Source organism: Bradyrhizobium sp. USDA 4510, assembly GCF_054059095.1.
Genome location: NZ_JBSSBT010000001.1, coordinates 6,177,955 through 6,406,306 on the forward strand (window position 1 = coordinate 6,177,955; position 228,352 = coordinate 6,406,306).

Consider the following 228,352-nt stretch of genomic DNA (forward strand, 5'->3'; position numbering starts at 1 on the left):
TTCCTGCTGCTCAAGAACGGCGACGTGGTCTGCTACGACATCAATCTGAAGGAGCCGTCGCTGCTCGACTACCTGCCGCGAATCACCGAAACCGCGGACGTGATCGACACCTACGGCAAGATGCAGCTGATGGACCGCGTCATCGTCAATGACGGCATCGGCAAGGTGATCGACCTCGGCTACCACGCCTTCGACGAATTCTTCAAAATGTGCGACGAGATCGGGCTGATGAAGGAGGCGCTGCGCCGTCGCGTCGCGCCGGTCATCCTGTATGTCGCCGATACCGACCGCGCCTCGGTGCGTGGCTACCAGACGCTGCTCGGCACGATCCCGCCGAACGCGCTGATCGTCATCGACAACGAATTCGTGGTGCGCGGCGAGCTGCCGCCGGTCATGACCGCCAGCCGGGTGTTGCGCTTCCGCGCGCTGCCTGTGTTCCTGAAGACCTATATCGACCGGCTGAACTTTTCCTTCACCGGCTATCTGCGCCAGGAAAAGGATTCATCGACCGAGCTGCATCAATGGATCCGGCGGAATTACACGACGTTCCGCGATCTCGAATTGAGCATGCTGCTGCAGCGGGGATGACTCTGCTCCCTCGCCCCGCTCTTGCGGGGAGAGGGTCGGGGTGAGGGGCTGGTTCCGCAAATTCGACCGAGATTGGAGTGCGCGGAGAGTCCCCTCACCCGGATCGCATCTTCGATGCGATCCGGCCTCTCCCCGCACGCGGGGCGAGGCTAAGAGATCAATGCCCCTCGAACGCCATCAGCGTGCGCACCGGAACGTCCATCGCGCGCAGCTTGGCCGCGCCGCCGAGGTCGGGCAGGTCGACGATGAAGCAGGCGGCGACCACATTGGCGCCGATCTGGCGCAGCAGCTTCACCGCGCCCTCCGCGGTGCCGCCGGTCGCGATCAGATCGTCGACCAGGATCACGCGCTCGCCGGGCTGCACGGCGTCGGCATGCATCTCCATCTCGTCGATGCCGTATTCAAGCGAATAGGCAATCCGCACCGTGGTGTGCGGCAGCTTGCCCTTCTTGCGGATCGGCACGAAGCCGGCGGAGAGCTGATGCGCCACCGCGCCGCCGAGGATGAAGCCGCGGGCCTCGATGCCCGCGACCTTGTCGACCTTCGCCCCCGCCCAGGGATGCACCAGCTCGTCGACGGCGCGGCGGAAGGCCCTCGCATCCGCCAGCAGCGTCGTGATGTCGCGAAACAGGATGCCCTTCTTCGGGTAGTCCGGGATGGTGCGAACGGTCGCCTTGATGTCGTAGTCGAAGGTCATTGGTCTCGCTCTGAGGGTCATTCCGGGGCGATGCGAAGCATCGAACCTGGAATCTCGAGATTCCGGGTCTGGTGCTAACGCACCATCCCGGAATGACGATGGTTAAACTTAGCCTTCACTTGCTACTCACATTAAGCCGGAATGCATTCTCGACAATGCGCAGGCCGACCTCGTTGCCGAGCGACATCAGCGATTCCGGATGGAATTGCACGCCGCCGACCGGCAGGGTCTTGTGCTCGATCACCATCGCGACGCCGTCTTCGGTGGTCGCGGTCACCGCCAGCACCTCGGGCACGCTGTCGCGCTCGACATAGAGCGAGTGGTAGCGGCCGATCACGATCTCATTGGGCAGGTTCCGCATCAGCCGGCCACCGCGCACCTGGACGCGCGAGGGACGGCCGTGCGCAGGCTGGCCGAGCTGGCCGAGCTGGCCGCCGAAATACTCGCCGATCGCCTGCACGCCGAGGCAGACGCCGAAGATCGGCAGCTTGTTCTCGAGCGCGGTGTCGATGGTCTTCGCGATGCCGAAATCCTCCGGGCGACCCGGCCCGGGCGACAGCACCAGGAGGTCCCAGCCCTCTTTCTTGAGCATGTCCTGGGCATGCACGTGCCTGACCACGGTGACGGTGGCGCCGACCTGGCGGAAGTAATCCGCCAGCATGTGCACGAAGCTGTCGTCGTGATCGATCAAGAGCACGTTCTTGCCGGAGCCGGTGGCATCGGGCGCGAAATCGGACAGCGGCTTCGGCGGATCGCCGCGCAGCGCCTGGAACAGCGCCGCGGCCTTGACCTGGCACTCGCGATCCTCGGCGGCCGGATCGGAGTCAAACAGGCAGGTCGCGCCGACTCGCACCTCGGCGAGGCCGTCCTTCATCCGGATGGTGCGGATCGTGAGTCCGGTGTTGATGCTGCCGTCGAAATTCACGCAGCCGATCGCGCCGGCATACCAGCGCCGCGGCGACCGCTCGTGATCCTCGACGAACTGCATCGCCCACAGTTTCGGCGCGCCGGTCACGGTGACCGCCCAGGCATGGGTCAGGAAGGCGTCGAGCGAATCGAAGCCCGGCCGCAGCATGCCCTCGACGTGATCGACGGTGTGGAACAGCTTTGAGTAGGTCTCGATCTGACGCCGCGCCAGCACCTTGATGGTGCCGGGCACGCAGACGCGCGCCTTGTCGTTGCGATCGACGTCGGTGCACATGTTGAGCTCGAACTCGTCCTTCTCCGAGTTCAGGAGCTTGCGGATCTGCTCGGCATCGCCGATCGAGTCCGAGCCGCGCGCGATGGTGCCCGAGATCGGGCAGGTCTCGACCCGGCGGCCGTCGGAGCGCACGAACATCTCCGGCGACGCGGAGACCAGGAATTCACCGTCGCCGAGATTCATCAGCGCACCATAGGGTGACGGATTGATGCGGCAGAGCCGCTGGAACACTTCAGCCGGCGAGCGCTCGCAGGGCTCGGCGAACAGCTGCCCGGGCACCGCCTCGAACAGGTCGCCGCGGGCAAACGCCGCGCGCGCGACCTCGACAGTCGCCTGATATTCGCCGGGCGCGTGATCGGCAAAGCCTTGCCGGCCGTTCCTGGCGTAGAGGCTCGGAGCGGTCTCCTGCGGCAGGCCGGCGGTGGATTTGCCCTTCCACGCGAACTCGTAACTGAGCGCCACGCCGCGGCCGGTGGCGCGGTCATAGGCCAAGAGACGGTCCGGCACGTAGAGCACGATGTCGCGCTGGTCGGCCTCGCGGGCGCGCTTCTGCACGAGGTCCTCGATCTGGAACACGAGGTCGTAGGCGAAGGCGCCGAACAGGCCGAGCAGCGGATCGGCATTGGAGGTGAACGCCGCCACCATGTCGCGCACCAGCGACATCACGCTGGCGCGACGCGTGCGCTGGTCTTCCTCGACCGGCGCGGCGCCGCGGATGATATGGCCGGCGAGCCGCGTTGGGGTCCGCTCCGAGATCACGACGCAGGGCTCGCGCAGCACGTCGCCGAGGAAGGCGATCAGGACCTCGCCGCGCGGGTTCAGCGCCTGCAACGAGAAGTTGGTGCCCGACGTCTCCAGCACCAGCGGCGGATCGGCAAAGCCGAGGTCAAAGCTCTCGTAGCGGCCCGGTACCGTCGTGCCCGAGGACAGCACCACGCCGCGGCGGCGGTCCAGCAGCGCGATCAAATCGTCGAGACGGTTGGCGCCGCCGGTGAATTGCTCGACCACACGCGCGACCGCAAGGCCGCCATTGGTCAGGTATTCGCTTCGAGCCGGCAGGGAGAAGACTGTCCTGTTCATGTGATCCTCTTACGAGACTTGCCGAGAGAGCGCCACACAGGACAAACGAAGGGCAAATAAACTAACCATCGGTCGCACTGCGATGGCGACCTTCGACGTTTGTGAAAAAAGAAAACGCACCGGCCACCTATGAGAAGGTGGGCCACCAACGACGAGATGGACTGGCAACGGTGCTCATGCCCGTTACTCACCACCCGGCGCGGGCCGTGTCAAGAGATGGCCCGGCACCCCTGCCCCAATCCTGGACGCCCTTTTGAGCGGCATTTTCGGGTTTGAAGGGGCAGGAATCCGCGTAGGATTTGGTGAAATGGCAGCTGATCGGCCGCCCAAAAAACAGACAGATGGCGGAGGCGCAGATGGCGATTTTGGGTCTCGGATATGCCGGCTTCGGCTCCGACGCGCTCGACGACTGGCGGCGGTTCGGCACTGGCCTCGTCGGGCTGCAGGCGGTCGAACGCGGCAATTCGCTGCTCGCGTTCCGGATGGACGACCGCAAGCAACGCATCGTGATCGACCGCGCGCAGGGCGAAGGCACCCGGTTCTTCGGCTGGGAGGTAGCTGACAGTGCGGCCCTCGATGCGCTGGCGGCACGGCTGGAGCGCGCCGGCGTCGCCGTGACATCAGAGCCGCTGGCGCTCGCAGATAGCAGGCGGGTGCGCGGCCTGATCTCGTTTCGGGATCCCGCCGGCAACCGCCTCGAGGCGTTTCATGGCGCCGAGATCGACGACACGCCGTTCAGGCCGGGCCGCTCGATCTCCGGCTTCCGCACCGGGCCGCTCGGCCTCGGCCACGCCGTGCTGACGGTCGAGCACATCGCGCCGGTGATGAGCTTCTATGTCGACGTGCTTGGCTTCGGCCTCAGCGACTACATCGAAAAACCGTTCCGCGCCTATTTCTTCCACGTCAATGCCCGCCACCACTCGCTGGCGCTGATCGAGACCGGCACGAACGGCATGCATCATCTGATGGTCGAGCTGTTCTCGCTCGACGATGTCGGCCAAGCCTATGACGTCGCGCAGCAGGAAGACCGCGTCAACGTCACGCTCGGCCGCCACACCAACGACCTGATGACGTCGTTCTACGCCAAATCGCCGTCCGCCTTCATGGTCGAGTGCGGCTGGGGCGGCCGCGAGATCGATCCGGTGAACTGGACACCGTTCGAGATGCATGACGGCCCGAGCCTGTGGGGCCACGAGCGGGTCTGGCTGTCTCCGGAGGACCGCGCCGTCGCGCGCGAGATGCGGATGCGCGCCGCCGCCGAGGGCAAGCGCGCACCGGTGCAGGTGATGGAAGGTAATTTCAAGCTGATGTCGGGCACCTGCCCGTGGTGGGACGGGGTGAAGGCGGAGAGTTAGATCTCGCCGTCGTCCCTGCCTAGTGCGCAATTGCGCACGGGAGCAGGGACCCATAACCACAGGGCCTAGTTATTTGGCGAGATGACTGCCAGCGTGCCCATTGCAAAAGCCACGGCGTATGGGTCCCGGCCTTCGCCGGGACGACGCCGGTGGTTTTGGCAATCGCCTTACCCCAGGTGCTTCTTGAAGAAGTCCGTGGCGCGGCCCCAGGCGAGTTCGGCGGCCTCGCGGTCGTGCACCGACTGGCGCTGCTCGTTGACGAAGGCGTGCTCGGCGTCGTAGCGGAACAGCTCGAGCGACTTGCCGGCGGCCTTCATCGCCTTCTCGAAATTGCTGACGAGCTCCGGCGTGCACCAATCGTCCTTGTTGGCGAAATGCGCCTGCAGCGGAATCCTGACGTCGGCGGGCTTGGCCGCCTGCTCCGGCGGAATGCCGTAGAACACGACGCCCGCAGTTAGTTCCGGCACTTGCACCGAGCCGATGATGGTCACCGCGCCGCCGAGACAGAAGCCGGTCAGGCCGACCTTGGCGCCGTTCTTGGCGAGATACTGCGCGGCGCCGCGCACCGTCTGCGTGGTGGCGTCCATGAAGTCGAGCGAGTTCATCTCTTTGCCCGCGGCATCGGTGTCGTGATACGGCACCACCTTGCCCTTGTAGAGATCGGGCGCCAGCGCATCGAAGCCAGCCACCGCGAAGCGGTCGCACAGGCCCTTGATCTGGTCCGACAGGCCCCACCATTCCTGGATCACGACGACGCCGGGTGCGTTGCCGCGCGCCGCATTGGCGAGATAGCCCGACGCATCCTTGCCGTCCGGACGCTTGAAGCTGATGCTGGTACCCATGAGTTCCTCCGCAATGTTTGCCGGCTGATTGGCCGGCATCTTGTCCGCACTCGGCGGCCGACGCAATTGACGACACTGTCATTCCGGGTTCGATGCTACCGCGTCACCCCGGAATGACGGAGAGATTGCAAACAAAAAAGCCCCCGAAGGGGGCTTTCTCAAACTCGCTATACCGTACCCGAGATCAGTGGGCGTTGGCCCAGACCTTGCGCTTGGTGAAGTACATCAGGAAGGCGAAGACGACCAGGAAGAAGAACACCTGCATGCCGATCCGCTTGCGCTCCTCCATGTGCGGCTCGGCCGCCCACATCAGGAACGTGGTGACGTCATGCGCGTACTGCTTGACCGTCGCGGGCGAGCCGTCGTCGAAGGTCACCTGGCCGTCGGACAGCGGCTTCGGCATCTTGATGGCGTGGCCGGGGAAGTACTTGTTGTAGTACGAGCCCTCCGGGATCGTGACGCCCGCCGGAGCCTTGTCCTCGAAGCCCTGCAGGATGGCGTCGACGTAGTCGGGTCCCTGCTCCTGGTACTGGGTGAAGAAGTCGATCGCGAACTGCGGGAAGCCGCGCTTGTAGGACCGCGCCTTGGTGATCAGCGAGAGGTCGGGCGGCGCCGCGCCGCCATTGGCCGCGCGCGCGGCCTGCTCGTTCGGGAACGGCGACGGGAAGTAATCCGCCGGGCGGCCCGGACGCTCGAACATCTCGCCCTGGTCGTTCGGACCGTCCTTGATCTTGTACTCGGACGCGAAGGCCGCCGCCTGCGCCGGCGAATAGCCGGGACCGCCGGGATCGGCGAGGTTGCGGAACGCGACATAGGACAGGCCGTGACAGGCGGCACAGACTTCCTTGTAGACCTTCAAGCCGCGCTGCAGCGAGCCACGGTCATAGGTGCCGAAAGGACCGGAGAACGACCACTTCTGGGCCGGCGGCGCGTTGCCACCCTCCTCGGCCTTGGCGTTCTGGGTGCCGCCGACGAGCAGGCTGCCGGCCACGACCATCGCGAGCATCACAGAGGCCGCGGTCGCGGCCCTGCCCTTGCTCTTCGCCAGCACGTCGTCGGCGATCGAGTTCGGCACCGGACGCGGCGTCTCGATGCGGGCGAGCAGCGGCAGCACAATCAGGAAGTAGGCGAAGTAGCAGACCGTCAGGATGCGGCCGGCGATCACATAGATGCCTTCCGGCGGCTGCGAGCCGAGGTAACCGAGCAGGATGCAGACCACCACGAAGATCCAGAAGAACTGCTTGGCCAGCGGGCGATACTTCGACGAACGGGTCCGTGCGCTGTCGAGCCAGGGCAGGAAGCACAGGATGATGATCGCCGAGAACATCGCCACGACGCCGGCGAGCTTGTTCGGGATCGAACGCAGGATCGCGTAGAACGGCAGGTAGTACCATTCAGGCACGATGTGCGCCGGCGTCACGCCCGGGTTCGCCGGGATGTAGTTGTCGGCGTCGCCGAGATAGTTCGGCATGTAGAAGATGAACCAGGCGAAGAAGATCAGGAAGCAGGACACGCCGAACATGTCCTTGATCGTCGCATACGGCGTGAACGCAACGGTGTCCTTCTCGGTCTTGGCCTCGACGCCGGCCGGGTTGTTCTGACCCGCGACGTGCAGCGCCCAGACGTGCAGCACGACCACGCCGGCGATCACGAACGGGAGCAGATAGTGCAGCGAGAAGAAGCGGTTCAGCGTCGGGTTGCCGACCGAATAGCCGCCCCACAGCAGGGTCACGATGCTCTCGCCGAAATAGGGCACGGCCGAGAACAGATTGGTGATGACGGTGGCGCCCCAGAAGCTCATCTGGCCCCACGGCAGCACGTAGCCCATGAAGCCCGTCGCCATCATCAGGAGGTAGATGATGACGCCGAGGATCCACAGCACCTCGCGCGGCTCCTTGTACGACCCGTAATAGAGGCCGCGGAACATATGGATGTAGACGGCGAAGAAGAACATCGACGCGCCGCAGGCATGCATGTTGCGCAGCAGCCAGCCGTAATTGACGTCGCGGACGATCAGTTCGACCGACTTGAAGGCGAGGTCGGCGTGCGGCGTGTAGTGCATCGCCAGGATCACGCCGGTCAGGATCTGCAGCGCCAGCATCATCGAAAGGATGGCGCCGAAGGTCCACCAGTAGTTCAGGTTGCGCGGCGTCGGATAGGCCACGAACGAGGAGTGGATCAGGCCGAAGATCGGAAGGCGCCGTTCGATCCACTTCAAGGCGGGGTTGCTCGGTTGGAAATCAGATGGTCCGCTCATTGATGCGATCCTGAAGAAGAAAAACGACGCGATGGGTCCAAGTGGAAGCTGAAATCCCGGAGGGGCCGGGACTTAGCCGATCTGGATTTTGGTGTCGGAAAGGAAGGCGTAAGGCGGCACCGCCAGGTTGGCGGGCGCCGGCCCCTGGCGGATACGACCGGAGGAGTCGTACTGCGAGCCGTGGCAGGGGCAGAAGAAGCCGTCGTAATTGCCTTCATGGGCGATCGGGATGCAGCCGAGATGGGTGCAGATGCCGATCACAACCAGCCACTGGTCGTGGCCGGCCTTGACGCGGGCCGAGTCGGGCTGCGGATCGGGCAGGCTCGAGAGCGCCACGCTCTGGGCCTCCTGGATCTGCTTCTTGGTGCGATGGCTGATGTAGATCGGCTTGCCGCGCCAGAAGACCTTGATGTCCTGGCCCTCGGCGATCGGCGTCAGATCGACCTCGATCGGCGCGCCGGCCGCGATCGTCGCGGCATCCGGGTTCATCTGCGCAACCAGCGGCCAGACGGTGGCGGCTGCGCCGACCGCGGCGGCAGCTCCGGTTGCAACAAAGAGAAAATCACGGCGTGTCGGATGGTCCGCCGAAGACGCTGTCGTCACGATTCCTAGCCCTTTCTTTTCTGCAGCCGGTGGAACCGCCCTGGAGACGCAGGACGCGCCCCAAGAAAGGCTGCCGGCGCCCGCGGCCCCCGCGGCGGCAGAAAACCGCTATTCCCCACCCCAAATGGCGGAACAGCAGTCCAGAATCGTTCTATTGGCACCCTTGCCGGACGAGCGCAAGCCCGCTATCGGCTCGCACACGTGCAATGCACGAAATCCGCGCCGAGCGATGTTTTATTGAGACAATTTCATCCGGATTTCACAGGCCGCCCGCACCATGCAGATCGCGCTGTTCCAGCCCGACATCCCCCAGAATACAGGGACGATTCTGCGCCTCTGCGCTTGCCTGGACGTGGCAGCCCATATCATCGAACCGGCGGGATTCGACACCTCGGACCGGAATTTCCGCCGGGCGGGTATGGACTATCTCGACCATGTGCGGTTGAAGCGTCACGACTCATGGTCGAAATTCGAGGAATGGCGGGCCGAGACCGGATGCCGGCTGGTGCTGTTCACGACTAAGGCGGCGAAATCCTATCTTGATTTCGCGTATACGGCCTCCGATGTCCTGCTGTTCGGGCGCGAGACGGCAGGGGTGACCGACGTGGTGGTGGCCGCTGCGGATGCGCGGCTGGTGATTCCGATCCGGCCGACCATGCGTTCGCTCAATGTGGCCGTCACAGCGGCCATGGCCGTCGGCGAGGCGCTGCGGCAAACCGGTACAGGAATTGCCGGTTCGGCAACTTAAGGGATTTTTGGTGAGCTACGCGGTCAAGGAGATCTTTCTCACCCTGCAGGGCGAAGGCGCCCATGCGGGCCGCGCCTCCGTGTTCTGCCGCTTCGCCGGCTGCAACCTCTGGAGCGGCCGCGAGCAGGACCGCGCCGGCGCGGTCTGCAAGTTCTGCGACACCGATTTCGTCGGCACCGACGGCACGCTGGGCGGCCGCTATGCGACCGCCGAAGAGCTGGCCGGCACCATTGCCGCGCAGTGGACGGGGGGCGAGGCCGACCGCTACGTGGTCCTGACCGGCGGTGAGCCGCTGCTGCAGGTCGACGCGGCCTTGATCGATGCCCTGCACGGCCACGGCTTTGCGATCGCGATCGAGACCAACGGCACCATCGTCCCGCCCGACGGGCTCGACTGGATCTGCGTCAGTCCCAAGGCCGCGGCCGAGCTCGTGATCCGCAAGGGGCACGAGCTCAAACTGGTCTATCCGCAAATGGAGAACGCACCGGAGGATTTCGCCGGCCTCGCCTTCGAGCGCTTCTCGCTGCAGCCGATGGACGGCCCCGACGTGATCGAGAATACCGAGCGGGCGATCGCCTATTGCCTGAAGCACCCGCAATGGCGCCTTAGCGTGCAGACGCACAAGTCGCTCGGCATTAGATGAACTAACAGAATCGGGTTGTTGAACGAGATGTGGGAATTGACGAAAGCGTTTCGGTTCGAGGCTGCGCATGCGCTGTCCGGAACGACCTTTGGCGCCGCCAGCGAGGAGATTCACGGCCACTCCTTTCGAGCCGAAGTTACCGTCCGCGGCACGCCCGACCCCGCGACCGGTATGGTGGTCGATCTCGGCCTCCTCGAACGCGCCATGGCCGAGGTGCAGAAGACGCTCGACCATAAGTTCCTCAACAAGATTGAGGCGATCGGCGTGCCGACGCTGGAGAATCTGTCGCGCTTCATCTGGGAGCGCTTGCAACACGCAGGCAAGCTGACCCGCGTCAGCGTCCATCGCGACAGCTGCAACGAAAGCTGCACCTATTTCGGCCCGCAAGGTTAGTCATGCTGCCAACAGATCCCGCCATCATCGAGGACCGCAAGGCGCGTGCGCGCGGCTGGTTCGAGGCGCTACGCAACGACATCTGCGCCGCCTTCGAGAAGCTCGAGGACGACGCCCCGTCCACGCTTTATCCCGGCGCCGCCGGCCGGTTCGCGCGGACCCCCTGGGACCGCACCGACCACACCGGCAAGCCGGGCGGCGGCGGCGTGATGTCGATCATGAAGGGCCGGCTGTTCGAGAAAGTCGGCGTGCACTGCTCGACCGTGCACGGCGAGTTCGCCCCCGAATTCCGCGCGCAGATTCCAGGTGCCGCCGACGATCCACGCTTTTGGGCGTCGGGCATTTCGCTGATCGCGCATTTGCGCAATCCGAACGTGCCCGCCGTGCACATGAACACCCGCTTCGTCGTCACCACGAAGGCGTGGTTCGGCGGCGGCGCCGACCTGACGCCGGTGCTGAACCGCCGGCGCACCCAGGAGGACCCCGACACGGTCGCCTTCCACGCCGCGATGAAGGAGGCGTGCAGCGGACCGAACGGCGTCGCCGACTACGACAAGTACAAGAAATGGTGCGACGACTATTTCTACCTGCCGCACCGCAAGGAGGCCCGCGGCATCGGCGGCATCTTCTACGACTGGCACGACAGCGGCGACTGGGAGGCCGATCTCGCCTTCACCCAGGACGTCGGGCGCAGCTTCCTGAAGATCTATCCCGACCTGGTGCGGCGCAATTTCGCGGCCGCCTGGAGCGCGGAGGATCGCGACGAGCAGCTGGTCCGCCGCGGCCGCTATGTCGAGTTCAACCTGCTCTATGACCGCGGCACCATCTTCGGCCTGAAGACCGGCGGCAATGTGGATTCGATCCTGTCGTCGCTGCCGCCGGAGGTGAAATGGCCATGATGAACCTGCCGCGCGCGATGTTGATCGACATGGATGACACCATCCTGTCGGCCTATGGACGCCCCGAGATCGCCTGGACCACGATCACCACGGAGTTCGCCGCGGAACTGGCGCCCCTCCCCCCGGATCAGGTCGCGACCGCGCTCTTGGCCTATGCACGGCAATTCTGGTCGACCGCCGAGCCGATCTGGCGGATCAAGCTCGGCGAGGCTCGGCGGCTCACCGTGAAGGGCGGCTTCGCGGCGCTCGCGGCAGCCGGTCACCGCGCGCTGCCGGACGATCTTGCGGACCGCATCGCCGATCGCTTCACCGCCTATCGCGAGGAAGAGATGTTCGTCTTCCCCGGCGCGCATGAAGCGATCGATGCGTTGAAGGCGCTCGGCATCAAGCTCGCGCTGGTCACCAACGGCGCCGCCGACATGCAGCGCGCCAAGGTCGAACGCTTCGCGCTCGGCCATCGCTTCGATCACATCCAGATCGAGGGCGAGCACGGCTTCGGCAAGCCGGAGGAGCGCGCCTACCTGCACGCGATGGAAGCGCTCGGCGTCACCGCATCCGACACCTGGATGATCGGCGACAATCTCGAGTGGGAAGTCGTGGCGCCACAGCGGCTTGGCATCTATGCGATCTGGATGGACGTGCACGGTGTCGGGCTGCCGCCGGGATCGACCATCAAGCCCGACCGCATCATCCGCTCGCTGAGCGAACTGGTTCCTGCCGCGCGCAAATAGCGCATCGCGGCCGTTTTCCACGTCAATTCCATTGAAGCTGGCGCCGGCCGTGATTTGGCTGTCATCACCGGTCGCTAGCCTGCCGCCCGCGTCATCCAGCGCGGAGGGAAAATCATGGAACTGAAACCAGGCGATGTTGTCATGCTGAAGTCCGGCGGCCATCCGGTCACGGTCGTCGAAATCGACGAGGACAAGGTCGAGTGCCTGTGGATGGGTACGGACGGCGACCTGTTTCGCGAAACCTTGCCGCTTGTCGCACTCGAATCGACCGAGCTCGATCCGGAGGACGATGAAGAGGAAGACGACGAAGACGAGGACGACGCGGAAGAAGAGGACGACGAGGACGAAGACGACGACGGCGACCGCAAGAAGAAGCGCAAGGCGGCGTGAGATCCATTGGCGCGATGCTGACTGGCAGATGCCGGCAGCATCGCCTCCATGCGACGTTCGACCGATCGTCGTTCAGCCAATCGTCACCGTGCCGCCGCTGACCACGGCGGCATCGAGACGTCGGCAAGAAAACTCAGAGAAAACTCAGAGGAAATTCAAAGCCGATGGTCGCGGGTGAAACGGGCCGCGGTCTGGTCGGCGATATCAGACAGTATCTTCGGCTCCAGCGGAAAGTCCGCGGCCAACCAGGCATCCTCCGCCAGGGTCAGGACATGTCCGAGTGCCGGTCCCTCGGCAATGCCGCGCGCGATGAAATCCGACGCCCGCAACGGAAAGTGCGGCGCGCGCCAGCGCTCCGGCAGCGTGGCGAGCGCGCGCCATTGATCGACATCCTGGCCCGCGCCGGTGCGCGCCCAGGCCAATAGCACCCGGTCGCGATACGGCTCCTCGTCGAGCCGGTACAGCCTGCGCCTGGCATGCGCCTCGTCCATGCCGGGCAAGCGCCACCAGCGATGGCCCATCGAATCGAGCGCCTTGGCCTCGGCGTTGGAGAGCCGCAGCCGGCTGGCGATACGCCGCGCGTCCTCGGTCACGGCGACCGTCAGCGCGGCGAGCCTTCGCATCGCGCTCGGCGCGAGCTTCATCAGCCGCTCGATCTCGATCATCGCCGCGAACGGTCCAGTATAGGCGATGCCGCCGAACAGCGGCTGCAGCAAACCACCGTCACCCATCGCGACCATTGCACTTGCGGCGCCGTTCGCGACCACGAGCTTGAGCATCTCCATGCGGATCCGCTCGGCCGACAGGCCGCTCAAACCGGCGCGCCCGCCGATGCAGGCGAGATAGCCGGCGCGATCGACCTCGCCCGCGCCGTAGGCGGCGTGGAAACGGAAGAAGCGCAGGATGCGCAGATAGTCCTCGGCAATCCGCTGCGCGGGATCGCCGATGAAGCGCACGCGCCTCGCCTCGATGTCGGCGAGGCCGCCGACGTGATCGTGCACGACGCCCGAAGCGTCGACCGACAGGCCGTTGATGGTGAAGTCGCGCCGCTCGGCGTCACGCACCCAGTCGCGACCGAACGCCACCCTGGCCTTGCGGCCATAGGTCTCGGTATCCTCGCGCAGCGTCGTCACCTCGAAGGGCTGGCTGTCGACGACCAAGGTCACCGTGCCGTGCTCGATGCCGGTCGGCACGCTCTTGATGCCCGCCCGCTTGGCGCGGCGGATCACCTCCTCCGGTAGCGCCGTGGTGGCGATGTCGATGTCGGCGAGTGGAATCTGCATCAAGGCGTTGCGCACGGCCCCGCCGATCACCCGCGCTTCCTCGCCGTCGGCATTGAGCAGGTCGAGCACGCGCGCCGCGGGCCCGGAAGCGAGCCATGGCGCGTCGGACAACAGGCGCATCTCGCTCATTTCTCAACTCCCGGCACCAGCTTGCCGTTCTCGATATGGGCTGGAACGTAGATCGAATTCGGCGGCGCGCCAGTCAATTCGGCCAGCAGCACGAAGCTCACGATGACCATCACCAGCGCCACCAGCGTCAGCTTTGCGATCATGTCGAGCGGCCATGACGCCGGCAGCGTCACGCCGGACCGCGTCGCGATGAGGAAGATGGCATAGACCGCGAAGGGGACCAGAAAGATTCCGATCTCGGTCAATACCGTGCGGATCATGACAGATAGATCCGCTCATACAGCACGCGCAGGATGCCCGCGGTCGCGCCCCAGATGTAGCGCTCGGCGAACGGCATCGCGTAATAGGACCGGTCCATGCCGCGGAATTCCTTGGTGTGGATCTGATGATTCTCGGGATTCATCAGGAAGGCGAGCGGCACCTCGAACGCATCGACCACCTCCGCCTCGTTGATCGCAAGCGTGAATCCCGGCTTCACCTTGGCGACCGTCGGCAGGATGCGGAAGCCGAACGCGGTGCCATAAAGGTCGAGATAGCCGACCGGGTCGATGAATTCCCGCTTCAGTCCGACTTCCTCGCAGGCCTCGCGCAGCGCGGCATCGAGCGGCGAGGCGTCGGTGGCGTCGATCTTGCCGCCGGGAAACGAGATCTGGCCGGCATGGCTCGACAGATTGGGCGAGCGCTGCGTCAACAGCACGGTCGGCTCGGGGTGATCGACCACCGGGATCAGCACCGCGGCCGGCCGCACCGGCTGCTCCTGCGCCACGATCTCGAGCATGCGGTCGTTGCCGGAATCTCCGGTGCGCGGAATGATATGCGGATCGACCAGGCCCGGCGGCACATCGAAAGTGAGCCGCGTGCGGGCCCGCGCGAAGAATTCCGTCGAGCTGATCGTCGCCGGCTCCACCTTCAGCAACGGCTCGTTCAAAGTGCGTCCCTCACCTGACTGGCATCGGCCATCGCGAAGAACTCGCCGCCGGACTCGATGCCGAACATCTCCTGACCATCGACCATCCGCTGCTCGCCCATGTCAACCAGATCGTAATAGAGCGCGCGGGTGACCTTGGCCCACAAATCGGCGCGGACGTGCAGATAGGGCGTCAATCCGCCGTCCTCGGCCGCCTCGAATCTGAGGCCGTGGCCTTTCTCGCAATCGACCCAATCGTCGACATTGGTGCGGAACCTGAGCAGGCGGCCGCGCGCGTCTTCCCCGGCCTGCATTTCCACGGCAAGGAACGGCGCGTCATCGACGCGGATGCCGACCTTCTCCACCGGTGTCACGAGAAAGTGCTTGCCGTCCTCGCGCTTCAGGATCGTGGAGAACAACCGCACCAGCGCGGGGCGGCCGATCGGCGTTCCCATGTAGAACCAGGTGCCGTCAGGCGCGATTCGCATGTCGAGATCGCCGCAGAATGGCGGATTCCACAGGTGAACCGGCGGCAGACCCTTGCGTCCGGCCGAACCCGATGTCGCAGCTTGATTGGCGGCCGTGGTGAGCCCTTCGAGACCCTTGCTCCCGAGGCCCGTGGTTTCCCTGCCGGAATCGCTCTGCCCTTGCTTCGCCATTGTTTGCCTTAAAGTTTCCTACCTTCAATCTGGCACGTTTGGTGCACATATCCTGAGATGTGGTCGGGATGTCATTCTCGCCACATCGTGATGCCGTTCATACCCTGAAACACCGATAAGGTGGGGATAGTTTAATTCAACGAATACATGGCCTTCGCTCAGGTTTAGCATGAGGGCCGAGATGACGACAGATGATGACGACGCGCCGATGTGCGCGCATCGTCAAGAAGGAGCGGATCGAATGGCTGGTGCAGACAGCGTCGAGAAACTGGAGGATGTGATCGTCCGTTCGGCCGAGCAGGTCGCGGGCCAGATCAAGGCCGCCAAGGAAGCGGTCTCCACCGTGATCTTCGGCCAGGAGCAGGTGATCGAAAACACCCTGGTGACGATTCTGTCGGGCGGCCACGCGCTGTTGATCGGCGTGCCCGGCCTCGCCAAGACCAAGCTGGTCGAGACCCTCGGCGTCACGCTCGGCCTCGATGCCAAGCGCATTCAGTTCACCCCCGACCTGATGCCGTCGGACATTCTCGGCGCCGAAGTGCTCGACGAGAGCTCGGCCGGCAAGCGTTCGTTCCGCTTCATCGCAGGTCCCGTGTTCGCGCAACTGCTGATGGCCGACGAGATCAACCGCGCCAGCCCGCGCACCCAGTCGGCGCTGCTGCAAGCCATGCAGGAGCAGCACATCACCATTGCCGGCGCGCGGCATGATTTGCCAAAACCGTTCCACGTGCTCGCGACACAGAACCCGCTGGAGCAGGAAGGCACCTATCCGCTGCCCGAGGCGCAGCTCGACCGCTTCCTGATGGAAATCGACGTCGACTATCCCGATCGCGACGCCGAGCGGCGCATCCTGTTCGAAACCACCGGCGCCGAAGAGGCCGCGGCCAAGCCGTCGATGGACGCCGAGACGTTGCTCACCGCGCAACGCCTGGTGCGGCGGCTGCCGGTCGGTGATTCCGTGGTCGAGGCGATCCTGACGCTGGTCCGCGCCGCGCGTCCCGGCACCGAGGGCGGCGAGGCCGGCAAGCTGATCGCATGGGGCCCGGGTCCGCGCGCCAGCCAGGCCTTGATGCTCGCGGTGCGCGCCCGTGCATTGCTCGACGGGAGACTCGCGCCGTCGATCGACGACGTGCTCGATCTCGCCGAGCCCGTGCTCAAGCACCGCATGGCGCTGACGTTCTCGGCGCGCGCCGAGGGTCGCACCATTCCCGACGTGATCAAGCAACTGAAGACCCGGATCGGTTGATGGCCGCAGACAACAGGCACCACAACGAGGAGATCCTTGCGGTTCGACGTGCCGATGGCGAAAGCCGAACGCTCGCCGCATCGCTGCCGCGTCTGGTGCTTGAGGCCCGCCGTGTCGCTGCCAACGTCATCCATGGCCTGCACGGCCGCCGCCGCGCCGGCTCGGGCGAGAATTTCTGGCAATACCGCCGCTTCGTCTCCGGCGAGCCGTCGCAGCGCGTCGACTGGCGCCGCTCGGCACGCGACGACCATCTCTATGTCCGCGAGCAGGAGTGGGAAGCCGCGCACACGGTGTGGATCTGGCCCGACCGCTCGCCGTCGATGGCCTTTGCCTCGCGCGAGGCGCGCGACAGCAAGCTGGAGCGCGGACTGATCGTAGCCTTCGCGCTCGCCGAGTTGCTCGTTGCGGGCGGAGAACGCGTCGGCATTCCCGGCCTGCTGAATCCGACGGCAAGCCTCAACGTGATCGACAAGATGGCGGAAGCGATGTTGCACGACGAGAAGACGCGCGCGAGCCTGCCGCCGTCCTTCGTGCCGTCGTCGCTGGCCGAAGTCGTCGTGTTGTCGGATTTCTGGTCGCCAATCACAGAGATCACGACGATGCTGGCCGGGCTTTCCTCCTCCGGCGCGCACGGCACCATGATCCAGGTCGTCGATCCCGCCGAAGAGACCTTCCCCTATTCCGGGCGCGTCGAATTCGTCGAACCGGAGATCGGCAGCGTCATCACCGCGGGCCGCGCCGAGAGCTGGGCGAGCGATTATGTCGCCCGGGTCGCGCTGCATCGCGACCAGATCCGCGGCGAGACCAATCGGCTCGACTGGCTGTTCTCGACCCATACCACCAGCCGCTCCGCTGCCGAGCTGCTGTTGTTCCTGCATGCCGGCATGATGGTGAGCAAGGGCGGCGGCCGCTCAATAGTCAAGGCGGGACGCAGCGCATGATCGCAGGCCTCCCCCTCTCCTTTGCCGAACCGCTGCTGCTGCTGGGGCTGGTCAGCCTGCCGGTGCTGTGGTGGCTGTTGCGCGTGATGCCGCCGCGGCCGCGCCGGATCGAATTCCCGCCGACGCGGCTATTGTTCGACATCGCGCCGAGGGAGGAGACACCGTCGCGCACGCCATGGTGGCTGACGCTGCTGCGGCTCGCCGCCGCCGCGCTCGTCATCTTCGCAGCCGCCGGCCCGATCTGGAATCCACAGACCGGCGTTGCCGCCGGCAAATTGCCGCTGGTGATCCTGCTCGACGACGGCTGGAGCGCGGCCTCGAGCTGGGATGCGCGGATCAGGGCCGCGGACGAACTGATCGCCAACGCCGACAGCGACCGCCGCGGCGTCGCGCTGGTGCCGCTGTCCGAGCCCGCGCGCGACATCACACTGATGCCGGCCGGCGCCGCGCGCGTCGCGCTGCGCCAGCTCGCGCCGAAGCCCTACTCGGTCGATCGGGTTGAAACTCTCGGCGCGCTTGGACGTTTCCTCAAGTCGACCGGCGACTGCGACATCGCCTGGCTGTCCGACGGCGTCGACACCGGACGCGGCAGCGAATTCACCGAGGGGCTCGGCAAGGTGATCGAGAGCCGCAATCTGACGATCTATGCGGGCGGTGCGCAGTCGGCGCAGGCGCTGGTCGCGGCCGAGAACGCCGCCGCCAAGATGACGGTGAAGGTGCTGCGCACCGAGAGCGGCATCGCGGCGGGAACGGTACGCGCGGTCGACGCCAAGGGATCGCCGATCGGCGAGGCGCGCTACACATTCGGACCGCAGGATCGCGAGACCGAAGCCGCCTTCGATCTTCCGGTCGAATTGCGCAACGACATCGCACGGCTCGAAATCTCCGGCGAGCATTCGGCCGGCGCCGTGCAGCTGCTCGACCGGCGCTGGCGCCGCCGCGCCATCGGCGTGGTCTCGGGTGCGAGCAACGACACCGCGCAGCCGCTGTTGGCGTCGACCTTCTATCTCTCCCGGGCGTTGTCGCCATTCGCCGATGTCAGGCTCGGCGATCGCGGCGCGCCGCAGCAGGTGATCGGGCAATTCCTCGACCAGCGGCTGCCGATGATCGTGATGGCCGACGTCGGCACGCTATCGCCAGAGATTCGCGACCGGCTCAATGCCTGGATCGAGCAAGGCGGCGTGCTGGTGCGCTTCGCAGGTCCGCGCCTCGCCCAGGCCGATGACGACCTCGTTCCCGTCAAGCTCCGCCGCGGCGGACGCACGCTCGGCGGCAGCCTGACCTGGGAGAAGCCGCAGCACATGGCCTCGTTCGCCGCCGATGGCCCGTTCTCGGGCCTCACCGTGCCGAAGGACATCACCGTCAACCGCCAGGTGCTGGCCGAGCCCGACGCCGTGCTCTCGACCAAGAGCTGGGCCTCGCTGGAGGACGGCACGCCGCTGGTCACCGGCGAGCGTCGCGGCAAGGGCGTTGTCAGCCTGTTCCATGTCGGCGCTGACATGCGCTGGTCGGATCTGCCGATGTCCGGCACCTTCGTCGAGATGCTGCGCCGGCTGATCGACATGTCCGGCTATACCTCGAAGCCCGGCCCGGGCGTCGCCAGCGATCCCAATGCCGAGACGGTTGCGCCGCTGCGCACGCTCGACGGCTTCGGCGTCTTCGGCCCGCCGCCCTCGAGCGCCAAGCCGATGTCGGCGGACTATCGCGATCGCGGCACGGCCGACCATCCGCCCGGCTTCTACGGCACTGCCGAGAGCCCGATCGCGGTCAACACGCTCGCCTCCGCCGATCGCATCGCGCCGCTCGACACCTCGGCCCTGCGCGCGACGCGTGCGAGCTACACCAACGCCGAGCCGCGCGATTTGCGCGGCATCATGCTGTCGACGGCGCTGGCGCTGTTCCTGCTCGATGCGATCGTGGTGGCCATGCTCGGCGGCGGCCTTGCCGCGCTGATCCGGCGGCGCGCGGCACCGGCCGTGCTCGCGTTGGCCTTCATCCTTGCGACCACGATGGTGCCCTCGCCGAGCCGCGCGCAGAACGCCAGCAGCGACGACTTCGCCATCAAGGCGGTGTCGCAGACGCGGCTGGCCTACGTCGTGACCGGCAATGCCGACGTCGATTCCATCGTCAAGGCGGGGATGTCCGGACTGACGCTGTTCCTCGGACAGCGCACCGCGCTGGAAGCCGGCGATCCCGTCGGCATCGATCCCGCGCGCGACGAGCTGACGTTCTTCCCCCTGATCTACTGGCCGATCGTGCCGGGCGCGCCGAAGCCGCCGCAGGACGCCATCAACAAGATCGACGCCTACATGAAGCAGGGCGGCACGGTCATCTTCGATACCCGTGACGCCGTCGAAGCGCCGCCGGGGGACAGCGGCTCATCGCAAACGCCCGGCATGCAGACGCTGCGCGAATTGCTGTCGACCCTCGACGTGCCCGAGCTCGAGCCGGTGCCGCGCGAGCACGTGTTGACCAAGACGTTCTATCTGCTGCGCGATTTCCCCGGCCGCTTCAACTCCGGTCAGACCTGGGTCGAGGCGCTGCCGCGCGAGGACGACGACGAGGCTGCGCAGCGCCCGGCGCGCGGCGGCGACGGCGTCTCGCCGATCATCATCACGTCGAACGACCTCGCCGGCGCCTGGGCGATCCGCCCCGACGGCCAGCCGATGCTGCCGCTGACGCCGGGCGAGCCGCGCCAGCGCGAATTTGCCTTCCGCGCCGGCGTCAACATCGTGATGTACACGCTGACCGGCAACTACAAGGCCGACCAGGTGCACGCGCCTGCCTTGATCGAGCGGCTGGGACAATAGAGATGCAAGTGCTTCAGCTGCCAACACCGTCATTCCGGGATGGTCCGAAGGACCAGACCCGGAATCTCGAGATTCCGGGTTCGATGCTTTCGCATCGCCCCGGAATGACGGAGTGACGTCATGAACTACGGCATCGCGTTCACACCGCTGGTTCCTTCGCTCGTGCTGTGGCTCGCGCTCGGCGCGATCGTCGTCATTGCCGTGCTGCTCCTGGTGTCGCGCGCGCGTGGCGCCGCGGTGCGGGTCGCGGCGCTGGCGCTGATCCTGCTGGCACTGGCCAATCCCTCCTTCACCCGCGAGGACCGCGAGCCGCTGTCCTCGGTCGCTGCCGTCGTGGTCGACAAGAGCCCGAGCCAGAATTTCGGCACGCGCAACCAGGAGACCGACAAGGCGCGGCAGGCGCTGGTCGACAGCCTGAAGCAGATCAAGGGCCTCGAGGTCCGCATCGTCGAGGCCGGTCAGGCCGATGGCGAGACCGATGGCACAAAACTGTTCGGCGCGCTGACGTCGGCGCTGTCGGACGTTCCGGTCGAGCGCGTCGCGGGCGCCTTCATGATCACCGATGGCCGCGTGCATGACATTCCCGCCAACGCCCAGGCGCTCGGCTTCCAGGCGCCGGTGCACGCGCTGATCACCGGCCGCAAGGACGAGCGCGACCGCCGCATCGCGATCACCGCCGCGCCGCGCTTCGGCATCGTCGGCCAGACCCAGACCATCACCTTCCGGCTCGACGACCAGGGCGTCACCGGCGAGCGCGCCAAGGTCACGATCCGCCGCGACGGCGAAGTGATCAACGAGCGCACGCTGACCAGCGGCCAGACCTCGAGCGTCGACATCGACATCAAGCACGCCGGGCCCAACATCGTCGAGATCGAGGCCTCGCCGCTCGAGAACGAGCTGACGCCGGTCAACAACCGCGCCGTAGTCGCGATCGACGGCGTGCGCGACAAGCTGCGCGTGCTGCTGGTTTCCGGCGAGCCGCATTCCGGTGAACGCACCTGGCGCAACCTCCTGAAGTCCGACCCCAGCGTCGATCTCGTGCACTTCACCATTCTGCGTCCGCCGGAGAAGCAGGACGGCACGCCGATCAACGAGCTGTCGCTGATCGCGTTTCCGACCCGCGAGCTGTTCCAGCAGAAGATCAACGAATTCCAGCTGATCATCTTCGACCGCTACGCCCGCCAGGGCGTGCTGCCGATCGCCTATTTCGACAACATCGCGCGCTATGTCCGCGCCGGCGGCGCGGTGCTGGTGTCCGCCGGCCCCGACTACGCCTCGACCACCAGCATCTGGCGCACGCCGCTGGACTCCGTGCTGCCGGCCGAACCGGTCGGCGTGACCGAGAAGCCGTTCTACGCGCATCTGAGCGATGCCGGTAAGCGCCATCCGGTGACGCGCGGGCTGGAAGGCTCGAATGCCGAGCCGCCGCATTGGAGCCGGTTCTTCCGCACCGTCGATACCCGCAACGCGATCAATCCGCCGGTCATGACCGGAGCCGACGGCAAGCCGCTGCTGCTGCTGTCGCGCTTCGGCGAAGGCCGCGTCGCGCTGCTGCTCTCGGACCACATCTGGCTGTGGGCGCGCGGCTACGAGGGCGGCGGCCCGCATCTCGATTTGTTGCGGCGGGTGTCGCACTGGCTGATGAAGCAGCCCGACCTCGACGAAGAGGCGCTGCGCATGCAGGTGCAGGGTAAGGATCTCATGGTGGTGCGCCAGACCATGGCCGACACCGTATCGCCGGTCACCGTGACGTCGCCGAGCGGCACCACGCATGAACTGACGCTCACCGCCGGCGATCCCGGCGAGTGGCGCGCGACGCTGCCCGCCAACGAGCTCGGCCTGTGGCAGGCCACCGACGGCACGCTGAAGGCGCTGATCAATGTCGGGCCGACCAACCCGAAGGAATTCTCGGAGGTCACCTCGACCACCGACATGCTGAAGCCGCTGGCGCAGGCAACCGGCGGCGACGCCCGGCGCATCGTCGACGGTTCGAGCGTCGACATGCCGCGCGTCGTGCCGGTACGCTCCTCCTCGATCTTCCGCGGCGACGGCTGGCTCGGCGTTAAGATGCGCGACGCCAGCGTCGTGAAGGGTGTCGGCGTGCTGCCGATGTTCGCCGGCCTGGTTGGCCTGCTGCTGTTGCTCGGCGCATTCGCGGCAACATGGCTGCGCGAGGGACGCTGAGTCCGGCCGGGCTCACGTCTGCGTTGCATCAAGCACACACAGGCAATGCATCGACACGGATTGTCTGAACGCCGGTTGACATCGCGGATGCCATCCGATGTTATAATGTAACATCGGGGCGCTGGGGTGTTGACGCGCTCCCGATTGGGCGGGCGTTATCGGCATGCAGTGGTTCCGGCGACACATCAAGACTGGCTCGCGGCTGGCGCTGTTCGCGCTCGCCGTCCAGTTCATGCTGTCGTTCGGGCATTTCCATCCGATCGCGGCCGCGCAAGCGGCGCCCGCAGTTCAGACCGGGCTATCGCTGATCGATCTCGCCTATATCGGGACCTCGGCGACGCCGGACCTCGCGGTCCAGGTGACCGGGACCGAGCCGCCCGCCAAGCACGACAACGACCGGCATCCGGCCGACAATTGCGCAATCTGCGCCGTCATCTCGCTCGCGAGCAGCATGCTGTTCACGGCGCCGCCGGTGCTGTTGCTGCCGGAAGCCGTCGAGCTTCTGTTCCGAACCACCAATGCCGAATTCCTCCATCTGAAGTCGGCGCCTGCGGCCTTTCATTCCCGCGCCCCTCCCCTGTCCTGACATCAACTGGTTGCTGCACGCCCTGAGCGGACGGCCGCGTCACATGCGGCCTGCTCCAGCGGGGCAAATCGGGATCGATCCGTCATTTCGACGGGCCCTGGATCGGGACTTGGATCGGGACAATGACACTTCAGAAGAAACGAGCATTCCACATCGGGAGCGCGAGCTGGCTATTGCTGGGCGCAATGAGTAGCGGCGCGCTGGCCCAGGAGACGCCGACGCAACTGCCTGACATCACCGTGACGGCGCCGAGCCCGATCCAGCGGCACCGGACTGCGCCGACGCGCACGCCGACCCGTGCTGCTCGGGCTGCGCCGAGCCGCAGCCGCGAACGCGTCGCCGCGGTACAACCGGCGCCCGCAGCGGCGGCGCCAGCACCGCAGCAGGGCGTGCTGCCCGTCGTCACCGATCAGTTCGCCACCGTCACCGTGATCCCGAACGAGGAACTGCGGCGCTCCGGCGCCGCCACGCTCGGCGATCTGCTGTTCTCGAAGCCCGGCATCACCGGCTCGAGCTTCGCCCCCGGCGCATCCAGCCGGCCGATTATCCGCGGCCTCGACGTCAACCGCGTCGGCATTGTCGAGAATGGTCTCGGCGGTGGCGGCGCCTCGGATCTTGGCGAAGACCATTTCGTGCCGATCGATCCGCTCTCGACCAATCAGATCGAGGTGGTGCGCGGCCCGGCCGCGCTGCGTTACGGCTCGACCTCGATCGGCGGCGTAGTGAGCGCCACCAACAACCGCATCCCCGATGCGATGCCGACCTGCACGGCGGCGCCGTTCCAATCCTACGGGCTGCCGGTGAAGGCGCCGCTGGCCGATGCCGGCGGCCCGGGTTGCCTCAATGTCGAGACCCGCACGTCGGCGAGCTCGGTCAATCGCGGCGTCGACGGCGGCATGCTGCTGGACGCCGGCGGCAACAATGTCGCCGTGCATGCCGACGTCTATGGCCGCACCACCAGCGACTACAGCATTCCGAGCTACCCTTATCTGTTCGTCCCGGGCCAGCCGTTCAATGGACGCCAGCCGAACTCCGCGACGCAGTCGGACGGCGCGTCAGTCGGCGCCTCCTATTTCTTCCAGGGCGGCTTTATCGGCGCGGCGATCACCCAGAACGACTCGCTCTACCACATCCCCGGTATCGACGGCGCCGATCACCAGACCCGGATCGACGCGCACCAGACCAAGATCGCGGTCAAGGGCGAGTACCGGCCCGATGCCGCGGCGATCGACGCCGTGCGGTTCTGGGTCGGCGCGACCGACTATCGCCACAACGAGATTGGCCTTGCCGATCCGGCCGATCCATTGAGCGACGGCGTGAGACAGACCTTCACCAGCAAGGAGCAGGAGGCGCGCGTCGAGGTGCAGATGATGCCGTTCAACGCGCGCTTCGCCACCGTGACCACGGCATTCGGCCTGCAGGGTGGGCACCAGGAGCTGACCGCCCCGAGTCCGGACGATCCGACCAGCCCGCTCAACGGATTATGGGACCCCAACAAGAACAACAGGGTCGCCGGTTACGTGTTCAACGAGCTGAAGTTCACCGACACCACCAAAGCACAGATTGCCGGGCGGATCGAACACGTCGATCTTTCCGGCACAACGCCGGCCTTCATTCCCCCCGTGTTCGACGTGGCCACCGACCCCGCAAGCATCGGTCCAGCGACACCGCAAAATCCCAGTTTCACACCCAAGAGCGGCAGCATCGGCTTGATCCAGAATCTGCCGTGGGATCTGGTAGCAAGCGCGACCGCCCAATACGTCGAACGCGCGCCGAAACCGGCCGAGCTCTTCTCGCGCGGCCCACACGATGCGACCGCCACGTTCGACATCGGCAATCCCAATCTCGGCATCGAAACCGCAAAATCGATCGAGATCGGACTACGGCGGGCGACCGGACCGCTGCGGTTCGAACTCACCGGCTACTACACCAGGTTCGACGGCTTCATATTCCGCCGGCTGACGGGCAACACGTGTGACGAGAGCGCGTGCCAGCTCGGCCCCGGCCTCGAACTGAACCAGGCGCGCTACTCGCAGCGCGACGCGATCTTCCGCGGCGCCGAGTTCCAGAGCCAGCTCGACATCGGCCCGCTCAACGGCGGCATCTGGGGCATCGAGAACCAGTTCGACGTGGTGCGCGCGACCTTCACCGACGGCACCAACGTGCCGCGGATTCCACCGGTGCGGCTTGGCGGCGGCTTCTATTGGCGCGACAGCAACTGGCTGACCCGCATCAATCTGGTGCACGCCTTCGCGCAGAACGACATCGCTGTCATCGGCGAGACCCCGACCGCGGGCTACAATCTCCTCAACGCGGAGATCACCTACAACACCAAGCTCACTTCGTCATGGATCGGCGCACGCGAGATGACGCTTGGTCTGGTCGGCAACAACCTGCTCAACCAGAACATCCGCAACTCCGTTTCTTATACCAAGGACGAGGTGCTGATGCCGGGCCTCGGCATACGGGCGTTCGCCAATCTGAAGTTCTGAGCCAAGGTCATCCCTCTGCTGCCAGCGGCAGAGGGATTTATCGCGTAGCCCGGATGGAGCGCAGCGCAATCCGGGAGACTGCTCCCGCGGTGAGACTGATCCCGGATTTCGCTTCGCTTCATCCGGGCTACGAGCGTCTCTGAGGGGAGCCGCGTAACCTGCTCGGTCTGGACGATCAGTGGCCGACGACGACTTCGCTGATCTGGATCACCGGCTGCAGATCGGTGTAGTTCGGGATATCGCCCATGATCTCCTGGGCGTGCTTGCCCATGCCGGCCGCGAAGGCCTCAACCGAGTCGCAGAAGATGTGGCACATTCCGACATAGGTTGCGGGTTGCCCCGGTGCGCCGCCGGCGAGACCCTTGTCGACGGTGTAGTATTTGCACGCGTCGCCAAGGCGCGCCTTCACCAGCGGCATGTGCTTGTCGCGATAATAGTCGTGATCAAAGCGTGCGCCTGGATTGTTCGGATACATCACACTGACTTTGATCATGGCGCGCACTCTCCCTGTTGATATGACATGCGCCGGTCTTGTCCCGGCGCTTGCCTCAACTGTGCTTCAGTTTCCGATGGTGCGCAACCGTTCCGGCACCGCTCGCGCGGATGTCAGATCGCCTTGCTCCAGTCCGGCAGGATTGGCCCGGACACGCCCTCGGCCGCGCCGTCGACCAGTTCCATGACAAGCAGGCGACTGTAATCGACCGGGCCGGGCATGGTCATCCGCCCCTTCGGGACCGGCTTGAAGCCGACCCGCGCGTAGTACGGCTCGTCGCCGACCAGCACGATCAGCCGATGGCCCTTGGCGCGGGCGTCGTTGATCGCACGCTCGAGCAGCGCACGGCCGACGCCGCGGCTGCGGAACGGCGGCTCGACCGTCAACGGCCCAAGCATCAGGGCCGGCGTATCGCCGATCGTGACCGGCAGCTGGCGCACCGAGCCGACCAGCAGCGTGCCGATCCGCGCCGTGAAGGAGACATCGAGCAAATGATCGACATGCTCGCGCAGCCGGTAGGCACTGAGCACGAAGCGGCCAGGCCCGAAGGTGCGCTCGTGCAGACGCTCGATCGCCTGGGCGTCTTTCGGGGTCTCGGGCAGGATGGTCAGGGACAATTCGGTCATTGTGGGGCGCGGGATAGCATCTGGCGCGGGCGCGGTCCATCACCGCCATGTCGCCGTCGGCGGCTTGCCCTCGAGCACCTCCGCGATCCGCAGCCGCGTGCCCGGGGTGGTCTCGTCAGGCAGATCAGCCGGATCGAAGAAGCCGCAGGCCACGATCTCGCGATTCGGCTCCGGCAGGCGGTCCTGCCGGTAGTTCCTGACGACGTAGACCGCGACATGATCGCGCGGCGAGACGTGGCTGTTGTGGAAGATGCCGTGCAGCACCGGCTCGCCCTTGAGCTCGATCCGCCCCTCCTCCTCCAATTCGCGCCGCAGCGACTCGATAAAACTTTCGCCGACCTCGACCCCGCCGCCAGGCAGATACCAGCCATGGACGTAGCTGTGCTTGACCAGGAACACCCTGTTGTCGGCATCGAGCACGACGGCACGGACCCCGAGCGTCATGCTGCGGACGAGCCGCCAGTAGAAATGAAACACCCATCTGATCTGCGGCTCGTAGCGCTTGCGTAAATCGAGCAGGACCGTCACTGAACCCTCGACATCATGGTGTTTGATCCGTGCTTTGATCCTTGCGCGCCTGCGCAGCTCTTGCCAATACAGGGCAGGACGTTCGGGATAGCACGACATGACCGGCTGCCGGCCACTTTTCGCGGACAATCCGAAGGGAATCGCATGATGGCGGCGTTCCGCCTCGCGCATCTGTCGGACCCGCATCTGCCGCCGCTGCCGGCGGCGCGGCTGCGCGATCTCGCCGGCAAGCGCGCCTTCGGCTATCTGAACTGGACGCGCAACCGTCACAAATATCACCGCCGCGACGTGCTCGACGCGCTGGTGTCGGACATGCAGGCGCAGCAGCCGGACCACATTGCCGTGACCGGCGACCTGGTCAATCTGGCACTGGATGCCGAGTTCAATCCGGCCCGGCAATGGCTGGAGGGGGTAGGTTCGCCTGCCGACGTCACCGTGGTCCCCGGCAACCACGACGCCTATGTGCGCGCGACCCGGCATCGCTTCGTCAGTCACTTCGGCGACTATCTGCGCGGCGACGCCGACGGTGCGGCAACGCATTTTCCGTTCGTGCGTCGCCGCGGGCCGCTGGCGCTGATCGGCGTCTCCTCGGCGGTGCCGACCCCGCCGCTGATGGCGACCGGCTGGCTCGGCCATCCTCAGCTCGATGCGCTCGATGCGATTCTCGCGCAGCTGTCGCGGGAGGACGCCTTCCGCGTCCTCCTGGTGCATCACCCGCTGCACTCCGACGGCCGCGCCAAGCGGCTGACCGATTCGCATCAGCTGCTGGCGCTGCTCAGGCGCCACGGCGTCGAGCTGGTGCTGCATGGCCACGACCACATCCATTCGACGATGTGGTTCGACGGCCCGGAGCGGAAGATCCCGGCGATCGGCGTGCCGTCGGCATCGGCGCTGGCGCGCAAGCACTATCCGGCGGCGGCCTACAATTTGTTCACGATCGAGCGTGACGGCAATGCGTGGCGCTGCGAGCAGACCGTGCGCGGGCTCGGCGAGCACGCCGGCATTCGCGAATTGAAGCAAGCACGACTTTCCTAATCGCCGCCCCCGCCGCCGCCACACCCACCGCCGCAGCCGCCTCCGCTGTCGCCGCCACCACCACCGCCGTCACCGCCATCGCCGCCGCCACTCCCGTCGCTGCCGGCATCGCCGAAGCCGGCTGACGATCCGTCGATCGAGGAGTCGGAGAAATCGCCGCCGCAATAGGGACTGCTGCCACCGATGCCGCTGCGGCGCAGCGCCTCGCAGTCGGTGTGATAGATGAAGCCGTTCGCGATGTTCAGCTTGGCGTCGAGCGCGAACAGCAGCGGCAGCCGGGTCGGCCTGACCGGATCGATGTTCTCGTATTTGCAGCAGTACCACCAGACCCGGCGCAGCCCCTCATTGCTCCTGCGCCGCTCCTTCACCAGGACGACCGCGGGGGTGTGATGCAGGAAGCCGCCGAAGGCGCGGCGGCAGAACGCGTCGTATTCGCGGGTGTAGAGGATGAATTCGTGCCAGAGGTCGTCGGCCGCTTGCGAGGGCATCGAGACGTAACGCTTGCCGCTCATCAGATAGGCGAGGAAGAACTGCCGCAGGCCGCGCGAGACCAGCGCGCTGTCCTTGCGGGTGAAGCCGGGGTGACGCTTCTCGAGCCGCGCCAACAGGCCCGCCGGCCAGTGAAAGGTGCGGATGTATTCGGCACGCCGCAACGTTTGCCACTTGCCGAACAGCACGGCGCTGCCGACCACCGCGGCCGCCGCCAGGACGCCGAAAAATGCCGAGGCGGGTGTTATGACCACGATGCCCCGCCCCTTGAGCGGCTAGAAGTTTTGCAAGCTCGCATACAGCGCGAGACCGAACAGCGCGAGCGCGCCCATGACGAAGCCGAACACGAACATGCCGATCCCGCCGCGGCGCCTCGGCGTCACCACCGGGACGGGCGGCGGCGCCGGCGGCTCGGCAACCGGAAGCGGCGTTGCCACCATCGCATGCTCGCGCTCGATCAGGCGGCGCGCGACATAGTCGGTGACGGCATCGACGATCGCGGCCACGTCATGCGATTCGGCGAGCACGATGCGGCCGAACCTCGTGTCCTGCACGAAGCGGTAGATCCGCTTGTCGCGCCCCATCAGCACATGCGCGACGACGTCGATCCACAGCCGCGGCGTCTCGCCCTGGCTGATGGCGCGGTCGAACAGATCGACCTTGTCCGGCACCTGCGCGAACAGCGGATCGAGCGCATCGTTGAGGATCTCGAGCCGCGCCACCTCGGCGTCGCGCAACTCGACGACGACACCGGTGCGATCGGCCGCCTCGATCCGCGCCCGTCGCAACGCCTCTCGCAGCGTCGGCCGCATCTCGCGCGCCTCGCTGCCGGTGTTCTGCGGATCGGACATGCCTTGCGGTCTCGTGGTGACGGGTTTCCTGCGCATTAACCTATCAGCAACCAAGATGTCCGCAAAGGGCGTTGGTTCCCAAGCACTTAGGCCGCCACTTATCCCCAGATCAAAGATACCTGACGCTGTCCCAAAAGCGGTCGACCCCACCCGGATGAACCGGATGGGGCCGCCGTCCTTGGACGTTTTCTTAGCTCTGAAAATTCTGGCGCTCAGGCCGAAACCCGCGACGGCTCCTCGACGATGGAGAAGCGCACGCCGGCCTTGTGGCGGCTCTCTTCCGAAACTTCCTTCCAGCACTCTTCGGCTTCCTTGCGGGTCTTGAACGGACCGCGGACCTGGGCCGAGCCTTCGACGAGCTTGTGGAAGTTCATCGACCCGAACTCTCCGCCGATCACCCAGAAATTGCTGCCCTTGCTCATCGTCAGTCTCCTTCAAAAAATCGGGCTGCCTTTGCCCAGCCGCCTGCACCTTGATCTCCGCAATCTGCTCATATCGACATTCTTGACAGAGTATTGCGAATTGCGTGTCAGGAGATAAACGCGAAAACGCGAAGTTCGTACAGATGCCTTGTTTTTTATTGGTGATGTCATGTAACATCTGAACTTGTAATAAATGTCGACTTGTAAATTTTGTCACAAAATAGGTCAGGAAGCCTGCCATGCCCGCCGGTTTTTCTTCTCCCTCTCCCCGTTCTTACGGGGAGAGGATTGGGGGGAGGGGCTGTCTCCGCAGCGAGACTCGCGGAGGGTCCCCCTCACCCGGATCGCATCTAGCGATGCGATCCGGCCTCTCCCCGCGCGCGGGGCGAGGCGGTCAGAATTTGCTGCGGCAAGCGAGACCAACCCGTGCCCGGTGAATCCGGAAAGAAGCTGTTCGTCGGTCCGCGCTTCCGGCGGATCCGCCAGCAATTGGGGCTGTCGCAGACCCAGATCGCCGAGGGGCTCGGCATCTCGCCCTCCTACATCAACCTGATCGAGCGCAACCAGCGCCCGGTGACGGCGCAGATCCTGCTGCGGCTGGCCGAGACCTACGACCTCGACTTGCGCGACCTCGCCACCGCCGACGAGGACCGCTTCTTCGCGGAACTCAACGAGATCTTCTCCGATCCCCTGTTCCGCCAGATCGACCTGCCGAAGCAGGAGCTGCGCGACCTCGCCGAGCTCTGCCCCGGCGTGACGCACGCGCTGCAGCGGCTCTACGCCGCCTACACCGAGGCGCGCCGCGGCGAGACTCTGGTGGCGGCGCAGATGGCCGACCGCGAAGGCTCGCAATTCGACGCCAATCCGATCGAGCGGGTGCGTGACCTGATCGAGGCCAACCGCAACTATTTTCCGGAGCTCGAGACCGCCGCGGAGAATTTGCGCGACGAGCTCAACGTGCCGACCGAAGGCCTGTTCACGGCGCTGACCACGCGCCTCCGCGAAAAACATTCGATTCTGACCCGCGTGATGCCGGTCGACGTGATGCGCGAGACGCTGCGCCGTTTCGATCGGCACCGCCGGCAGCTCTTGATCTCCGAACTCGTCGACAGCTCCGGCCGCAGCTTCCAGCTTGCACTGCAGATCGGCTTTGTCGAGTGCGGCGCTTCGATCGACGCCATCGTCAGCCGCGCCGGCCCGCTCGACGACACCGCGCGCCGGCTCTACCGCATCACGCTCGCCAATTACTTCGCAGCCGCCGCGATGATGCCTTATCAGGCGTTTCATTCCGCAGCCGAAGCCTTGAGCTACGACGTCCATGTGCTGGCGCAGCGCTTCAACGCCGGCTTCGAGCAGGTCTGCCACCGCCTCACCACGCTGCAACGGCCGAACGCGCGCGGCGTGCCGTTCTTCCTGCTCCGCGTCGACAATGCCGGCAACGTGTCGAAGCGGTTCTCCTCGGGCACCTTTCCGTTCTCCAAGTTCGGCGGCACCTGCCCGCTCTGGAACGTGCACTCGACCTTCGACATGCCGGACCGCCTGCTCAGCCAGGTGATCGAATTGCCGGACGGCACGCGCTACTTCTCGATCGCGCAGATGGTGCGCCGGCCGGTGGCGCCCTACCCGCAGCCGCAGCCGCGCTTTGCGATCGGGCTCGGCTGCGAGATCCGGCATGCGGCCAAGCTCGTCTATGCCACCGGCATGGATCTGGAAAAGGTCGAGGGTACCCCGATCGGCGTCAACTGCCGGCTTTGCGAGCGCGAGAATTGCAGCCAGCGCGCCGAGCCGCCGATCACGCGCACCCTGATCCTGGACGAGACCACGCGGCGCGTGTCCTCGTTCGCGTTCTCGAATGCGCGGGAGTTGTGAGCCAAGGATCAATCCACCGATCAATCCACCGCGGCAAAGGCCTTGCACCAGCCGTCCTTGCTGATCGCACCTTCGACCACCTTGCAGCCATCGGGTGCGACGAACAGCGAGCACATCTCCTGCACGAGGCGCTGGTCCGGCGCGGCGCCTGGCCGCCGAAAACGGAGGAGGATTCGACCGAGGACGACGTGCGCTAAAGCATGATCCGGAAAAGTGCGAAGCGGCTTTCCCTCGCGACAACGCGTTTGCGCGAATCACACACCAAACTAAAGCGCGATGACGATTCGACCCAGCGCGTGTACTCGACGCGACTAATCCGTTGACGTCGACCGCAGGTTCACCCAATGAAAACGGCGGGAGGAACTTTCGGTTCCGCTGCGAGTCATATTTGTGACGCGATGTGGCCTGGACCGCCAAGGAAGAGACCGAGGGAGAGATCATGTCAAAGTCCCGCCTTGGAATGGCTGCGGCCGGCGTTGCAATTGGCGTTCTGGGAGCGCTGCCGAGCGCGGCCGAGGCGGGTTTCCGCCTGCGCGTTGGCGGCCCCGTGAGTGTCGCGCGCTTCGCGGTGGCCGGCGTGCTGTCGGTCGCAGGTCGCCGCCACGCACGCATGGCGGCGCGCCACAGCCGCGTCCGCATGGCTGCTCTAAGACCGCAAGATCTTCGCCCCGCCGCCGAGTCGATCGGCCCGAGTGAGCGCGCGCAGCTCACTGCCGTCGCCGCGCTGGCCGGCTGGCAGGGCGGCCGAGCTGCGCAAGGCTGGTGGCAGCACTCCGACGGTTCATACGGCTGGGTCGGTCCGCTCTTCTGGCCGTTTGCCTACAGCGATCTCTATGACTACGCGCTTCTCAATGATGGCAGCGGCTTCTGGGCCTATGGCTACGGCGATCTCTACGCCGCGATCTTCTCGCCTTACGCTGCGAGCGATCTCTCAGCGTTTGCGGCCGAGCGCCCCGCCGGGAGGCGGCATCGCAAAGCGCCCTCGGTGCAGGAATTCTGTAGCGGCGACACCGCCGAGACGACCGGCCTTCCCCTCGAGCGGATCGGCCTGGCGGTCGCGGCGAACGAGGCGCAGCGCGCAGCCTTCGACGAGCTCGCGAGCGCCTGGATTTCCGCCGGCAACACCATCCGCGCTTCCTGCACAGCACAGACCGCAACCACCGCGCTGGAGCGATTCGCGGCCATGCAGAGCCGCGTCAACGCGATGCTGAGCGCAGTTGCGACCGTTATGCCGCCATTTCAAAAATTCTACGATCTCCTAAGCGATGAACAGAAGGCCCAGCTCAACACGCCCGAACGCGACCGCCGCGCTAACGCTGCGGCCGCGAAGCTGAAGGAGATGCAGGACGCCGCCTGCCAGGCGAGCCGTGAACCGCAAGACGAGCAACAGGCCGAAAAGCAATACCGCCAGCTCGTCGCCCAGCAATGGCCCCTCGACGACATCGTCGCCAGCCTGAAACTGAACGATACGCAACGCGCCGCGCTCGAAGTGGTGCAGGATACCACGATGGGCACCATGGAAGCCTTAAACCCATGCCCGCCAAAGGACGCGCTCACCCCACCGGCCCGCCTTAAGGCCGCGAAGGCGCGGTTGGAAGCGATGAGAGAGGCGATCATCAGCGTGAACGACGCGGTCGACGATTTCCGTTGGAACCTGAGTGACGAGCAGAAGACGCAGTTCGAGGGGCTCGGTCTGAAGAAGCGGGGGGTGTGATTTTTCCATCCCCAAGCGGCGCTGGTCGGCCAAGGCGATACTTCGCATCCCCTGTCGCATTTGCTAGTCGTCCGCTAAGAAGAGCTGGACATGCGAGCATGCGTTATAGGGGCGGGCTCTAAGTAGTTCGGTCGCGCGACCGAGACGCCGTTCAACATGAACTTTGAGGCCCGCCCCTAGTCAACTGAACTTCTTTGGATGTTGCTTATTGGCCCAAGGCCGACATACGGCGATGTCGGCCTCAACGTCAGCTTCCGAGATCAAAGCGGACGCGAAGAATTCATGAGTACACGCCCTGATCTCATCGCGCCTTAGCGCGTACTGCGCTCGTCTTGCTGAAGCGGAGGCCGAGCGAGGCGGCGGACGTCATGCGACGGCACAACCGGCCGGGGCTGTGGCCGGCATGCACGTAGCCAGGACATCCGCCTGAGCTAGTGCCCATTCCGTTGACGCCCCGGATCAGCGGCGCGCAACGGCCCTCGCCTCCGCGCGGGACGCCAGCAAGCGCCGCCGCGCGAGAGTGACACCGGCCATCAGATCAATCTGCGCCGTTTTGGATCGCTCGGCCTGCTAGCCACCGGGCGGCGTGTAGGCGGCCTTGAGGTTGGTCGCGTGCTGACGCACCACCTTGATCTCGTCCTGGGTAAAGAGCCGGACCAGCCGCACGTTCTGCATGGCGCCGGCCGCAACCACCACGCCGCTGACCGCAGGCGCGAAGCTCGGATCCGGCACGTCGAAGATCACCATCACGCCGGGGCCATCGGTCGCCGTGCTGTACATCGAAATCAGTTTCCCGCCGGCGGCCTCAATCAACTTCTTCGCGGCCTCGTATCGATTCGTCGTCGGGTTTTCCATGATGTTGTTCAGGGAACGCGGGGTGTATTCACCAGAGAAGCAGAAATGCATGGCAATCGCTCCGTTTGGTTGGAATGAAAAAAACATTCACCCAGGCGCGCGGCCCGGGCAGAGCATTTCGTACTGAAAAATGAGAAGAAATGGCCTGCCGATGGCCAGTCGCGCTGCCGCTCATTCTCCGGATTTCGGCGCAACCGGTGGCAGCTCGCCGCGCAATCTACATCAGACCCGCGGCAAATAAAATCGCGTTTCTGCTCTGCGACGAAATCTCTCCTTGGTCGATGCGGCACTGAAGGGCAGCGCGCCTGACCCGACCGACGAACGCGATCCATCCGAGCCCGCCGAGTGACGCGTCGGCGCCCGCTAGGCGGTGGCGGGACAACGCCTTGCAAACAAGGGCGATCTGCCTCAGTGTTCGGCGCCCGCCATCAAGAACAAGCGAAAGAAAACTCATGAAGCATCGCGCGCTCGGCCGCTCCGGCCTCACTGTCCCTCCCCTGTGCTTCGGCTGCAATGTATTCGGCTGGACCGTGGACGAGACGTCGTCGTTTCGCCTGCTCGACACCGTGCTCGATCAGGGGCTGACATTCCTGGATACGGCGGATGTCTATTCACGCTGGGTGCCGGGCCACAGCGGCGGCGAATCCGAGACCATCATCGGCAAATGGATGAAGGCGCGCGGCAACCGCAACCGCGTCATCCTCGCCACCAAGGTCGGCATGGACATGGGAGGCGGCAATGTCGGGCTGAAGCCGGACTACATCGCGCGCGCCGTCGAGGATTCGCTGCGGCGGCTACAGACCGATTTCATCGATCTCTACCAGTCCCACAAGGACGATGAGACGACACCGCAGGAAGAGACGCTCGCGGCCTACAACAAGCTGATCAAGGCCGGCAAGGTCAGGGCCATCGGCGCCTCGAACTTCTCGGCGGAGCGGCTCCAGAGTGCGCTCGACATTGCCAAGGCGAACGGGTTGCCGCGCTATGAGAGCATGCAGCCCGAATACAGCCTCGCCGAGCGCTCGAGCTACGAAGGCGCGCTGCAACGCGTCTGCGAGGCGAACGACGTCGGCGTGATCACGTTCTTCTCGCTCGCCGCAGGATTTTTGACCGGCAAATATCGCTCGGAGAGCGACTTCGCCAAGAGCCCCCGCGGTGCACGCAGCATCCCAAAATACATGAACCCGCGCGGCATGCGCATCCTGGCCGGTCTTGACGAGGTCGCCGCGGAAACCCGCGCCGAGCCGGCCGCGGTCGCGCTCGCCTGGCTGATGGCAAAACCCTCCGTCACCGCGCCGATTGCCAGCGCTACCAGGCCCGAGCAGGTCGCAACGCTGGTCGCGGCGACCGAACTTGAGCTGAGCAAGGATCAGGTCGAACGGCTGGACGCCGCGAGCGCGTAGCAGCTGCCTTCACTTCACCTCGCCCCGCGTGCGGCAGGGGTGTCCGGGGAATGATTCACTGTGTCGCGGTGCATGCTCGGCAGGACCGAGGCAAATCGGTCTTTTCTGGTTGTCGAGACACAGAGGGCCGAGCATGCGATATCGCGGTAGCATTTTTGGAAGGCTGCTTGAACCGATCAATCGACGGCAGTTTCAGACGGTTGTGGATCGTCTGGACGGGGATGCCTACGACAAGTCGTTCAGGAGCTGGGATCATCTGGTGGCGCTGATCTATGCCCAGCTTAGCGGCAACAGCAGTCTGCGCGGGGTGGTGACTGGCTTCAACGCCAATTCGCAGCATCACTATCACTTGGGAACCGGCAAGCTGTCGCGCTCGACGTTGTCCGATGCCAATGCCCGCCGTCCGATCGGCATTTTCGCGCAAACCTTTGCGGCGCTGTCGGCGATGGCGCGTCGCCAGCTGCGGAGTGAAGGCATGGAGATGGTGCGTCTGATCGACGCCAGTCCGATCCCGCTCGGCAAGGTCTGCAGTTGGGCGACGTGGAACGGCCGCATCCGCGGCATGAAGCTGCATGTCGTCTACGACCCAAGGAGCGATGTCCCGACCTGCGTCGAGATGACGGCCGCGAACGTCAATGACATCGAGATCGGCCGACAGACCCCAATCCAGCCCGCCACCACCTATGTGTTTGACAAGGGCTATTGCCGTTTCGACTGGTGGCAGAAGATCAATGATAGCAAGGCTTTCTTCGTTACCCGGGCGAAGACGAGCATCCGTCTTCGCTCGCTCAGGCATCGCGCCATCCGCAAGCGTAACGGGGATGACTTCGAAATCCTTGCCGATGACGAGGTGAAGCTCATCAGCAAGGGCGATTCGCGCCTTCCAATCCCGCTCCGCCGCATCAAGATCAGACGCGAGAAAGGCGGCAAGATCACACTCCTAACCAACGACCTTGCCCGTAGCGCCGTCGAGATCGCCGCCCTCTACAAGAGCCGATGGCAAATCGAGCTGCTGTTCCGCTGGATCAAGCAGCATCTCGATATTCGCAAGTTCCTCGGCGCCAACGACAACGCGATCCGCCTTCAGGTGCTCGCTGCGATGATTGCCTACCTGCTGCTGCGCATCGCCGCTCACACCAACTGCATCAAAATGCTCCCGCTCAGGTTCGCCGAACTCGTCGGCCAGCTCCTGCTCACGCGTCGATCCCTCGCTGCCATCGACAAACCTCCGCCCATCAACCCCAGCCGTCGGAAATCAACCATCTCACCTGACCAGATGGAGCTCCGCTATGCCTGAATTTCCCCGGACACCCCTGCGCGTGCGGGGAGAGGTCGGAACGCATCGCTAGATGCGTTCCGGGTGAGGGGGAGCTTCCGCGAGTGCAGCTATCGCCGTATTTGCGGAGACAGCCCCTCACCCCAACCCTCTCCCCTAAGAACGGGGCGAGGGAGCACACCGCCTTCGCGGCTACGGCTTGGTCTTACCCTACCCCCACGGGCCACGCTGGCCGGATCCGCCCCACGGGCTGCGCGGCGGATAGCTTCCACCGGCCGGGCGCGGCGCGGTCTGGGTGCCGAGCTCGGCGGCGAGCTGCTGCAGCGCGGCGATGCGGTTCGCGGTCGAGGGATGGGTCGCGAACAGATTGTCGACGCCGTGGCCCGACAGCGGGTTGATGATGAACATGTGCGCGGTGGCCGGATTGCGCTCGGCCTCCATGTTCGGCACCTGATGCGCGGCGTTCTCGATCTTCGCGAGCGCGGAGGCAAGCCACATCGGCTGGCCGACGATGCGTGCGCCATAATTGTCGGCGGCGTATTCGCGGGTGCGGCTGATCGCCATCTGCACCAGCATGGCGCCGAGCGGCGCCAGGATCATCATCGCGATCGATCCGACGATGCCGGGGCCGTTGTTGTTGCGGTTGCCGCCGAAGAACATGCCGAACTGCGCCAGCATCGAGATCGCGCCGGCGATCGTCGCTGTGATCGTCATGGTCAGCGTGTCGTGATGCTTGATATGCGCAAGCTCATGCGCGATCACGCCGGCGAGCTCCTCGCGGCTGAGCTGCTGCATCAGGCCCGTGGTGACGGCGACCGCCGCGTTCTCCGGATTGCGGCCGGTCGCGAACGCATTGGGCTGCGCCTCGTCCATCAGAAACACGCGCGGCATCGGGAGAGCGGCGCGCTGTGCCAGCTCGGCGACGAGATTGTAGAGTTCGGGCGCCGAGCCCGCATCGACCTGATGGGCGCCGTACATCGACAGCACCATGCGATCGGAATTCCAGTAGGTGAACAGATTTGTCGCAGCCGCGACCATCAGCGCGATCACGGCGCCGGTGCCGCCGCCGATCAGATAGCCGACCCCCATGAACAGGGCGGTGAGGCCGGCAAGCAGGAGCGCGGTGCGGAAATAGTTCATCGTTGTTCCCTCACGGCGAGCGGAATGCTGCCACAACTGACGCCGCTGAGGTAGGGATTTTGCCGCTGAAGCCGCAAGGGGAACCAGTGCGTCGCAGCGACGCGGCGCGGGTTAATAATCGGTTATGTGCCGCGGCGATCGGTAGCCCGCATGAGCGAAGCGATATGCGGGGTAAGACCGGTCCCGCATGTCGCTTCGCTCATGCGGGCTACGATCTCTCGCTACGCCGCCGGCTCCTGTGCAATCACCGCCCCCTCCTCGCGCAGCGCGACGCGCAACATGCGGGCGAGCTCGGCGCGGCTGTAGGGTTTTGCCAGGAACAGGATGCCCTGCTCGAGCTTGCCGTCCTGATCGATGGCGTCATCGGTATAGCCCGAGTGAAGAGGACGCGCAGGCCCGGGCGGCGCTTCCGCGCCTCGGTGGCGAGGTCGCGTCCGTTCATCGCGCCCGGCATGATGACGTCGGTGAACAACAGATCGATCGGCGCGCCGCTGTCGAGCACGGCAAGGGCTTCGCTCCCATTATTGGCCGACAGCGTGGTCGGCTGCAGCGGCTGCTTGCGCGCGAAGGCGAGCAGATGCCGCGTCAGCGATGCGCCGCGCTCGGCGGCGTCGCGGATCAGCGCGGTGATCTCCGTGAGCTGGCGGTTGTGAGTGACCGCCTCGGCCAGGATCTCGATCGTGCCGGTGATGACGGTGAGGATGTTGTTGAAGTCGTGCGCGATGCCGCCGGTGAGCTGGCCGACCGCTTCCATCTTCTGCGCCTGACGGATCTTGCTCTCATTGGCCTCGGCCTCGCAAAAGCGCTCGAGCAGGAATTCCGATCACTGGCGCTGCCGTCCCTCCTCGGCGAGCGCGACATGGGCCTCGCGCAACTGCTCTTCGGTCGGGATCGCGAGGATCCGCGGGATCAGCGGCCAGAGCAGCACTGCGGTGAAGATCGAGGCGACAGCGGTCAGCGCCTTGAGCAGGCCCTCGAGACCGTAGATCGGCACCCACAGCGTGTAGATCGAGAACACATGGGTGAGGCCGCAGGCGAGGATGAACGTGGCGAACGGCCAGGCCATCCAGCCGAACTGGAAATCGCGCCGCTTGGAGACGAGGATCGCCAGCGCGAACGGGATCGAGAAATACGAAGCGGCAATGATCGCGTCTGAAATCACGTGGAGCCAGATCAGCTCCGGTTCCCACAACAGGCAGATGCCGTGCGGCGAAAACGTCGACGAATCCAAGAGACGCTCGAGAAAACTCCACATGGGTCCCTCCGGGCGTGATCGATCCGCCGACACCCCGCCCGCGAATCACCGGCCGATCATAGCGGCGGCCTCTCAACCTACCTCAGCCCAATTGGTCTAACGGCGCTACCCCCGTTGTTGCCCGGTGTCGCCCTGGTGTATGCAGATTGGGCTTCAATTCCCCTTTTTTCCAGCCGGTGACATCGATGCCAGCCTCTCCCCTCCGCGCCCGGATCATGATCGCAGCGATCGCGGGGGCGCTGGCGCTCTCTACCCTCGCCTCGGCGCAGCAGCCGCTGCCCAGCCCCTTGAATCCTGCGCCGGTCAGGCCGCGCCCTGCCGCCGTCGCCTCGCCGCGGGCTGCGTCCTGCCACAACGGGCAGAACTTCGATCGCTTCCTCGCCGAGCTGAAGCAGAAGGCGGTCGCCGCCGGCGTCTCGCAGCGCACGATCGCGGAGGCCGCGCCCTACCTGATCTACGACCAGGGTATCGTCAACCGCGACCGCGGCCAGCGCGTGTTCGGGCAGATCTTCACCCAGTTCGCCGGCCGCATGGCCGCGAACTATCGCATGCAGCAGGGCCAACAATACATCCGGACCTATGCCGCCGCGTTCGCGCGCGCCGAGAAGGAGTATGGCGTGCCGCCGGCGGTGATCGCCGCGTTCTGGGGACTGGAGAGCGATTTCGGCGTCCAGATGGGCAATTTGCCGACGCTGAAATCGCTGGTGTCGCTGGCCTATGATTGCCGCCGCTCCGAGATGTTCCAGGGCGAGACCATCGCCGCGCTGAAGATCATCGAGCGCGGCGACCTGACGCCCGACCAGATGATCGGCTCATGGGCCGGCGAGCTCGGTCAGACGCAATTCTTGCCGACGCATTATTTCAACTACGCGGTCGACTATGACGGCGACGGCCATCGCAATCTCCTGCAAAGCGGCCCCGACGTGATCGGCTCGACCGCGAACTACATCGCCACCGGATTGAAATGGCGGCGCGGCGAGCCGTGGCTGCAGGAGGTGCGCGTGCCGCAGGCGGCAAATTTCCCGTGGGACCAGGCCGACCTCACCATCAAGCTGCCGCGATCGAAATGGGTATCGCTTGGCGTCAGCTTGACCGACGGCAAGGCATTGCCGAATGACGAGATGCCGGCCTCGCTGCTGCTGCCGATGGGCCGGATGGGTCCGGCGTTCCTCGCCTATGCGAACTTCGCCGCCTACACCGAGTGGAACAACTCGCTGATCTATTCGACCACCGCCGGCTATCTCGCCGGCCGCATCGCGGGCGCACCGCCGATGCAGCGGCCGCACGGTCCGGTCGCGCAATTGCCGTTCAATGAGATCAAGGAGCTGCAGGGACTGCTCGCGCGCGCCGGCTACGACGTCGGCAAGATCGACGGCGTGCTCGGACAGGCAAGCCGCAGCGCGGTGAAGGCGATGCAGATGAAATACGGCCTGCCGGCGGATTCCTGGCCGACCGCGGAGCTCCTGGCGCGGATGCGCGGCGGGCCCCGCACCCAGCCGGCCGCCGATGCCGCGGCACCGGGGACGCGGTAGAGCAAACGCCCATTTTCCGTAGCCCGGATGCAGCGCAGCGAAATCCGGGACAAGCCCCGATGCGCCTCCCCGGATTGCGCTGCGCTCCATCCGGGCTACGCAGACTCTGGCGATCCGTCATCCTGAGCGAGCGGAGAGAGCCTCGAAGGATGAATCGGCCACACTGGGGCCGTGCATCCTTCGAGACGCGCTTCGCGCTCCTCAGGATGACGGGATCAAGAATGCCGCCCGCGGGAAATATTTGACCAAGTGTTACAGCTCCCCGCAGTTGTATTCTTCCCCTTGCCGCCCCACTTGCAGCATCGCCGTTCGGTAACATCCGGATTTCATCAGAACAGGGAGCATCACATGTCCTTTCATGACGCCGTCGTCCCCGCCTACCTGCAGATCCTCAACAGCCTCACCGGCGAGCTGACCAAGGCCGAGGCGCATTGCGAAGCGAAGAAGATCGCGCCCGAGGTGCTGCTGGGATCGCGGCTCTATCCCGACATGCTGCCGCTGACCAAGCAGGTGCAACTTGTCTGCGATCACGCCGCACGGGGCTGCGCGCGGCTGACCCATAGCGAAGTGCCGTCGACGCCAGATACCGAGAAGAGCATCGGTGAACTGAAGCAGCGGCTCGCCAGGACGATTGACTATGTGAAGTCGTTCAAGCCGGCGCAGTTCGACGGCGCCGACGTCAGGGACGTCACCTTCCCGATCGGCCCCGATCGCACGATGACCCTGAAGGGCCAGCAATTCCTCAGCGCGTTCTCGTTCCCGAACTTCTATTTCCACGCCGTGACCGCGCACGACATCCTGCGCCACAACGGCGTCGAGATCGGCAAGCGCGATTTCCTCGGCGTCAGCTGACGCGCTTCGGCGATCCATATTCCCCGCGACGGGATTTTCGCTTCACGCCCTCGCCCGTGCTACTGCTCCCTGACAACAACAAGACGTCAGGGAGCACGCCATGTCGACAACAACCCACGCACCGAAAGCCATCGATCCGTCCGCTTCGCTGCATGCCGAAGCGCTCGGACTGGCGAAGAACCACGGCCGCCTCGCCGGGCGGCGCGTCATCGTGGTCGGCGCGGGACAGCGCACAACCGTGGATGAAGCCCCGCCGATCGGCAACGGCCGCGCCATGAGCGTGCTGTTCGCGCGCGAGGGCGCGTCGGTCGCCTGCCTCGACGTCAACAAGGACGCCGCCGACGACACCGTCGCGCAGATCACAGCCGAAGGCGGCAAGGCCTTCACCGACGTGGTCGATGTCGCCGACGTCGCGGCGATCGCGCCCGCGGTCGAACGCTGCGCGCAGCGGCTCGGCGGGCTCGACGGGCTGGCGCTCAATGTCGGCATCTCCTCCGGCCTGTCGCTGCCCAAGATGACGGCCGAATCCTGGGACCGCGACTATGCCGTCAATGTGCGCAGCCACATGCTGTTCGCGCAGAAGGCGCTGGAGGTGATGGCGCCGGGCGGCGCGATCATCCTGATCTCCTCAATGGCGAGCCAGCGCGCCGGCGGCCGCAACCCGGCCTATGAATCCTCCAAGGCGGCGCAGATCGCGCTGGGGCGGGCGATCGCGCGGGCCGGCGAGGACAAGGGCATTCGCTGCAATGTGATCGCGCCCGGCTTCATGGACACGCCGATGGGGCGCGACGCCAGCCGCAGGCGATCGGACCGCGCCGTGACAGTGCCTTTCGGCCGCCAGGGCACCGGCTGGGAGGTCGCCTATACTGCGCTGTTCCTGATTTCGAATGAATCCTCCTACGTCAACGCGCACACCTTGTTCCTCGATGCCGGCCACATGGGCGGAATTGTGCGCGGCTAGTCTGCGGAGCGCGAATGCCTCGGGCATTGCGCTCGTCGCGGCAATGCACAATTGTCCTTCATCAGTCATTCTCTGGAACATTTACATGAGCCAATCGACCAAACTTCTCGAGCCCTACAAGCTCGGCGCGCTGACGCTGCCGAACCGCCTGGTGATGGCGCCACTGACGCGCAACCGCGCGGTGCCGCCCGGCATGGTGCCGAGCCCGCTCGCGGTGGACTATTACGGCCAGCGCGCCTCCGCCGGCCTTCTGATCACCGAGGCGAGCCAGGTCTCGCAGCAGGGCCAGGGCTATCAGGACACGCCCGGCATCTATTCGAAGGAACAGGTCGAGGGCTGGCGCAGGGTCACCGATCGGGTGCATGAGCGCGGTGGCCGCATCTTCATCCAGCTCTGGCATGTCGGCCGCATCTCGCATGTCGCACTGCAGCCGAACGGCGGCGCACCGGTGGCGCCGAGCGCGATCAAAGCCAAGACCAAGACCTTCGTGAACGGCACGTTTGCCGACGTGTCCGAGCCACGCGCGCTCGAATTGTCGGAAATTCCCGGGATCATCGAGGACTTCAAGCGCGGCACGGCGAATGCGCTGGCGGCCGGCTTCGACGGCGTCGAGATCCATGGCGCCAACGGCTATCTGCTCGACCAGTTCGCCCGCGACGGCACCAACAAGCGCACCGACGCTTATGGCGGCGGAATCGAGAACCGCGCCCAGCTGATGCTGGACGTGTCCAAGGCGGTCGCCACCGAGGCCGGCGCAGATCGCACCGGCATCCGGATCTCGCCGGTGACGCCGGCCAACGACATCACCGACTCCAATCCGCAAGCGCTGTTCGACTACATCGTCGAACAGCTCAGTGCGCTGAAGCTGACCTATCTCCACGTCGTCGAGGGCGCAACCGGCGGCCCACGCGATATCGCGCCGTTCGACTACGCCTCGCTGCGCAAGCGCTTCAAGCAGGCCTATGTCGCCAACAACGGCTACGATTTCGCGCTAGCGGAGAAAGTGCTGGAGGCCGGCGCGGCCGACCTGATCGCGTTCGGCAAGCCATTCATCTCCAACCCCGACCTGGTCGAGCGGCTCAAGACCGGCGCGCCGCTCAACGAGTGGGACAAGGCGACCTTCTACGGCGGCGGCGCCAAGGGCTACACGGATTATCCGACGCTGAAGGCGACCGAGGCGGCGGAGTAGGGAGCGCTCCTCTCTCCACATCGTCATTCCGGGGCGATGCGACGCATCGAACCCGGATTCTCGAGATTCCCCGGTGCGCAGTTGCGCACCTGAGGTCTGGTGCTTGCGCACCATCCCGGAATGACCTGGCAATCAGCAAAAAGGCCGGGATCGCTCCCGGCCTTTCGTCGTCTTCGGATGGCGTGGGCTGGTACGCCTTTGCTTGCGCCTTACTTCGCTTCGGCGCGCTTCGGCGGGTTGGCCGGCCACGACTTGATCAGCGTGTCGTAGTCGATCGTCTCGCCCTTCGGCTTCTCGTTCGCGAGCTTGCGCTGCGGAGCGATGGTGCCGTCCTTCTCGGCCTTCTTGTACCAGAACTCGGCGGATTCCTTCTTGTTCAGCTTCGGTCCGCAGGCGCCCTGCACACCGGACTTCTCAAGACGCTCCATCACCGAATCCTGGGCCGCAGCCAGCGCGTCCATCGCCTGCTGCGGCGTCTTGGTACCGGACGACGCATCGCCGATGTTCTGCCACCACAGCTGCGCGAGCTTCGGATAGTCGGGCACGTTGTTGCCGGTCGGGGTCCACTGCACGCGCGCGGGCGAGCGGTAGAACTCGATCAGGCCGCCGAGCTTCGGCGCACGCTCGGTGAACGACTTGTCCCAGATATCGGACTCACGGATGAAGGTGAGACCGACATGGCTCTTCTTCAGCGACACCGACTTGGAGATGATGAACTGCAGATAGAGCCAGGCTGCCTTGCGGCGATCCGGCGGGGTCGACTTCAGAAGCGTCACGGAGCCGGCGTCCTGATAGCCGAGCTTCATGCCTTCCTTCCAGTAAGCGCCGTGCGGCGACGGAGCCATACGCCACTTCGGCGTACCGTCCGCGTTCATCACGGCGATGCCCGGCTTCACCATGTCGGCGGTGAAGGCGGTGTACCAGAACATCTGCTGGGCGATGTTGCCCTGCGCCGGCACCGGACCTGCTTCCGAGAAGGTCATGCCCTGGGCCTGCGGCGGGGCATACTTCTTCAGCCAGTCGAGATATTTGGTGATCGAGTAGACCGCGGCCGGGCCGTTGGTGTCGCCACCACGCTCGACCGAGGAGCCGACCGGACGGCAGCCTTCCATGCGGATACCCCACTCGTCGACCGGCAGGCCGTTCGGGATACCCTTGTCGCCGTTGCCGGCCATCGACAGCCAGGCGTCGGTGAACCGCCAGCCGAGCGAGGGATCCTTCTTGCCATAGTCCATATGGCCGTAGACCTTGACGCCGTTGATCTCCTTGATGTCGTTGGTGAAGAACTCGGCGATGTCTTCATAGGCCGACCAGTTCACGGGCACGCCGAGCTCGTAGCCATACTTGGCCTTGAACTTGGCCTTGTACTCGGGGTTGGTGAACCAGTCGTAGCGGAACCAGTAGAGGTTCGCGAACTGCTGGTCGGGCAGCTGATACAGCTTGCCGTCCGGCGCCGTGGTGAACGACTTGCCGATGAAGTCGTCGACGTCGAGCATCGGGTCGGTGACCTCCTTGCCCTCACCCTTCATGTAGTCCGACAGGATGATGGTCTGGCCGTAGCGGAAGTGGGTGCCGATCAGGTCGGAATCGTTGATCCAGCCGTCATAGACGTTCTTGCCCGACTGCATCTGGGTTTGCAGCTTCTCGACGACGTCACCTTCCTGGATGATGTCGTGCTTGAGCTTGATGCCGGTCAGTTCGGAGAACGCCTTGGCCAGCGTCTGCGATTCATATTCGTGCGTCGTGATCGTTTCCGAGACGACGTTGATCTCCATGCCCTTGAAGGGTTCGGCGGCCTTGGCGAACCACTCGAGCTCCTTCTTCTGGTCTTCCTTCGACAGCGTCGAGGGCTGGAATTCCGCGATCCACTTCTGGATCACGGCATCGTCGGCGGCGCGGGCCGGCGTGGCGACCGCGAGCGAAGCCGCGATCAGCGCGGCGGCGCTGGTCATAGTCAAAAGACTATCCTTTGTCGTTCTCAAATGTCGCATTATGATTCCTCCGGTTGCAGCGACAAACAAAACCCCAGGCCCGGGTTGACCCCGGATCTGCTCTTCTTCGCTTTCGTCAGACGGTGCGAAAGATCGCCACGGCTGAAAGAAGCGAAATCAGCGTTGCGAGCCACAGGCTCGAAATTTCCACGCCCTCGCCGATCGGCAGGGTGAGGATCGGATCGGTGCCGACGAGGCCGATCCACAACAGGTGGATCACCGCCGCCAGCACCAGCGAAATGAACAAACGATCGCCGCGCGTGGTCGGGATGCGCAGCACGCCGACCCGCTCGGCCTCGGGATAAACCGCCGCGAGCCAGGTCATCACGCCGAGCGTCGAGGCCAGCAGCACGAAGAAGATCGCGGTCGGCAGCGTCCAGGCCATCCATGCGATGGATTCCATGATCGCCTCCTAGACCCGGCCGAGCGCGAAGCCGCGCGCGATGTAGTTGCGGACGAACCAGATCACCAGCGCGCCCGGAATGATGGTGAGCACGCCGGCGGCGGCGAGCAGGCCCCAGTCCATGCCGGCCGCCGAGACCGTGCGCGTCATGATCGCCGCGATCGGTTTGGCCTGCACCGAGGTCAGCGTCCGCGCGAGCAGCAGCTCGACCCAGGAGAACATGAAGCAGAAGAAGGCGGCGACGCCGATGCCGCTTGCGATGAGCGGCACCAGGATCTTGATGAAGAAGCGCGGGAACGAATAGCCGTCGAGGAACGCGGTCTCGTCGATCTCGCGCGGCACGCCGGAGACGAAGCCTTCGAGGATCCACACCGCCAGCGGCACGTTGAAGATGCAGTGCGCGAGCGCGACCGCCCACGGCGTATCGAACAGGCCGATCGCCGAATACAGGTTAAAGAACGGCAGCGCGTAGACCGCCGCCGGCGCCATGCGGTTTGACAGCAGCCAGAAGAACAGATGCTTGTCGCCGAGGAAGCGGTAGCGCGAGAACGCATAGGCCGCCGGCAACGCCACCGCGATCGAGATGATTGTGTTGAGCACCACGTATTCGAGCGAATTGATGTAGCCCGAATACCAGCTCTCGTCGGTGAAGATGCGCTTGTAGTGCTGCAGCGTCGGCGTGTGCGGCCACAGCGTCATCGTCGAGACGATCTCGGCGTTGGTCTTGAAGCTCATGTTGACGAGCCAGTAGATCGGCAACAGCAGGAAGATCAAAAACAGCGCCATGATCAGGCGGCGGCCGGGGATCGAATGCATCACGCCGCTCCTTCCTTGGCCGGACGCTCGGAGCCGGCATTGACCATCACGGTGTAGAATACCCAGCACACGATCAGGATGATCAGATTGTAGACCAGCGACAGCGCCGCGGCCTTGCCGAGGTCGAACTGGCCGAGCGCAATCTTGACGAGCTCGATCGAGACGAAGGTCGTCGAATTGCCGGGGCCGCCGCCGGTGACCACGAACGGCTCGGTGTAGATCATGAAACTGTCCATGAAGCGCAGCAGCACCGCGATCAGCAGCACGCGGTTCATCTTCGGCAGCTGGATCGCCTTGAACACCGCCCAGCGCGAGGCGCCGTCGATCTGCGCCGCCTGGTAATAGGCGTCGGGGATCGACTTCAGCCCGGCGTAGCAGAGCAGCGCGACGAGGCTGGTCCAGTGCCAGACGTCCATCACGATGACCGTGACCCAGGCGTCGACCTCATTGGACACGTAATTGTAGTTGAGGCCGAGGTGGTTCAGCACATAGCCGAGCAGGCCGATATCGGGCCGGCCGAAGATCTGCCAGATGGTGCCGACCACGTTCCACGGAATCAGCAGCGGCAAGGCGAGGATGACGAGGCAGGCCGCGACGCTCCAGCCTTCGCGCGGCATCGACAGCGCGACGATGATGCCGAGCGGCACCTCGATCGCGAGGATCACCGCAGAGAAGAACAGGTTGCGGCCGAGCGAGGCCAGGAAGCGCCCGCCGAGATCGGTCGATGGATCGAGCAGCTCCTTGAACCAGCCGACCCCGTTCCAGAAGAACTGGTTGTTGCCGAAGGTGTCCTGCATCGAATAGTTCACGACGGTCATCAGCGGCAGCACCGCCGAGAACGCCACCACCAGGAACACCGGCAGCACCAGGAACCAGGCTTTTTGGTTGATCGTCTTGTCCATCAGGCGACCCCCTCCACCAAATGGCTGTCGGCATAGACGTGGACGTGCGCGGGATTGAAGATCAGCCCGGCGGTGTTGCCGGAGACCGAGAAGCCCGGCGGCACACGCGCGGCGAATTTGGTATCGCCGACCCGCACGCGGGCGAACTGGATGCGGCCGAGATCGTCGATCCGCTCGATGCTGGCCGACAGCAGCCCTGACGCCGGCGCCGCGACATCGACGAATTCCGGCCGCACGCCGATCTCGATCTTCTTGCCCGCAGGCAGCACACCATAGTTTCGATGCAGGCCGATGACATGGCCGTCGACCCGCGCCTCGTGACCACTGACTTCGGCGGGCACGATGTTCATGCCGGGCGAGCCGATGAAGTAGCCGACGAACGTATGCGCCGGCTTGTCGAACAATTCGGCCGGCGTGCCGCTCTGCACCACGCGGCCGTCATGCATCACGACGACGGTGTCGGCGAAGGTCAGCGCCTCGGTCTGGTCGTGGGTGACGTAGATCATCGTGAGGTCGAGCTCGCGATGCAGCGCCTTCAGCTTGGAGCGCAGCTGCCACTTCAGCTCGGGATCGATCACCGTTAGCGGTTCGTCGAACAGGACGGCCGCGACGTCGGAGCGCACCAGACCGCGGCCGAGCGAGATCTTCTGCTTGGCGTCGGCGGTGAGCCGTGTCGCCTTGCGTTTGAGATAGGGCGTGAGGTCGAGCAGATCGGCGATCTGCCTGACGCGCGCGTCGACCTCGGCCTTCGCGACGCCGCGATTCTTCAGCGGGAAGGCCAGGTTCTGGCCGACCGTCATGGTGTCGTAGATCACCGGGAACTGGAACACCTGCGCGATGTTGCGCTTCTGCGTCGACAGCGGCGTGATGTCACGGCCGTCGAACAGGATCTTTCCGCGCGACGGCGTCACGATGCCGGAGATCAGGTTGAGCAGCGTGGTCTTGCCGCAGCCGGACGGCCCGAGCAGCGCATAGGCGCCGCCCTGCCGCCAGGTCATGGTAACCGGCTTCAGCGCAAAGGATTCCTGCGGCGCGTCGTTGCCGCCGTAGGAGTGCGCGAGATCGACGAGGTCAATGCGGGCCATGAAGCATCTCCCTCACGTGCCGTTGCCGGCTGACGCGTTTGCAGCGCGCGCACTGCGATGCACGTTGCCCGAAAACGAGGTCGCGGGCGATGCGACGAGGCGGTCGGCGGCGTCGAACACGAAGATGTTGTCGGGATCGAGCGCGGCATCGAGCACCTGCCCGGGTTCATATTCGTGCACGCCGTGGAGAACCGCGACCCAGTTCGAGCCGTGGACATGGACGTGCACAAAGCTCTCCGACCCGGTGATTTCGGTCACCGTCACCGCGGCGGAAAATTTGTGGCGGCCGGCCGCGACGTTCCCGACCTCGAGCTGGTGCGCGCGGAAGCCGGTCCGGTAGCGGCCATCGGGCAGATTGGCATAGAGGCCGGCCGCGGGCGCCTGCTCGCCGCCGGCATAGATCACTTGCGCGCCTTTCTTCTCGATGCCGATGATGTTGAGCGGCGGATCGGAAAACACCTGGGCAACGCGCAGCGTGTCGGGATGGCGGTAGACCTTCGGCGTCGCGCCGGTTTGCAGCGCCTGGCCTTGCCACATGCACACCGTGTCGCCGCCGAGCAGCAGCGCTTCCGACGGTTCGGTGGTGGCATAGACGAAGATCGCGCCGGAGGCCTCGAAGATGCGCGGCAGCTCGGCGCGCAGCTCCTCGCGCAGCTTGTAGTCGAGATTGGCGAGCGGCTCGTCGAGCAGCACGAGGTCGGCGCCCTTGACCAGCGCCCGCGCGATCGCGGTGCGCTGCTGCTGGCCGCCAGAGAGTTGCAGCGGCGTGCGCTTCAGGAACGGCTCGAGCCGCAACAGGCCGGCCGCTTCCGCCACCCGCCGCTCGATCTCGGCGCGCGGCTTGCCCTGCACGCGCAGCGGCGAGGCGATGTTCTCGTAGACCGTCAGCGAGGGATAGTTGATGAACTGCTGATAGACCATCGCGACCGAACGCTGCCGCACGTCGGCGCCGGTGACGTCCTTGCCGTCGACCAACACGCGGCCGGTGGTCGGCTTGTCGAGGCCGGCGAGCAGCCGCATGATCGAGGTCTTGCCCGACAGCGTCGGCCCGAGCAGCACGCTGAGCGTGCCACGCTCCAGCGTCAGCGACACGTCGCGGATGGTCGGAATGCCATCCACGGTTCGCGTGACATTCTGCAATGTGACGCTCATGCCCGTCCTCCCGCTTCGCGGAGGGGACGTTCACCGGACACGCGGTTGGCGAGCATCCACTCGTCGAGCGCGGCGATTTCACCCGCCGTCATCCGCAAGCCCAGCTTGGATCGTCGCCAGACGACATCGTCCGCAGTCCGAGCCCATTCGTTCGCCATCAGGTACCTGACTTCGCTTTCCGTCAAGGTGGCGCCGAAGGAGCGGCCGAGATCGGCCGTCGATGTTGCATTGCCCAAGACTTTGCTGGCGCGCGTGCCATAGGCATGCGCGAGACGATTGGCGTGCGATTGCGCGAGAAACGAATAGGTGCGGATCAATTCGGCGCTCAGCGCCGCGACCGCGGATACATCCATGTCGCCGCCGGGCAGCGGCGCCTTGCCGGTCCAGCCCTCCTGCGCCTTTGTGCCGCGGAGATAAGGCGACAGCCGCTCCAGCGCCTCTTCGGAGAGGCGGCGATAGGTCGTGATCTTCCCGCCATAGATCGACAGTAGCGGCGCACCGCCGGGCGTATCGAGCTCGAACACATAGTCGCGAGTCGCGGCCTTGGCTTCGCTGGCGCCGTCGTCATAGAGCGGACGCACGCCGGAGTAATTCCAGACCACGTCCTCGGGCTTCACCGGCTTGGCGAGATACGCGCTGGCGGACGCGCAGAGATATTCGATCTCCTCCTGCGTCGCCTTCACCTTGGCCGGATCGCCGTCATAGTCGCGATCGGTGGTACCGATCAGCGAGAAGTCGCCCTGATAGGGAATGACGAAGATGATGCGGCCGTCGGCGTTCTGGAAGATGTAGGCGCGGTCGTGGTCGTAGAGCTTCGGCACCACGATGTGCGAGCCCTGCACCAGGCGCACCTTGGCGCGCGCGTTGACGCCGGCGCCCGAGGCCAGGACCTGTTCGACCCAGGGACCGCCGGCATTGACCAGCACGCGTGACTGGATCGTGTCGCGGACACCCGTGACGCTGTCCTCGACCGTGACGTGCCAGACGCCGTCGACTTGCCTGATCTCGACCGCGCGGGTGCGGGTGCGGATCTCGGCGCCGCGATCGGCGGCATCGCGCGCGGTCAGCGCAACCAGCCGGGCATCGTCGACGAAGCAGTCGGAATATTCGAAGCCCTTGGTGTAGCGGCCCGGGATCAGCGGCTTGCCGACCGCGTCGCGCGTCAGATCGACCGAGCGCGTCGCCGGCAGCAAATGCCGGCCGCCGATATGGTCGTAGAGGAAGAGGCCGAGCCGCAGCAGCCAGGCCGGACGCAGGCCGGCGTGGTGCGGCAAAACGAAACGTAGCGGCCGAATGATGTGGGGCGCGATCTGCCAGAGGATTTCGCGTTCGATCAGCGCCTCGCGCACCAAACGAAACTCGTAATATTCGAGATAGCGCAGACCGCCATGCACGAGCTTGGTCGACCAGGACGACGTCCCGCTAGCCAAGTCATTCATTTCACAGAGGAAAACAGAGTTACCCCGGCCCGCCGCATCGCGTGCGATGCCGCAGCCATTAACGCCGCCTCCAATGATGGCGAGGTCGTAAATCTGGTCCAAAGAACGCTTCCCCCGGCAACCGCCTTCGCTTTGACGGTTTTACTTTCGTATTGGAGTAAATCACAACCAAAAACGAAAGCAAAGTGAAAATGGGGAACTCGGGCTGGGGATTCTTTGGGCGGAGTGCCCGTGGTCAGGGCTTTTGGAGGGATGGGACGAGCGACGCTTGGCGTGACGCCAGGCAAGGCGGTGGCGGACGGTCAGGGACGCTGTGGCGATCGTCCGACGCGCAATTCCGGCAGAGCCTTTTCGGGATCGTAGGTACGGTGAACTTCACCGCCTACCCGCTTGGCGCAAGCTCGGCTGTCGCGCACAAAGTAGACGGCGAGCAAGAGCACACCGGTCGACGCGACGAATGTGTGACCGCTGGCGAACAGGACGTAGAAGACCAACGATGCGACGAAAAGGATCGCATACCTTTGAGCGCGAAGCGGAGATAGATTCGCCCGATCGAGCGAGCCCTGTTCATCGGATCGCCCGATTGCCTGGCAGCGACGCCGACAGCACGAGAAAGAAAAGCGGAAAGAACACGAAGATCGCGACATAGGCCCAGAGGTGTCCGCCGCCGAGCGCGACTTGCAGGGCGCTATATCCCGATGATTTTCGGTGCGCCAGGAGTGCCCAGAATGCAAAGCAGAACAGCGGCATCGTGAGATACTTCCACTGCTCTCGCCAGTCGCGCAGGATGGTCGCGAGATCGCCAAGCAATGCGATCAGGAACAGGGAAAACGTGACGGCGTAGAGCGCGACCAGCGGCAGGAAGAGGTGCTCGAACCTCACCCCCGCGATTGCTTCAGCCGACATCGGGATGCCATCCGCAAACGGGCTCCCGAACGGCGGGATTGCGAACAGCCGCATGTCAAAGCCCATCGCCTGGCCAAGCCAGAACAGGACGATCGCCACCCGGCCGATTACCGACTGCGCGAGGAAGCCCCCGCTCGCGATGCGCTGACACGGCGATCCCGAAAGGAAGATCCGCGACAGTCCGTAAAGCAGTTTCCTGCCACGGCCGTTCTGCTGTTCCAGTTCCGAAAGCCAAGCCTGGCGGCTCTCGCTGCCGAGGCGAAAGATGTCGGCAGGGACGCTCTTCGATGGCGGCTGGGTCTCACCATCGAACGCACGCATGACCACAAGCGCAGAAACAGCGCCGGCCAGCGCCGTCGCGCACGCGGATGCGACGTTAAAGCCAAGGACAAACGAGACGACGCCGAACATCTCCGCCATGCCCAATGCCGTGACGATCTTGAATTGCGTGCTGACCAATGAACCGCTCCACCTCAGGCAGGCTACAACAGCGGCCGAAAGGCATCCGAAACAGGTTCGCTAAAACTTGAGAGATCAAGCGCCTTGCGCGCTGCGCAGCGCCGCGGGTGCCGCGTCGGCGGCGTTGTCGTCGAGATCGACTTGCGGCTTGTCCATCGCGACGACCACCTCGATACCGCGGCTGTGGCAGATATTGGCGAGGCCCGCAGGAAGCGGTGAATCGGTCACGAAGGTCTGGATCTGGCTCATATGGGCGATCCGCACCGGCGCGCTGCGGCGCAGCTTGGTCGAGTCCGAGACCAGCATCACGTTGCGCGCATTGGCGATGATCGCCTGCGCGACCTGCACCTCGCGATAGTCGAAGTCGAGCAGCGCGCCCTCCTCGTCGATGGCGGATGCGCCGATGATGGCGTAGTCGACCTTGAACTGGCCGATCAGCTGGGTCGCGGTGGAGCCGACCACGGCGCCGTCGGCGCGGCGCACCGTGCCGCCGGCCACCACCACCTCGATGCGCGGATGGCGGTAGAGCAGCATCGCGACGTTGAGGTTGTTGGTGATGACCAGCAGGTCCTCATGCGAGGTCAGCGCGCTCGCGACCTCTTCCGTGGTGGTGCCGATATTGATGAACAGCGAGCAGCCGTTCGGAATCCGTGCCGCCGCGGCCGCGCCGATCGCCTTCTTTTCCTCGGCGGCGACGAAGCGGCGCGCCTCGTAAGCGAGGTTCTCGACGCCCGAGGCGATGATCGCGCCGCCATGGATGCGGGTCAGCGAGCGCTGGTCGCAGAGATCGTTGAGGTCCTTGCGGATGGTCTGCGCCGACACCTCGAACCGCTTGGCGAGGTCTTCGACCATGACCCGGCCGAACGCGCGCGCGATGTTGAGGATTTCAGTCTGGCGATGGGAGAGTCCGGCCACGGCGGCCCCCTTGAAACGGCGAGTCGCCCATGGTGCGACCGTTCGGCACGGAGGTCAACGTGCAGTGCCGGGTCAGGGAAGGCCTGGGCGAAGGTGGACGCTTCGCCCGGGCCATGCGCAATGACGCGAAGGCGTTCTACGATGCCATCTGCATGGATTGACCGGCGAGCAGCCGGCGCGCCGCGCGCTCGGCCTCGCGCGCATTGCGGAAGATCTGGCCTTCAAGGCGGTCAAAAAGGTGCGATGCAGCAAAGAACTGATAACCACGCGTATCGCGCACCACGATACCCGCCGTCTGCGAACTCACTTCGATCACGTAACTGTCGGACATTGTCAGCCTCGGTTTGACTTCGGCCCGACAACGGAGTCGCTGGCTGTTTGTTCCTCGATTATTTTGCGCGGCGAAGCGCCAAAAACTCCGGGTTTTTGCAATCAAACCACGCTCCGGACCCAGTTTCGACGCGTTTCCTTTCCCACCGAATCAGCGGCACTGGCGCGCGGAGGATGTCAGGTTTCGATCGTCGCGCCGTCGCGCTGAATCGGTTGCGGATGGCCCTGCTCGTCGATCGAGACATAGGTGAAATTGCCGTCGGTGACGAGGATCGACTGCTGCTCGCGGCGGCGCAGCACCCAGGCCTCGAGATGCACCGTGATCGAGGTGCGGCCGATGCGCACCAGATTGGCGTGGACGGAGACGAGATCGCCGACATTGACCGCCTTGCGGAAGTTCATCGCGTCGATCGCGACCGTCACGGTGCGCGACTTCGCCACCTTGGAGGCGAACACGCCGCCACCGAGATCCATCTGGCTGAGCAGCCAGCCGCCGAAGATGTCGCCATTGGCATTGGTGTCGGCCGGCATCGCCAGCGTGCGGATGCAGAGATCGCCCTTCGGCTCGGCGTCGTTGCTCAGCGGCGCGTGAGCGTGGGCGTCGGTCACTTGCGAGCCGGTCACTTGCGAATCGCTCACTTGAATGCCTCCCAGCCGGGATCCGGCGCAAATCGTCCGCCGAACTTGCGCATCAAGGCCTGCATGGCCGACACCACATCGTCGACGCCGCGGCTGCGCGCATAGTTGAGCGGGCCGCCGCGGAACGGGGCATAGCCGGTGCCGAAGATCATCGCGCCGTCGACCATATCGGGATTGTCGACGATGCCCTCGCGCAAGGCGGCGATGCAGACATTCGAGATCGGCAGCACCAGGCGGTCGATCATCTCATCGGTGACCCGGGGACCGGTCTCCGGCAGCGGCGCCTTTTCCGCCTTGCCGTCCTTCCAGGTGTAGAAGCCCTTGCCGGTCTTGCGGCCGAGCTCGCCTTTGGCGACTTTTTCACGCAACCATGCAGGCGTCGGCGGCAGCGTGTCGCCGAACTTCGAGCGCAGCATGTCGCCGACATCGAGGCAGATATCGAGGCCGACCTGGTCGGCGAGTTCGATCGGCCCCATCGGCATGCCGAACTCGACGGCGGCCGCGTCGATCAGGCGCTGGTCGGTCTTCTCGTCCAGCATCATCATCGCTTCCAGCATGTAGGGCGTCAGCGCGCGGTTGACGAGGAAGCCCGGCGAGCTCTTCACCGGCAGCGGCAGGCGGTCGATGGCGCCGACGAACGCGAGCGCCTCCTTGAGCATCGCCGCATCGGTGCCGTCATGGCTGACGACCTCGACGAGTTGCAGCCGCGACACCGGATTGAAGAAGTGCAGGCCGAGCAGCCGCTCCGGCCGTGCCAGCGTGGTGCGCAGATCCTGCAGCGGGATGCTCGACGTATTGGTGGCGAGGATCGCGCCGGGCTTCATCTTCGGCTCGAGAGAGGCATAGACCTTCTGCTTCAGCTCGAGCTTTTCCGGCACCGCCTCGATGAACAGATCGGCATTGCGGACGCCGTCGCCGTCCATGTCGGGGATCAGCCGGTCGAGCGCGTCGCGCTGGTCGATCCGCTTGCGCATAATCTTGCCGAACAACTCTGACGCTCGTTTCATGGCGCCCGCGATCGGCTCGGCCTTCATGTCGACCAAGGTCACGAGCATGTCCTGGTTGGCGCACCAGGTCGCGATATCGCCGCCCATCGCGCCGGCGCCGATGACATGGACGTGCGCAACCTTGTTGCCGCTGCCGGCGAGCTTCTTCATCTGCTCTCGCAGGAAGAACACACGGATCAGGTTCTGCGCGGTCGGCGTCACCATCAGATTGGCGAACGAGGCCTTCTCCGCATTCAGCATCGCCGAGCGGTTGCCGGCGTGCTTCTCCCACAGATCGATCAGCGCATAGGGCGCCGGGTAATGCTTGCGCGGCGCGGCCTTCTCGGCCTCGCTGCGCATCCGGGAGGCGAGGAAGCCCCTGACCGGACCAAGATTGAGAATCGAGTTGAGCGCGCCCGGCCTGGCGCGCTTCAGCCGGCCGAACACCGCATCCTTCACCGCGTTGCGGACATGGCGCTCCTGGGTGACGGCGTCGACCAGGCCGAGCGCCTTGGCGCGGCGCGCGTCGATGGTCTTGCCGGTCAGCATCAAGGTCATCGCCTGCATCGGGTTGACCAGCTCGGTGAAGCGCACGGTGCCGCCAAGACCTGGATGCAGGCCGAGCATCACCTCTGGGAAACCGAACCTGGCATCGTCGATCGCGATCCGCATCTGGCAGGCCAGCGCGACCTCGAGGCCGCCGCCGAGGCAGAAGCCGTGGATGACGGCGACCGAGGGCACGCGCAGCGCCTCGAGCCGGTCGATCACCGCATGGGCGCGGCCGATCGCGGTCTCGACCGCGCTGGAATCGCTGGCGCCGCGAAACTCATTGACGTCAGCGCCGGCGATGAAGCCGCTTGGCTTGGCCGAGCGCACCACGAGACCCGTCGGCCGCTGGTTCTCCAGCGCCGCGACGATGGCATCGAGCTCCTCGAGTAGATCGGCGGACAGCGTGTTGGCGCTGGCGCCGGCGCGGTCGAACAGCAGCCAGGCGATACCGTCGTCATCGCGCGTCAGCTTGAAATTCTTGTAGGGGCTGTCGGCGGCAGGCTCCGGCCCGAGCTCGCGATCGGCGAGAAGGTCCATGATCCGTGAATCCATGATCACACCGTCTCTATCAACATCGCGCCGCCCTGCCCGCCACCGATGCATTCGGTGGCGACGCCGCGCCTGGTGCCGAGCCGCTTCATCGCATTGACCAGATGCAGCACGATGCGGTTGCCGCTGGTGCCGACCGGATGGCCGAGGCTGATCGCGCCGCCGTCGACGTTCAACTTCGCGCGGTCGATCTCGCCGGCCGCGCCATCGAGGCCAAGGATCTCGCGGCAGAATTTTTCGTCGTTCCATGCCGCGAGGCAGCCCAGCACCTGGGTGGCGAAGGCCTCGTTCAGCTCCCAGGTCTCGACATCCTGCAAGGTCAGGCTATTGCGCTTGAGCAGCGCGCTCGCCGAGAGCACCGGGCCGAGGCCCATGATCGAGGGATCGAGCGCCGACCATTGGCTGTCGAGGATGACGGCCTTCGGCGTCAGCCCGTGCTTGGCCACCGCCTTCTCGGACGCCAGGATCACCCAGGAGGCGCCGTCGGTGATCTGCGAGGAATTGCCGGCGGTGACCTGGCCCCACGGACGCTCGAACACCGGCTTCAGCTTCGCCAGGGTCTCGGGGGTCGAGTCCGGGCGGACACCGTCGTCATGGTCGAAGAACTTGCCGTCGCGGGAGAACGCGATCTCGACCTCGCCCTTGAGAAAGCCCTGCTTCTGCGCGTTGGCCAGCCGCTGATGGCTCTCGGCAGCATATGCATCGGACTGGGCGCGGGTGATGCCGAAGAGATGACCGACCTTCTCGGCGGTCTGCCCCATGTTGAGCTCGGTGATCGGGTCGGTCAGCCCGCGCTCGAGGCCGATGATCGGCTTGAAGTAGCTCGGCTTCACCTTCAGCGCCGCGGCGATCTTGGCGCCGAGCCCCTTCGCGCCGGCGAAGCCGGCAAACCAGCGCACGCCGGAATTGGGCCAGACCAGCGGCGCGTGGCTCAAGGCTTCGGCACCGCCGGCGAGGATCAGGTCGGAGATGCCCTCGCGGATGTAGCGATAGCCGGTGTCGATCGACTGCATGCCGGAGCCGCAATTGATCTGCACCGTGAAGGCGACCATCTGTTCGCCCATGCCGAGCCTGAGCGCCGCAACCCGTGCCGGGTTCATCTCGTCGGCGATCACGTTGACGCAGCCGAGGATGACCTGGTCGAAGGCGGTGGGCGCGAAAGGCTGCCGTGCCAGCAGCGGCCGACCGCATTGCACGGCAAGATCGACCGGGGTGAACGGGCCGGGACCGGAGCGCGCCTTCAGGAACGGCGTCCGGCTGCCGTCGACGATAAAGACTGGTCGCGCCATCAGCTCGCCGCCCTCTGCTCACCAAGCTCCTGGAAGAACTGATGCACGTCAGCGGATTTCTTGTAAATCGGGGACAGCGCCTCCGGCGCAAAATCATCGACCTCGATGACTTTGGCGACGGCCTCGTGGGCAGCGGCAAGCTTCTCGCCGTCGGCCTCGGTGATAACGCCCTTCTTGACCGCCTCCTTCCAGTCATGCAGACGCGCCGCGCGCAGCTGCTTAGCGGCATCCTCGGCCTCGGTGACGAGGCGGAAGGCTTTCTCCAGCCTTGCGATGCCGCCGTCATCCTCGACAAAGGCGAGGTCCGGCGTCAGGCGGTCGCGCGCCGCCGACGGCGATAGCACGAGCTGCGCGCATTGCTGCACGACGCGGTCCGTCGGGCCCGTGACGCGGGCGCCGAACGGCTGGATCAGGAATTTCAGCAGCCAAGCCATCGGGCGGTTCGGCAGATTGGCGAAGATTTCCGCAAAGCGGTTCTCGATGGTCTTGAAGCCGGATGCCATGCACCATTCGAGCGCGGGAAGATCCGCCTTCTGCCGGCCCTCGTCCTGCCAGCGTTTCAAAGCAGCGGAGAGCAAATACAGCTCGGACAGGATGTCGCCGAAGCGTGCCGAGAGCATCTCCTTGCGCTTCAGCGCGCCGCCGAGGGTGAGCAGCGCCATGTCGGCGCACAGCGCGAACGCCGACGAATAGCGCGACAGCTGGCGATAGAACTCGGTCGCATCGCCGGCATCCGGCGCCGGTGCGAACATCCCAAAACTCCAGCTGCGGCCCCAGGCGCGGAACATGGTTGCAAAGCTGTGGCCGACATGCTTCCAGAACGCGGTGTCGAACGCGGTCAGACCCTTGTCGCGGTCGGTCTCGCCGAGCGCGTTCATCTCCAGCAACAGATAGGGATGCGCGCGGATCGCGCCCTGCCCGAACACGATCAGATTGCGGGTCAGGATGTTGGCGCCCTCGACCGTGATGCCGACCGGCACCGAGCGGTAGAGCCCGCCGAGATAATTCTGCGGCCCGTCGATCACGGCTTTGCCGCCATGGATGTCCATGGCGTCATCGATCGCGATCCGCATCCGCTCGGTGGCGTGCAACTTCATGATCCCGGAGATGACGGCGGGATGATGCCCCTCGTTCAGTGCGGCGCAGGTCAGCCGCCGTGCGGCGTCGAGCAGATAGGCCGTGCCGGCGATACGCGCGAGCGGCTCCTCGATGCCTTCGAATTTCGAGATCGAGATGCCGAACTGCTCGCGGACGCGGGCATAGGCGCCGGTGGTACGCGCGGCATAGGCAGCGCCGGCCGCCGACAGCGACGGCAGCGAGATGCCGCGGCCGGCGGCAAGCGCCGTCATCAGCATCTTCCAGCCCTGACCGAGCCGTGCCTCGCCGCCGATGATGTAGTCGAGCGGGATGAAGACGTCCTTGCCCCAGTTCGGGCCGTTCTGGAACACCTGCATCGCCGGCAGATGGCGGTGGCCGATCGACACGCCCGGCAGATGGGTCGGGATCAGCGCGACGGTGATGCCGAGCTCTTCCTCGCTGCCGACGAGGTGATCGGGATCATAGGCCTTGAAGGCAAGGCCGAGCAGCGTCGCGACCGGGCCGAGCGTGATGTAGCGCTTGTGCCAGTTGAGCCTCAAGCCGAGCACCTCACGGCCTTCGAAATTGCCCTTGCAGATGATGCCGGTGTCGATCATCGAGGCGGCGTCGGAGCCTGCCTCCGGGCTGGTCAGGCCGAAGCAGGGAATGTCCTGTCCGGAGGCGAGGCGCGGCAGCCATTTGTCCTGCTGCTCCTTGGTGCCGAAGCGCATCAAGAGCTCTCCGGGCCCGAGCGAGTTCGGCACCATCACGGTGACGGCCGCGGTCAGCGAGCGCGACGAGATCTTGCGCACCACCTCGGAATGCGCGTAGGGCGAGAAGCCGAGGCCGCCGAATTCCTTCGGGATGATCATGCCGAAGAATTTTTTGGCCTTGATGAAAGCCCAGACCTCGGGCGGCAGATCGCGCCATTCCCAGTTGATCTTCCACTCGTCGAGCATCCTGCAGAGCTCGTCGACCGGACCGTGCAGGAAGGCTTGCTCTTCCTCGGTCAATCTGGCCGGCGCGAACGCCAGCAATTTCGACCAGTCGGGGTTGCCGGTGAATAGATCGGCGTCCCACCAGACGTCGCCGGCTTCCAGCGCCTCGCGCTCGGTGTCCGACATCGTCGGCAGCACGCCACGCGCCCAGGAGAAGATCGGTTTTGTCATATAGTCGCGGCGGAAGCTCATGGCGGATCCCTCATGAAACGGCGGCGCGGATGGGTGATCTTATCGGAAAGTGCCGTTCACCGGTGAACACTTCGCTTCGCAGATAAAGCGAAATTGACGCGGCCCAGGCGCCATTCTGTTAACGGCAGGCCACGGGTTCAGTTCCGAAAGCTGAGCTGCGACAATCAGGTAGCCGGGGATGGCGCAGACGCCATCCCCATGCAGGACGAGCTAGGCGGGCCCCGCTCCCTGGGTTGCGGTATAGACCGCGTAGAGCGACTGGCTTGCGGCCATGAACAGACGGTTGCGCTTGGGACCACCGAAGGTGATGTTGCCGCAGACCTCGGGCAGCCGGATGCGGCCGAGCAGCTTGCCTTCCGGCGACCACACCGTCACGCCGCTGTAACCGACCGCGCGACCGGCATTGCTCGAGCACCAGACATTGCCGTTGACGTCGCAGCGGATGCCGTCCGGTCCGCACTTCACGCCGTCGATCGTGAAATCGCTGAACCGCTTGCCGTTGGAAAGCTTGTTGTCGGCGCCGACATCGAACACGAAAACGTCGCCCTTGCCGCCGGGTCCGCTATCGCCCGGTCCCTTGCCGGTCGAGACCACGTAGAGCTTCTTGTAGTCGGGCGAGAAGCAGAGGCCGTTCGGGTCCGGCACCTGGTCCTCGCTGACCACGAGATCGACGCGGCCGGACGGGTCGATGCGGTAGCAATTGGTCGGCAGCTCGCGCTTGGCCGGGACGAAGCCCGCCGGCTGGCCGATCCGGGGATTGAGCTTGCCGGCCGGATTGCTCGGACCGCCCGCGGCATCAGGCTCGCCCTCATAGAGCTGGCCGCCATAGGGCGGATCGGTGAACCAGTAGCTGCCGTCGGGATGCGCGACGACGTCGTTCGGCGAGTTCAGCCGCTTGCCTTGATAGGAATCCGCGAGCACGGTCGCGGTGCCGTCATTCTCGTAGCGCGTCACGCGACGGGTGAGATGTTCGCAGGACAGCTGGCGGCCCTGGAAGTCGAACGAATTGCCGTTCGAGTAGTTCGACGGCGTGCGGAAGACGCTGACATGGCCGTCATCTTCCGACCAGCGCATCTGCCGGTTGTTCGGGATGTCGCTCCACAGCAGATAGCGGCCCTGCGAACTCCAGGCCGGGCCTTCCGCCCACAACAGGCCGGTATAGAGGCGCTTGATCGAGGTGTTGGGCTGGGCAAGGTCGTTGAAGGACGGATCGACCGCGATGATGTCGGGGTCCCAGAAATAGGTGGTCGGCGCACCGCGCGGACTGAAGTCGCGCGGCGGGCTGGTGATCGTCGTCGGCGGCCCGACCGGCGCGGGCGCGTTCTGGGCCAGCGCGCTGCCGATGCCCGCGACGGCGGCGGCGGAAACCGCCAGTCCCTGAACCAGCGTGCGCCGTGAAACATTCGGATCGCGTTGTTCTTCGTTCGGATCGCTCCGCTCGTGGCGTGTCATCGCATCCTCCCACTCTGTTGGCCGGCCGTTGATCCGGCCTGGCGAGTGGAGGTTAGACTGCTCTCGGAGAGGTTGCGAGTGACGGTTTTTCATCCCCGCGCGCGGAAATTTCACATTGTTGTGGTGCGGGCCGTCGTTGCGGAGCGACGTCTCTTACCGCGCCCCGCTTGCGGGGAGAGGTCGAAATTCAAGCGCAGCTTGAATTTCGGGTGAGGGGGTACAGGTCTCACGACCATCACAACTGGTGGAAGCAGCCCCTCACCCTACCCTCTAAGAGCGAGCTTCGCTCGTCTCGACCCCGTGAAGAACGGGGAGAGGGAGGATAGAGCAGCACTCAATCCGGCCGGATCATCTCGAACATGTTTTCCGGCTTGATCTCGAAGTAGTCGCCGCGGCGGCCGGCGCGGACGATCGGGTGCGCGAGGCCGGTCTGGTAGACGCCGTCCTTGATGAAGGCCTTGTCGATGTGGACGGCCACGACCTCGCCGAGCGTCAGCCAGGCCTCGGCCTTCTTGCCGTCAGCGCCCTGGAGCTGGACGATCTGGCTCACCTTGCATTCGAACGACACCGGGCTTTCGGCGACCCGCGGCACGTTGACAAGCTTGCCGGCGACCTGCGTGAGCCCCGCGAGCCTGAACTCGTCGACATCACGCGCGACATGCGCCGCGGTCGCGTTCATGTGCTTGGCGAGATCCATCGTCGCCAGATTCCAGACGAACTCGCCGGTGTCCTGGATGTTGGCGACGCTATCCTTCCAGTTGGTGGAGGAGAAGCCGATGATCGGCGGCACGTAGCAAAAGGCGTTGAAGAAGCTGTAGGGCGCGAGGTTGACGTTGCCGCCCTTGTCGCGCGAGGAGATCCAGCCGATCGGCCGCGGCGCCACGATGGCGTTGAACGGGTCGTGCTTCAGGCCGTGGCCGTTCTTCGGCTCGTAGAAATGCAGGTCTTTGGCGGTCACGATTGCGTCCTCGTCATTCCGGGATGGTCCGTAAGGACCAGACCCGGAATCTCGAGATTCCACAATGCGCGATTGCGCATTGGGGTTCGATGCTTACGCATCGCCCCGGAATGACAAAGGAGTCAACTGACGAAAATGTCAGTGCTGGCGCTCAAGGGCTGGCGCTCAATTGGCGCGGCCGCGCGGCGACAGGCCGGCGATCACGAAATCGATCATCTGGTCGATGGTCGGGCCCGGCTTGGTGGCACATTGGGCGATCATCTGCGGGTGGAAGAACCGCATCATCGCGGTGCAGGCGCACAGCGAGGCGAGCTGCAGGTCCTTGATCTCGAACTCCCCCGACGCGGCTCCTTGCGCGATCACCTCGCCGATAATGGAGGCGATACACTCCATATGCGCGACGCAGACGTCCCAGTCCTCCTGCATCGCGATCTCGACCATCTCGTGCATCTTGGAATCGCCGACATAGCGCTCGGTGTTCATGCGATTGATGGTCGTCATCATCTGGCGCAATCGTGGCGCCGCCGGCCCTTCCGAGCGCGCGATGCGCCGGGCCTCGATCTCGACCTCGCCCATCAGGCCGCGGGCCACGCCCTCGTGGATCGACTTCTTCGAATCGAAGAAGCGGTACACGTTGGCGGGGCTCATCCGCAGCTCTTTGGCGATGTCGGCGACCGTCGTCTTCTGATACCCGATCTGCCGGAACAAGCGCTCCGCCACCACGAGAATCCGCTCGCGGGTGTCGGTTTCGCTATGTTCCGAGATCAGCGTCATGTTGGGCCTGCTCAATCTTCAATTATTCGGCCGCTTCAGCAAGCGAAAATGCGCGTTGCGCATCGCCGGCATGCTGCGGCGCAGTATCGGTTTGCTCGGAGCCGCTTTCCTCGAGGGTCTTGCGGAACCAGAGGGCGTAAAGGCCCGGCAGATACAGCAAGGTCAGGAAAGTCGCAACAAACAAACCGCCCATGATGGTGATCGCCATCGGGCCCCAGAACGCCGAGCGCGACAGGGGGATCATGGCGAGGATGGCGGCCAGGGCCGTCAGCACCACCGGCCGGGCGCGCCGGACGGTGGCTTCGACGATCGCCTCGCGCCGGGTCAGGCCGGACGCCACGTCGCTCTCGATCTGGTCGACCAGGATCACGGCGTTGCGCATGATCATGCCGGCGAGCGCGATCAGGCCGAGCAGCGCCACGAAGCCGAACGGCTGGTTGGCGACGTTGAGCCCCAGCGAGGCGCCGACGATGCCGAGCGGCGCGGTCAGGAACACCAGGAACAGGCGCGAGAAGCTCTGCAGCTGGATCATCAGCAGCGTCAGCATCACCATCACCATCACGGGGAAGAGGATGAAGATCGACGCATTGCCCTTGGCGGATTCCTCGAACGCCCCGCCCGGCTCGATCCGGTAGGCCGGCTCGAGATGGGCCTGGACGTCCTTCAGCTTCGGCGAGATCTGGTTGGTGACGTCGGGCGCCTGCACGCCGTCGACGACGTCGGAGCGCACGGTGATCGCCATGTCGCGGTTGCGCCGCCACAGGATCGGCTCCTCATGCGCATATTCGATCTTGGCAATCTGCTGCAGCGGGACGGCGACGCCGTTGCGCGTGGTGATGGTGAGATCGCCGACGCGGCCGAGATCGAGCCGCTCGGACGGCACCGCGCGGGCGACCACGCCGACTTTCTCGATGCCGTCGCGGATCGTGGTGACCGGCGCGCCCGAGATCAACATAGCCAGCGCCTGCGAGACGTCCTGCGGGGTCAGGCCGAGCGCGCGCGCCCGATCCTGGTCAACGGCGAGCTTCAGGTAGGGCGATTGCTCGTTCCAGTCGAGCTGGACGTCCTTGACGTTCTTGTTCTGGCGCATGACGTCGCGCACCTGGTAGGCGATGTCGCGCACCTTGTTGGCATCGGGGCCGATCACGCGGAACTGGACCGGGAAGCCGACCGGCGGACCGAAATTGAAGCGGTCGACCCGGACCCGCGCCTCGTTCAAAGCGCCGTCGGCGGCAGCCTGCTCGATCTTGGCCTTGACGCGCTCGCGCGCCTCGACGTTCTTGGCGAGGATCACGATCTCGGCAAAGGCCTCGTTCGGCAGCTGCGGGTTGAGGCCGAGCCAGAAGCGCGGCGAGCCCTGGCCGACATAGGCGGTGTAGGTCTGGATGTCGTCATCGCCCTTCAGCAGCCCTTCGGCCTGCTTCACCGCCTTCTCGGTGACGTTGAAGGCGGTGCCCTCGGGCAGACGCAGCTGCAGGAACAGCTCGGGCCGCTCCGACAGCGGGAAGAACTGCTGCTGGACGTGGCCGAACGCAACGATGGAGGCAACGAAGACGCCGACGGTCGCCGCCACCACCTTGATGCGGTGATCGACGCACCACTGCACGACGCTGCGCAGGCCGCGATACATCCGCGTCTCGTAGATCGCGTGCGGATCGTGGTTCTGGTGCACCTTGATGTTGGGCAACAGCTTGACGCCGATATAGGGCGTGAAGATCACCGCGACGAACCAGGAGGCGACCAGCGAGATCGCCACGATCCAGAAGATGCCGCCGGCATATTCGCCGACCGCAGAATTGGCAAAGCCGATGGGGAGGAAGCCAGCGGCCGTGACCAGCGTTCCCGTGAGCATCGGAAACGCGGTGGATTCCCAGGCAAAGGACGCCGCCTTCATGCGGTCCCAGCCCTGCTCCATCTTCACGACCATCATCTCGACCGCGATAATGGCGTCGTCGACCAAAAGGCCGAGCGCAATGATCAGCGCGCCGAGCGTGATACGGTGCAGGTCGAGCGACATTGCGTTCATCACGATGAAGACGATGCCGAGCACCAGCGGCACCGACAGCGCGACCACGATGCCGGTGCGCCAGCCGAGCGCGACAAAGGAGACGAACAGCACGATCGCGAGCGCCTCGACGAAGGAGTGCACGAACTCGCCGACGGCGTGCTCGACCACCTTGGGCTGGTCGGCGATCTGCTGGACATCGACGCCCTGCGGCACCGCCTTCAGGAACTCGGCGGTCGCCTTCTGGACCTCCTTGCCGAGCTCGAGGATGTTGGCGCCCTTGGCGGTGACGACGCCGATGCCGAGCGCCGGCTTGCCTTCCTGACGCACCTTGAAGCTCGGCGGATCGACATAGCCGTGGCTTACGGTCGCGATATCGCCGAGCCGGAACACGCGGCCGTTGCTCTCGACCGGCGTCTCGGCAACCGCCTTGACGCCGTCAAGCGCGCCGGTGACGCGCAGCGGCACGCGCTGCGATGAGCTCTCGACGGTACCGGCCGGGGTGACGTTATTCTGCTTGGCGAGCGAATCGAACAGCGCCTGCGGCGTGATGCCGAGCGTCGCCAGCTTGGCATGCGAGAACTCGACGAAAATACGCTCGTCCTGGGTGCCGTACAGATCGATCTTGGTGACGCCGGGCACCTTCAGCAGGCGCTGGCGAAAGCCCTCCGCGACCTTCTTGAGCTGCGCATAATTGGCGCCGTCGCCGGTCATCATATAGAGGATCGAATCGACGTCGGAGAATTCGTCGTTGACGACGGGACCGAGGATGCCGGAGGGCAGCTCGCCCTGCACATCGACCAGCTTCTTGCGCAACAGATAGAAGAGATAGGGTACGTCCTTCGGCGAGGTCGAATCCTTGAAGGAGACCTGCATCGCCGTGAAGCCCGGCTTGGAATAGGTCTGCACCTTGTCGAAGAACGGCAGCTCCTGCAGTTTCTTCTCGATCGGATCGGCGACCTGCATCTGCATTTCCTGCGAGGTCGCGCCCGGCCACATCACCGAGACGTTCACCACCTTGACGGTGAAGAACGGATCCTCGGCGCGGCCGAGCTTCTCATAGGAGAAGAAGCCGGCGGCGGCGAGGATGATCATCAGGAACAGGACCAGCGTCGGATGGCTGACCGCCCAGGCCGAAAGGTTGAAGCGCTTCATCGAACTCTCCAAGTTCTAGACCAGTCCCAGAACCGTTTCCGCTGCTATGCGAGGGTTAGAACGACAGCGACGACACGACCCGCACCTTCTGGCTCGGATCGAGTTTCTGCACACCGAGGGCGACCACCTTGGCGCCATCGTCGACGCCGCCGGAGATCACGACGTTGTTGCTCTCATAGGCCTTCACCTTGACCGGCTTCAGCGCGATGTCGCCCTTGTCGTCGACGATGTAGAGCGAGGGATCGCCGCCCTGGCTGTACAGCGCCGACAGCGGCAACTTGGCGACGCGCTCGCTCGCCTTGTCGGCCAGCGTCAGCGTCGCGGTCATGCCGAGCGAGACCGCCTCGTCCGCGTCCGGCAGCGAGAATTTTGCGAGATAGGTGCGGGTGGCGGGATCGGCCTGCGGCGCGACCTCGCGCAGCCTGGCGGCATAGCTCTTCTTGGCGTCCGACCACAGCGTCACCGTGGCTACGCCCGACCTGGCACGAGCAAGAAGCGTCTCGGGGATCGCGACGACAGCTTCCTTCTCGCCAAGTCGGGCGACACGGATCGAAGCCTGGCCCGCGGCAACCACCTGGCCGGGCTCGATCATGGTCGCTGTAACGACACCCCGGGTGTCGGCCACCAGCGTTGCATAAGAGAGGGAATTCCTGGTCAGCTCGACCGAGCGCTCGGCACGGTTCAGCCGCGCGCGGGCCTCGTCGCCGGCGGCCTTGGCGGAATCGAGTGCCGCGTCGGTGGTCCAGCCCTTGGCCTTCAGATCCTTGGCGCGCTGCTCGGCGGCGGCGGCCTGCGCCAGCACGCCGGTGGCGGCGCGGAATTCCGCCTCCGCCTGCTCGGCCTGCAGCTTCAGGTCGACCTCGTCGAGGGTGGCCAAGGGCTGGTCGACGTCGACTGTCTGTCCGACCTCGACCAGCCGCTTGGCCACCTTGCCGGCGACCCGAAAGCCCATATCGGCTTCGATACGGGGCTTGATGGTGCCGACAAAGCTGCGCTCAGGGGTTTCAGCTTCATAATGGACGGTCGCCACCAGAACGGGGCGCCCCGGATCGGCGTTTTCAGCCGCCTTTTCATTGCAGCCGGTCAGCGCGAACACCGCGAAAGCCAATGATGCTCCCGTCAAGAGCCTGTAATAGCTCGAGAAAACGGAACGAACGAACATCTGAAATCTCCTTCAGGCGACGACTGATGAAGAGTATCGATTTATCACTGATAAATGTCAATATTCGTCAGTGATAACCTATTCGTGAGGTTGGCCGTGATCAGGCTCCTCCGCCCGATACCTCGACTTTCGCTTCCGTCCTTTACGGTCCCGGAAGCACCGGCGTGCGAGGTTGCGGCGATGTCATGGATCTTTGCCCTTGGTTACGCCGGCTTCTTGGTCTGGTCGGTAGGCAGAGCGCGCGAACGCGCGGCTGAACATGCTGCGACTGGAATGCTGCGTTCGCCCCTCTATTGGTCTGGCGTAGGGCTCATCGGCGTTTTGGTCGCGCTGACGTTCGCCGAGCGCTACGCCCTGGCACAGGGCGGCGTCCTGATGTGGGCTTGGCTTGCCGCGCTCGGCACCACGCTGGTCGCGATCTTCTTCGTGCGCCGCGCGCTGAAGTGGCGCTATCCGATCTAGCTAGCCCGGTCGCAGGATGGGTAGAGCGCAGCGAGACTCATCATCTCGCCGCGGTTGCCCAATGCTCTACCCATCGCAACCCGTCACGGCGCACGCGTCATCGCTACTTCGCGCCGGCGAACTCGGTCTTGGTCTCGTGGCTGCCGAGGAAAACCAGCAGGCCCGCGGCGAGCGGCAACAGCGACAACACCAACAGGCCGGTCGACGTGCTGCCGGTGGCTTCCTTGACCCAGCCGATCAGATAGGGCCCGCCGAAACCGGCGAGGTTGCCGATCGAGTTGATCAGCGCGATCGCGCCGGCGGCAGCGGTGCCGGAGAGCCAGGCGGTCGGCAGCGTCCAGAACACCGCGAAGGTGCAGAACACGCCGATCGCGGCGACCGTCAGCACCACCATCGTCATGACCGGATCGGTGATGTAGCTGGAGACCGCGAGCGCCAGCGCGGTCAGCAGCAGCGGCGCGCCGACATGGAACACGCGCTCGCGGGTGGCATCGGAACGGCGCGCCCACAGGATCATCGCGACGGTGCCGAATGCGTACGGGATCGCGGTGACGAAGCCGGTCTGCGCGTTGGTCAGACCGAACGCCTTGACGATCTGCGGCAGCCAGAACTGCATGCCGTAGAGCGAGGCGACGAAACCGAAATAGATCGCGCTGAGCGCCAGCACCTTGGGCGAGGACAGCGCCTCGCCCAAGGTGAAATGCTTCGCCGCCTGCTTGGCCGCGACCTCGGCGTCGAGCTTTGCCTTGAGCCACGCCTTCTGCTCGGCCGAGAGCCACTCGGCCTTCTCCGGCCGGTCGGTCAGATAGAACCAGGTGACGATGCCGAGCAGCACCGAGGGAATGCCCTCGATGACGAACAGCCACTGCCAGCCCTTCAAGCCCATCACGCCGTCGAGGCCGAGCAACAGGCCGGAGATCGGCGCGCCGATCACGGTCGAAATCGGCACCGCGAGCGCGAAGGCGGCGAGGAAGCGCGCACGATACTCGGCCGGATACCAGTAGGTCAGATAGAGGATGATGCCGGGGAAGAAGCCGGCCTCGGCGACGCCGAGGAAGAAGCGCAGCGCGTAGAAGCTGTGCTCGTCATAGACCGCCGCCATCAACGCCGAGAGGACGCCCCAGCTCACCATGATGCGGGCGATCCACTTGCTGGCGCCGAACCGCTCCAGCGCCAGATTGCTCGGCACCTCGAAGATGAAATAGCCGATGAAGAAGATGCCGGCGCCGAACGAGAACACCACCGGCGAGAACTTCAACTCGCTGTTCATGGTGAGCGCAGCGAAACCGAGATTGACGCGGTCGAGATAGGAGAAGAAGTAGGCCAGGATCAGGAACGGGATCAGCCGCCAGGAGATCGCGCGGATCGTCGACGTCTCGATCTCGCTGCGGGCGCCGCGATCGGGCGCGATGGTAGCTGTCTGGCTCATGAGCTTTCCCCGGGTGTTGCTTACCGTGAGGATTATTGGCTGGCCCCACATTGAGCAATGGCAAAAACTCATAGCTCACAGCGCAAACGGGAAACCTGTGCGTTTTGTGCACGGCGTCATTGCGAGCGAAGCGAAGCAATCCACTTATCCGCTTGTGGCGCGATTGCTTCGCTGCGCTCGCAATGACGGAGCCACCCTATTCAGCCAGCTGGAAGCGCTCGAAGCGGTCGAGCTCTTCCTCGATGCGCCGCTTCAGCTCCTTGCGTGCCGCCTGCTTCTTGCCGTTGCCGACCCAGCTCCATTTCTGCATCAGGAGCTTCTTGTTCTGCCGGTCGGTCTTGAGGTCGAGGGCGGCGACGACGTCGTCGCCGACCAGCACCGGCAGCGCGAAATAGCCGAACAGGCGCTTCTCCTTCGGCACATAGGCCTCGAAACGGTGGCCATAGCCGAAGAACAGCTCGGTGCGCTTGCGCTGGATGATCAGCGGATCGAACGGCGAGAGGATGTGGACCAGGGTGGGATCACCCTCGCCGGTCGCGTCCAGCACCTCGGGCCGCGCCCAATGCTCCTGCTTGCCGGCGCCATCGAGCGCGATCCGCACCAGCTCCTTGCGGCGCACCCTCGCCTCGATCAGGCTGCGCACCGCCTTCTTGCTCGGCGCGTCGAGATGGCAGATCGAATCCAGGCTGACGATGCCCTGTGAGCGCAGCGCGCGGTCGAGCAGATAGGCCGTCCGGGCCGAGGCCGGGGCCGGCTTCGGCGGCTTGTCCCAGCCGAAGTGCCGGGTCATCAACTCATAGGTCTTCAGCATGCCGGCGCGCTCGCTGATCGTGACCACGCCGCCGTAGAAGGCGAGCTGCAGCGCGCGCTTGGAGGGCTTGCGGCTCTGCCAGAGATGCTCCTTCTCGGTCAGCACGTCGTCATCGATGTCGCGGATCGTCAGCGGACCGGCACGAAGCAGCCGCAGCACCTTGCGCGTATCCGCCGGGGTCACCGACGAGAACCATTTGTGGCCCTCGCGCTTGTGCGCCTTCATCGCCGGCAGGAAGAAGCCGATGTCCTTGGACGGAATGTAGGACAGCGCGTGCGTCCAGTACTCGAACACGCTCTTGTCCCGGCTCTGCGCCTGCTTGAGGTCGGCGCGGCGGTAGTCCGGAATGCGGCTGAACAGGATGTGGTGATGGCAGCGCTCGATCACGTTGATGGTGTCGATCTGCACATAGCCGAGATGATCGACGGCGGCCGCCACCGCTGACGCCCCCTCGCCGAACGGCACCTGGGTATCGAGCCGCTGCGCGCGCAGCCAGATATGGCGGGCCACAGCATTGTTCAACGAAAGGGGTTCGGCGGCGCGGGACATTGCCCCAGCAATGTAGTGAGATTCGCGCAGCTGTGGAGAGCCGCGCGGCGGAAATCAGCTCCGCATCATTCGGAACGGCTACGTCGATCCGACGACCCGCCGCAACCACGGAACGTCCCCGATCGCCGCCGCGAGCGCGGCGCTTTCTCCATGGAAGATGCGGGACGAATGACCGCCGACCGGAAACCAGCCACGGCCATCTTCGACGTCCCGCCGATATTCCTCGAAGCCGATGCTGCCGTCCGGGCGAAGGAAGATATCGACGCAGCGCGAGGCAGCTTCGTCATTGATCGAGCGGAGGACACGATTGACGTTGGCCATGATGTCCTCGCTTCCCGTCTGCCTGCCTGGCGCAAGGCGGGGCGGCACACCCAACCGTGACCCAGATCACATTCCGGGCTTTGAACCGGTCCTATTCTTCCAGCATCAAAACGACAGCAAGCCGGATTGGCTAGCCCGACATTTGAGGACGAAAACCATGACCCGCTCTTTTTCCTTGTCTTTTCTGACGATCGGCGCCGCGCTGTCGATGACGGCGGGCGTCGCACTGGCCGGCAGCGAGGCCGTTCCTGCCGCACAGATTCTCAATGCGCTGAAGCCGAAGTCGGCCACCCGCGGCCTTTCCGCCGGCACGCAGGTCGACCTCGCGGCTTCCGCCAAGGAGGCAAGCTTCCTCAACACCGTCCGCAACCGGCAGACCCGTTCGTTGTCGCGCGTTGAACGCCAGGAGATCGCCGACATCGCGGCGAACAAGCCGAAGATCGATCTGGAGATCCACTTCGACTACAACTCGGCCGACATCAGCAAGGGCTCGACCCAGGCGGTGCAGGAGCTCGGCAAGGCACTGTCCGATGCCAGCATGAAGGGCTCGACCTTCGTCGTCGCCGGCCACACCGACGCGATCGGCGGCGAGGCCTATAACCAGGACCTGTCGGAGCGCCGCGCCGACACCATCAAGAAATTTCTGGTCGAACATTACGGCCTGAACGGCTCGGATCTCGTGACGGTCGGCTACGGAAAGACCCGGCCGAAGGACCCGAGCGCGCCGATGGACCCGACCAATCGACGCGTGCAGGTCGTCAACATGGATACCAAGACCGCCTCGCAGTAATCTCCCGCAGCCCCGATCCGCCTGCCATGCCCGGCAGGCGGATCACTACTTCAAAGACCGTCATATCCAGCCCTGAAACAGCATCAGGCGGTTGAACGTCGCCATCGACGTCTCGATGACAGCGGCCGTGACCGGCAGCATCGCAACAAACCCTACGCATCCAACCGCAACGAACGCCCACAGCAGCCAGCGCGGCGCACCCTTGCGCGTCAAGGCGTAGACCAGCACGAAACTCGCGGTGGTCGCCGCGGGGAGATAGTAATAGATGAAACCGAGCGTGCGCGGCAGCAGCGCCCAGGCGAGATACGGGCCGAGGTAGAACGCCAGCACGAGAAATGCATCACGGCCGCGCCCGACGATCCAGTCGCGCAGCGCAATGATCAGCGCGATCAATGCCGGCCACAGCACCACCGGGTTGCCGAGAAGCACGATCGCGGCGAACCTGTCATCGCCGACCTTCTCGAACAGGTACCAGACCGGGCGCACCAGGAACGGCCAGGACGGCCATGAGCTCATATAGGTGTGGCCCGCGATGGCGGCCGTGGTGTTGTCGGCAAAGATGCGACGCTGCGCCTCCATGATATCCGTGAACGAGAGGCCGTAGAGCGGCACGAAGGTCGCGAGATAGACGGCCGCCGGGATCAGCACGAAGCAGACCATGAAGTGCGGAACACGAAAATCCGGCCACAGCTCCGGCCGGTACCAATCCTCCGCATTGGCGTCGGCAAAGCGCGTGCGCCAGCCCTGCATCAAGCGGATCGCAGCGACGATCGCGATGCAGGTCGCGAGCACGAACAGCCCGCTCCATTTGCAGGCACTGGCAAGCCCCGCGAACAGCCCCGCCAGCGCAAGGGCGAATTGCGGCTGCTGTTGCCTGAAGCCGTGGACGAACGCCGCGATCGCGAACAGGCCGAAAGCGAGCGCGAAAATATCCAGCATCGCGATCCGCGACTGCACGAACAGCATCTGGTTGAAGAAGGCGAGCAGCGCGGCAGCGATCGCGCGTTGCTGCGACGCGAACAGCGCAAGCCCGCCGAGATAGACGCCGACCAGCGCCAGCGCACCGAACAGCGCCGCGGGATAGCGCCATCCCAGCGGCCCATCGCCGAATGCCTTGATCGAGAGGGCGATGATCTCCTTGGCAAGCGGCGGATGCATCGGATTGAGGATCGGGCCCTCGCGCACCGGCAGCAGCATCTGCCGCGCCGCCGGCACGTAATGCACCTCGTCGAAATAGAGCTTGTCCGGCGCCGTGATCCCGAGCAGCAGCACGACATGGGCGACGATGAAGACGATTGCTGCGACGATCGCCGTGCGCGCGGCGGGACGTCGCGGAACAGAAGGAGATTTGGATACGGTGTTCAAAGGGCAAGCATGGTGCGAGGGGAACACAGCTTGTGACAAATATACGATATCAGCTGCATCCGCGATCCGTCGCCACGGTCATGTGACGGAACCATCGATGCCCATACTGTCATGCGCCGCTTCATGCGGGCATCGAGTACGCCGCGGCCTGTCGGCCGAGCACCGAAATCTCTGGAATGCTGGATCGCCCGGTCCCGTCTACGCCAAGGCTTCGACGAGGCCACGAATCCCTGGCTCGCCGAAGCTTTAGCGAAGGCGGCGAGCCGGGCGGTGCCAGCGAAGCCCTGCCTTACGCCGCCGCGTCGCCCTCATAGGCCTGGCGCAGACCTTCGATATCGAGCTTGATCATCCCGAGCACGGCCTGCATCACGCGCGCAGCGCCGCCGGCGTCGGACCCGCCGAGATATTGGCGGACCGCCGCCGGCACGATCTGCCATGCGACGCCATAGCGATCGCGCAGCCAGCCACACTGCTCGGCGGTGCCGCCGGCCGCGAGCAACGCGTCCCACAGGCGATCGACCTCGGCCTGGTCGACACAGTCGATCGCGAACGAGACCGCGTGGGTATGCTCCATCCTCATCCCGCCGTTCAGCGCCATGAAGCGCTGACCGGCGAGCGTGAATTCGACCAGCAGCACCGTGCCGGCCTTTCCGCCGGGGCTGTCGATGACATTCTTCTGGACGGTCTCGATCCGCGAACCGGGCAGCAGCGAGACGTAGAAGTTCGCGGCCTCCTCGGCCTCGCCGTTGAACCACAGGCAGGGAGATACCTTCGACATGCTGAGCTCCTCGTGATGGCGGGATGCGATCAGGCGGTCGCCGCGGCGGACTGCGCCTTCATCGCCGCCTCGACGTCCATCCACATCACTTCCCAGATGTGACCATCGGGATCCTCGAAGCTGCGGCCGTACATGAAGCCGTAATCCTGCTGCGGCGACGGATCGGCGCTGCCGCCCGCGCCCGTTGCCTTGGCGACGTAGCCGTCGACCGCGTCGCGGCTGTCGGCGGACAGGCAGATCAGCACTTCGCTCGTGGTTTTGGTGTCGGCAATTTTCTTCGGGGTGAATTCGCGGAACTTGTCGTGCGTCAGCAGCATGACGTGAATCGTGTCGGAGATCACCATGCAGGAGGCGGTGTGGTCGGAAAATTGCGCGTTCTTGGTCGCGCCGATCGCCTCATAGAAGGCGGTCGCGTGGGCGAGATTGCTGACCGGCAGGTTGACGAAGATCATTGTCGGCTTGGCCATGAAAGGCGCTCCTTTTCGCGGGGTTGTGCCCCGAGGACGAACCGCCTCGCCGCGTCCCGACATCACCGCGCCGATTTTTCTTGCGGCGTCCTGCCGCAGGGTGACGTCAGGTCACAATCGGTGTCGGCATGGTCAGGAATGCCCGCGTCACATGCCAGAACAGCTCCCGATTGGTGGCAAGCGCCACCGAATGGGCGGTGCCGGGCAGGATGATGAACTGCCGATCGCCGTTCGGCAGCTTGTTGAAGAACTCCTCGAGGTCCGGAACCGCGGCGATGCCGTCATATTCGCCGCGAACCAGCAGCACCGGCGCCAGCACCCTCTCCGGATGCACCACCGGCAAATTGGCGGTCATGTCGAGATAGGTGCCGGTCGGGATCTGGTCGCCGAACTGCATCTCGACATCGGCCAGCAGCTCGACCACGGCGGGGTCCGACGTGCCGGGCCTGTCGCGGGTCGCGATCGAGCGGATCATGTCGCGGTCGCGCTTGCGCATGTTGTGGCTGCGGTAATAGGCGAGTTGCTCGGCGCGCTTTGCCAGCGTCGGCGAGCCCTCCCCCTTGTAGGTGAAGGCCGCGAACACCAGCCGGTCGATGCGCTCGGGTGCGGCCATCGCGAATGCGCCGGCCCGCAGCGCGCCCGAGGATTCGCCGACGAAGTGATATCGCTCCTGCCCGGTCTCGCGCGCGATCACCTCGACCGCGGCCTTCAGATCCTCGACGCCGCTCGCGATGTCCGCATTGCCCGACGTGCGGCCGGACTTGCCGTAGTTCTCGTGGTCCATGGTCCAGCAATCGAAGCCGTAGCGGGCAAATGTGTTCAGCAGCGAATACTCGCCCTTGCCCGGCACCGTGAGGTCGAACACCCGCGATGTCACCGACGAGCCGTGGACGAAGAACACCACGGGCCGCGCCGGCTCGCCCGGCTTCGGCGCGCCGATCCGCTTGCGGAACATCCACAAGGGGATGTCATCCTTCTTCGCCCAGTATTCGTTGCTCCATATTTCTCCTTCGGCAGGAACCGCGGTGGCGGCCCGTGCCGACGCTGCGCCGAACACGCCGGCGGCCGTTGCAATGCCGATGCCTTTGATCATGCTGCGCCGCGAATGGTCAGATGACATCATGGTTCGCTCCCTTCCGGATTTCTTCGTCCGATACGGCGCGATCGAGCATAGCAGCGGGCATGTCCGGTTGCGCGACGGGCGCATCTCGCCTCCGCCAATCCGATGCACGATTTTGTGAATGCGTTTTCCGGCAAACGGCGCGGACGACGGGCGGACTTGGTCCTAGTCTCCGCGGCGATCCGACCGGAAAAATCCGGCGAGAAGTGGGAGCGAAGAATGAGCAGCAATCTCACCGACGATGAACTTGCCGCCTTGATGCCCTCCGAACTGTGCCAGCACCAGACGCCGATCCCGACCCAGATCGTCTCCAGCGACGAATTCTATCCCGATCCGCAGAACGAACGTCAGCGCGAGGTCGAGGCGCGGCTGCTCGCGATGGCCGACGATCTCGGCGGCAAGCAGGGCCTCGACCGCCGCAGATTCTTCCAGACCGCGGCCGGCATGGCCGCCTGCTTCGTCGCGATGAACCAGGTCTATGGGGAGCTGTTCGCCGTGACGCCGGCGGAGGCCGCGACACCCGCAATGGCGCAGGAGCGCGCCAACTCCCTCAAAGACCAGTTCATCATGGACATGCACACGCATTTCCTGCGCGACGACACCCGCATCATGGGTTTTGTGGAAATGCGCAAGGCGGTCGGCAAGGCCGGCTGGAACAAGGAGCTCAACGATCACGAGCAGACCATCGAGGATCTCAAGTTCGACAACTACAAGAAGGAGATGTTTCTCGATTCCGACACCAAGATCGCGCTGATCTCCTCGGCGCCGTCGGATATCGAGCAGGACTGGTTCCTGACCAACGAGCAGATGGCCGACGCGCGCAAGAAAATGAACGACGAGGCCGGCTCGCGGCGCGTGTTCTGCCACGCCATCTTCACGCCCGGGCAGCCCGGCTGGCTCGACAAGCTCGACGCCGCATTGGCGCTGAAGCCGGAATCCTGCAAGGGCTACACGATCGGCGACAACACCCACAAGGAGATCAGCCGCTACCCCTGGCGGCTGGACGACGAGAAGGTCGCCTACAAGGGTTATGAGAAGATGGTGAAGGCGGGCATCAAGAACGTCTGCGTCCACAAGGGACTGTTTCCGCCCGGGATAGAGAAGCAGTATCCGAATCTGCGCGGCTTCGCCGACGTTGCCGATGTCGGAAAGGCCGCCAAGGACTGGCCGCAGCTCAACTTCATCATCTACCACTCGGCCTATCGCCATGTCGGCGGCGATCCGAAGGTCGCGCTCGCCGAGTTCGAGCGCACCGGCCGCATCGCCTGGACCTCGGATCTCGCCGACATCCCGGCGCAGTACGGCGTCAACAATGTCTATGGCGACGTCGGACAATTGTTCGCGACCACGCTGGTCGCCGAGCCCAATGTCTGCGCCGCGCTGATGGGTACCTTGATCAAGGGGCTCGGCGCCGACCACGTCTGCTGGGGTACCGATGCGCTGTGGACCGGCGCGCCGCAATGGCAAATCGAGGGCCTGCGGCGGCTGGAGATCCCCGAGATGATGCAGAAGAAGTTCGGCTATGCACCGCTCGGCCCCGCCGACGGGCCGGTGAAGACGGCGATCTTCGGCGACAACAACGCCCGGCTCTACAACATCCAGCCGAAGCGCGCGATGCTCGACCTCAAGGGCGATCGCTTTGCGATGATGAAGGCGCAGTATGAGAAGGCTGGCGTAGAGCCGTCGAACACGCGTTACGGCTATGTGGTGCCGAACGGTGTGATCGATCACCGGGTGTTTGCGTAGGGGTTAGGCCCCGTCATTGCGAGCGCAGCGAAGCAATCCATATCTCTGCTCGGGGACAGATGGATTGCTTCGTCACAGCGCAAAATTGCTTGCAATTTTGTCGCGAGCCCCTCGCAATGACGGAAAAGGTCATCGCCCCGTAAATCTCGGCTTGCGCTTCTCGCTGAACGCCCTGGCGCCTTCCTTGAGGTCGTCGCTGTCCTTGATGGCGTCGAGCTGCCGGCGCACCTCGGCGACCGTCTCCAGCGGCCCCTTCGGCATCGCGTCACGGGCGAGCTTCTTGAGCGCCTGCACCACCAGCGGCGCGTTGCCCGCGATCTTGGCCGCCAGCTCCAGCGCCGCCGCAAGGTGCTGCCCCGGTGGCGTGATGCGGTTAACGAAGCCGATCTGGTAGGCCCGCTCGGCCGACAGCTCCTCGCCGACAAGCAGGAACTCCATCGCGATCTTGTGCGGCATGCGGGCCAGCACCGAGGAGACACCGCCGCCGGTGGTGCCGATCTTGGCTTCCGGATAGACGAACCGCGTCGTCTCCGAGGCGACGCAGATGTCGGCCATCTGCACCAGAACGAAGCCGCCGCCCACCACCCAGCCCGACGTCGCCGCGATCACTGGCTTGTCGAGCTCGACACCGAGCCCGGGCACCGCCTGCCACATATTGGCGGGGAAATCCCGGACGTCGGCGCCGACACAGAAGTACTTCTCCTCGGCCGAAGCCAGCACCGCGACGCGGTCATCGCTGTCGCGAAAGCGCCGCCAGGCTTGCTGCAACTCGTCGCACAGCGCATTGTTGAGCGCGTTGTGCGAGGAGACGCGGTCCATCGTGATGGTCGCGACGTGGTCGGCGCTCTCGTAACGCACGAGCGTCATGCTGGCCTCCTCCCCCGGACTGTCATTCCGGGGCACGCGAAGCGTGAACCGGAATCTCGACGCAAATGTCGCGGCTATTTCTTCTCGTCGGGATGGCGGTGCACCGGGTCGACCCACAGCACGGTCTCCGGCTTCTCGATCGGCTCGATATCGAGGTTGATCGCAACCGCCTCGCCGTCGGAGCGCACCAGCACGCATTCCAGCACCTCGTCGCGGCTGGCATTGATCTCCTGATGCGGCACGTAGGGCGGCACGAAGATGAAATCGCCGGGGCCGGCCTCGGCGGTGAACTGCAGCTTCTCGCCCCAGCGCATCCGCGCCTTGCCCTTCACGACATAGATGATGCTTTCGAGATGGCCGTGATGATGCGCGCCGGTCTTGGCATCCGGCTTGATGCTGACGGTGCCTGCCCACAATTTCTGCGCCCCGACCCGGGCAAAATTGATCGCGGCCTTGCGGTCCATGCCGGCGGTCGACGGCACGTTCGGATCGAGCTGGTTGCCGGGAATCACGCGGACGCCGTCGTGCTTCCAGCGCTCGTCGTCGTGATGGTGATGGTCGTGGGAATGGGTGTGATCGTGGGAACCGCTCATCATTCTTGCTTTCGTTGGCCTGATTTCGTGCGTGGAACGCTAGCGAAAAGCAGCCGCGCAGGCGAGCGGAAAATCGGAACCTCGCCGAATCGGAACATCGCCATGTTCCGGCGCGTTACCTCAGCGTATTCCGAAGGAGTAATTTCATGGGTAGCGCGACCGATAGGATCAAGGGCACGGCCAACGAGGCGATCGGCAGGTTCAAGCGGCGTCTTGGCAAGGTCACCGGCTCTCCGGCGATGCAGGGCCGAGGCGCGATCCTGGAAGCCAAGGGCAAGGGACAGAAGGCACTCGGCGGCATCAAGAGGATTGTCGGCAGGGTGACCTCAGCGGCTCACTGGCCTCGCTGAACGAGAGATGACACGGCCGCCCCATCAAGCCGGCCGATCGAGCATGAACGACGCTGCTCAGCCGCGCGGGCGCGGATGCGCCAGCACATCCGGGTTCACGACATTGGTCGGCGTGCCGGCCGCGTAGGCCAATATCTGGTCGAAGATGTCGGTGAACTGGATTTCGTACTCGTCGCGCGAGACGTAGCCGAGATGCGGCGTGCAGACCACATTGTCCATGTTGAGCAGCGGGTCCGCCGTGTCGCGCAGCGGCTCCTTCTCGTAGACGTCGATCGCGGCCATGCCTGGCCGGCCGGCACGCAACGCATTGACCAGCGCGCCGGGCTCGATCAGCGGCGCGCGGCTGGTGTTGACGATCAGCGCGGTCTGCTTCATCCGCGCGAGGTCTTCCGCCTTGACGATGCCGCGCGTCGCGTCGACCAGCCGCATATGCAGCGACAGCACGTCGCAGCGGGCGAAGAAATCCGCCTTGCTGGCTGATGTCTCATAGCCGTCGGCACGCGCCTTCGCCATCGCCGGCTCGCGCGCCCAGACCAGCACGTTCATGCCGAACGCCTTGCCATAGCCCGCGACCACGGCGCCGATGCGGCCGTAGCCATAGATGCCGAGCGTCTTGCCGCGCAGCGTATGACCGACGCCGATCTGCCACTTGCCGGACTTGAGTGCCGCCATCTGTTGCGGGATCGCGCGCATCGCCGCGAGGATCATGCCCCAGGTGAACTCGGCAGTGGCGTAGGACGGCGTATCGGCATGCTGGCTCGACGACACGATGATGCCGAGCCGCGTGCAGGTGTCGATGTCGATATGCGGATAGACGCTGCGCTGGCTGATCAGCTTCAGCTTCGGCAGACGTTCGAGCAGCGGGGTGCGGATCTGGGTGCGCTCGCGGATCAGGACCAGCGCGTCGGTATCGCGCAGCCGTTCGGCGAGCGCATCGACGTCCTGGACATGATCGTTCCAGATCTTGACGTCATACCCGTCGAGCTTGCGGTAGCAATCGAGGGTGCGCAGCGTGTCGAAATAATCGTCGAGGATCGAAATCTTCATCGCTGCGCCCCTGTTGCTGTGGGCCGGTTACTTGACGCCCATCGGCTTATTTGACGCCAAGCAGTTCGACGTCGAACAACAGCGTGGCGTTCGGCGGGATCACGCCGCCGGCGCCGCGCGCGCCGTAGCCGAGGTTCGGCGGGATGATCAGGGTGCGCTTGCCGCCGACCTTCATGGTGGCGACGCCCTCGTCCCAGCCCTTGATCACGTGACCCTGGCCGATCGGAAACTCGAACGGCTCGTTGCGATCGACGGAGGAGTCGAATTTCTTGCCCTTCTGGCCGTTCTCGTAGAGCCAGCCGGTATAGTGCATGACGCAGGTCTGGCCGGTCTTCGGCGAGGCGCCGGTGCCGACCTTGCTGTCGATGATCTGGAGGCCTGAAGCTGTGGTCATGGGCTTTCCTGCAGTTTGGGCCGTTGCCGACCCGCTGACAACGGACGTGGAGACTGCCGCCGCGAGGCCGGCGAATGCAGTCTTGATGATCGTGCGTCGGGAAGATCGCATCTTGCACCTCTCGTGAAGGACGGCCGTCTCTAGCCCAGTGCGGGTCGAATCCCTAGCCATTTTTCAGTGACCGGCCATGCCGCCGTCGCGGTCCAGCGCAAAATCGCCGATCAATGGCGACGACGCGCCCGCGATGAGATCACCGATCAGTTGCGCCGCCAGATACGAGTAGGTGATGCCGGTGACGGGCTTCCGCGGGGCAGGACTAGCACCATCCCCGCGACAACACCTTGTTTCCGCCGGCCCCTGATCGGCCGCGACAATCAGTAGCCGAGCGCGCAGCCGTCCTTGCGCGGATCGGAGCCGCCGGTCAGCGTCCCCTTGTCCCAATCGATCCAGATGCCCTGCCCGCCGCCGAGCGGCGCGACCACGCTGGTGGTCTTGTGACCGATCTTCTTCAGGCCTTCGACGATCTCCGCCGGCACAGAGTCCTCGAGCTGGTAGACGCCTTCGTAGTGCAGGCCGCGCGGCATATCGATGGCTTCCTGAATGTCGCAGCCATAGTCGAGCATGTTGGTCAGCACACGGGTCTGGCCGACCGGCTGGTACTGCCCGCCCATCACGCCGTACGGCATCAGCGCACGGCCGTTCCTGGTGACCAGCGCCGGGATGATGGTGTGCAGCGGACGCTTGCCCGGTGCGATGCAATTCGGATGTCCGGGCTGGATGCGGAAGCCGCCGGCGCGGTTCTGCAGCAGGACGCCGGTCTTGTTGGAGACGATCGCCGAGCCGAACGAATGCGCGATCGAATTGATGAACGAGCAGACGTTGCGATCCTTGTCGACCACCGTGATGTAGACCGTCGACGGATTCATCGGCGGCGCGACGTTCGGCAGTTCGAGCAGCCGGTCCATCCGGATGTTCTTGATGTGCTCTTCGGCGAATTCCCTGGCGAGGATGCCGGCAACGTCGACATGCACGTGCTGGGGATCGCCGATATGCTGCTCGCGCATCATGTAGGCGATGCGTGCCGCCTCGGCCTCGAGATGGAAGCGCTCGATGCTGAGCGGCTTGAACTTGGTCAGGTCGAAGCGCGACAGGATGTTGAGCATGACCAGCATGGTGATGCCGGGGCCGTTCGGCGGGCACTGCCAGACGTCGTAGCCCTTGTACATCGTGCCGATCGGCGAGGTCGCCTCGGTCGAGTGCGCGGCGAAGTCCTCGAGCGTGTGCAGGCCGCCGATGCCGCGCAGCGTGTCGACCATGTCGGCGGCGATCTCGCCGCTATAGAAGGCGTCGCGGCCCTTTTGCGCGATCGCGCGCAGCGTCTTGCCGAGCTCGGGCTGGCGGATCACGTCGCCGGCAACCGCGGGCCTGCCGTGCGGCAACAGATAGCGCTCGGTGTTGGTGCCGTTCTTCAGCTTCTCGAAGCCGTTCTTCCAGTCGAAGGCGATGCGCGGCGCGACCACGTAGCCCTCTTCGGCGGCCTTGATCGCGGGCTGCAGCAGCCGGTCGAAGCCGAACTTGCCGTGGTCCTTCAGGATCACGTCCCAGGCATCGACCGCGCCGGGAATGCTGACCGCATGTGCCGAGGTCAGCGGCACCGAATGGATCTTGCGCTCGAGATACCAGTCGGCGGTCGCCGCCATCGGCGCCCGGCCGCTGCCGTTATAGGCGGTGATCTTGCCTTCTCCCCGCGGCTGGATCAGCGCGAAGCAGTCGCCGCCGATGCCGGTCGATTGCGGCTCGATGACGCCGAGCAGCGCGCAGGCTGCAACCGCCGCGTCGGCGGCCGTGCCGCCCTCGCGCATCACCTCGATGGCCGCGAGCGCCGCTTCCGGATGCGACGTCGCCACCATCGCGTTCTGGGCGTGGACCGTGGAACGGCCGGCGAAATGGAAATTCCTCATAACGGAGTGCTCGCTTGATCGTGATGGTCTGATGCGGCTGCGGCGGATGATGCCAAGGGAGTACAAAGTACATGGCACACTCATCCCCGGCTGAGCAATGCCTGGCATGCCAGGGGAATTATCCCGACAATGCATGGCTTTGTGGGTTTCGCCGGCCTGGCCGGCCTGATAAACCCCGGCGATGCCCTTCAAGGTCGCCGCCTTCTACCAGTTCGCCGCGCTGCCGGACTTCCGCGCGCTGCGCGAGCCGCTGCGCGCGTTCTGCGCCGCGCTCGATCTCAAGGGCAGCGTGCTGCTCGCCCATGAGGGCATCAACGGCACCATTGCCGGCACCGACCAAGGCATCGATGACTTCGTTGCGGAGCTCAGGCACGGAGCGCTGTTCGGCGGCCGCCTCGACAATCTCGAGCTGAAGTTCTCCGAAGCGGCGCAGATGCCATTCCAGCGGCTCAAGGTGCGGCTGAAAAAGGAGATCGTCACGCTCGGCGACACCACGGTCGATCCGACGCGGCAGGTCGGCACCTATGTCGATGCCGCCGACTGGAACGAGCTGATCGCCGCGCCTGACATCGTGGTACTCGATACCCGCAACGCGTTCGAGGTCGCGATGGGCACGTTCGAAGGCGCGGTGGATCCCAGGATCGCGAGCTTTGGACAATTCAAGGAATTTGCGGCGCGAAACCTCGATCCGGCCAAGCACCGCAGGATTGCGATGTTCTGCACCGGCGGCATCCGCTGCGAGAAGGCCAGCGCCTATCTGCTCGCGCAAGGTTTTGCCGAGGTCTATCACCTCAAGGGCGGCATTCTGAAATATCTCGAGGAAACCCCGCAGCTGGACAGCCGCTGGCGCGGCGACTGTTTTGTGTTCGACGAGCGTGTCGCGCTCGGCCACGGCCTGCGCGAGCGTGCGGGTGCGCGTTCGAGCGACGCGGAGCGCGAGAGTACCCCCTGCGAGGCTGCCGTCCATGAATGACACGGCCAAGCTGAGCGAGCGGATCGATGCGCTGGAGGTTCGCCTGACCTATCAGGACGAGGCCATCGAGACGCTGAACCAGACCATCACGGCACAATGGAAGCAGATCGACGCGCTGACGCGCCAGATCGCCGAGTTGCGCGACCGGCTTCAGGAGGCCGAACGCCAGGCGCCCGGCCCCGCCAACGAACGCCCACCGCACTATTGATCGGTGCCGCCGGACCGCGGCAGCACCAGCTACATGTTGCTCACCTGACGCATCGGCTTCGCGCCGCTGAAGAACAGGCTGGACAACCGCTGCACCATCGCCGTGGCGCGGCTGCCTTCGAGACCAGGGCGAACGCACAGCAGGCGCTTCTGCAACGGAAGCTCCGGAAGATAATAGTCCTTCGCCGAGATCAGCGAGGACGGGATCATCCGCTCGGGGCACGCCGTCAGGCCGTACCCGGCCCGGGCGGCTTCCAGTCGCAGCTGGTGGTTCGGGCTCCTGAACACGATCTTGTACGTGATGTTGTGCTTGGTGAGCGTCCGGATCATCCAGTCGTCACCTGGCCAGGCCAGGATCGGGATCGGGGCGCCCGGCCGCAGCACAAAATCGCGCGATCGCACCCACACCGACCGCTCCTCGGCTTCGGCGGCGATCGTCACCTCGTCTTCGTTCTCCTGCGAAGGGTTGCTGTAGACGAACGCGATGTCGATGTAGCCGTCGATCACCCCCCTGATGACGGCCGGTGACATGTCGGCGTGCAGCAGAACGTCGGCGAGTGCATCGGAGGGATGCAGCTTCAGGAATTCCTCCGCGAGCATCGTGCTGATTCCCAGCCGCAACGGCTGGGGTCCTTCATGATTGCCGCCGAGCCGAAGCAGTTGATCGTTGGCTTCGAGGATGCGCCTCGCCTGCTGCACGGCGACCTTGCCGAGCTCGGTGGTCGTGGTGCCGTTTGCGGTTCTGACGAAGAGTGCGCCACCAATCAGGCTTTGCAGGCGCTTGACCTGCGAACTGATCGCCGGCTGGCTGAGGCCGAGACGCTCCCCGGCTTTCGACAGGCTGCCTGTCTCCGCGATCGCAACGACGGTACGAACGATTTCAGTAGGAATATTCAAATGCTGACGCGGTCTATGCATCGCGAGCCCTCCAGTCTCAGCACGGGACGCAATTCCAATCTCCACAGTATGCCATCAGGCTATACTAACATTTGGTTGCACTTTCGTTTAGCCACAATTACCCGCCAAGGCACTGATATTGCAGGTCATATGTATTGTTACGTGCATTGCTCCGCATATCACGGTATCCAACAACTACATCTCCACACGCTGCAGCACCTCAACCGCACCACACCCCGGGTTTTTGCGGGTATCGCATCAAATATTCTGATCGCCCCATAATGCTTCACTGACCCGATAAGTCTGAATTGCGGCCGCTGATTCGTGAAAGCGTTTTCATAGTTTTCCTTAATCAAAGCCTCGCAACGTGACGTCGTCGTTGGCGTTTCGAGGTGGGTTGCAATGACCAGTTTTTTTCGCTGCCGAAGCGGTGCGTCCGCCGTCGAATTCGCGCTGATGCTGCCGCTGTTTCTTGCCTTCATTTTCGGCATCATCGTCTTCGGCTCGTATCTCGCCATGGTGCATGGCGTTCAGCAACTCGCCGCCGAAGCGGCGCGGTCATCCATCGCGGGAATGACCGACACCGAACGCAACAGCCTCGCGACGAGCTATGTCACCGCCAACGCGTCGACCTATCCATTGCTCGTTCCCGGCAATCTCACGGTCAATGCCGCGCCGTCTCCATCGAATGCCAACGTCTACGTCGTGACGGTCAACTACAACGCGGCCGGCAACTTCATCTACAAGCTGCCCTTCGTCCCCGCCCCGGCGAGCACCATCGTCCGCTCCGCGGCGATTCAGTACGGGGGATTTTAGGATGAGAGGCGTCCTCATGCTGATGCGGCGCTTCGGCGCCGACGAACGAGGAAACTTCGCGATGATCAGCGCCGGCCTGATGACGCTCCTGATCGGGTGCGCCGGGCTCGCCATCGATCTCGGCACGATCTTCGCCGACCGGCGCAAGACGCAGAGCACCGCCGATCTCGCCGCGATCGTCGCCGCCGCCAACCTGAACAATCCGGTCAACGCCGCCACCGCGACGGTTACGCAGAACAAGTACCCGGCCAGTGCGCTGGTCAAGGTCGAGACAGGAACCTACACCGCAAACAGCGCCATCGCGCCGCAGGCCCGTTTCGTGACCCCGGCGGTCGGCACTCCCAACGCCGCGCGGGTCACGCTGAACACCCAGACCCCGCTCTACTTCGCGCGGTACCTCACCGGCGCGAGCAGCTTCACCATCAAGACGACCGCTACCGCGACATCGACCGAAATGGCCTCGTTCGCGATCGGGTCGAGGCTGCTCTCGGTCAACGGCGGCGCGCTCAATGCGCTGCTCGGCTCGATGCTCGGCACCACGCTGTCGCTCTCGGTGATGGACTACAATGCGCTGATCAGCGCCAAGATCGACGCCCTGGACTTCCTGTCGGCACTGGCGACCCGGGTCAACCTGACCGGCGTCACCTATAGCGACCTGCTGAGCAGCAACATCAAGGTCGGCGACATCGTCGCGTCGGCGCTGACCACCCAGCAGATCACCAACGGCGCCAACGCGGCGACCACAGCGCTGTCGACGATCTCCCAGGCCGTCACCGGCTCCACCACCAAGATTTCGCCGGGCACGCTGGTCGACCTCGGTCCCTTCGCCAATCTCACGGCGGGGCAGAAACCCAAGGTCGGCGCCAGCGTTTCGGTGTTCGACCTGATTTCCACGGTGGCCCAGATCGCCAACGGCAACCATCAGATCGCGACCTCGATCAATCTCGGCCTGCCCGGCATCGCCAACGTCTCCGTGATCGCAACGATCGGCGAGCGACCGGTCGGCTCGAGCTGGATCGCGATCGGCACCCAGGGTGTGAGCGTCCACACCGCGCAGACCAGGATCCTGGCGACGATCAATGTGCTCGGCTCCGGCACCGTGTCTGCGATCAATCTCCCGGTCTATGTCGAGGTCGCCTCGAGTACCGCGACACTCAACGCGGTGTCCTGCGGCCACCCCAACATCAACACCTCGCAGGTCACGATCGGCGTGACGCCTGGGATCGTGGATGCATGGATCGGCAACGTCACGATCGCCGACATGACCAACTTCACGACCAAGCCCAATCCGCCGCCGGCGACACTGGTCAACCTTGGTCTCGCCACCGTCACCGGCCTCGCCCATGCCGGCATGGGCAACACCACGCCGACCAATGTCAATTTCAGCTACAGCGACATCCAGTCGGGCACCAAGAAGACGGTGACGACGACCAACTTCCTTTCATCGCTGACAGGAAGTCTGCTCGGCGACCTCTCGCTGACCATCAATCTCGGCCCGCTCGGGCTGCCGATCCCGGGATTGGGGGCGCTCGTCATGAGCATCCTGAACGGCGTGACGAGTTCAGTCGATCAGGTGCTGGCGTCGCTGCTCGCGACGCTCGGCATCGGGCTCGGCCAGGTCGACGTTTGGGTGCTGGGCATCCGCTGCGATGGCGCCGTGCTGGTGAACTAGAGCATGATCCGGAAGAGTACGAAGCGGTTTTCCCTCGCGACAAACGCAAAGCGTTTGCGCGGAGATCATGCTCGAACAAGAAGCGAAAGCGCGACCATCGCGCTTGAGGGGACCGATCGCGACGGGCATCACATCGGGGGTAGGAGACTGCCGTGAGCACAACGATAAGATACAAGACCGACAGCCAACGAACGATCCTGCTGAAGCGCGGGACGATCTTCTTCCGCAACAGCAGTGTCGGATGTCTTGTGCTCAACCTCTCGACCGGCGGCGCGGGGCTCGCCGTGGAAAGCGACGTCGCAATCCCGCTCGCGTTCGACCTCGAGATCGAGAGCGAACCGATCCGGCGGCACTGCATTGTGGCCTGGCGCCTGGAGCGCCGGCTCGGCGTGACCTTCGAATCTGACCGGATGCAGCGCCCCGCAAGCGGCCCCGTCTAGACTATCCCGGCGATCACGGTATGCGGACGGGCCCGGTGCTCCGGGCCATCGCTCCGCGGCGAATAGTTCGCCGCATGTGGAACTCTCTTGGCATCGTGGTTAGCAGGCGCTGGCATACACCAGCTAATTGTCCCGATTGCCGTCGTGCTTTGACGGCGCGGGCTGCGTGGCGCTGACCGGATCGGAGGCCGGGAAGGTATCCTCGAGCCCCTCCTTCAGCCGGGTGCGGGCCTTGCGGTCGGCAGCCTGCGCCTCGTGCGGCTTCTCGGCATGCTTGTCGTGCGGGGCAGGATCGAATTTGTCGGCCATGTCGTCCCTCCATTCGGGGGACAACGCGGCCGCGCAAAGGGGGGTTCCAGAACCGCCTTGGCCCATTGCGCTGCAGCGTGTATCAGGGGCGCAAATTTGACCGTGATCAGGAACTATCCGCGTGCCCCAGGATCCCACCAAGAAGCCGCTCATCGACGTGCTATCGGGCCACCGCCAGGCCGTGCCGCCGCTCTGGATGATGCGGCAGGCCGGCCGCTATCTGCCGGAATATCGCGAGCTGCGCGCCAAGGCCGGCGGCTTCCTCGATCTCTGCTTCACGCCCGAATTCGCCGCCGAGGTCACGCTGCAGCCGATCCGCCGGTTCAACTTCGACGCCGCGATCATCTTCTCCGACATCCTGGTAATCCCCTACGCGCTCGGCCGCTCGGTGCGCTTCGAGGCCGGCGAAGGACCGCGGCTCGATCCGCTGGCAACGCCCGGCGAAATCGCGACGTTGGCAACCGATGCCAACTTCGACACGCTCGAGCCGGTTTTTGAAGCACTGCGCCGCGTCCGTCGCGAACTCGCCCCCGAGATCGCACTGATCGGCTTCTGCGGCGCACCGTGGACGGTTGCGACCTACATGGTGGCCGGACAGGGCACGCCGGACCAGGCACCCGCGCGGATGCTTGCCTACCGCCATCCGGATGCGTTCGCCAAGATCATCGACGTGCTGGTCGAGAACTCGATCCACTATCTCGTCGGCCAGTTGAAGGCCGGTGCCGACTGCCTGCAGATCTTCGACACCTGGGCCGGCGTGCTGCCGCCGCGCGAGTTCGCCCGCTGGGCGATCGAGCCGACCCGGCGCATCGTGGCCGGGGTGCGCAAGCAGGTCCCCGATGCCAGGATCATCGGCTTCCCGCGCGGCGCGGCAGGCATGCTGCCGGCCTATATCGAGCAAACCGGCGTCGATGCGGTCTCGATCGATTGGGCCACCGAGCCGTCGATGATCCGCGAGCGCGTGCAAAGCCGCGTCGCGGTGCAGGGCAATCTCGATCCGCTGGCCCTGATCGCCGGCGGCGCCGCGCTCGACCGCGCGGTGGACGATGTGCTGGAGAACTTCGGCAAGGGGCGGATGATCTTCAATCTCGGGCACGGCATCCTCCCCGAGACGCCGATCGCCCATGTCGAGCAGATGGTCGCACGGGTGCGCGCGTATAAGGGCTGACGTCCAGTCGCCCACTCTATCACCGTCACCGCGCGAAGGCTTCGCCTTTGTCGCTGGAGGAGCGCGCTCTTGCGCGCGTCTCGAAGGGTCGACGGCCCGGAGCTTTCCGAGCCGTCAGACCGGGGCCGTGCATCCTTCGAGACGCGCTACGCGCTCCTCAGAGCCTGACTGAAAAATGGGTGAGTGATCTCAGTGGGGTGTGATTCCATCGGATTTGCAAAGATTCGAGGGAGAGCACGATGCCCTGGACCAAGATCACTCGGGAGCAATATCGGCGGGACGATCTGCGTTATGCAAGCGATATGACCGATGCGGAGTGGGCGGTGATCAGACGCCTGTTGCCGCGAGCGAACCGGCGCGGCCGGCCGCGTAAGACGGAGCTGCGTCGTGTGATCGAAGCGATCCTCTATATCGTTTCGACCGGCTGCCAGTGGCGGGCGTTGCCGCAGGAGTTCTCGCCCTATTCGACGGTGCAGGGCTATTTTTATAGATGGCGGGATACAGGCCGGTGGCAGAGGATTGTCAGCGTGCTTGTCCGACGGGCGCGAAAAAAGCTTGGACGGACACCGAAGCCGACGGCAGCCGTGATCGACAGTCAAAGTGCGCCAACCACGCAAGCTGGCGGACCGCGCGGCTACGATGCAGGCAAGCGCATCTACGGCCGCAAGCGGCACATTGTGACGGATACCAATGGCCTCCTCCTTGGGGTTCATGTTCATCCCGCCAACGTTCAGGACTGCCATGGCGCCGTACCGCTGCTGAAGAACGTGCGGATGAACTTCCCCCGGCTGCGCCACGTCTTTGCCGACCGGATCTACCGCGGAAATCAACTCCTCGACGCGCTCTCAGACTGCGGTCCATGGACTGTCGAGATCGTCGAGCGGCCTCAAGGCGTCAAAGGCTTCCAGCTTCTGCCGAGGCGGTGGGTGGTTGAACGCACATTCGCTTGGTTCGGCAGATGCCGCCGCCTCGCCAAGGACTTCGAGGCGACGGTGGCAACCGAAGCTGCCTGGCTGCTGATTGCACACATCAGGCTCCTGACCCGCAGACTCGCGGCTGCAGCTAAGGTTGAGTGATTTATGAGTCAGACTCTCAGGATGACGGATGGCGTCCTACCTCGCATCCTCCAGGATCATGTCCGACGCTTTCTCCGCGATCATGATCGTCGGCGCATTGGTGTTGCCCGACATCAGGTCCGGCATGACGGACGCATCGACCACGCGCAGACCTTCGATGCCGCGCACCTTGAGCCGCTGGTCGACCACCGCGAGCGGATCGTTGCCCATCCGGCAGGTCGAGGTCGGATGATAGACCGTGCTTCCGGTGCGCCGGCAGAAATCGAGCAGGTCGTCGTCGCTGACCACCTTGGCGCCGGGATCGACCTCGCCCACTGAATAGGATTTCAGCGCCGGTGCCGCCAGGATCTTGCGCAGGATACGGATGCCGTCGATGAAGGCGCGGCGATCGGTCTCGGTCGCCAGATAGTTGATGCGGATTTCCGGCGGCACGCCCGGGTCCGCGCTCCTGATCTTCAGCGAACCGCGGCTCTCCGGACGCAGCTGGCAGACCGAGGCCGTGAAGCCCGAGAACGGATGCAGCTGCTCGCCCATCTTGTCGGTCGAGAACGGCAGGAAGTGGATCTGGATGTCGGGCGAGGCAAGCCGCGGGCTGGTCTTGAAGAACGCGCCCGAGGTGCCGGCGGCGATCGTCAGCGGCCCCTTGCGCAGCGCGGCGTAGCGGAGGCCCGCCATGACGCGGCGCACGGGATGATTGATGACGTCGTTCAGCGTGACGGTCTGCGCGCAGCGCGTGACGATGCGGACCTGCATGTGGTCCTGCAGGTCGTTGCCGACGCCGGGCGCATCGAGCACGATGTCGATGCCGTGCTGCTTCAACAGATCGGCAGGGCCGACGCCGGAGAGCTGCAACAATTGCGGCGAGTTGTACGCACCGCTCGATACCAGCACCTCCCTGCGCGCCTTGGCCTTGCGCAATTGCCCGTTCTGCTTGTAGGCGACGCCGCTCGCGCGCTTGCCGTCGAACAGGATGCGCTGCGCCAGCGCCGAGGTCTCGACATGAAGATTGCCGCGCGTCAACGCCGGCCGCAGATAGGACCGCGCCGTCGAGGCGCGCCGGCCGCGCCGCGTCGTGGTCTGGAAGAAGCCCGCGCCCTCCTGGGTCGCGCCGTTGAAATCCGGATTGGTGGGAATCCCGACCTCGGCTGCGGCATGCACGAAGGCCTCCGACAGCGGATCATGATGCCGCCAATCCGACACCGGCAGCGGGCCGCCGGCGCCGTGATAGGTGTTGGAGCCACGCTGCTGATCTTCCGCCTTCCGGAAATAGGGCAGGACGTCGTCATAGCCCCAGCCGGCATTGCCGCGCTGGCGCCAGCGGTCATAGTCCTCATGCTGGCCGCGCACATAGAGCAGGCCGTTGATCGAGCTGGAGCCGCCAAGCACCTTGCCGCGCGGCTGGAACACCTGCCGCCCGTTCAGGCCCGGCTCGGGCTCGGTTTGGTACATCCAGTTGACGGATTTTTCCTTGAACAGCTTGCCGTAGCCGAGCGGCACATGGATCCAGATGTTGCTGTCCTTCGGGCCGGCCTCGAGCAGCAGCACCGAGTGCTTGCCGTCAGCGCTCAGGCGGTTGGCGAGCACGCAACCGGCCGAGCCGGCACCGACGATGACGTAATCATACTCCGCCGCATCGCTATTGTTGTTCACTGGTTTCCCCCGGAATTTCTTTCTTCCGGTGGTACAGACAAAGCGCAGCCTTGAAAAGACTAGTGCCCTGCGCTGAGGTTCTGGAGCAGTTGCCCGACAAGCATACTGAGCTCGCCGGCATTGCGCGCGGCGCCGAAGACGTAGCGGTCCGGCCGCACGATGACGGCCGCGGAGTCATGCTGCCGCATCCAGTCCGCGAACAAACTGTCGCGTTCGACCACGGTCAGGATATCGCCTCGATCGGCGCTTTCGCCTGATGTGGCGATGACGACGCGCTCGCCCGACAGACGCTGCCAGGCGGCAGCGGACGCATCCGACAGCCACACCATCCGCTCCGCCGCCGTCGTCACGATCGCGAATTCCGGCTGCAGCAGATCGTCGAGCCGGCACGTCCGCCCATCCGGCGCGCGCACATGCGGCTGCACGAACAGCCGCCCGGCAAGCGCGGCATCGCGCGCGATCAGGCCGGAGACGAGATCGGGGATGAATTTCTGCCTGATGGTTTCGGCCTTGCCGGCCTTCAGGTCGGCGCGCAGCCGCATGTCGCGTTCGACGGCGGCCACCGGATCGAGCTCGCCGATGATCTTGCCGAACTCCTTGGCGCTGGCGACGACGGCGCGGACATGCGGCTTGCGCTCGATCTCGTAACTGTCGAGCAGCGCACCGCCCGCGTCGCCGCGAAGAACCAGCCGCAACTTCCAGGCCAGGTTCACCGCATCGCGGATACCGGCGCACAGCCCTTGCCCGAGGAACGGCGGCGTCTGGTGCACGGCATCGCCCATCAGCAGCACGCGGCGGTCGCGCCAGCGCCGGCCGAGCAGCGCGTGAAAGCGATAGACCGCCGAGCGCCAGATCGTCAGGTCGGAGATATCGGTGAAACCCTTGAGCAGCGTCACGACGTTGTCGGGCGCGCCGGCCACCTCGGGGTCCTCGCCGGGCAGCAGCTTGATCTCCCAGCGTCGCAAATTGCGCGGACCCGGCACGAAAGTGCCGGGACGCGACGGCCAGCAATACTGAAAGCTCTTGGCCGGCCGCTTGGCGGGATCGCTGGTCAGCGTGTCCACCACCATCCACCATTCATCGAAGGCGAGGTCGTCGAGGCCGATGCCGAGCTGCTTGCGGACGAAGCTGTTGGCGCCGTCGCAGCCGACCAGATAGCGCGCGCGGATCAAGAACTCCTCGCCGGTCTCGCGGCGTGCCGTCAGCATCACCGCGCCATCGTCCTGCTGCAGCGCCACGCCCGTGGCCGCAAGGAAAATGTCGGCATGCGGATAGTCGGCGAGCTTGTCGCGCAGCGCCTGCTCGACGTCCGGCTGCACGAAGGTCACGTTCGGAATCCAGCCGAGCGGAAACGGCGGCGGCATCGGATCGAAGATCTTGATGATCTCGCCGTCGACGCCGAGATAGTGCGAGCCGTTATGCGGAGCGATCGCCTGTTCCATGAAATCGCCGAGCCCGATCGCCTGCAGCACGCGCAGCGCCTCGTGGTCGAGCGTGATCGCGCGCGGCTTGTCGTAGATGTCGGCAACGCGCTCGACGACCGCAACGCGCAAGCCGGATTTCGCGAGCAGGTTGGCGAAGATGGCACCGACCGGCCCGAGGCCGATGATGGCCACGTCATGGATGGGATAATCGGCTGACAATGACATGCTACTTCGCGAGGTAGCTCTCGAGCGTCAGCGGCTTCGGCTTCACCTCGGGTTCGCGGATCGCGACACCTTCGAACGGCGTCGCCTCCTCGAACCAGGCCTGCCGCGCCGGCAACCCCCACGGGAACGAGATCGTGTGGTCGGACGGATCCCAGCCGACCGGCTCGTTCTCGATGTCCATGATCTGATAGTGGGTGTTGAACAGCTCGACGCGATGCCCGTCGGGATCGCGCATGTAGACATACATCGCGTGTCCCGGCCCATGACGCCCGGGGCCGCGTTCAACCGCCGCGCCATAGCCGAGCTCGCCGGCGACATCGCAGGCGTTGAGCAGATGATGAACTTCGGGCGCGAGAAATGCGAAATGATGCAGCCGCGGTCCGGCGCCGTTGAAGAACACGATGTCGTGCGGATTGCCCTTGCGCTGCAGGAACACGCCGCGCAGGTCGAAGGTATCAGCCGGCGCGATATATTCGCTGAGACGAAACCCTGCCGCGGTGTAGAACTCGCACGCCTTGCGCAGCTCCGGCGTCAGCACCTGGTAGTGATCGAGCCGCAGCGCCGAGCCGCCGGCATGGCGGGTGAATTTGGTGATCATGCGCGGCTCGACCGGCATGGTCGCGCAGAACTCCAGCGGCGTGCCGGCCGGATCGGTCGCGTGCAGGGTGCGGCCCTGATGCGGCACTTCGGCCCAGGCGGCCCGGCATCCCTGCGCTTCGAAGAAGGCCTTGAGCCGGTCGAGGTCATCGTCCTGAAAGACCCGCAGGCCGAGCCGTGCGCAGGCGGCGCCCTCGCCTTTGCGCAACGCAAGGCTGTGATGACAGGCCTCCTCGACGCCGCGGAAATAGAGTGTGCCGCCCTCCTCCGCGGTCAGGATCAGCCCGATCACCTTTTCGTAGAACTGCCGGCTCGCCGCAAGATCACGAACGCTCAGGACGACATGGCTGGCCCGCGTGATATGGAACCCGGGATCGTGGTTCGTCGTCGGGAGGCTCATGCGCACCTTCTGGTTTTTGCCGTTCGCGGGAACCCGACTCATCGCGAAAAACCCGCGGGGGATCAAGCAGCGCGGCGCGCGGCAAGCTTTGCCGATCCGTGACCTCGCGTCACGCATTTGTATCGATTTGTTAGCAATGCCTGCCGGTGGAACCGAAGGAGCGGCCCGCCGCGGCACGGTCCGTTCCAATAGTTCATAGTTTGTCAAAGGTTTGCAGAGAATTCTTCGCCACGGCGCCATGGCCAAACCGGGCAGGCAACGTAGTGATGCGTACCCATCTGAGATCATATTTCGCGCCCCTGTTCGCCGGCGACCTCGCGGCCTTCGGTGCACCACCGACGGATGAAGCGCTTGCCGGCCACATTCGCGCCGAACAGGTCTCGCTGGTGCTCGGCTATTCCTTCGGCATCATGCTGGCCAACGCCTGCAACGCGCTGGTGCTCGCGATTGCGCTGTGGCGATCGCCGGACTGGGCCTTTGCGCTGGTGTGGGCGGTCGCGGTGGGCAGCGCGGCGCTGTTCTTCGGCCTGCAGGCGCGGGCATCGCGCCGCATCGCCAAGCCGCAATTCGTGTCGCGCCGAACCATGTACCGGCTGGTGCGCAATGCGCTGGCGCTCGGGACGGCCTGGGGCGTCGTCCCCGTCGCCTTCTTCGCGAACGCATCGAGCGGCGCCCAGCTCGTCATCACCTGCCTGTGCGCCGGAATGCTGGCCGGCGGCGCCTTCGCGTTCTCCACCATCCCGATCGCCGCGATTGCGTTCACCGCGCCGATCTTCGTCGGCACCGCGATCTGCCTCGGCCGGGACGGCGATTTCGTCTACCTCCTGATGGCCGTGCTGGTGCTGGTCTATGGTTCGGTGCTGCTGCGCGGCGTGTTCGTCAACGCGTTCGAGTTCAGGCGGCGGGTCATCGCCCAGCACGAGGCCGAACGGACGGTGAGGCAGGATCCGCTGACGCATCTGCCGAACCGCGTCGCCTTCAATGAAGCGCTCAACGGCGCACTGAACCGGCTGGCGCGGTCGGGCGAGGAATTCGCGGTGCTGCTGCTCGATCTGGATCGCTTCAAGGAGGTCAACGACAGGTTCGGCCATCCGGCAGGCGACGAGTTCCTGGTGCAGGTGGCCGCCCGGCTGCAGCGCTGCACGCGCGCGGCCGAACATGTCGCACGGATCGGCGGCGACGAGTTCGCGCTGATCATGTCCAATCTGACGCGGCCCGAGGACGCGTTTGCAATCGCCGAACGGTTCGTCGCGGCCTTTGCCGACCCGTTCCCGATCGATGGGCTGGAGGTCAACCGGACGATCAGCATCGGCATCGTGCTGGCGCCGCGGGACGGCAGCACGTCCCACGACCTGCTCAAGCACGTCGACATCGCGCTTTACCGGGCGAAGAAATCCGCGCCCGGCACCATCTGCTTCTTCGAGGCCAGCGACGACCGGTCGGCGCGCGACCGCCGCGCCCTGCAGCGGGATCTCGAGCACGCCATCGAGGCGGACGAGCTGTTTCTGGTCTACCAGCCGTTCCTCGACATCCGCAAAGACCGCGTCACCGGCTTCGAGGCCCTGCTGCGCTGGCAGCATCCGACCCGCGGCCTGATCCCGCCGACCGTCTTCATCCCGATCGCCGAGGAGAGCGGGCTGATCCACCAGCTGGGCGAGTGGGTGATCCGTCGCGCCTGCACGATGCTGTCGCGCTGGCCGGACGACATCCGGATCGCGGTCAATTTCTCCGCGGTCCAGTTCCAGAACGTCGGCATCCTGCAGACGATCGTCGACGCGCTGGCCGAGGCGAACGTCGCGCCGAACCGTCTCGAGATCGAGATCACCGAGTCGATGCTGATCTCGAAATACGGATCGGCGCCCGCGATCCTGCACGCGCTGCTCGAGCTCGGCCTGACGGTCGCGCTCGACGATTTCGGCACCGGCTTCTCGTCGCTGACCTATCTGCGCAAGCTGCCGTTCAGCCGTATCAAGATCGATCAATCCTTCATCCGGGACATGCTGACCCAGCCGGACTGCGCCGCGATCGTCAAATCGGTGATCGGCCTCGCGCAGGAGCTGCAGATCGGCGTCGTGGCCGAAGGCGTCGAAACCGCGGATCAGCTCGAATATCTGCGCCAGACCAGTTGCGATGAGGTCCAGGGCTATCTGATCGGGCGGCCGATGTCAGGCAGCGAGATCTCCGCACTGCTCGATCACGATCCGCAGCACTCGGTGCACGCGGCGTAACGCCGATCGACCGTCCGCGCCGATCGGCTCGTCAGGGCGTGTCCGACCGATGCAGGGTGTCGACCGTGATGGTGCCGCGGGCGCGCGACACGCAGGCGCAGATCTTGCGGCTCTCCCGCTTCTGATGGTCACTGAAGAAGACGTCGCGATGGTCAATCTCGCCGTCGACATCGACCACGTCGAGCGCGCAGACCCCGCATTCACCGCGCCGGCAGTCGCTCATCACCTCATGACCGGCTTCGTTGAGCACGTCCAGCATCGACCGGTCGCGCGGGATGACGAACTCGGTCCCCAGCTCAGTCCCTGGGCCCCTGAGCCGTACGCGGAACGGCTCGGTCGGCAGCAGCCCGCTCGATCCAAAGGTCTCGTAGCGCAAGTCGGAGAGCGGGCGGCCGGATGCCTCCCAGGCGCGCCGCGCCGCGTCCAGCACCCGCATCGGGCCGCAGAACAGCGTCATCGTGTCTTGCGGAAGCGCCGCAAAGACGCTGTCGAAGTCGAGCCGCCTGCCTTCGTCGCCGGCCTGAACGGTGAGGCGGTCGCCGAGCGCACGCTCAAGCATATCGAGATAGACCGCATCGCCGCGCGTGCGCACGGCATAGTGCAGCGTCACGCCGGCGTCGCGGCGGGCGAGCGCCTGTGCCGCACCGACGATCGGCGTGATGCCGATGCCGCCCGCGATCAGGCAGAACTGCCGCCGCGTCCAGTCGAGCTGCACCAGCGAGGTCGGCAGCGTGACGGTGAGCCGCACGCCCGGCGCGAGCGACCACATGTAGCGCGAGCCGCCGCGGGAATCCGCTGCGCGCCGAACTGCGATCCGGTAGCCCTGCGGATCGGCTTCGCCGACCAGCGAATAGGAGCGGGTCTGCGGCTGGCCTTCGATGGTGACGCCGACATCGATATGGCTGCCGACCGGATAGGGCGCACCCGTAAAGTTATCCGGCCGCAGCAGGAATTCACGGATGCCGGGCGTGAGGTCGCGCACGGCGAGCAGCGTGGCGGATGTCCAGGTCTCGATGAATCGCATGGCGTTCTCCGCTCAGCCGGCTGCCGAATTGATCAGCGCCAGCGCCGGCAGCAGATCGAGATGGCTGCGGTTGCGCAGCGCCAGCCGCAGATTGCGTGCCGCAAGCCTTGCGTGCTCGCGCATGATCGCCTCGGCACGCGCGCCCTCGCGGTTCTCGATGGCGTCGACCACAATGCGATGGTGATCCTGCGCGATCAGCAGGATGAGGCGCGCCTCAGGCAACGCCGATTGCGCCATCACGAAGCCGCTCGGCGAGGCGAATGGCAGCGCCGAGGCGCGGTCGATCTGCCGGATCAGCGGCGGGCTGCGCGACAGCTCGGTGAGCAACGCGTGGAAGCGCGCGTTGAGCGCGACATAGGACGAAAAGGCTTCGACCGAAATCGGATCCTGCCGCACCAGGCCGTCGATCTCGTTGAGGCATTCCTTCAACGGCTCGAGATCGCGCGACGAGACGCCCGCGCTCGGCGGCGAAGCGCGCGGCCAGTCCCTCCAGCGTGCCGCGCAGCTCGATCGAATCGAGAATGTCGCGCTCGGAAAATGCCTTGACCATGAAGCCGCCGGAAGGGATCGCCTCCAGCAGGCCTTCCTCTTCCAGCCGCACCAGCGCCATCCGCACCGGCGTGCGCGACACCCCGGTGAACTCGACCGCCTGCAGCTCCGAGATCCGCTCGCCGGGCCGCAGGCCGCCGGAGAGAACGAGGTCGCGCAGCGCAAGCTGCGCCCGCACGGTCTGCGACACTGAACGATCGGTCTCGCGTTCCGCCATGGGCTCGCCCCTCGTCTACTCGGCAGCCTGCAGCTGCTCCGGCGGATTTTCCTTCGCCACCATGCGGTCGATGACGCGCCGCGCCCACATTGCGCCGGCGTCGATGTTGAGATTGTAGAACACCCGGTCCGGATTCTCGTCCATCGCGCGCTGCTGCGCTTCCAGGATGATCTCATCCTCATGGAAGATGCCGGCGACGCCGTCGCGGATTTCGCTAGTCAGCCGCTGCTCGGTAATGCGGTGATTGCGGACGAACGCCCAGAAGTAATGGCAGGTCTTCTCGGTCTCGGGCGTGATCGTGTTCAGCACATAGCCGTTGACGCCCTGCGAACGATCGCCCTCCGGCGCGCCCGAACCGGCCGGCGCGACGCCGACGTCGATGTTGACGGTGCACGGCGCTTCGAAGCGGATGATCTGCCAGCGATCGACCGGGCCCGGCTTCTGCAGCTGCCTGGCCCAGAACGGCGGCGCCTCGATGCCCTTCATCCAGCGCGTTACGGTGACCGTCTTCTCGCCATGGGTGACGTCGAACGGCGCCTCGGCGACCGCATCATTGCCGATGCTCGAGCCGTGCACGAAGGTCTCGTGCGTCAGGTCCATCAGATTGTCGACGACGAGGCGATAGTCGCAATTGACGTGAATGGTCTTGCCGTCGCCGGCCCAGGCCGGATCGTGGTTCCAGTGCATGTCTGGCACCAGCGCCGGGTCGGCAAGCGCGGGATCCCCCATCCAGAGCCAGATGAAGCGGTGGCGCTCGACGACGGGATAGGCGCGGACGCAGGCCGACGGATTGATCGTCTCCTGCGAGGGCATGAAGGTGCAGCGGCCCTGCGCATTGTATTTCAAGCCGTGATAGCCGCAGACCACGGCATCGCCATCGAGCCGGCCCTTGGAGAGCGGCACGAGGCGGTGCCAGCAGGCATCCTCCAGCGCCACCATCTCGCCGTCGCCCTTCCGGTACATCACGACATGCTTTCCGCAGATCGTCCGCGGCAACAGCGCGTGCTTGATCTCGGCATCCCAGCCGGCCGCGTACCATGCGTTCATTGGAAAGGGTTTTGGCACTGGTCCGCCTCTCAGCGTTTATGAATACGCTATGTATACATTGTATTCGCAAAATAGGCAAATATGAGGTATCAGGGTATTTATGTCCGATTTTCAGTATACATGATTGCACCGTGTCGGGAAGACAATCAAGCCGGCGCCGCCTCCAGGGAGAGCTGGCGACAACGTGGTGCAATTTTCCGAGACGATGGAAGAAGCAACCAGGCCGCGCTGGAGGCGGTCAGCGGATCGAAGATTGGACTCTGCAAGAGCCTGCGCAATTTGCCGGAGGCGCCGGCGCGCGGCCTACGAGTTCGACGCCGCGCGGGTCGAGGCCGACTGAACATCCTTGATGTTGATGACGACGGCGATGCGCTTGATCGTGCCGCTGCGGTAGGCCTGCAGGAACTTGTCGTAGTGCTTGACCGAGATGCAGCCGTTGGAGTCGCCATTCGGTCCGAGCATGTAGCTGTGGACCAAGAGGCCAACGCGCCCGAACGTGTCGCTGCCATCGACCGGGGTCATGCGCAGCGCGGGCACGCCGTGGAACAGCTTCTCGCGCGGCTTCATCTCATAGATGCCGGGCGGCGTCGCGCCGGCGTTGCGGGCATTCACATGCGCCGGGTCGTCGAGCAGATTGCCGAGGCCTGAATGCGCCTCGAACTTGGTGCCGTCGGGCATGTACACGATGCGGCCGGTGATGTCGTAGACCGCCGTGGTGCTGTCATAGCCGAGCTTGCCGAGATCGGGGCTCGGACCGGACAACAATCCGTCATTCGGATCGAGCGAGGCCAGCTGCATCTTGCCCGGCATCATGTCGGCAATCTTCTGCAAGAACGTCCGGTTGTCGCCCTGCTGCACCGGCGCCTGTGGCGGTGGCGGCTGATCGTTACGCGCAAGCAGATTGGCCTCGGCCGGCCGCGACCGCGGCATCGGCACGGTGGACGTCGTCGCTGTGGTCGTGGCGGCGACGGACGCCGTCGCCGACTGGCTGGTCGGCAGTTCGGTCTGCGTGTCGCGCAGCTGGCCGGACAGCGCGTCCTCGATCTGGCCGAACTCGGAATTGAAATCGCCGCGGCTCGAACGGAACCCGCGGCGCAGTGGATAATAGAGTGAGGCCGAATTGATCGTGGAGCGAGAGCCGAAGCGATCGTCGAAGTTCAGCGAGGCGGTGGTGTTGGCGAGCGCCGGACCGTGAAGCCATGCGGTGGGGTCGATGCCGACCATCCAGGCGGCAAGGCCAGACGACAGGGCAAGCGCGCTCACGGCAAACGCCGTGCTGCCCACCAGAGACATGCCGCGGCTCGACTTGCGCCGGGCAGGTTTCGTCGTTCGTTGACCCATCAATCCCCAAGTTCGGTGCTCTGGGGCCTGTTACCCGGCCCACCGGGATTCACCGATCACTCATCATATCAGGGAATTAGAGTAAGGCATAATCGAGACAAAGCGCACAACGAGAGGTTTTTTAAACGTTTTTCGGATGGAAAGCGCCAGAGAATCAGCCTTGGGCGGGCTGAATTGACCGAAAATGTCCCGATTCGGGACGATTTCGGCGGCTCAGGCGATCTTTTCTTCCCAGAGAGTGAGCACCGGGACCGGCTTCCCGATGGCGTAACCCTGGGCGTAATCGACCCCGATCTGGCGCAGCTCGTCCAGGATCGCGAGGTTCTCGACAAATTCCGCGACCACCTGCTTCTGCATGATCTTCGCGGTCTTGGTGATCATCTCGACCATCGCCCGATCGACCTTGCTGTTCAGGATCTCCTTCACGAACGAACCGTCGATCTTGATGATGTCGACCGGCAGGTGCTTCAGATAGGCGATCGAGGACATGCCGGTGCCGAAATCGTCGAGCGAGAAGCTGCAGCCGATCTCGCGCAGCCGCGCGATGAACTTCTGCGCCTCGTCGAGGTTCGAGATTGCGCTGGTTTCGGTGATCTCGAAACACACCGATGCCGGCGAAACGTCAAGCTGCGCGAACAGCCCGGCGACGAAGTCGACGAAGTCGCTGTCGCCGATGGTGGCGCCGGACAGGTTGATGGCGTAGCTCGCAATCTTGCGCGGCTGGTGCTTGCGCTCGGCGATGATCTCGAAGGCGCGGCGAACCACCCAGCGGTCGATCAGCGGCATCAGCCCGTAGCGTTCGGCGGCGGGCAGGAAACTGCCGGGCGGCACCAGCGCGCCGCTCTCGTCGCGCAGGCGCAGCAAGAGCTCGCGCCGGTCGTTGCCCTTCAGCACGCCGTTCACCGGGCGGATCTCCTGCTCGTAGAGGCAGAAGCGCCCCTCATCCAGTCCCTTGCGAATGCGATTGACCCAGCTCATCTCGGCAACGCGCACGGCCATGCCGGTGTCGGACGGGCGGTGCTCCTGGACGCGATTGCGTCCCTTGTCCTTGGCAAGGAAACAGGCAACGTCGGCAAGCCGCAACGCGTCCTGCACGCCGGCGCTGTCGGCCAGCCCGACCAGGCCGATGCTCGCGCTGATCCGGAAGCTCGATCCCTCATAAATGAAGTTCGACTGCTCGATCACCGCCCTGACCCGCTCCGCAACGTCGGCAGCGACGTCGTGCGTCGCGGAGCCGTCGTCACGCAGGAGAATGCCGAACTCGTCGCCGCCAAGACGCGCGACGAGGCCGCTGCTGCCGACTTCGGTCGCCAGCAGCCTCGCCACCTGCTTCAGCAACCGGTCGCCCGCCATGTGGCCGCAGGTGTCGTTGACGATCTTGAACTGATCAAGATCGATCAGCATCAGGTCGGCGCCGACGGCCGGCGAGCCCGACATCGCTTTGTGCAGTTCGAACTCGAACTGCCGGCGGTTGGCAAGGCCGGTGAGCGCGTCATGCGAGGCAGCCCGCGCCAATTCCTCGACCAGCCGCCGCTCGGCGGTCATGTCGTGAATGATCATGACGCGGCCGGCCGGTTCTCCGGCATGCACGATCGGGGTCTCGACCACCGAGACCGGCACGCTGGAGTGGTCCGGCCGCACCAGGAGCTGCGGCCGGCTTTCGTCGTCGGCGTCGAACGATCCGCGCACCGGCTGTTCGGCAATGTTGAACAGCGACGACAGCGGCCGTCCCGTCACCTCCTGCCCTGCCGCGATGAGCCGCTGCGCGGCGGCGTTCATGTAGTCGACCCGATCGTCCTGCGTCGTCACGATGACGGCATCGCCGATCGACGCCAGCGTGAGCTGGGCGCGCTCCTTCTCGACCGCGAGCGCGGTCTCGGCAAGCCAGCGCCGCCACAGCATCCGCCGCGTATGGACCAGCACGATGCCGGCAAGGCAGGCCGCGATCACGAGGTTGACCAGCAGCAGCAGCGCGGAGACCTGACGCGACGCCTTGCCCAGATGATCGGAGAAATCGACGGCGAGCGTGCTCAGCGCCGCATCAACCGTACCGATCCGTTCGGCCCAATGCCTGATGGTCGCAGCCGACGGATCGTGCAGCGCGACGTCGCTCGCCGCCTCGTTCCGGATTTCAATCAGCTGATCGAGCAGCGCATCCGAATTGCGCCATGCCGTCACCGCGCCGGCCACGTGGTGCATCGTGCGGAAATATTTGAACAGCCAGATCAGGCCGCCGATGTCGTCATCGTGATTACCTGCCCTGGCGAAGCCGGCCCTCGCCACCGCGTCATTGTCGCCCGGCGCTTCCAGCGCGCGCCGCGCCGTGCGATCGGCCAGCGGCACCGCGATCGCGGCATCGAAGTTCTGCAGATAAAGCGGCGCACCGGTGCTGACATAGGTCTGCAGGTAGTGGATGGCGTCCTTCTGCCCCTTCGACCACATGCTTTCGCCGGCCACATAGGCCCTGACCGCGGACATCACCTGCAGGCTGCCCGCCGACAGGCCGCCCAGCAACAGCACGATGGCCAGCAGCGGTCCCACCACCCGCCACAACGACCAGCTTCGAAACGAAAAGAACATGCCCAATGCGCCCCGACCCTGAAATTTATCGGGTAGCCTAGGAATGGTGACTTAACCTCACGTTGCAAAACGCGATGAGTTTGAAACGACTTGGCTGCAGCACAATTGCGTCAAACTTTACGCAACAGCCGCGACGCTCAGGGACGCAGTGTCGGCGACGTGTTCGGCGTCGGCGCCTGCTCCATCTCCGCCTCTTCGGGCAGCTTGTCGGCGTGGACGGCGAGCGGCGTGCCGATCCAGAGCGGATCGTCGTGGTGGTCGCGGCGCGGATTGGTGGTGTTGGGATGGACCAGGATGCTCAGGCTGCCGTGGTTCAGCATCAGCCACGGCACCAGGGTCGGGAACAACTCGGCCGCAAACGCCACCTGATACATCGCCTGATCGTGCGGGCCGACCTTGACGTCGTGCCAGCGTCCGAGCGTGACCAGAAAGCGCTCGCCGATCCAGTTGCGCAGCCGCTCCGCCTCGTCCCGGCTGGCCGCGGGGTCGTAATAGACATGAGCGTGATAGCTCGCGATCTCGCCGATCGTCCGTGGCGCGTCCGTCATCTCAGCTCTCCTTCTGGCCGGTCACTTGCGCCGCAACACACTGAACTGGAACGATTGCGTCGCGCCCCAGGGCGTGACGTGCCGGTGCGCCTCATCCGCGATCAACTCGAATGCCGGACCAATGGTCCTGCCGAGCGTCGCGGGGTCATAGCGCTGCACCGGCAGGCCGCTGCACTTCTCCGGGCCATCCAGCGCGAAGGTGCCGATCACGGCGTGCCCGCCTGCTTTGACGCCGCGATGCAGCCGGTCGAGATAAGCTGCGCGGTCTGGTTCCTCGACCAGGAAGTGAAACGCCGCGCGATCGTGCCAGATGTCGAAGGTCTGCTGCGGCTGCCAGACCGTTGCGTCACCTACGATCCAGTGCACCTCGTCACCTGCTGCGCCGATCCGCTCCCGCGCGTTCGCCAGTGCCGTTTCAGAGAGATCGAGCAAGGTCACATCATGAAAGCCGCTCGCCAGCAGCGCATCGACAAGTCGCGAAGCTCCGCTGCCGACGTCGACGATCGAGGCGTCGCGGCCGGGCGCAACCGATTCGATCAGGCGCAGCGATGGCTGCGGATCGGCCTGCGACCAGCTCACCTGCTGCTCTCCCTTGGTCAGATAGACGGTCTGCCAATGCGATTGCCGATCAGAAGCGGTCATGGCGATAGGTCCCGAAAGCGGCAACAACCTGCGTTGCGCCATTAACCATCAGCTAGGCGCGGCGGTCTCTCGCGTCAACCGGCAGCGGCGGGCACGCACGGCGGCGTAGCAGCAAATGCCGCATTTGCTTCGCCGCATTTTCCAACTAACCTGATAGCCGGGTTGAGATCAGGGCGTCCGGGGATGGCCAATTTCGGCTGGACACGCGGCAACAAGCCTGCACAAGCGGAGGACGCCGCCAGCGACTTGCGCGGCCTTACCGATCCATTGGCGTTTGTCGCCGCGCTCGACAAGGTGGTCCCGCGCTATCTCGATCTCGCCGACAATGGCGTGCTGGTCTATCCGGCCTGCAAACGCAAGTCCGGCGATCTGCTCGGCGACATCAGTGCGATCTGGGAGCACACGCGGCTTGAAGCGATGCGCTATGTCCCGATGGTGCCGCGGCAGGACATCTCGCTGCTGGTCGATCCGGCCCGCCAGGCGGAGATGATCGATGCTTTCCTGCGCCAGCGCGCGCACGACAAGACCGTCGTCGATTTCACCGGCACCGCGATCGAAGACTACGGGATTGCGATCTACGCTGGCCTGAACTGGCTGAACCATTGCGGCGCGCTCGTGGGCGCCGATCCGCAAAAATTTTCCGGCACGTTGCGGAGCTTCCGCAGGGTCATGGTGGTCGCCCAACAGTGGTGGGCGATCGACGGCGCGGCCGAGCGTTGCCGGCAACTGCTGGAAGCGCGCGAACGGCCACCGCTGGTGTTCTTCCTGATGTGGGCCGAATGCACCAATTTGGCGCGGGAGATCGCGATCGCGGCGGCCGGTCCAAATGCAACCGAGCACACTATCTCGCGGATGCGCGCGGCCGAAGACCCGGAACAGCTGACCTAGGGAGCCGGCGGATCCCGGCCGTCAGGCGACAGGGTCCCCGTCGGCCGACGCTTGCTGCAATTCCTTGGATTTGCGCGAGATCAGGCGGGCCAGCTCGCTCTGCTTGTAGGTCTCGACGAACTTGATGGCGAAGCCGTTCGGCAGATGCCGGACCACCCGCCCGACGCAGGCGCCGATCGCAAGCGGCATGCCGACCGGCGGCTGCGCCTCGGAGGAGACCGCCGCGCCGGACAGCGACATGTCGATGATGAAGCAGCTCTGCATGGTGCCGTCCGCCAGCGTCAACATGGCATGCGGCGCGACGGGAACGAAACGCGGGTTGTTGCGCGCCTCGCGGATGCTCGGATCCTTTTGCTTCTTCTCGATCCAGGTCAGCTTGTCGGCGAACTTCTCACGCATGGCATGCGTCATCTCGAGCTCGAGCAGGAAGCTGCCGCTCATCGTGTCGGTGATGCAGCCCTCGAATTTGCCGAACTCCTCGAAATACGAAGTCAGCCGGTCGCCGACCTTGCCGACGACGGGCACGTCCACGATCATCCGGAACGGCGAGACGCGCGTCGTGCGGCAGGCGAAGGTGCGCAATTTGCCCTGGGCATCGTACCAGTTCGGCAACGTGTAGCTGCCATTGACGGTGATCTTGACCGCGCGTTGCTTGAGAAACTTTTCGACGGACACGACTGAACCTCGCCCGAGGCGATGTGAGTGCACGGAGGTCGGGATTGACCGGCTTCACTGCCGGTCCGGTGGTGGGGAAGTCCGCTACCGACGCGATGGTAGCGGGCAGCTGCGGCACGCATCCCAGCGCGTGGCGGAATGGTCCTGGCGCGCAGGTGCGTACAGCCATACCGTCGAAAAACTAGGAAAAAGTTAAACCGGGACGGAGCGTCGGCGCACTCCATGGCGCAACCGTTTCGCGGCGGTTTATTTTGCGAACCGTACAACTGCCGGGAGAGTTGCCGCCCGGCAATGCAATCGCGCCGTGCTCCAAACCGCCTGCCCCGGCTGTCGGCCGGGTGCTAGCCTTCGCTCGATCGGTCCGGACCCTCATAGGCTCAACATGTCAAACAAATCGCTTGCCGACGGCAAGATCCTGCAGGACGTCGTCGACGGTGTCGGCGTCATCACCTTCAACAATCCCGACAAGCGCAATGCGATGTCGCTGGAGATGTGGGAGGGGCTCGGCGAGGCGCTGACGGCGTTGCGCGACGATCCGGCTGTCCGCGTCGTGATCCTGGTCGGCGCCGGCGACAAGGCGTTCGTATCGGGCGCCGATATCAGCCAGTTCGAGAAGACAAGGCACAACGCCGAGGCCTCCGAGGAATATTCACGGCGCAGCGCCGCCCAGCGCACCCTGCTCGCCGACTATCCGAAGCCGACCATCGCCTGCATCCGCGGCTTCTGCCTCGGCGGCGGCATGCAGGTCGCGATGCTGACCGATATCCGTATCTCCGGCGCCAGCGGCCAGTTCGGCATTCCCGCGGCCAAGCTCGGCATCGCCTATGGCTATGACGGGCTGCGCCATCTGGTGTCGCTGGTCGGCCCGTCCTGGGCGCGGCTGATCATGTATACGGGCATGCGGATCGATTCCGCCGAGGCGCTGCGGATCGGCCTCGTCGATCGCGTGCTGCCGGACGCCGAGCTCTGGGACGCGACCATGGAGATCGCGCGCACCATTTCGGGCAACGCGCCGCTGGCGATCAAAGCCGCCAAGATCACCATCGCGCAGGTGCTGAAGGATCCCGCCGACCGCGACATGGCGGCGATCAAGCAGGTCGGCATCGAATGCATGGACAGCGCGGATTTCCGCGAAGGCCGCAATGCTTTCATGGAGAAGCGCAAGCCGCAGTTCAAGGGCCGGTAGCGGCGCCCTCATCCTCACCGGTCATCGCCCGGTTCAACCGGGCGAACCAGTACGCCGCGGCCCATCGGCTCAAGCACGACCGCCTCTGGAATACTGGATCGCTCGCATGCGCATGCGCTGCGCGGCTGATGACACCGGATGGCGATTGCACGATTTCTGAATAATCGAATAGTGCCGCTGATTTGCCCGACGTGTCAAGTCGCCTGGTCGAACGCCGGCCGCCGGCGGCTCCTTTGCATGGGGTTGTTTTCGATATTTTGGCAGTGTGCTCGCGGTTGAACCTGCCCTACTTCTTCTCGCTGACCGGGACCGTGTAGTTCAAGATCAACCGCCCGCCGTCGGGATAGATGGTCTGGCCGGTGATGTAGGAGGCATCGTCGCTGGCAAGGAATGCCACGACGGCAGCGACCTCGCTCGGCTCGCCGCAGCGGCCGGTCGGCGTGCGCGACAGCACGCTGCGCCGCGCATCCTCGGACGAGAAGATCGCCGTCGCCACCATCTCGGTCAGGATCGTGCCGGGTCCGACCGCCACGACGCGAATGCCGTGCGGCGCCAGCGCCACGGCGGCGACCGAGGTGAGCTGCTTCATCGCGCCCTTGGACATCGCATAGGTCGCGAGCGAGGGGATCGCGAGCAGCGCGTTGACCGAGGACATGTTGACGACGACGCCGCCACCGCCCTGCGCGATCATCTGGCGCGCCGCAGCCTGGACGCCGAAGAACGCGCCCTTGAGGTTGATGCCCATCACGTCGTCGAATTCGGCCTCGCTGATGTCGAGGAAGTCGCGGTTGCGCGCGACGCCGGCATTGTTGACCATGACGTCAAGCCGGCCGAACTCCTTCACCGCGGTCGCGACAATGCGATCGACATCGGCGCGCTTGCTGACGTCGGCCTCGACCGCCCGCAACTGATCGATATGTCCGAGTTCCTGGGCGGTGTGGACCAGCCCTGCAGCGTCGACATCCGAGATGACGACCCTGGCGCCGTCGGACAGGAAGCGCGCCGCGCAGGCCTTGCCGATGCCGCGTGCCGCACCCGTGATGGCGACGACCTTGCCGGAATTCTTCATGGGAGTGCCTCCAGAACAAACTGTTCATGGAGCAATAGCGCATTGCGCGTCGGCAGGGAACGCGGCGGATTCTCCGGGCGAGACCTTACGACTTGATGCGCGCGAGAATCCGGTCGGCCTCGGTACGCCAGTCGGCGCTGCGGGCGAAGTCCGGCGTTCCCTTGGCTCCGAACACGCCCTCATCGGCAAGATCGGCGATCCAGCCCTGCCGCTCGGCGTGCCGGAGGCAGACCACGGCGTCAGCCCGGCCTCGCGCACGGTCTCCGCCACCTCGCGCACCTCCTCGGCGCGCCGCCGGCCGTGCTCGATCACCCGCTGAAAGAAATAGGCGCCCTGCTTCTCCCAGTCGATCGACGGAAAGGTCTCCTTGAGCGAGGCGAGCACCGCATCCTCGACGCCATAGGCGCGCGCGGTGGTGAAGCTCTCGATCACCATGGCCTCCAGCCCCTTGATCATCATGCTGCGACACATCTTGACTGCCGAGGAGACGCCAAGCTCGTCGCTTGCGACCTTCGCCGCAAAACCGAGCGCGACCAGCAGCGGCGCCAGCTCCCGCGCGCCTTGGCCGCCGAGCAGCAGCGGCACCCTGATCCGGTACGGCGGCAGCGAAGTCATCACCGCGCCTTCGACATAGCGGCCACCGGCGCCGTCGATGTGCGCCGCCGCGCGCTGCTTGGCGCCGGGCGAGGCCGAGTTGAAATCGAGAAACCAGACCCCGCTCCGGATCCCGGGCGCGCAGGCCGCGGCCACCGGCACCGCCTGGCTCGCCGTCACCGCCGAGATGATGAAATCGGCCCGCGCCGCAAGAACGGCATGGGATTACGCGAGCTCGACGCCGATCTCCGCCGCGTGTGCGCGCAGCGCCGCGCCCTGTTCGCGGTCAAGCTTGATGTCGTAGGCCGAAACCCTCACGCCCTGCTGGCGCAGATCCTCGGCAAGGATGCGACCGACCTCGCCATAGCCGAGCATGCCGATTTGCCATTGCCGCGGATCGCCGGAGATTGTCATCAGTTCAGGTCCCGTGTCGTGTCGTCGAACAGCTCGTCGACCGTGACGCGCCGGCGGATCAACGCCTGCTGGACGCAATAGTCGATCATCAATTCGAGCGGCTTGCGGTTCGCCGCAACGCCGAACGGCAGCAGGTCCGGCATGCCCGGGCGGGCCGGCCGCTGCCTTGCCGCGCTTGAGCAGCTCGTACAGGCTCCGCACCACGTCCGGCCGCGACGCCGCAAGCCGCGATGTCACCACCACCAGATGATTGACCGGCACCACGCCGTGCCGCTGATACCACAGGGACGCCTCTCGGGCTGGATCGGCGAACAGCGGCTTGAGCTCCGGATCGCTGGAGGTCTCGCCCAGCACGGCGTCGACCTCGCCGTCCCCCAGCATCTGGACGATTGTCTTGCCTTTCGGCGCGCGCTCGGTGCTGTCGACATATTCCGCAACATGTGGATCCTCGAACGTGACCCAGTTGATCCTGTCGAGGTTCACGCCATGGTCATTGGCAAGGATGCCGCGCATCCATGCCCCGGTCGTGGTCGTGAACGAGCGGATGCCGACCCGCTTGCCTTCGAGATCGGCCGGCTCAAGCGTACCGAGGTCGGCGCGATAGAGCGCATGGCCGTGCTGGAAGCGGCCGACCATCGCCGCCGGCAGCAGCACCAACGGCTTGCCGTGCGCCCTTGCCATCAGATAGGTCACGATCGCCATCTCGCAGACGTCGAAGGCCTGCTCGCGCACCATCGGCTTGAACGCGGCGTTGGTCGGCGTGAATTCGGTGAACTCGAGATCGAACAGGTCGGAGCGAAGCTCACCGTTCTTCACCGCCCGGATGTGCGGATGATTGCCGAGCACGGCGCGCAGCCGAAGTTTCTCCATCGCGACAAGCTCCGGACGTTCAGGTCACCACTCGGCCCGGATTCGCGCCCGGGATCTTGCGGGGCGCCCCTTCGTCGAGCGGCGCGGCCTGCAACGCGGCAACGGTGGCGCGCACCAGTTCCTCGATGGCGTGGCCGGCATCGGAGCCGTCGGCGCTGCCGCGCGACAGGCGCGAGACGCGCTCCGGCGTCACCAGCGTGTAGTAGAGCGCGCCGAGCAGGAAGTGGCTGCGCCAGACCAGATCGGTACGCGGAATATGCGGCAGGCTTTCATGAATCGCGTCGATGAAGGCATGACTGGTGTCGTCGAAGGTCTGCGCGATGATCTTGCGCACGACCTCATTGCCCTCGGCCGACATGATCGCGCGCAATCGCGTGAACCGCGTTCCGCCGCCGGCAAGATCGCTGCCGGACGTAAAGGCCGGCAACACATAGGCGCGCACGATCGCCTCCAGCCGGTCCTGCAGATCGCGCACCCGCCGCGCCGCCGCCAACAGCTCGGAGCGCCGGCGGTTCATCGGGCCGCAATGGCGCCGATAGATTTCCAGCAGCAGGCCGTCCTTGGTCCTGAAATGATAGGTCACGCTGCCCGGATTGGCGCCGGCGGCGTGCGCGATGTCGCGTACCGAGACGGCGTTGAAGCCGTAGGTCGAGAACAATTCCTCGGCCGCGGCGAGGATCGCCTCGCGCATGCTCGGCTTGCGGGCGCTGGCCGCCTTCACGTCGGACCTGGCAGGTTTGCGGACCATATTTGTACTATCGTCCAAATAATCCGGTCGCGTCAACAACGCCGCGCGGCACCCATCCGTCAGGATAGTTTGACGTGAGGCTCGGCCCGACCGCGCGCGGCGGCCTCGAGCAGGAACGTCCTGCCATGCTCGGGATCGGCCGCACGCTGCGCCTCATCCATGTCCTGCCAGGCCGAGGTGACCAGCACGCGCGAGAAGTCGCGGCCGACGAATGCCGGGCAACTCGATTGCCTCGCTGGTACGCGCAGCGAACGCAGATGCCGGCCGGCGGGATCGTAAACGTCGACGCGACCGCCACCCCAGCGCGCGTTCCAGATCAGGCCGTCGGCATCGACGATCGCGCCGTCGAGGCCGCCGCTGCCTTGATGCCTGATCAATTCGATGGGTTCACCGGTCGGCAGTCCTGTTGATGGATCGAGCGGCACGCGATGCAGCACGTTGGTTGCGGTATCGGCGAAATAGCCGATGTCGCCCGCGGGCGAAAAGCAGATCGCATTCGGGATGGTGATCCCGGGATAGAGTCGCACGATGCGGCCCCGGTGCAGCGCATAGATCGCGCCGGCACCCTGCTCGGCATGGCGCCCCATGGTGCCGAGCCAGAACGTGCCCGACGGATGCACACGCGCGTCGTTGGAGCGCGTCAGCGGATTGTCGGCCTCCAGCGCAGCGAACAGCTCCAGGCGGCCGTCTGCAACGTGCCGTACATAAAGTCCATCTTCGGCAAGGATCAGCTGCCGCTCGCCGTCGATCCGCGCCAATGCACTCGCCATTTTCGGCAATTCGTGGATGACGGTGCGGCCACCTGCAAATCGATGCTCGAACAGGCGGCGCTCGCGGATATCGAACCACCAGGCGGTGTCGGTCGCCGCATCATAGGTCGGGCCTTCGCCGAGATGGCAACGCTCCGCCGACAGCACCGATGTCGGTACCTCTTCCATCAGCGGCTCGGCGGCACGGTCGGTCATGGCGTCACTCACGCGGTTGAGAAGCGGTAGACGATGCTGCGCCGATAGAGCTGTCCTGGATCGAGCCGCGCCGACGGGAAGTCGGGCCGGTTCGGCGTATCCGGCCAGGCGTGCGGCTCGAGACAGAGCGCGTCGGATTGCCGGTACACACGATCGCCCTTGCCGGCGGTCGAGCCGTCGAGGAAATTGCCGGAATAGAACTGCAGTCCCGGCTGATCGGTGAACAGCTCCATCACGCGGCCGCCGTGCGGCGCCTCGAGGCGCGCAGCAAGGCAAAGGCCCGCCCCCTTGGCCAGACAGAAATTGTGGTCATAGCCGCGCCCGAGCCGCAGCTGCTCGTCATTCATCCTGATCCGCGCGCCGATGGCTGTAGGCTTGCGGAAATCGAACGGCGTGCCGTCGACCGGCCGCGGCGGTTCGTGGAGCGGGATCGCCGTGGCATCCACCGCGAGGAAATGGTCGGAGACGATCGTCAGCCGGTGATCGAGGATCTGCATGCCCGAGCGCGCGCCCTCGAGATTGAAGAAGCTGTGATTGGTGAGATTGAGGCATGTCGGCCGGTCGGTCGTCGCCTCGTAGGTGACCGAGAGCTCCATCGGACTGCGCACGCGATAGGTCACGCGCGCCGCGAGATTGCCCGGATAGCCCTCCTCGCCATGCGGGCTCTCGCGCTCCAGCACCAGCGTCGGCGCCGGATCATCCGATAGTTCGACGATCCGCCACAGCTTGCGATCAAAGCCCTGCACCCCGCCGTGCAGCGCGTTGGGACCGTTGTTGGCGTCGAGCTGCACGGTCTCGCCATCGAGCACGAAACGCGCGCCGGCGATCCGGTTGGCATAGCGCCCGATCGTCGCGCCGAAGAATTTGCGCTGTGCGAGATAGCCGTCGAGTTCATCGTGGCCAAGCACGATGTCGTCGCAATGCCCGTCACGATCCGGCGCAAGCAGCGCCTGCAGCGTGGCGCCGAACGGAAGGATGGCGGCCTCAAAACCGTGTTCGCCGCGCAAGATCACGCGCTCGACCACGGTGCCGTCGTGCAATTTGCCGAAGGGAGCGCGACCGATGCTGGCTGATGTCATTGTCAGTCCTCGAACGCCTCGACGAGGCGCCGTCGTCCGAACATGAAGCTATCGGCGACAAGCTGCAAGGGCGCGAGGTCGACATCGGATTTTCCTTCCGAGGTCAGCGCGACGAAACGGCGGTACAGCGCGGGATATTCCTCATCTGGCGCATCGACCACCAGCCTGCCGCCATCGCGCAGCTGCCTTCCACCTTTCGACAGCGTCACAGGCCCGGCCTCGGTTTCGCACAGGATGTCCCAGCTCGGCGATCCGGTCTGGCGGAAATCGAATTCGGCGTGGATTGGCAAGCCGCTCGCGTCGGAGAGTTCGATCTCTGCCGCAATCGGCGCCTCCCGATTGGACGGAAAGTCCAACGCCGCACTCCTGACAAAGACCGCACGCGGCAGGATCTCGGTCAGGATCGACAGCGCGTTGATGCCGGGATCGAACACGCCGAAGCCACCCGCCTCGAAGATCCAGGCCTGACCCGGATGCCAGACGCGCACGTCTTCCTTCCAGATGATGGTGACCTTGTTGATGGTGCGTCTCGCGAGCAATTGCCGCGCAGGACCGACCGCGCCCGCATAGCGTGAATGCCATGTGGCAAACAATGTCCGACCCGCCTCCTGCGCGGCCGCGATCAGCGGCTTGAGTTCGCTTAACGTCGTGCCCGGCGGCTTCTCCAGCAGCACGTGCTTGCCCGAGGCGAGCGCGGCGGCGGCCTGCGCGTGGCGCATCTGCGGTGGCGTACACAGCGCGACCGCGTCGATCTCCGGCCCGTCGCGCAACAACTCCTGCAAATCACGGAAATGCGGCAGGCCGGGCGGGGTCTTGACGGGATCGGCCACCGCAACGAGAGCCACGCCTGACGTCTTCGCGATCGCAGGCACGTGCTGCCGGCACGCGATCTCGCCATAGCCGACGATGGCGATGCGAAGCAGGTCACTCATGGCCGTCCTCGCGTTGCTGTCCACCTGGCCGGCTGAAGTCGCCAGGCAGAATCATAAGCCAGCGCCGAATACCAACGGCATGATGTGATTTTGGTTGCGGACACGCAAGTCCGCGACGTTCTGTTGCGCGCCTCGCGGCCGGGGTATCGGCTTTGACCAATCAAGGCCGATGCTCCGGATTCCGGCCTTGACGGGCTTTCTTCGCGCGGACCGGTCGCCACCTCGCCCGAAGCCGCGCTAGCGCGCGGCCTCAAACCCGCCGAGCACTGCCGTCAGATTGGCGCCGAGGATGTCGGAGAGATAGCCGCCCTCCTGCACCAGCACCGTCGGCAGTCCGAATCGGGCCAGTCCCTCGCCGATACGGCGGAAGCCGTCGGTGGTGACGGCGAGACCGGCGAGCGGGTCCTTCTCGGAGGCGTCGAGACCGAGCGCGACCACGAGCGCGGTCGGGGCGAAGGAGCGGATCGCCTTCTCCGCCACCGCGAGCGCCTTCATGTAGTCGTCGTCACCGGTGCCCTTGGCGAGGGGAATGTTGAGATTGGTGCCGAGGCCACCTGCGGCGCCGCGCTCATGCGCATAGCCCCAGACGAAGGGGTAGAAGAACGACGGATCGGCGTGGATCGAGACGGTGAAGACATCCGGCCGCTCGTAGAAGATGCCCTGCGTGCCGTTGCCGTGATGCACGTCGACGTCGAGGATCGCGACGCGCTCATGCTTCTGGCGCAGATGCTCGGCCGCGATCGCACTGTTGTTGAGGAAGCAGAAGCCGCCGGCGAGGTCGCGATAGGCGTGGTGACCGGGCGGGCGGCACAGCGCGTAGACGGCGTCCTCGCCGTCGAGCACCATCTGCGCGGCGGTGACCGCCACGTCGCTCGCGGCGCAGGCACCGGCCCAGGTGCCGGGACCGATCGGAGCCGCGGTATCCATCGTGTGCCAGCCGAGCTTGCCGACGATATGAGCAGGGTACGTGCCGGCATTGCGCACCGGGTGGATGTTCGCGATCATCTCCGGTCCGGCATTGCCGAGCGCCGACCATTCGTCCCAGGCGTCCGCGAGAAAGCTCAGATATTCCGGACTGTGCACGCGCGCGCGTGGCCCCTGCCCGAACCTGGTCGGCTCGATCAGCGTGTGCTTGCCAGCCTTCAGGCCCGCCAGCAGGCGGTCGGCGCGTTCGGGCTGTTCGGTGGTACGCTGGACCACACCGCGGACAAGGAAGAATTGCGGATCATGGCTGCGGTGCAGATCACTGTAGACGGCCTTCACGGGGACACTCCTGTTGGATCGGCGGCTGAGCTGGACAGAGCGAGGGCAATGTGCCGCACGCAAGCTCTGGCCTGCGCGTTGTACACTATCAGCGACGGCGACGATCTGAAACCGAGCGCGATTTCATGCTATGCCCGCATGCAGCGCAATGATTGAAAGACGCAGGACGCGAAGTCCGGCCATGGCCAGCGGCAAGACGCAGACAGAGGAAGCGGCAACGGGGCGGCGCGGGCGGCCGCGTTCCGCCGCGACCACGGCCGCGATCCTGGAAGGCGCCTATCAACTGATGGCGACGACCGGCCTCGCCGCGACCACCATCGACGCGATCGCCAGGCATTCCAACGTCTCGAAGATGACGATCTACAAATGGTGGCCGTCGCGCGAAGCCTTGCTGATCGATGCCTTCCTCGACCAGGCCTCGCGGGCCGTGCCGCTGCCCGAAACCGGCAGTCCGGTGGCCCGCATCCGCCGCCACGTTGCAACCTATGTCGAGGCGTTGCAGGGCGAGTTCGGCCGCGTGCAGCTTGCCGTGATCTCGGAATGCATCTCGAAGACCAGCACGGCAGAACTGTTCTACGAGCGTTACCTCGGCCTGCGCCGCAGCAAGATGCTGGAGATCATCGCCGCCGGCCAGAAGGACGGCAGCATCGGCGCGCCGGGCGTCCCCGGCGATATCTATGACGCCATCTATGGCAGCCTGTTCTACCGCTACGTCTTCGGCATCAAGCCGCTGACGCCGGCCTACGCCCGCAATCTCGTCAATCTGGTGCTGCGGCCGCGCACGGACGCTTGACTATCAAGCAGAGCGTTGGCGCTGACGGCGGAACCAGACCCAGGTCTCGCGCGTGACGGCCCGGTAACTGCTGCCGCGATACACGATGTGGCCATCGACGATAGCGTTCAGCTTCGGCAGCGCATGGAACGGCACCGTGGGATAGGCGTGGTGCTCGACATGGTAAGGCATGTTCCAGGCGAACCATTTCATGATCCTGCTGGTCATCGTTGTGCGCGTGTTCTCGAACGCGCTCCGCGTCCGCTCGCAGCCGGTGTGCTCGGCATAGAGATAGGGGCGCAGGATGAGCTGACCGGCCAGGAGCGGCACGATCCACACCCAGAGCAGGATCGCACTGTGCAGCGCGAACGAGGCCGCGAGCAACAGCAGATAGCCCGCGAGATAGAGCCGCGCCTCCAGCACGATCGGGGCGCGCTTGTGCTCCGGAATCCACGGCACGACCACCTTTCCGGTGAGTGCATGCCAAAACATCAGGCGGATGCGAACCAACACCTGCAGCAGTCCCGAATAGGCGATCGCGAGCTGGGTGTCCGACGCGGGCTTGGGGCCGACGATCAGCTCCGGGTCTTTCTCCGGATCCTGCGTGTAGCGATGATGGTCCCAGTGGAACAGGCAGTAATACTGGTAGGGCAGTCCGATCATGAAGGCGGACAGATTGCCTACGACAAGATTGAGCGCTGGACTGCGGAACGCCGTCTTGTGCGCGGTCTCATGCACCACCATGAACAGGAATGCGACGAAGTAGCCCTGCACGGCAATCAGCGGCAGCGCCCATGGCAGACCGTAGCGCGATGAGACCAGGGAGATCAGCGCGCCGACGATGACGATCATCCCGTAATGGCTTGCCGCGCGCACCGCGCCGGCAAGGTTCGACTTGGTCGACAAATCGCGCAAGGTCAGCGGGCTGAGCGGCTTCAGGCGGGGTCCGGCGTCACTGGTCTCTGCGGTGCTCATGGTCGTCTCACCTGTCAGCGTTGCAGCAGCGCCGAGATTTCGGCGTTGATGAAGGCGCGGTCTTCGGCGTTGTTGGCGGGATTGCCGGCCCGGTGCCCGTGGATCGACGGAATCGCATGCAGCGCGGCCGAGCGCGCGTTGACCAGGCGGCCGAGTTCAGCCTCGTTGTCGCGCGGGTCGAAATAGCGATCGGTACGCCCCGGCATCAGCAGGACATGCGCCTTGATCGCGGCCAGCGCCCGGTCGAAGTCGCCGCCGAATTGATCGCAACGGCTGATATCGCCGGCCTGCCAGATCGCGATCTGCGCCATCAGATCATTCGCATCGCGCCGCGCGAAGGCACCGTCCCAGGATCCCGCGAGGTAGTCTTCCAGCGAGTTGAAGCCGGCCGCGCGCCAGACTTCCTCGCGATAGAACTCATGCGACATCGCCCAGCCGGCGTAGACGCGCCCCATCGCACGAAGGCCCGCCGCGGGCTTGCTGACGAAGCGGCCGTCCCGGTAGGCCGGGTCGGCGGTCAGCGCGGCCTTCACACCTTCGAGGAACACATGATTATACGGCGAGCACCGCGCGCTGCCGCAGACCACGGCCGCGCGCTCGACCATGTCGGGATACCGCGCGGCCCAGTGATAGGCCTGCATGCCGCCCATCGACCAGCCATAGACCAGCGCGAGCCTGGTCACGCCGAACCGCTCGACCAGCAGCCGCCGCTGGATCGCGACCGCGTCATGATAGGTGAAGGCAGGAAACGGCGCGCCGCCGAGCACCTCGACCGAATTCGACGGCGAGGAAGACAGGCCATTGCCGAACAGATTCGCGATGACGATGAAGTAGCGCTCGGGATCGAGCGCGCCGCCCGGCTGCACCAGCCATTCGATGTCGGAGTGCTGTGCGGCGAACGACGTCGGATAGAGGATGACGTTGTCCCGCGCCGCATTCAGCGTGCCATAGGTCTTGTAGGCGAGCCTCAGTTGCGGAAACACGGCGCCGCCCTGCAGCGTCACATCGCCTGCCTCGAACACCTCATAGTCGCGCGGCGTGGTCATCAGCATTCGACCTCGAGCAGCCGGGCGCAACGCTGCGCCCTTAATAACTGTACTATTGGTACACTAAATGCGAAACCCTGGCAATAGCGGCGAAGGTGGAATGACACCGGGCCGATCCATTCAAAATCGGTATGGATCAATACCCGTTTCGGCTTGGACCCATTGTCGTCATCTCTCTAGGACAGACCCCGAGGAAATTTTCGAGGAGGCGCTAATGAGCGCAATTGTGTCCGCCGCAGACACGCGGCGATCCCGCGTCCGGCTCTTGACCGTGACGATGTTGTTTCTCGTCACCACCGTGAACTATGCCGATCGCGCCACGCTCTCGATCGCCGGCCCCGCCCTTTCCAAGGAACTGCATCTCGATCCCGTCGCGATGGGCTACGTGTTCTCGGCGTTCGGCTGGTCCTATGTGGTCGCCCAGGTGCCGTGCGGCTGGCTGCTCGACCGCTTCGGCTCCAAATGGGTCTATGCGCTCAGCATCATCGTCTGGTCGATCTTCACCGCGATGCAGGGCCTGGTCGGATTCCTGTCCGCGGGCGCGGCCGTGGTCCTGTTGTTCGCCCTGCGCTTCCTGGTCGGCATCGCCGAGGCGCCGTCATTCCCGGCCAATGCCCGCATCGTCGCCTCCTGGTTCCCCGGCAATGAACGCGGTACCGCCTCGGCCTTCTTCAATTCGGGGCAGTATTTCGCCACCGTGATCTTCGCGCCGCTGATGGGCTGGATCGCCCATGAGTATGGCTGGCGCCATGTGTTCTACGTGATGGGTGCGCTCGGCATCGTCATGGGCATTGCCTGGATCAAGACCATCTACGAGCCGAAGGAGCACCCCGCGATCAACGAGGCCGAGTTCGACTACATCAAGCAGGGCGGCGCGCTGGTCGACATGGACGCGGCGAAGGCCGGCAAGACCCAGGACAGCGGCCCCAGCTGGGACCACATCCGCCAATTGCTCGCCAACCGCATGATGCTCGGCGTCTATATCGGCCAATACTGCATCAACACCCTGACCTATTTCTTCCTGACCTGGTTCCCGGTCTATCTGGTGAAGGAGCGCGGGCTCTCGATCCTGCAGGCCGGCTTCGTCGCGACCTTGCCGGCGCTGTGCGGCTTCATCGGCGGCGTGCTCGGCGGCGTGATCTCGGACTATATCCTGCGCCGCACCGGCTCGCTGACCATGGCGCGCAAGATCCCGATCGTCGGCGGCATGCTGCTGTCGATGTCGATCATCGCCTGCAACTATGTCGACGGCCAGGCACTGGTGGTCGGCTTCATGGCGCTCGCCTTCTTCGGCAAGGGCATCGGCGCGCTCGGCTGGGCGGTCGTCTCCGACACCTCGCCGAAGGAAGCCGGCGGCGTCTCCGGCGGCTTGTTCAACACCTTCGGTAACCTGTCCTCGATCACGACGCCGATCGTCATCGGCTACATTCTGGCCGCCACCGGCTCGTTCAACGGCGCGCTGGTGTTCGTCGGTGCCAACGCGCTGGTCGCGGCGATCGCCTATCTGTTCATCGTCGGCGAGATCAAGCGGGTGCAGCTCAAGGCGGCGTGAGCGCGCTTCACCTCTCCCCGCCTTCCGCGGGGAGAGGTCGAAATTCGCACAGCGAATTTCGGTGAGGGGCGAAGCAACACGTCTCCGCAGAGACAGTCCTTCCGACTCGTTCGGATCGCGCGTGCACATCGAGGCGGCCGTTGCGCAGAGAGAGCCCCTCACCCCAACCCTCTCCCCGTAAGAACGGGGAGAGGGAGCAGAAAACCAAACGGCGGCTTCGGCCGCCGTCTTTGTCTGCTTTTTTGTCTGCTTTTTTGTCTTCTTGGCCAGTGGGAGGCATCGATGCTAGAACGTACAAATCCCCGCGCGATCAATTCCGGGCTTGCATCGATGTTCGACCTGAGCCAGCTCCGCTGCTTTGTCACGGTGGCCGAAGAATTGCACTTCGGCCGCGCCGCGACGCGGCTCAACATGACGCAGCCGCCGCTGAGCCGGCAGATCCAGGTGCTCGAGCACATCATCGACGCGCCGCTGCTGGAACGCACCAGCCGCTCGGTGCGGCTGACGCCGGCGGGACGCAGCTTCCTGCCCGAGGCGCGGCGCATCCTCAAGCTCGCGGAATCCGCCTCGCAGGTTGCCCGCCGCATCGCGCTCGGCAAGACCGGCTCGCTCAAGATCGGCTTCACCGCCGCGGCCGCCTACGGCTTCCTGCCCGACCTGATCGCGGCCTGCCGCTCGCGCCTGCCCGAGGTCGATTTTTCGCTGAAGGAGATGGTCTCCGGCGATCAGTTCGAGGCGCTCACCACCGGGCAGATCGACGCCGGCCTGCTGCGTCCGCCGATCGCGCGGCCGGAATTCGCCAGCCGGCGCGTCGTGGCCGAGCCGCTGCTCGCCGCGATCCCGAAGAAGCATCCGCTGGCCGCGGCCGAGACCGTGAGCATTAAGGATTTCGACGACCAGCCCTTCGTGATGTATTCGCCCTACGAGGCGCGCTACTTCCACGATCTCTTGGTGTCGATGTTCACGCGCGCCGACGTGCTGCCGCGCTATGTGCAGCATCTCAGCCAGATCCATTCGATCCTCGCTATGGTGCGCGCCGGGCTTGGCGTAGCGATCGTGCCGGAAGCGGCCGCCAGCCTGAAGATCGCGGACGTCAAGTTGAAGCCGCTGAAGCTGCGATCGCCCGTGCCGGTCGAGCTGTTCATGGTATGGCGGCGCGATCACGAGAACCAGTTGCTGCCGTCGCTGATCGAGATCGCGACCGAAATCGCAGCGCCGCATCTGCGCGGCGATTGATGCAGAGTTAGCATCGCTCGATACCGCGTTTGGCTTGGACGCGCATCGAACCATTCCCTAGAAATTCCGCCATGGACGCGCGCTGCTCGCGCATCCCGTTCCCAGAAACATTCAAGGAGTGGCGCCATGAGCAAGATGACCCCTCAGGAGATGGCCGCTAGAATCGGTGGCGGCCTCCTGTCCTTCCCCGTGACCCCGTTCAACGCGGACTATTCGTTCGACGAGGCGACCTATCGCGCCAACATGGACTGGCTGTGCGGCTATGACGTCGCCGGCCTGTTCGCCGCCGGCGGCACCGGCGAGTTCTTCTCGCTGACGCCGAGTGAAGTTCCCCACGTCGTGAAGATCGCGGTCGACGAGACCAAGGGCCGCGTTCCCGTGCTGGCCGGCACCGGCTACGGCACCGCGATCGCGCGCGAGATCGCGGTTGGCGCCGAGAAGGCCGGCGCCGACGGCCTGCTGCTGCTGCCGCCCTATCTCACGCATGCCGAGCAGGACGGCCTCGCTGCCCATGTCGAGGCGGTGTGCGCATCGGTTAAGATCGGCGTCATCGTCTACAACCGCGACAATGCGATCCTGCAGCCTGATACGCTGGCGCGCCTCTGCGAGCGCTGCCCGAACCTCGTCGGCTACAAGGACGGCATCGGCGATATCGAGCTGATGACCCGTGTCTACACCCGGCTCGGCGACCGCCTGACTTATATCGGCGGCCTGCCGACCGCGGAGACCTTTGCCCTGCCCTATCTCGACATGGGCGTGACCACCTATTCGTCGGCGGTGTTCAATTTCGTGCCCGAATTCGGCACCGGTTTCTACGCCGCGGTGCGCCGGCGCGATCATCAGACCATCCATGCAGGCCTGAAGGATTTCATCCTGCCGCTGATCGCGATACGCAACCGCAGGAAGGGTTATGCGGTGTCGATTATCAAGGCCGGCATGAAGGTGATCGGCCGCTACTCCGGCCCGGTGCGGCCGCCGCTGACCGATCTTAACGAGCAGGAGATCGGCGAGCTCGCGGCGCTGGTCGCCAAGCTGCCGCAGGCCGCCGCGCAGCAGGCGGCAGAATAAGCCGAACGGCCAGGAAAACTGCAAAGGACGAAGGGAGGGGCAGATGATCCAGGACACGATCCGCACCGGCTTTGCCGGCGCACCTGTTGTCACGGCGATGGAGGTGATCCCGGTCGCCGGCCGCGACGGCATGCTCCTCAATCTGAGCGGCGCGCATGCGCCGTTCTTCACCCGCAACCTCGTTATCCTCACCGACAACTCCGGCCACACCGGCGTCGGCGAGGTGCCGGGCGGCGAGAAGATCAAGAAGACGCTCGAGGACGCAAGCGACCTCGTCGTCGGCCAGACCATCGGCGCCTGCAACAACATCCTAGCCTCGATGCGCCAGGCCTTCGCCGATCGCGACGCCGGCGGCCGTGGCAAGCAGACCTTCGACCTCCGCGTCACCATCCATGCGGTCACCGCAGTGGAATCCGCGCTGCTCGACCTGCTCGGCCAGCATCTCAATCTCCCGGTCGCGGCGCTGCTTGGCGAAGGCCAGCAGCGCGCCAGCGTCGAGACGCTCGGCTATCTCTTCTTCGTCGGCGACCGCAGGAAGACCAACCTGCCTTACGTCGAGGGCGAGACCGGCAAGCCCGACTGGTTCGATCTGCGCCATCAGGTTGCAATGACGCCGGATGCCATCGTGCGCCTCGCCGAAGCGACGCAGGCGCATTACGGCTTTGCCGATTTCAAGCTCAAGGGTGGCGTGCTCAGGGGCGAAGAGGAGATCGAGGCCGTCACCGCAATTGCAAAACGCTTCCCGAAGGCGCGCGTCACGCTCGACCCGAACGGCGCCTGGTCGCTCGACGAGGCGATCCGGCTGTGCAGCAACATGCATGGCGTGCTCGCCTATGCCGAGGATCCCTGCGGCGCCGAGGCCGGCTTCTCCGGTCGTGAGATCATGGCCGAGTTCCGCCGCGCCACCGGGCTGCCGACCGCGACCAACATGATCGCGACCGACTGGCGCCAGCTCGCGCACGCACTGCGGCTCGGCGCAGTCGACATTCCGCTCGCCGATCCGCATTTCTGGACCATGCAAGGCTCGGTGCGGGTGGCACAGACCTGCCGCGACAACGGCCTGACCTGGGGCTCGCACTCCAACAACCATTTCGATATTTCGCTGGCGATGTTCACCCATGTCGGAGCCGCCGCGCCCGGCAAGGTGACCGCGATCGACACCCACTGGATCTGGCAGGACGGCCAGGCGTTGACGCGCCAGCCGCTGCAGATCAAGGGCGGCAAGATCGCTATTCCGGATCGGCCGGGCCTTGGCATCGAGCTCGATCGCGGTGCCATCGAGGCCGCGAACGCGCTATACAAGCAGCATGGTCTCGGCGCCCGCGACGACGCGCTGGCCATGCAGTTCCTGATCCAGGGGTGGACCTTCGACGACAAGCGTCCCTGCCTCGTGCGCTAAACAAGGAAGGTTGGAAACATGACCGCTCACCAGAAGAACTTCATCGCCGGCGAATGGGTCGACGGAACAGGCATCACGCGGGACATCAACCCCTCCAACACCGGCGATGTCGTCGGCGAATACGCCAAGGCCGACAAGGCGCAGACCGAAAAGGCGATCGCCGCGGCGAAGGCCGCCTTCCCGGCCTGGGCGCGCTCGACGCCGCAGGAGCGCTTCGATGCGCTGACCAGGATCTCGGTCGAAATCCTCGCCCGCAAGGAAGAGCTCGGCCGCCTGCTCGCCCGCGAGGAGGGCAAGACGCTGCCGGAAGGCATCGGCGAGGTGGCGCGCGCCGGGCAGATCTTTGCGTTCTTTGCCGGCGAAGCGCTGCGGCTAATGGGCGAGAAGGGCGCATCGGTGCGCCCCGGCCTCGACGTCGAGATCACCCGCGAGCCGGTCGGCGTTGTCGGCATGATCACGCCGTGGAATTTCCCGATCGCGATCCCGGCGTGGAAGATCGCGCCGGCGCTGTGTTACGGCAACGCCGTGGTGTTCAAGCCGGCCGAGCTGGTGCCGGGCTCCGCCCATGCGCTGTCCGAGATCATTGCGCGTTCCGGCATTCCGGCGGGGGTCTTCAATCTCGTGGTCGGCTCGGGCTCGGTGGTCGGCCAGACCCTGCTCGATCATCCCGATGTCGCCGCGATCTCCTTCACCGGCTCGGTGCAGACCGGCCGCAAGATCGCTCAGGCCTGCGTGCTCTCCAACCCCATGAAGAAGTTCCAGCTCGAGATGGGCGGCAAGAACCCGCTGGTCGTGCTCGACGACGCCGACGTGAAGGTCGCGGTCGAGGTCGCCGTCAACGGCGCCTATTACTCGACCGGCCAGCGCTGCACGGCGTCCTCGCGCCTGATCGTCACCGCGGGAATTCACGACCGCTTCGTCGCCGCGATGACCGAGCGCATGAAGGGACTTTCGGTGGACGACGCGCTGAAGAGCGGCGTACATGTCGGCCCGGTCGTCGACCAGAGCCAGCTCGACCAGGACCTGCGCTACATCAAGATCGGTCAGGATGAAGGCGCCCGCCTGCACTGGGGCGGCGAATTGTTGAACCGCGAGACGCCCGGCTTCTATCTGCAGCCGGCGCTGTTCACCGAGGCGACCAACCAGATGCGGATCGCCCGCGAGGAGATCTTTGGTCCGGTCGCCTGCGTGATCCGCGCCAAGGATTATGAAGAGGCGCTGGCGATCTCCAACGACACCGAGTTCGGCCTTGCCTCGGGCATCTGCACGTCAAGCCTGAAATACGCCTCGCACTACAAGCGCAACAGCGAGGCCGGCATGGTGATGGTCAACCTGCCGACCGCCGGCGTCGACTACCACGTCCCGTTCGGCGGCCGCAAAGGCTCAAGCTACGGCGCACGCGAACAGGGTGCCTATGCCCGCGAGTTCTACACCACGGTGAAGACGGCTTACACGTTCCCGGGCTGAAGCAGTTGAAACAGAGTGCAGCCGCGTAAGACGCTGCACCCCCTCTCCCGCTTGCGGGGGAGAATTGGGGTGGGGGCTCTCCCCGCGAGTCATGCTGTGGAGAGACCCCCACCCGGATCGCATCATTCGATGCGATCCGACCTCCCCCGCAAGCGGGAGAGGTGAAGTGAAGCCAGGAGGAATACGGCATGGACCAGTCGATCGGCGCCCAGGAGCAGCCCCGCTACATCAAGCTCAACGAGCGCGACAATGTCGCGATCGTCGTGAATGATTTTGGCCTGCCGGCCGGCTCCCGCTTCGCCTCGGGCCTGACGCTGCGCGCTTTCGTGCCGCAAGGCCACAAGACCGCGCTGGAAGACATCGCCGAGGGCGCCCCGATCATCCGCTATGGCGAAGTGATCGGCACGGCGCTGTCGCCGATCCTGGCCGGTGAGTGGGTCGACGAGGCCCGTATCCGCATGCCCGAGGCGCCACCGCTCGATCAGCTCGAGATCGCGACCGCGGTGCCGCCCGCGCTGCCGCCGCTCGAAGGCTTCACCTTCGAGGGCTATCGCAATCCCGACGGCTCGGTCGGCACCAAGAACATCCTCGGCATCTCCTCCTCCGTGCAATGCGTCAAGGGCACGATGGAATATGCCGTGAAGCGCATCCGCGCCGAGCTCTTGCCGAAATATCCCAATGTCGACGACGTCGTGCCGTTGACGCACGCCTATGGCTGCGGCGTCGCGATCACCGCACCCGACGCCGTGGTGCCGATCCGCACCCTGCAGAATCTCGCGCTCAATCCGAACTTCGGCGGCGAGATCCTCGTCGTCGGCCTCGGCTGCGAGAAGCTCGCGCCGGAACGGCTGGTGCCGGAGGGCGTCGGCGATGCCATCGTGCGGATGCAGGACGAAGCGTTTGACGGCTTCGGCGCCATCGTCGACGCCATCATGACCCAGGCCGAGGCCCGGCTGAAGGTGCTCAACGCCCGCAAGCGCGAGATCTGCCCGGCCGCCGATCTTGTGATCGGCCTGCAATGCGGCGGCAGCGACGCGTTCTCCGGCGTCACCGCGAACCCCGCGGTGGGCTTTGCCGCCGACCTGCTGGTGCGCGCCGGCGCGACCGTGATGTTTTCGGAAGTCACCGAGGTGCGTGACGCGATCCAGCTTCTAACCCGCCGCGCCGTCAACGAGGATGTCGGCCGCGCGCTGATCCGCGAGATGGAATGGTATGACGCCTATCTCGCCCGCGGCGGCGCCGACCGCAGCGCCAACACCACGCCGGGCAACAAGAAGGGCGGCCTTGCCAACATCGTCGAAAAGTCGCTCGGCTCGATCGTCAAGTCCGGCTCCGGCCCGATCGCGGGCGTACTGTCGCCGGGCGAGAAGGCGCGGCAGAAGGGCATGCTGTTTGCGGCGACGCCGGCGAGCGACTTCATCTGCGGCACGCTGCAGCTCGCCTCCGGCATGACCTTGCAGGTGTTCACCACCGGCCGCGGCACGCCGTATGGCCTGGCCGCCGCGCCTGTCATCAAGGTCGCGACCCGCAGCGAGCTGGCACGGCGCTGGAAGGACCTGATCGATTTCGACGCCGGCTGCATCGCCACCGGCGAGAAGACCATCGAGGAAACCGGCTGGGACCTGTTCCGCCTGATCCTCGACGTCGCGAGCGGGCGCACCAAGCCATGGTCGGACCGCTGGGGCATCCACAACGATCTGACGCTGTTCAACCCGGCGCCGGTGACCTGAGCAACCGTGCCTCCTTAACCACCCGTTAGCCACGTCCTGATCGGCCGGGGAACGTCGCAATTCGATTCAAATTGTCTGGGCATGGAGGCACACATGACCCGGGCAACCGATGATCTCAGAGATCAGGCCGACCGCGCCGAGCGGCTGGCACGCACTGACATCGACTCGTTGACCGTCGAGCGCCTGCGTGCCTACGCGGAGGAATGTCGCAACCAGATCGCTGCGGCCGAGCGGGAGAGGCAATCGGGGGCATCACCAGCGGGATAGATGTCCGGAGTTCGCCACCACACGCTCGTCAAAATTTCTCGAGTCCTCGCACTTCCCTGGCGGCGACCTTGATCAGCGGCTTGACCGCCTGTTCCTCTCGGCCAAGCACAACGCCCGAGGCGAAGGCGCTGGCGCGCTCCTTCCGATGCGGGGACTTCAGCGTCGCATCGACCGCCAGCTTGCGGTGCGCGACAAAATCGTTGAGCGAGCCAAGCGCATCCTGGACCCGCTTCAGGTGCCTGGACAGCCGCGCGAGTTGCTTGCGCTCACCCTTGCGCGGAAACAGGCTTTCGAAGAAGTCGATCGCGTATCTGAGCTTCTTGGCCCTGATGCGCACCTTGTGCCGCTCCTGGGCCGACAGCTCGTCGAGACGCCGGCCATCCTTGCGCAGCTTCCTGATGCGGCGATGCAGCAGCGCGGCGGCGAATTCCTCGATCGGACCGCCTTCATCCTCCGCGGCAACGGTCTGCTTTGCCTCGATCCATTGCAACGTATCGATCAGCATGGACCGATAGCGCTGCGAATTGACCGCGTGCCTCGCGCCGGCAAATGCGCGATCACGGCGGCCGGAAAATTCCTGCCGGATCGCTTTTCCGCCGCGCCGCAGCAGCGCGTCATGCGATGCTGGCTCGATATCTTCCTTGACGAACACGTCAAGCTCGCGCGCCGGGGCGAGCGCATTGGTGAGCCACTTCAGCTGCGTCTTGATGTCTTCCGTCGGGGCCACGGTCAGGATCTTCGAGAACAGCGAGATCGCGGCGCGCAGCCGCCGCAACCCAACCCGCATTTGGTGAATGCCTTCCGCCTCGCCCTCGCGGACGGCCTCGGCATTCGACGAGAGGTGACGAAGCGCGGCGCGCGCGATCACCCGGAACGCCGCGCCGGCGGTAAGTCCGGCGTCGAGCACGATGCTCCCGGCGGAGACGACGACATGCTCCTCGCCATCGGCAAGTTCATAGCCGTGTTCGGCTTTCGAGCGCAGATCGAGCTCCGCTGCCGCCTTCCGCTCCAGCGCCCTTGCGACCCGGAACAGGTCGAGCGGGCGGCCGCTCTTGAGTTCGAGTTCGACCTCGTCGATTCGGCGCGAACGGTGCCCGGCCGTGGTGTAGCCGCGATCGATCGCGAGTTCGATCTCGCTGCGTTTGGTCCGCAGCGGCACGGTGATACGCCGCACTGACGTCTCGAATACCGGTTTCAGCTTGCGACGCAGCCTGCCAGACGTGAGTCCTTCAAGCGGCGTACCTTTGGCCTTGTCGAGGTTGAGGTTTCCGTCCGCTAGGTCAGTCTCCCATTCGCCCCGTTCAAACTGCGGACCCGCTCCCGACTTGATAGTCTGAACATAGTTGCCGCCATCCCGCCGCACGCGCAACGTCAGTCCGTGCCGCTTGAGCTTGTGCTTCGCGGTGTCGAAATAGGTCGAGACGAGATCGCTCTCGGATGGTGCACCGCTCTTGCTGCCGGCGACCAGCGGTTTCTTCAGTCCCTTGAGCTTGCGCGCGGGAACGTGGAATTTGAGCTCCGTCTCGGCCGCCATCGTCGCTCCATGCCTGGGGCACCAAGCAAACGTCCGCCGTGACGAGGTCAGCGACGGACGTTCATGCTCACACAAGATCGCCTGAGTTGGCGTCAATCGTCGTCGTTATGGATGACGGTCTTGCTGCGATTGCCGAATTCGTCCCGCTTCTTGATGACCGTGGTCCGGTCATGGCGCGGCTCACGCTCCTTGATCACCGTGGTGCGATCACGATCGCGATCGCGATATTCGGGTGCCCGACCAACCGTTACGCCTGCGCCGACGGGACCTGCGCGGACACCGATATCATCGGCGAACACAGGCGATGCGATCGCGGTCACCATGGCCGCGGTTAGCAGATACGTCCTCATGCCGTCTCTCCTCCTCCAGTTGCGACGTGAAGGAGGAACGTCGAGTGCGACGCACCGTTCCTGTATCGACCGTGCTGCAATTGCTCACGCTCAGTTGCGAAATATCGCACCGGGAACTCGCTGAACAGGCATTCATCTGTGTGGCGAAATACCCATGTTCCACGCGTTGAATAGCCTGAATTGATGTCCCACGTCCTTAACTAATAGGAGGACGTTCCATGAAACAGTCACAGCACTTCCGCGATAATGCGGAGAACTGCGCGCAACTTGCCGAGCGTGCCGACGACGGGCCGACCTACAATCGCTTCAAGCGAATGGAAGCGGCTTGGCGCGCGCTGGCAAAGGAACAGGACTGGCTCGACGGCGAGACCTCGCCATCGGAAAATGCAGCCTAGATCCGGGCCAGCCGTGGCGGCAAATGCGACGTCGCCACGGCCCCGCGGCCTATTCGGCGCTGCGTTGCCGCTGCCAGCGCAACAGATAGGCCTGCAGCCGCCAGATGATCGCCGACAGCACCACACCGACCAGCATCAGCACCACGACAGCAACCATCATGCCCGAGGCCTCGCCGCGCGCCTCCGATTCGATGATGAGGCGACCGATGCCGCGCTCGGCGCCGATGAACTCGCCGACGATCACGCCGATCAGCGCGAAGGAGATCGCAGGCGTCAGCGAAGCGAACACCCAGGCCATCGTCGAGGGGATCACCACCGTCCGGGTGATCTGCCATTCGCTGGCGCCGAGCAGCCGCGCGGCGTTGGCGAAGCCTTCGTCGATCGAGCGCGCGCCCTCGAAAGTGTTGAAGAACACCAGGAACACGACGACGATCCAGGACGTCACGATCTTCGACATGTCGCCGATCCCGAATGCTAGCACGATGATCGGCGCCAGCGCGATCCGCGGGATCGAGTTCACCGCGGTGATGAAGGGCTGAAAGATCGCGCTCAGGCGGTCGGATCGTCCCAGGATCAGCCCCGCGATGAAGCCGCTGACAACGCCGGTGACGAAGCCGAAGAAAGTGTTCTTCAGGGTGATGGCGGTCGCGGCCCAGAGGTTGTTCTCGTTGCGCGCCAGGCACTTTCCGAAGTCGCCGTTGAACCAGCTGTTGAAGGCGCCGAGCTTCGAGGTCAGGCAGCTCTGGATCAGGAAGTTGTCGAAGATCATCGACGGCTTCGAGATGAAGTAGGGATCGAGCAGGTCGGGCACCAGCCAGGGCAGTTTGGTGCGGAGGTCGTAGCCCCATTGCCAGACCGACAGCACGACTGCGCAGATCAGGACCTGCCAGCCGACCGTGCCGAGCGTGCCGTACCTCTTCATATGCTGCGGCCCCTGACGAATTCCTCGCCCAGCGAATGCCAGATGTGCTGGAACAGCTCGGCATAATGCGGGGTTTCGCGCACCTTCACCGCATCGCGCGGGCGGTCGAAATCGACCTCGAACATGTCCTTGATCCGGCCCGGCCGCGCCGAGAACAGGATGATGCGGTCGGCCAATGTCAACGCCTCGCCGAGATCGTGGGTCACGAACAGCACGGTCTGCTGCTCGCGCTCCCAGATCCGGAGCAGCACCTCGTGCATGTCGATCTTGGTGTGGGTGTCGAGCGCGCCGAACGGCTCGTCCATCAGGAGAATCTGCGGCTCGACGATCAGCGTCCGCATCAGCGCCGCGCGCTGGCGCATGCCGCCCGACAGCGCCGACGGATAGGCGTTCTCGAATCCCTTCAGGCCGGCTTGCGCGACGCATTCGGCGATGCGCTCCTTCCGTTCGTGAGCCGGCACGCCTGATAGCTCCAGCCCGTAGCCGATATTGTCGCCGACGGTCCGCCACGGAAACAGCGTGTCGCGCTGGAACACGTAGCCGACGTTGGGCGTCGCCTTGCCGGCGACGACGCGCTTGCCGTCGATCAGGATCTCGCCGCCGGTCGGGCGGATCAGCGAGGCGATCATGTTGAGCACGGTGCTCTTGCCGGAGCCCGACGGCCCGAGCAGCGCGACGAACTCGCCGCGGCGGACGTCGAAGGTCACGTCGCGCACGGCCTCGATCGTGGTTTTGGCGAGCTGGAACGACTTGCTCAGGCCCTTGACCTCGACGCGGCGATCGGCCGAGGCGCGCGGCGATACGGTTGCGCTTGTCTCGAGCGCGCTCAACCCGGATAGGCCTTTCGCGCCGCTTCGATCAGGTTGGAATTGACCACGTCGGCGATCTTGAGCGGCTTGATGCCGGTCATCTCGCGAAACCAGACCTTCTCGCCGCGAGCGAAGCTCGCGGCGTCGATCGAGCCCTCATAGTCCGCGACCTTCTGGATCGACGTAATCTCCAGCAGATTGGCCTCTCGCGAGGTGCTGCCGACATAGGGCTCGATGGCGTCGTAGACCTCGGTCGGCTTGTGGGTCTTGATCCACTGCGAGGCCCGCCACAGCGCGGTGACGTAGGCCTGCATCTTGGCGGGGTCCTTGTCGATGGTGGCTTGCAGCGTGAAATGCGCCGTGACCGGCACCTTGCCGCCGATATGCTTGTTCCAGATCGCCTCGTCGGTGCCATCGAACAGCAATTCGCCCCAGCCCTGCTGCTGTGCCTCGTTCAACAGCGACAGCGAGCTGGCGAGGATATCGACCTGCTTCGACTTCAGCGATCCCAGCATGGTGTCGACATTGCCGGTGCCGATCCAGGTCACCTTGTCGTCAAGCCCCATGGTTTCCATATAGTAGGACGACCAGACATGGTTGGTGCCGCCGAGCGAGGAGACCGAGACGATCGGCTTGCGGCCATCGGGCCGCTTCCATTGCGTGAACGCCTCCAGCGAGTTGATGCCCTGGTCCTTCAGGTCCTTGCGGATAATGAACATCACCGAGTTCGATCGCGTGTCGACCGGCAACAGCACGCGCGCGGCGCGGCCGTGATTGGTCAGCTGCATCGGATGGGTGACGTCGCCGATGCCGATATCGCCCTGCGACGAGGCTATGATCTCGCGGGTCTTCACGCCGCTGCCGCCCTGCACCAGCTTGCAGTCGAGCCCGGCCTCCTTGAAGTAGCCTATACGGTCGGCGACGAACTGCGTCTGATAGACTGGCACCGCGACCGGATAGATCGCGCGGCCCGCGGCCGCCTGCGCCCACGCACGCCCGGTCGCCAGCGCGGCGCCGCCGGCGGCGATGACCGTCAGCGCCGATCGCCTTGAAATGTGGGGCATGGTGAGGCGCGCCATCACGCGTGCTCCTTGGCCGAGATCCTGTCGAGTGCGCCGAGCACCGCATCGCCCATCTGGACAGTCGACAGCTTTTTCGCCCCGGCCTCGGCGATATCGGCCGTGCGGGCGCCGGAGGCCAGCGCGGCCTGCACCGCCTTCTCGAGCAGGTCGGCGTCCTCCGGCCGGTTCAGCGTCAGGCGCAGCAGCATCGCGACACTCAGGATCGAACCGAGCGGATTGGCGATGCCCTTGCCCGCGATGTCGGGCGCGCTGCCATGCACCGGCTCATAGAGCGCCTTGCGCCGGCCGAAGCGATCGACCGGGCCGAGCGAGGCCGACGGCAGCATGCCGAGCGAGCCCGAAGCCATCGCCGCGCAGTCCGACAGGATGTCGCCGAAGATGTTGCCGGTCACCATCACGTCGAACTGCCGCGGCTCGCGCACGATCTGCATCGCGGCGTTGTCGACATAGAGATGGGTCAGCTCGACATCGGAGAACTCCTCCTTGTGCAGCTTGATCACCTCCTCGCGCCAGACCACACTGGTCTCCAGCACATTGGCCTTGTCGACCGAGCAGACCTTGTTGCGCCGGGTCCGCGCCAGCTCGAAGGCCGAGCGCGCCACGCGGCGGATCTGGTTCGTGGTGTATTGCTCGGTGTTGAAGCCGCGGCGCTGGCCGTCGTGCAGCGTCTCGATGCCGCGCGGCTCGCCGAAATAGATGCCGCTGGTCAATTCGCGGATGATGACGAAATCGACGCCGTCGAGCACCTCGGCCTTGAGTGGCGCGGAGGCCGACAGGGCCGGGCTCGCCACGATCGGCCGCAGATTGGCATAGAGATCGTATTTGCTGCGCAGGCCGAGCAGACTGCCGGCCTTGCGTGCCGCGGCCGGCACTTCGGTGGTCTCCGGCCCGCCGGTCGCACCCCACAGGATCGCATCGGCCTCGTCCATCGCCTCGGCGGTGTCCTCGGGCAGCACCTTGCCGGTCGCCAGATACGGGATCAGGCCGTATTGCGCCTCGCGCAGCGTCATCGGAACGCCGCGCTTCGCCGCGAACCAGTCGAGCACGCGGCGCGACTGCGCGGTGACCTCGGGGCCGATGCCCTCGCCGCCGACGACGGCGACCTTGACCATATTGGATTGCGTGCTCATGCCGGTGTCCTTGAAGCGGGTGTCGTTGTCGAATGAATCCATGGCCGCGCCGCGCGGTCGGAGGCCTGGAAGGCGCCGATCTCGTCGTCGCGCTGCAGCGTCAGCGCCACCTCGTCGAGCCCCTTCAATAGCCCCTCGCGCCGCCGCGGATCGATCTCGAACGAATGCCGCGCGCCCGACGGCGAGACGACGGTCTGGGCCTCGAGGTCGATCGAGACCTTGCCCGCGCCCTGCGTCGCCTCGATGTCGGCGGCAAGCTGATCGACCACCGCCTTGTCGACGATGACGGGCAGGATTCCGTTCTGGAAGCAGTTGGCGAAGAAGATGTCGCCGAAGCCGGAGCCGATGATGGCGCGGATGCCGCGCTCCTGCAGCGACCACACCGCGCCCTCGCGCGAGGAGCCGCAGCCGAAATTCGGCCCGGTCACCAAAATCTCCGCCTCGCGGTACGGCTCGCGGTTCAGGATGAACTCCGGATTCTCCGAGCCGTCGGGCAGATAGCGCAGCGAGCCGAACGCCCATTTACCGAGCGTGCCGCGGATCGAATTGCCCACCAGCCGCTCGATGCGGATGATGACGTCGGTATCGATATTGCCGCGCATGATCGGCGCGGCGGTTGCGGTGAGCTTGTCGAACGGCTTTGGCATGCTCTAGCGTCCCATCATCCTGACATCGGCGATCGCGCCGGCAATCGCGGATGCCGCGGCGCTCGCGGGGCTCGCCAGATGCGTCCGCGCGCGCGGCCCCTGCCGGCCGACGAAATTGCGGTTCGAGGTCGAGACCGAGCGCTGCCCGGGCGCCACCACCTCGCCATTAGCGGCCAGGCACATCGAGCAGCCCGGCTCGCGCCACTCGAAGCCGGCGTCGATAAAGATCTTGTCGAGCCCTTCGGCGACCGCCTCGCGCTTGACGTTCTCGGAACCCGGCACCACCCAGGCGCGGACCCCGGCCGCGACCTTGCGGCCGCGCGCGACCTCGGCCGCGGCGCGCAGATCGCTGAGCCGGCTGTTGGTGCAGGAGCCGATGAACACCCAATCGACCGGCGTGCCCGCGATCGGCGCCCCGCCTTGCAGGCCCATATACTCGAGCGCAGTCTCGATCGCGGCGCGCCGCAAGGGATCGTCGACCGCCTTCGGGTCGGGAATCACGCCGTCGACGCCGACGACGTGCTCGGGGCTGATGCCCCAGGTCACCTGCGGGATGATCTTCTCGACATCGATCACGACCTCGCGGTCGAACACCGCGTCGGGATCGCTCGGCAGTTCGCGCCACGCTTTCACCGCGAGATCCCACATCTCGCCTTGCGGCGCATAGGGACGGCCGCGGAGGAATTCGAACGTCTTCTCGTCCGGTGCCACCATTCCCATCTTGGCGCCGAGCTCGATCGAGAGGTTGCAGATCGTGAGCCGGCCCTCGATCGGCAGCGCGCGGATCGCACTGCCGGCATATTCGACCGCATAGCCGGTGCCGCCGGCGGCGCCGATATGGCCGATCAGCGCCAGGATCATGTCCTTGGCGGTGACGCCGAGCGGCAGCTTACCCTCGAAGCGCGCGCGCATCGTCTTCGGGCGGCGCTGGATCAGCGCCTGCGTCGCCAGCACATGGGTGAGCTCGCTCGACCCGATGCCGAAGGCGAGCGCCCCCAAGCCGCCATGGGTGCAGGTGTGGCTGTCGCCGCAGACGATGGTCGCGCCCGGCAGGCTCAGGCCGAGCTCCGGACCGATGACGTGGACGATGCCCTGGCCGGGCTGATCGACGTCGAACAGCGTGATGCCGCTCGCCGAGGTCTCGACCCGCAGCGCCGCCAGCAATTCCAGTCCGATCTTGCTGGTTCCGGCGCGGCCCGGCGCCGTCGACAGCGCGTGATCCGGCGTTGCAAAGGTCAGTTCGGGATTGTGGACATTGAGGCCCCGGCTCTTGAGATCGAGCAGGCCGCGCGAGCCGCCGAGATCGTGCAGCAGATGGCGGTCGATATGAAGGAGGTCTGTGTCTTCGCTGAGGCGAGCAATGACATGCTGGTCCCAGATCTTCTCGAGCAAACTTCGGCCGGGCATCCGCCTTCCCCTGCTCTGTGCGTTTCCATGCGGCTTGATCTTATTGGCGCCAATCTGGGCCAAAGTTGTCGTCAAGTGAAGCAGTTTTGCCCTAACATCACATATGTGATGGAGGTGCGGTACTTGACCCACCGAGGAGCCAGCCATGCCGAATCCGAATAAGACGGCCATCGTCAAATCGGCCATGCGGACGTTTGCAGTTCTGGAGTTCTTTCGGAAAACAAAGCGGGCTGCTTCCGTGACCGAAATATCGTCCGCGCTGGAGATGCCCCAGTCGAGCACGTCAGTGTTGCTTCGATGTCTCGTTGAATTGAACTACCTGGAATACGAGCGAAAGACCCGGCTCTTCATCCCGAGCTACCGGGTCAATTTGCTGGGTGACTGGATCCGTCGTTCCCCGTTCCGTGATACCAAGCTCACCGATCTGATGGAGGAACTCTGGACCGCGACGGGCGGCGAAACCGTTATGCTCGGACAACAGGCCGGCGCCGCCGGGATGCAATATCTGCACGTTGTCCCCGGCGGCTCTCAGCTTCAGTACACGGCACAAGCCGGTCAAATACGACCGATGGTGCGGACCGCGCTCGGACATGTGCTGCTGAGCCAAATGCCGAACACCAAAATTCGCGGCATTATCCGGCGCAACAATGCCGAGGAGCCGAGTCAGTCGGCGCGCGTTCGCGAATCCGCCTTTCTCGAAGAGGTCGAGCGCATTCGCCGCCGCGGCTTTTCCGAGACAGGCGGCCGCACGACGCCAGGCGCAAACACAATAGGCATGCTCGTTCCCCTGCCAAAGCGACGCGCTCCGCTGGCTATCGGCATCGGCGGCCCCATCGAACGTATCGCGGCAAAGCGCGCGCGCATCATTGAAGTCATGCAGAGCCGGCTGAAGGAATTGACAGATGAAGCCGGGCCAAAATTCGTTGAGAAATGACCTCTTGGGACGCATAACGCGTCGTGCGGATGACGGAGCCGTAGCCCGGATGAAGCGAAGCATTCGGACTAAATATCTGTCTTCTCCTCCCCCCTGAGGGGGAAGGTCGGGATGGGGGTCAGCCGCAGGCGACGCTCTATGTGGAGAGAGTTGATCCCCACCCGCTTTGCTCTGGCGAGCAAAGCGACCTCCCCTTTTGAAGGGGAGGTTGGGACCCGCGCTGCAGTTAGATCTTTCGAATTTCCTACGACGCCAGCGCTTCTTCCGGCATCACGGCCGACAGATGCTGGCTTTCGGCGACGGCGCGGTTGGTGATGCGGCCGCGATGCACGTTGAGGCCGGCGCGCAGATGCGGATCCTCGACCAGCGCGCGCAGCCCCTTCGATGCCAGCGCCAGCCCGAACGGTAGCGTGGCGTGGTTGAGCGCGTGGCTCGAGGTGACCGGCACCGCGCCCGGCATGTTGGCGACGCAATAATGCACGATGTCATCAACGAGGTAAGTCGGCGCCTGATGCGTGGTCGGCTTCGAGGTCTCGAAGCAGCCGCCCTGGTCGATCGCGACGTCGACCAGCACCGCGCGGCGTTTCATGCCTGCAAGCTGCGCGCGCGACACCAGCTTTGGCGCGCTGGCGCCCGGCACCAGCACCGCGCCGATCACAACATCAGCCGCGAAGACCTCCTGCTCGATCGCTTCCAGCGTGGCGTAACGGGTGCGGACGCGGCCGAGGAAGAGGTCGTCGAGCGCGCGCAGCCGCGGCAACGAGCGGTCGAGAATGGTGACTTCGCTGCCAAGGCCTGCCGCCATCCGCGCCGCATGGGTGCCGACCACGCCGCCACCGATGATCGCAACCCGCGCCGGCGGAACGCCGGGCACGCCACCGAGCAGCTTGCCCATGCCGTCGGCGGATTTGCGCAGCGCGGCGCCCGCGGCCTCGATCGCGAGCCGGCCGGCGACTTCGCTCATCGGCGCGAGCAGCGGCAGTCCACCTTGTGCGTCGGTCACCGTCTCATAGGCCACCGCCGTGCAGCCGGAGGCGATCAGACCCGCGGTCTGCGGCACATCGGGCGCGAGATGCAGATAGGTGAAGAGGATCTGTCCCTCGCGCAGCCTGATCCATTCGGACGGCTGCGGCTCCTTCACTTTCACGATCATCTCGGCGACGGAAAACACCTCTTCGGCGGTATCGGCGATCCGCGCGCCGGCCTGCGTGTAGACGTCGTCGCCGGCACCGATGCCGTCACCGGCGCCGCGCTGGACCACGACCTCGTGGCCGTGCGCCACATATTCCCGCACCGAGTCAGGCGTCAGCCCGACCCGATACTCCTCGACCTTGATTTCCTTGGGCACGCCGATGCGCATGGTCCGCTCCTTGAAGGATTCGTTTCCGCCGTCGTCAAGGCTATGCCCCGTCACATGGCGTTTCTCGGCGATTTCCGGCTTGCTCACAGCAAAATACGCCCATATCCTTCGCATTCCGCTCAGCTCTTGAAGGAAATCTGCGTGGACGGTCTCGATCGTATCGACCTCAGGATCCTCGCCGAGCTGGTCAGCGATGCCCGCGCCAGCCAGATCGAGCTTGCCGAGAAAGTCGGGTTGTCGCCGACCGCCTGCGCGCGGCGGATCCGCCATCTTGAGGAGATCGGCGTGATCCGCGGCTATCGCGTCGACCTCGAACCATCAACGCTTGGACTCGTGACCACCGTCGTCGTCACCATCACGCTGGAGAAGCAGAGCGAGGATTATCTGGCAGCCTTCGAGGCCGCGATCGCACGCTGTCCCGACGTCGTGTCCTGCCATCTGATGTCGGGCAGCGACGATTATCATCTGCAGGTGATCGCCCGGGACATCGCCGACTTCGAGCGCATCCACAAGCAGCATCTGTCGCGGATGCCGGGCGTCGCCCGCATCCATTCCAGCTTCGCGATGCGCGAGGTGGTCCGCCGCACCATTCCCGAGACCGCGCTGCGCGGCTGACGGTCACGCACCACCACGCACTGTCACAATCGCGCACTGTCACAATCGGACACTGTCACAATCGGGCACTGTCACAATCGGATCTGCCCGGCTCGCTCCCACACGCAATTTTTAGTTCGTGATTCGCCGCCGTCTATGACAGAATTGCTACAGTTCAATATCAATTCGGTTACACGCGGAGCGGTGAATGAGCATGGAGTGGCGGGCACGGCCGGTTTCGCTGGCTTGGTCAAATCCAGTGGTCCGGTGGTGGGGCTTCTTGAGCCTCGTCAGCGCCGCCAACATCGCGGTCTGGTTCGCGCTCTACCGCCAGTTCAATGAACAGGCCAATGGCAGCTTCAGCAACACCTCGGGCATCGGCCTGATGATGCTGCTGTGCGCGGCCTATGTGTTCGGCTGTGCCTTCCGCTCGGTCCTGCCGCGCGCCGACGTGCAGCGCATCTGCCTGTTCGACACCTGGCTGTCGAGCGTCGTGGTCGGCCGCACCGTCGCCACCGTCGCAGAGGTCTGCTTCGCCGCGCAATGGGCGATCATCCTGCATCAGCTCGGCACCATGACCGGCGCCGAGACCACCGTGAACATCGCCTGGATCATCGTGCCGCTGATCGTGATCGCGGAATGCTTTTCCTGGTATGCGGTGCTGACCACCCATTATCTCTGCAACGCGATCGAGAACTCGATCTGGGCGGTTGTGTTCTTCCTGGTCGGGATCGCGCTGTGCCGGCTGCTGCCGAAGTTTCATGGCCCGGTGCGCTGGGCCTTCGTCGTCGCGATCGTCGGCATCGCCGGCTTCCTCGCCTTCCTGATGACCGTCGACATCCCGATGTATCTGAATCGCTGGCGCGCCAACCTCGCCGCCGGCGGCACGCTGCTGCATCCGCTGGAAGGCTTGCGCGACGTCAGCCGGCGCTGGGTCGTGACCCACGACATCGCCGAGTGGCGCGAGGAGATCGCCTGGATGTCGCTGTATTTCAGCATGGCGGTCTGGTCGAGCCTCGCGCTCTGCGTCGGCTACTCGCTCGAGGATCAGCTGCCGCGCTACCGCACCGAGCCCGTGATCGTCGCAACGACGCCGGCGCCGACAGCGCAGCACACCGCCACGATCGACGCGGCGGTACCGTCGCGGAATTGATCGGCGACCGCCGCGCGCGGCTTGTCGCCGCCAGTGCTTTCGGAGTAAAGGCTGAGGCGTCCCCGCTCATCCGTCAGCGCGTTCCATGCCCCGCATCACCATCATCGAAACCGGGCTCGTCAACCCGCAAGCCCGCGAGCGCCACGGCAGCTATCCGCAGATGTTTCAGCGGATGGTGGCGACCGCCGATCCATCTGTTGGCTGCGACGTCGTCAGCCTCGCCAATGGCGAGACGCTGCCGGATCCGGTCGCATTGGATGCGATCCTGATCACGGGATCGGCCGCCGGCGTCTACGACGACGTCGCGTGGATCGCGCCGCTCGAAGCCTTCGTGCGCACGGCCCATGACAAGCGCATTCCGACTGTCGGCGTCTGCTTCGGCCATCAGCTGATCGCGCAGGCGCTCGGCGGCACGGTGCGCAAATCCGAGAAAGGCTGGGGCATCGGGCGCCATGTCTATCGGATCGCGCCGGACAACGGGCTGATCGACGGCGAGACGATCGCCGTCGCCTGCTCGCATCAGGACCAAGTGGTCGACCCGCCCGCCTCAGCGCGCACCATCCTGTCGTCCGGGTTCACGCCGCACGCCGCCCTGCTCTACGCCAACGGCACGACGCTGTCGGTGCAGCCGCATCCGGAATTCACCGCCGACTATGCCGACGCGCTGTGCGACCTGCGCCGCGGCCTCGCGCCGGATGCCCTGATCGAAGCCGCCAAGACTTCGCTCACCGAACCGCTCGACCACGCCACGCTTGGCGGCGTGATCACGCGCTTCCTCGTGCGCCGTAGCAACTAGACATCGTGTTCGCTTGGCGGCCGCAACGGAACTGCGCTCCCTCGCCCCGTTCTTACGGGGAGAGGGTTGGGGTGAGGGGCTGTCACCACGTCAACGGAGCCAGAAAAATTCGCGGAGGCTCCCCCCTCACCCGCATCGCATCTTCGATGCGATGCGACCTCTCCCCGCACGCGGGGGAGAGCTGAAGGAAGCGCTTGCTTCGCTGTAAAGCCTTCATTCGCAGCTAGCCCTTGTGCCACTGCGCGGCGGCGTCGCGGGCGAAATCGCGATAGGCCCGCGGCGCGCGGCCGAGCAGCTTCGTCAGGCGTGCCAGCTGGTCGGCCGTCGCGACCGCGCCGTCGCTCTGGTACCGGCCAAACATGAGGCGCATGTCGAGCGCGAGCCATGCCGGCATCGCTGCCTTGAAACGCTGCTCCATCGCCGCGAGATCGTCCCCGCCATAGCTGACCGCGCGGCCAAGCTCATCGCGCCAGATCGCAGCCACGCCCTCGCCGGTCACGACGTCGGGGCCGACCAGCGCGTAGGTCTCGCGGCCCAGCGGTGCGGACGCGCGCTCGCGGCGCAGCAACTCGATCGCGGCCGCCTCGCCGATATCGCGGATGTCGACCATCGAGATGCCCTTCGCGCCGATCGGCATGCCGTAGGCGCCGAAGTTCAGCAGCGGCTCCTTCAGCCGAAGATCGTTCTGGATGAAATAGGCCGGACGCAGGACAGTCGCGGGAAGATCGAGCGCCTCGATCATCCGCTCGACCGTGTGCTTGCCGGCGAAATGCGGCACGTCGGCATAGGCCTCGCCCTTGAACACCGAGAGATAGACGATGCCCTTGACGCCGGCCTCGCGTGCGGCGGTCAGCGTCAGCATCGCCTGCGTCAGTTCGTCGGCGGCGTTCGGCACCAGCAGGAACAGCGTGCTGACGCCAATGAGCGCCGCGCGGACCGAATCCACGTCGGCAAGATCGCCGCGAACCGCCGTCACGTGCTGCGGAAATTGCGCCTTGCCGGGCGAACGCGTCAGGGCCCGAACCTCGACGCCCTGGCCGGCGAGATGATTGAGAACCTGGGTGCCGATGGTGCCCGTGCTGCCTGTCACCAGAATGGTCATGTCGAATAACTCCTTTGTTGCGGCAGATCGTCTGCCGCTGCGGAGAAGCTAGACGTTCCAATTTTCCTTTGGAGATGGCATTATCTGAACAGGCCGTTTCGAATATGGAACAGTTCGATGGACCTTCAGGCACTCGCCGATTTCAATCTGGTGGCCGCGCATGGCGGGCTCGGCCGCGCCAGCCGGGCTTCCGGACGGGCCAAGGCCACGCTGTCCCGACGCGTCGCCGAACTGGAACAGAGTCTCGGCGTCCGCTTGATCGAGCGGGGTTCGCAGAGTCTGCGACGGACCGATGAGGGCCGCGCGCTGCACGAGCGTACCAGCGGTCCGCTGTCCGACATCGCCGAGGCCGGCGAAGCCGTGGTGCTCGGCGCGTCGACGCCGCGCGGCCGCTTGCGGGTCAGTGCGCCGGTCTTGCTCGCCCATGTCGCGTTCGGCCGGATCGGTGCGCGCTTTGCGCACGCCTATCCCGACGTCCAGCTCGAGATCGTCGCGAGGATCGCCTGGTCGACCCGGTCGAGGACGGCTATGACCTCGTCATCCGCATCAACCCGTCAGCGGATGAACGTCTGGTCGGCTGCCGCTTCCTCAGCGACGAACTGCTCGTCGTGGCGCATCCCGATCGACAATGGCCGACGACCGCCGCGCGCGATCCGAATGGCGTCTCCGTCGATGCCGTTCTGATGTCGCAGACGCCGCCGGACACGCTTTGGCACATCCGGAATGAACGCGAAGAGATCACGCTCAGGCCACGGGCGGTGCTGCGTCTCTCATCGATGCTGATGATGCGCGATGCTGTGCTCGCAGGCGCCGGCGCGGCCCTGCTGCCGAAGCTGCTGGTCGATGACGACATTGCCGCGGGGCGGCTCGCCTATTGGGGAACGGATGCCAGACCTCCGATCGAGGTCTGGGCGCTGCAGAGCTCGCGACGGCTGGTCGGCGCAAAGGTTCGCGCGTTTCTCGACGTCGTCGAGCAGGCGTTCCCGAACCGGGTGTTCGTCCCGCCGGCCTGAGTTGCAGCCCGGACGATGCGCCTCAGGTCATGCTGCCCGGCATGAAGCAGCGCACGCGCGGGTGGCCGTCGATATAGTGCTTCCACACCATGGTGCGCCCGACCTTGTTCGGCTCGGTGATCACCGCCTCGTTGGGCACGACAACCCATTCATTGTCGATGAGCACGCGATAGTGGCCATGATCCGACTCCCAGTCGGGATCGGCGACCACATAGCCGTCGGCATCCGAGCAGCATTGTCCATAGCCGCTGTGCAGGCTTTCAAACCAGGGTTTCAGCGGTGAATTGGCGTAGCGGCCGTCGTCCCGCGCCAGGGTCGGCGATGTCAGCCACATCGTCCCGAGCAGCAGTGCCGCACGCGTGATGGCGTGCATGTCGTCGTCTCCGTAAGCGTCTGTCCAGCTGCGGGCGCGTCACAGACTGCTCGCCTGCGACGCTGCCGCCGCAGGCGAGAGCACGACACATCCGCGCCCCAGCACCTGACATTGAACGATGCAAGAGCAGGGCCAGACGGGATGCCGGAAGACTACGGCCGACGAAAGTATAGGGCGTGCGGCACGATCAACGACTCACTGCCGCAACCTCCGGAACAAGCGGCGGTGCGCTGCGCGACGCTGCCTGCAGCGCGCATTCGACGAACCGGCGCGGCAGCAGCGAGGCGTTGGAGCGCATCGCCACCAGCATGCGGCTCTCCGCATCCGGCGTGTCCAGCGGCTTCGCCACCACATTCATCACGCCAGCCTGCTGGTAGCACGACGGCAGGATCGACAGCCCGATCCCGGCCGCAACCAGGCTGAGCACGGTGCGCAGTTCATGCGCCTCCTGCACCACGCGCGGGGCAAAGCCCGCCCGCCGGCACAGCATCGCGGCCTGATCACCGACACCGCAGCCGCTCTCGGCCATACCGACGAATTCATGCTCGGCAAGGTTGGCCATCTCGAGCGCGCCCTTCGCGCCGGCCAGCGGATGATCCAGCGGCAGGAACACCATCAGCCGGTCGCGCCAAACCACATGGACCTGCAGATCGGCCGCCGGCCTGAAATCGAGCGGCGGGCGCATAATCGCGACATCGAGTTCGGCGTCGGCAAGCGCGCGCAGCTGCGTTGCCGTCGACATGTGCCGGAGTTCGATCTTCACCCGCGGATAGCTGGCGCGAAAGCTGCGGAACAGCTCGGCGAACATGTCGAGCATCGGGACCGAGCCGGTGAAGCCGACGCGGATCATGCCGGCCTCGCCGCGCGCCGCACGGCGCACCGTCTCCGACGCCAGATCAAGCTCGCTGACCGCGCGCCGCGCATGTTCCAGCAGCAATTGTCCGGCTTGCGTCAGTTCCACCGCGCGCCGCGTCCGCGCCAACAGGCGCGTGCCGAGCTCTTCCTCCATCGCCTTGATCTGCGTGCTCAGCGGCGGCTGGCTGACATGCAAGCGTTTGGCGGCGCGGCTGAAGCTGAGCTCTTCGGCTACCGCGATGAAGTAACGAAGCTGCCTGTAATCCATCGCTTATTCCGATTCCCTATAAGTCGGGGGTCAACAAGGTATTTGACCTCACGGGGCCGTTTCCCGATCTTCGCGCGAAATCACCAGTCCTCCAAGGGAGAAGCGCGCGAAATGCGTCAGGTTCAGACACGACGGCGCGGCGCTCGCAGCGGGTCAGCCATGCAATATCGCAGCGGACGATAGAAGATGACCGTTCCGTTTCGCGTTCTCGTCACCGGCGACAGCCTCGCGCCGGCCGCCGTCAATGTCCTCAGCGAGATCGGTGCAGATGTCGTGCTGATGCGCGATGCCGTCACGCCTGAGCGTCTCGCGCATGAGATGGCGCGGGCGCCGACGCAGGCGATCCTGATGCGCGGCAATCCGGTGTTCTCCGCCGCCACCATCGCCGGCAATCCGCACCTGCGCGTGATCGCAAAGCACGGCGCCGGCATCGACAGCGTCGATATCGATGCCGCAACCGCCAGGCGCGTGCTGGTGATGGTCGCGGGCGACGCGAATGCGCCTGCGGTTGCCGAGCACACCATCGCATTAATCCTCGCGCTCGGGCGCGACGTCGTCAGCCTGAACGCGCGAACCCATTCCGGCGCCTGGGACCGCGCCACCTATCGCGGCCGCGAAATCCGCGGCCGCACGATCGGCCTGGTCGGCTTCGGTCGCATCGCCCGGCACGTCGCCCGCGCGGCGGCCGCGCTCGGCATGAGCGTCGTCGCGCTCGGCCGGAGCAGCGGCCGTGTCGATCCGGCGCTGGCGCGCGAAGCCGCCGATCTCGCCGAGCTGCTTGCGGTCTCCGACATCGTCAGCCTGCACGCGCCGCTGACCGATGCGACGCGCGGCATGATCGATGCCGGGCGGCTCAACGCCATGAAGCCCGGCTCCCTCCTGATCAACACCGCGCGCGGCGCGCTGGTCGACGAGGACGCGCTGTGCGCGGCGCTGCGCATCGGCCATCTCGCCGGTGCCGGCCTCGACACGCTGGCGGAGGAGCCGCCGGCGAAAGACAGGCCGATCCTGCAGGCGCCGAACCTGATCGTGACGCCGCATATCGCAGCCCAAACCGGCGCATCGATCACGCGGACCGGCGTCGAGGCCGCGCGCAACATCGCAGCTGTCCTCACGCAACGCGACATCGATCGCGCCAATGTGGTCAACCCGGCGGCACTCGACGCGCCTTAAATCTCGCAGAAACGGCCCACCAAGAGGCCGCGACATCAAGAGGAAACGAACATGAATCTGGGGTGGCTGTCCAAGCTGTCCACCGTCGAACGCAAGACCTTCTTCGCCGCCTTCGGCGGCCTTGCACTCGATTCGATGGACACGACAATCTACGCGCTGGTCACGCCGGCGCTGATCGCAACGCTGAGCCTGTCGCGGCCTGACGCCGGCATTCTGGCTTCCAGCTCGTTGATCGGCACCGCCCTGGGCGGCTGGGTCGCCGGAATTGCCGCGGACCGGTTCGGCCGGGTGCGCGTGCTGCAATTCACCATCCTCCTGGTCGCGGTCTCGACCTTTGCCGCCGCCTTTGCCGACGGCTTCTGGTATCTCTTGGTCGCGCGCGCCATCCAGGGCATGGGCTATGGCGGCGAGGCCGCGGTCGGTGCCGTGCTGGTCGCCGAAGTGGTTTCGGCCGGCATGCGCGGCCGCGTCGCCGCCGCGATCCAGAGCGGATACGCCGTCGGCAATGCGCTGTCGGTGGCGCTGTTTCCCGTCATCTTCGGCTGGCTGTCGCAGGACATGGCCTGGCGCGTGTTCTTCGCGATCGGAATCCTCCCCGCGCTGCTGGTCTTCTTCGTCCGCCGCTTCGTGCCGGAATCCGCGATCTTCGTCGAGGAGAAGGCACAGCGCGCCGCCTCGCCGGCGCATAGCTTCTGGACCATCTTCACCGGCGAGCATCTGTTCAAGACGCTGGTCGCGACCTTCTTCACGACCGGCACGCTTGGCGCGGCCTATGTGATGATCACCTGGCTGCCGACCTATCTGCAAACCGGGCTGCATCTACCGGTCACGCACACCGCCGGCTATCTCGCCGTCAACATCTTCGGATCATTCGTCGGACCGATCGCCTTCGGCCTGATCACCGACCGCATCGGCCGCCGCAAGGGTTTCATGCTGTTCCTGGTCTGCCAGGCACTGAACGTCGTCGTGTACACCCAAGCGCCGATCGGACAGGGCATCACGGTCATCCTCGGATTCTTTCTCGGCGCGCTGCAGGCAGGCCTCGCCTCCGGCCTGATGCCGACCTTTGCCGAGCTGTTTCCAACCAGCATCCGCGCCAACGGCGCCGGATTCGCGCTCAGCGCAGGGCGTGGCCTCGGCTCGATCGTGCCGGCGACCGTCGGCATTCTCTCGACGCGGATGCATCTCGGCGACGCAATGGCGATCTGCGCCATCTGCGGCTACACCGCCGCGTTCTGCGCGGCATTGCTGCTGCCCGAGCAGCAGGGCATCGACCTCAGAACGATGACAGCAGGCGCAGCTTCGGACGACGCCGAACGGCTGCCGCACGAACGAGAGACTGGACACCCTAACAACATCCGAAATGGCGTCGCGACCCAATGAACGCCATTACAATGAACGGGAGGATTGCAATGGCCGGAGCGTCCGTCACTGAGCTCGAACAACAGACCATCCGCCGCGTCTATTGGCGGCTGATCCCGATCCTGTTCGTGATGATGTTCTTCAACTATCTGGACCGTATCAATCTCGGCTATGCCGGGCTGACGATGAACAAGGACCTCGGCCTCAGCCCCGCGATCTTCGGCTTCGCGGCCAGCATCTTCTTCCTCGGCTACATGGTGCTCGAGGTGCCGAGCAACCTGATGCTGCACTGGCTCGGCGCCCGGATCTGGCTGGCGCGCATCCTGATCACCTGGGGCCTCGTCGCCGCGCTGACCGCCTTTGTCTGGAATCCGCTCAGCCTCTACGTCATGCGGTTCGGCCTCGGCGTCGCGGAAGCCGGCTTCATGCCCGGCGTGGTGCTTTACCTCACCTACTGGTTCCCGGCGCGCTATCGCGCCCGCGCGGTGGCGGGATACATCATCGCCGGCTCGTTCTCGGCGGTTTTGGGCGGGCCGATCTCGACCAGCATCATGACCTCGTTCGATGGCACTGCCGGTCTCCACGGCTGGCAATGGATGTTCCTCGCCGAGGGCGTGCCGACCATTCTGCTCGGCCTGTTCACGCTCTATTATCTCACCGACCGCCCGGCCAAGGCGAGCTGGCTCACCAAGGAACAGGCGGCCTGGCTGGAGGGCGAACTCGCCGCCGAGCGGGCCGAGATCGAACAACAGGGGCAGCACAGGTTGATCGAATGCGTGCTCGATATCCGGGTCTGGCTGCTGGCGGCGCTGTTCGGCTGCGCATTGGTCGGGATCTACGGCCTCTTGCTGTGGCTGCCGCAGATCATCAAGGGCATGGGCAATCTCAGCAACATCCAGGTCGGCTTCCTCTCGGCGATCCCGCCGCTGCTCGGCGTCATCGGCACCATCGTGGTCAGCCGCAGCTCGGACAAGACCGGCGATCGCAAGTTTCATCTCGCGGCGGTCTATCTGCTCGCCGCCGTCGCGATGCTCGGCAGCGCCTATGTCGCGAGCCCGGTGCTGGCCTTCGTGTTCCTGTGCATCGTCGGCTTCAGCCTCAATGCCGGCAACCCGCTGTTCTGGAGCATCAATGCCTCGCTGCTGACCGGCGCGGCCGGCGCCGCCTCGATCGCGCTGGTCAACACGCTGGCGCAGTTCGGCGGCCTGATCGGGCCGTGGTGCATCGGCCTGATCAAGGACTCCACCGGAAGCTTCTCCTGGGCATTGGTCGGCATCGCCGGCTTCCTGCTCGTCGCCTCCGCCATCGCCGCCACCATGCGCGTCAAGCCGCGCGAGACGGAATTGACGGGCGCGATCCCGTCATCCGTCGCACACTGACACCCCTGCCAAGGAAGCAACCATGATCATCGATTGTCACGGCCATTACACCACCGAGCCGGCCAAGCTGCAGATCTTCCGCGACAAGCAGCTCGCCGGCCTCGCCGACAAGTCGCGCCGGCCGCTCACCACCAATCTCGGCATCACCGATGACGAGATCCGCTCCAGCGTCGAGGGCGCGCAGCTTCGCCTGCAAAGGGAGCGCGGCACCGACGTCACCATCTTCTCGCCGCGCGCCGCCGGCATGGCACATCACGTCGGCAAGGAAGCGACCAGCCGCGAATGGACCACGATCTGCAACGACCTCGTGCACCGGGTCTGCACGCTGTTCCCGCAGAACTTCGTCCCCGTGTGCCAGCTGCCGCAGAGCCCGGGCATCAAGCCTGCCAACTGCATCGAGGAGTTGGAGCGCTGCGTGACCCAGCTCGGCTTCGTCGGCTGCAACCTCAACCCCGATCCCGCCGGCGGCTATTGGTGCGATCCGCCGCTGACCGACGAATGGTGGTATCCGCTGTATGAGAAGATGGTCGAGCTCGACGTGCCGGCGATGGTCCATGTCTCCTCGTCCTGCAATCCCTGCTTCCACGGCACCGGCGCGCATTACCTCAACGGCGACACCACCGCCTTCATGCAGTTCCTGACTTCGGATCTGTTCAAGCGCTTCCCGACCCTGCGGTTCATCATCCCGCATGGCGGCGGCGCGGTGCCCTACCACTGGGGCCGCTACCGTGGCCTCGCGCAGGACATGAAGCTGCCGCCGCTGTCGGAGCATCTCTTGAAGAACGTGTTCTTCGACACCTGCGTCTATCACTTGCTCGGCATCGAGCTGTTGACCAGGGTAATCCCTGTCGAGAACATCCTGTTTGCGTCCGAAATGGTCGGCGCGGTCCGCGGCATCGATCCTGAAACGGGTCATCACTTCGACGACACCCGCCGCTATATCGACGCGCTGCCGCTGAGCGCGGCGGACAAGGCCAAGATCTTTGAAGGCAACGCCCGCCGCGTCTATCCTCGCCTCAACGCCCATCTCGAACGCCGCGCGCATTGAACGAAGCGATCGATGTTTCCGGCCCCGTCATTGCGAGGAGCGTCAGCGACGAAGCAATCCATCGCTCAGCATCTGCGGAAGCATGGATTGCTTCGCTTCGCTCGCAATGACGGTGATGGTCCTACAAGCAAGATATTTCCATCGTCCCGATTGCAAACGTACAATCACGCCCAACATACCGGAGAAAACCGATGGCCATAGGATTTGCTATTCACAAGGCGAAGCGGAAAGTGTCGCCCGATCTCGTCGCGCGCTACCGCACCCTGCCGGTCGCCAATATCAGCGATTCGATGTCGCGGATCGCGGGCACCAACCGGCTGCAGCCGATGCATGCCGGCGGCTGGCTCGGCGGCCCGGCGCTGACGGTCAAGACCCGGCCAGGCGACAATCTGATGGTCCACAAGGCGATCGACCTGGCCCAGCCCGGCGACGTCATCGTGGTCGATGCCGGCGGCGTGCTGGTCAACGCCATCATCGGCGAGATCATGTCGACCTTGGCCGAGAAGAAGGGCGTCGCGGGCTTCGTGATCGACGGCTCGATCCGCGATGCCGGCGCGATCCGCGCCGGATCATTCCCGGTGTTTGCCGCCGGCGTCGCCCATCGCGGACCCTACAAGGACGGCCCGGGCGAGATCAACTGCGCCGTCTCGATCGATGGCATGATCGTCGAGCCCGGCGATCTCGTCGTGGCCGACGACGACGGCGTGCTCTGCGTGCCCTATGACGACGCCGAGGCGATCTGCAAGCTGACCGAGGCCAAGAAGGCGACCGAGGAAAAGGCGATCCAGCAAATCCTCGGCGGCACCAGCGACCGCCGCTGGGTCGACGAGGCCCTGCAGCGCCTCGGCTGCGAGTTCAAGGACTGAGACGATCGGCGGTCCCAAAGGTGGCGATGCCCGCCTTTTGGGCACCAATTTGCGCCAAGTCGGCCGGAATCATCCCGCCCGTATCGTGTGCGTGTGCCCGTCCATCAAAATCGGGAATTTTTCCCGATTCCAGATGGAAAAGAATCCCGGTCCCCCGGGATTGATCTTGTTTGCCAAAGCAAGGGCGTTCCCGCAGTCTCCGAGCCAAGGTTCGTCGGGGATCAAGCCGAACCGCGGCTTGGGGGTGGGCGTCATGGCTGCTGCGTTGTTGCGTGCGGCAACACGGTCTTTGTCTTCTTCGGTCTATACGCGAGGCGCTGCGGCCGTGCTGGCTGTTATTGGCTCTGCACTGCCATCGACTGTCCTGCATGCTCAGACGGCCGATCCGGTCCCCACTGAACTGCCGCCCGTCAACGTGATTGCGCCCACACCTCTGGCCGGCACCCGCAGCGCAAGGCCGACGGCACGGCCGGTGGTTCGGACCACGCGAACCGCGCGAACCCGAACCGGACCTGTTGCTCCGGCAGCGGGACCCGATGTCGGCACCGCTGCACCTGGCCCCTCCGACCGCGACTCCACCCTGATTGATCGCGACAAGGTCCCGTCCAACACCGCGGTGATGACGACGCAGGATTTCAGCCACAACTACTCGACCAACTTCCTCGATGCTGTGAACCGCAAGCTGCCCGGCGTCACGCTCGGCGACCAGACCGGCAATCCGTTCCAGCGCAACCTCGACTACCGCGGCTTTACCGCCTCGCCGGTCCAGGGCACGCCGCAGGGCATCGCGGTCTATCAGAACGGCGTGCGCATCAACGAATCCTGGGGCGACGTGGTCAACTGGGACTTCATCCCGGAAAAGGCCATCGACAGCGTCGCATTGTTTCCCAACAATCCGGTGTTCGGCCTCAACGCGATCGGCGGTGCGCTGAGCATCCAGATGAAGAACGGCTTCACCTATCAGGGCTCCGAGGCTGAACTGTTCGGCGGCTCTTACGGGCGCGTGCAGGGCAGCGTGCAGGCCGGCGGCCAGAGGGACAACATCTCCGCCTACGCTGCGTTCGAATCCGCGTATGATCGCGGCTGGCGCGACTACGCCAATTCGTCGCACATCAACCGCATGTATGTGGATGTTGGCGCACGCAACGACGACACCGAATTTCACGTCAATTTCACCGGCGCCAGCAACCTGCTCGGCAACGTTGCGGCAACGCCGGTGCAGATGCTCAATCAGCGCTGGTCGAGCGTCTACACCTGGCCGCAGACGACGCTGCTTCAGCTCGCCTTCGTCAACGCCACGCTGAACCATAATTTCTCGGATACCTGGTCCTTCCAGGGCAATGCCTATTTCCGCGGCTTCCGGCAGACCCATGTCGACGGCAACGGCACCGACGTGCATGCCTGCGACGGGGGAGACAGTTTGTGCATCGGCGACGACCTGCCGATTTTCGGTCCGGCGGGAGGTCCCTCGGTTCCGAACACGCTGGGCAACGCCTTCCTTGGCGAAGTCGACCGCAACCGGGCCGCGACCAACAGCTTCGGCGGCACAGCCCAGCTGACCAACTCGGACAAGCTGTTCGGACACGACAGCCACGTCGTGATGGGCGTCAGCGTCGACCACGGCAACACGAAATTCACGGCGACCAGCGAGCTCGGAACCATCGATCCGAACAACCTGTTCGTGACCGGCACCGGCATCTTCATCAACCAGCCCGATGCCGGTCTCGCCCCGGTCGACTTGCGCGCCACCAACACCTACACCGGCGTCTATCTCACCGATACCTTCGACGTGACGAACAGGTTCTCGGTCACTGCTGGTGGACGATTCAACTATGCCCAGATCGATCTGCAGGACCAGACCGGGACAAATGACCAGCTCAACAGCAGCAACCGATTCCAGCGCCTCAACCCGGTGATCGGCGGCACCTACAAGATCACGCCGAACCTCACCTTCTATGCCGGCTATTCAGAGGCCAACCGCGCGCCGACGCCGCTCGAGCTCGGCTGCTCCGATCCGGCCCGCCCCTGCGTCATCGATTCCTTCCTGGTGTCCGATCCGCCGCTCAAGCAGGTGGTGTCGCACACCATCGAGGCCGGCTTCCGCGGCACCTGGGGCAACGACGCCAGGACCGGCATGCTGAGCTGGGGCGTCGGCGCGTTCCACACTCTGTCCGACGACGACATCATCCGGGTGCAGAGCCCCATCGGCACAGGCAATTTCGGCTATTTCCAGAATGCGGGACAGACCCTGCGGCAGGGTATCGAAGCCAAGCTCGACTACCGCGTCAATCGCTGGAACGCCTATGCCAACTACACCTTCATCGATGCGACCTATCGAAGCGCAAACACGTTGCCGGCTCCCGACAACCCGAACGCCCTGACCGATCCGAACAACGATGACGTCCGGTTCATCAACGTCAAGCCGGGCGACCATATCCCGGGCATTCCGGCGCACCGCTTCAAGGCAGGTGTCGAGTACCTCGCCACCGACGCATGGAAGGTCGGCGCCGACATCAACGTGGTCGGCAGCCAGTGGCTGATCGGCGACGACACCAACCAGAGCCAGAAGGTCCCGGCCTACGCGGTCGTGAACCTGCACACCTCCTACAGGATCACGCCGAATATCGAGGTGTTCGGCCTGATCAACAACGTCTTCAACCAGCATTATTATCTCGGCGGCGCGTTCTACGAGACTGGCGGCTTTGCCAGCGCCGGAGCCGCGCCCAATTTGATGGCGCAGCTGACCGATCCGCGCACCTTCGTGCCCGGCATGCCGCTCGCCGCCTATGCCGGCATCAGGGCGAAGTTCTAAAGCGCGATGAGATTAGGTTGAATCGTCATCGCGCTTTAGCTCTTTGTCTGAGCATGATCTTTTCGGAAAACCGCTTCGCACTTTTCCGGATCATGCTTTAGGGCAATTCCTGGAAGACGCTACGCCACCGTCCCGCCGTCGACCGGCATCGCGATGCCGGTGACGAACGACGCCTTGTCCGACAGCAGGAACACCGCGACCTCCGCGATCTCCTCGGGACGCGCGGCGCGGCCCATCGGATTGCGGGTGACCGCGGCCTTGATCAGCTCCTCTGGATCGGCCTCGTTGTGGCCCGGCTGGTCCGGCCGGTTGACGAACACCCGCAGCATCGGCGTGTCGATCGCACCGGGGCAGATCGCGTTGACGCGGACGCCGTCCTTGGCGTGGCGCTTGGCGAGCGCGCGCGCCAGCCCGATCACGCCGGCCTTGGCCGCCGAATAGGTCGGACTCCACGGCGAGCCGACCAGGCCCGAGGTCGATGCAGTGAACAGGATGCTGCCCTGGCGCCGCGCGGTCATCTGGCCGAGCGCCGCGTTGGTGGTGATCAGCTGCGAGCGCAGGTTGAGATCGACGCTGAGATCCCAGCCTTCCAGATCGTCGATCACGGACGGACCGGGAATGCCGAGGTGATTCCACACGCAGTCGAGCGCTCCAAATTCCTTCACGGTTGCCGTGACGATGTCGCGCGCAAAGCCGTCGTCGCGCAGATCGCCGGTCAGCGCCAGCGCGCGTCCGCCGCCCTTTTTGATCTCGTCGACCACCGCCTTCGCGCCGGCCTCGTTCTGGTCGACCACCGCGACCGCCGCGCCCTCGCGCGCGAGGATGCGTGCCCCGGCGCGGCCCGCGCCGGATCCCGCGGCGGTGACGAGTGCGATCTTGCCCTGCATGTCCATGTTTCGATCCTGACTGTGCCCGTGAGCTCGAGCCTTCTTGGGTTCTGAAGTTTTGGTTGAATCAGGACCGCAGCGCTGCCGTCTTGCGCTGACCCGCTAAAGCTTGATCCGGAAAAAGTGCGAAGCGGTTTTCCGAAAAGATCATGCTCAAACAAAGAGCTAAAGCGCGATGACGATTCAGCCTAATCTGATCGCGCCTTAGCGGCCGCCGAACAGGACCGGAGACTGGCCGGGCAGCAGCTGCGAATGGATGTCGCTGTCCATCCGCTCCGCCCCTTGCTGGGTGAAGCTCGCGCCGAAGGACAGGCTGAGATTCGAAGTCGGCCGGAACTCGAGTCCCGCGCGCGCCGAATAGCCGGCGTTGACACCCGGATTGCCGCTGAACGGCGCCAGCGGTCCGCCGGCACCGGGCGGATTGTATTTCAGGGTGTCGAAGCCGGCGAAGAAGGTCACGGGCGTATTACCGACGCCCCTGAAATTGTATCCGAACTGCGCGCCCTGATATTCCAGCGAGCCGAACGCCGCTGATTGGCCGAGTGCGTTCCAGCCGACGCGACCGCCTTCGCTGCCGGCGAACCAGCCGTCGGGCCGGCCGTTCAGGTATGAGAAATCGCCGCCTTGCGCGCCGGCGGCGTCAAAGCTCGGAAAGTTTCCGTAAGTATCCGCCTTCTGGCCGTCGGCAAGGCTGCCGCCGAAGCCGAACAGCGAGCCCGGCGTCCAGTAGCGCACCGGGCCGGCCTGGGCACTGGCCTGCTGGCCGCTCAGGCACAGCGCCAACACTGCGATTGCGGGGCCGAGTTTGCTTACCAAAGTGGTCATCAGATTACCGTCACGAGTACAGGGATTATACGTCCCACCGACCGGGAACACCAGCCTGCGCCCTACCCCGCCGCGAGCAGCTTCTGCTTCAGCAAAACCGTCAGCCAGTCGGCAAATACCGGCAGCCTCCGCGACAGGTGCTGACGGTGCGGATAGAGCAAGGTCATCGGCATCGGCTCGGCGCGGTGCCGCGGCATCAGTTCAACGAGCTCTGCGGCGTCGATATGCCGCTTCACGTCGTCCGCGGGAATCTGGCCGGCGAGGCAGCAGGCGATATAAGCCTCGGCGCTGTTGACGGTGACGCGGCCACGCATCGCGATCGTGCGCGTTGCGCCCTGCTCGCTCCACTCCCACTCCTCGATGCGGCCGGTGGAGGGCGAGGCGTAGTTGACCGCCCAATGCGCGCCGAGATCGTCGGGCGTTCGCGGCGTGCGAGATATCCGGGGCCTGCGACATTCATCAGCGTCAGATCGCCGAGCGGCTGCGATCAGACCGGAATCGCTGCGATCGCGATCCACTACAACAGCGCGGCCACCAAGGCCGATGCCGACGCGACGGTGGCGGCGCTGCAGGCCGCAGGCAGCAAGGCGGTCGCCTTCCAGGCCAACCTCACGACATCGGGCGCGATGGAAAAACTGTTCGCCGAGGCGGTCGCCGCGATCGGCCGCCCCGACATCGCGATTAACACCGTCGGCAAGGTGTTGAAGAAACCGATGATCGAGATCTCGGAAGCCGAATATGACGCGATGAGCGCGGTCAACGCCAAGTTCGCGTTCTTCTTCCTCAAGGAGGCCGGCCGCCACGTCAACGACAACGGCAAGATCTGCACGCTGGTGACGTCGCTGCTCGGCGCCTACACGCCGTTCTATGCGGCCTATGCCGGGACCAAGGCGCCGGTCGAGCATTTCACCCGCGCGGCATCGAAAGAGCTCGGCGCGCGCGGCATCTCGGTCACCGCGATCGGACCCGGACCGATGGACACGCCGTTCTTCTATCCGGCCGAAGGCGCGGACGCGGTCGCCTATCACAAATCGGCGGCGGCGCTGTCGGGCTTCTCCAGGACCGGGCTCACCGACATCAAGGACATCGTGCCGTGGATCCGCCTGCTGGTGTCGGACGGCTGGTGGATGACCGGCCAGACCATCCTGGTCAACGGCGGCTACACCACGAAGTGAGGCGCGATCTCGGTCGCCCTTACCATTCGAATCGCGTGCCGACTCCGACGGATGTCGAGCCCTTCGCATCGACATCCGACTCGACGCGGATATGGCGCGTCACGTCGACATTGGCCGACACTCCTGACTGGCTGGCGCTCGCGCCCGTCCGCACGCCCACGCTCAGCCTGTCGCCGATCGCGCGCGAGGCGCCGACCATCGGACCGCCCGCCCCGGCGCCCACGTCCAGATTGTCGACCCCGAGCGAGCGGCGCATGCGGTCCACCGTTCCCTCGCCACCGCTTGCGAACTGAGCGGCGGCCCCGGCGAGCTGCACGGCCTGCGAGGTCGTCAGGCTGCCCGAACCCTTCTGAAAGAGAATGCGCGACAGGATCTCGTCCTGCGGCAACTCGGGCTGCGAATGGAAGGCGAAGACCGGCGCGGCCGCCGGGCCCGAGATTCCGACCTGCGCGGTGATGTCAGAGGCCTGTATCTCTGCCGCGAAATCGAGCTCGGGCGCGAGATCGCCATTGAAGGAGAGATTGCCCTTGGTGAAGGTCAGCGTCTTTCCGAGCACCACCAGCTTGCCCTGATAGAGCGAGAAAGCCCCCTTCGGAACCGGCGCGTTGCTCGTGCCGCCGACATGAACGGAGCCGCCGAGTTCTGCGGTTACCCCGCGGCCATGGATGAAGACGTGGTTCGGCGCCGAAACTGTCACGTCGAGCGCGGCGTTGAAGAGCGCCGGACGCTTCTTGTTGCCTTTCGGCGTCTCGGCCTTGCGCGCAGCTGCGAGCCGTGCAGCGGCCTGCCCCGAGGCGTTCACATGGTTGATGCCGTCGATCGGCTTCAGCGTCGACGGCAGGCGATCCGGAATATCGACGTTGACGCGAGTCAAGTCGACGCGACCGACGATCCGCGGATCGCGCGCCAGAGCGCCTGTGACGTCGATAGCGAGATTGGCCTGCGCGGTCGCCAGCGCGCTGGAAGCAAGCGTCGCCTGCTGACCGCGAATCGAGATCGTGCCTGGAAAACCTGCATCCGGGGCGACCCTTACCTCGCCGGAGCCGGACAACGTACCGCCGTTGGGCGTCACCGCGGTCAGGCGCTCCACGACGATGCGCTCTCCTTCGGCGGTGATTTTCGCCTCGACGGCATCAAGGCGCGTACCGAGCATGCTGTCACGGAAGGTACCTCCGCTCATGGTGGCGACACCGCCGATCTGTGGCCTGGTACGCGTGCCGCCGACACGGGCATCGAGCGTAACGCTGCCGGACACGGTACGGCCGGAGGCGGAAAGCGCGGCATTGGCGACGGCGGCATCGAGGCGGCCCTTCGCGGTCAGCACGATCGGACCCGTGGCGTCGAGCGGCACCGTGCCCGACGCCGCGATCGCACCGGCTCTTCCCGCGGCAATTGTGGTGTTCAGGCTCGCGCGGCTGCCATCGAGCCGTCCGTCCGCGGCAACGTCGATCGGCGGCAGACCGGCGCGTCTGGTCTGCGGCGCGGTGAGCTGCTTGACCGCGACTTTGTACTGGCCGGTCGGCGCGCTCATGGAGCCCGCAATGGCCGCTGACGCGTCGAGGGTCCCGCTCAGGCCCAGACCGGGTATCGCGACATCGGCCTCGCCGAGCGGGATCGCGCTGGCCATGGCCTTAAGGTCGAGCACCTGGCCGGCCTTGCCGTCCACCGTGAAGCGGCCGCGTCCAATCCCGAGCGCCAGATGCTCGATCAGCACCGTGCCATCGTCGAGCGTGAAGCCCGCGGGGCCCTGCAGCGCAATCGCTTTGGCGCCACGGCGCGCGGTGAAGCGGTTGAGATCGAACCGCACCCGCTCCCTGGTGGTCAGTGCACCCACGGCATCGAGATCGAATCCGGCAGCCTTGGCGGACAGGCCGATCGTGCTCGCATCGGCATTGCCCGCGGCCGCCAGCGTGACGTTTGAGACTGTCTGACCGCCGAACTCGGCACCATTGACCTGCGCATCAGCATTGAGCACCGGATGGCTGTAGAGATCGGCGCCATCGGCGCGCAGATCGAAACTGCGGACGGCCGCACCCGCGGCACGGATTCCCGCGCCCTTGCCGGCAAGCCGGATCGACTGTTGGCCGCCATCGGCCGAAGCGGCAAGGTCGAGTGAGGCCGAACCGGCGAGCTCTGTAAGCGCAAGCGGCGAGAGATCGGCGAGCGCCCCGGCTGCGAAGCGAATCTGCCCGCTGGCGAATCTCTGGGCGTCGATCGTTGCTGCCCCCTTCAGGGATACCGATCCGATCGCGATGTCGACGGTCTTTGCGTGCCATCCGGCAAGGGCGGGAGCTGCGCGATCGTCGGGCTCCGACGATCGACGACTCAACTGAACAATCCCGCGCGCTGGCTTGCCGTCGACGGAGCCGTCGAGCTCGGCCTCGACAGCACAGACTCCATTGATGTCGTTGACCGTCGCGGCGAGCCCGAGATGCGGAATCGGACGCCGCATCGCGGTGGCACGATCCACCGAGGCCACGAACGAAACCCCGGGATGCGCGAGCCCGCCTGTCAGGCCGACGTCGAGAGCTCCCGCACCGGTGAGGCGAGCATCGGCCGCCGAGAGATCCGGCAGGTCCACACGCGCCGACAGGTCGCTCGAGTCGCGCGTCACTGTTCCTTTGGCGCGAACCGCAACATGGGCACCATCGATCGACGCGTCGCGGACCGTGTAAGTGTCGCGTCCGTCAGCAGAGATGTCGGCTGCCAGTGCGAGCCGCGCCCCCGCGAGCCCATCGAGCGCCGCAAGTCCCGTCGCAAGCTTCTCGCCGGCACCTGACATTCTGATATCGAAGCTGCCACGCTGTAAATCCGTGTCGAGATCGAGGCCGAACGCCACCGAACCCTTGAGCTTCAACCCGGCAAGGTCGGCAAAGGCGCCGAGGTCGGGCACGGTTCCGGTTGCCCGGCCATTCAGGCGATCGGCGCTGACATCGCCTGTATAGGTGGCCTGAACCGTTGATGTGCCGACCTCGAGACGCTCGATCCTGGCGCGGCCGCCCAGGTCCGTATCGCCATGGAGCACGAGCGACGCGGTGTTGCCGATCGCGGCCGCCAAACTCGCGTCGCGTGGCGCGATGCCGGAAGCGCGCAGGTTCGCGTCAAGGATGATACGCGTTGCGGGATCGCTGGCCTCGGCACGAGGAACGGCCGTGATCGAAGCATCAAGCGTCTCGACGTCTCCGTCCGGCAGATGAGCACCCGACAGCGCGAGCTTGACCGATGCTGTAGGAGCCTTGATTGGGCCGTTGACGCGGCTGTCGAAGACGAGGCTGCGGATCGAGCCTTGGTCAGTCTCGGTCACGTCGCCGTTGCTTGGCAAGGCGCGGATCGAAGCCGCAAAATCCACGACCTTGTCAGCTCGGAGCAGACCTTTCGCGTCGAGCCGTGCGAGACGGCTCGTCAGCGTCAGCCCGTCCAGGGCGACGCTGCCGTCGTCACCAAAATGCGTCGTACTGTCGAGATGGGTTTCGCCCGCGAAGACCGGCGCGGCGATCGCCGGCAACAACGGTTCGAGGTGACTGGCAAGGCGCGTTGCGAGCACTCGGGCCGCGCCGTTTCGGTCAAGCGCAATCGTGCCGGTCGCATCGATCGTGGGGCCGGCCTGCAACTTCAGGGCACCGCGAAAGCTGTCGAGCGTGCCCTTGCCTCCCAGTGCGAATGTGACGGGCGGCTCGCCCGGCAGATGGCCGAGCTTCGACATGAGTCCGTGGGCTGGCTCGTCGAGCGTGACGTCGAGGGTAAGCGCATTTCCCTGCGGAACGTAGGCGAGAGCGGCCTTGAAGTGGCCCGGAAAATCCTTGCGGGTGGCATCGAGGTTGAAGACGAGCCCTTCCGAGGGCGAGCCGAACTCGGTATTGCCGGTCGCCGCGACACTCAAAGCTTCACCCAGAATCGACTGTCCCAGCGTCAGGGCCCGCAGGTCGAAAGCCTTCACCTGCACCTTCACCGGAAGGTCAGGCAGCATCGGCTGATCGGACTCGGCGGCAGGCTGGTCGGACGGAAGCGGCTTTCGCCTGATCTCAAGTGTGCCGATCTCGAGACGGTCGATTTCCAGCCGCCCCAGCAACAATGCGCTGCGTCGCCAGACGAGGCGCGCCTTGTCGAGCGTCAGCCAGACACCGTCCTTGTCGGTGATGCTAACGTCGCGGACCGTTGCATCCGAGGACAGCACACCATCGACGGCGCCGACATGGACCTGGGTCGCCGGCGTCGAGAGCGTCCGCGAGACGAGACTGGCCAGCACATCCTGCTGGTTCTCGCCGCTCCCGCCCACCATTCCGTAGACAACGACACCAAGCACCGCGGCAGCGATGAGACCCAAGGCCGCGACGGCGGAACCGATAATGAACAGCCGTCGGATGCGCATCAGAAGGCTTGCCCAATGCTGACATAGATCGCGTAACGGCTGTCGCCGGGGCGAGGGTTCAGCGGTGTCGCAACGTCAAGGCGGATCGGGCCGACCGGCGTGAGATAGCGCAACCCAAGTCCCGCGCCGTAGCCCACATAGTCGTCGAAGCCTGGCAGGGACGATCGGGAGGCGGTGCCAAAGTCGAAGAATGGCACGAGGCCGATGGTGGGAGTGATCCTGACCCGCACCTCGGCGGAGCCCTCGATCAGGCTGCGACCACCGGTGATTTGACCGAACATCATCGGCGAAATGGTGTTGAAGCCGTAACCGCGTACGGATCCGCCGCCGCCAGCGAAGAAGCGATGTGCGTCCGGAATCTGGTCGAGCGGCGCGCCCGCAAGCGAGCCTGCGGCCAACCGACCCGCCAGCACGTAGTCGGCCTGCTCGTCGAGCGCATAATAGGCCGAGCCCGCAACCCGCGCTTCGAACAGATCGATCGTGGAACCCATCAGCTTCGGATAGGCATTGACGGTCGCCGAGAGGCGCACACCGCGCGTGGGGTCGAGCGGATTGTCTGTCGTGTCGTAGCGGCCGGTCGCCGTGAAGCCGATCAATGTCGCATCGACCCGCCCCAGCACGTCCTGCGATTTCGATTGCTCGACCTGGAGACCGGCCTGCAGCGAAGCCGCCTCCGAAAAGCGATGGATCACGCCGAATGTGCCGCGCACCGTGTCGTCAGTGTAACCGCCGAGGTCGTTGTTGCCGACGCGCTCGCGGAACGCAGTGGCCTCGATCAGTAGATCGTTGGCCGTACCGAACAAGCCCGGCTTGATGAAGGTGCCGGTAAAGCGTGCGCCGAAATCCGAGCCGCTCAGACTATTGAAGCCGGTGAAGGACGTGCCGTCGATCCGTTGCAAAAGCGAGGCGGACGCTTCGAGCCTCAGGCGCTCGCCGCCGCCGAATATGTTCCGATCCTCGTAGTAGCCAGCAATGCCGGGACCATCGACGGTGGAATATTTCGCCGAGAGGCCCACCGCGTGCCTGGGCCTTTCCGTCAAATCGATGAAGACCGGCAGATTGCCATTCTCATCGAGCTGGTCCGCCTCGCGGACGCGAATTCCCCCGATGGCCGGGATCTTTGCGATCGAGGTTTTCGCCAAGGCGAGCCGCTCTGGCGAATAAGGCTCGCCTTCCCTCAGGTAGACGTGCGTGGCCACTACTCTCGGATCGACGTCTCCGCCCGAGATCGTCACGGCGCCGATGCCGGCCTTGGGGCCCGCTTCGACCCGCAGCCGAAGGTCCATCGCGGCGGCGCCATGATCGACGGTGGCCTTGACGTCGGCGACCTTCGCGAGCGGATGTCCGTTGCTGCGGAACCAGTCGACGAGCTTCACCTGCGCGGCGCGCAGGTCGGCAGAGATCGCGGGATCGCCGGACTTCAGCGCAAACGCGCGGCGCGGCAATCCCTGCGGCGCTTGGTCGCGCGGATAGTCTACATCAACGGCACGCAGCTTGAACAACGGACCAAGTCGCGCGATGACCTTGACGGGCACAACGGTCCGATTGCGAAAGCTGTCGGCCCGGCGCGCGGCCGCGGCAAGCCCGATCTCGTCGAGGGAGATTGGAACTCCATCTATCGTCACATCGATCTGGGCGTTGTAGCGGCCAAGCCCCCAAAGGGCATCGAGCAGCGGATTGGTATCCGCCTGCAGCCGGCGCGCGAGACCTTCCCCGTCCGGCGGCGGTTCCTGTCGAAGGCGATAGGTGCCGGCGGCATCGCGCAATGCCTGTTCGGCGTCGCTATCGTTCTTGCCCTCCGGCGCCTTGGCTTCGATCTCCAGCCGATAGGACAGCGTCGTGGCGCTGACCGGCGGCGGATCGTCGGAACCGAACAGGCCAAAGAAGTCGAGCGCGTGAGCCTGCTCGCACAGCGAGCAACCGACGACAGCGACGCACGCCGAACGCAGAACGCGCCGCGCTGCAGCGATGAAATACCTCCGCCCTGCCCGCCCCGGCAAAGGCGGCAGGCATCGTCGCACCACGATTTGCTTGATTGTTCCGCTCCGCCTGCCTGTTGACGCGACCCGAGTCTCTGCACCTCAGGTTCCGGCGATCCCCTGTCTCCGCATTCAACAGGCACCACACGCGAAGTTGATAGACTCATGATGGACAATGTTGGGCAAACGCAAGGGAACTTCGACGTTCGTCGCAGTTATCGACTCTCCGATGCGCGCCACCATCGGTTCCGGCAACCGCATCTTGCGGACAATCCGCCACACGCGTCATCAGCTGGTACCTCATGCGCGCCCAGGAGAAGAACCGGCGCAGCGAGGCCGACGATCGTGCAATGGCCGAACGCATTGGCCGCCTCATCGAGGTCCTCGACAGCGAGATCGCCGAGATCGAGGCCGACATCGGCGCCTTGATTAAAGCCGAAGCGGAGATCGCGGACGATGCGAAGTTAATGCGTTCGCTGCCCGGCGTGGGTCCGGTGGCCTGCATGCAGCTCATCGCCCAGATGCCGGAACTCGGGCGGGTCGGACCGAAACAACTCGCAGCGCTTGCTGGCCTTGCTCCCTTCAACGTCGACAGCGGCGCCTTCCGCGGCAAGCGCAAAATTGCGGGCGGCCGAAAGCGCGTTCGTGACGCCCTTTATATGGCGGCCCTCAACGCAATTCGCAGGGCTGATCCGTTCAAGGCCTTCTATGCACGACTGCGACAGGCCGGAAAACCAGCCAAACTCGCCCTTATCGCCGTCGCCAGGAAGCTGTTGACGGTCCTCAATGCCATGATGCGAGACCGAAAGCCGTACCTGCAGACCAAACCAACGTAACAGTTGCCGGCTTTCGCCGGGACGACGTGCGGAGAGAGCATGGACGGCATTCTCTTCGGTGTCATGCCCGCGCGTGCGAGCATCCAGTGCACCGTGACCTCTCGGCTCAAGCAGGACCGTCTCTCGAATACTGGATCACTCGCATGCGCGGTGATGACACCGAACACGCTCCGCGGCATTGCGCCGCGAGCCGCGCTGCGGCGCAACAATCAAAATGAGACTGCCCGTTAAGCCAATTGGCGCCGACGACATCCGCGCCGCGCCCGCCTTCGGCTAGCTTTGCCGGCAACAACCGGACGCCCATCAGCCTTCGCACGCCAAGTGGACGCCGGCGACAACGCAGAGGGAGGAGCGCGATGTTGAAAGGCAGTTTGGGACTGATTGCGTTGAGCAGCCTGTTGCTTTCGGGCACGGCGTTCGCTCAGGAGAAGATCAAGGTCGGCGTCACCGCGACGCTCGAGGGCACCTACACGGTGCTCGGCGAGGACGGCATGCGCGGCTTCCAGACGGCGCTCAACGTGCTCGGCAAGAAGATCGGCGACAAGGAGCTCGAATTCGTCGTCGCCTCGACCGACGCGACGCCCGACTCCGCGGTGCGCGCGGTGCGCAAGCTGATCGAGCAGGACAAGGTGCAAATCCTGCTGTCGCCGCTGTCCGGCGACGAAGGCATCGCGGTCAAGAACTTCGCCAAGACCCATCCGGAGCTGACCTTCGTCAACGCCGCCTCCGGCGCGCAGGAAACGACCTATGTCGATCCGGCGCCGAACTTCTTCCGCTACAACATGGACGGCGCGCAGTGGCAGGTCGGCCTCGGCAAATACGCCTATGAGACCAAGGGCTATCGCAAGATCGCGACCGTCGGCGAGGACTACTCCTTCATCTACACCCAGGTATTTGGCCTGGTGCTCGAGTTCTGCGGCGCCGGCGGCCAGGTCACCAACCGACAATGGGTGCCGCTCGGCACCAAGGACTTTGCCTCCGTGATCGCCGCGCTGCCTGACGACGTCGACGCGATCTATCTCGGCCTCGGCGGCGCCGATGCCGTCAACTTCCTCAACCAGTATCAGCAGGCCGGCGGCAAGGCGCATCTGATGGGCGGCTCGATCATGATCGACCAGACCATCCTGTCGTCGAAGGGCAACGCCAAGAACGCTCTGATCGGCACCATCGCCGCCAGCGGCCAGGCCGATACCTGGGAGGATCCGGGCTGGCAGAAATTCGTCAAGGCTTATCAGGATGCCTTCCCGCCGGCCAAACGCTTCCCGAGCCCTTCGCTGCTCGCGACCAACTATTACGGCTCGACGATGGCGTTGATCCTGGCGCTGCGCCAGGTCAATGGCGATCTCTCCAACAACCAGGCCAAGCTCAAGGACGCGCTGGCGAAGATCGAGATCGACGCGCCGAACGGCAAGATCAAGCTCGACTCCAACCGCCAGGCGATCGGCACCAATTTCGTCACCGAGGTGGTCGATGACGGCAAGGGCGCGCTGTTCAGCAAGGTCGTCAAGGTGATCCCGAACGTCAACCAGACGCTGGGCTACGATCCGGCGGTGTTCGCCAAGATCGGCCTGCCGAGCCGCACGGTCCCGGAGTGCAAGAAGTACTGACGTATTTGTTGCAGTGCAGGCTGAACGGCCGCGGCATGGTGCGCGGTTGCATCAAGAGCCCTGCTCGCCCTTGCTTTCCGCGGGCGGATGATGAACCCTTGTCGAAAAGACAAGAACATCCCGCGGGAGGGGAGGCATGAGCAGGGCGCTTGCCGTCTTCCACGGCCGGTTCGGTCGCGCGACGGTCTATCAGTTGAACCGTCCCTTCAACGTGCATGCGCACCGCGAGGGGCATCTGATCTTTCATGTCGGCGGAACGCCGGCGCAGATCGACGTCTCGGAGCAGCGGCTGCTGCTCAAGGACGACACCGTCGTCGCGGTCAACCCGTGGGAACCGCACAACTTTCTGCCGACCGACATGGACCACGGCGCGATCTTCTTCGTGCTTTATGTCAACGCCGAATGGTTCGCGCCACAGCCCGCGACGGCACAGGGCCTGCGGTTCGGCCGCACCTTCTTTCCGCGCACCGAAGCGCTCGACCGGCTGATCCGCCGCACCGCAGCACTAGTGTGCGGCGCGCCGTCGCTGCGCAGCCTCGATTGCGAACTCCGGCAGCTGATCGACTCCTGCTACGAGGAGAGCTGGCAGGCCGCGCAGGATGCGCGCGCGGCGGCCGCGGTGACCGATTTCAGGGTGCGCAAATCGATCAAGCTGATGTCGGAAAGCCCCGGCGCCGAGATCGAGCTCGATGCGATCGCGCGCGAGGCCGGGCTGTCGCGGCCGCATTTCTACCGGCTGTTCCGCACCCAGACCGGCGTCACCCCTCACCTCTACATGAACACGCTGATCATGGAGCAGGCGCTCGATGCGCTGGTGGCGACCGAGACGCCGATCGCCGATATCGGCTTCGACCTCGGCTTCTCCTCGCAGAGCGGCTTCACCCGCTTCTTCGCCGCCAATGTCGGCATGGCCCCGACCGACTATCGCCGCGCCGCCAAGGTGTTGCGGCCGTGAAGGAGTTCCGGAGCGCACGATAAAAGATACTGTCGATCAAATCCTGAGCTTACGCCCTCGGTAGGATACTGGACACGCGGCCCGGCAGACGGTCGCGACCAGTGAGGGAACGCGACGGAGATGGCCAGGTTCATCGAACGCCATCCGGCCTGGGCACTGATCGTGATCATCGCGGTCGCGGTGCTCGCGTGGCTGGTGTTCGCGATCTGGCCGCCGGGGCTGGAGGCCGCGATCGGCCGCAAGCGCGTGTTCCTGAACGCGGTGCTGAACGGCATCACGCTCGGCGGGCTCTACTTCCTGGTGGCTAGCGGCTTCACGCTGATCTTCGGCCTGATGCGCAATGTCAACCTCGCGCACGGCTCGCTCTATCTGTTCGGCGGCTATGTCGGCTACGCGATCAGCAGCTGGACCGGGTCGTGGCTCCTCAGCTTCATCATCGCCTTCATCGCGGTGGCGCTGGTCGGCGTGATCCTGCAGCTCGTCGTGTTCCGACGCATGGAGGGTCAGGACCTCAGGCAGACCATGGTGACGATCGGGCTGTCGATCGTGTTCGCCGATCTGATGCTCTGGGTGTTCGGCGGCGACTTCTACCAGATCCAGACCCCGAGCTGGCTGATCGGCCCGATCCAGCTGCCGCTGCTGACCGCGATCAAATCAACGGGCGAAGCGGTCTATCTGCAATACCCGCTGGTGCGGCTGGTGATCTTCGCTGCGTCCGTCGTGATCGGAATCGCGATGTGGCTGGCGCTCAACCGTACGCGGATCGGCATGATCGTGCGCGCCGGCGTCGACGACCGCGACATCCTGGCCGCCACCGGCGTGCGGATCCAGCTGGTGTTCGTGCTGGTGTTCGCGCTCGGCGCGGGCCTTGCCGGCATCGCCGGCGTGGTCGGCGGCACCTTCCAGTCGCTGTCGCCGGGCGAGGATACGCGGTTCCTGCTCGCCTCGCTCGTCGTCGTGATCGTCGGCGGCATGGGCTCGATCCCGGGAGCGGCGCTCGGCGCCGTCATCATCGGCCTCGCCGAGCAACTCGGCTCGGTCTACATCCCGACCTACGCCATCGTCGTCACCTTCCTGATCATGGTGCTGGTGCTGGCGCTGCGGCCGCAGGGCCTGCTCGCGAGGCGATGACAGATGTCGCTGCTGCAGAGCACCCAGTTCCGCCCCGACCCGTCCGCCAACGCGACCCGCCGCGCCTTCATCCGTGCCTGGCCGGAATTCCAGAACCCGGCGGCCTGGCTGGTCGCGCTGATCCTCGTGATCATGCCGCTGATCGCCAACGGCTTCTTTCTGATCGAGATCTTCGCCACCACGCTGATCCTCGGCATCATCGCGCTCAGCCTGATGTTCCTCGCCGGCTATGGCGGCATGGTCAGCCTGATGCAGCTCACCATCGCGGGCTTCGCCGGCTACATGGTCGCGGTGTTCGGCATCAGCGGCAACGCCAATATCAGCCTCGGCTGGCCGTGGTGGCTGGCAACCCCGATGGCGCTGGCGCTCGCGACGCTGTTCGGCACGCTCGGCGGCGCGCTCGCGGTGCGCACCGAGGGCATCTACACCATCATGATTACGCTCGCGATCGGCGCCGCGTTCTACTACTTTACCAACCAGAATTGGGCGATCTTCAACGGCCACACCGGCATCAACACCGTCGCGACGCCGCAGTTCTGGGGCGTCGACTGGCGCGCCGATATCGCCTTCTATTATGTCACGCTCGGCGTCGCCGCGATCTGCTACTTCGCCGTCCAGTATGTCTCGCGGGCGCCGTTCGGCCTCGCGCTGCAGGGTGTCCGCGACAATTCCCGCCGCATGGCGGCGCTCGGCTTCAACCCCAATGCGCACCGCATCGCGGCCTACGCCTTCGCCGCCTTCATCGCCGCGCTCGGCGGCGTGCTGCAGGTCTGGAACTACCGGCAGATCTCGCCCGGCTCGGTCAGCGTCGGAGCCTGCATCGACGTCCTGATCATCGCCGTGGTCGGCGGCATCACGCGGCCGATCGGACCCTTCATCGGCGCGCTGATCTTCGTGCTGCTGCGGACCTTCGCGCTCGACGTGCTGATCAAGTTCGGGCTCGACGGCAACCGCTTCCGGCTGCTGATCGGGCTCGGCTTCCTCGCCATCGTGTTCTGGTCGTCGGATGGCGTGATCGGCCTGTGGGAACGCTGGCGGCAGCGCAATGCATCCTCGACGCAACGTTCAGGCGGAGGCCGCCATGGATAGCGTCGCGCAGCGGCTGTCCGTGGTCGGCGCCGGCGCGGCGCTGGAACTGCGCGGCGTGACAAGGCTGTTCGGCGCGCTGGCGGCGCTGACCGACGTCACCATCACTGTGCGGCCGGGCGAAAGGCGCGCGGTGCTCGGCTCGAACGGCGCCGGCAAGACCACGCTGTTCAACTGCATCACCGGTGACTTCCCGCCCTCCTCCGGCACGATCCGCTTCTTCGGCGAGGACATCACCCAGTTCCCGCCCTATGAGCGGATCCGCCGGGGCTTACGCCGTACCTACCAGATCTCGGCGCTGTTCCCCGGCCTCACGGTGCAGGACAACGTCTACCTCGCCTGCCGTGGCGTCTCGCGTGGCCGGTTCTCGTTCCTGCGCCCGGGGCAGAACGATGCGCTGATGCACGCGACCGAAACGCTGGTCCAGGCGGTTCACCTCAGCGGCGTGAAGGACCAGCGCGTCGCCGAGCTCGCACATGGCCAGCAGCGGCAGCTCGAGATCGCGCTGGCGCTGGCCGGCGCGCCGCGCTTCATCCTGTTCGACGAGCCGGCGGCGGGGCTGTCGCCGACCGAGCGGCGCGAGCTGATCGAGATCCTGACTTCGTTGCCGGCGCATATCGGCTACATCATCATCGAGCACGACATGGACGTCGCACTGCGCGTCGTCGAGAGCGTGACGATGATGCACAACGGCCGCATCTTCAAGGAAGGCCTGCCGCGCGAGATCGAATCCGATCCCGAGGTGCAGGAGCTTTATCTCGGAGGCGGCCATGAATGACCGCCGCGCAATGCCCGCGCTCGAGGTGAAGGGCCTCGACGTCTATTACGGCCATTCGCATGCGCTGCAGGGCGTCGATCTCACGCTCGAGTCCGGCGTGTTCTCGGTAGTCGGCCGCAACGGCATGGGCAAGACCACGCTGTGCAAGGCGATCATGGGCCTCGTGCGTGCCAGCGGCGGTTCGATCCGGATTCGCGGCGAAGAGGTCACGCGGCTCAATCCGGCACGGATCGCCCGGCTCGGCGTCGGTTATGTGCCGCAGGGCCGCCGCCTGTGGCGGTCGCTGACCGTCGACGAGCACCTTGCGCTTGCCGGCGGCCTGCGGCGCGGCGCCTGGACCATCGAGCGAATCTACGACACCTTCCCGCGCCTCGCCGAGCGCAAGACCAACGGCGGCAACCAGCTGTCCGGCGGCGAGCAGCAGATGCTCGCGATCGCGCGTGCGCTGCTGACCAATCCGCATCTCTTGATCATGGACGAGCCGACCGAAGGCCTTGCGCCCGTGATCGTCGCCCAGGTCGAGGATATGCTGCTGCGGCTCGGCGATGAGGGCGACATCTCCGTGCTGGTCATCGAGCAGAACATCGGTGTGGCGACGGCGGTGTCGCGCAACGTCGCCATCATGGTCAATGGCCGGATCAACCGGATCATCGATTCCGCCCGCCTTGCAACCGACCGCGAGCTGCAGCAGCGGTTGCTCGGCGTCGGCACCCATGGCGCCGACGAGACCGACGCCGAGCCAGCACCGGCGAAGGCCGAAGCGGCCGGTGCCCCGCAGCCGGAACGCAAGGGGCCGACCCGCATCTACGTCTCCAATCCCGTGCTGCCGACCCGCTGGTCGCAGCCGGTGCCGATCGCCCGCATCGAGGCCGCCGCACGGACGCAGTCCACCGGGGTCACTCGGCTCGAGGAGGCAACCCGGCAGCGACGCGAACCGACGACCTCCCGAACGTCCGGGCCACCGGTCGTCCTCATCGTCGGCACGCTCGACACCAAGGGTGCCGAGCTGCGCTTCATCCGCGATATCATCGCCGGCAGCGGCCTGCGCACGCGACTGGTCGACGTCTCGACCAGCGGCAAAGCGGCGAGCTGCGATGTCACCGCGCAGGAGATCGCACTGAACCACGGCCGCGGCGGCTCCGGCGTGTTCGGCGCCGATCGCGGCGCCTCGGTGACGGCGATGGCGGAGGCGTTCGAGCGATGGCTGCGTCGCCAGGGCAATATCGCCGGGATCATCTCCGCCGGCGGCTCCGGCGGCGCGTCGCTGGTCGCGCCCGGCATGCGCGCGCTGCCGGTCGGCGTGCCGAAGCTGATCATCTCCTCGGTCGCGTCCGGCGACGTCGGTCCCTATGTCGGTCCCGCCGACATCACCATGATGTATTCGGTGACCGACGTGCAGGGTCTCAACTCGATTTCGCGCACGGTGCTCGGCAACGGCGCTCATGCGCTGGTCGGCATGGTTAAGGCGCAGCTCGATGAGCAGGCCGGCAAGCAGCGCAGCGCAGGCGCGAACCTTCCGGCGATCGGCATCACCATGTTCGGCGTCACCACCCCGGCCGTGCAGAAGATCGCGGCGGACCTGCGCGAGGATTTCGAGTGCCTCGTCTTCCACGCCACCGGCGTCGGCGGCCGCTCGATGGAGAAGCTGGTCGAGTCCGGCCAACTCGCCGGCGTGATCGACCTCACCACGACCGAGGTCTGCGACCTCCTGATGGGCGGCGTGTTCCCGGCGACCGAGGATCGCTTCGGCGCCATCGTCCGCAGCCGCGTGCCCTATGTCGGCTCGGTCGGCGCGCTGGACATGGTGAACTTCGGCGCACCCGACACGATCCCGGAGCGCTATCGGCAGCGCAAATTCCACATCCACAATCCGCAGGTCACCTTGATGCGGACCACGCCGGAAGAGAACGAGCGCATGGGCCGCTGGATCGGCGAACGGCTCAACCAGATGGACGGGCCGGTGCGCTTCTTCCTGGCCGAGGGCGGCGTCTCCGCGCTCGATGCACCCGGCCAGCCGTTCTGGGACCCGGAGGCCGATGCAGCGTTGTTCCGCGCGCTGGAGCGCACCGTGCGCCAGACCGGCAACCGGCAGATCATCCACATCAAGCGCAATATCAACGATCCCGAGTTCAGCGCCGCCATCGTCAGCGCGTTCCGCCCCTTGCTCGGACGCGCCGGTGGTCGGCGGAGAGTGGCGAGGTGACCCATGGCCAGGTTTGAACGCGCAGCGCTGTTGAAGAAGTTTCACGCCATGATCGCACGCGGCGAGCCGATCGTCGGCGGCGGCGCCGGCACCGGACTGTCGGCGAAATGCGAGGAGGCCGGCGGCGTCGACCTGATCGTGATCTACAATTCCGGCCGCTACCGCATGGCCGGCCGCGGCTCGCTCGCCGGCCTGATGCCCTATGGCGATGCCAACGCCATCGTCGTCGAGATGGCCGGCGAGGTGCTGCCGGTCGTGACCAGGACGCCGGTGCTCGCCGGCGTCAACGGCACCGATCCGTTCCGCGACATGGATGTGTTCCTCGACCAGCTCAAGGCGATCGGCTTTGCCGGCGTGCAGAACTTCCCGACCGTCGGCCTGATCGACGGCACCTTCCGCGCCAATCTCGAAGAGACCGGAATGTCCTATGCGCTCGAGATCGACATGATCGCGAAGGCGCATGAGAAGAACATGCTGACCACGCCCTATGTGTTCAGCGAGCAGGAGGCTGCCGCGATGGCGATCGCCGGCGCCGACATCATCGTCTGCCATATGGGCCTCACCACCGGCGGCACAATCGGCGCGCAGACCGCGCCAAAGCTCGCCGACTGCCCTGCCCGCATCGAGGCCTGGGCCGAGGCCGCGCTCAGCGTCAATTCGAACATCATCGTGCTCGCGCATGGCGGTCCGATCGCGGACCCCGCCGATGCCGATTTCATCATGAAGCAGACCCGCAACTGCCACGGCTTCTACGGCGCCTCCTCGATGGAACGCCTGCCGGTCGAGCGGGCGCTCACGGATCAGGTTCGCAAATTCAAGGCGATCGGCGCGCGCTAGCCGCCGTGACCAAGGGAGGAAGAGATGTCGGGGATGCTGGTCGGTGAATTGATCCTCTGGCTCATCGTCGCAATCGTCGCGATCGTCATCATCGTCTATGTCGTGAACTGGCTGTATCACCGCTCGTCGAAGGAGGTCTCCTTCGTCCGCACCGGTTTCCTCGGCGAGCGCGTGGTGATCAATGGCGGCGCCTTCGTGCTGCCCTTCATCCACGACTACACGCCGGTCAACATGAACGTGCTGCCGATGGGGATCGTGCGCTCCAGGCAGGACGCGGTGATCACCCGCGACCGCATGCGCGTCGACATCGAGGCCGATTTCTACGTCCGGGTTCAGCCGACCCGCGAAGCGGTCTCGATCGCTGCCGCCACGCTCGGCCGCCGCACCATGGAGCCCGAGCAGCTCCACACCCTGCTCTCCGGCAAATTCATCTCCGCGATCCGCTCAGTCGCCTCCGAGATGACGATGGAGCAGATGCACGAGCAGCGCGGCGACTATGTGGCGCGCGTCAAGGCCAATGCCGCCGAAGCACTGGCGCAGAATGGCCTCGAACTGGAGTCGGTCGCGATCACCGATCTCGATCAGACCGACCTCGAATATTTCAATCCCTCGAACCGCTTCGACGCCGAAGGCTTGACCCGCCTGATGGAGGACATCGAGGCCAAGCGCAAGCTGCGCAACGACATCGAGCAGGACTCGATGATCAAGATCCGCTCCCGCAATCTCGAGGCCGAGCGGCAGGCGCTGGAGATCGAGCGCGAAAGCGAGACCGCCCGTCTCGAGCAGGAACGCGACATCGAGATGCGCCGTGCCCTGCAGCGCACTGAGGTCGCCCGCGAGCGCGCGCTGCGCGAGACAGAGTCGGAGCAGGCCCAGATTGCGGCGCGCGAAGCCATCGAGAAAGCGCGCATCGCCAACGAGCAGGCGATCACCGAAGCACGCATCGCCTCGGAGCGCGAGACCCGGCACAAGGAGATCGAGCGGACGCGGGCGGTCGAAGAGAAGGAGCTGCTGGCGCGCGAGGAGATCGAGAAGGTCCGGATCGCCAACCAGCGCTCGGTCGACACCACCCGCATCGCCTCCGAGCGCGAGGTGCGCCAGCGCGAGATCGAGCGGATGCGCACGGTCGAGGAAGCCGAGATCGCCGCTCGCGAGGCGATCGAGAAGGCCCGGATCCAGCAGGACCGCGTCGTCACCGATGCCCGCATCGCCAATGAGGAGGAGACCCGGCGCCGCGAGATCGAGCGCACCCGCGCGGTCGACGAGGCCGAGATCGCCGCGCGCGAGGCCACCGAGAAGGCGCGCATCGCCCAGACCATGACGGTCAATGTCGAGCGCATCTCCTCGGACGAGCGCACCCGCGCGCTGGAAATCCAGCAGGTTCGCACCATCCAGGAAGCCGAGATCGAGGCGCAGAAGGCGGTCGAGGCCGCCCGCATCGCGCGCGAGAAGATGCTGGCCGCCGAGCGCATCGCCGCCGACCACACCACACGCAAGCTCGAGATCGAGCGCAACCAGGCGGTCGAGATCGCCGGGATCAGTGCCCGCGAAGCCACCGAAGCGTCGCGGATCGCCCAGGAAGAGCACGTCCGGGCGCTCGAGATCGCCCGCACCCGCGCGATCGAGGAAGCCGATATCGCCTCCCGCGAGGCGATCGAGGCGGCGCGGATCTCGCAGGAGAAGTCGGTCGCCGCGCAGCGCATCCGCGCCGAGCGCGAAACCCGCGGGCTCGAGATCGCGCGCACCGAGGCGATCGAGGCCGCCGAGCTGAAGCGCCGCGACGCCATCGAGCGGCAGCGCATCGATGTCGAGCTGACGTTGGAGAGTGAGCGGATCGCCTCCTCCAGGACCCGCGAAGTGCTCAACATCGACCAGAAGAAGGCGATCGAGCTCGCCGACGAGGAGCGCGTGATCGCGCTCGCCGCCAAGCGCTCCGAGCGGATCGATGCCGACCGGCAGGTCCGGCAGGCCGAAATTGTGGCGCGCAAGGACATCGACACCACCGACGTCTCCCGCGAGCAGGCGCTGGAGGCGGCCCGGATCGAGCGGCGCCGTGCGATCGAACAGCTCGAGGTCGCTCGCAACCAGTCGCTGCAGGAGGCCGAGATCGTCGCCCGCGAGGAGGTCGAACGCGCCCGCATCGCCTCCGACCGTGGCCTCGACGAGGCCCGCATCGGCCGCGAGCGCGAGCTACGCAAGCTCGAGGTCAACCGCGAGAAGGATGTCGAGACCGCGCTGATGGAAAAGGCCATCGCGCTGCATCAGAAATCACTGGAAGAATCCGCGGCACGAGCCGCGGCCGAGGACGCCCGGATCCACGCCACCGAAGCGGCCGAACGCGTCGTCACCGCGCGCGAAAGCGAGATCGCAAAGCGGCGCAAGACCGTCGAGGTGCTGCTCGCCGAAAAGCAGGCCGAGGAAACCAGGATCGCAGCCGGGGCCGAACGGGTCCGTGCCACGGTCGAGGCCGAGGCGCAGCGTCTGCTTAACGAGGCCGAGAACGTGCTGACCGATCAGGCGCGCTACTCGCTGTTCCGCCGCAAGCTGCTCGACCGGATCGAGGGCATCGTGCGCGAGAGCGTCAAGCCGATGGAGAAGATCGAGGGCATCCGCATCCTCCAGGTCGACGGCCTCAACGGCAACGGGCATGGCAACGGCACCGGACGCAGCGCCACTGACGAAGTGATCGACTCGGCGCTGCGCTACCGCGTGCAGGCGCCGCTGATCGACTCGATCCTCTCGGATATCGGCGTCGAGGGCGGCAGCCTCGCCAAGATGCCCGGCCTGATCCGCGAAGCCCGAGACATGCAAGGCATCAAGGACTCCGCGCGCAAGAGCGGCGCCGAGGAAAAGCCGCCGGCGCCCGAGGGCGGCGGCGAGCCGGCGCGACCTGAGCGCACGCCGCGCAAGAAGGACTGAGCTCACGCCATGGCACGGGTTTACGTTTCCACCGTCGTCAACGCCCGCAACGACCGGGTCTGGGCCCGCGTCCGCGATTTCAACGGGCTGCCGAACTGGCATCCCGCGATCGCCGAAAGCCGGATCGAGGGCGGCGAGCCCTCCGACAAGATCGGCTGCGTCAGGGATTTCCGGCTGCGCAACGGCGATCGCATCCGCGAGAAGCTGCTCGGGCTGTCCGACTACGACATGTTCTGCACCTATTCGATCCTGGAATCGCCGATGGGCGTCGAGAACTACGTCGCGACGCTGCGGCTCACGCCAGTCACCGACGGCGACCAGACCTTCCTGGAATGGACCGCCGAATTCGACTGCGCGCCGGAGCGCGAGACGGAGCTCGTCAACAATATCGGCGGCGGCGTGTTCCAGGGCGGCTTCGACGCGTTGAAGCGGGCGTTCGGAGGATAGACCGTGCCGCATATCGTCAAAAGCACGATCCTGGATGCGCCGACCGATGCGGTGTGGGCCGTGCTGCGCGATTTCAACGGTCATGACCGCTGGCATCCGGCGGTCGCGAGCAGCGGCATCGAGCGCGCCCAGCCGTCCGACAAGATCGGCTGCGTCAGGCGCTTCAAGCTGAAGGACGGCGCCGAGCTGCGCGAGCAACTGCTGGCGCTGTCCGATCTTGAGCAATCGTTCAGCTACTGCCTGCTCGATACGCCGATCCCGATGTTCAACTACGTGGCGCATGTCCGTCTGCTGCCGGTCACCGATGGTGACCGCACCTTCTGGCACTGGGAGTCGCGCTTCACGACGCGAACCGAGGACAGCGAGCGCATCACGCGGATGGTTTCGGAAGACATCTACCAGGCCGGCTTCAACGCCATCCGCCGGCATCTGAAGGAGGCCGCGTAAGCGGAGAGCACCATCATGCCAGTCACGGTGAAGACCTTCACCAGCACCCATGACGCCGCGGCGGCGCTGTCCTCGGATCGCAGCGCCCGCTATCTCGGCGGCGGCACGCTGGTGATGCGGGCGCTGAACGAGGGCGACATCTCGATCTCGACCATCGTGCGCGCCAGCGACCAAGCGATGACACGGATCGATGCCACCGGCTCGCGCATCACGCTCGGCGCCGGCGTCACCTTCGCCCGCGTCCTGGCCGAACGCGACCTCGCCTTCCTGCACGCCCCGGCGCGCTCGATCGGCGGGCCGGCGGTGCGCAACATGGGCACCGTCGGGGGCAATCTGTTCGCGCCGGTGCCGTATGGCGACTTCACGGTCGCGATGCTCGCGCTTGATGCCACGGTGTCCGTCCAGGGCGGCCTCGGCGGGCGCGAGATTCCGATCGAGGAGTTCCTGCAATCGCGCGACCGGCAGGCCGGATCGCTGGTGCTGGCGATCTCCTTTGCCAGGCCCGGCAGCATTGAGGCCTTCCGCTACCGCAAGATCGCGCGCATCAAGCCCAACGGCGGCGCGGTGATCACGCTCGCGGCGCACCTGCCCGTTAACGGCAGCCGCATCGTCGGCGCCCGCGTCGCGCTTGGCTCGATGGCGCCGACGCCGATCCGCGCCCGTGCCGTCGAGCGCGCGCTCGAAGGCCGCGCGCTCGACGCCTCCACCATCAGCGCAGCTGCTGCGGCAGCCGTTGAGGGAACGTCACCCGGCGACAATGCGCTCGCCAGCGCCTGGTATCGCCGCGAGATCGTCGGCGTGCATCTCCGCCGTCTGTTGTCCGGTCAGGAATAATTCGTGATGGCCAAGACTGCCCTTCAATTCCAGCATAACGGCCGTGACGTCGCGATCTTCGTCGACGGCGGCACCAACCTTCTGGTCGCGCTCCGCGAACTGATCGGCGACATGACGCCGAAGTTCGGCTGCGGCCAGGGCGGCTGCGGCACCTGCAGCGTGCTGATCGACGGCGAGCTGCATCTCTCCTGCCTGACGCTCGCCGAAACGGTCGCCGGCCGCTCGGTCGAGACGCTCGACGGCGTCAAGGACGGCCCCAATCTGCACCCGCTGCAGCGCGCCTTCGCCGACAATTTCGCCGCGCAGTGCGGCTACTGCACGCCCGGCATGCTGATGGCCGCGAAGGCGCTGCTCGACCGCAATCCGCAGCCGAGCCGCGCCGAAGTGGTCGAGGCGATCTCCGGCAACATCTGCCGCTGCACCGGCTACGAGCCGATCATCAACGCCGTGCTATCAGCCGCTTCCGGCGGCCGGGCGCGTGCGTAAGGGAATAGTGCCATGCTGGAATTGCGCAAGGACATCTTCGCCGACGAGCGCGACGACGATCTGAAGGAGATCGGCAAAGGCACGCAGCGCCAGGATATGCTCGGCCATGTCACCGGCACCTCGCCCTATTTCGATGACCACAAGCTGCAGGGCATGCTGCATCTGAAGGTGGTGCGCAGCGCGCATCCCCATGCAAGACTCCGCCGCATCGACACCTCGGAGGCCGAGCGGTCGCAGGGGGTCCGGCGTGCGATCCGCGCCTCCGACGTGCCGCGCAACCTGAACACGCTGCTCAGCCTGATCAATTTCGGCAAGGACGACGAGCCCTCGCTCGCGGTCGACAAGGTGCGCTACAAGGGCGAACCCATCGTCGCGATCGTCGCCGACAGCCCGCGCGAGGCCTATGAGGCCATCGCAAAGGTCAAGATCGACTATGAGCCGCTGCCGGCGGTGTTCGACGTCGAGGAGGCGCTGAAGGCGGGCGCGCCCGTGGTCAACGAGGTCTATCCCAAGAACACCTTCACCTATCACGAGACCTATGATCACCAGCAGCTGCGCTTCGGCGATGCCGACCGCGCACTCGCGACGGCCGACCATGTGCTGGAACAGCGCTACCAGATGTCGCCGATCGAGCACGCGCCGACCGAAACCAACGGCTCGATCGCAGCTCCCGACACCAACGGCCGCTACATCGTCTACACCTCGACGCAGGCGCTGTTCTTCTCGGTGGACACCTGCGCGAAGATCCTCGACGTGCCTTCCAACACCTTCCACTTCATCGGCGGCACCGTGGGCGGCGGGTTCGGCGGCAAGGTCGATACGCTGACCGAGCCGCTCTGCATCCTCGGCGCGATGCTGACCGGTCGCCCGGTGCGCTATGTGTTCGGGCGCGAGGAGGAGATGCAGTACGGGCCGCCGCGCGGCGCCGAGCGCATCTACATCAAGGACGGCGTGATGCGCGACGGCCGCATCGTCGCCCGCAAGGTGCGCGCCTACTTCGACAGCGGCGCCTATACGCGGCTGTCGAGCTATGCAGCGGTGAAATGCGCCGCCCATCTGCCCGGCACCGGGTCACCGGAGGCGGTCGCCCGCCCCCGGTTCCCACAGAACGTGGCGTGCGGATTTCCCGCACCGACGCTCTTCGACAGTTGGTTCACAGCACTGCAAGCGCTTGCAGCTCCCGATAAGGGAGGCGCAGCTTAGGCTTCAGCAACGGTGTCCGTTCTTTGATTTGGTTGAAGGCGTCCCAAGTGAGGCGTCGGCCTGCCCAGCTGCGGCTGCGCAGCATTCCGCGCCAGTAACGCTCCACGGCCCGATAGACTTTTACGAGGCTCCGGAGATTTCCGGCGACGCCGTAATAGCCATAGTGGCCGCGCAGGACGAGGTTGATTTCATCGGCCTGGTCACTGATCTTGTAATGCCGTATTTGCCGCATCAGCTCCTGCAGAGACATAAGGCTGCGCTTTAGCCGAGATTTCTCGGTGCGCATCCCAACCTTGAAGTTGCCTTTTTGGTTTCGCGTGCAATAGAGCGTCAGCCCCAGAAAGTAGATTGTTTCCGGGCGGTTTCTGCCGCGTTTGCCCGCATGTCTTTGCGCGAACCGACCAAACTCGACCAACTTGGTCTTGGTCGGCTCTAGAGTGAGGCCGAACTTCCCCAACCGAAGACGCAAGGCCTCCTGTACGCGGGTGGCGTCCGATCGATATTGGAAGCAGATCACAAAGTCGTCGATATAGCGCACCAGTCGGGCTTCGCCCCGCAACCGACCCTTCACCACGCGTTCGAACCAGAGGTCGAGAACGTAATGAAGGTAGAGGTTGCTCAAAAGCACACTGATCGATCCGCCTTGTGGCGTTCCTTGTTCGCTCGGGTGCACCGCTCCGTCTTCCAGGATGCCCGCTTTCAACCAGCGCCGGATCAAGCTGATCAGGCGCGGATCACCGACTCGATGTTCGACAAACCGGAGGACCCGATCATGATCGAGACTCCCGAAGAAGTTCTTCAAATCCGCCTCCAACACCCAGCTGATCATGCCGCCGGCGATCACCTCATTGAGGGTCGCCAAGGCATGATGGGCGCTGAGCTTCGGCCTGCCGCCGAACGAGCAGGGTAAGAAGTCCTGCTCGTAAATAGCGGCCAGCACCTCAGCCGTGCTGCGCTGGAGCGCCCGGTCGGCGACAGTTGGAACCCCGAGGGGGCGCTTCTCCGTCTTACCGGGCTTGGGGATATAGACCCGCCGAATGTTCGGCGCCCGATATCCCTGGCGATGGATGGATTGGAGCATTGGCCCTATCCAGTCCTCGAAGCTCTCCTTCGCCGCCTCCACCGTCTGTCCGTCCACCCCGGCGGCGGAGCGCTTCGGAATCTGTAATAGATTCTTTTGCACTCGGTCGCGCGTGATGTGATGGGCCAACGAGGTGAAGCGAAGATTTGTCTCGCGCCGAGCTTTCACTGCTATTTGTTCAAGTTTCGTTTCCATGGTCAGCTGATCTTCTCTTTGCATAGAAGGCCGTAACTCCCGTTGAATGGAGCCCATGTCGCCCAAGAACAATTCAACTACCGCTGACCGCTTCCCCATGTGGCCGGCTCTCCCGTCCTCGGAGTACTATCGGTCAGTCTGACTTCCACCCGGTCGTCAGACCCTTCTCACCTCAGCGGCTTGGCAGGTCTTACAAGCTTGCGCTTGAACCGGATGGATCTCCCTTGTTCACGCTGCTTCCTTTGATTGCATGCTGGCGGTACGAACCCCGGGAGCACCTCTGACCGCTCGCGTTGTCGCGGCCTGCGGTTCCGCCTTCCCCTTTGAGAGACAGGGTCGGCTACTCCGATCACGTTCGATTTCGGGGCTATTTTCCCGTTCACTTCATTCCGGCCTACAACCTCCCTGTCTACGCTTCGCAACGGCCGTTACCGGACGCCACGCAAGACTCGGTTCGCGGCTGCTCGCTAGGCTTTGCCGCGGCCGTCATCTCAGACGGCAGACTTCAACGCGCTTGCAAGGCGCAACCCTACACGATCCCGAACGTTCATGGCGACGTCTACTGCGTCTTCACCAATCGCACGCCGGCGACCGCGATGCGCGGCTTCGGCGTCACCGCGATGGATTTCGCCATCGAATGCCAGATGGACAAGCTCGCCCATCTCGTCGGCATGGACCCGATGGAGTTCCGGATCCTCAATGCGTATCGCGACGGCGACATGAAGGCGCACCGCCGCGAGGCCAAGAACACCGCGCTGATCGAATGCGTGCAGGTCGCAGCGGAGAAGGCCAAGTGGCCGCTCCGCGAAGACTTCAAGCGGATGTCGTCGCGCAAGGATGGTGGCGGCGCGCGAGCCGCCGTGACGCCGACCCCGCGCGAGCCGCATGCACCGCCGGCCTCACCATCCCAGCAGCGCACGACGTATGACCGCGCGCCGGCCGCGACCCGCGAGCCGCCGCCACCGCCGCCCTCTTCGCCGCCACCGTCGTCTCCGCCGCCGCGGCCGGGCGCGCCGTCGCACGGCGCCACCCGCTTCTCTTCCGTCTTCGGCACCAGGAGGCGCTGACCATGACCCGGCATCGCGGACGCGGCATCGCGTCGGTCAACTATCCCATCGGCATGAACCTCGGCGGCGATCCCAGCCAGGCGCTGGTGCATTCCAACCCGAGCGGCAAGTTCACCGTGGCGCTGTCCTCGATCGACCTCGGCCAGGGCATGAAGTCGGTGACGCGGCAGATCTGCGCCGAGACGCTCGGCGTGCCGGTCGAGGACGTCTATGTCGACACCGCGGATTCCGACACCGGCCCGCACTGCATGGGCTCGTTCGCCTCGCGCGGCACGCATCGCGTCGGCAACGCCGTAATGGCGGCTGCGCGCGAGGCACGCGGTGTGATGATGGAGGCCGCCGCCGAGGAACTGGAGGTGAATGCCGCCGACCTCGAGACCGACGGCCGCGGCAATATCCACGTCAAGGGCGCGCCGCATCGCTCGATCTCCACCAAGGACGTCGCCATCGCCGCGCAGTTCAAGCAGGGCAAGACGATCTCCGGCCGCGGTATCTTCCTGGTGCCGCTGTCCGACGTCGACCCCGAGACCGGCGAGATGTCGCCGGCGACATGCTACGCGCATGCCTGCCTGGTCGCCGAGGTCGAGGTCGACGACGAGACCGGCGAGGTCGACATGGTCCGGATGGACTCCGCCTATGAACTCGGCCGCGCGCTCAATCCACGGCTGGTCGAGCAGCAGCTGGTTGGCGGCGCCTGGATGGGCGTCAGCCACGCGCTCTACGAGACGCCGGAGCCTTATTATCCGGAGCCGGTGCACGGTCCGCGCGACTTCGTCGAATATCTGATGCCGGGTCCGGGCGACATCTGCCCGCACGACATCGCGGTGCTGGAACGCCCGGCGCCCGACGGTCCGTTCGGCGCCAAGGGACCGGGCGAGATGTGCGCCAATCCCGTGCTGCCTGCGGTCGCCAACGCAATCTTCAACGCGGTCGGGGTGCGGATCGACGATCTCCCGATCACGCCGGAAAAGGTGTTGCGCGCCATCAGGGCGCAAGGCGGCGCGCGTCCGCAGCCACGGCGCTGAGGTTTCTCCATGCCGGTCCGCAGCAACATCGTCGGCATCGACAGCCCAGAGGCGCTGGAGAAGGCGCTGCGCGCGGCCTATTATCTCGCCGACGACGGCATCGCGACCGCCTCCTATCTCTCGCTTGCGCTGGGCAAGCCGCTGTTACTCGAGGGCGCGCCGGGTGTCGGCAAGACCGAAGCTGCAAAAGCGATCGCCGCCGTGCTCGGCCGCAGGCTGATCCGCCTGCAATGCTACGAAGGCATCGACGCCGCCGCTGCCCTCTACGAGTGGAACTATCCGCGCCAGATGCTGGCGATCCGGCAGGCCGGCGAGGAGAGCATCGATATCTATGGCGACGCCTTCCTGATCGAGCGCCCGATGCTGGCCGCGCTGCGCGCGCCCGACGCGACGGTGCTTCTGATCGACGAAATCGACCGCGCCGATCAGGAGTTCGAGGCCTTCCTGCTCGAATTCCTCTCCGACTTCCAGATCTCGATCCCCGAGCGCGGCACGGTGCGCGCTGCAGAGCATCCGGTCGTGGTGCTGACGTCGAACCGGACGCGCGATCTGCACGAGGCGCTGCGGCGGCGCTGCGTCTATCACTGGATCGATTATCCGAATGCCGAGCGCGAGGCGCGCATCGTGATGATGCGGGCGTCCAGCGTCGCCGAGGCCACCGCCCGCGCGGTGGTCGCCGCCGTCGGCCGGCTGCGCCGCGAGCCGCTGAGCAAGGCGCCCGGGATCGCCGAGGCGGTCGACTGGGCCGAGGCCGCGACCCTGCTCAACAAGGGCGGCGCGCGCTGGCCGGACGCGTTCAAACGCTCGATCGGCGTCGCGCTGAAGGACGAGGAGGATCTGCATTTCATTTCGCCCCGGCTCGATGCGATCATCGCGGAGGCGGCCGCGTGAACGACGACCTGCAGCTGCCGCGCGCCGCGCGGATATTTGTTTCGTTCGTCGCGCTGCTGCGCGCCAACGGCTTTTCGGTTGCGCCGGAGCAGACGACGAGCTTCCTCGCGGCAATCGAGCTGCTCGGTCCGCGCAGCCTGGAGCACATCCGCCTGGCCGGGCTCGCGACATTGGCGCCGCCGCCCCAGCGCCGGGCGACGTATGACCGGCTGTTCGACATCCACTTCCGCGGCGCCGAGGCGATCGAGCAGGCCGAGGGTGAGGATGAGGAGACCGTTCGCCTGCAGGAGGAAGGCCGCGGCGAGGACGAGCCGCCGCTTGCCGACGAGGCCAATGAGTCCGGCCTCGCCGCGGCGCGCGCCGAGGCATTGGTCGAGCGCCGCTTTGCCCAGACCGCGACCAGCGATCCGCTGCGAAAGCTGTCGCGCGAGGCGGCAAGGCGCCTGCCGCGACGGCGCGGCCACCGGCGCCGCCGTGCACGCAGTGGTCCGTTCGCCGATCTGCGCCGCACGCTGCGCGACAGCGTCCGCAATGACGGCGAGGTGCTGCGGCTCGGGCGGATGCGACGCCGCCAGCGCCCGCGCAAGATCCTGTTCCTGATCGACGTCTCCGGCTCGATGAAGGCACGCACCGAGGAGAACATGAAGCTCGCGCATGTGCTGGTGCAGGCGGCCGGCAATGTCGAGGTCTTCACCTTCGGCACAAGACTGACCCGAGTCACGCCGGCGCTGCGGCTGAAGCGGCGCGAGCAGGCGCTGAACGCGGCCTCCTTCCTGGTCAGCGACTGGGACGGCGGCACAAGGATCGGCGATGCGCTGCAGGCGTTCCTCGCCGTGCCGCGGTTCGGCGGATATGCCCGCGGCGCCGCGGTCGTGATCGTCTCCGACGGCCTGGAACGCGGCGATCCGGCTGCGCTGCGCGATGCCGTGGCAAAACTGTCGCGGCGGGCCTGGCGCGTCAGCTGGCTGACGCCGCTCGCAACCTCGCCCGGCTTCACGCCGCAAACCGAGGCGCTGATCGCGATCCAGCGCTTTGTCGACGATCTCGTGGACGGCGGATCCAGCGCGGCTGTTGTCGCGCATCTGCTGTCGCTTGGAACAAGGAGAGCCGCGTGACTGGCATTGTCGACGGACATCATCACATCTGGCGGCAGGCCGATCTCGCCTGGCTGTCCGGCCCGATGCAGCCGCGCATCTTCGGCCCCTATGAGCCGATCCGCCGCGACTATCCGATCGAGGAGTATCTCGGCGACCTCAAGGGCACCGGCGTCAACCGCTCGGTCTATGTCCAGACCAACTGGCCGAACGGCCAATTCGAGGACGAAGCCGCCTGGGTGCAGCAGACCGCGGACCAGCACGGCTGGCCGCACGCCCTCGTCGCCTATGCCGATTTCTCCGTCGCCGACGTCCGCCCGCAACTCGATCGATTGAAGCGCTATCCGCTGGTGCACGGCGTGCGCATGCAGCTGCACTGGCACGAGAACCCGCTGTACCGCTTCGCCGCGCGTGCCGATCTCTGCAATGATCCCGTGATCCGGCGCAATGTCGGCCACCTCGCCGACTACGGCTGGAGTTTTGACCTGCAGGTATTCGCGCCGCAGATGGCCGATGCGGCCGGCCTCGCGGAGGCTTGCCCTGACGTGACCTTCATCCTGCAGCATGCCGGCATGCTGGAGGACCTGTCGCCGCAGGGCCGCGCCGCCTGGCGCAGCGGGATGACGCGGCTCGCGCGATGTCCGAATGTGGTGTCGAAGCTGTCCGGGCTCGGCACCTTCATCCATCGCAACGATGCCGCGCATATCGCCGGCGTGGTGACCGATACCGTCGCGATCTTCGGCGCCGACCGCTGCCTGTTCGGCTCGAACTTTCCGATCGAGAAGCTGTGGACCAGCTATCGCGAACTCGTCGCCGCTTTCAAGGCGGCAGCCGAACGGCTGAGCCCCGAACAGCGCGATGCGATCTTCAGCACGACGGCGGCGCGGGTCTATCGGCTACAGCCATAGCCGCACCGCGGGGTCGAACATAACAACGAACACGAATTGGGAGGGAGACAGATGCCGCTAGAGATCAAGATTCTGGACTATGGCGATATCGAGCTGGAATCGAGCTTCCTCGTGCTCGGGCACAATTGCGGTCGCACCCGCCGCGTGCTGACGCTCGGCTTCCTGATCCTCGGCGGCCCCTATCCCGTGCTGGTCGACACCGGCTATCGCTCCAACCAGATCATGGAGACGCTCGGCATGCGCGGGCTCCAGTTTCACGAGAACATGATCGAGAACCAGCTCGCCCGCCACGGCGTGCGGATGGGCGACGTCCGCTTCGTCTGTCACACCCACCTGCACATCGACCATGCCGGCAAGGACGACCTGTTCCCGATGAACACGACCGTCGTGCTGAACCGCAAGGAGCTGGAATACTCCGTCTCGGGCCTGATGCACCCGCAGTATCCGGCGCCGGACATCAAGCACCTGATCGACCGCCTGCACACCAAGAGCGCGCTGCGCTTTCTCGACCTCGAAATCACCGGCCCGGTCGAGCTGATGCCGGGCGTCTATTGCGACGCTGCCAACGCCCATACCGAAGGCTCGATGAACATCCATGTCCACACCGCCGACGGGATTGCGACGATCTGCGGCGACGTGATCTATGATTTCAACGACCAGATCGTGAATCCCTTTAACGAGATCCACGACGCCGAGCCGCGCACCACGGGCAACCACGGCACCAGCAAGCGCGCCGAGAAGGCAGCGATCAAGAAGCTGCTCTCGAGCTCCCGCTATCTGCTTCCTGTGCACGATCGCCCGGCCAAGATCGAGGGCGGCATGGTGGTCGGCCGCCTGCATGACCAGGTACCCGGGCCTGTCGTGCAGAGCCTGCCGCAGCGCAACTGGTTCCCGGCGTAGAGGATCGAGGCGATGACGCATGTCACGCTGCGCAGCGAGTTCGAAGACCTGATCGATCCCTACGCGCCGGTCGGCCAGGTCGGGACCGGCTTCGATTTCACGGAGGGACCGATCTGGCATCCGGCCGATCATTTCCTGCTGTTCTCCGACATGCCGGGCGATGTGCGCCGGCGCTGGGATGCGCGGCGCGGCGTCGTCGAGGTCAGGCGGCCATCGAACAAATGCAACGGCATGACCTATGACGCGGACCTCAATCTGATCGTCTGCGAGCACGCGACGTCTTCGCTGATCCGCGAGCGGCCCGACGGGCGGCGCGAGGTGCTGGCTTCGCATTACGAGAACCAGGAGCTCAACAGTCCGAACGATGTCTGTGTGCATTCCTCCGGCGCGATCTATTTCTCCGATCCTTGGTACGGCCGCATGCCGGTCTATGGCGTCGAACGGCCGCGCCAGCTCGGCTTCCAGGGCGTCTACCGCGTGCCGCCCGGCGGCGGCGCGCCGAAACTGCTGGTCGACCGCTACCTGTTCGAGCAGCCGAACGGGCTGTGCTTCTCGCCCGACGAGCGCATCCTCTATGTCAACGACACCGTGCAGGCGCTGATCCGCGCCTTCGACGTCAATGCCGACGGCTCGCTCACCAATCCGCGCGTGTTCGCCTCCGGCATCCGCTCCGAGCTCGAGCCCGGCCTGCCCGACGGCATGAAATGCGACCAGCGCGGCAATGTCTGGGTCACCGCGCCCGGCGGCGTCTGGGTCTATTCGCCCGCCGCCGACCTGCTCGGCAAGGTCCGCCTGCCCGAGCTCGTCGCCAACCTCGTCTGGGGCGGCGCCGACTTCCGCACGCTCTATCTGACCGCGACCCATTCGGTCTATGCGATCCCGACCAAGGTCGGCCCGCGCCACGAGCCCTATATGAGCGGCAAGCGCGGCGGCGCGGGTGCCGCATCGTCCAGGCCTGCGCCGAATCTCGCCGCCGGTGAGATGCAGCTCGATCCGCAACGCTGCGCGATGATCATCCAGGACATGCAGAACGACGTCATCATGGACGGCGGCGCGTTCGCCGAGTCCGGTGCGCCCGCGCACGCCCGCCAGCAGCATGTCGTCGAGAATGTCCGCCGCGTGGCGGAGGCTGCGCGGGCGCGCGGCGTCGCCATCATCCATGTCTGGTTCGTCGTCGAGCCGGGCGCGCCCGGCATCACCTTGAACGCGCCGCTGTTCGAGGGGTTGGTCGACAGCAAGGCGATGGTGCGCGGCAGCTGGGGCGCGGCACCGGTCTCGGGACTCGAGCCGCGCCCGGGCGACTTCGTGGTCGAGAAGATGCGGATGAGCGCCTGGGAAGGCACCCGGCTCGAGACCATCCTGAAGGCAACCGGCCGCGACATGATCATCAATACCGGAGCCTGGACCAACATGTCGGTCGAGCACACCGCGCGCACCGGCGCCGACAAAGGCTATTTCATGATCGTGCCGGAGGATTGCTGCTCGACCATGAATGCCGACTGGCACAACGCCGCGATCAATTTCGCGCTCCAGAACGTCTCCGTCGTGACCAACGCCGACACCGTGATCAAGGCACTCGGCTAGGGAGGCGCGGTGCCGAAGCTGCTGCACCTTAACTGCTCACCGCGCCCCGATTCGGAATCGGCGGCCGGCGCGCGTGCCTTTCTCGATCGCTTCCGTCATGCGCGGCCGGACTGGGAGATCGACGCGATGAACCTCTGGCGCGAGCCGCTGCCGGAATTCGAGGGATATCTGCTCGAGGCCAAATACGCCCGGATCGACGGCAAGAGCTTCACCAGTTCGCAGCACGACGCCTTCGCAATCGTCGAGCGCCTCGCGCTGCGGCTGTCGCTGGCCGATCGCGTGCTGATCTCGACGCCGATGTGGAATTTCGGCATTCCCTACAAGCTCAAGCAATGGCTCGACGTCATCATCCAGCCCGGGCTGGCCTTCCGCTTCGATTCGGCGCAGGGCTATCTGCCGCTGTTCAAGGACCGCCCGACGATCGTGATCCTCGCAAGCGGCAGCGACTTCGTCACCGGCATGAACCGCGGCCGCATCGACATGGCAACGCCCTATCTGCGCGAGGCGCTGCGCTTCATCGGCATCAGCGACGTGCGCTTCGTACCGATCGGCCCTACCACCGGGCCCACCGAGCCGATCCGCGCCGCCCGCGAGGCGGCGCACCGGCGGCTGGTGGAGATGGCGGGGAGGTTTTGACCTGCTCTTACCACATCGTCGTCCTGGCGAAACCCATAACCACCGAATCTGAATGTAAACGAGATCGTGGGCCCAGCGCAGCATCACAATTGTCATTCGGGGTAATGGGTCCTAGGCTTTCGCCACGACGACGACGTGTGTTGACTGAGGTGTGAGCCGTGCATCGGCACCCAGGGGTAGAACCACAGACGCCCTCGGCCATCCCTACGTTTCCGCGGCGGGAAAGACCAGCCTGCACAACAATCCCGGCGCATTGTCGCGCAATTCGATCCGTGCGCCGTGCAGGCTCGCGACCGCCGCGACCAAGCTGAGGCCGAGGCCGTTGCCCGGCGTGTAGCGGCTCTGCTCGAGCCGGTAGAACCGCTTGAAGACGCGGTCGTGCTGCTCGGCGGGTATCCCGGGGCCGTCATCGGCGATCGAAATCACCGCGCCTCGCTCATCGTTGTCGCAGGTCACCGTCACCCGCCCACCCGCGCGGCCATGCTTGATGGCGTTGTCGACGAGATTGGCAATCGCATCGAACAGCAGGTCGCGGTCCCCGGTAACCAGCACCGCCCGATCGCCGGCAAGGTCGAGCCGGGTGGTAACCTCCTCAGCCGCGGCATCGTAGAGCTCGACCACCTCGGCGGCGATCTCGACGAGATTGACGGTGCGAAACGCACCCTTGCGAGCTCGCGTCTCGATCTCGGAAATCCGCGTGATCGACGCGAACATCCCGAGCACCGCGTCGAGATCGGCGATGGTGTCGCCGATCAGCGCAGCATCCCCCTCGCCGCTCCGCGGGGCGTGATAGGCCTTCTCGAGCCGGCCGCGCATCCGGGTCAGCGGCGTGCGCAGGTCGTGGGCGATATTTTCGCTGACCTGCTTGACGTCTCCCATCAAGGTCTGGATCCGGTCCAGCATCAGATTGAGATTCTCGGCGACGCGATCCCATTCGTCATGGCTGCCGCGAAGCGGGATGCGCTGGTCGAGGCCGGAGAGCATGATAGCGCGACTGGTCGCATTGATCGACTCGATCCGGCCGACGGTTCGCCGCGTGACGCCGATGCTGGCAGCAGCCGCAAGCCCGATGATCAGCACGACGACGGCAATGCCGGCGGCCCTGATCTGCGCCATGAAGCCGTCGAGATCGCTGATGTCATGGCCGACCAGCAGCCGATCGCCGTTTGACAGGGTTTCCGTCACGCCTCGCAGCAGGGAGGGGCCCGAGGAAAGCTGTGGCAGGGAGGCACGAAATTCAGCCCATCCCTTCTCGGCAGCGCCCGCCGGCCACTGTCTGAGATTTCCCGCCAGCACGGTCGATCCGGGACCGACTAACAAATACACATGATCGGCAAAGCCCTTGTCCGCGACGCGTTGCGCGATCAACGCGGTCAGTCCATCGCGGCCGGACCGCGCATAGGCATCATCGAGGCTCGCCTGCTCGGTCATGATCGCGCGGTCGGATCTGTCGCGCACATAGGACAACGTCGACCAGTAGACATAGGCGAAGATCGCGGAGACGATCAGGCCGAAGACACCGATGGCGATCAACGCCAGGCGGAACGTCGACGACTTGAGGGTCTTAGCCAGGAGCACGGAGGCAGTACCCGATGCCGCGGATCGTGTGGATCAGCGGATATGCTTGCTGGTCGTCGACCTTGCGGCGCAAACGTCCGACATAGACGTCGATGATGTTGGTCGAGGGATCGAAGTGCAGGTCCCACACATGCCGCAGCAGCATGGCGCGCGACACCACGCGGCCCTCGTTGCGCGCCAGGTATTCGAGCAGCTGGAATTCCTTCGGCAGCAGCGGAATCCTGCGGCCGCGGCGGCTCGCCGTCCGCGAAATCAGATCGATCGCGAGATCGCCGACCCGCAGGATGGTCTCCTTTGCAACGGTCTCGCTGCGGCGGCCAAGCGCCTCCAGCCGCGCCAGCAGTTCGACAAAGGAGAACGGCTTGACAAGATAGTCGTCGCCGCCGGCGCGCAAGCCACGCACCCGGTCGTCGATTTCGCCGAGCGCGCTGATGATCAGGAACGGCACTGCGATGCCGCCGTCGCGCATCTGACGCATCACCGTGATGCCGTCGATGTCGGGCAGCATGCGATCGATGGTGATCACGGCATAGTCGCGCGCCGCACCCTGGCTCAGCGCCTCGCGGCCGTTCGCCGCCAGATCCACATCATAACCGCTGGTGGTGAGCTCCTCGACGAGCTGATCCGCGGTTTCCGGGTCGTCCTCGACGACGAGAATGCGGCGGTGAGCACCGGTCATATTCCTGAACTCTCTGAGTTGTGTCGAACTCTCCGAGTTCTCAAACTCTCCGAGCGGCCGCCCCGCGACGATCGCCGCCAGACTATCCCATTCCGGGGCAGGATGGAACGTCTGGCGACGACCGCGACAACGGTGCGGTTGGTTGGGCTATCACCAATAGTCCCCGCACACATTGACCCATTGCAGACCGTAAGCCGTCCATACCCTGCGGTAGCAGCCGTAGTCATAGCCGGCGTAGAGATAGGGCGCGCCGAAGAATGCGAAGCGATGGAAGCGGTGGTGGCGGAAGAAGCCGCCATGATGGAAGAAGCGCGAACCGTGGAATCTGGCGCCGGCAAAGCGCGGGCCGATCGCCGGTGCACCGACGAAGCGGGGACCACCAACGTGCCCGCCCGCGAAATGCCCGCCGCCGCCCATGGCGGCGAACGCCGCGCCACCGCCACGCATTCCGCCGCCGAAACCACCGCCATGCATGCCGCCGCCAAAGCCGCCACCGTGCATGCCACCACCCATGGCACCCATGGCACCACCGTGGCCGCCACCGAAGCCACCTCCGCCATGTCCGCCACCACCACCGCCGCCTCTGGCGAGGGCAGCGGGTGCAAGCGCAACGCTGACAGCGAGCGTCGCTGCCGTGAGACACGTGAGAAGCCTGTTCTTCATGAAATCCTCCCTGATTGGGACCGCGGCGAACTCGTATCGCCGCACGCGAGCATGATCAGAAGACGCAAGCCGATGCCCGACTTCAACTGACAAATGCGCCAGATTCTGACACCGGATTTAGAATTCGCGTGCCGGCATACCGAGCGGCAGTTGCCCGGACCGGCGCGGCCACGATTGCGTTGGCCGGGATCGACGGACATTTGGCTGGAATCGGCGGATAGCGCTCGTTGAATCGATCGGCCGCGGTTCTTAATCCTGCAGCTGTCGGAGAACAACGACGGCGTCGAGGGATCGCAGACCCGCTTCACAATTTGTCAATCACCGGACTCTGCCCTCCCCGCGGCCGTCATCCAACCCGCGATGCAATCACCTTTCGCCTGGCCTCCCTGCGGGCGCCGGGACGGCGAAGTGCTGACCTTCAGCAAGGAGCTTTCGATGAGCGACGAGACCAAAAGACCGTTTCTGACCCACGCCTCCGGCGCCCCCGTTGCCGATAATGTGAACATCCTGACGGCGGGGCCGCGCGGACCCGCATTGCTGCAGGATGTCTGGCTGATCGAGAAGCTGGCGCATTTTCACCGCGAGGTGATCCCGGAGCGGCGGATGCATGCCAAGGGCGCCGGCGCGCACGGCACCTTCACCGTCACCCACGACATCACGCGCTACACCAAGGCCAGCATGTTCTCGGAGATCGGCAAGCAGACGCCGATGTTCGCGCGGTTCTCGACGGTCGCCGGCGAGCGCGGCGCGGCGGACGCCGAGCGCGACATTCGCGGTTTCGCGCTGAAATTCTACACCGATGAAGGCAATTGGGACGTGGTCGGCAACAACACGCCGGTGTTCTTCTTCCGCGACCCCTTGCGCTTCATCGACCTCAACCACGCCATCAAGCGGCATCCGCGCACGGGGGTGCGCGACCCCGACATGAACTGGGATTTCTGGACGCTGCTGCCGGAAGCGCTGCACCAGGTCACCATCGTCATGAGCGAGCGCGGCATCCCGAAAAGCTTCCGTCACCAGCACGGCTTCGGCAGCCACACCTACAGCATGATCAATGCCGACAATGAGCGCGTCTGGGTGAAATTCCATTTCCGCACCCGGCAGGGCGTTCAGAACCTGACCGATGCCGAGGCCGAGGCGCTGGTCGGCAAGGACCGCGAGAGCCACCAGCGCGACCTGTTCCAGAGCATCGAGCGCGGCGACTTCCCGCGCTGGACGCTGTTTATCCAAGTGATGACGGATGCACAGGCCAAGGCATTCCCGTTCAATCCGTTCGATCTGACCAAGGTGTGGCCCAAGGCGGATTATCCGCTGATCGAGGTCGGGTATTTCGAGCTCAACCGCAATCCGGAGAACTTCTTCGCCGAGGTCGAGCAGGCGGCGTTCACGCCGGCGAATGTCGTGCCCGGCATCGGCTATTCACCTGACAAGATGCTGCAGGCCCGCCTGTTCTCCTATGGCGACGCGCAGCGCTACCGGCTCGGCGTCAACCACCACCAGATCCCGGTCAACGCGCCGAAATGCCCATTCCACAGCTATCACCGCGACGGTGCGATGCGCACCGACGGCAATCTGGGCGCCACGCTGACCTACTGGCCGAACAGCCATGGCGAGTGGACCGATCAGCCGCAGCTGAACGAGCCGCCACTCGAATTGTCAGGCGCGGCCGCGCATTGGGATCATCGCGTGGATGACGACCACTGGCAGCAGCCGGGCGACCTGTTCCGCAAGATGAATGCCGCGCAAAAGCAGGCCCTGTTCGACAACACCGCCCGTCAGGTCGGCAACGCGTCGAAGCACATCCAGGAACGGCACGTCGCGAATTGCAGCAAGGCCGACCCGGCCTACGGCAAGGGCGTCGCGGATGCGCTGGCGAGGTTTGCTGCCGGAGAGCTGTAGCCGGGACGGCCCCCTTCGGCCCCGTCATCCTGAGAGTCTGACTCATAAATCACCCAACCTTAGCTGCGGCCGCGAGTCTGCGGGTCAGGAGCCTGATGTGTGCAATCAGCAGCCAGGCAGCTTCGGTTGCCACCGTCGCCTCGAAATCCTTGGCGAGGCGGCGGCATCTGCCGAACCAAGCGAATGTGCGTTCAACCACCCACCGCCTCGGCAGAAGCTGGAAGCCTTTGACGCCTTGGGGCCGCTCGACGATCTCGACAGTCCATGGACCGCAGTCTGAGAGCGCGTCGAGGAGTTGATTTCCGCGGTAGATCCGGTCGGCAAAGACGTGGCGCAGCCGGGGGAAGTTCATCCGCACGTTCTTCAGCAGCGGTACGGCGCCATGGCAGTCCTGAACGTTGGCCGGATGAACATGAACCCCAAGGAGGAGGCCATTGGTATCCGTCACAATGTGCCGCTTGCGGCCGTAGATGCGCTTGCCTGCATCGTAGCCGCGCGGTCCGCCAGCTTGCGTGGTTGGCGCACTTTGACTGTCGATCACGGCTGCCGTCGGCTTCGGTGTCCGTCCAAGCTTTTTTCGCGCCCGTCGGACAAGCACGCTGACAATCCTCTGCCACCGGCCTGTATCCCGCCATCTATAAAAATAGCCCTGCACCGTCGAATAGGGCGGGAACTCCTGCGGCAACGCCCGCCACTGGCAGCCGGTCGAAACGATATAGAGGATCGCTTCGATCACACGACGCAGCTCCGTCTTACGCGGCCGGCCGCGCCGGTTCGCTCGCGGCAACAGGCGTCTGATCACCGCCCACTCCGCATCGGTCATATCGCTTGCATAACGCAGATCGTCCCGCCGATATTGCTCCCGAGTGATCTTGGTCCAGGGCATCGTGCTCTCCCTCGAATCTTTGCAAATCCGATGGAATCACACCCCACTGAGATCACTCACCCATTTTTCAGTCAGGCTCTGAGGTGCCCGCGGAGCGGGCCTCGAAGGATGAATCGGCCAGAAATGGGGCCGTGCATCCTTCGAGGCTCGCAAGAGCTCGCACCTCAGGATGACGGGGACAGCTTAGGCAACTCAGCCAGAAGCGTCAGGTGGTCGATTTCGAACAAGGCGGCGAACTCGGCTCGAAGCCCTCCTCCGCGGCTCAGGTCGGCTTGCCGCGTCCGTTCTTCTCGGCCGCGCGGCGCAGCGCGTCGGCGAGCGCGCCGCCGCCGGACTGCTCCTGCGGCCGGCGCGGAGCCGACGACGTCATCTTGCCGGAGCCGCGGGAGAAATCGCGCGACGGCGCCGCATTGTCCTTCTTCGGCCCGATCTCGTCGTCAAGCCGCAGCGTCAGCGCGATGCGCTTGCGCGCGACCTCGACGTCCAGCACCTTGACCTTGACGATGTCGCCGGGCTTCACCACCTCGCGCGGGTCCTTGATGAAATTCCGCGACATCGCCGAGATGTGCACCAGCCCATCCTGGTGCACGCCGATATCGACGAAGGCGCCGAATGCGGCGACGTTGGTCACGGTGCCCTCGAGGATCATGCCCTTCTTTAGGTCCTTGACCTCCTCGACGCCTTCCTTGAACACCGCCGCCTTGAACGCCGGACGCGGATCGCGGCCGGGCTTTTCCAGCTCGCGCAGAATGTCGGTGACGGTCGGCAATCCGAACGTATCGTCGACGAAGGATTGCGGCTTGAGACCCCGCACCACGTCGGCATTGCCGATCAGCGCCTTGATGTCGCTCTTGGTCGCCTCGAGGATGCGGCGCACGACCGGATAGGCTTCCGGATGCACGCCGGATGAATCGAGCGGATCCTCGCCATTGCTGATACGCAGGAAGCCGGCGCACTGCTCGAACGCCTTCGGGCCGAGCCGCGGCACCTCCTTCAGCGCCTTGCGCGACTTGAACGGGCCGTTGGCATCGCGGTGCTGCACGATACTTTGCGCCAGTCCCTGGCCGATGCCCGACACCCGCGCGAGCAGCGGCACCGAGGCGGTATTGGCATCGACGCCGACCGCGTTCACGCAGTCTTCCACCACGGCATCGAGCGAGCGGGCGAGCTTGGCCTCGCCGAGATCGTGCTGGTATTGGCCGACGCCAATCGCCTTCGGATCGATCTTGACCAGCTCGGCCAAGGGATCCTGCAGGCGCCGCGCGATCGAGACCGCGCCGCGAATGGTGACGTCGAGGTCGGGCAATTCGTTCGAGGCGAAGGCCGAGGCCGAGTAGACCGATGCGCCGGCTTCGGAGACCACGATCTTGGTCATCTTGCGCTCGGGCAGCCGCTTCACGAGCTCGGCGGCGAGCTTGTCGGTCTCGCGCGAGGCGGTGCCGTTGCCGATCGCAATCAGCTCGACGCCATGCTCGATCGCGAGCTTGCCGAGAATGGCGAGCGCCTCATCCCAGCGCCGCTGCGGCTCGTGCGGGAAAATCGCCGTATGCGCCACCACCTTGCCGGTCGCATCGATCACCGCGACCTTGACGCCGGTGCGATACCCGGGATCGAGCCCCATGGTGGCGCGCGCGCCGGCCGGCGCCGCGAGCAAGAGGTCGCGCAGATTCGAGGCGAACACGCGCACCGCCTCGGTCTCGGCCGCCGTCCACAGCCGCAGCCGCAAATCGATGTTGAGGTGGATCTGGATTTTGGTGCGCCAGGCCCAGCGCACCGTCTCGGTCAGCCATTTGTCGCCCTTGCGGCCCTGGTTGGAGATCGCAAAGCGGTTCATGATCTTGAGCTCGTAGAGGCCGGGCTGGCCTACGACCGGCTCCTGCGCCTCCGGCTTGATGGCGAGGTCGAGGATCTCTTCCTTCTCGCCGCGGAACAGCGCCAGGATGCGATGCGACGGCAACTTCGGCAGCGGCTCGGAGAAATCGAAATAGTCCTTGAACTTCTCGCCTTCGGTCTTCTTCCCGGTGCGGACGGTCGAGGCCATGATGCCGTTCGACCACATCTCCTCACGCAGCGCGCCGATCAGGTCGGCATCCTCGGCGAAGCGCTCGACCAGGATCGCGCGCGCGCCGTCGAGCGCCGCGGCGACGTCGGCGACCTGCTTCTCGGCATTGACGAAGGGCGTCGCGGCCTCGTTCGGATCGCTCTCGGGCTGCGTCAGAAGCTGATCGGCGAGCGGCTCGAGGCCGGCCTCCTTGGCGATCTCGGCCTTGGTGCGACGCTTCGGCTTGTACGGCAGATAGATGTCCTCGAGCCGGCCCTTGCTGTCGGCGGCCATGATCTGAGCCTCGAGCGCGGCGTCGAGCTTGCCCTGCTCGCGGATCGAATTGAGCACCGCGGTACGGCGCTCCTCGAGCTCGCGCAAATACGTCAGCCGCTCTTCCAGCGTACGCAGCTGGGCATCATCAAGCGCGCCGGTGAGCTCCTTGCGGTATCGCGCGATGAACGGCACCGTGGCGCCGCCGTCGAGCAGCGTCACCGCCGCCTCGACCTGTTCGTCGCGAACCCCCAGCTCCTGCGCAATCTGATGATGAATCTTTGCCACGCCTGTCTCTCTGAAATTCCGTTGCGCCGCCGGATCACCGATGGCGCGGAGGTCGCTTATGAACCATCCCGGATTGATTCATCAAGACGCGCTGTGGATCAAATTGGGCGCGGGCTGCAATCTATTTCCGGGATGTTGGCCGTCCGCGGCTTGACAAATAAACCCGCGCCGAATTGCCGCCGAAAATCGCAGCTCTTGCTTCACTTGACAAATCAGCAAGTAGGCACTCCGCGGCTGCGAACCAGTACGCATAGCCGCCGGCGAGGTTGACGACGGGCCAGTCGCTGCCCCACAGCATCCGCTGCGGCCCGAAACATGCCAGTGCATGATCGACGGCCTCGCTGAGATCGGCAACCTGCCAGTTCGGTGCCGCCTCGGTCGCAAGACCCGAGAGTTTGCAGACCACGTTGGATCGTGTGGCGAGGCTTGCGATGTCGTCCTTCCAGGCCGCGATGTCGCCGGTCGCAAGGTGCGGCTTGCCGAAATGGTCGAGCACGAATTGCAGGTCCGGATGGCGATCGACCACCTGAATGAGCCGCGGCAAATGGCGCGGCAGCACCAGCGCGTCGAAGACCAGGTCATGCCGCGCCATGGCCTCGAGCGGCGCCGCCAGTTCGGGGCGCAGCAGCCAGTCGTCATCGGCGATGTCCTGCACCATCGGCCGCAGACCGACCAGGAGCTCGCGCCCGGCAAACGCGTCGATCCGCGCCGCGGCATCGGCGGCGTCGAAGTCGACCCAGCCGACCACGCCGCGCACCTGCTCGGCGCCCTTTGCGGTATCGAGCAAAAATGCCGTCTCCGCTTCGGTCGGCGCGGCCTGCACCAGGATGGTGCCTTCGATCCCGGCCGCGGCGAGATGCGGCGCGAGATCGGCCAGGCCGAAGTCGCGGTAGATCGGCCCGCGCTCGGGCGTCAGCCAGCCGTAATCGGCGCGCGCCAGGGTCCAGACATGGTGATGGGCGTCGATCCGCATCATGCCGGCACCGGCGCATGCTGGTCGAGCAGCCCCTCATTCTTCAGGTCGCGCCACAGCGCGGCAGGCACGGGCGACGACAACGCGGCGACGTTGCGCTCGACCTCCTGCGGCGTCTGCGCGCCGAGCACGAGGCTTGCCACCGCCGGATGGCCGAGCGCGAAATGCAGCGCCGCGGTCGGCAGCGCCACGTTGTGGGCGCGGCAGACCCGATCGATCGCCGCCACCTTCTGCATCACGTCCGGCGGCGCATCCCTGTAATTGTACTTGGCGCCGGCAACCGCGCCGGTCGCCAGGATGCCGGAGTTGAAGACGCCACCGAGCATCATGCCGATGTCCTTTGCTTGCGCCAGCGGCAGGAATTCGGCGAGTGCGGGTTGCTCGAGCAGCGAGTAGCGGCCGGCAAGCAGCATGGTGTCGAACGTTCCGGCCTTGGCGAAGCGCACGCACATCTCGGCCTCGTTGACGCCGATCCCGATGCCCTTGACCACGCGCTCGGAACGCAACTTGTCGAGCGCGACATAGGCGCCCTCCATCGCCGCGCGAAACCGCGCCTCGATCGCGTCAGCTCCGTGGGTCCAGACGTCGACGTCGTGGATCAGCAGCAGGTCGATGCGATCGGTGCCGAGCCGCAGCAGCGACTGCTCCACCGAGCGCATGGTGCCGTCATAGGAATAGTCGAACACCGCGCGATGCGGCGCGCCGCCGGCGAAATTGGAGCCGTCGCCGCGGCCGTGGAACGGGTCCATCCAGCGCCCGACCTTGGTGCAGACGACGACGTCGTCGCGCGCCACGCGGCGCAGCGCGGTGCCGCTGCGGTGTTCGGCGAGGCCATGGCCGTAGAGCGGCGAGGAATCCAGCAGGTTGACGCCCAGCGCAAACGCCCGCTCCGCTGCTGCGATCGCAGCAGTGTCGTCGAGCCGTGCGAACAGGTCGCCGAGCGGTGCTGTGCCGAAGCCGAGAATGGAGACATCGAGCCCGGTGCGGCCGAGCCTGCGGCGTGGCAGTGCCGGGGAGCCTGGATCGGAGGATTGTTGTTGGGTCATTATGGCCTCCCGCCTGCGTTTCTTGTTAGCCCCTCATCAGACTAGCGTCGTTGACCGGGATCGTGAAGAGACCTTGGCGGCCGACGCCGCGGTGTGGTCTCTCATCGCGCACGCACCACATCGCTAAAATGCAATGCACAGCTTCACGTTGCCTATCGGCGGGAAATAGGCTATGGGAGCGCTCCGCAACTTCAACGCAGGAGGCGACGATGTTCAGGTCTGTGCGCTTCCCGGGTTCGCCGCGCGATATTTGACGCGCGTCCCGGGATCGGATCCCGGGTAAAATCGCAACACCCACCCGCAATCGAATCTGCCGCGGGCCTTGGGCTCCGCGCTTGCGGAACTTTTGTCATGACCTCGACGCTTCAGGTGACCTCTCGTCGCGAGCCACACGCTCCGTGCTGCTCGAACATCAGCTGCGGAGGTATCATCCACACGTTCAGGGAAGGGTCCGCGCGCTGCCATGCGGCACACGCGTCTTGCGGACCTTGCTGCGCGCTTTCCTGCGCTGTTGTTCGCGCTGGCGGTCCCGCGAGCCGGGATCGCGTCGGCGCGCGCACGCGCATGCGTCATCGACGGCCGCTCGCTCGCGGACGCCGCGGCCGCGGCGGGCATTCCGCTGTGGCGGCGCAGATTGCCGCAGGAAGCATTCACCGCTCCGATCACGGGACTGCCCGATGACGAGCTGTTTCGCCGGCAGATCGCGAACCACCTGCCGCCGTCACCGAAGCTCGCGCCTATCTGGCTGAAATCCGTCGCGGCGGTTGCCGAGCTCGCCATGGGCCGGCGGCGGTCTGGATCGCGCGCGAGCTGGTCCCAGCGCCGCCGCGCACCCGTGATGCGCATCCGCCTCCGCCGCGTCGTTGCTAATCGTCGGCAACAATCTGATGGGCAAGGTTGTCGACCACCACAGGACTCTCGAAATAGGTCACCGTCGGATCGGCGCCATATTTCTCGCGGGCGCGGGCGCGCCACGCATCGGTGTAAAGCGCCTCCGCCTCCACCCTCGAGTTCCAGAAATAGATACCGCCGGCCGTCATCCCGTCCTCGGACAGCAAATAGGTCTTTCGGAACAGCCCCTGAATGCCGCGATAGATCGGCGCGGTGCTCAGGAAGATGCTGCGGGCTTCCTCGCGCGTGATCGGCTTCGGCAGCTTGAACGTCGTGACAGCGGTAATCATCCGGATCTCCTCGGGTTCATTCTTGACATCATTGTCAATATTGACGATTGTGTCAACAATGAGCCGATGGAGTGGATCGAAATGGTGGGCGTGCGTCAGTTCGACGAGGACGAGATGATCGCAACCGCGCTCGACGTGTTCTGGCGCAAGGGCCTGCACGATGCGACCATGCAGGACCTCGCGGCCGCGACCGGCGTCCAGCGCGGCAGCCTCTACAACGCCTATGGCGACAAGGAAGCGATCTTCCTGCGCGCCTTCGATCAGTATGCCGCGCAATTCCTGGACGCGGCCGGCAGCGCGCTGGCGCAGGGCGATACCTCAGCGAGACTGAGGGACTTCTTTGACATGATCATCGTCAACATGACGAACGGCACGCCGCAGCGGGGCTGCCTGACGACGCGCACTGCGCTGGACGCTGCCATTTCGAGCGCGGATGTGCGTCAGCGCGTGCTGGACGTGCTCACCCGGCTCGAGCAACTGGTCGGCAAAGCCATCAGCGCGGCGCCGAACAGGCGCAGCACGGCCGATGCAAACCGGCTGGCGCGCGTCATCGTGACGTTCACGCGCGGGCTCGCCGTGATGGAGCGCGCCGGATACAGCCGCAAGCAGTTGAGGGAGTCGGCCACCACATTCATCGATGCCGTGATTGGCGACGCCTGAGGCGGCGTCCTTGTCGCGGCGACGGCGTCATCGAATGGGAGAAACCAGCATGCAGGAACGGAACGGCGGCTGCCTGTGCGGCGCGGTGCGTTACACGCTCAAGAGCGAACCGCGGAGCATCGCGATATGTCATTGCACACATTGCCAGCGGCAAAGCGGCAGCCTGTTTTCATTCAACCTCGTGATCCGCGAAACCGACTACCAGCAGTCGGGCGAGACGGTGGCGTTCGTCGACAAGGGCGACAGCGGCCATCCGGTCCATCGTCATTTCTGCGGGCGCTGCGGGTCCCCTCTGCTGGCGAAGACCGCATTGATGCCCGGCAAGGTCGTGGTGAAAGCCGGCACGCTCGACAGCATGGAGGGATTGCAGCCGCAGGCCGAGATCTATACCGATCGCGCCGTCGCATGGCTCGCGCCGATCCCCGGCGCTGCGCGCTTTCCCCGGAACATGTGACCGGATGCGCCGACCACGGGCGCAGCGGGAAACGATTCAGCCTGGCCAGGGTTGCCTCCGTTCCGATTGCATCGGAACGGAGGCTCTCGATTTTGCTTTGACGCGTTTTCCTCACGCGAACCGGTATCCGCTTCGCTCGAAAACGCTCTGGCGATCATTGACCGGCCGGCAATTCGGCGTAGTTGCCGTCCTTGTCACGGCGGTACACGACGTAGTCGATCAGGGTGATGTCACCCTTCGGCGTATAGCTGATCTTGCCGAGCACGGTATCCCAGCTTCCGGCCTTGATGGCCGCCGCGACCTTCTTGGCGTCGGTGGTCTGGGCACGGGCCGCGGCCTGGCTCCAGATCTGGAACGCGGCATAGCTGTAGAGCGTGTAGCCGTCGGGATCGATGCCCTTGTCCTTGAACTTCTTCAAGGTCGCGGCCGCGGTCGCCTTCTTGCGCGGGTCGGGCGAGAAGGTAAACAGCGAGCCTTCGGCAAGCGGACCTGCGATCGCGGCGAACTGCTTGTCGACCAGGGCGTCGCCGCCCATCAGCACAGCATTGACGCCCTGCTCGCGCATCTGGCGCAGGATCAACGCAGCCTCGGCATAATAGCCGCCGACATAGACGAAATCGATCGACTCTTTCTTGAAGCGGGATACCAGAGCGGCAAAATCCTTGTCGCCCTTGGTATAGGCCTCATAAAGCTTTTCCTTCACGCCCGCGGCGTTGATGGCGTTCTTCGTTTCGTCGGCAAGGCCTTTGCCGTAGGTCGTCTTGTCGTGGATGATCGCGACGTTCTTGGTTTTGTAGTTCTTGATAATGTAGGCGGCCGCAACCGAGCCCTGCTGGTCATCCCGGCCGCAGACACGGAACGTGTTCCACAACCCGCGCTCGGTGAATTGCGGATTGGTCGAGCCCGGCGTGATCTGCAGCACATTGCCCTCTGCATAGGCGTCCGACGCAGGGATCGAGGTCGATGAGCAGAAATGCCCAACGACGAACGGAATCCTCGCGCCTGCCATCTTCTCGGCAACCGACACCGCCTGCTTCGGATCGCAGGCATCGTCGCCGACCTCCAGCTTCAGCTTCTTGCCAAGCACGCCACCCGCCGCATTGATATCGGCAATCGCGAGATCAGCACCGTTCTTGAACTGCTGGCCGAAGCTCGCCTCGGAGCCGGTCATCGGCCCGACCACGGCAACACTGATATCCTGTGCCATGGCGGCGCCGGACAAGGCCAGGCTCGCGCCGAGCGCAAGAAAATATCCTCGAAGTGCAAACTTCATCACATTCTCCTCGATGGTCTCAAGTCGCCTCAATGCATCGCAGTCGACGAATCCGCCGATTGCAACGATCACCGGGGGCTGCCTTTTAAGCGCGAGACGATCGGCAGGCTCGGACTGAGGCGACGGGGGATTGGACATATGCGACATCGGGCAACAATGTGAAACACGTTGTCGTGCATTGACGTCTGAAATCGCCCGCAGCGGACGTGATTGGGCGGCGATGTTGGGTGCGCGACAGCACACAGGCTGGCCGAGAGCGCTGTTTGCGACGTCGCCCGAGATCGACCAGATGCCGGACGACGGCGCCGCGCAGCTCGGGCGTCGCGAGCTGGTAGCTGTCGTCAAGCTCCCTGATGTAGAGCGCCAGCAGACGCATCGCCTCGGTGTTCGCGGGCAACGACCGGTTCAGCATGTCCTCGGGATCGCGGACCAGCAGTGCCAGCGCCTTGCGCGGGAGCCTGAGACCGACGAAACGGCTCGGCGAGACCGGGACCACCATGTTGCCCACCTCCGCGCTCGACTCCAGCACGGCCTGCCCCGGGCCCAGCTCGATGTCGCGGCCGCGCTGCGACGCGCGGGCGTTGCCGCTCGTGATGATCGTCAGCACAAGGTCGTCATTGCCGTCGAACAGCTCGCGCGGCCGTGCGATCTTGAGGTTGCTGCACGCCCAGGACACGATCCCGAGCCCAGGCAGCTCGCGCACATTGGCTTCGGCATGGAACGCGCCGACGCTCAGTGGCTCCGGATCGAGCTTCACGATCATCCGCCCGATCTGCTCGCGAAAGATCGGCAAGCGGTCGCGCTCGCCGAAATCCGCGGTCGAGAACCGAAACCCGGCGATATCCGGCGACTGCATCGTCACCGGCTGATCCTCATGGCGGCAGGAGGTGGCCGGTGATATTCGGCCGATTTGTGGCAGCATGACACCGCGCGTAAGCACGGTCCCGTGCTTACGCGTCGGCGCTTTGCTGGCCGACAGGCGATGCTCGGCCGGATCATCCTGACGTTCTTGTCGGATCTGAAATCGCAACCGAGACCGAAATCGTGCTCGCTCGATATTGCCCGGTGTCGTCATCCCAAGCCGTTACGCGGATTATAATTGACTGACCGGACGGTCAATAGTAATCCAAGCGCACGTCACGCAACCTTCGGCCACCAGAAGCCGCAACGGGAGGTCATCATGGTCAGCGATTTGGTGTTGACCGATATCCGCACCGGATATCGCGTCGTGACGCTCAACGCCTTTCTCGAAAAGCGCGCGACGCGCTTTGTCGGACGAGCCAAAGCTTGAACGTTCGGATTGAACATTCCGCCGTCAAGGCGAGACGCATCATTGATCACAAGTCAGAAGGTCCAATTGCGATGACACAGCCTCAATCCAGTGGTGCACGGACGGCGGGCAACGTCATGAAGCTCGACAGCTTCGTGCGCGGAAAATGGTCCGGCCCGGGCGAACCGGCAGCCGAGATTCACAGTGCCGTCACCGGCGATGTGGTGGCGGTCACCACCAGGAGCGATCTCGACATGCGCGAGATCCTCGCCTATGGCCGCGCGATCGGCGGCAAACATCTCAGAAAGCTGACGTTCCATCAGCGCGCGGGCCTACTGAAGGCGCTGGCCGACTATCTGACCCAGCACAAGGACCGGCTCTACAAACTGTCATTCCACGCAGGCGCAACCCGCACCGACGCAATGATCGACGTCGACGGCGGCATCGGCACGTTGTTCGCCTATGCCGGCAAGGGCCGCCGCGAGCTCCCGAACAGCAAATTCCTGCTCGATGGCAACGTCGAAGGGCTCTCCAAGGCTGGCGCATTCGCCGGTCAGCATATCGTGACGCCGCTGCACGGCGTCGCAGTGCACATCAACGCATTCAACTTCCCGTGCTGGGGCATGCTGGAGAAGCTGGCGCCGGCGCTGCTGGCCGGCGTGCCCGTCGTGACCAAGCCCGCGACGGTCACCTCCTATGTCGCCCACGAGCTGGTTCGGATCATCACCGAATCCGGCGCGCTGCCCGAAGGCGTGCTGCAATTCATCGTCGGATCGACCGGCGACTTGTTCGACCATCTGACCTGCCAGGACGTCGTGTCCTTCACAGGCTCGGCCGACACGTCGCAAAAACTGCAGCGGCATCTGGTCATCGCGCGCGAGGCGGTCAGGTTCATCGCCGAACGGGATTCGCTGAACGCCGCAATCCTCGCTCCGGACGCAGTGCCGGGAAGTCCGGAGTTCGACCTCTTCGTCAAGGAAGTGGCGAAGGAGATGACGGTCAAGGCCGGCCAGAAATGCACCGCGATCCGTCGCGCGCTGGTGCCGTCGGCACGACTCGATGCCGTGATCACGGCGCTGCGCGACCGTCTGGCCAAGGTCACGATCGGCAATCCCGAAAACGACAAGGTCAGGATGGGGCCGCTTGTCGGGCTCGGCCAGCGCAGCGATGTGCTTGCCCATGTCGCGAAGCTTCGCGCCGAAGCCGAACTGGTGGCCGGCGATCCCGGCAACTTCGCGCCGCTCGATGCCGACGCGAAGCGCGGCGCCTTCGTTCCGCCGCTGCTGCTGCATTGCGCCAAGCCGCTCGCCGCATCCGCAGTCCACGCGATCGAGGCGTTCGGCCCTGTCAGCACCGTGATGGGTTACGACGATCTGGAGCAGGCCATCGCGCTGACCAATCGCGGCGGCGGCAGCCTCGTCGCATCCATCTACACGCACGACATCCCGGCAGCGACCGAACTGGCATTTGGCATCGGCAGTTTTCACGGCCGCGTCGCGATCATCGACCGCGACTGCGCGAGCGAGCACACCGGACACGGTTCGCCGATGCCGCAGATGGTTCACGGCGGCCCCGGCCGGGCCGGCGGCGGCGAGGAACTGGGCGGCGTCCGCAGCCTCCAGCACTACATGCAGCGCACCGCATTGCAGGGATCGCCGGCGATGCTGAGCGGCGTCACCGGCCGCTGGTTCAAGGGCAGCCCGATGCTCGAAGGCGACCTGCATCCGTTCCGCTATCACTATGACGATCTCGAGATCGGCCGCACGCTGGTCTCGAAGTCGCGGCAGGTCACGCTCGACGACATCGAGCACTTCGCGCATTTCACGGGCGACACCTTCTACGCCCATATGGACGAGGAAGCGACCAAGGGGCATCCTTTCTTCCCGGGCCGCGTCGCGCATGGCTATCTGCTGCTGTCGTTTGCGGCCGGCCTGTTCGTCGATCCCGACTACGGGCCGGTGCTGGCGAATTACGGCCTCGACTCGCTGCGCTTCGTCAAACCCGTCCAGCCCGGCGAACAGATCCAGGTGCGGCTGACGGCGAAGGAGAAGATGCCGCGCAACAAGCAATATGGCGAGGTACGCTGGGACGTCGAGATCACGACCGGCACCGGCGAAACCGCGGCGACCTACGAGCTGCTGACCATGAACGCGATGCGGGGTTAAGAGGCGCGTCAGAGCAACTCGGCCTGTCGGCCGCGGCCGGCCGATTTCGCCCTGCCGCGCGGCCGGGTGGCGCCGGCCGCGGCATCGTCGGCGCCGGCCAGCACGAGCTGCGCGACGAAACCGGCATATTCGGCGCGGGTCATCGGCCCGCCCTCGCGAAACCACATGTAATGCCAGTTCAGCATGCCGAAGACGCTCATCGTCAGCGGCTTGAGCAGGCGCTTGTGCTTCGCCGCCGGCACGGCGGCGGCGAGTGCGTCCGACATGATCCCGACCAGGATCCGCTCGCTTGCGAGCAGCGGCTGCTGCTTGTCCTTCGGCAACAGCTTGAGACTTGAGATCTGGACCTGATGTTCGGCGTCGGCATGCCGGTAGAGCTCGAGCAGGGTCGCAACGATCGTCCTGAAGCGCGCGACCGGATCGCCGGCCTGTGCGCTCGCCTTGCGGACCGCCGCCACCAGCTTCGCGAGGTGCGACGACAGGATATCGAACAGGATCGCTTCCTTGTCGGGATAATAGTGATAGAGCAGCGCCTTCGAAACCCCGCAGGCATCGGCGATGGTGTTCATCGACGTGCCGACATATCCCGATGCGGCAAACAGCTGGGCCGAGCGATGCAGCATTGAGAGGCGCTTGTCGTCATAGTCCTTGGCGCGCGATCGGGCCATGTCTTGTCCGTTTCACCAGGCGGCCGTTCGGCCATCGTCCAGAGATGTCAGTCAATAGTCGCAAGGTTCCGGGACCACAGCCCCGCCTCCGAACCGCTATTTATTGACCATCCGGTCGGACAATTCCATAAGCCCGGCGATCGGGCAACATTGCCCGGAATGAATTTTCCTGGCGCCGCGTCGCGAGAGCATCTCTCTGCTGCAAATCGCCTCGCCATGCGCGTCTGATTGCAAAGTTCGCGGCGCCGCCGAGTTTCGCGCGCGTCCCGAACAGGAGCGTGTTATCGTTCATCGAACGGCTCGGAATGCGAAGGAGGCTCTGGGTGCGGACATCCTCTTGGCTCCACGTCCTTCGTCGCGCGGCCCGTCGGCTGAAGAGATGGCAGCGGCGGCTGGCCCGCGCCGCCAACCCCGACGGCAAGGACATGCACGAACTCTTTCTGTTTGGTCCTCACGGCTGATCGCTCGTTGGCGCGACGCATGCCCAGTCGAGACCGCAGCAGATGTGATCCATCGCCACGCCGACGTCAGTCTGCCCACGCCGCACATGTCGTGCGGCAGGATCACGCACAGAGCGATAGCATGACAGCTCCTCGAGCGCGTCACGTCATCATCGTCGGCGGCGGTGCAAGCGGCGTCCTGCTGGCGCACCAGCTACTGCGTCAACCGACGGACGATGTCCGTGTCAGCCTGATCGAGCAGCGTCCCGACATCGGGCGCGGCATCGCCTATCATACCGGCAATCCGGATCATCTGCTCAATGTACGGGTCGCGAATATGAGTGCGCTGCCCGACCAGCCGGACCATTTCTGGCACTGGCTGATCTCGCGCGGGGCGGACGCGCCGCTCTGCCCTGATCCCTATTGCTTCGTGCCGCGGCGCATCTTTGGTGACTACATTGCCAGTCTGCTCGAGCAACAGGCGTCCGATCAGGCCAACATCCAACGCCTGTCGATCGTGCACGGCAGATGCATCGCGATCCGCGAACGGCGAGGCGACGTCACCGCCAGCCTCGACGACGGCCGGCAGCTGGTCGGCGACATCGTCGTTCTCGCAACCGGACACGATCCACGCGCGAACAGTCCGGGACATGCCGATCCCTGGGCAGCACCGTCTGCCGCTGCGATCGCCGACGACGCGACCGTCCTGATCCTCGGCACGGGCCTGACGATGGTCGATTACGTGCTGTCGTTGCTGCGCGACGGACATCGCGGGCCGATCGTTGCGATGTCGCGCCGAGGCCTTCTCGCGAAACCGCACCGCCGGGTCGACGCCGTGCACATCGAGGAGGCGGAGGTCCCCTTCGGCTCCGGAATCGGCAGCCTGCTTCGCTGGCTTCGCGGCCGCATCGACCGGCACATCGCAGCGGGCGGCGATTGGCGCAGCGTGATCGATGGGCTTCGCCCCCATACCCAGCGACTGTGGCGTGAGCTCCCGCTTTCGTCCAAGCGCCGGTTCCTCGAGCACGCACGCGCCTGGTGGGACGTGCATCGGCATCGGATGGCGCCGCAAGTGGAGGTCCGGATCACTGAAGCGATCTATGGAGGCCGGCTCACCCCGATGGCCGCAAAGCTGATCTCGGCCGAGCCCGACCGGACAGGCGCGATCGTCAGTTACCGGCGGCGCGGCGAGAGCAGGCTCCGTCGCATGCATGTCGGCGCCATCGTCGACTGCACCGGCATTGTCAAGGATCCGCGCGCAACCGCCAATCCCGCGGTGCGCAGCCTGCTCGAGCTTGGCCTGGCGCGCGTCGATCCGCTCCGCATCGGCATCGAAACCGATCGCAATTGCGCGATCATCGGTCACGACGGCGTCCCATCGCGCCGCCTGTATGCCGTCGGCCCGCTCACGCGCGCCGCGTTCTGGGAAATCAGCGCAATTCCCGACATCCGCAACCAATGCGCCGAGCTTGCCGCTCTGCTGGTTCACTCCGACGAGGGGCGGCGACTTGCATCCCTCGCGCGCGTCTAGAACCCCGTTCCGATGGAATCGGAACGGAGCTCCAGATTCCAGTTTTGACGCGCTTTCCTGCCGCGAACCGGCGTCCACTTCGCTCGGGAAAGCTCTAGCTGCCGAAGCCGGCCGGAATGAACGCCGGCAGCTTCTCCTCGATGAAGTGCTTGACCTCGGGTGAATTGAAGACCTGGATGAAGGCCTTCAGGCGCGGATCGTCCTTCTTGTCCGGCCGCGCGGTAAAGCGCAGCACGAGACCGTCATCGACCGTGCGGTCGATCACCAGCGCCGATTTTGGATCACCGCCGGCCGGAATCAGATAGGTGATGTTGACGAGCGCAAGCGTGACGTCATCGAGCGACCGGTAGGTCTGCGCCGGATCGAGCTCGACGATCTTCAGGTTCTTGGGATTTTCGATGATATCAAACCGATTGACCGAAAAACCCTTGCCCGGCGCCAGCTTGATCAGTCCGGCGCGTTCGAGCAGGATCAAGCCACGCGCGCCGTTGAGCGGCTCGTTCGGGATCGCAACGCTGTCGCCGGACTTGATCTCCTCGAGCGACTTGATCTTCTTCGAGAACAGCCCGACGGGCGCGATCACGCCGACCTTGTCGACCTGGACCAGGTCGAAGCCGCGCTGCTTGTTCTGGATCGCGAGATAGGTGGCGTGCTGGAACAGGTTGGCGTCGACGTCGCCGCTGTTCACCGCCTCGTTCAACGCGACCCAGTCCGACAGCTCGACGATCTTGACGTCCTGCCCCTTATCCCTGGCGAGCTTGGCGGCAAAGCCAGCCAGCTGACCGACCGGGCCGGCGCTGGTCGCGATCTTGAGAGGTTCGTCCGCAACGGCGGCCGCAGTCATGGCAAGCAGCACGCCAGCCGCCTGCGCCAGGCGCAACAATGTCTTCATGGTCTCGGTTTCAACTCCGTCTTCAGGGATCGATCAGGCCGCCTTGCGGCCGCTGCTTCCCGCCTCAGCCTCGGCCAATGCCTGGGTGAGGTCGGCGAGGATGTCGTCGGGATGTTCGATGCCGACCGAAAGCCTGATGTAGCCGGGCGTCACGCCTGCCGCGAGCTGTTCCGCGGCGCTCAGCTGCTGATGGGTGGTCGACGCCGGGTGGATCGCCAGCGAGCGCGCATCGCCGATATTGGCGACGTGATAGAACAGTTTCAGCGCATCGATGAAACGACGGCCGGTCTCGACGCCCCCCTTCAGCTCGAAGCCGACCAGCCCGCCATAGCCGCCCTTCAGATAGAGATCGGCGCGGCGCCGGTCCTCCCCGCTCTGCAGTCCGGGGAAGATCACGTGCGAAACGGCGGGATGTCGTGCCAGGAAATTCGCGACCTTGATCGCGTTCTCGTTGTGCTGACGCAGCCGCAGGGGCAAGGTCTCGAGTCCCTGGATGAACTGAAATGCGTTCTGGGGAGCGACCGCGGCACCGAGATCGCGCAGCAGCTTCACGCGCGCGCGCAGGATGTAGGCGATCGGACCCAGCGGCTTGGCTGCCTCGGTCCAGATCGCGCCGTGATAGGCATCGTCCGGCTGCGTCAGCAGCGGGAAGCGCTCGGCGTGCGCCGCCCAGTCGAAATTGCCGCCGTCGATGATCGCTCCGCCAATCGACGTGCCGTGGCCGCCGATATACTTTGTCGCGGAATAGACGACGATCGCTGCGCCGTGCTCGAACGGGCGCGCAATGAGCGGGACGGCGGTGTTGTCGAGAATCAGCGGCACGCCGAGCGAACGGCCGATATCCGCGACTTCCCTGATCGGGAAGACGTTGAGCTTGGGGTTCGGCAGCGTCTCGGCGAAATAGGCCCGGGTCTTCGCATCGGTCGCCCGGCGGAAGTTTTCCGGATCGGCCGGATCGACGAAGCGAACCTCGATGCCGAACTGCTTCAGCGTCTGCGACAGCAGCGTCCAGGTGCCGCCGTACAGATCGGTCGATGAGACGATATTGTCGCCGGCTTGCGCGATGTTGAAGATCGCGTAGGCCGTCGCCGACTGGCCCGACGCCACGGCCAGCGCGCCAACGCCGCCTTCCAGCGCGGCCAGGCGCTCCTCGAACGCGTCAGCCGTCGGATTCTTGATCCTGGTGTAGATCTGTCCGATCGCCTCCAGGGCGAACAGCCGCGATGCGTGATCGGTATTCTCGAATTGAAAGGACGTCGTTTGGTAGATCGGAACGGCGACGGCGCCGGTCGCCGGGTCAGACCGGTACGATCCGCCATGCAAGGCGAGCGTCTCGACATTCTTGGTTTCGATCGGCATCTCGAAATTCTCCTGAAATCCGTGGACCCAGCATCAAAAGGCAAAGAATGATGCGCAGCAGCGTCCGCGACTGTCGAGACATCGGAGAAAATAGCGATGAGCGTGCTGGCGGCGCGTCTGATGGCGTCGCTAATTTTTCAGCCGCGGCGCCTGTCGCGTAACATTTGTTTCACTGCTCCGCCGGTTTGAACGGCTCAGTGGAGCTGATGAGTCATCTGCCGATCGCGCCTGCAAATCAGTACGCAATGTCGTGCATACCGTCATTTCGAACAGCACGACGACGTCGAACAAACGAATCTCTGCTGCGCCGGATCGAAGACAAAGCACGATCTTGATCCTGTCTTTCCATATAGAAAATAAAACCGCGCAGCTGACGTGATAAATCACCTCTCAGTCCTCAATTAGCGAAATTGCGCAATGACCAGACCAAAGGAACTTCGCTTCAACGCGTTCAACATGATGGCGCCGAGCCACAACTGGGCCGGTCTCTGGTCGCATCCGCGCGACACTTCACTCAACTACAACTCGCTCGACTATTGGGTCGACTACGCCAGAACCGCCGAACACGGCCTGCTCGACGGCATCTTCCTCGCCGACGTCTTTGGTATCTATGACGTCTACGGCAGCAGTCCTGACACTGCGCTGCGTCACGCCGTTCAATTGCCGAACGCCGAGCCGACCCTGCTCGTCTCCGCCATGGCTTACGCAACGAAGCATCTCGGCTTCGGCATCACATCCAACCTCACCTACGAGCATCCCTACCAGTTCGCCCGCCGCTTCTCGACGCTCGATCATCTCACTCGCGGGCGGATCGGCTGGAACATCGTCACCGGCTATCTCGACAGCGGCGCCCGCGGAATGGGCCTTGAGGCCAACCGCGCGCATGATGAACGCTACGAGGCGGCCGAGGAGTTTCTCATTGCGAGCTATAAGCTATGGGAAGGCAGCTGGGAGGACGGCGCCGTTCGCCGTGACCGGACAGCGCGCGTGTTCACGGATCCGGCAAGGATCCACAATGTGCGGCACCAGGGACTTCATTACCAGGTCGACGGCATCCACCTCGCCGAACCCTCGCCACAACGCACACCGTTGCTGTATCAGGCGGGAACCTCGAAGCGCGGCCGCGCCTTCGCGGCGAGGCACGCGGAGGCGATCTTCCTCAACGGCCAGACCAGGCCCATTCTGGCCCGTGCCGTACGCGAGATCAGGGAAGCGGCCAAGGCGTTCGGACGAGATCTCTATGATATCCGCCTGTTCGCCGGCGCGACCGTGATCGTTGCCCCGACGCGCGCGGAGGCCAACGATCTGCTCGAGGAGTACGCAGGGTATGTCGATCAAGCCGGCCAGCTGGCTCTGCTCTCGGGCTGGACCGGCATCGACTTCTCGAACTATCGTCCCGATCAGGCGGTACAATATGTCGAGAGCAACGCGATCCAGTCGATGGTCGAGAATTTCACGTTGCGGAGCGAGCGGCCGGTCAAGGTCGGTGATCTCGCGACGCTGAGCCGGATCGGCGCACGCTCGCCATTCGTGGTCGGCTCACCCCAGGACGTGGCCGATGAGCTGATCGCCTGGGCCGACGAAACCGACGTCGACGGCTTCAACCTGTTCCGCCTCGTCGCGCCGGAATCACTGACGTCATTCGTCGACCTCGTCGTGCCGGAATTGCAGTCACGCGGAGTCTACAAGACAGCCTATCGCGAAGGCACGCTCCGCGAGAAGCTGTTCCCCGGACGCGGACCCTATCTTGACGCCACGCATCCCGGCGCCGGCTTCCGCCGCGCCTCGACGGCAGCGCGCACCGAAGCCGCCGAATAGATCGGCCTGGAAACCTCCTGGCGATGGGCGGTCAACGCCCGTCACCAGGTTGCGATGTAGGTGCCCTTGAAGCGTTTCTCGAGGAATGCCTTGACCTCCTCGGAATGGTAGGCATCGATCAACTGCTTGACCCAGGGCTTGTCCTTGTCCGCCTCGCGCACGGCAACGATGTTGACCCACGGGCCATCGGCCGCCTCGCGAGCAATTGCATCGGTGGCGGGATTGAGCCCGGCCTGAACCGCATAATTGTTGTTGATCGAGACCAGATCGACATCTTGCAGGGAACGCGGCAACTGCGCGGCATCAAGCTCGACGAAGCGCAGATGCTTCGGATTGTCAGTGATGTCGGCAATGGTCGACGCGACGTTGTTGGGGTCCTTGAGCTTGATCACGCCGTGCAGCGCAAGGATCATCAGGCCGCGCGCGCCATTGGAAGGATCGTTGGCGATCGCCACCCGCCCGCCATCCGGAAGATCGGCCAGCTTCTTGTATTTCAACGAGTAGACACCCTGCGGCGACGCAATCGTGTTGGCGACCTTGACGATCTTCCAGCCGGTCTTCGATATCTGGTTCTTCAAATAAGGTTCGTGCTGGAACGAATTGGCCTCGAGATCCCCGAGCGCGAGCGCCTGGTTCGGGATCACGTAGTCCGTGAATTCGACCACCCTGATGTCGAACCCATGGCCCGCAGCCACCTTCTTGACGACTTCGAGGATCTCGGCGTGTGGTCCGGTCGTGACGCCAACGCGGACCGTCTCGGCCCTCGCGGTGCCGACCAGGAGCGTTACCGCGGCAACCGCCGTCATCAGAATACGCATCATCATCCCTCAGCAATTGGAGCGGCAACTACCAGCCGGGCAGCACCGCGCCCTTGAACTTGGTCTGGACGAATTCCTTGATCTCGGGCGTGTGGTAGCTGTCGACCAGGATCTTGACCCACGGCTTGTCCTTGTCGGCGGAGCGAACCGCAATCAGATTGACGTATGGCCCTTTCGGATCCTCGCGCAGGATCGGATCCTTGACCGGATCGAGACCGGCCTGTGTCGCATAGTTGGTGTTGATGACCGCCGCATCGACATCGTCGAGCGCCCGGGGCGCCTGGGCTGCGTCGACCTCGACGAATTTCAGGTTTTTGGGATTGTCGGCGATGTCGATAACGGTCGGCTTGAAGCCGACGTCGCTCTTCAGCTTGATTGCGCCCTTGTCGCGCAGCAGAAGCAGCGCCCGGCCGCCATTGGTCGGATCATTGGGAATTGAGACCTTGGCTCCGTCAGGAACGTCGGCCCAGTTCTTGTGCTTGCGCGAATAGACGCCGATCGGAAAATTGACCGTCAGTCCCACCTGCTCGATCTTGTAGCCGCGATCGGCTTTCTGGTTGTCCAGATAAGGCTGGTTCTGAAACGAGTTGGCCTGGATGTCGCCGGCGTCGAGCGCCGCGTTCGGAACGACATAGTCGGAGAACTCGATAAGCTGAAGCTCGAGCCCGCTCTTCGCCGCGATCGGTTTCACGGCCTCAAGGATTTGTGCATGCGGCCCGGGTGTCACGCCGATCTTGATCGTTTCTGCCGCGGCGGCGGTCGACCAGATCGCAACAGCGCCTGCAAGAGCGAAAATGGATCGAAGCAACATCTTGGTCTCCATGGAACTGAACTCGCTATCAAGCTCATCGCTCGCGCCGGGGACGAAATCAATGAAATGAGAATCCAAATTTTTCCCGATGACGAGTCGCCGCTGCTGTGGCCGCGATGAAAAGAGAATGGAGCCGGCCGGGCATCTTGGCGCAGCGAGCGACTTATCTGCCGATGCCGGCGGCAACGCGTAGGCCAAAAATACTTTTCTCGCTGACTTCGCTCGCAGAGAAAATTGCACTCGTTCGGACGGCTTCTCCGCGATTGCCTCCGACGCACCGATTGCACACAAATGGCAACAGATCGAACCGGCTAAGGACAACTTGCCATGCCCATCTTTGCCCGCCCCATCCCGCAAGCGCAGGCCGCATCATCGGCGACTGCGATGTCGCGCCGTCTTGCTGTCGCCGCCATCGGGCTGCTTGCGATGACCTCGCTGGTTCGGCCTGCGGCCGCCGAGGAAATCCGGATCGGCTACCAGAAATCGTCGACGCTGACCGCTATCCTGAAGACCAACGGCGCGCTGGAGAAGGCGTTGGCGCCGCTCGGCATCACCGTGTCGTGGCACGAGTTCACCAGCGGCCTGCCGCTGCTCGAGGCCATCAATGTCGGCAGCATCGATTTCGGAGCCGACGTCGCCGACACCGTGCCGATCTTCGCCCAGGCCGCCGGCGCCAAGCTCGCTTACGTCGCCGAGGAAGCCGCTTCTCCATCGGCGCAGGCGATCCTGGTGCCGAAGGATTCCGCGATCAAAGCGCCGGCCGATCTCAAGGGCAAGAAGGTCGCGGTCACCAAGGGCGCGGGCAGCCACTTCCTGCTGCTAGCGGTACTTGCCAAGGCCGGACTGTCCTTCAAGGACATCACGCCGGCCTATCTGACGCCGGCCGATGGCCGCGCGGCATTCGTCAGCGGCAATGTCGACGCCTGGGTCGCCTGGGATCCGTTCCTCAGCAGCGCGCAACGCCAGTCCAGCGCGCGCGTCCTGACCGACGGCAGCGGCGGGCTCGCCAACTACAAGCGTTACTATCTTGCCTCGGCCGCGATCGCCGAAAAGCGGGCCGATGCACTGAATGTCATCTTTGCCAGGTTGGTGGAAACCGGCACCTGGATCAAAGCCAATCCGAACGAGGCCGCGGCGCTGCTCGCCGGCCTGTGGGGCATCGACGCCGCCACGGTGGAGGAGGCCAACAGCCATCGCTCCTACAAGGTCGGCGTGGTCACCGCGGCCGGCCTTTCCGAGCAGCAGAAGATCGCCGATACCTTCACGGCGGAAGGTCTGCTGCCACGCAAGGTCGATACCGGCGACGTCAAGATCTGGGCACCGAAGGGATCGTGACGCCACCGCGCCTTTAGCGATGACGCAGGCGGCGGTTGACGCGGCGCGCCAGATAGTCGCCGGCGGTCTGCACGGTCTGAACCAGCGCGATCAAAACGACGACGACCGCCAGCATCATTTCGGGCATGAAGCGCTGATAGCCATAGCGAATGCCGAGGTCGCCGAGGCCGCCGCCTCCGACGGCCCCGACCATTGCGGAGTAGCCGAGCAGGCTGACCACCGCGAGTGTCAAGGCCAGCACCAGGCCCGGCAACGCCTCCGGGATCAAGACCTTGAACACGATTTGCAACGGGCTTGCACCGAACGAGGACGCCGTCTCGATCAGACCGGCATCGACCTCGCGGATCGCCGCCTCGACCAGACGGGCAATGAACGGCGTTGCCGCGATGGTGAGCGGCACGATTGCCGCGCCCGATCCGATCGAGGTGCCGGCAATCAGCCGCGTGAAAGGAATGATCGCAACCACCAGGATGATGAACGGCGTCGAGCGGGCCGCATTGACGATGACGCCGAGCACGCCATTGGCTGGCGGCGCGGCGAACAGCTCCCCTTTCCGGCTGGTCGCCAGGAAGACGCCAAGCGGAAGGCCCAGCGCGGTCGCAACCAGCGCAGCCACCGAGACCATGAAAAGGCTCTCGCCCGTGGCCTGAACGATCAGGTTGATGAGTTCACGCGACATAGCCGAGACGCTCCACCAGAATGTCATGCTGAGAAAGATAGGCCAGGGCCTGCCTGGCCGTGGCTTCACCGCCGGGAATGCCAAGGATTAGCGAGCCCACGTGCTGGCCGCCGATCTCATCGATGCGGGCCGATAGCAGCGCCACGTCATGGGACAGTTCGCGCGAAAGCCGCGCCACGACGGTGTCGCCGGCTTCAGTACCGCGCACCTGCACGCGAAGGACCGTCTGCCCGCCGGCAACCGGCTGTGGCGAAAGGCGGCTCGCCAGCGAGACCGGAACACTGTCCCCGATCACCTCGGAAAGGAACGCCTGCGTGACCGGATGCTGGGGATGCGTGAAGATTTCCGCGACATGGCCGCGTTCGACGACCTGGCCGCCGTCGATCACCGCGACTTCCTTGGCGAGTTGGCGGACCACCGACATCTCGTGGGTGATCAACACGATCGTGACCCCGAGTTCACGATTGATGTTGGCCAGCAGGTCCAGAATCGCGCGCGTGGTCTGCGGATCGAGCGCCGACGTCGCCTCGTCGGACAGCAGCACATTCGGCCGAGTCGCCAGCGCGCGGGCGATGCCGATGCGCTGCTTCTGGCCGCCGGACAATTCCGAGGGATAACGATCGTATTTGTCGGCAATGCCGACGAGCTCGAGCAGCTCGGCCACACGGACGGCGATGTCGGCCCTGGACCAGCCGGCGATCTCGAGCGGCAAGGCGATATTGTCCGCCGCCGTCCGCGACGACAGCAGGTTGAAGTGCTGGAAGATCATGCCGATCGAGCGCTGCGCCAGGCGCAGCTCGCGACCGGCAAGCGCCGAGATCTCGCTGTTATCGACGACGACGCGGCCGCTCGACGGCTTCTCAAGCCCGTTGATGAGGCGGACGAGGCTCGATTTGCCAGCGCCGGAGCGGCCGATCACGCCGGTGATCGAGCCGCGCGGGATCGCGAAGTCGATCGCCTGCAAGGCATGCACGCTCGGCTTGCCGCGATAGGCCGGATAGACCTTCGAGACCGCCTCGAAGCGGATCATGGCTCCGCTCGCGTTGGAAGCGAGCGGAATGGACGGCAGCGGCGCAACATGCTGCGCCGTCGTCAGGGATTGATGTACATTCATTCAGTCGGTCCAATTGGGAAATGGCTTCGGTCGCCGGGCACAGCCCGGGCTCAATGACCAAAGAGCAGATAGCTGCGGTCGATGCCGCGGAGATCGCGCGTCTCGTCGGTCCAGCCGACCGCGCGGCGGTAGCTGCCCAACGCGGCAGTCTGCCGCAACGCGACCACGTCGGTCGGGCGAGGCTCCTCCGCATAAGGCGACACGTAAAGCGCGTCCTCGGGACAATACAGTTCGCAGAGGAAACAGGTCTGGCAATCGCCCTGACGGGCGATCACCGGAATCCCCTCCGTCTTGTCGAAGACATTGGTGGGGCAGACATTCACGCAGATGTCGCAGGACGTGCAGCGCTCGGCGTCGATCACCTCGATCATTCCGCGGCCTCTGCATAGCTGGCCTCGGCATGCGGCCGCACCGTGGTCCAGACCTCGTCCAAGCCGCCGCTCGTCACGTAATGGCGTTGGCGGTCGTCTTGATCGGGATAGTCGTCGCGGCGATGCATGCCGCGGCTTTCGTTCCGCGCCAGCGCGCTGCGGTACATCCAGCGCGACGTCGCCAGCATGGCCGCGCTCTCGCGGGCACGTAGCAGATCGTCCTTGCTCGCCGCATCGGCCGATGATGCATCGACCCACGCCGCATCCAGCCGCTCGAGGGCGCCTTCAAGACGCGAGGCGTGCCGGAAGTAGTTCAGCTCATACGGATAGACTTCGTCCTGGACCGCCTTTGCCAGCGCGGCGGGCTCAAACGCGCGACCCGCATTGCTCCGGAACGCGACGGTGCCGGCGGACGCCAGTCGTCGCTGACGCGCCGGGCCCAGCTGCCTTGCATAGCCAGCAGCGCCCCATCCGGCCCAGGTCCCCGATGACATCGCCCAGGCGGCGTTGTGGCTGCCGCCGCCGGTGAAGCCGCCGCAGATCAATTCGCGCGTCGCTGCATCACCGGCGGCATAGAGCCCGGGCACGCTGGTGGCGCAGCTGTCGTCGACAATGCGCAGGCCGCCGGTGCCGCGCACGGTGCCTTCGAGCCGCAAGGTGACGGAAAAACGCTCCCTGAAGGGATCGATGCCGGTGCGATCGAACGGCAGGAAGAAATTCGGCTGCGACGCGCGCATGTGACGCTGCACGTCGTCGTCGGCCTTGTCGAGGCGCGCGTAAACCGGCCCCTGAAGCAACGCGCGCGCAATCGCCGATCGCCCGCCCTTGGATGCCGCACCGGGAACGACGCTGCCGTCCTCGTAGCTGAAGGTCGCCCAGCCGTAGAACAGTGTCTTGGTCACGGAGCCGAACGCCGGTGAGATCGCATAGGGATTCGAGAATTCCATGCTGCTGAACTCGGCCCCGACCTCCGCGGCCATCAGGTAGCCGTCTCCGGTCAGCACATTCGATCCCAGCGTCTTGCTCAGGAACGCGCAGCCGCCGGTCGCCATGACGACAGCCTTGGCGCGCACGATCCAGCGATCGTGCTTCTGGCGGCGCACGCCGCTGGCTCCCGCAACCGAGCCGTCGTCATCCACCAGCAGCTCAAGCGCCGGACTGTGATCGAGAATGGTGACGCCGGCCTGCTTGGTGCGCTTGCGCATCAGGCGCATGTATTCCGGCCCCTGCAGCGAGTTGCGCTGCGATGTGCCGCTGTCGTCGACCGGGTAAGGGTAACCCCAGGCGGCCAGACGATTGCTGTCCTCGTAGGTCTGGTCGAGCACGCGCGCCATCCAGCGGCGATCCTGCAGGTGCCCGCCCATCTTTTCGCGATTGGCCATTGCGGCCTTGCGCAGCGCCGGATTGGGATCGACATACCAGACGCCGGTGCCGGCAGCCGCGGTGGCACCCGACGTGCCGCAAAATCCCTTGTCGGCGAGCACGACGCGTGCGCCGCACTCGGCTGCGCTCACCGCAGCCCACGTGCCTGCCGGTCCGCCGCCGATCACCAGCACGTCGGCGTCGAATTCGACCGAACCGCCTGGCGCGGTTCGCTGTTCGGCGCGTCGCTCGTGGACTGTCATGGTTCAGTTCTCCGGGAGGCACCGATTGCTTGCAACGCGCCGCAACAGCATCGTTACGCGCGCAGGCTGCCCTGGCAATTTCAGATATTTGCGCAGACTTGGACGAAGCTTCCCCTGCCGCGGCACGTGGCAGAATATTCATGCGGCGGCGGAGGGGATGTTCCGCTCATCGCAGAAGATCGACACCGGATTTGTTCGCAGATCGCGCAGCGGAGACGGAAATTTCTTTTTGCATGCACGCGCCGGCCGTTCGTTTTCATGTGGCCTGACAGGCGATACTTCGTGAGTCGTCTCACCTCAATGCGGGGCAGCCATGTCCGATCGTCAGCTTCATCTCAATGTCAATCTGCTGCACTCCGGCGTCTATGCGTCGGCGTGGCGGCTGCCCGAAAGCGATCCTCGCGCCTGCTTCGACGTCGGCCATTATGTGCGCGTGGCTGACATCGCCGAGCGCGGCAAGCTCGATGCGATCTTCCTTGCCGACACACCGGCGATCACCGACCGCATCGACTACCGCTCCTTCATGTCGATGGAACCGACGATCGTGCTGGCATCGGTGGCCGCGGCGACCAGCCATATCGGGCTGATCGCGACCGCCTCGACCACCTACAACGAGCCGTACAACATCGCGCGCCGCTTCGCGACCCTGGATCTCGCGAGCGGCGGCCGCGCCGGCTGGAATGCGGTGACCACTGCCGACGCGTCGGCCAGCCGCAATTTTGGCCTCAGCAACGTGCTGGAGCACAAGGCCCGCTACGAGCGCGCCAAGGAGTTCGCCGAGGTCGTCCATGCGCTGTGGGACAGTTGGGAGGACGACGCCTTTGTCGGCGACAAGTCCTCGGCGCGATTTGTCGATACGTCGAAGGTTCATCCGATCGCGCATCGCGGCGCCCATTACGCCGTGGCCGGTCCGCTTAACGTGCCGCGTTCGCCGCAGGGCCGCCCGGTCACCGTGCAGGCCGGTGGCTCGCACGACGGCCGTGATCTCGCTGCCGCGCAGGCCGAAGCTGTGTTCACGCTGGCGCAGACGATCGAGGAAGGTGTCGCCTATGCGCGCGATCTGCGCGCCCGCGCCGCGACCTACGGCCGCGCCGGCGACTCCATCGTCATCCTGCCGGGCCTTGCCACAGTGATCGGCAGCACCGAAGCCGAGGCGAGACGGCGGCAGGATGAGCTGTGGGAGCTGGTTCCGATCGAGTACAGCCTGGCGCGTCTCGCGGGCACATTGCAGGTCGATCCTGCGATCCTTGAGCTCGACAAGCCACTACCCGATCCGCTGCCGCTGCCGGCCAACGCCAACCACACCATGTTCCAGGGCACGGTGAACCTTGCGCGCCGCGGTGACCTCACCGTCCGGCAGTTGTTGCGCGCGCTCGGCGGCGGGGTCGGACACCGCATCATCGTCGGCACGCCCGAGCAGATCGCCAACGACATCGAGGCCTGGTTCAAGGCCGGCGCGGCCGACGGATTCAATCTGATGCCGGACGTGCTGCCGACCGGGCTCGAGGTCTTCGTCGACAACGTGGTGCCGATCCTGCAGCGCCGCGGTCTGTTCCGAACCGATTACGCCGGCACCACCTTGCGTGAGCATTTTGGCCTGCCTCGGCCGATCAGCCGCTTTGCGCGTCAGACGGAAGCCGCCGCAACCGCGTGACGCAGTTACCGCGAGCTCGCCAGCAGTGGTGGGGTGTCATTTGCAGCAGATGACGCTGCGCGGACGCGCGGGATGATCTCCTTCGCAAAGCGCTCCATCTCGGCCTCGAAAGGCTGGAACTGCAGCATGAACAACTCGATGCCTGCGGCATGGAACGCCCCGACTCGGGCGGCCACGTCATCGTAGCTGCCGACCAGCCCGGCAGCGGTGCCGCCGTTGCTGCCGATCCGCTCCGACTTCTGCATGGTCTGCATCATCACGACCTTCGGGTCGGTGTTCTGTCGCTGGATCACCTTTATCGAGGCGTCCTTCCGCGACAGCTCAAGCAGCCGCTCATAGGCGGCCTGGGCCTCGGCCTGCGTCTGGCGCGCGATGACGAAGGCGGACAGCCCGAAGCGAAGCGGCACCGACGTCCGCGGCCGCGCCGCCACGTCGGCAATGAGGCCCGCGACATCCTCGAGCGGCTGACCATTGATGAACCAGACGTCGCCGTGGTCGGCGACCAAAGCGCGCGCCGGCTCGGATTCGCCGCCGACATAGATCAATGGTCGCGGTCGGTAGAGGCTCGTCGGCCGCAACAGATAATCGCGGACGTCGAAATGCTCGCCCTTGTAGGTCAACCGCTCGCCCTGCATCAGGCGCGAGACAATCGTGATCCACTCGCGGCCATAGGCGTAACGGGCATCGTGCTCGGCAAAGCCGATGCCGGCCTTGTCGAGTTCGGGCCGGTTCCAGGCATTGACCAGGTTGATCGCGAAGCGTCCGCGGCTGATGTTCTCGATCCCGAGCGCGAGCTTGGCGAGAACCACCGGATGATAGAGATAGGGCTTGATGGCCGCGATGATCTCGATCCGGCTGGTCAATGCCGCAACGGCCGCCGCCGCGCTCCAGGCCTCGAGCTGATCGAAATCCTCCCGATGCGGATTGATGGTGTGCTGCGCGATCAGCGTGGAATCGTAGCCCAGTGCCTCGGCGGCAAGCACGAGGTCGCGATTGCGCTCCCACGATGCGTCATACGGCTCCTCCGGATCCTGATAGGCCGCGCGCGAACCATGGACCAGCGCCCAGATGCCAAAGCGAAGCGGTCGTGTCGACATGCCGTCTCTCCGATTTCCCTGACGTTACGTCGGCGTGTTTTCAAAGAAGCACGGCGACAGATCAAGCAGCGGCGCATCAAAAGATTTTCCTTGCCGCGCCGCGCGCGCCGATAAACCAGAAAACTCCGGACGCAGCGACAATTGGAATACGGCTCTATTTCTGTTCGAGAAAATTCGTGGGACAGTTTGCGCGACATGAACAACGCCTTCTTTCGTGCGGCGACGCGCCGTTCATCGAGAGAATGGCGGACCATGCCGCGCGCGATCAATGATGCTCGCGCGCAATGTTGGACGAGGACAGAACAGACTTGAGCAACCTCGAACAGGCTGCGTCATCGATCGCGTTTGATTCAACGCCGCGCAGCGTTCAAACGGCATCGCCGTCCCGGAAGCCACGAGTAGAGATCGGCCGGCGCGGCATGCTGCTGCTATCGTGGCTCGCCCCGGTCGTGCTTCTGATCGTCTGGGAATTGCCGGCGCAGGCCGGCTGGCTCTCGCCGCAGGTGCTGCCGGCACCGAGCAAGGTCGTCCGGACGGCATTCAAGCTGGCGACGTCCGGAAGCCTGCTGAACGATCTCGGCGTCAGCCTGCTGCGCGCAACGGCCGGTTTTGCGATCGGCGGCAGCGTCGGATTCGCGCTCGGCATCCTCGTGGGCTTCTCGCGGATCGCGGAGGCTGCCATCGACCGCAGCATCCAGATGATCCGCGCGATCCCGTTTCTCGCCGCGCTACCGCTGGTGATCGTCTGGCTCGGCGTCGGCGAAGCCCAGAAGATCTTCCTGGTCGCGCTCGGCGTCGCCTTCCCGATCTACATCAACACCACGCTGGGCATCCGGCAGGTCGACCCGAAGCTGCTCGAGCTCGGCCGCGTCCAGGGCCTCGGGACACTCGAGCTGATCCGGCGCGTCATCCTGCCCGGCGCCCTGCCATCGATCCTGACCGGTGTGCGCTATGCGCTGGCGACCGCGTGGCTGGCGCTGGTGGTCGCGGAGACCATCGGCGCCCAGTCCGGCATCGGCTTTCTCGCCATGGATGCGCGCGAGTTCCTGCGCACCGACGTGATCGTGCTGACGATCGTGATCTATGCGCTGATCGGCGTCGCCGCCGACGGTATCGCGCGCGCCCTGGAGCGGCGGCTATTGGCCTGGCATCCGAACTATGGAAGCGCGCGATGACGCTGCACGCCGTGCCCTCACCGGCCGCGATTGCGCCGGCCGTCGTGGTGACCGGACTGCATCGCGCCTATGGCAGCCGCGTGGTGATCGAGAACCTCAACCTGCGCATCGAGCGCGGCGAGTTCGTCGTCCTGCTCGGCGAAAGCGGCTGCGGCAAGACCACGCTGCTGCGGGCGCTGGCCGGCCTCGATGCGATCGACGGCGGGCGCATCACGGCACCGCGGCGGCCGGCCGTCGTTTTCCAGGAGCACCGGCTGCTGCCGTGGGACAGTCTGTGGCGCAACGTCTCGCTCGGCCTCAATGCGAGCGACGCCCGTCAGCGCGCCGCCACCGCGCTCACCGAGGTCGGACTCGGCGGCCGTCTCGATGACTGGCCGCGCAACCTCTCGGGCGGACAGGCGCAGCGCGTGGCGCTGGCGCGCGCGCTGGTGCAGGAACCCGAGTTGCTCTTGCTCGACGAGCCGTTCGCAGCGCTCGATGCGCTGACTCGCATTCGCATGCACGATCTGGTGCGCGAGCTGGTCGCCGTCCATCGCCCCGGCGTGCTCCTGGTCACCCACGACGTCGACGAGGCGATCGCGCTCGCCGACCGCATCCTGGTGATGCGCGAGGGCCGGATCGCGTTCGAGCATCCCATGAAACGTAACGGCGCAGCGCCGATCGCCCGCACCGACCTGCTGGCGGAGCTCGGCGTCGACACCTCTCACCCCATTCCTGCCTGAGGACCACTCAATGTCTATCCCCCGGTTCACCAACCCCACCCGTCGCAGCTTCCTTGGCGGCGCCGCCTTCGGCATCGGCGCGCTTGCCGGCTTTGACCTGTCCGAGCCGGCGCATGCGGCGACCGGCCGCGTCACCGACACGGTGCGTCTGACCTGGGGTTTGAGCGGCCTCAATCTGATCGCCAAGGAGCGCGGCGAGTTCGAGAAGCTGCTGACCAGGGACGGCATCAAGGTCGAGTGGCTCGGGCCGTTCCCCAATCATGCGCCGACGCTGCAGGCTGTGACCGGCGGTAGCGCCGATTTCAGCTTCGGCGGCAGCACGACGCCGGCACTCGCCGCGATCATCGCCGGCTCGCCGCTGGTATTCACCCAATTCGTGGTCTACGAGCCGCGCACCACGGCGATCATCGCGCGGGATGACTCTGGCATAAACAAGGTCGAGGATCTCGTCGGCAAGTCGGTGGCGGTGAACCGTTCGGGTCTCGGCGAATTCCTGCTGGTTGCCGCGCTCGAGAAGCACAAGGTCGACCGCTCCAAGGTGACGTTCGTCTATCTCAACCCGCCGGACGCAGCGCCGGCGCTGGCCTCCGGGAAGGTCGACGCCTGGTCGATGTGGAGCCCGGGCGTCGATATCGCGCGGCTCGAATACAAGGCGCACGACATCTTCCTGGAAGGTCGCGATCTCGAGTTCCAGATCGACTACACGTCCTACCTGACCACCCGAAAATTTGCGACCGACAATCCTGCGCTGGTCCGGGCCGTCAACGACGCCTTCCGCGCCGAAGGCAAGTGGATCTCCGCGAACAGCAAGGATGCCGAATACATCGCGCAGAAGGCCGGCAAGTACAGCGACCAGGTCCGCGACCAGTTCATCGCGCTGAACCGGCAGTATCGCTACTTCGCCGCCAACGACGAAAACTTCCTCGCCGAGCTGCAAAGGGCCGCCGACTGGCTGGTCGCGCGCAAGGTGCTCCCGGAGCCGATCAAAGTCACCGACCACCTGGCCCAGCTCTGATCAGTAGCAGTCATATCAATCAACGCCATTTGGGTGATACCAATGAACAAGCCTCTGTCCGCCACCTCGCTGGAGCCTTCCGACCGCCTTCACAGCCGCGCACCCGATATCGACGCGCTGCTCGGCCGCATCGCGGAAGGCGCCGCCGACCGCGAACGCGAGCGCGTCCTGCCGTTCGCGCAAGTCGATCTCATTCGCAAGGCCCGCCTCGGCGCGTTGCGGCTTCCGATCGAGGCCGGCGGCGCCGGCCTGTCGATTCGCGCATTGTTCGAGATCGTCATCGGTCTCGGCGAGGCCGACGCCAATGTCGCGCATATCCTGCGCAACCATTTCAGCGTCGTCGAACGCCTGGTGCGCCGGCCGAAGGACGATCAGCACAGGCAGTGGCAGAAGGCAGTTGCCGACGGCGCGATCATCGGGCTCGCGGCGACCGAGCTCGACACGCCGAAGGTCGGCAATGTCACGCCGAACACGACACTCACTGCCGACGGCGACGACTACCTGCTCAACGGCACGAAATACTATAGCACCGGCACACTGTATTCGGACTACGTCCTCGTTCGCACCGCCGACACATCCGCCACCAATGCTGCCGTGCTGATTCCGGTGAACCGCGAGGGCATTGAGCTGATCGACGACTGGGACGGTCTCGGGCAGCGGCTGACGGCGACCGGCACCACCCACTTCCGCAACGTGCGCGTCAAGCGCCAGGAGGTCGTGTTCGATGCACCGGATACCGGCTACGGCATTCCCTACTCCAACACATTTGCCCAGCTGTTCCTGACTGCGATCAATGCCGGCATCGCGCGCGCCGTGCTGCGCGACGCCAGCGCCCTGGTGCGGACCCGCAAGCGGACGTTCTATTACGCGCCGAGTGAGGTGCCAGTGGACGACCCGCTGCTGCAACAGACCGTCGGCCAGATCGCCAGCGGCGCATTCGCCGCCGAGACCGTGGTGCTTGCGGCCGCGGAGGCGCTCCATGCCGCCACCGACGCTTTCGATGCAGGCGACGAAAACGCCGTCGAGGCCGCGCACAAGGCCGCGCTGCTGTCGGCCAAGGCCAAGATCGTTGCGGACGATTTCGCGATCCGGAGCGGCAGCCTGCTGTTCGACGTCGGCGGTGCATCGGCCACCAAGAAGGCGACCAATTTCGACCGCCACTGGCGCAACGCGCGCACCCTGGCGTCGCACAATCCAAACACCTTCAAGGCGCGCTCGATCGGACAATACGAGATCAGCGGCACGCCGCTACCCGCCAAGGGCTTCTTCTAGAGCCCCACTCCGATCGAATCGGAACGGAGCTCTGGATTGTTGTTTTGATGCGTTTTCTTCACGCGAACCGGTATCCACTTCGCTCGAAAACGCTCTGGCGAGGTCCAATCCGGCGAGGCAAAGCAAGGGAGAATCCCGATGAGCAAGCCGGATATTCATCTTGTGGACGCCGACCACGAGATCGAGCGTCAATTTCGCCTTGTCATGCGCCGCCTCCCGGGCGGCGTTTGCATCATCACCGCAGGACAGGGTGAGGACATCACCGGCATGACGGTGACCTCGCTGACGTCGCTCAGCGCCAGCCCACCCCGGCTGCTGGTCAGCATCAACCGGCAGGCATCGTCCTTCGCACCGATCGCCCGCCATCGGCTGTTCGGCGTCAACATCCTCGGCTCCGACCAGCAGGCCCTGGCCGAGCGCTTCAGCAATGGCCGGCTGAAAGGCAGGGAACGCTTCGAGGGCACCGATTGGACCCATGGAGCCTCGGGCGTGCCTTTGCTGCAGCGGTCGCTTGCGATGATCGAATGCCAGGTCGAGGAGATCATCGAGCGGCATTCCCATGGCATCATCGTGGGCCGCCTCGCCAGCATGGAATTGTCGCATCGGCTGTCCGGCCTCACTTACTGGAATGGACAGTATGTCCAGATCGATCACGAGGCCGATCTCGACCTATTGGCCGAAGTCAGCATTCCTCTGGCGCATGTCCGTTAGAACAGAGAAAGGGTGCAGCATGAAACGCGAATTGCCGCCAGCATCGCCTCCGTCAACGGCCGGCGCGGTCAGCAGACCACCGGGCCGCTGGCAGCTCGACCGGATCGTGGCCGAGCTGCGCACCTCCCGCGAGGAGACCCATAGCATCCGGCGCGACGGCGAGGCACGCCGTGCGCCCTCGCGGGACGCGCTGGAGGCGATCCTCGACGGCCTCACCGAGGCGCTGTTTCCGCGCCACTACGGCCAATCGGACCTCGACGGCGAGAACATCGACTATTTCGTCGGCAATACGCTGAGCACAGCATTGGATTCGCTCAGCGCGCAGATCCATCGCAGCGCGCTGTTCGTTGGCGACGAGCTGGAGCCGGGCTTTGGGCACGAAGAGGCGATCGAGCTGACACGCGCATTCGCGACCCAACTGCCGTCGGTCCGCGGACTTCTGATCAACGATCTGCGGGCGGCATTCGTTGGAGATCCGGCGGCGCAGAATTTTCCCGAGATCCTGATCGGCTATCCGGGGATGACCGCCATCATCCACCATCGCCTTGCGCATCTGCTCTACCAGATCGGCGCGCGGCTGGTGGCTCGCCTGATGTCGGAGATCGCCCACACAAGGACCGGCATCGATATCCATCCCGGCGCCCGGATCGGCTCCGGATTCTTCATCGATCACGGAACCGGCGTCGTGATCGGCGAAACCGCCATCATCGGCAACAACGTCCGGATCTATCAGGCGGTCACGCTCGGCGCGCGGCATTTCCCGACCGACGACGAGGGCCATGTGATCAAGGGCGACGCCCGCCATCCGATCGTCGAGGATGACGTCGTGATCTACGCCGGCGCAACCATACTCGGCCGGATCACGATCGGCCGCGGGTCGACCATCGGCGGCAACGTCTGGCTGACCAAGGACGTGCCGCCGAACAGCATTGTGACGCAGGCCACCGCACGAAACAGCCCGAGCGGCGCCTGAACCACGATCTCATCACGCCGCAACCTGTGCCTTCCATCGCATCAAGCGCCGTTCCAACGCCTCCAGGACCGCATTGAATGCCAACCCGATCACGGTGATCCCGATTATGCCGAAATACATCTGCGGGATCAGGAAGCTGTACTGGCTGTTGATGATGAGATAGCCGAGACCGGCCTTGGCGCCGACCATCTCGGATGCGACCAGCACCAGCATGGCTGACGCACTGGCGAGGCGAATGCCGACAAAGATCGTCGGAAGCGCCGCCGGAAGGATCACCTTGCGGAACAGCTGCTGCGGGGTCGCGCCCATGGTCCGCGCCGACTTGATCAAGAGCGGATCGACCTGCTTCACCGCGGCGATGGTGTTGAGCAGGAGCGGCCATGCGCAGCTATAGACCACCATCGTGACCTTCGAGAGCTCGCCGATGCCAAGCAGCAGGATGAACGCCGGCAACAGCGCGAGCGGCGCGGTATTGCGGCAAATCTCGATGAACTGGTTCAGCAGATCGCCGAGCCTTGTGTACCAGCCGACGGCCAGCCCGAGCGGGACGAACAACACGACCGACACCAGAAACCCGCTCAGGGCGCGGAGCAGGCTCGCGGAGGCGTCGTCATAGAGCTCGCCGGTTTGCGCGAGCTGCCAGCCTGCGGCGATGACATCAAAGAATGGCGGCAGAAACACCGCGTCGATCAAGCCGAGCCTCGGCGCGGCCTCCCAGATCGCCAGAAGGGCGATCAGCAGCAGGGAGCGGCGTCCGAAAGCTACCAGACCGCGGGTCGCGGCGCGGACCGCGCTCACTAGCGGTGACCGCGCCGCCACCGCTTGCTCGTCTCGCCGTCCATGCGCGAGCTCCAGCAATGTCAGCATCTCCAGGCTAGACATGAGCGACTTCCTTTACTTCACGCTCGACACGGCCTGCGCTGACCCTGCCCGCCGATTGCCCCAGCTGCGCTTTCTGCACTTCCTCGCGGAGCAGGCTCCAGATCTCATGGCGCACGCGGCCGAATTCCGGCAGCGAGCGCACATCCTCGGCTTCGCTCCGCAAGGCCGCGGGGATGTCGACAATCTCCTTGATCCGCCCCGGACGGGACGTCATGACCGCCACGCGCTGACCGAGCACCACCGCCTCGTCGATGCCGTGGGTGATGAAGATGATGGTCTTGCCGGTGGCCCGCCAGATCCGCAGCAGCTCGCCCTGCAACGTTTCGCGCGTCTGGGCATCGAGCGCAGCGAACGGCTCGTCCATCAGCAGCACCTCCGGATCATAGGCAAGGCTGCGCGCGATCGCGACGCGCTGCTTCATGCCGCCGGAGAGTTCATGCGGATAACGGTCAGCAAAACCCGATAACCCGACCAAGTCGAGGAAGTGCCGCGCGATCTCACCGCGTTGTTTCGGCTTGAGGCCGGCGATATCGAGCCCGAACTCCACATTCTGCGCGGCCGTGCGCCACGGAAACAGCGCGTACTGCTGGAACACGACGCCGCGGTCGCGTCCGGGTCCGACGATCGGCCGGCCGTCGAGCAGAATGCGGCCGCTGGTCGGCGTCGCGAGCCCGCCGAGCAGATCGAGCAATGTCGACTT

The 228,352-nt window shown here is 65.2% G+C and carries 202 protein-coding genes and 9 pseudogenes (2 of these 211 running past the window's edge); 97 read left to right on the plus strand and 114 right to left on the minus strand.

Going from position 1 to position 228,352, the window contains the following annotated elements; translation table 11 throughout:
- Positions 1 to 588, plus strand: the 3' portion of a protein-coding gene (locus ACVMDN_RS28790; protein ID WP_057016987.1) for a P-loop NTPase family protein. The gene continues 81 nt to the left of window position 1, outside the view; the window shows 588 of its 669 coding nt (coding positions 82–669); its start codon lies off the left edge, out of view; its stop codon occupies positions 586 to 588.
- A 157-nt stretch (positions 589 to 745) separates the two neighbouring features.
- On the opposite strand, the gene ACVMDN_RS28795 is transcribed toward ACVMDN_RS28790, so the two are convergent.
- Both ACVMDN_RS28795 and ACVMDN_RS28800 read right to left on the minus strand, forming a co-directional pair.
- Positions 746 to 1,285, minus strand: coding sequence for an adenine phosphoribosyltransferase (locus tag ACVMDN_RS28795; RefSeq protein WP_141340530.1), 540 nt, complete (start codon positions 1,283 to 1,285; stop codon positions 746 to 748).
- A gap of 115 nt (positions 1,286 to 1,400) precedes the next feature.
- On the minus strand, positions 1,401 to 3,566 hold the full coding sequence (locus ACVMDN_RS28800; protein WP_141340529.1) for an anthranilate synthase component I: 2,166 nt from the start codon (positions 3,564 to 3,566) through the stop codon (positions 1,401 to 1,403).
- A 356-nt stretch (positions 3,567 to 3,922) separates the two neighbouring features.
- Here ACVMDN_RS28800 and ACVMDN_RS28805 point away from each other — a divergent pair, with 356 nt between their 5' ends.
- The gene (locus ACVMDN_RS28805; RefSeq protein ID WP_246786591.1) at positions 3,923 to 4,921 is read left to right on the plus strand and encodes a VOC family protein; all 999 of its coding nucleotides are present in this window, start codon (positions 3,923 to 3,925) and stop codon (positions 4,919 to 4,921) included.
- A 167-nt stretch (positions 4,922 to 5,088) separates the two neighbouring features.
- Here ACVMDN_RS28805 and ACVMDN_RS28810 read toward each other — a convergent pair whose 3' ends face one another.
- From ACVMDN_RS28810 to petA, 3 genes are all read right to left on the minus strand, one after another.
- Positions 5,089 to 5,763, minus strand: coding sequence for a dienelactone hydrolase family protein (locus ACVMDN_RS28810; RefSeq protein ID WP_141340527.1), 675 nt, complete (start codon positions 5,761 to 5,763; stop codon positions 5,089 to 5,091).
- 184 nt (positions 5,764 to 5,947) lie between these two features.
- A complete protein-coding gene (locus ACVMDN_RS28815; RefSeq protein WP_026193258.1) occupies positions 5,948 to 8,020 on the minus strand; it encodes a cytochrome c1 in 2,073 nt (690 codons plus the stop codon).
- A 72-nt stretch (positions 8,021 to 8,092) separates the two neighbouring features.
- Entirely contained in the window at positions 8,093 to 8,623 is a 531-nt protein-coding gene (petA, locus tag ACVMDN_RS28820; RefSeq protein ID WP_016839713.1) for a ubiquinol-cytochrome c reductase iron-sulfur subunit, read from the minus strand.
- A gap of 277 nt (positions 8,624 to 8,900) precedes the next feature.
- On the opposite strand from petA, the gene ACVMDN_RS28825 reads away from it, so the two are divergent.
- The 6 genes from ACVMDN_RS28825 (at position 8,901) to ACVMDN_RS28850 (ending at position 12,427) form a co-directional block, all read left to right on the plus strand.
- Positions 8,901 to 9,371, plus strand: a complete 471-nt coding sequence (locus tag ACVMDN_RS28825) for a tRNA (cytidine(34)-2'-O)-methyltransferase (protein ID WP_141340526.1) — start codon at positions 8,901 to 8,903, stop codon at positions 9,369 to 9,371.
- 10 nt (positions 9,372 to 9,381) lie between these two features.
- Complete coding sequence (gene queE, locus ACVMDN_RS28830) at positions 9,382 to 10,014, plus strand: 7-carboxy-7-deazaguanine synthase (RefSeq protein ID WP_076830475.1); 633 nt, start codon at positions 9,382 to 9,384, stop codon at positions 10,012 to 10,014.
- 27 nt (positions 10,015 to 10,041) lie between these two features.
- Complete coding sequence (locus tag ACVMDN_RS28835; protein ID WP_076830472.1) at positions 10,042 to 10,407, plus strand: 6-pyruvoyl trahydropterin synthase family protein; 366 nt, start codon at positions 10,042 to 10,044, stop codon at positions 10,405 to 10,407.
- Between the two features lie 2 nt (positions 10,408 to 10,409).
- Complete coding sequence (hemF, locus tag ACVMDN_RS28840; protein ID WP_200844447.1) at positions 10,410 to 11,306, plus strand: oxygen-dependent coproporphyrinogen oxidase; 897 nt, start codon at positions 10,410 to 10,412, stop codon at positions 11,304 to 11,306.
- Entirely contained in the window at positions 11,297 to 12,037 is a 741-nt protein-coding gene (locus ACVMDN_RS28845) for an HAD family hydrolase (RefSeq protein ID WP_076830275.1), read from the plus strand. The genes hemF and ACVMDN_RS28845 overlap by 10 nt, the downstream gene beginning before the upstream one ends.
- A 141-nt stretch (positions 12,038 to 12,178) precedes the next feature.
- A complete protein-coding gene (locus ACVMDN_RS28850) occupies positions 12,179 to 12,427 on the plus strand; it encodes a DUF2158 domain-containing protein (RefSeq protein ID WP_244558905.1) in 249 nt (82 codons plus the stop codon).
- 155 nt (positions 12,428 to 12,582) lie between these two features.
- Here ACVMDN_RS28850 and ACVMDN_RS28855 read toward each other — a convergent pair whose 3' ends face one another.
- Genes ACVMDN_RS28855 through ACVMDN_RS28870 form a run of 4 tightly spaced genes read right to left on the minus strand, consistent with a single transcriptional unit; the run spans position 12,583 to position 15,405 of the window.
- Positions 12,583 to 13,839 carry a CCA tRNA nucleotidyltransferase gene (locus tag ACVMDN_RS28855; RefSeq protein WP_141340525.1) on the minus strand — a complete coding sequence of 419 codons (1,257 nt, stop codon included), beginning with the start codon at positions 13,837 to 13,839 and terminating at the stop codon, positions 12,583 to 12,585.
- Complete coding sequence (locus ACVMDN_RS28860) at positions 13,836 to 14,099, minus strand: DUF6111 family protein (protein WP_057016980.1); 264 nt, start codon at positions 14,097 to 14,099, stop codon at positions 13,836 to 13,838. Before ACVMDN_RS28860 ends, ACVMDN_RS28855 begins: the two co-directional genes overlap by 4 nt.
- Positions 14,096 to 14,731: a CoA pyrophosphatase gene (locus tag ACVMDN_RS28865; RefSeq protein ID WP_371852161.1), complete on the minus strand. Its 636-nt coding sequence runs from the start codon at positions 14,729 to 14,731 to the stop codon at positions 14,096 to 14,098. The genes ACVMDN_RS28860 and ACVMDN_RS28865 overlap by 4 nt, the downstream gene beginning before the upstream one ends.
- Positions 14,732 to 14,763: 32 nt before the next feature.
- Entirely contained in the window at positions 14,764 to 15,405 is a 642-nt protein-coding gene (locus ACVMDN_RS28870; RefSeq protein ID WP_057016979.1) for a DUF1285 domain-containing protein, read from the minus strand.
- A gap of 241 nt (positions 15,406 to 15,646) precedes the next feature.
- Between ACVMDN_RS28870 and ACVMDN_RS28875 the strand changes: the two genes are divergently transcribed.
- The 6 genes from ACVMDN_RS28875 (at position 15,647) to ACVMDN_RS28900 (ending at position 25,664) form a co-directional block, all read left to right on the plus strand.
- Positions 15,647 to 16,651, plus strand: coding sequence for an AAA family ATPase (locus ACVMDN_RS28875; RefSeq protein ID WP_038386028.1), 1,005 nt, complete (start codon positions 15,647 to 15,649; stop codon positions 16,649 to 16,651).
- Positions 16,651 to 17,592, plus strand: a complete 942-nt coding sequence (locus ACVMDN_RS28880; protein ID WP_076830268.1) for a DUF58 domain-containing protein — start codon at positions 16,651 to 16,653, stop codon at positions 17,590 to 17,592. Before ACVMDN_RS28875 ends, ACVMDN_RS28880 begins: the two co-directional genes overlap by 1 nt.
- Positions 17,592 to 20,402, plus strand: a complete 2,811-nt coding sequence (locus tag ACVMDN_RS28885) for a DUF4159 domain-containing protein (protein WP_076830466.1) — start codon at positions 17,592 to 17,594, stop codon at positions 20,400 to 20,402. The genes ACVMDN_RS28880 and ACVMDN_RS28885 overlap by 1 nt, the downstream gene beginning before the upstream one ends.
- Positions 20,403 to 20,522: 120 nt before the next feature.
- Entirely contained in the window at positions 20,523 to 22,586 is a 2,064-nt protein-coding gene (locus ACVMDN_RS28890) for a hypothetical protein (RefSeq protein ID WP_141340524.1), read from the plus strand.
- 163 nt (positions 22,587 to 22,749) lie between these two features.
- On the plus strand, positions 22,750 to 23,172 hold the full coding sequence (locus ACVMDN_RS28895; protein WP_057016976.1) for a DUF2946 family protein: 423 nt from the start codon (positions 22,750 to 22,752) through the stop codon (positions 23,170 to 23,172).
- Positions 23,173 to 23,294: 122 nt separating this feature from the next.
- On the plus strand, positions 23,295 to 25,664 hold the full coding sequence (locus ACVMDN_RS28900; protein ID WP_141340523.1) for a TonB-dependent receptor: 2,370 nt from the start codon (positions 23,295 to 23,297) through the stop codon (positions 25,662 to 25,664).
- A gap of 175 nt (positions 25,665 to 25,839) precedes the next feature.
- Here ACVMDN_RS28900 and ACVMDN_RS28905 read toward each other — a convergent pair whose 3' ends face one another.
- The 3 genes from ACVMDN_RS28905 to ACVMDN_RS28915 form a co-directional block, all read right to left on the minus strand.
- Positions 25,840 to 26,157, minus strand: coding sequence for an EthD family reductase (locus ACVMDN_RS28905; RefSeq protein WP_016839733.1), 318 nt, complete (start codon positions 26,155 to 26,157; stop codon positions 25,840 to 25,842).
- Between the two features lie 113 nt (positions 26,158 to 26,270).
- Entirely contained in the window at positions 26,271 to 26,783 is a 513-nt protein-coding gene (locus tag ACVMDN_RS28910; RefSeq protein ID WP_057016974.1) for a GNAT family N-acetyltransferase, read from the minus strand.
- A gap of 39 nt (positions 26,784 to 26,822) precedes the next feature.
- Positions 26,823 to 27,311: an NUDIX domain-containing protein gene (locus ACVMDN_RS28915; protein ID WP_016839736.1), complete on the minus strand. Its 489-nt coding sequence runs from the start codon at positions 27,309 to 27,311 to the stop codon at positions 26,823 to 26,825.
- Between the two features lie 147 nt (positions 27,312 to 27,458).
- On the opposite strand from ACVMDN_RS28915, the gene ACVMDN_RS28920 reads away from it, so the two are divergent.
- Positions 27,459 to 28,346, plus strand: a complete 888-nt coding sequence (locus tag ACVMDN_RS28920; protein ID WP_076830260.1) for a metallophosphoesterase family protein — start codon at positions 27,459 to 27,461, stop codon at positions 28,344 to 28,346.
- Here the strand turns inward: ACVMDN_RS28920 and ACVMDN_RS28925 are convergent.
- The 3 genes from ACVMDN_RS28925 to ACVMDN_RS28935 all read right to left on the minus strand — a co-directional run bounded on the left by ACVMDN_RS28925 (position 28,343) and on the right by ACVMDN_RS28935 (position 30,108).
- Positions 28,343 to 29,089 carry a glycine-rich domain-containing protein gene (locus tag ACVMDN_RS28925; RefSeq protein WP_141340522.1) on the minus strand — a complete coding sequence of 249 codons (747 nt, stop codon included), beginning with the start codon at positions 29,087 to 29,089 and terminating at the stop codon, positions 28,343 to 28,345. The two genes, ACVMDN_RS28920 and ACVMDN_RS28925, sit on opposite strands and share 4 nt — an antisense overlap.
- 21 nt (positions 29,090 to 29,110) lie before the next feature.
- Entirely contained in the window at positions 29,111 to 29,686 is a 576-nt protein-coding gene (locus ACVMDN_RS28930; RefSeq protein WP_141340521.1) for a hypothetical protein, read from the minus strand.
- A gap of 212 nt (positions 29,687 to 29,898) precedes the next feature.
- The gene (locus ACVMDN_RS28935) at positions 29,899 to 30,108 is read right to left on the minus strand and encodes a DUF4170 domain-containing protein (RefSeq protein ID WP_016839740.1); all 210 of its coding nucleotides are present in this window, start codon (positions 30,106 to 30,108) and stop codon (positions 29,899 to 29,901) included.
- Between the two features lie 426 nt (positions 30,109 to 30,534).
- Between ACVMDN_RS28935 and ACVMDN_RS28940 the strand changes: the two genes are divergently transcribed.
- Together ACVMDN_RS28940 and ACVMDN_RS28945 are read left to right on the plus strand one after the other, a co-directional pair.
- Complete coding sequence (locus ACVMDN_RS28940; RefSeq protein ID WP_057016971.1) at positions 30,535 to 31,977, plus strand: helix-turn-helix domain-containing protein; 1,443 nt, start codon at positions 30,535 to 30,537, stop codon at positions 31,975 to 31,977.
- A gap of 460 nt (positions 31,978 to 32,437) precedes the next feature.
- On the plus strand, positions 32,438 to 33,691 hold the full coding sequence (locus ACVMDN_RS28945; RefSeq protein ID WP_141340533.1) for a Spy/CpxP family protein refolding chaperone: 1,254 nt from the start codon (positions 32,438 to 32,440) through the stop codon (positions 33,689 to 33,691).
- Between the two features lie 570 nt (positions 33,692 to 34,261).
- Here ACVMDN_RS28945 and ACVMDN_RS28950 read toward each other — a convergent pair.
- Positions 34,262 to 34,597 (minus strand): GYD domain-containing protein, encoded by a 336-nt coding sequence (locus tag ACVMDN_RS28950; protein ID WP_076826139.1) that lies wholly within the window; start codon positions 34,595 to 34,597, stop codon positions 34,262 to 34,264.
- Between the two features lie 401 nt (positions 34,598 to 34,998).
- On the opposite strand from ACVMDN_RS28950, the gene ACVMDN_RS28955 reads away from it, so the two are divergent.
- Together ACVMDN_RS28955 and ACVMDN_RS28960 are read left to right on the plus strand one after the other, a co-directional pair.
- On the plus strand, positions 34,999 to 35,949 hold the full coding sequence (locus ACVMDN_RS28955) for an aldo/keto reductase (protein WP_057016967.1): 951 nt from the start codon (positions 34,999 to 35,001) through the stop codon (positions 35,947 to 35,949).
- A gap of 133 nt (positions 35,950 to 36,082) precedes the next feature.
- On the plus strand, positions 36,083 to 37,246 hold the full coding sequence (locus ACVMDN_RS28960) for an IS4 family transposase (RefSeq protein WP_456834807.1): 1,164 nt from the start codon (positions 36,083 to 36,085) through the stop codon (positions 37,244 to 37,246).
- Positions 37,247 to 37,435: 189 nt separating this feature from the next.
- Here the strand turns inward: ACVMDN_RS28960 and htpX are convergent, their stop codons facing one another.
- The 3 genes and pseudogenes from htpX to ACVMDN_RS28975 all read right to left on the minus strand — a co-directional run bounded on the left by htpX (position 37,436) and on the right by ACVMDN_RS28975 (position 39,620).
- The gene (gene htpX / locus ACVMDN_RS28965) at positions 37,436 to 38,365 is read right to left on the minus strand and encodes a zinc metalloprotease HtpX (RefSeq protein ID WP_141340519.1); all 930 of its coding nucleotides are present in this window, start codon (positions 38,363 to 38,365) and stop codon (positions 37,436 to 37,438) included.
- Positions 38,366 to 38,586: 221 nt separating this feature from the next.
- Positions 38,587 to 39,182 (minus strand): annotated as a pseudogene (locus ACVMDN_RS28970) (response regulator); the annotation flags it as partial.
- Positions 39,183 to 39,188: 6 nt separating this feature from the next.
- Positions 39,189 to 39,620 carry a hypothetical protein gene (locus ACVMDN_RS28975; RefSeq protein WP_057016965.1) on the minus strand — a complete coding sequence of 144 codons (432 nt, stop codon included), beginning with the start codon at positions 39,618 to 39,620 and terminating at the stop codon, positions 39,189 to 39,191.
- Between the two features lie 185 nt (positions 39,621 to 39,805).
- Here ACVMDN_RS28975 and ACVMDN_RS28980 point away from each other — a divergent pair, with 185 nt between their 5' ends.
- The 4 genes from ACVMDN_RS28980 to ACVMDN_RS28995 all read left to right on the plus strand — a co-directional run bounded on the left by ACVMDN_RS28980 (position 39,806) and on the right by ACVMDN_RS28995 (position 44,154).
- Positions 39,806 to 41,152 (plus strand): lytic murein transglycosylase, encoded by a 1,347-nt coding sequence (locus ACVMDN_RS28980; protein WP_141340518.1) that lies wholly within the window; start codon positions 39,806 to 39,808, stop codon positions 41,150 to 41,152.
- 348 nt (positions 41,153 to 41,500) lie between these two features.
- Positions 41,501 to 42,004, plus strand: coding sequence for a DUF1993 domain-containing protein (locus tag ACVMDN_RS28985; RefSeq protein ID WP_057016963.1), 504 nt, complete (start codon positions 41,501 to 41,503; stop codon positions 42,002 to 42,004).
- 100 nt (positions 42,005 to 42,104) lie between these two features.
- The gene (locus ACVMDN_RS28990) at positions 42,105 to 42,965 is read left to right on the plus strand and encodes an SDR family NAD(P)-dependent oxidoreductase (protein WP_057016962.1); all 861 of its coding nucleotides are present in this window, start codon (positions 42,105 to 42,107) and stop codon (positions 42,963 to 42,965) included.
- A gap of 85 nt (positions 42,966 to 43,050) precedes the next feature.
- The gene (locus tag ACVMDN_RS28995; protein ID WP_141340517.1) at positions 43,051 to 44,154 is read left to right on the plus strand and encodes an alkene reductase; all 1,104 of its coding nucleotides are present in this window, start codon (positions 43,051 to 43,053) and stop codon (positions 44,152 to 44,154) included.
- A gap of 209 nt (positions 44,155 to 44,363) precedes the next feature.
- Here ACVMDN_RS28995 and ACVMDN_RS29000 read toward each other — a convergent pair whose 3' ends face one another.
- The 9 genes from ACVMDN_RS29000 to ACVMDN_RS29040 form a co-directional block, all read right to left on the minus strand.
- Positions 44,364 to 46,106, minus strand: a complete 1,743-nt coding sequence (locus tag ACVMDN_RS29000) for an ABC transporter substrate-binding protein (protein ID WP_038382516.1) — start codon at positions 46,104 to 46,106, stop codon at positions 44,364 to 44,366.
- A gap of 115 nt (positions 46,107 to 46,221) precedes the next feature.
- Positions 46,222 to 46,548: a DUF2160 domain-containing protein gene (locus tag ACVMDN_RS29005; RefSeq protein ID WP_057016960.1), complete on the minus strand. Its 327-nt coding sequence runs from the start codon at positions 46,546 to 46,548 to the stop codon at positions 46,222 to 46,224.
- A gap of 9 nt (positions 46,549 to 46,557) precedes the next feature.
- Entirely contained in the window at positions 46,558 to 47,364 is an 807-nt protein-coding gene (locus ACVMDN_RS29010; RefSeq protein ID WP_028333212.1) for a carbohydrate ABC transporter permease, read from the minus strand.
- Positions 47,364 to 48,266: a carbohydrate ABC transporter permease gene (locus ACVMDN_RS29015; RefSeq protein ID WP_028338609.1), complete on the minus strand. Its 903-nt coding sequence runs from the start codon at positions 48,264 to 48,266 to the stop codon at positions 47,364 to 47,366. Before ACVMDN_RS29015 ends, ACVMDN_RS29010 begins: the two co-directional genes overlap by 1 nt.
- The gene (locus ACVMDN_RS29020) at positions 48,266 to 49,351 is read right to left on the minus strand and encodes an ABC transporter ATP-binding protein (RefSeq protein ID WP_141340516.1); all 1,086 of its coding nucleotides are present in this window, start codon (positions 49,349 to 49,351) and stop codon (positions 48,266 to 48,268) included. The genes ACVMDN_RS29015 and ACVMDN_RS29020 overlap by 1 nt, the downstream gene beginning before the upstream one ends.
- Before the next feature lie 12 nt (positions 49,352 to 49,363).
- Positions 49,364 to 50,503, minus strand: a complete 1,140-nt coding sequence (locus tag ACVMDN_RS29025) for an ABC transporter ATP-binding protein (RefSeq protein ID WP_141340515.1) — start codon at positions 50,501 to 50,503, stop codon at positions 49,364 to 49,366.
- Positions 50,500 to 52,044 carry a glycerol-3-phosphate dehydrogenase gene (glpD, locus tag ACVMDN_RS29030; RefSeq protein ID WP_141340514.1) on the minus strand — a complete coding sequence of 515 codons (1,545 nt, stop codon included), beginning with the start codon at positions 52,042 to 52,044 and terminating at the stop codon, positions 50,500 to 50,502. The genes ACVMDN_RS29025 and glpD overlap by 4 nt, the downstream gene beginning before the upstream one ends.
- Before the next feature lie 465 nt (positions 52,045 to 52,509).
- On the minus strand, positions 52,510 to 53,307 hold the full coding sequence (locus ACVMDN_RS29035; RefSeq protein WP_141340513.1) for a hypothetical protein: 798 nt from the start codon (positions 53,305 to 53,307) through the stop codon (positions 52,510 to 52,512).
- 75 nt (positions 53,308 to 53,382) lie between these two features.
- Complete coding sequence (locus tag ACVMDN_RS29040) at positions 53,383 to 54,222, minus strand: DeoR/GlpR family DNA-binding transcription regulator (protein WP_057016956.1); 840 nt, start codon at positions 54,220 to 54,222, stop codon at positions 53,383 to 53,385.
- A 29-nt stretch (positions 54,223 to 54,251) separates the two neighbouring features.
- Between ACVMDN_RS29040 and ACVMDN_RS29045 the strand changes: the two genes are divergently transcribed.
- Positions 54,252 to 54,383, plus strand: a complete 132-nt coding sequence (locus ACVMDN_RS29045; RefSeq protein WP_256521284.1) for a hypothetical protein — start codon at positions 54,252 to 54,254, stop codon at positions 54,381 to 54,383.
- On the opposite strand, the gene ACVMDN_RS29050 is transcribed toward ACVMDN_RS29045, so the two are convergent.
- The 10 genes from ACVMDN_RS29050 to ACVMDN_RS29095 form a co-directional block, all read right to left on the minus strand.
- Positions 54,359 to 54,553 carry a hypothetical protein gene (locus ACVMDN_RS29050; protein ID WP_057016955.1) on the minus strand — a complete coding sequence of 65 codons (195 nt, stop codon included), beginning with the start codon at positions 54,551 to 54,553 and terminating at the stop codon, positions 54,359 to 54,361. The two genes, ACVMDN_RS29045 and ACVMDN_RS29050, sit on opposite strands and share 25 nt — an antisense overlap.
- Positions 54,554 to 54,729: 176 nt before the next feature.
- Positions 54,730 to 55,191: an acyl-CoA thioesterase gene (locus tag ACVMDN_RS29055; protein WP_057016954.1), complete on the minus strand. Its 462-nt coding sequence runs from the start codon at positions 55,189 to 55,191 to the stop codon at positions 54,730 to 54,732.
- Positions 55,188 to 57,278: a 3-hydroxyacyl-CoA dehydrogenase NAD-binding domain-containing protein gene (locus ACVMDN_RS29060; protein ID WP_200844446.1), complete on the minus strand. Its 2,091-nt coding sequence runs from the start codon at positions 57,276 to 57,278 to the stop codon at positions 55,188 to 55,190. Before ACVMDN_RS29060 ends, ACVMDN_RS29055 begins: the two co-directional genes overlap by 4 nt.
- Positions 57,279 to 57,280: 2 nt before the next feature.
- Positions 57,281 to 58,564: an acetyl-CoA C-acetyltransferase gene (locus ACVMDN_RS29065; RefSeq protein ID WP_141340511.1), complete on the minus strand. Its 1,284-nt coding sequence runs from the start codon at positions 58,562 to 58,564 to the stop codon at positions 57,281 to 57,283.
- Positions 58,564 to 60,831 (minus strand): acyl-CoA dehydrogenase, encoded by a 2,268-nt coding sequence (locus ACVMDN_RS29070; RefSeq protein WP_253625560.1) that lies wholly within the window; start codon positions 60,829 to 60,831, stop codon positions 58,564 to 58,566. Before ACVMDN_RS29070 ends, ACVMDN_RS29065 begins: the two co-directional genes overlap by 1 nt.
- Positions 60,832 to 61,041: 210 nt before the next feature.
- On the minus strand, positions 61,042 to 62,283 hold the full coding sequence (locus ACVMDN_RS29075) for an SMP-30/gluconolactonase/LRE family protein (RefSeq protein WP_141340509.1): 1,242 nt from the start codon (positions 62,281 to 62,283) through the stop codon (positions 61,042 to 61,044).
- Positions 62,284 to 62,617: 334 nt separating this feature from the next.
- Entirely contained in the window at positions 62,618 to 63,241 is a 624-nt protein-coding gene (locus tag ACVMDN_RS29080; protein WP_141340508.1) for a flavin reductase family protein, read from the minus strand.
- 165 nt (positions 63,242 to 63,406) lie between these two features.
- On the minus strand, positions 63,407 to 64,015 hold the full coding sequence (locus tag ACVMDN_RS29085; protein WP_141340507.1) for a TetR/AcrR family transcriptional regulator: 609 nt from the start codon (positions 64,013 to 64,015) through the stop codon (positions 63,407 to 63,409).
- A 22-nt stretch (positions 64,016 to 64,037) separates the two neighbouring features.
- Positions 64,038 to 67,175 (minus strand): efflux RND transporter permease subunit, encoded by a 3,138-nt coding sequence (locus ACVMDN_RS29090; RefSeq protein ID WP_141340506.1) that lies wholly within the window; start codon positions 67,173 to 67,175, stop codon positions 64,038 to 64,040.
- 55 nt (positions 67,176 to 67,230) lie between these two features.
- Positions 67,231 to 68,337 carry an efflux RND transporter periplasmic adaptor subunit gene (locus ACVMDN_RS29095; protein WP_141340505.1) on the minus strand — a complete coding sequence of 369 codons (1,107 nt, stop codon included), beginning with the start codon at positions 68,335 to 68,337 and terminating at the stop codon, positions 67,231 to 67,233.
- A gap of 273 nt (positions 68,338 to 68,610) precedes the next feature.
- Between ACVMDN_RS29095 and ACVMDN_RS29100 the strand changes: the two genes are divergently transcribed.
- Entirely contained in the window at positions 68,611 to 68,799 is a 189-nt protein-coding gene (locus ACVMDN_RS29100; RefSeq protein WP_244558721.1) for a hypothetical protein, read from the plus strand.
- A 103-nt stretch (positions 68,800 to 68,902) separates the two neighbouring features.
- Here the strand turns inward: ACVMDN_RS29100 and ACVMDN_RS29105 are convergent, their stop codons facing one another.
- From ACVMDN_RS29105 to ACVMDN_RS29115, 3 genes are all read right to left on the minus strand, one after another.
- On the minus strand, positions 68,903 to 70,228 hold the full coding sequence (locus ACVMDN_RS29105) for an MFS transporter (RefSeq protein ID WP_141340503.1): 1,326 nt from the start codon (positions 70,226 to 70,228) through the stop codon (positions 68,903 to 68,905).
- A gap of 196 nt (positions 70,229 to 70,424) precedes the next feature.
- Positions 70,425 to 71,588 carry a winged helix-turn-helix domain-containing protein gene (locus ACVMDN_RS29110; protein ID WP_141340502.1) on the minus strand — a complete coding sequence of 388 codons (1,164 nt, stop codon included), beginning with the start codon at positions 71,586 to 71,588 and terminating at the stop codon, positions 70,425 to 70,427.
- A gap of 78 nt (positions 71,589 to 71,666) precedes the next feature.
- Complete coding sequence (locus tag ACVMDN_RS29115; protein WP_057017018.1) at positions 71,667 to 71,909, minus strand: hypothetical protein; 243 nt, start codon at positions 71,907 to 71,909, stop codon at positions 71,667 to 71,669.
- A 157-nt stretch (positions 71,910 to 72,066) separates the two neighbouring features.
- On the opposite strand from ACVMDN_RS29115, the gene ACVMDN_RS29120 reads away from it, so the two are divergent.
- Complete coding sequence (locus tag ACVMDN_RS29120) at positions 72,067 to 72,699, plus strand: OmpA family protein (RefSeq protein WP_057016944.1); 633 nt, start codon at positions 72,067 to 72,069, stop codon at positions 72,697 to 72,699.
- 60 nt (positions 72,700 to 72,759) lie between these two features.
- Here ACVMDN_RS29120 and ACVMDN_RS29125 read toward each other — a convergent pair whose 3' ends face one another.
- The 4 genes from ACVMDN_RS29125 to ACVMDN_RS29140 form a co-directional block, all read right to left on the minus strand.
- Positions 72,760 to 74,064, minus strand: a complete 1,305-nt coding sequence (locus ACVMDN_RS29125; protein WP_141340501.1) for a phospholipid carrier-dependent glycosyltransferase — start codon at positions 74,062 to 74,064, stop codon at positions 72,760 to 72,762.
- Positions 74,065 to 74,353: 289 nt separating this feature from the next.
- Positions 74,354 to 74,842, minus strand: a complete 489-nt coding sequence (locus ACVMDN_RS29130) for a VOC family protein (protein WP_141340500.1) — start codon at positions 74,840 to 74,842, stop codon at positions 74,354 to 74,356.
- Between the two features lie 29 nt (positions 74,843 to 74,871).
- A complete protein-coding gene (locus ACVMDN_RS29135) occupies positions 74,872 to 75,309 on the minus strand; it encodes a VOC family protein (RefSeq protein ID WP_057016942.1) in 438 nt (145 codons plus the stop codon).
- Between the two features lie 106 nt (positions 75,310 to 75,415).
- Positions 75,416 to 76,432 (minus strand): alpha/beta hydrolase, encoded by a 1,017-nt coding sequence (locus tag ACVMDN_RS29140; protein ID WP_141340499.1) that lies wholly within the window; start codon positions 76,430 to 76,432, stop codon positions 75,416 to 75,418.
- 216 nt (positions 76,433 to 76,648) lie between these two features.
- Between ACVMDN_RS29140 and ACVMDN_RS29145 the strand changes: the two genes are divergently transcribed.
- Positions 76,649 to 78,175 (plus strand): amidohydrolase family protein, encoded by a 1,527-nt coding sequence (locus ACVMDN_RS29145; protein WP_141340498.1) that lies wholly within the window; start codon positions 76,649 to 76,651, stop codon positions 78,173 to 78,175.
- A gap of 129 nt (positions 78,176 to 78,304) precedes the next feature.
- On the opposite strand, the gene ACVMDN_RS29150 is transcribed toward ACVMDN_RS29145, so the two are convergent.
- Both ACVMDN_RS29150 and ACVMDN_RS29155 read right to left on the minus strand, forming a co-directional pair.
- Positions 78,305 to 79,042, minus strand: coding sequence for an enoyl-CoA hydratase/isomerase family protein (locus ACVMDN_RS29150; protein ID WP_141340497.1), 738 nt, complete (start codon positions 79,040 to 79,042; stop codon positions 78,305 to 78,307).
- A gap of 74 nt (positions 79,043 to 79,116) precedes the next feature.
- Positions 79,117 to 79,635, minus strand: a complete 519-nt coding sequence (locus ACVMDN_RS29155) for a cupin domain-containing protein (protein ID WP_028338582.1) — start codon at positions 79,633 to 79,635, stop codon at positions 79,117 to 79,119.
- A 146-nt stretch (positions 79,636 to 79,781) separates the two neighbouring features.
- On the opposite strand from ACVMDN_RS29155, the gene ACVMDN_RS29160 reads away from it, so the two are divergent.
- Positions 79,782 to 79,985 (plus strand): CsbD family protein, encoded by a 204-nt coding sequence (locus tag ACVMDN_RS29160; protein ID WP_057016940.1) that lies wholly within the window; start codon positions 79,782 to 79,784, stop codon positions 79,983 to 79,985.
- A gap of 57 nt (positions 79,986 to 80,042) precedes the next feature.
- Here ACVMDN_RS29160 and ACVMDN_RS29165 read toward each other — a convergent pair whose 3' ends face one another.
- The 3 genes from ACVMDN_RS29165 to ggt form a co-directional block, all read right to left on the minus strand.
- Positions 80,043 to 81,032, minus strand: coding sequence for a D-2-hydroxyacid dehydrogenase family protein (locus ACVMDN_RS29165; RefSeq protein ID WP_253638810.1), 990 nt, complete (start codon positions 81,030 to 81,032; stop codon positions 80,043 to 80,045).
- Between the two features lie 46 nt (positions 81,033 to 81,078).
- Positions 81,079 to 81,537, minus strand: a complete 459-nt coding sequence (locus tag ACVMDN_RS29170) for an FKBP-type peptidyl-prolyl cis-trans isomerase (protein WP_246786590.1) — start codon at positions 81,535 to 81,537, stop codon at positions 81,079 to 81,081.
- Positions 81,538 to 81,800: 263 nt separating this feature from the next.
- On the minus strand, positions 81,801 to 83,387 hold the full coding sequence (ggt, locus tag ACVMDN_RS29175) for a gamma-glutamyltransferase (protein ID WP_076826098.1): 1,587 nt from the start codon (positions 83,385 to 83,387) through the stop codon (positions 81,801 to 81,803).
- 181 nt (positions 83,388 to 83,568) lie between these two features.
- Between ggt and trhO the strand changes: the two genes are divergently transcribed.
- Both trhO and ACVMDN_RS29185 read left to right on the plus strand, forming a co-directional pair.
- Positions 83,569 to 84,360 (plus strand): oxygen-dependent tRNA uridine(34) hydroxylase TrhO, encoded by a 792-nt coding sequence (gene trhO / locus ACVMDN_RS29180; protein ID WP_141340496.1) that lies wholly within the window; start codon positions 83,569 to 83,571, stop codon positions 84,358 to 84,360.
- Positions 84,353 to 84,568: a SlyX family protein gene (locus ACVMDN_RS29185; RefSeq protein WP_028333247.1), complete on the plus strand. Its 216-nt coding sequence runs from the start codon at positions 84,353 to 84,355 to the stop codon at positions 84,566 to 84,568. The genes trhO and ACVMDN_RS29185 overlap by 8 nt, the downstream gene beginning before the upstream one ends.
- A 29-nt stretch (positions 84,569 to 84,597) precedes the next feature.
- On the opposite strand, the gene ACVMDN_RS29190 is transcribed toward ACVMDN_RS29185, so the two are convergent.
- A complete protein-coding gene (locus tag ACVMDN_RS29190) occupies positions 84,598 to 85,485 on the minus strand; it encodes a LysR family transcriptional regulator (protein WP_229189553.1) in 888 nt (295 codons plus the stop codon).
- Between the two features lie 381 nt (positions 85,486 to 85,866).
- Here ACVMDN_RS29190 and ACVMDN_RS29195 point away from each other — a divergent pair, with 381 nt between their 5' ends.
- From ACVMDN_RS29195 to ACVMDN_RS29205, 3 genes are all read left to right on the plus strand, one after another.
- Positions 85,867 to 86,280, plus strand: coding sequence for a TadE/TadG family type IV pilus assembly protein (locus ACVMDN_RS29195; protein ID WP_057016934.1), 414 nt, complete (start codon positions 85,867 to 85,869; stop codon positions 86,278 to 86,280).
- A 1-nt stretch (position 86,281) separates the two neighbouring features.
- A complete protein-coding gene (locus tag ACVMDN_RS29200) occupies positions 86,282 to 87,952 on the plus strand; it encodes a pilus assembly protein TadG-related protein (RefSeq protein WP_141340495.1) in 1,671 nt (556 codons plus the stop codon).
- 152 nt (positions 87,953 to 88,104) lie between these two features.
- A complete protein-coding gene (locus ACVMDN_RS29205; RefSeq protein ID WP_229189556.1) occupies positions 88,105 to 88,392 on the plus strand; it encodes a PilZ domain-containing protein in 288 nt (95 codons plus the stop codon).
- Between the two features lie 123 nt (positions 88,393 to 88,515).
- Here ACVMDN_RS29205 and ACVMDN_RS29210 read toward each other — a convergent pair whose 3' ends face one another.
- Positions 88,516 to 88,701 carry a hypothetical protein gene (locus ACVMDN_RS29210; protein WP_028333252.1) on the minus strand — a complete coding sequence of 62 codons (186 nt, stop codon included), beginning with the start codon at positions 88,699 to 88,701 and terminating at the stop codon, positions 88,516 to 88,518.
- A gap of 121 nt (positions 88,702 to 88,822) precedes the next feature.
- On the opposite strand from ACVMDN_RS29210, the gene hemE reads away from it, so the two are divergent.
- Together hemE and ACVMDN_RS29220 are read left to right on the plus strand one after the other, a co-directional pair.
- On the plus strand, positions 88,823 to 89,869 hold the full coding sequence (gene hemE, locus ACVMDN_RS29215) for a uroporphyrinogen decarboxylase (RefSeq protein ID WP_057016932.1): 1,047 nt from the start codon (positions 88,823 to 88,825) through the stop codon (positions 89,867 to 89,869).
- A 239-nt stretch (positions 89,870 to 90,108) separates the two neighbouring features.
- Positions 90,109 to 90,945, plus strand: coding sequence for an IS5 family transposase (locus tag ACVMDN_RS29220; RefSeq protein WP_456814840.1), 837 nt, complete (start codon positions 90,109 to 90,111; stop codon positions 90,943 to 90,945).
- 36 nt (positions 90,946 to 90,981) lie between these two features.
- On the opposite strand, the gene ACVMDN_RS29225 is transcribed toward ACVMDN_RS29220, so the two are convergent.
- From ACVMDN_RS29225 to ACVMDN_RS29235, 3 genes are read right to left on the minus strand one after another with little or no spacing between them, the layout of a single operon-like run.
- Positions 90,982 to 92,595 carry a GMC family oxidoreductase gene (locus tag ACVMDN_RS29225; RefSeq protein ID WP_076826091.1) on the minus strand — a complete coding sequence of 538 codons (1,614 nt, stop codon included), beginning with the start codon at positions 92,593 to 92,595 and terminating at the stop codon, positions 90,982 to 90,984.
- Positions 92,596 to 92,654: 59 nt separating this feature from the next.
- Entirely contained in the window at positions 92,655 to 94,244 is a 1,590-nt protein-coding gene (mhpA, locus tag ACVMDN_RS29230) for a bifunctional 3-(3-hydroxy-phenyl)propionate/3-hydroxycinnamic acid hydroxylase MhpA (protein ID WP_141340763.1), read from the minus strand.
- A 1-nt stretch (position 94,245) separates the two neighbouring features.
- Positions 94,246 to 95,241 (minus strand): VOC family protein, encoded by a 996-nt coding sequence (locus ACVMDN_RS29235; RefSeq protein ID WP_246786743.1) that lies wholly within the window; start codon positions 95,239 to 95,241, stop codon positions 94,246 to 94,248.
- Between the two features lie 266 nt (positions 95,242 to 95,507).
- Between ACVMDN_RS29235 and ACVMDN_RS29240 the strand changes: the two genes are divergently transcribed.
- The gene (locus ACVMDN_RS29240; protein WP_141340761.1) at positions 95,508 to 97,469 is read left to right on the plus strand and encodes a putative bifunctional diguanylate cyclase/phosphodiesterase; all 1,962 of its coding nucleotides are present in this window, start codon (positions 95,508 to 95,510) and stop codon (positions 97,467 to 97,469) included.
- A gap of 31 nt (positions 97,470 to 97,500) precedes the next feature.
- On the opposite strand, the gene ACVMDN_RS29245 is transcribed toward ACVMDN_RS29240, so the two are convergent.
- The 7 genes and pseudogenes from ACVMDN_RS29245 to ACVMDN_RS29275 form a co-directional block, all read right to left on the minus strand.
- A complete protein-coding gene (locus ACVMDN_RS29245) occupies positions 97,501 to 98,493 on the minus strand; it encodes a PDR/VanB family oxidoreductase (protein WP_456834806.1) in 993 nt (330 codons plus the stop codon).
- A 12-nt stretch (positions 98,494 to 98,505) separates the two neighbouring features.
- Positions 98,506 to 99,259 (minus strand): annotated as a pseudogene (locus ACVMDN_RS29250) (GntR family transcriptional regulator).
- Positions 99,260 to 99,274: 15 nt separating this feature from the next.
- Entirely contained in the window at positions 99,275 to 100,324 is a 1,050-nt protein-coding gene (locus ACVMDN_RS29255) for an aromatic ring-hydroxylating dioxygenase subunit alpha (protein WP_200844531.1), read from the minus strand.
- Positions 100,325 to 100,609: 285 nt separating this feature from the next.
- A complete protein-coding gene (locus ACVMDN_RS29260; RefSeq protein WP_057016925.1) occupies positions 100,610 to 101,599 on the minus strand; it encodes a DUF2778 domain-containing protein in 990 nt (329 codons plus the stop codon).
- 261 nt (positions 101,600 to 101,860) lie between these two features.
- A complete protein-coding gene (locus ACVMDN_RS29265; protein ID WP_456834805.1) occupies positions 101,861 to 104,227 on the minus strand; it encodes a putative bifunctional diguanylate cyclase/phosphodiesterase in 2,367 nt (788 codons plus the stop codon).
- A 137-nt stretch (positions 104,228 to 104,364) separates the two neighbouring features.
- Complete coding sequence (locus ACVMDN_RS29270) at positions 104,365 to 104,775, minus strand: DOPA 4,5-dioxygenase family protein (RefSeq protein ID WP_092085937.1); 411 nt, start codon at positions 104,773 to 104,775, stop codon at positions 104,365 to 104,367.
- 21 nt (positions 104,776 to 104,796) lie between these two features.
- Positions 104,797 to 105,417, minus strand: coding sequence for a class I SAM-dependent methyltransferase (locus tag ACVMDN_RS29275; protein ID WP_141340756.1), 621 nt, complete (start codon positions 105,415 to 105,417; stop codon positions 104,797 to 104,799).
- Positions 105,418 to 105,600: 183 nt separating this feature from the next.
- On the opposite strand from ACVMDN_RS29275, the gene ACVMDN_RS29280 reads away from it, so the two are divergent.
- Positions 105,601 to 106,305, plus strand: a complete 705-nt coding sequence (locus ACVMDN_RS29280; protein ID WP_076826073.1) for a hypothetical protein — start codon at positions 105,601 to 105,603, stop codon at positions 106,303 to 106,305.
- Positions 106,306 to 106,326: 21 nt separating this feature from the next.
- Here ACVMDN_RS29280 and ACVMDN_RS29285 read toward each other — a convergent pair whose 3' ends face one another.
- The gene (locus ACVMDN_RS29285) at positions 106,327 to 106,980 is read right to left on the minus strand and encodes a PilZ domain-containing protein (RefSeq protein WP_057016920.1); all 654 of its coding nucleotides are present in this window, start codon (positions 106,978 to 106,980) and stop codon (positions 106,327 to 106,329) included.
- Positions 106,981 to 107,362: 382 nt separating this feature from the next.
- On the opposite strand from ACVMDN_RS29285, the gene ACVMDN_RS29290 reads away from it, so the two are divergent.
- Positions 107,363 to 108,166, plus strand: coding sequence for an enoyl-CoA hydratase (locus tag ACVMDN_RS29290; protein ID WP_253638801.1), 804 nt, complete (start codon positions 107,363 to 107,365; stop codon positions 108,164 to 108,166).
- 286 nt (positions 108,167 to 108,452) lie between these two features.
- On the opposite strand, the gene ACVMDN_RS29295 is transcribed toward ACVMDN_RS29290, so the two are convergent.
- From ACVMDN_RS29295 to ACVMDN_RS29330, 8 genes and pseudogenes are all read right to left on the minus strand, one after another.
- Entirely contained in the window at positions 108,453 to 109,235 is a 783-nt protein-coding gene (locus tag ACVMDN_RS29295; protein ID WP_456834804.1) for an SDR family NAD(P)-dependent oxidoreductase, read from the minus strand.
- 85 nt (positions 109,236 to 109,320) lie between these two features.
- Positions 109,321 to 110,243 (minus strand): annotated as a pseudogene (locus ACVMDN_RS29300) (DUF1932 domain-containing protein).
- 492 nt (positions 110,244 to 110,735) lie between these two features.
- Positions 110,736 to 111,113 (minus strand): annotated as a pseudogene (locus ACVMDN_RS29305) (hypothetical protein); the annotation flags it as partial.
- A 19-nt stretch (positions 111,114 to 111,132) separates the two neighbouring features.
- Positions 111,133 to 111,861, minus strand: a complete 729-nt coding sequence (locus ACVMDN_RS29310) for a TetR/AcrR family transcriptional regulator (protein WP_141340753.1) — start codon at positions 111,859 to 111,861, stop codon at positions 111,133 to 111,135.
- A gap of 59 nt (positions 111,862 to 111,920) precedes the next feature.
- A complete protein-coding gene (locus ACVMDN_RS29315) occupies positions 111,921 to 112,799 on the minus strand; it encodes an SMP-30/gluconolactonase/LRE family protein (RefSeq protein ID WP_141340769.1) in 879 nt (292 codons plus the stop codon).
- A 35-nt stretch (positions 112,800 to 112,834) separates the two neighbouring features.
- Positions 112,835 to 113,905, minus strand: coding sequence for an aldose epimerase family protein (locus ACVMDN_RS29320; protein WP_141340752.1), 1,071 nt, complete (start codon positions 113,903 to 113,905; stop codon positions 112,835 to 112,837).
- Between the two features lie 2 nt (positions 113,906 to 113,907).
- Positions 113,908 to 114,837 (minus strand): Gfo/Idh/MocA family protein, encoded by a 930-nt coding sequence (locus ACVMDN_RS29325; protein WP_200844530.1) that lies wholly within the window; start codon positions 114,835 to 114,837, stop codon positions 113,908 to 113,910.
- Positions 114,838 to 115,074: 237 nt separating this feature from the next.
- Positions 115,075 to 116,100 carry a histone deacetylase family protein gene (locus tag ACVMDN_RS29330; protein ID WP_076826066.1) on the minus strand — a complete coding sequence of 342 codons (1,026 nt, stop codon included), beginning with the start codon at positions 116,098 to 116,100 and terminating at the stop codon, positions 115,075 to 115,077.
- 181 nt (positions 116,101 to 116,281) lie between these two features.
- Between ACVMDN_RS29330 and ACVMDN_RS29335 the strand changes: the two genes are divergently transcribed.
- Positions 116,282 to 116,893 carry a TetR/AcrR family transcriptional regulator gene (locus ACVMDN_RS29335; RefSeq protein WP_057016914.1) on the plus strand — a complete coding sequence of 204 codons (612 nt, stop codon included), beginning with the start codon at positions 116,282 to 116,284 and terminating at the stop codon, positions 116,891 to 116,893.
- Between the two features lie 3 nt (positions 116,894 to 116,896).
- On the opposite strand, the gene ACVMDN_RS29340 is transcribed toward ACVMDN_RS29335, so the two are convergent.
- Positions 116,897 to 117,847 (minus strand): fatty acid desaturase, encoded by a 951-nt coding sequence (locus ACVMDN_RS29340; protein WP_141340750.1) that lies wholly within the window; start codon positions 117,845 to 117,847, stop codon positions 116,897 to 116,899.
- A 14-nt stretch (positions 117,848 to 117,861) separates the two neighbouring features.
- Positions 117,862 to 118,893: an alpha/beta fold hydrolase gene (locus ACVMDN_RS29345; protein WP_141340768.1), complete on the minus strand. Its 1,032-nt coding sequence runs from the start codon at positions 118,891 to 118,893 to the stop codon at positions 117,862 to 117,864.
- Positions 118,894 to 119,107: 214 nt separating this feature from the next.
- On the opposite strand from ACVMDN_RS29345, the gene ACVMDN_RS29350 reads away from it, so the two are divergent.
- The 7 genes from ACVMDN_RS29350 (at position 119,108) to ACVMDN_RS29380 (ending at position 127,612) form a co-directional block, all read left to right on the plus strand.
- Entirely contained in the window at positions 119,108 to 120,445 is a 1,338-nt protein-coding gene (locus ACVMDN_RS29350) for an MFS transporter (protein WP_253638799.1), read from the plus strand.
- Positions 120,446 to 120,775: 330 nt separating this feature from the next.
- A complete protein-coding gene (locus tag ACVMDN_RS29355) occupies positions 120,776 to 121,681 on the plus strand; it encodes a LysR substrate-binding domain-containing protein (protein WP_141340767.1) in 906 nt (301 codons plus the stop codon).
- Between the two features lie 126 nt (positions 121,682 to 121,807).
- Positions 121,808 to 122,749 carry a 5-dehydro-4-deoxyglucarate dehydratase gene (gene kdgD / locus ACVMDN_RS29360; protein ID WP_076826062.1) on the plus strand — a complete coding sequence of 314 codons (942 nt, stop codon included), beginning with the start codon at positions 121,808 to 121,810 and terminating at the stop codon, positions 122,747 to 122,749.
- Positions 122,750 to 122,792: 43 nt separating this feature from the next.
- Complete coding sequence (gudD, locus tag ACVMDN_RS29365) at positions 122,793 to 124,148, plus strand: glucarate dehydratase (RefSeq protein WP_141340747.1); 1,356 nt, start codon at positions 122,793 to 122,795, stop codon at positions 124,146 to 124,148.
- Positions 124,149 to 124,166: 18 nt separating this feature from the next.
- Positions 124,167 to 125,615 (plus strand): aldehyde dehydrogenase family protein, encoded by a 1,449-nt coding sequence (locus ACVMDN_RS29370; RefSeq protein ID WP_141340746.1) that lies wholly within the window; start codon positions 124,167 to 124,169, stop codon positions 125,613 to 125,615.
- A 188-nt stretch (positions 125,616 to 125,803) separates the two neighbouring features.
- On the plus strand, positions 125,804 to 127,345 hold the full coding sequence (gene garD, locus ACVMDN_RS29375) for a galactarate dehydratase (RefSeq protein WP_141340745.1): 1,542 nt from the start codon (positions 125,804 to 125,806) through the stop codon (positions 127,343 to 127,345).
- Positions 127,346 to 127,438: 93 nt separating this feature from the next.
- The gene (locus ACVMDN_RS29380; RefSeq protein ID WP_309143757.1) at positions 127,439 to 127,612 is read left to right on the plus strand and encodes a hypothetical protein; all 174 of its coding nucleotides are present in this window, start codon (positions 127,439 to 127,441) and stop codon (positions 127,610 to 127,612) included.
- 28 nt (positions 127,613 to 127,640) lie between these two features.
- Here ACVMDN_RS29380 and ACVMDN_RS29385 read toward each other — a convergent pair whose 3' ends face one another.
- Positions 127,641 to 129,146, minus strand: a complete 1,506-nt coding sequence (locus ACVMDN_RS29385) for a CYTH and CHAD domain-containing protein (RefSeq protein ID WP_141340743.1) — start codon at positions 129,144 to 129,146, stop codon at positions 127,641 to 127,643.
- A 92-nt stretch (positions 129,147 to 129,238) separates the two neighbouring features.
- Positions 129,239 to 129,496, minus strand: coding sequence for a hypothetical protein (locus tag ACVMDN_RS29390; protein ID WP_141340742.1), 258 nt, complete (start codon positions 129,494 to 129,496; stop codon positions 129,239 to 129,241).
- A 218-nt stretch (positions 129,497 to 129,714) separates the two neighbouring features.
- Here ACVMDN_RS29390 and ACVMDN_RS29395 point away from each other — a divergent pair, with 218 nt between their 5' ends.
- Positions 129,715 to 129,891, plus strand: a complete 177-nt coding sequence (locus ACVMDN_RS29395) for a hypothetical protein (protein WP_168857282.1) — start codon at positions 129,715 to 129,717, stop codon at positions 129,889 to 129,891.
- A gap of 49 nt (positions 129,892 to 129,940) precedes the next feature.
- Here ACVMDN_RS29395 and ACVMDN_RS29400 read toward each other — a convergent pair whose 3' ends face one another.
- Genes ACVMDN_RS29400 through leuC form a run of 6 tightly spaced genes read right to left on the minus strand, consistent with a single transcriptional unit; the run spans position 129,941 to position 135,888 of the window.
- Entirely contained in the window at positions 129,941 to 130,813 is an 873-nt protein-coding gene (locus tag ACVMDN_RS29400; RefSeq protein WP_141340741.1) for an ABC transporter permease, read from the minus strand.
- Positions 130,810 to 131,643, minus strand: coding sequence for an ABC transporter ATP-binding protein (locus tag ACVMDN_RS29405; protein ID WP_141340740.1), 834 nt, complete (start codon positions 131,641 to 131,643; stop codon positions 130,810 to 130,812). Before ACVMDN_RS29405 ends, ACVMDN_RS29400 begins: the two co-directional genes overlap by 4 nt.
- Positions 131,640 to 132,701 (minus strand): ABC transporter substrate-binding protein, encoded by a 1,062-nt coding sequence (locus tag ACVMDN_RS29410; protein ID WP_456834803.1) that lies wholly within the window; start codon positions 132,699 to 132,701, stop codon positions 131,640 to 131,642. Before ACVMDN_RS29410 ends, ACVMDN_RS29405 begins: the two co-directional genes overlap by 4 nt.
- Complete coding sequence (gene leuB / locus ACVMDN_RS29415) at positions 132,701 to 133,834, minus strand: 3-isopropylmalate dehydrogenase (RefSeq protein WP_141340766.1); 1,134 nt, start codon at positions 133,832 to 133,834, stop codon at positions 132,701 to 132,703. The genes ACVMDN_RS29410 and leuB overlap by 1 nt, the downstream gene beginning before the upstream one ends.
- Complete coding sequence (leuD, locus tag ACVMDN_RS29420) at positions 133,831 to 134,481, minus strand: 3-isopropylmalate dehydratase small subunit (protein WP_456834802.1); 651 nt, start codon at positions 134,479 to 134,481, stop codon at positions 133,831 to 133,833. Before leuD ends, leuB begins: the two co-directional genes overlap by 4 nt.
- Positions 134,482 to 134,484: 3 nt before the next feature.
- A complete protein-coding gene (gene leuC / locus ACVMDN_RS29425; protein WP_141340737.1) occupies positions 134,485 to 135,888 on the minus strand; it encodes a 3-isopropylmalate dehydratase large subunit in 1,404 nt (467 codons plus the stop codon).
- A gap of 145 nt (positions 135,889 to 136,033) precedes the next feature.
- Here leuC and ACVMDN_RS29430 point away from each other — a divergent pair, with 145 nt between their 5' ends.
- Entirely contained in the window at positions 136,034 to 136,822 is a 789-nt protein-coding gene (locus ACVMDN_RS29430; protein ID WP_141340736.1) for an IclR family transcriptional regulator, read from the plus strand.
- A 244-nt stretch (positions 136,823 to 137,066) separates the two neighbouring features.
- Here the strand turns inward: ACVMDN_RS29430 and ald are convergent, their stop codons facing one another.
- A complete protein-coding gene (gene ald / locus ACVMDN_RS29435) occupies positions 137,067 to 138,182 on the minus strand; it encodes an alanine dehydrogenase (RefSeq protein ID WP_141340735.1) in 1,116 nt (371 codons plus the stop codon).
- A 126-nt stretch (positions 138,183 to 138,308) separates the two neighbouring features.
- Between ald and ACVMDN_RS29440 the strand changes: the two genes are divergently transcribed.
- The 3 genes from ACVMDN_RS29440 to ACVMDN_RS29450 all read left to right on the plus strand — a co-directional run bounded on the left by ACVMDN_RS29440 (position 138,309) and on the right by ACVMDN_RS29450 (position 140,725).
- Entirely contained in the window at positions 138,309 to 138,797 is a 489-nt protein-coding gene (locus ACVMDN_RS29440) for an Lrp/AsnC family transcriptional regulator (RefSeq protein ID WP_057017008.1), read from the plus strand.
- Positions 138,798 to 138,990: 193 nt separating this feature from the next.
- Positions 138,991 to 139,929 (plus strand): hypothetical protein, encoded by a 939-nt coding sequence (locus tag ACVMDN_RS29445; RefSeq protein ID WP_456835858.1) that lies wholly within the window; start codon positions 138,991 to 138,993, stop codon positions 139,927 to 139,929.
- 85 nt (positions 139,930 to 140,014) lie between these two features.
- Positions 140,015 to 140,725: a type 1 glutamine amidotransferase gene (locus ACVMDN_RS29450; RefSeq protein ID WP_141340733.1), complete on the plus strand. Its 711-nt coding sequence runs from the start codon at positions 140,015 to 140,017 to the stop codon at positions 140,723 to 140,725.
- 223 nt (positions 140,726 to 140,948) lie between these two features.
- On the opposite strand, the gene ACVMDN_RS29455 is transcribed toward ACVMDN_RS29450, so the two are convergent.
- Entirely contained in the window at positions 140,949 to 141,827 is an 879-nt protein-coding gene (locus tag ACVMDN_RS29455) for an NmrA/HSCARG family protein (protein WP_141340732.1), read from the minus strand.
- A gap of 117 nt (positions 141,828 to 141,944) precedes the next feature.
- Here ACVMDN_RS29455 and ACVMDN_RS29460 point away from each other — a divergent pair.
- A pseudogene (locus tag ACVMDN_RS29460) lies at positions 141,945 to 142,840 on the plus strand (LysR family transcriptional regulator).
- Positions 142,841 to 142,862: 22 nt separating this feature from the next.
- Here the strand turns inward: ACVMDN_RS29460 and ACVMDN_RS29465 are convergent.
- Positions 142,863 to 143,213 (minus strand): hypothetical protein, encoded by a 351-nt coding sequence (locus tag ACVMDN_RS29465; protein WP_057017007.1) that lies wholly within the window; start codon positions 143,211 to 143,213, stop codon positions 142,863 to 142,865.
- 187 nt (positions 143,214 to 143,400) lie between these two features.
- Positions 143,401 to 144,336: a LysR substrate-binding domain-containing protein gene (locus ACVMDN_RS29470; RefSeq protein ID WP_229193443.1), complete on the minus strand. Its 936-nt coding sequence runs from the start codon at positions 144,334 to 144,336 to the stop codon at positions 143,401 to 143,403.
- Positions 144,337 to 144,522: 186 nt separating this feature from the next.
- Between ACVMDN_RS29470 and ACVMDN_RS29475 the strand changes: the two genes are divergently transcribed.
- The 6 genes from ACVMDN_RS29475 (at position 144,523) to ACVMDN_RS29500 (ending at position 152,976) form a co-directional block, all read left to right on the plus strand.
- The gene (locus ACVMDN_RS29475) at positions 144,523 to 145,509 is read left to right on the plus strand and encodes an NAD(P)-dependent oxidoreductase (protein WP_141340730.1); all 987 of its coding nucleotides are present in this window, start codon (positions 144,523 to 144,525) and stop codon (positions 145,507 to 145,509) included.
- Positions 145,510 to 145,560: 51 nt separating this feature from the next.
- Positions 145,561 to 146,892 (plus strand): MFS transporter, encoded by a 1,332-nt coding sequence (locus ACVMDN_RS29480; RefSeq protein ID WP_141340729.1) that lies wholly within the window; start codon positions 145,561 to 145,563, stop codon positions 146,890 to 146,892.
- Between the two features lie 29 nt (positions 146,893 to 146,921).
- Positions 146,922 to 148,250: an MFS transporter gene (locus ACVMDN_RS29485; RefSeq protein WP_141340728.1), complete on the plus strand. Its 1,329-nt coding sequence runs from the start codon at positions 146,922 to 146,924 to the stop codon at positions 148,248 to 148,250.
- 22 nt (positions 148,251 to 148,272) lie between these two features.
- Complete coding sequence (locus ACVMDN_RS29490) at positions 148,273 to 149,298, plus strand: amidohydrolase family protein (protein ID WP_141340727.1); 1,026 nt, start codon at positions 148,273 to 148,275, stop codon at positions 149,296 to 149,298.
- A gap of 191 nt (positions 149,299 to 149,489) precedes the next feature.
- Positions 149,490 to 150,164, plus strand: coding sequence for an RraA family protein (locus ACVMDN_RS29495; protein ID WP_456834801.1), 675 nt, complete (start codon positions 149,490 to 149,492; stop codon positions 150,162 to 150,164).
- 325 nt (positions 150,165 to 150,489) lie between these two features.
- Positions 150,490 to 152,976: a TonB-dependent receptor gene (locus ACVMDN_RS29500; RefSeq protein ID WP_283812363.1), complete on the plus strand. Its 2,487-nt coding sequence runs from the start codon at positions 150,490 to 150,492 to the stop codon at positions 152,974 to 152,976.
- A gap of 119 nt (positions 152,977 to 153,095) precedes the next feature.
- On the opposite strand, the gene ACVMDN_RS29505 is transcribed toward ACVMDN_RS29500, so the two are convergent.
- From ACVMDN_RS29505 to ACVMDN_RS29515, 3 genes and pseudogenes are all read right to left on the minus strand, one after another.
- Positions 153,096 to 153,869, minus strand: a complete 774-nt coding sequence (locus tag ACVMDN_RS29505) for an SDR family NAD(P)-dependent oxidoreductase (RefSeq protein WP_076826024.1) — start codon at positions 153,867 to 153,869, stop codon at positions 153,096 to 153,098.
- A gap of 198 nt (positions 153,870 to 154,067) precedes the next feature.
- Complete coding sequence (locus ACVMDN_RS29510) at positions 154,068 to 154,688, minus strand: hypothetical protein (protein ID WP_076826023.1); 621 nt, start codon at positions 154,686 to 154,688, stop codon at positions 154,068 to 154,070.
- 62 nt (positions 154,689 to 154,750) lie between these two features.
- Positions 154,751 to 155,191 (minus strand): annotated as a pseudogene (locus tag ACVMDN_RS29515) (LysR substrate-binding domain-containing protein); the annotation flags it as partial.
- Here ACVMDN_RS29515 and ACVMDN_RS29520 point away from each other — a divergent pair.
- Positions 155,183 to 155,863 (plus strand): annotated as a pseudogene (locus ACVMDN_RS29520) (SDR family oxidoreductase); the annotation flags it as partial. The pseudogenes ACVMDN_RS29515 and ACVMDN_RS29520 overlap by 9 nt on opposite strands.
- A 19-nt stretch (positions 155,864 to 155,882) precedes the next feature.
- Here the strand turns inward: ACVMDN_RS29520 and ACVMDN_RS29525 are convergent.
- Together ACVMDN_RS29525 and ACVMDN_RS29530 are read right to left on the minus strand one after the other, a co-directional pair.
- A complete protein-coding gene (locus ACVMDN_RS29525) occupies positions 155,883 to 160,232 on the minus strand; it encodes a translocation/assembly module TamB domain-containing protein (RefSeq protein WP_141340724.1) in 4,350 nt (1,449 codons plus the stop codon).
- Positions 160,232 to 162,253: an autotransporter assembly complex protein TamA gene (locus tag ACVMDN_RS29530; protein ID WP_456827975.1), complete on the minus strand. Its 2,022-nt coding sequence runs from the start codon at positions 162,251 to 162,253 to the stop codon at positions 160,232 to 160,234. The genes ACVMDN_RS29525 and ACVMDN_RS29530 overlap by 1 nt, the downstream gene beginning before the upstream one ends.
- 191 nt (positions 162,254 to 162,444) lie before the next feature.
- On the opposite strand from ACVMDN_RS29530, the pseudogene ACVMDN_RS29535 reads away from it, so the two are divergent.
- From ACVMDN_RS29535 to ACVMDN_RS29605, 15 genes and pseudogenes are all read left to right on the plus strand, one after another.
- Positions 162,445 to 163,047: pseudogene (locus ACVMDN_RS29535) on the plus strand (transposase); the annotation flags it as partial.
- A 39-nt stretch (positions 163,048 to 163,086) separates the two neighbouring features.
- Entirely contained in the window at positions 163,087 to 163,278 is a 192-nt protein-coding gene (locus tag ACVMDN_RS29540; protein ID WP_141343034.1) for a hypothetical protein, read from the plus strand.
- A gap of 125 nt (positions 163,279 to 163,403) precedes the next feature.
- Complete coding sequence (locus ACVMDN_RS29545; RefSeq protein WP_028333311.1) at positions 163,404 to 164,654, plus strand: ABC transporter substrate-binding protein; 1,251 nt, start codon at positions 163,404 to 163,406, stop codon at positions 164,652 to 164,654.
- A gap of 136 nt (positions 164,655 to 164,790) precedes the next feature.
- The gene (locus ACVMDN_RS29550) at positions 164,791 to 165,609 is read left to right on the plus strand and encodes a helix-turn-helix transcriptional regulator (RefSeq protein WP_016847806.1); all 819 of its coding nucleotides are present in this window, start codon (positions 164,791 to 164,793) and stop codon (positions 165,607 to 165,609) included.
- A gap of 120 nt (positions 165,610 to 165,729) precedes the next feature.
- A complete protein-coding gene (locus ACVMDN_RS29555; protein ID WP_141343035.1) occupies positions 165,730 to 166,740 on the plus strand; it encodes a branched-chain amino acid ABC transporter permease in 1,011 nt (336 codons plus the stop codon).
- A gap of 3 nt (positions 166,741 to 166,743) precedes the next feature.
- Positions 166,744 to 167,829 carry a branched-chain amino acid ABC transporter permease gene (locus ACVMDN_RS29560; protein WP_253638794.1) on the plus strand — a complete coding sequence of 362 codons (1,086 nt, stop codon included), beginning with the start codon at positions 166,744 to 166,746 and terminating at the stop codon, positions 167,827 to 167,829.
- Entirely contained in the window at positions 167,822 to 168,604 is a 783-nt protein-coding gene (locus tag ACVMDN_RS29565; RefSeq protein WP_016847809.1) for an ABC transporter ATP-binding protein, read from the plus strand. Before ACVMDN_RS29560 ends, ACVMDN_RS29565 begins: the two co-directional genes overlap by 8 nt.
- Positions 168,597 to 170,807 (plus strand): ABC transporter permease, encoded by a 2,211-nt coding sequence (locus ACVMDN_RS29570; protein WP_141343037.1) that lies wholly within the window; start codon positions 168,597 to 168,599, stop codon positions 170,805 to 170,807. Before ACVMDN_RS29565 ends, ACVMDN_RS29570 begins: the two co-directional genes overlap by 8 nt.
- Before the next feature lie 3 nt (positions 170,808 to 170,810).
- Positions 170,811 to 171,644, plus strand: coding sequence for a phosphoenolpyruvate hydrolase family protein (locus ACVMDN_RS29575; RefSeq protein WP_141343038.1), 834 nt, complete (start codon positions 170,811 to 170,813; stop codon positions 171,642 to 171,644).
- Between the two features lie 24 nt (positions 171,645 to 171,668).
- The gene (locus ACVMDN_RS29580) at positions 171,669 to 174,563 is read left to right on the plus strand and encodes a flotillin family protein (RefSeq protein ID WP_141343039.1); all 2,895 of its coding nucleotides are present in this window, start codon (positions 171,669 to 171,671) and stop codon (positions 174,561 to 174,563) included.
- 9 nt (positions 174,564 to 174,572) lie between these two features.
- A complete protein-coding gene (locus ACVMDN_RS29585; RefSeq protein WP_028338488.1) occupies positions 174,573 to 175,010 on the plus strand; it encodes an SRPBCC family protein in 438 nt (145 codons plus the stop codon).
- A gap of 3 nt (positions 175,011 to 175,013) precedes the next feature.
- Positions 175,014 to 175,457: an SRPBCC family protein gene (locus ACVMDN_RS29590; protein WP_141343040.1), complete on the plus strand. Its 444-nt coding sequence runs from the start codon at positions 175,014 to 175,016 to the stop codon at positions 175,455 to 175,457.
- A 15-nt stretch (positions 175,458 to 175,472) separates the two neighbouring features.
- Positions 175,473 to 176,291, plus strand: coding sequence for an FAD binding domain-containing protein (locus ACVMDN_RS29595; RefSeq protein WP_141343041.1), 819 nt, complete (start codon positions 175,473 to 175,475; stop codon positions 176,289 to 176,291).
- 6 nt (positions 176,292 to 176,297) lie between these two features.
- Entirely contained in the window at positions 176,298 to 176,777 is a 480-nt protein-coding gene (locus tag ACVMDN_RS29600; RefSeq protein WP_141343042.1) for a (2Fe-2S)-binding protein, read from the plus strand.
- 12 nt (positions 176,778 to 176,789) lie between these two features.
- Positions 176,790 to 177,842, plus strand: a pseudogene (locus tag ACVMDN_RS29605) (xanthine dehydrogenase family protein molybdopterin-binding subunit); the annotation flags it as partial.
- Between the two features lie 88 nt (positions 177,843 to 177,930).
- Here the strand turns inward: ACVMDN_RS29605 and ltrA are convergent.
- Positions 177,931 to 179,313, minus strand: coding sequence for a group II intron reverse transcriptase/maturase (gene ltrA, locus ACVMDN_RS29610; RefSeq protein WP_456835857.1), 1,383 nt, complete (start codon positions 179,311 to 179,313; stop codon positions 177,931 to 177,933).
- 266 nt (positions 179,314 to 179,579) lie between these two features.
- On the opposite strand from ltrA, the gene ACVMDN_RS29615 reads away from it, so the two are divergent.
- Genes ACVMDN_RS29615 through ACVMDN_RS29650 form a run of 8 tightly spaced genes read left to right on the plus strand, consistent with a single transcriptional unit; the run spans position 179,580 to position 187,361 of the window.
- Positions 179,580 to 180,323: a molybdopterin cofactor-binding domain-containing protein gene (locus ACVMDN_RS29615; protein WP_456816766.1), complete on the plus strand. Its 744-nt coding sequence runs from the start codon at positions 179,580 to 179,582 to the stop codon at positions 180,321 to 180,323.
- 2 nt (positions 180,324 to 180,325) lie between these two features.
- Positions 180,326 to 181,348 (plus strand): xanthine dehydrogenase family protein molybdopterin-binding subunit, encoded by a 1,023-nt coding sequence (locus tag ACVMDN_RS29620; RefSeq protein ID WP_021075858.1) that lies wholly within the window; start codon positions 180,326 to 180,328, stop codon positions 181,346 to 181,348.
- 9 nt (positions 181,349 to 181,357) lie between these two features.
- Positions 181,358 to 182,239, plus strand: coding sequence for an AAA family ATPase (locus tag ACVMDN_RS29625; protein ID WP_028338483.1), 882 nt, complete (start codon positions 181,358 to 181,360; stop codon positions 182,237 to 182,239).
- The gene (locus ACVMDN_RS29630; protein WP_141343217.1) at positions 182,236 to 183,354 is read left to right on the plus strand and encodes a vWA domain-containing protein; all 1,119 of its coding nucleotides are present in this window, start codon (positions 182,236 to 182,238) and stop codon (positions 183,352 to 183,354) included. The genes ACVMDN_RS29625 and ACVMDN_RS29630 overlap by 4 nt, the downstream gene beginning before the upstream one ends.
- Positions 183,351 to 184,241: an amidohydrolase family protein gene (locus tag ACVMDN_RS29635; RefSeq protein WP_141343218.1), complete on the plus strand. Its 891-nt coding sequence runs from the start codon at positions 183,351 to 183,353 to the stop codon at positions 184,239 to 184,241. Before ACVMDN_RS29630 ends, ACVMDN_RS29635 begins: the two co-directional genes overlap by 4 nt.
- Positions 184,242 to 184,292: 51 nt before the next feature.
- On the plus strand, positions 184,293 to 185,141 hold the full coding sequence (locus ACVMDN_RS29640; protein WP_026193286.1) for an MBL fold metallo-hydrolase: 849 nt from the start codon (positions 184,293 to 184,295) through the stop codon (positions 185,139 to 185,141).
- Between the two features lie 12 nt (positions 185,142 to 185,153).
- Entirely contained in the window at positions 185,154 to 186,725 is a 1,572-nt protein-coding gene (locus tag ACVMDN_RS29645) for an isochorismatase family protein (protein ID WP_141343219.1), read from the plus strand.
- 9 nt (positions 186,726 to 186,734) lie between these two features.
- Complete coding sequence (locus ACVMDN_RS29650; protein ID WP_141343220.1) at positions 186,735 to 187,361, plus strand: FMN-dependent NADH-azoreductase; 627 nt, start codon at positions 186,735 to 186,737, stop codon at positions 187,359 to 187,361.
- A gap of 204 nt (positions 187,362 to 187,565) precedes the next feature.
- Here ACVMDN_RS29650 and ACVMDN_RS29655 read toward each other — a convergent pair whose 3' ends face one another.
- The 3 genes from ACVMDN_RS29655 to ACVMDN_RS29665 all read right to left on the minus strand — a co-directional run bounded on the left by ACVMDN_RS29655 (position 187,566) and on the right by ACVMDN_RS29665 (position 190,281).
- Positions 187,566 to 188,939, minus strand: a complete 1,374-nt coding sequence (locus tag ACVMDN_RS29655) for a sensor histidine kinase (protein WP_141343221.1) — start codon at positions 188,937 to 188,939, stop codon at positions 187,566 to 187,568.
- A complete protein-coding gene (locus ACVMDN_RS29660) occupies positions 188,926 to 189,618 on the minus strand; it encodes a response regulator transcription factor (protein ID WP_028333329.1) in 693 nt (230 codons plus the stop codon). The genes ACVMDN_RS29655 and ACVMDN_RS29660 overlap by 14 nt, the downstream gene beginning before the upstream one ends.
- 150 nt (positions 189,619 to 189,768) lie before the next feature.
- Positions 189,769 to 190,281 carry a hypothetical protein gene (locus ACVMDN_RS29665; protein WP_200844556.1) on the minus strand — a complete coding sequence of 171 codons (513 nt, stop codon included), beginning with the start codon at positions 190,279 to 190,281 and terminating at the stop codon, positions 189,769 to 189,771.
- A gap of 435 nt (positions 190,282 to 190,716) precedes the next feature.
- On the opposite strand from ACVMDN_RS29665, the gene ACVMDN_RS29670 reads away from it, so the two are divergent.
- Entirely contained in the window at positions 190,717 to 192,180 is a 1,464-nt protein-coding gene (locus ACVMDN_RS29670; RefSeq protein WP_253589226.1) for a catalase, read from the plus strand.
- A 49-nt stretch (positions 192,181 to 192,229) separates the two neighbouring features.
- Here the strand turns inward: ACVMDN_RS29670 and ACVMDN_RS29675 are convergent, their stop codons facing one another.
- From ACVMDN_RS29675 to ACVMDN_RS29695, 5 genes are all read right to left on the minus strand, one after another.
- Positions 192,230 to 193,066: an IS5 family transposase gene (locus tag ACVMDN_RS29675; RefSeq protein ID WP_076824982.1), complete on the minus strand. Its 837-nt coding sequence runs from the start codon at positions 193,064 to 193,066 to the stop codon at positions 192,230 to 192,232.
- A gap of 262 nt (positions 193,067 to 193,328) precedes the next feature.
- Positions 193,329 to 195,668, minus strand: coding sequence for a Tex family protein (locus tag ACVMDN_RS29680; RefSeq protein ID WP_141340393.1), 2,340 nt, complete (start codon positions 195,666 to 195,668; stop codon positions 193,329 to 193,331).
- A 121-nt stretch (positions 195,669 to 195,789) separates the two neighbouring features.
- On the minus strand, positions 195,790 to 196,644 hold the full coding sequence (locus ACVMDN_RS29685; RefSeq protein ID WP_141340392.1) for an amidohydrolase family protein: 855 nt from the start codon (positions 196,642 to 196,644) through the stop codon (positions 195,790 to 195,792).
- On the minus strand, positions 196,641 to 197,687 hold the full coding sequence (locus tag ACVMDN_RS29690) for an aldo/keto reductase (protein WP_141340391.1): 1,047 nt from the start codon (positions 197,685 to 197,687) through the stop codon (positions 196,641 to 196,643). The genes ACVMDN_RS29685 and ACVMDN_RS29690 overlap by 4 nt, the downstream gene beginning before the upstream one ends.
- Before the next feature lie 866 nt (positions 197,688 to 198,553).
- Positions 198,554 to 198,868, minus strand: a complete 315-nt coding sequence (locus tag ACVMDN_RS29695; protein ID WP_076826962.1) for a monooxygenase — start codon at positions 198,866 to 198,868, stop codon at positions 198,554 to 198,556.
- A gap of 66 nt (positions 198,869 to 198,934) precedes the next feature.
- Here ACVMDN_RS29695 and ACVMDN_RS29700 point away from each other — a divergent pair, with 66 nt between their 5' ends.
- Both ACVMDN_RS29700 and ACVMDN_RS29705 read left to right on the plus strand, forming a co-directional pair.
- A complete protein-coding gene (locus ACVMDN_RS29700; RefSeq protein WP_057017458.1) occupies positions 198,935 to 199,528 on the plus strand; it encodes a TetR/AcrR family transcriptional regulator in 594 nt (197 codons plus the stop codon).
- 49 nt (positions 199,529 to 199,577) lie between these two features.
- On the plus strand, positions 199,578 to 199,982 hold the full coding sequence (locus tag ACVMDN_RS29705; RefSeq protein ID WP_057017457.1) for a GFA family protein: 405 nt from the start codon (positions 199,578 to 199,580) through the stop codon (positions 199,980 to 199,982).
- 154 nt (positions 199,983 to 200,136) lie between these two features.
- Here ACVMDN_RS29705 and ACVMDN_RS29710 read toward each other — a convergent pair whose 3' ends face one another.
- Both ACVMDN_RS29710 and ACVMDN_RS29715 read right to left on the minus strand, forming a co-directional pair.
- Entirely contained in the window at positions 200,137 to 201,255 is a 1,119-nt protein-coding gene (locus ACVMDN_RS29710) for a branched-chain amino acid ABC transporter substrate-binding protein (RefSeq protein ID WP_456834797.1), read from the minus strand.
- A gap of 85 nt (positions 201,256 to 201,340) precedes the next feature.
- On the minus strand, positions 201,341 to 202,330 hold the full coding sequence (locus ACVMDN_RS29715; protein ID WP_141340389.1) for a cupin domain-containing protein: 990 nt from the start codon (positions 202,328 to 202,330) through the stop codon (positions 201,341 to 201,343).
- Positions 202,331 to 202,354: 24 nt separating this feature from the next.
- Here ACVMDN_RS29715 and ACVMDN_RS29720 point away from each other — a divergent pair, with 24 nt between their 5' ends.
- Positions 202,355 to 202,546 carry a hypothetical protein gene (locus ACVMDN_RS29720; protein ID WP_141340388.1) on the plus strand — a complete coding sequence of 64 codons (192 nt, stop codon included), beginning with the start codon at positions 202,355 to 202,357 and terminating at the stop codon, positions 202,544 to 202,546.
- A 116-nt stretch (positions 202,547 to 202,662) separates the two neighbouring features.
- On the plus strand, positions 202,663 to 204,690 hold the full coding sequence (gene paaZ, locus ACVMDN_RS29725) for a phenylacetic acid degradation bifunctional protein PaaZ (protein ID WP_141340400.1): 2,028 nt from the start codon (positions 202,663 to 202,665) through the stop codon (positions 204,688 to 204,690).
- Positions 204,691 to 204,698: 8 nt separating this feature from the next.
- Here paaZ and ACVMDN_RS29730 read toward each other — a convergent pair whose 3' ends face one another.
- Positions 204,699 to 205,358: a TetR/AcrR family transcriptional regulator gene (locus ACVMDN_RS29730; protein WP_141340387.1), complete on the minus strand. Its 660-nt coding sequence runs from the start codon at positions 205,356 to 205,358 to the stop codon at positions 204,699 to 204,701.
- A gap of 582 nt (positions 205,359 to 205,940) precedes the next feature.
- Here ACVMDN_RS29730 and ACVMDN_RS29735 point away from each other — a divergent pair.
- Positions 205,941 to 207,329: an FAD/NAD(P)-binding protein gene (locus ACVMDN_RS29735; RefSeq protein WP_141340386.1), complete on the plus strand. Its 1,389-nt coding sequence runs from the start codon at positions 205,941 to 205,943 to the stop codon at positions 207,327 to 207,329.
- Between the two features lie 94 nt (positions 207,330 to 207,423).
- On the opposite strand, the gene ACVMDN_RS29740 is transcribed toward ACVMDN_RS29735, so the two are convergent.
- The 3 genes from ACVMDN_RS29740 to ACVMDN_RS29750 form a co-directional block, all read right to left on the minus strand.
- A complete protein-coding gene (locus ACVMDN_RS29740) occupies positions 207,424 to 208,221 on the minus strand; it encodes a MetQ/NlpA family ABC transporter substrate-binding protein (RefSeq protein ID WP_141340385.1) in 798 nt (265 codons plus the stop codon).
- Between the two features lie 33 nt (positions 208,222 to 208,254).
- On the minus strand, positions 208,255 to 209,580 hold the full coding sequence (locus ACVMDN_RS29745; protein WP_141340384.1) for an O-acetylhomoserine aminocarboxypropyltransferase/cysteine synthase family protein: 1,326 nt from the start codon (positions 209,578 to 209,580) through the stop codon (positions 208,255 to 208,257).
- Between the two features lie 129 nt (positions 209,581 to 209,709).
- On the minus strand, positions 209,710 to 209,967 hold the full coding sequence (locus ACVMDN_RS29750) for a hypothetical protein (RefSeq protein WP_141340383.1): 258 nt from the start codon (positions 209,965 to 209,967) through the stop codon (positions 209,710 to 209,712).
- A gap of 30 nt (positions 209,968 to 209,997) precedes the next feature.
- On the opposite strand from ACVMDN_RS29750, the gene ACVMDN_RS29755 reads away from it, so the two are divergent.
- Positions 209,998 to 211,398, plus strand: coding sequence for an LLM class flavin-dependent oxidoreductase (locus ACVMDN_RS29755; RefSeq protein WP_141340382.1), 1,401 nt, complete (start codon positions 209,998 to 210,000; stop codon positions 211,396 to 211,398).
- 41 nt (positions 211,399 to 211,439) lie between these two features.
- Here ACVMDN_RS29755 and ACVMDN_RS29760 read toward each other — a convergent pair whose 3' ends face one another.
- Both ACVMDN_RS29760 and ACVMDN_RS29765 read right to left on the minus strand, forming a co-directional pair.
- Positions 211,440 to 212,216, minus strand: coding sequence for a MetQ/NlpA family ABC transporter substrate-binding protein (locus ACVMDN_RS29760; RefSeq protein ID WP_456835855.1), 777 nt, complete (start codon positions 212,214 to 212,216; stop codon positions 211,440 to 211,442).
- A gap of 28 nt (positions 212,217 to 212,244) precedes the next feature.
- Positions 212,245 to 213,039, minus strand: a complete 795-nt coding sequence (locus ACVMDN_RS29765; RefSeq protein WP_057017483.1) for a MetQ/NlpA family ABC transporter substrate-binding protein — start codon at positions 213,037 to 213,039, stop codon at positions 212,245 to 212,247.
- Between the two features lie 315 nt (positions 213,040 to 213,354).
- Between ACVMDN_RS29765 and ACVMDN_RS29770 the strand changes: the two genes are divergently transcribed.
- Entirely contained in the window at positions 213,355 to 214,362 is a 1,008-nt protein-coding gene (locus ACVMDN_RS29770) for an aliphatic sulfonate ABC transporter substrate-binding protein (protein WP_456814848.1), read from the plus strand.
- A gap of 13 nt (positions 214,363 to 214,375) precedes the next feature.
- Here ACVMDN_RS29770 and ACVMDN_RS29775 read toward each other — a convergent pair whose 3' ends face one another.
- The 4 genes from ACVMDN_RS29775 to ACVMDN_RS29790 are packed head-to-tail and all read right to left on the minus strand — an operon-like array spanning position 214,376 to position 218,151.
- Positions 214,376 to 215,041: a methionine ABC transporter permease gene (locus ACVMDN_RS29775; protein WP_141340380.1), complete on the minus strand. Its 666-nt coding sequence runs from the start codon at positions 215,039 to 215,041 to the stop codon at positions 214,376 to 214,378.
- Complete coding sequence (locus ACVMDN_RS29780) at positions 215,031 to 216,155, minus strand: methionine ABC transporter ATP-binding protein (RefSeq protein ID WP_253589213.1); 1,125 nt, start codon at positions 216,153 to 216,155, stop codon at positions 215,031 to 215,033. Before ACVMDN_RS29780 ends, ACVMDN_RS29775 begins: the two co-directional genes overlap by 11 nt.
- A gap of 50 nt (positions 216,156 to 216,205) precedes the next feature.
- Positions 216,206 to 216,526, minus strand: a complete 321-nt coding sequence (locus ACVMDN_RS29785; RefSeq protein WP_016840109.1) for a 4Fe-4S dicluster domain-containing protein — start codon at positions 216,524 to 216,526, stop codon at positions 216,206 to 216,208.
- Positions 216,523 to 218,151 (minus strand): FAD-dependent oxidoreductase, encoded by a 1,629-nt coding sequence (locus ACVMDN_RS29790; protein WP_310885572.1) that lies wholly within the window; start codon positions 218,149 to 218,151, stop codon positions 216,523 to 216,525. Before ACVMDN_RS29790 ends, ACVMDN_RS29785 begins: the two co-directional genes overlap by 4 nt.
- A 313-nt stretch (positions 218,152 to 218,464) precedes the next feature.
- On the opposite strand from ACVMDN_RS29790, the gene ACVMDN_RS29795 reads away from it, so the two are divergent.
- Positions 218,465 to 219,805 carry an LLM class flavin-dependent oxidoreductase gene (locus tag ACVMDN_RS29795; protein WP_253625501.1) on the plus strand — a complete coding sequence of 447 codons (1,341 nt, stop codon included), beginning with the start codon at positions 218,465 to 218,467 and terminating at the stop codon, positions 219,803 to 219,805.
- A gap of 5 nt (positions 219,806 to 219,810) precedes the next feature.
- Here the strand turns inward: ACVMDN_RS29795 and ACVMDN_RS29800 are convergent, their stop codons facing one another.
- A complete protein-coding gene (locus tag ACVMDN_RS29800; RefSeq protein ID WP_253638788.1) occupies positions 219,811 to 220,902 on the minus strand; it encodes an LLM class flavin-dependent oxidoreductase in 1,092 nt (363 codons plus the stop codon).
- 419 nt (positions 220,903 to 221,321) lie between these two features.
- Between ACVMDN_RS29800 and ACVMDN_RS29805 the strand changes: the two genes are divergently transcribed.
- The 6 genes from ACVMDN_RS29805 to epsC all read left to right on the plus strand — a co-directional run bounded on the left by ACVMDN_RS29805 (position 221,322) and on the right by epsC (position 226,770).
- Complete coding sequence (locus tag ACVMDN_RS29805; RefSeq protein WP_309143755.1) at positions 221,322 to 222,077, plus strand: ABC transporter permease subunit; 756 nt, start codon at positions 221,322 to 221,324, stop codon at positions 222,075 to 222,077.
- Positions 222,074 to 222,799, plus strand: coding sequence for an ABC transporter ATP-binding protein (locus tag ACVMDN_RS29810; RefSeq protein WP_076826951.1), 726 nt, complete (start codon positions 222,074 to 222,076; stop codon positions 222,797 to 222,799). The genes ACVMDN_RS29805 and ACVMDN_RS29810 overlap by 4 nt, the downstream gene beginning before the upstream one ends.
- A 10-nt stretch (positions 222,800 to 222,809) precedes the next feature.
- Complete coding sequence (locus ACVMDN_RS29815) at positions 222,810 to 223,814, plus strand: NrtA/SsuA/CpmA family ABC transporter substrate-binding protein (protein ID WP_253638786.1); 1,005 nt, start codon at positions 222,810 to 222,812, stop codon at positions 223,812 to 223,814.
- A gap of 42 nt (positions 223,815 to 223,856) precedes the next feature.
- Positions 223,857 to 225,086, plus strand: coding sequence for an acyl-CoA dehydrogenase family protein (locus tag ACVMDN_RS29820; protein ID WP_057017438.1), 1,230 nt, complete (start codon positions 223,857 to 223,859; stop codon positions 225,084 to 225,086).
- A gap of 138 nt (positions 225,087 to 225,224) precedes the next feature.
- Complete coding sequence (locus tag ACVMDN_RS29825; RefSeq protein WP_057017437.1) at positions 225,225 to 225,797, plus strand: flavin reductase family protein; 573 nt, start codon at positions 225,225 to 225,227, stop codon at positions 225,795 to 225,797.
- A gap of 19 nt (positions 225,798 to 225,816) precedes the next feature.
- Positions 225,817 to 226,770, plus strand: coding sequence for a serine O-acetyltransferase EpsC (gene epsC / locus ACVMDN_RS29830; protein WP_057017436.1), 954 nt, complete (start codon positions 225,817 to 225,819; stop codon positions 226,768 to 226,770).
- A gap of 12 nt (positions 226,771 to 226,782) precedes the next feature.
- Here the strand turns inward: epsC and ACVMDN_RS29835 are convergent, their stop codons facing one another.
- The gene (locus ACVMDN_RS29835) at positions 226,783 to 227,652 is read right to left on the minus strand and encodes an ABC transporter permease (protein ID WP_200844439.1); all 870 of its coding nucleotides are present in this window, start codon (positions 227,650 to 227,652) and stop codon (positions 226,783 to 226,785) included.
- Positions 227,645 to 228,352 carry the 3' portion of an ABC transporter ATP-binding protein gene (locus tag ACVMDN_RS29840; RefSeq protein WP_141340373.1) on the minus strand. 159 nt of this gene lie beyond the right edge of the window, so the window shows 708 of its 867 coding nt (coding positions 160–867); its start codon lies beyond the right edge, outside the window — the gene reads right to left on this strand; it ends in the stop codon at positions 227,645 to 227,647. The genes ACVMDN_RS29835 and ACVMDN_RS29840 overlap by 8 nt, the downstream gene beginning before the upstream one ends.

Bases quoted from the DNA above. Each gene is read 5' to 3' on its own strand.
- ACVMDN_RS29135 (WP_057016942.1), bottom strand. From the start codon at position 75,309: ATGGCCAAGCCGACAATGATCTTCGTCAACCTGCCGGTCAGCAATCTC.
- ACVMDN_RS29130 (WP_141340500.1), bottom strand. From the start codon at position 74,842: ATGTCGAAGGTATCTCCCTGCCTGTGGTTCAACGGCGAGGCCGAGGAG.
- ACVMDN_RS29025 (WP_141340515.1), bottom strand. From the start codon at position 50,503: ATGAGCGTCACATTGCAGAATGTCACGCGAACCGTGGATGGCATTCCG.
- ACVMDN_RS28805 (WP_246786591.1), top strand. From the start codon at position 3,923: ATGGCGATTTTGGGTCTCGGATATGCCGGCTTCGGCTCCGACGCGCTC.
- ACVMDN_RS29595 (WP_141343041.1), top strand. From the start codon at position 175,473: ATGCCAGTCACGGTGAAGACCTTCACCAGCACCCATGACGCCGCGGCG.
- ACVMDN_RS29355 (WP_141340767.1), top strand. From the start codon at position 120,776: ATGTTCGACCTGAGCCAGCTCCGCTGCTTTGTCACGGTGGCCGAAGAA.
- ACVMDN_RS29295 (WP_456834804.1), bottom strand. From the start codon at position 109,235: ATGAAGAATTCCGGCAAGGTCGTCGCCATCACGGGTGCGGCACGCGGC.
- ACVMDN_RS29010 (WP_028333212.1), bottom strand. From the start codon at position 47,364: ATGCATTCGATCCCCGGCCGCCGCCTGATCATGGCGCTGTTTTTGATC.
- ACVMDN_RS29015 (WP_028338609.1), bottom strand. From the start codon at position 48,266: ATGGACAAGACGATCAACCAAAAAGCCTGGTTCCTGGTGCTGCCGGTG.
- ACVMDN_RS29310 (WP_141340753.1), bottom strand. From the start codon at position 111,861: ATGGTCCGCAAACCTGCCAGGTCCGACGTGAAGGCGGCCAGCGCCCGC.
- ACVMDN_RS28855 (WP_141340525.1), bottom strand. From the start codon at position 13,839: ATGAGCGAGATGCGCCTGTTGTCCGACGCGCCATGGCTCGCTTCCGGG.
- ACVMDN_RS28825 (WP_141340526.1), top strand. From the start codon at position 8,901: ATGCAGATCGCGCTGTTCCAGCCCGACATCCCCCAGAATACAGGGACG.
- ltrA (WP_456835857.1), bottom strand. From the start codon at position 179,313: ATGGGCTCCATTCAACGGGAGTTACGGCCTTCTATGCAAAGAGAAGAT.
- ACVMDN_RS29455 (WP_141340732.1), bottom strand. From the start codon at position 141,827: ATGACCATTCTGGTGACAGGCAGCACGGGCACCATCGGCACCCAGGTT.
- htpX (WP_141340519.1), bottom strand. From the start codon at position 38,365: ATGAACTATTTCCGCACCGCGCTCCTGCTTGCCGGCCTCACCGCCCTG.
- ACVMDN_RS29210 (WP_028333252.1), bottom strand. From the start codon at position 88,701: ATGGCCGACAAATTCGATCCTGCCCCGCACGACAAGCATGCCGAGAAG.
- ACVMDN_RS29395 (WP_168857282.1), top strand. From the start codon at position 129,715: ATGAAACAGTCACAGCACTTCCGCGATAATGCGGAGAACTGCGCGCAA.
- ACVMDN_RS29000 (WP_038382516.1), bottom strand. From the start codon at position 46,106: ATGACCAGCGCCGCCGCGCTGATCGCGGCTTCGCTCGCGGTCGCCACG.
- ACVMDN_RS29600 (WP_141343042.1), top strand. From the start codon at position 176,298: ATGGCCAAGACTGCCCTTCAATTCCAGCATAACGGCCGTGACGTCGCG.
- ACVMDN_RS28875 (WP_038386028.1), top strand. From the start codon at position 15,647: ATGGCTGGTGCAGACAGCGTCGAGAAACTGGAGGATGTGATCGTCCGT.
- ACVMDN_RS29480 (WP_141340729.1), top strand. From the start codon at position 145,561: ATGAATCTGGGGTGGCTGTCCAAGCTGTCCACCGTCGAACGCAAGACC.
- leuB (WP_141340766.1), bottom strand. From the start codon at position 133,834: ATGAGCACGCAATCCAATATGGTCAAGGTCGCCGTCGTCGGCGGCGAG.
- ACVMDN_RS29190 (WP_229189553.1), bottom strand. From the start codon at position 85,485: ATGCATAGACCGCGTCAGCATTTGAATATTCCTACTGAAATCGTTCGT.
- ACVMDN_RS29810 (WP_076826951.1), top strand. From the start codon at position 222,074: ATGACGCTGCACGCCGTGCCCTCACCGGCCGCGATTGCGCCGGCCGTC.
- ACVMDN_RS29675 (WP_076824982.1), bottom strand. From the start codon at position 193,066: ATGCCCTGGACCAAGATCACTCGGGAGCAATATCGGCGGGACGATCTG.
- ACVMDN_RS28800 (WP_141340529.1), bottom strand. From the start codon at position 3,566: ATGAACAGGACAGTCTTCTCCCTGCCGGCTCGAAGCGAATACCTGACC.
- gudD (WP_141340747.1), top strand. From the start codon at position 122,793: ATGATCCAGGACACGATCCGCACCGGCTTTGCCGGCGCACCTGTTGTC.
- ACVMDN_RS29260 (WP_057016925.1), bottom strand. From the start codon at position 101,599: ATGTCTCTGGTGGGCAGCACGGCGTTTGCCGTGAGCGCGCTTGCCCTG.
- ACVMDN_RS29085 (WP_141340507.1), bottom strand. From the start codon at position 64,015: ATGACGCTGATCTCGGAACATAGCGAAACCGACACCCGCGAGCGGATT.
- leuC (WP_141340737.1), bottom strand. From the start codon at position 135,888: ATGCCCGGCCGAAGTTTGCTCGAGAAGATCTGGGACCAGCATGTCATT.
- ACVMDN_RS29105 (WP_141340503.1), bottom strand. From the start codon at position 70,228: ATGAGCCAGACAGCTACCATCGCGCCCGATCGCGGCGCCCGCAGCGAG.
- ACVMDN_RS29290 (WP_253638801.1), top strand. From the start codon at position 107,363: ATGTCAAACAAATCGCTTGCCGACGGCAAGATCCTGCAGGACGTCGTC.
- leuD (WP_456834802.1), bottom strand. From the start codon at position 134,481: ATGCCAAAGCCGTTCGACAAGCTCACCGCAACCGCCGCGCCGATCATG.
- ACVMDN_RS28860 (WP_057016980.1), bottom strand. From the start codon at position 14,099: ATGATCCGCACGGTATTGACCGAGATCGGAATCTTTCTGGTCCCCTTC.
- ACVMDN_RS29410 (WP_456834803.1), bottom strand. From the start codon at position 132,701: ATGGCGCGCCTCACCATGCCCCACATTTCAAGGCGATCGGCGCTGACG.
- ACVMDN_RS29120 (WP_057016944.1), top strand. From the start codon at position 72,067: ATGACCCGCTCTTTTTCCTTGTCTTTTCTGACGATCGGCGCCGCGCTG.
- ACVMDN_RS29350 (WP_253638799.1), top strand. From the start codon at position 119,108: ATGAGCGCAATTGTGTCCGCCGCAGACACGCGGCGATCCCGCGTCCGG.
- ACVMDN_RS28910 (WP_057016974.1), bottom strand. From the start codon at position 26,783: ATGACCGAATTGTCCCTGACCATCCTGCCCGAGACCCCGAAAGACGCC.
- ACVMDN_RS29745 (WP_141340384.1), bottom strand. From the start codon at position 209,580: ATGCCGATCGAAACCAAGAATGTCGAGACGCTCGCCTTGCATGGCGGA.
- ACVMDN_RS29185 (WP_028333247.1), top strand. From the start codon at position 84,353: ATGAATGACACGGCCAAGCTGAGCGAGCGGATCGATGCGCTGGAGGTT.
- ACVMDN_RS29090 (WP_141340506.1), bottom strand. From the start codon at position 67,175: ATGAAGCGCTTCAACCTTTCGGCCTGGGCGGTCAGCCATCCGACGCTG.
- ACVMDN_RS28955 (WP_057016967.1), top strand. From the start codon at position 34,999: ATGAAGCATCGCGCGCTCGGCCGCTCCGGCCTCACTGTCCCTCCCCTG.
- ACVMDN_RS29835 (WP_200844439.1), bottom strand. From the start codon at position 227,652: ATGTCTAGCCTGGAGATGCTGACATTGCTGGAGCTCGCGCATGGACGG.
- ACVMDN_RS29400 (WP_141340741.1), bottom strand. From the start codon at position 130,813: ATGAAGAGGTACGGCACGCTCGGCACGGTCGGCTGGCAGGTCCTGATC.
- ACVMDN_RS28920 (WP_076830260.1), top strand. From the start codon at position 27,459: ATGGCGGCGTTCCGCCTCGCGCATCTGTCGGACCCGCATCTGCCGCCG.
- ACVMDN_RS28990 (WP_057016962.1), top strand. From the start codon at position 42,105: ATGTCGACAACAACCCACGCACCGAAAGCCATCGATCCGTCCGCTTCG.
- trhO (WP_141340496.1), top strand. From the start codon at position 83,569: ATGCCCTTCAAGGTCGCCGCCTTCTACCAGTTCGCCGCGCTGCCGGAC.
- ACVMDN_RS29465 (WP_057017007.1), bottom strand. From the start codon at position 143,213: ATGCACGCCATCACGCGTGCGGCACTGCTGCTCGGGACGATGTGGCTG.
- ACVMDN_RS28890 (WP_141340524.1), top strand. From the start codon at position 20,523: ATGAACTACGGCATCGCGTTCACACCGCTGGTTCCTTCGCTCGTGCTG.
- ACVMDN_RS29370 (WP_141340746.1), top strand. From the start codon at position 124,167: ATGACCGCTCACCAGAAGAACTTCATCGCCGGCGAATGGGTCGACGGA.
- ACVMDN_RS29450 (WP_141340733.1), top strand. From the start codon at position 140,015: ATGCCCCGCATCACCATCATCGAAACCGGGCTCGTCAACCCGCAAGCC.
- ACVMDN_RS28975 (WP_057016965.1), bottom strand. From the start codon at position 39,620: ATGTGGAGTTTTCTCGAGCGTCTCTTGGATTCGTCGACGTTTTCGCCG.
- ACVMDN_RS29115 (WP_057017018.1), bottom strand. From the start codon at position 71,909: ATGGCCAACGTCAATCGTGTCCTCCGCTCGATCAATGACGAAGCTGCC.
- ACVMDN_RS29795 (WP_253625501.1), top strand. From the start codon at position 218,465: ATGTCCGATCGTCAGCTTCATCTCAATGTCAATCTGCTGCACTCCGGC.
- ACVMDN_RS29200 (WP_141340495.1), top strand. From the start codon at position 86,282: ATGAGAGGCGTCCTCATGCTGATGCGGCGCTTCGGCGCCGACGAACGA.
- ACVMDN_RS29755 (WP_141340382.1), top strand. From the start codon at position 209,998: ATGACCAGACCAAAGGAACTTCGCTTCAACGCGTTCAACATGATGGCG.
- ACVMDN_RS29665 (WP_200844556.1), bottom strand. From the start codon at position 190,281: ATGAAGAACAGGCTTCTCACGTGTCTCACGGCAGCGACGCTCGCTGTC.
- ACVMDN_RS28795 (WP_141340530.1), bottom strand. From the start codon at position 1,285: ATGACCTTCGACTACGACATCAAGGCGACCGTTCGCACCATCCCGGAC.
- ACVMDN_RS29490 (WP_141340727.1), top strand. From the start codon at position 148,273: ATGATCATCGATTGTCACGGCCATTACACCACCGAGCCGGCCAAGCTG.
- ACVMDN_RS29475 (WP_141340730.1), top strand. From the start codon at position 144,523: ATGACCGTTCCGTTTCGCGTTCTCGTCACCGGCGACAGCCTCGCGCCG.
- ACVMDN_RS29160 (WP_057016940.1), top strand. From the start codon at position 79,782: ATGGGTAGCGCGACCGATAGGATCAAGGGCACGGCCAACGAGGCGATC.
- ACVMDN_RS29195 (WP_057016934.1), top strand. From the start codon at position 85,867: ATGACCAGTTTTTTTCGCTGCCGAAGCGGTGCGTCCGCCGTCGAATTC.
- ACVMDN_RS29805 (WP_309143755.1), top strand. From the start codon at position 221,322: ATGCTGCTGCTATCGTGGCTCGCCCCGGTCGTGCTTCTGATCGTCTGG.
- ACVMDN_RS29820 (WP_057017438.1), top strand. From the start codon at position 223,857: ATGAACAAGCCTCTGTCCGCCACCTCGCTGGAGCCTTCCGACCGCCTT.
- ACVMDN_RS29765 (WP_057017483.1), bottom strand. From the start codon at position 213,039: ATGGAGACCAAGATGTTGCTTCGATCCATTTTCGCTCTTGCAGGCGCT.
- ACVMDN_RS29800 (WP_253638788.1), bottom strand. From the start codon at position 220,902: ATGTCGACACGACCGCTTCGCTTTGGCATCTGGGCGCTGGTCCATGGT.
- ggt (WP_076826098.1), bottom strand. From the start codon at position 83,387: ATGAGGAATTTCCATTTCGCCGGCCGTTCCACGGTCCACGCCCAGAAC.
- ACVMDN_RS29385 (WP_141340743.1), bottom strand. From the start codon at position 129,146: ATGGCGGCCGAGACGGAGCTCAAATTCCACGTTCCCGCGCGCAAGCTC.
- ACVMDN_RS29625 (WP_028338483.1), top strand. From the start codon at position 181,358: ATGCCGGTCCGCAGCAACATCGTCGGCATCGACAGCCCAGAGGCGCTG.
- ACVMDN_RS28945 (WP_141340533.1), top strand. From the start codon at position 32,438: ATGGCTGCGGCCGGCGTTGCAATTGGCGTTCTGGGAGCGCTGCCGAGC.
- ACVMDN_RS29150 (WP_141340497.1), bottom strand. From the start codon at position 79,042: ATGACGCTCGTGCGTTACGAGAGCGCCGACCACGTCGCGACCATCACG.
- ACVMDN_RS29045 (WP_256521284.1), top strand. From the start codon at position 54,252: ATGGTGCGACCGTTCGGCACGGAGGTCAACGTGCAGTGCCGGGTCAGG.
- ACVMDN_RS29170 (WP_246786590.1), bottom strand. From the start codon at position 81,537: ATGCGATCTTCCCGACGCACGATCATCAAGACTGCATTCGCCGGCCTC.
- ACVMDN_RS28935 (WP_016839740.1), bottom strand. From the start codon at position 30,108: ATGAGCAAGGGCAGCAATTTCTGGGTGATCGGCGGAGAGTTCGGGTCG.
- ACVMDN_RS28900 (WP_141340523.1), top strand. From the start codon at position 23,295: ATGACACTTCAGAAGAAACGAGCATTCCACATCGGGAGCGCGAGCTGG.
- ACVMDN_RS29145 (WP_141340498.1), top strand. From the start codon at position 76,649: ATGAGCAGCAATCTCACCGACGATGAACTTGCCGCCTTGATGCCCTCC.
- ACVMDN_RS29670 (WP_253589226.1), top strand. From the start codon at position 190,717: ATGAGCGACGAGACCAAAAGACCGTTTCTGACCCACGCCTCCGGCGCC.
- ACVMDN_RS29220 (WP_456814840.1), top strand. From the start codon at position 90,109: ATGCCCTGGACCAAGATCACTCGGGAGCAATATCGGCGGGACGATCTG.
- ACVMDN_RS28995 (WP_141340517.1), top strand. From the start codon at position 43,051: ATGAGCCAATCGACCAAACTTCTCGAGCCCTACAAGCTCGGCGCGCTG.
- ACVMDN_RS29775 (WP_141340380.1), bottom strand. From the start codon at position 215,041: ATGTCGCGTGAACTCATCAACCTGATCGTTCAGGCCACGGGCGAGAGC.
- ACVMDN_RS29790 (WP_310885572.1), bottom strand. From the start codon at position 218,151: ATGACAGTCCACGAGCGACGCGCCGAACAGCGAACCGCGCCAGGCGGT.
- ACVMDN_RS29685 (WP_141340392.1), bottom strand. From the start codon at position 196,644: ATGATGCGGATCGACGCCCATCACCATGTCTGGACCCTGGCGCGCGCC.
- ACVMDN_RS29060 (WP_200844446.1), bottom strand. From the start codon at position 57,278: ATGGATTCACGGATCATGGACCTTCTCGCCGATCGCGAGCTCGGGCCG.
- ACVMDN_RS29705 (WP_057017457.1), top strand. From the start codon at position 199,578: ATGCAGGAACGGAACGGCGGCTGCCTGTGCGGCGCGGTGCGTTACACG.
- ACVMDN_RS29340 (WP_141340750.1), bottom strand. From the start codon at position 117,847: ATGAGCACCGCAGAGACCAGTGACGCCGGACCCCGCCTGAAGCCGCTC.
- ACVMDN_RS28895 (WP_057016976.1), top strand. From the start codon at position 22,750: ATGCAGTGGTTCCGGCGACACATCAAGACTGGCTCGCGGCTGGCGCTG.
- ACVMDN_RS29565 (WP_016847809.1), top strand. From the start codon at position 167,822: ATGGATAGCGTCGCGCAGCGGCTGTCCGTGGTCGGCGCCGGCGCGGCG.
- ACVMDN_RS29735 (WP_141340386.1), top strand. From the start codon at position 205,941: ATGACAGCTCCTCGAGCGCGTCACGTCATCATCGTCGGCGGCGGTGCA.
- ACVMDN_RS29235 (WP_246786743.1), bottom strand. From the start codon at position 95,241: ATGAGCCTCCCGACGACGAACCACGATCCCGGGTTCCATATCACGCGG.
- ACVMDN_RS29760 (WP_456835855.1), bottom strand. From the start codon at position 212,216: ATGCGTATTCTGATGACGGCGGTTGCCGCGGTAACGCTCCTGGTCGGC.
- ACVMDN_RS29075 (WP_141340509.1), bottom strand. From the start codon at position 62,283: ATGACACGCCACGAGCGGAGCGATCCGAACGAAGAACAACGCGATCCG.
- ACVMDN_RS28880 (WP_076830268.1), top strand. From the start codon at position 16,651: ATGGCCGCAGACAACAGGCACCACAACGAGGAGATCCTTGCGGTTCGA.
- ACVMDN_RS29825 (WP_057017437.1), top strand. From the start codon at position 225,225: ATGAGCAAGCCGGATATTCATCTTGTGGACGCCGACCACGAGATCGAG.
- ACVMDN_RS29070 (WP_253625560.1), bottom strand. From the start codon at position 60,831: ATGAGCTTCCGCCGCGACTATATGACAAAACCGATCTTCTCCTGGGCG.
- ACVMDN_RS29740 (WP_141340385.1), bottom strand. From the start codon at position 208,221: ATGAAGACATTGTTGCGCCTGGCGCAGGCGGCTGGCGTGCTGCTTGCC.
- ACVMDN_RS29165 (WP_253638810.1), bottom strand. From the start codon at position 81,032: ATGAAGATTTCGATCCTCGACGATTATTTCGACACGCTGCGCACCCTC.
- ACVMDN_RS28815 (WP_026193258.1), bottom strand. From the start codon at position 8,020: ATGAGCGGACCATCTGATTTCCAACCGAGCAACCCCGCCTTGAAGTGG.
- ald (WP_141340735.1), bottom strand. From the start codon at position 138,182: ATGCGCATCGGCGTGCCCAAGGAAATCAAGGTCGAGGAGTATCGGGTC.
- ACVMDN_RS29335 (WP_057016914.1), top strand. From the start codon at position 116,282: ATGGCCAGCGGCAAGACGCAGACAGAGGAAGCGGCAACGGGGCGGCGC.
- ACVMDN_RS29620 (WP_021075858.1), top strand. From the start codon at position 180,326: ATGACCCGGCATCGCGGACGCGGCATCGCGTCGGTCAACTATCCCATC.
- ACVMDN_RS29100 (WP_244558721.1), top strand. From the start codon at position 68,611: ATGCTGCGTTCGCCCCTCTATTGGTCTGGCGTAGGGCTCATCGGCGTT.
- ACVMDN_RS29245 (WP_456834806.1), bottom strand. From the start codon at position 98,493: ATGCGATTCATCGAGACCTGGACATCCGCCACGCTGCTCGCCGTGCGC.
- ACVMDN_RS29645 (WP_141343219.1), top strand. From the start codon at position 185,154: ATGACGCATGTCACGCTGCGCAGCGAGTTCGAAGACCTGATCGATCCC.
- ACVMDN_RS28870 (WP_057016979.1), bottom strand. From the start codon at position 15,405: ATGGCGAAGCAAGGGCAGAGCGATTCCGGCAGGGAAACCACGGGCCTC.
- ACVMDN_RS29575 (WP_141343038.1), top strand. From the start codon at position 170,811: ATGGCCAGGTTTGAACGCGCAGCGCTGTTGAAGAAGTTTCACGCCATG.
- ACVMDN_RS29560 (WP_253638794.1), top strand. From the start codon at position 166,744: ATGTCGCTGCTGCAGAGCACCCAGTTCCGCCCCGACCCGTCCGCCAAC.
- ACVMDN_RS29390 (WP_141340742.1), bottom strand. From the start codon at position 129,496: ATGAGGACGTATCTGCTAACCGCGGCCATGGTGACCGCGATCGCATCG.
- epsC (WP_057017436.1), top strand. From the start codon at position 225,817: ATGAAACGCGAATTGCCGCCAGCATCGCCTCCGTCAACGGCCGGCGCG.
- ACVMDN_RS29770 (WP_456814848.1), top strand. From the start codon at position 213,355: ATGCCCATCTTTGCCCGCCCCATCCCGCAAGCGCAGGCCGCATCATCG.
- ACVMDN_RS28850 (WP_244558905.1), top strand. From the start codon at position 12,179: ATGCTGAAGTCCGGCGGCCATCCGGTCACGGTCGTCGAAATCGACGAG.
- ACVMDN_RS29380 (WP_309143757.1), top strand. From the start codon at position 127,439: ATGACCCGGGCAACCGATGATCTCAGAGATCAGGCCGACCGCGCCGAG.
- garD (WP_141340745.1), top strand. From the start codon at position 125,804: ATGGACCAGTCGATCGGCGCCCAGGAGCAGCCCCGCTACATCAAGCTC.
- ACVMDN_RS29815 (WP_253638786.1), top strand. From the start codon at position 222,810: ATGTCTATCCCCCGGTTCACCAACCCCACCCGTCGCAGCTTCCTTGGC.
- ACVMDN_RS29540 (WP_141343034.1), top strand. From the start codon at position 163,087: ATGGACGGCATTCTCTTCGGTGTCATGCCCGCGCGTGCGAGCATCCAG.
- ACVMDN_RS29640 (WP_026193286.1), top strand. From the start codon at position 184,293: ATGCCGCTAGAGATCAAGATTCTGGACTATGGCGATATCGAGCTGGAA.
- ACVMDN_RS28980 (WP_141340518.1), top strand. From the start codon at position 39,806: ATGCCAGCCTCTCCCCTCCGCGCCCGGATCATGATCGCAGCGATCGCG.
- ACVMDN_RS29095 (WP_141340505.1), bottom strand. From the start codon at position 68,337: ATGTTCGTTCGTTCCGTTTTCTCGAGCTATTACAGGCTCTTGACGGGA.
- ACVMDN_RS29495 (WP_456834801.1), top strand. From the start codon at position 149,490: ATGGCCATAGGATTTGCTATTCACAAGGCGAAGCGGAAAGTGTCGCCC.
- ACVMDN_RS28810 (WP_141340527.1), bottom strand. From the start codon at position 5,763: ATGGGTACCAGCATCAGCTTCAAGCGTCCGGACGGCAAGGATGCGTCG.
- ACVMDN_RS29470 (WP_229193443.1), bottom strand. From the start codon at position 144,336: ATGGATTACAGGCAGCTTCGTTACTTCATCGCGGTAGCCGAAGAGCTC.
- hemF (WP_200844447.1), top strand. From the start codon at position 10,410: ATGCTGCCAACAGATCCCGCCATCATCGAGGACCGCAAGGCGCGTGCG.
- ACVMDN_RS29240 (WP_141340761.1), top strand. From the start codon at position 95,508: ATGCGTACCCATCTGAGATCATATTTCGCGCCCCTGTTCGCCGGCGAC.
- ACVMDN_RS29570 (WP_141343037.1), top strand. From the start codon at position 168,597: ATGAATGACCGCCGCGCAATGCCCGCGCTCGAGGTGAAGGGCCTCGAC.
- ACVMDN_RS29140 (WP_141340499.1), bottom strand. From the start codon at position 76,432: ATGATGTCATCTGACCATTCGCGGCGCAGCATGATCAAAGGCATCGGC.
- ACVMDN_RS29545 (WP_028333311.1), top strand. From the start codon at position 163,404: ATGTTGAAAGGCAGTTTGGGACTGATTGCGTTGAGCAGCCTGTTGCTT.
- ACVMDN_RS29555 (WP_141343035.1), top strand. From the start codon at position 165,730: ATGGCCAGGTTCATCGAACGCCATCCGGCCTGGGCACTGATCGTGATC.
- ACVMDN_RS28845 (WP_076830275.1), top strand. From the start codon at position 11,297: ATGGCCATGATGAACCTGCCGCGCGCGATGTTGATCGACATGGATGAC.
- ACVMDN_RS29785 (WP_016840109.1), bottom strand. From the start codon at position 216,526: ATGATCGAGGTGATCGACGCCGAGCGCTGCACGTCCTGCGACATCTGC.
- ACVMDN_RS29580 (WP_141343039.1), top strand. From the start codon at position 171,669: ATGTCGGGGATGCTGGTCGGTGAATTGATCCTCTGGCTCATCGTCGCA.
- ACVMDN_RS28985 (WP_057016963.1), top strand. From the start codon at position 41,501: ATGTCCTTTCATGACGCCGTCGTCCCCGCCTACCTGCAGATCCTCAAC.
- ACVMDN_RS28950 (WP_076826139.1), bottom strand. From the start codon at position 34,597: ATGCATTTCTGCTTCTCTGGTGAATACACCCCGCGTTCCCTGAACAAC.
- ACVMDN_RS29020 (WP_141340516.1), bottom strand. From the start codon at position 49,351: ATGGCCCGCATTGACCTCGTCGATCTCGCGCACTCCTACGGCGGCAAC.
- ACVMDN_RS29660 (WP_028333329.1), bottom strand. From the start codon at position 189,618: ATGACCGGTGCTCACCGCCGCATTCTCGTCGTCGAGGACGACCCGGAA.
- ACVMDN_RS29510 (WP_076826023.1), bottom strand. From the start codon at position 154,688: ATGACCACTTTGGTAAGCAAACTCGGCCCCGCAATCGCAGTGTTGGCG.
- ACVMDN_RS29710 (WP_456834797.1), bottom strand. From the start codon at position 201,255: ATGAAGTTTGCACTTCGAGGATATTTTCTTGCGCTCGGCGCGAGCCTG.
- ACVMDN_RS29325 (WP_200844530.1), bottom strand. From the start codon at position 114,837: ATGAGTGACCTGCTTCGCATCGCCATCGTCGGCTATGGCGAGATCGCG.
- ACVMDN_RS28930 (WP_141340521.1), bottom strand. From the start codon at position 29,686: ATGTCCGATCCGCAGAACACCGGCAGCGAGGCGCGCGAGATGCGGCCG.
- ACVMDN_RS29700 (WP_057017458.1), top strand. From the start codon at position 198,935: ATGGAGTGGATCGAAATGGTGGGCGTGCGTCAGTTCGACGAGGACGAG.
- ACVMDN_RS29585 (WP_028338488.1), top strand. From the start codon at position 174,573: ATGGCACGGGTTTACGTTTCCACCGTCGTCAACGCCCGCAACGACCGG.
- ACVMDN_RS29430 (WP_141340736.1), top strand. From the start codon at position 136,034: ATGCCGAATCCGAATAAGACGGCCATCGTCAAATCGGCCATGCGGACG.
- ACVMDN_RS29050 (WP_057016955.1), bottom strand. From the start codon at position 54,553: ATGTCCGACAGTTACGTGATCGAAGTGAGTTCGCAGACGGCGGGTATC.
- ACVMDN_RS29730 (WP_141340387.1), bottom strand. From the start codon at position 205,358: ATGGCCCGATCGCGCGCCAAGGACTATGACGACAAGCGCCTCTCAATG.
- ACVMDN_RS29690 (WP_141340391.1), bottom strand. From the start codon at position 197,687: ATGACCCAACAACAATCCTCCGATCCAGGCTCCCCGGCACTGCCACGC.
- ACVMDN_RS29715 (WP_141340389.1), bottom strand. From the start codon at position 202,330: ATGACGACACCGGGCAATATCGAGCGAGCACGATTTCGGTCTCGGTTG.
- ACVMDN_RS29345 (WP_141340768.1), bottom strand. From the start codon at position 118,893: ATGACCACGCCGCGCGACTATGAGGTGTTCGAGGCAGGCGATGTGACG.
- ACVMDN_RS29270 (WP_092085937.1), bottom strand. From the start codon at position 104,775: ATGACGGACGCGCCACGGACGATCGGCGAGATCGCGAGCTATCACGCT.
- ACVMDN_RS29275 (WP_141340756.1), bottom strand. From the start codon at position 105,417: ATGACCGCTTCTGATCGGCAATCGCATTGGCAGACCGTCTATCTGACC.
- ACVMDN_RS29550 (WP_016847806.1), top strand. From the start codon at position 164,791: ATGAGCAGGGCGCTTGCCGTCTTCCACGGCCGGTTCGGTCGCGCGACG.
- ACVMDN_RS29780 (WP_253589213.1), bottom strand. From the start codon at position 216,155: ATGAATGTACATCAATCCCTGACGACGGCGCAGCATGTTGCGCCGCTG.
- ACVMDN_RS29485 (WP_141340728.1), top strand. From the start codon at position 146,922: ATGGCCGGAGCGTCCGTCACTGAGCTCGAACAACAGACCATCCGCCGC.
- ACVMDN_RS29695 (WP_076826962.1), bottom strand. From the start codon at position 198,868: ATGATTACCGCTGTCACGACGTTCAAGCTGCCGAAGCCGATCACGCGC.
- ACVMDN_RS28960 (WP_456834807.1), top strand. From the start codon at position 36,083: ATGCGATATCGCGGTAGCATTTTTGGAAGGCTGCTTGAACCGATCAAT.
- ACVMDN_RS29005 (WP_057016960.1), bottom strand. From the start codon at position 46,548: ATGGAATCCATCGCATGGATGGCCTGGACGCTGCCGACCGCGATCTTC.
- ACVMDN_RS28905 (WP_016839733.1), bottom strand. From the start codon at position 26,157: ATGATCAAAGTCAGTGTGATGTATCCGAACAATCCAGGCGCACGCTTT.
- ACVMDN_RS29280 (WP_076826073.1), top strand. From the start codon at position 105,601: ATGGCCAATTTCGGCTGGACACGCGGCAACAAGCCTGCACAAGCGGAG.
- ACVMDN_RS29320 (WP_141340752.1), bottom strand. From the start codon at position 113,905: ATGACATCAGCCAGCATCGGTCGCGCTCCCTTCGGCAAATTGCACGAC.
- ACVMDN_RS29505 (WP_076826024.1), bottom strand. From the start codon at position 153,869: ATGGACATGCAGGGCAAGATCGCACTCGTCACCGCCGCGGGATCCGGC.
- ACVMDN_RS29155 (WP_028338582.1), bottom strand. From the start codon at position 79,635: ATGAGCGGTTCCCACGATCACACCCATTCCCACGACCATCACCATCAC.
- ACVMDN_RS29110 (WP_141340502.1), bottom strand. From the start codon at position 71,588: ATGTCCCGCGCCGCCGAACCCCTTTCGTTGAACAATGCTGTGGCCCGC.
- kdgD (WP_076826062.1), top strand. From the start codon at position 121,808: ATGAGCAAGATGACCCCTCAGGAGATGGCCGCTAGAATCGGTGGCGGC.
- mhpA (WP_141340763.1), bottom strand. From the start codon at position 94,244: ATGTCATTGTCAGCCGATTATCCCATCCATGACGTGGCCATCATCGGC.
- ACVMDN_RS29445 (WP_456835858.1), top strand. From the start codon at position 138,991: ATGGAGTGGCGGGCACGGCCGGTTTCGCTGGCTTGGTCAAATCCAGTG.
- ACVMDN_RS29525 (WP_141340724.1), bottom strand. From the start codon at position 160,232: ATGCGCATCCGACGGCTGTTCATTATCGGTTCCGCCGTCGCGGCCTTG.
- ACVMDN_RS29315 (WP_141340769.1), bottom strand. From the start codon at position 112,799: ATGGAAGAGGTACCGACATCGGTGCTGTCGGCGGAGCGTTGCCATCTC.
- ACVMDN_RS29065 (WP_141340511.1), bottom strand. From the start codon at position 58,564: ATGGCGCGACCAGTCTTTATCGTCGACGGCAGCCGGACGCCGTTCCTG.
- paaZ (WP_141340400.1), top strand. From the start codon at position 202,663: ATGAAGCTCGACAGCTTCGTGCGCGGAAAATGGTCCGGCCCGGGCGAA.
- ACVMDN_RS28835 (WP_076830472.1), top strand. From the start codon at position 10,042: ATGTGGGAATTGACGAAAGCGTTTCGGTTCGAGGCTGCGCATGCGCTG.
- ACVMDN_RS29265 (WP_456834805.1), bottom strand. From the start codon at position 104,227: ATGTTCTTTTCGTTTCGAAGCTGGTCGTTGTGGCGGGTGGTGGGACCG.